Source organism: Nonomuraea sp. B208 (assembly GCF_057536035.1).
On record NZ_BAAJOU010000027.1, the window covers coordinates 342,719 to 564,338 of the forward strand.

Here is a 221,620-nt window from a genome sequence, read left to right on the forward strand (position 1 = left end):
CGTCGCCAGCCGGTGCAGGTCATCGCCAGAGAAACGGCGGCCCGCGGTGACGGCGGCGCGCAGGCTCGGGCCCGCGACGTACTCACTGACGACGTACGGCCTGGCCCCCTCCAGCCGGGCCTCGATGACCCGCGCCGTGCAGAACGACGCCACCCGCTGGGCCGCCGCGGCCTCCTTGGCCAGCTGGCCGGCGGCCTGGTCGCTGTGCAGCACCTTGATCGCGACGCGGGCGCCGTCCTCCGCGTACCCCTCGTAGACCACCCCCTGGCCGCCCGCGCCGAGCCGCCCGGCCAGCCAGTACGTTCCCAGGTACTGAGGGTCCCCGTCGATCAATGGCTCCACGGAGCGTTGGATGTGCGGTCAGCCGGGAAAGTTTGCGTCTTCCGCGTTGCGCGCGAGGGTCTGTCCCGCGCCGCCAGGACAGGAAGCCGCCGTCGAGAGGGCGGGCGTCGCAGCCGTGCTCGTGCAGCAGGCGCACCGCCTCGGGGGAGGCGAACGCAAGGCGGAACAACAGCGGGAGGCCGAGGCGAGACGGCAGCTTTCGGCGGCTCTTGAAGAGGACCGACGTCCCGGGAATCCGCGGGTGGGCGTCCTGGCTGACGAGCGGGAAGAGTACCGGCGATGGCGGGGGAGCATTGCCGTCGGCCTTGCTCATCGTCAACCTCGGGGCGCCGATCCGCAGCCGCGCCGGCACCGACATCGAGACGGCCGGGTACGCCGACGGCCGCGTGGTCACGGTGATCCAGACGATCCTCGATACCTTTTCGTCGTTCCTGTACCGCCCGATGCCAGGCTTGCCTGTCTCTAGCCTTCGAGCAGCCTGAGACCGACCACGCCGATGAGGATGAGGAGGAGACAGGCCAGGCGTGCCACGGATGTGCTCTCGCCCAAGACGAAGATTCCGGCGAGCGCGACGCCGAGTGCGCCGAGCCCGACCCAGACCGCGTACGCGGTGCCGACCGGAAGCGTGCGAAGAGCGAAGGCGAGCAGGACGAAGCTGAGCACGGCGGCGATCACGCCGACCGCCGTGGGGCCGAACCTGGTGAATCCGTCGGACCGTTCGAGTGCGACGGCCCACACGATCTCCAGCAGGGCGGCGGCGACCAGAAGCGACCAGGCCATCGCGGTCAGGCCGTGGTCCCGGCGTCCACGGCGATGGACGCCCCGGTGATGTTGCGCGCCCCCGGTCCGGCCAGGTGCGCCACGGTCGCGGCGATGTCGTCGGGGTCGCAGTAGCGATCCAGCGCGGTGTAGGAGCGTTCGGCAGGCGCGTCCGGCCCGTCTGCCGGGTTCATCTCGGTGTCGGTCGAACCGGGGTGGACGAGGTTGGCGGTGATGCCCCGAGGGCCGAGATCGCGGGCCAGCCCTTTGGTGAGCCCGATGAGCGCGGACTTGCTCATCGAATACAGGGTCCAGCCCGGCGATGTCACCCGCTCGACCAGGGCGCTGCCGATGCTGATGATCCGCCCGCCATCTCCCATGTGCCGCGCGGCGGCCTGGGCGAGCACGAACGATGCCCGCGCGTGGATGGCCAGAGTCCGGTCCACGTCCGCCAGCGTGACGTCCTCAAGCGGGCCGTATGGGGCGATGCCGGCATTGTTGATCAGGATGTCGAGTCCTCCCAGCGTGGTGACCGTGCGCTCGACCGCCTCGACCAATGCCGCCGCGTCCGTCGCCTCTGCCGGCAGGGCGAGTCCGCGGACGCCCATCGCTTCGATCTCCGTCACCACGGCAGTCGCCCGCTCGGCGGCGTGTGCGTACGTGATGGCGACGTCCGCGCCCTCGCCGGCCAGCCGGCGGGCGATTGCCGCGCCGATGCCGCGGCTGCCTCCGGTGACGAGCGCCACCCGTCCATTGAGCAAGGTGTTCACCTTCCCCGCTGAATCGGAACTCATTCCGGATAGAGTTAACCGGAATCGATTCCGGATCGCAACCCGGTAGGCTTACGCCGTGACGCAGAGCCGGCCATCCTCGATGCGGGACGACGCGGGCGACGGGTCCAGTGATCAGCGCAGCGACGAGCGCGCGGACGCGGCGCGCAACCGCGCGAAGATCCTCGCCGCCGCGGAGGAGATCATGGCTGCCCGCGGCGTGGAAGCGCTGTCCATGGCAGATGTTGCTGCCGCGGCGGGTGTGGGCGTCGGCACGCTTTATCGCCGGTTCGGCGACAGGGCCGGCCTCGCCCACGCGCTCATCGACCGGCGCGAGCGGGAGTTCCAGGCGGCATACCTGGGCGGGCCACCGCCGCTCGGTCCCGGCGCGCCCGCGGCCGAGCGGATCCGCGCGTTCTTGCACGCGCTGGCCACTCGTACCGTCAACCAACTCGACCTCCTGCTCGTAGCGGAGACCGCAGCGCCGTTCGCCCGCTTCGGCGGGGCCTATCACGCCTACCACCGCCACCTGGCGATCCTGATCGCTGAAGCCAGGCCGGGCCGCGACGCGTCCTACCTCGCCGACGCCTTACTCGCCCCGCTGGCCGCGAACCTGCTGGCCTACCGGATGGGCGGAGAGCAGGGGCTCACCTGCAAGGCCATCCGGGCAGGGCTCGACGATCTCCTGGCCGGCGTGACAGGTCTGGACGGCGAAGCCGCCGAAGGCCGGCGGTGACGCAGATGGCCGCGCCGGGGCGGGCTGTGCTGCCCCGCTGAGCGGCGATCCCCCCGGACGGAGTGCGGGTGGTCGCCCGACCACCCTCGAAGGTGCCTCCTCAGAGTGCGGGACGTAGGACGCGCCTGATGCGGTGCGGTGCTCGGGTCCGTGCGATGAGTCCCGAAGTAGACCGTTGCCGCAGGCCACAGCGGGCCAGCTTTCATGTCGAGCCGCCCGGCTCCGCCCCACCATCGACGACCTCGACGCCGTCGGCCGGCTGGAGCTGACCGGACGGCGATGGAGCAAGCAGGGCCCGGATCACTCGCCGACCGGCGGATCGTCGCGGACCGGTCGCAGGGCGCCGGCGCGCGCGGCGGCGAGCGTGACGCGGACCGTCTGGTCGGCGGTTGCCTCGTCGACCGGTTCGGCGGTGATGAGCAGACGCAGGTAGATCGGTGCGGCGAGGGTCTTCAGCAACTCGGCGGGATCGGTTCCTTCGGGCAGCTGGCCCCGCTCGACGGCGCGCGTCACCACCGGCTGGGCTCTGGCGAGCCGGTCGTCGAACACGTGCCGCCGGGCCGCGGCGATCTCCGGGAGGTGAGCTGCCCCGGTGAACATGGCGGCGAGGATGGCCTGCCCGGCCGGGCTGTTGAACGCCTGGACGATCGAGCGGGCCAGAGCCCGCAGGTCGGTCTCGAGCGCTCCGGTGTCGGGCACGGGGATGTCCGTCGCCATGTGCTCGGCCAGGGCGTCGGTGAGCAGGCTCTCGCGATCTTTCCATCGCCGGTACACCGTCGTCTTGTGGACTCCGGCGCGCTGGGCGATGTTCTCGACGGTCAAGGCGGCGTAGCCCTTGTCCACGAGCTCGGCGAGGGTGGCGGCGTGGACGGCGGCGCGTACCTTGGCGCCGCGGCCGACGGGGCGGCCGGTGGAGGAATCGGACGGCATTGCAACTCCGAGTTGCGATATTCCGGGGCGAGCTGACAGGATCACCATATCGCAACTCGAAGTTGCGATAAATCGATCTCCATCCCCTCAAGGCGGCACATCATGCACCACACTCCCGCTTGGAGCCTGCGTTCCATCCCGGACCAGACCGGCCGTGTCGCGGTGGTGACCGGCGCCAACAGCGGCATCGGCTACGTCACCGCCCGCGAGCTGGCGCGCCGCGGCGCGCACGTCGTCCTGGCCTGCCGCGACCCGGAACGAGGGCGGTTCGCGCTGGCCCGCATGCAGGCCGAGGTGCCCGGCGCGCGACTGGACCTGCGCCGGGTCGACCTGGGCAGCCTGGCCTCCATCCAGGACTTCGCCGCCGGCTGGGACCGTGGCAGGCTCGACCTGCTGGTGAACAACGCCGGTGTGGCGATGGTGCCCTACGCCCGGACCGTGGACGGGTTCGAGTCGCAGTTCGGCATCAACCACCTGGGCACCTTCGCCCTGACCGGCCGGCTGCTGCCGCACCTGCTCGCCGCGCCCGATCCACGGGTGGTCATCGTCAGCAGCGAGGGCCAGCGCTTCGCCCGCTTCGACCTGAACAACCTCAACGCCGAGCGCGGGTACCGCACGGCGTTCGCCTACGTGCAGTCCAAGCGGGCCAACCTCTACTTCGCCGCGGAACTCCAGCGCCGGGCCGAGGCCGCCGGAGTGGCGCTGCGCAGCATGGCCGTCGCCCCCGGGCTCACCCGTACCAACGTGCTCACCGGCGGAGCCAACAGCAGCAGAGGAGCACTGTACGCGGCCCTCACGCGCCTGCTGGTGCGCGCGGCCTTCCGGCCGACGCCGGAAGGGGCGAAGACCTCGCTGTACGCGGCGACCGTGCCGGACCTGCCCGGCGGCAGCTACATCGTGCCCGACGGACCGCTGCAACTGCGCGGCGAGCCCGTACGCCGCACCCGCGAACGCGCCCTCCACGACACCGGCACGGCCGCCCGGCTGTGGCAACTGTCCGAACGCCTGACGGGCGTCACCTACCTGTGATGCTCGCCAGGGACGGTCTCCTCCCGAGGCTGGAGCGTTCTGGTGGACGGCCTGCCGCTGCGGCGTCGATGGCCGAGAGACCACGCTGCGCAACTACGTGACAGCCTCGACATCCGAGACGACGTCGTGGGGCGAGGTGAGAGACGCCGGGAGTGGGTCGGAAACGGTCGTCGGGGACGAGTTCCGACTCGGCGGCGGCCGACTGCACTTCCCCTCGTAGCGTGGAGACCGAGCCGGGAGAGGTCTGGTCGTGGCAGCAGTCACGTGCTCAAGCGTGCCGTGGTCTGGTCGATCGGCTCGGGAACGTCGATGGGTCGACCTGACCATGGAGATCGACCGCCTCTTCGAGGCGTGGGGTGGAACCACGGCTCGCCTCGGATCACGCCGGCGACAGCGCAAGCCGCGCTCGCCTCGTCATCATTGATGAGTCCGAACGGCTCACCACCCGCGCCATCGAGCAGGTCCGCGACTTCTATGACCGCAGCAACCTCGGGCTGATCCTCATCGGCATGCCCGGCATCGACAGCGCCTGGCCCCCTATCCGCAGCTCTACAGCCATATCGGCTTCGTCCACCCCTACTGCACCCTGGCCGCCGGCGAGCTCGCCATCGTCCTGACCACAGCCTTCGCCCACCTGGGCCCGGACATCCCGGACACCACCACCACTGAGGCCATCGCCCTGCTGTTTGTGACCTACGAGGCCAAGTAATGTTGCAGATTCCCGGCCAAAGTACGTTGCAGGTCACAGGTCCACTCTCCCGGCTCGCGCGCGTACGCACGCGTGGGCCTGTCGGGAAAGTCCGAGAACCCCAGTCCTGGCCGGGGGAACTGCGCACGGAGAGAGCCCCGGGCCCCCTCGTAGTTCATGGGGGGCGCGGGGGCCTCTCGGTTCAGCATGTCAGGGCCATACAAGAGGACAGCGCTGAACAAGCGCTCAGCTCGGACAGGGCGGCGTTGCGCAGCGTGAACACCACCAGCACCCGCCACTGCTGATTGTCCCCGCTGTTCCTCCTCCCGGATCGACGTCGCCCGCAGTGGCGCTACTTCAGCATGACGGCGCCGAAGCGGGCATCCGCGGCGCTCACCCCGGTGGGAATCGCGTGCACGGACTGCGCAGCGGACGGGACCCCGGTGGCGGTGCCGGGAAGCACCGCGAGCATGCCCCTGCCGCCGTTCTTGCCGGGAACGCCGACGATCAGCTCGCCCTTGCCGTCGGCGGTGACGTCGATGATCGAGACGGCTTCGCCCATGCGGTCGTCCGTCACGGACTCCTCGGCGATCGGATCGGCCGAAGGCGCCGTGCCGGGTGGGGCGATGCCGTCCTGGGTGAGGATCTGGGCAGCGGAGACGTCCGGGCCCGAGGTGGTCCCGGGGATCAGTGCCACGGCTCCCGCGGCCGCCTTGCCCGCGATGGTCGCATTGGGCAGGCCGACGGCGATCTCGCCGCGGCCGTCGCCGTTGACGTCGCCGACGGTGACGGTGATGTCGGTGGACCCGAGCGTGGTCAGCCAGGACAGGTTGCGGGCCGTGAAGCCGGGCTGGTACATGCCGGCGCCGTAGTAGGAGCCGTACCAGACGTGCACCGTGCCGGTGCTGGGCGTCACCATGACGACGTCGCGGTAGCCGTCGCCGTTCACGTCGCCGAGGCCGAGCTGCGAATCGTTCTTGGTGCAGACGGGCTTGGTCGCGTCGGGGGTCTCGCAGGCCGCCGTGCTGCCCATGAGCATGGGGGTGTGCGTCGGGTCGCGCGGACTGTCGATATACCAGAGCGCACCGTTGGAGTGACCGACGGACGGGACGACCAGCACGATCGCCTCCATGATGTCGTCGCCGTTCACAGTGCCGAGCAGAGTCGACTGCAGCATGGGGCCGCTGGGGGGCGTGGAGGTGCCGAACGCGGTCTTCTCGAATGCGCCACCGTTGTACCAGCCGCCGAAGACGGAGTAGTAACCCGGGGCGAACAGCCCCACGACGTCGGTCCGCGGGTCACTGTCGGCGTTGCCGACGGTCAGCCCCTGGTAGTACGACGAGCTGGAGCCGCCCTGCCGGGTGACGCCCGCCGAGGTCCAGGAGAACGTGTGCCGCTCACGGTAGCCCGCGGTGACCAGGTCGGTCCTGCCGTCGCCGTCGACGTCGCCCGCGGCCAGCCCCTTCCCCCAGCCGCGGCACACGCCGGCCGACTCACCCGAGCAGCCGGGCGTGGGCCGGATGAGCTGTTTGGCGCCGCTGAGCCCGTTCGGGCCGCCGTACAGGATGGCGATCATGCCGGTGTTGTCGGTGCCGGCATAGCCCGGATAGAGGGGCATGCCGACGGCGACGTCGTTGTAACCGTCCCCGTTGAAGTCGCTCTTGACGGTGCTGGCAGGCGCCGCCGCGGCGGGTGCGGCGAGTGTGGTGAGCCCGACGGCCACCGCGAGCGCCGCGGCCGACCAGGCGATCTTGTTCACGCGCATGGGCCGAGGGTTCCGCTTGCGCCTTGTGGCCGGGTTGAGGCTGACTGGCGATGACCGCCAAAGGGGCAGACGTGCCGAACTGGTCAGGCCTGGGCGCCCGCAGGCACGCGGGCCCGTACAACGGGAGGACAGCCCTCTTCCCGCCCCGGGCATGGCGGGTAGACCACGGCGGCCGCCGTGCGAGACGGTCGGCGCCTGTGGTCCTTCCAAGCCACGGAGGCGGACACGAACGTCATCGACGACCTGGTCGACACCACGGGCGCCAGATCACGCAGCGAGCTCATCAGCTGCGCCCTGAAGGCTCACCTGATGCCTCGCCGCCGCCGGTAGACGCCCCAGGGCCTGCCAGGCCATGGCTTGCGTCACGGCGTCCGCCGGTCGCCGGCGAGCGCGTCGTGGCGCTGTCCGGCCCAGGAGGCCGTCGACGACCGGGAGCAGCGCGCCGATCTGAATCCAGCTCACTGCCTGGCCGATCGTGTCGTGCTGATGGGTCGTGGGCGCGATCGTCACTGCGGCCGCCTTCTTCCTCTGGTACGACGCGCTACGCCGCCTCGGCGCCGACAGCGGGCCTGTTTGCAGGCCTCGTACCGGTCGGCGCACTGGGACGCCGCCGCCCGCGGGGCGGGCGGCGGCGTCTGAAGGGCGGAACGTCGGCGGAGGCGTCAGCGCCAGTAGACGACCGTGAGGGTCGGCGGCTTCACACCCGCGTCCGGGTTCTCCGAGGCGGCGAACGCGCGCCAGTTGGTCTTCTCGGTCTCGTCCGCGCCGCGCAGCTGGATGCCGTAGTTGGGGGCGCCGCCGGCCCATGCCTTGGCGATGTCGGTCACCGGCCACGCGAGGTAGCCGGCGCCCGCGGCGCAGGGCTCGGTCCAGGTCCGGCCGCGGCCCACGCGGGTGGTGCTGGCGCCCTGGCGCGTGGTGGTGGGCTTGTTGTCCCAGTTCAGGTCGGTCTCGTCCCAGGAGCTGGTGACGCGCTCGGCGGTGAGGCCGGAGCCGACCGCGATCCCGCAGGCGTTGGTCTCCAGATTCCACATGCCGAGGCCGGCCAGGATGACGCGCTTGCCGGTGATCTTCCGGGTGTCGAACTTGACCAGGCTGCGCATGATGTCGCCGCCCTCGCCGTTCTCCCACGGCATGGTGCCGGCGATGATCATGGGGTCGCCCGGGTGGGAGGCCCAGGAGGTGGCCACGTCGGTGTCGGTGACGACGCCGGGCAAGGTGATCGCCGGAGAGATGATCACAGGGTAGGCGCGGGCGGGGTCGGCGAGGTACGAGGCGTCCGGCTTCAGGACCAGGACCTTTACCCCGTTCTGCGTCTCGACCGTGCCGGCGACCTTGGAGACCGCGCCGCCGCGCGGTTTGCCGCGCCCGGTGGCGTCGTACATGAGCGGCTGCGCCGCGGCGGCGGCCACCTTGCCGTCGGCGCTCCTCAGCTCCAGGCCCCCGTCGGCGTCGGCCCGGAGGTCCACTCCCTGGGTGTCCACGGGAATGCGCAGCTCCAGCGGCCCCGCGGGCTTCTCGCGCAGCACGACGTCGTACCGGAATCCGGTCGGCAGCACGGTCACCACGAGGTCGGCCCCCTGACCGGCCGCGTTGGTGAAGGTGGCGACGTTGCCCTTCACCGACGGCTTGGGCAGGGGCGTGGGCCACCGGGGTGCGAACACGCGGCCCTCGGCATCGACGAGCTTGGCCAGCGGACCGTCGCCGCCGGCCGAGACCTCGACCTTGACCTCGGACACGCGCGGCTTGAGCACCGAGCCCTGGGCCTCCAGCGTGGGGTCGGCGGCCTTCCAGGTACCGTCCGCCATCCGGACGTTGGACGGGCCGGAGGTGATGGTGGCGGTGAAGCTGCCGTCGGGGTTGGCGACGGTGGTGCTGGTCTCGTCGGTCAGGCTCGGCACGGCCACGGCCTCGCCGGTCTTCGCGGCCTGAGCGGACGCGGCCGCCTCCGGGCTCGGCTCCACGGCAGCCACGGCCTCGAAGCTGGTGGCCGCGGTGAGCGCGGCGACAGTGGTCAGCCCGAGCGCCAGCCGCCCGACGGATGCGGAGAATCGCATGCAACTCCCATTCGTAATGGTATGGAAAGGGATGAGGGCGCGACCGATCCGCGAGTGGGCACTCGCTCGTTCCCCCGTTTCCCTGAGCCCGGATCCTGTTTGTTGCCCCGTACAGGAATCGGGCTTGATCACAGAAATATCACTGCCAGTGGGCGAATACCGTGAATTATCGGTGATGTGGCATAGGTCACCATTGGCGGTGGATGAGCTTATTGGCCCGGGGCGCCGGGCTCGAGTTGGGGCGCTGGCCGGTGTTGAGTTCGGAGATGTACTTGTACGCGGGCGCGGGCGACGGCCAGGCCTTCGTAGGGGGTGATATCCATGCCGTGACGCTGCACGAGGGCATCGTGATGCTGCACTACAACGGGTGCCACGCTCTCGCCGACGCCCAGCCGTCGCCGGCACAGGGCCGAGCTCTGAGTGCCGCCTTCCAGGCCGTCACCGCCGCATCCTCCGGCTGAGGGCGCGGTAACGCCGCGTCCGTCATCACGGGGCGTGTGAACAGCGCCGACACGAGGAGTTGAACAGGACTTGAATCGGCTGCTCCGGCGACCACCCCCGGTTGGTGTGTCAACCGATCTAAGTTCTTCACCTCAGGAAAATGCCGCTAGTTCCGGAATACGCCAGAACCGGGCTGTGGGCTGCTGTAGTCGCAGCTCAGCAGATTGGGCGACGTCGGCGGGGGTCTGCTTCAGCAGCGATGCGCGCACAGGTCTCCTCGCCCGAGCGCACGGCCCCAGCAACACTCTCCGGCAGGTGCCGACCGGCCTCGACGGTGCCGAATGTCGGCGACACACCCGCGACGGTGGCCGACCGTTCAAGGGCGGGGAGCGTGAGCTTCGAGTTCCGGGGACGTGATCGCGCCGAGGTGGCGCGCGGCGCGGACGAGGTCCTGGATCAGATCGGACTGCGCGGCCGTGCGCCAGATCAGCGCCCACTGAGCGGGCGGTGCGTCGCGGATCGGTACATAGGCGATGTCAGGACGGGGGAAGTAGCGGGCGGCGTGGGCGTGAGCGGGAGAGACGGCCTCGCCGTTGGAGAGCAGGGGCAGCATCTCGGCCGAGTTGTTGGCGACAGGACCGATGGGGATCGGCCTTCCCGTCGGCGTATGCCGGGGGACGAGCGCCTCACGCCAGTAGTCGGGCCGCGCGCCCCCCATGACCACCTCATCGGCCAGATCCTCGTACGAGACCGATGCCCGCGCGGCCAGCCGGTGACCGACACCGACGGCCAGGACCACCGGCTCGATGTAGACGACCGGGCCCACGGTGAGATCGGCCTCCCGGACGGGCAGCCAGGCGACCTGCACATCGACGGCCCCGGTCCGTACCGGCCCGAAGGGATCGTTGAAACCGACGTAGCGGATGTTGAGGTCGCAGGTGGGGCGGCGGGCCTCGAAGGCGTCCAGCAGCGGACGCAGGTCCTCGTGGTTGGCGTTGATCATGCCGATGCGCAGGACTTGCGTCTTGCCGCGAGCGGCGCGGGTGGCACGGTCGATGCCCTCGCGCATGCCGAGGTACATGGGCTGGAGGTCCTCGAAGAGCCGACGACCGATCGGGGTCAGCTCCACGTGCCGGCTGCTGCGATCGAACAACGCGGCAACGATCCGCCGCTCCTGCTTCTTGATCGCCTGGCTCACCCGCGACGGCGTCACGTGCAGGCGTTCGGCGGTACGGCCGAAGTGCAGTTCTTCGGCCAGCGCCAGAAAAATCTCGATGTCGCGCAGTTCCATCCCGCCTCCCGATCGTGAATCTATCGCTCAACGAACCGTGGCCGGAATCGTCGTTGTTCACCGCGAGGGCAGGCGCGAACCTGGTACCGCATTGCCGGCACGCTCGCACGGTCCGTACCAGTGACCGTGATGCACCACGTCGCTACAGGAGATTTGATGTCCACCACCCTCATCGTCGTCACCGTTCTGACCGCCGCCTGGGTCGGCTTCTCAGGCTTCTCGCTGCTGCGTCAAGCGGACTTCGTCGCCAAGCCCCTGGTCGAGTACGGCGTGCCCAAGTCGTGGTGGCCGTGGCTGGGAGCGGCCAAGGCTGCGGGCGCGGTCGGTTTGCTCGTCGGCCTGGCGGTGCCCGCGATCGGGGTCGCTGCCGGGATAGGTCTGGTGGTGTACTTCCTCGGCGCCGTCCTCACGGTGCTGAGGGCCCGTTCGCACAAAACGGTTGTCTTCCCGGTGTTGTACCTCGCCCCGGTCGTGGCCACCCTGCTCCTGGGGCTGAGCTGACCTCCCGCCGGCATGGGGCCGTGCGTGCACCACGGCCACGCCTCCAGATGAAAGCCCTGCGACACTCACGGACTCCCACAGGATTGCCCAAAGGGCTGTCACCGTTTCTCGCACGGCGTTTCCGGTACGTTCCTGGCGGAACGGGAAGCGGGTGGACACCGCCATGCCGCTGAGCCGTTTCCAGAGCGCCGCCACCGTGGCGAAGGTGCGTGAGCAGCTCGCCCGGGTGCACGAGCTCGTCCAGCGCAGGGCCGTACTCGACACCGCGGTCGCCAACCTGGCGATGACCCTGGACATCCGCCCGAGCGAGGCGGCCGAGCGGCTCAAGCAGATGGCGAAGAACAGCGGGGTGCAACTGCTCGAAGCTGCTCGGATGGTGCAGCCCCCGCCGCCGGACGACAGTCCGCTGCCCGAGGTCGCCGATTGGGTCCATCCCCTGCTCGAAACCTTCCACGACTCCGCCGCCTGGCTCTGTCCGGTCAGGGACTCCGTCGGGCGGGTGGTCGGCTTCCGCGTCCTGGCCGCCAACAGCCACTGCACGACGCCGGCCGGCCAGCGGTGCGACATGATCGGCAGACGGCTGATGTCCATCAGCCCGGGCATCGGCACTTCCGGGCTGCTGGAGGACTACATCAGGGCGTACGAGAGCGGTGAGCCCTACTTCCGCCGCGCGATCGAGCATCTGGAGATCTCGGGCGAGCGGTTCTGGCCGGTCACGATGACCGTGCGCGCCGCCCGGGTGATCGACGGCATGCTGCTGAGCTGGTGCGTGCTCGACGAGAAGGACATGCTGATCTCCGGCTGGTCCCGCGCCCAGCGGCTGGCGGAGCTCGGCTGGGGCGAGTGGGACCTTGCCACGTGGCAGGTGATCTGGACGCCCCAGATGTACGACATGCTGGGCCTCGACCCCGGCGAAAAGCCGATCGCCCTGGAGGATTTGCCCAAGCTGGCGGTGCCGGAGGACCTGGCCGCTGTCGAGGATCTGATCGACACGCTGCTGGAGTGCCGGGAGTCGGCCGAGACGGAGTTCAGAGTCAGGCACCGGCACGGCACGCGACACCTGTGCGTCGTGGCCGAACCGCTGCTGGACTCCGAGGGCCTGCCGGTCAAGCTGCGTTTCCTCGTCCAGGACGTGACGCGTAACCGGCGTAGGGAGCGGTCGATGGCCAGGATTCAGGCCCAGGCGGTGCGGCAGGAGGAACGCGCGCTGGAGCAGCAGCGGGTCTCCGAACATCTCCAGGCCGTGATCCTGCCGAACCGTCAGCGCTTCATGCACCTGCCGGGCCTGGCCGTCGGCGTGCGCTACCTGCCGGCCGAGGAGCTCGCCCGGCTGGGCGGCGATTTCTTCAAGGCGCGGCGCCTCGGTGAGGACAAGGTGCTGCTGGCGGTCGGGGACGCCATGGGCCATGGCCTGGCCGCTGCCGGCCTCATGCTTCAGCTGCGCGCGGGGCTGGCCGGGCTGGCCTACACCGGCGAACCGGCGAACCGGCTCGTGACCTTCCTGAACAGCGTGATCATGGATTTCGCCCAGAGCGTCAACCCCGTCACGGGCACCATGGTCGTCGGCCACTTCGACGCCACAAAGCGCACCTTCGTCTGGGCGAATGCCGGGCATCTCGCCCCCATGCTGGTACGGGGCGGCTGCGCCAGGTTGCTGGACGGCGCGTCGGGGCCGCTGCTCGGCGCCTTCGAAGCCGACTACGAGCTGAACACCACCGAGCTGGAGGCCGGCGACCTGCTCCTGCTCTACACCGACGGGATCATCGAGAAGCGCGGACGGGACCTCGACGTGGGCATCCAGGTGCTGCTCTCGACCGCGCAGGACTGCTACCAGGAGGATCCCGAGGCGGTGATCGACTGCATCTTGGAGCGCCTCGACGGCGGTCACGTGGAAGACGACGTCTGCATCCTGGCCGCACGGGTGCTCTGAAGGGGCACGGGTTGCGCGTCCCTGGCTCAGCTAGAGAGAGGGCCGGACCTCGTGACGAGCCGGTCCCTACCGCCGCCGTCGGCTCGGCCTCGCCCCGCCCCCTCCCGGCCCCCGCTGGAGAGGGCGCGGGCACCCTGGAGTTCCGCGCCCGGCAGGTCCGGCTCTGGATACCGGGACCGTGAAAGGCGTTCACCAGCAGCGGAGGTCCGCGGTGCCGGAGTAGGTCGTGTCGAAGGCGACCCATACGCGGTCGGCGGACTCCTGCGAGGCGAAGACACTCAGCTCGGAGAAGTGCGCGCTGGACCGCGTGAAGGGGGCCGCCTCGTAGTACCGCTTGATCTCCTCGGGCGGGCGATCGGTACGGAGGCTGAAGGCGAAGCCGGCCCAGCAGTCGCCGGAGTCTCCGGTCACGAGGCCCTGGGGTTCGAACCCGGCGAACGTCGTGCCCGGTGGCAGCGGATCGTCGAGGGCTCGATCCTCCAGGCCCGCCAGGCGGTGATCGGTGATCCGCTGGGGGGCCGTCACGGCGGCGTACAACAGGAGGAAAGGCGTGGCGGCGATGGCCGCCACGAGTGACACCCGCCTCAGACCAGATGGCCGGGAAGTCTTACCCACAGGTCGCACTCGCCGATGATCGCACGAGCGTCGGGCAGCCGCAGGCCCGCGCCGGCGCAGCAGTAGGCGATGGCCTGGCCCTGGTACAGGTACGTCGCCAGGATCTCCGCGGCGGGCTGGTCGGGCGAGACGCTGCCGCCGCCCGGATGGGTGTCCCACTCCACAATGACGCCGTCGCGGGCGACGCTGCCCTGGTTGCCGCTCTTGGGGTTGGCGAACAGCCCGTAGCAGACGGTGCCGGCCGAGAGGCGTTCGCTGACCCGGGGGCTCGACGGGCCGAAGCTCCAGGGCTGTGTGATCACGCAGCCGCCGGGCACGTCCGTGACGCCGACCAGGTCGAGGTTGTCCTCCCAGAGCTCGGCCGGATCCTCCAGGACCTCCTCCACCTCGTCCTGCGCGACCGGCTCGGCCTCCAGCCTGCGGACCGCCTCGGCGGCGGTGACGCCGGCCACGCACGCCAGGCCCAGGCCGTCGTCCTCGAAGTCGCCGAGCGCCGTGATCAGCCGTCGGGCCTCCGCCACGGCGGCGGACTCGGCGGGGGACAGGCCCGGCTCGCCCGGCGGCAGGGGGAACAGGTCCGGGGTCGGCGTGGCCAGGCTGAGCCGTCCTGGGGACCAGCCGGACATCATCGGCCGCCACGGGTCCGCTCCGGCGTCGGCCAGGACGCGGGCGTTGCCGGGGCGGTCGGCGAAGACGGCCTCCCAGAGCGCGGTGCGGCCCTCGTACTCGGCGTCGACGTCGTCGACCCGCCGGGCCAGCTCGGCGACCACCTCGGGCGAGCCGTACGCGGCGGCGGCGCGTAACGGCCGGCCGTAGTAGTACACGTTCCCGTGGGGGTCGGCGCCGGCGTCGAGGCGGGCGCGGATGAGAGCGAGGTCGCTCCAGTCGTTCCAGCCGATCCCGGACCAGTCGCCGGACGGGGGCGTGGTGGGCATGTTGCTCCTTCAGCCTGTGACGGGTGATGCGGTAGATCATGGAGGAGCAGACTGACAAAACGGAGAACGACCGGTGGCGGGTCATTCCTGGGAGGCTGCCCATGGGTTACCAGCTCGCATGCTGGGGTCGATAGGACTCCACCGAGGCGGTGAGGGTGCCTGTGGAAAGGATCAGGACCAGCGCCTGGGCTCAGCGATGACGCCGCCCGTCGCCGAGCCCGCATCCGGGCCATCACAAACCCGTCGGTGGCAGGCCCCACACTGAGATCACGACCAGGCATGCGATCCCCGTGCCCGATAGGCAGTTGCTCGGCGGGCTGATGACCGTCACGGGCACCTTGTAGCGCCGCCTTCGGCCTCGGCCCAGTGTCCAGACATGACGATGCTGAATCAGCCGAAGAAGATGGTCACGACGGCGGCCGGGAAAGGACGGACGTTGGTGGGAGGTCGACTGACATCAGGTCAGCGAATCTTGGTGGTCACGGTGGAGGGCGCCGGCGCTTTGATCGACACCTTGCTGCCCCACCCGGTATAGCGGGTGTCCACGGTAGTGGTGTAGATGGTGCCGTCCTCTGTCAACGCGTAGGTGGATGTCACCCGGTTGACCAGGCCCGCCGAGGACAGGGTGAGCGTGTAGGAGATCTTCACGCTGTCGTGCTCGTTGCCGATCCTGGCGGCGGACACCCAGGTCGAGACCGCCTTGAGCTCCTTGATGGTGATCGAGCCGGAGACGGTGTCGCCTTTGGTCGTGCCGTTCTTGAGCAGCCGGGCCAGGGTCTTCGTCTCTGCCGGGTTGATGAACTGCGACCACGAGTCGGGCATGCCGCGGTTCTTTTCCTTGTACCAAATCTTGCCCTCGGGCAGCAGGCCGCCGATCATGCCGCCGGAATAGTAGCCAGTCTTGCCGATGCCGATGACGCGTTGCTCTTCGTCGCCGTCCTTCCTGGTGATGTCGAAGGCGGCGACGCCCTTCTTGCCGAACTGGAAGGCGCCCTTGAGGTCGCGGGCGCCCCGCTCGTCGGTGCCGTCCTTCCACGTGACGCTGCCGGTGTACCGCACGCCGTGCCCGGGCACGATCGTGGCTTTCAGGGCTTTGACCGGGTCCTTGGGTGCCGCGTGTGCGGGCAGCGCGGGCACGGTCAGCGCGGAGAGGGCCGCGATGGTGAGGAGTGCTTGTTTCATGGCAGGTGATCATGCCCGACAGCGGCGACAATCTTGAGCCCTGAATCATCCGCGACCGCGCATCGTTATCCCGATGATGCAGGGGTGTGCGAGGACCTGCTGCCTGGCGAGCGGGCGCATCTGCACGGCGACCGCCCTCGCCGCGCTCTTCCCGTGTGGGCGGTGCCGGGATGCGCCACGGCGCATGCTCTACGGGTAGGGCACCTCGTCTCGCCACCTGGTGCGCCACCGCCCCGCTCACCGTCGGAGGAAGCAGCGGCGTGCGTCGCGGATCAATGGCTCCAGCCCCAGGCCGGTATCGATATGGCGCTCCAACCCCGCAAGCCCTATTCTCACCCGTCGTGAAGCCCCTCAAGATCGCGGCACTCGCCTGCGCCCTCCTCACCCCCTTGACCGCCACGGCGGCCGCGCACGCCTCGGCGTATCCCGTGAAGAACCCCGTGCTCGTCAAGAACGCGTTGTACCAGGCCGGGCCGCTGCCCACCACGACCTGTGACGACCTGCCGGACGAGCCCGTGAGGCCCGCCGAGGCCCGTACGTACATCAACGAGGCCCTGCGCTGCCTGGAGAACACGTGGGGACAGCACCTGAAGGAGGCCGGCCTGCCCTATGAGCCGGTCAAGGTGCGATTCGTGACCCGCCTGCCCAAGAACTACTGCGCGTCCGAGGACGGCGAGACGATCCAGCCGTCCACGGTGTGGTACTGCGACTGGGACCGCACGCTGTCCTTCAAGATCGGCGAGTACTGGCTTCTCGGACCCGTCACCGGCCTCGACCTCTTCCACACGATCGCCGCCACCTACGGTTACCACGTGCAGAAGCTGGCCGGTCTCTACGACGCCGGCGAGGACCTCAGAGCCGGCAGCAAGGCCGAGTACCTCGAACAGAGGCGGCGCCTGTACCTGCAGGCAGCATGCCTGGGCGCGGCCTTCGTCAAGAGCGTCTGGCCGCTGCCGGGCAAGACCGCGAGGGACTGGGAGAGGGTCACGGCGTCCTACTACCAAGACTCCGCCGAGTACGGCAAGGCCGCCAACCGCAAGCGATGGGTCAAGGCCGGTTTCCGCACCGCCGACCCGGCCTCCTGCAACACCTGGGCGGCAGCCTCGTCCAAGGTCTCCTGACGCGATCGACCCCGGCCTGGCAGGCCAGAACGTCCTGGTCGCCGCAGGGGTGGGCGGCATCGGCACGGCGATCAGCCGGGTGCTCGCCACCCATGGCGCCCGCGTGGCGATCCGTTACCTCAAGCGGGAAGCCACACGGCCGTCGGACACCGGTTATGCCCACGCCCCCGCAGGCGGAGCCTTCGTTATCTGGGGTTGTCAAGCGAACTAGCTGGTCAGCCGCTTGAAGGTCGTTAAGGCACGTAAGGCAAGTAGGTTGGCCGCAGCTGATTCGTCTGTCTGGCGCTGGGCGGCGCCAGCACCAGATGACCGCGCCAGATGATCGTGCGGGCCGGCGAAGAAGGGGGTCCGGCTGGCAGGTGGTTGAGCGGGCGTGCCCTTACCGGCCAGGGCGGCGGCTGGTTCGATTTCGAGCTCGTGGGCTGCGGCCAGGACGGCGTCGGCCGCGTTGCGTGCTGGGGGGGCATACCCGGGCGGAGAACGTCGCGTACTCCTCGGGGTTGTCTTCCATCAGCTGGCTTCCGGCTAAGAGCGCCACGATCATGGACCGGTAGGAGAGCCCGAATGTTGGGGCGGGGCCGGCACTCCGCTGAAGCAGTGGGAGTGCAACGGCGCCGGGAGAAGTGATCGTGGCGCACTCCTCGGACGCGTCCGGCGTAGAACTCGTACGCGTCCGGGGTAGGAGGAGTGCGGCCGCTCAGCCTGCGCTCCATCACGGGCCCGGCTCGGTCGTCAACCGAGGTCACTGTGATGGGGCGTCGGCGCTGTCGCCGGGTGAGAGCCGGCACGACACCGGAGGCCCAGGACCACGGCCAGCCCGAAGGCCACGAGGAGGGCCGCGACGGCGAAGGTCCAGCGCGTTCCGCGAGCCACCTCCGCCGACGTGGCGGTGCTGACGTCGCTCGCGCCTGCGGCGAAGGCGAAGACGGCTCCCATGACCGACGCGCCGGTCATGAGCCCGAGGTTGCGGGAGAGGTTCAGCGTGCCCGACAGCAGGCCACGCCGGTGCGGGGAGACGTCCTTCATCACCGCGGTGTTGTTGGCCGCCTGGAACAGGGCGTAGCCGGCGGTGACGACGACCAGGGGCAGGACGTACCCTATGACCCCGGCAGCCGTGGGCATCAAGGAGAGCGCCACGGCGCCGCTGATGATGCCGGCGAGCCCGACCACCACCATGGTCCCGGCTCCGAAACGATCGGTGGCGCGGCCCGCCGGGACGCCGGTGAGGGCGGATACGGCGGGGCCTGCCGACATCACCAGGCCGACGAAGGCCGGGTCGAGGCCGAGCGCCCAGGCCAGATGGAAGGGCCCTACGACGAGAGTGGTCATCATGACGGTCGAGACCAGGGCGCTCGTCGTCAGCCCGGCGGCGAGACCGGGGTCACGGAACATCGACAGGGTGAGCAGTGGGGATGAGACCCGGCGCTCGGTGACGACGAACAGGGCGAGGCCCGCCCCCGAGGCGACGAGCAACCCGATGGTGAGCGAGCCGAAGGAGTTCCCCTCGACCGTCATGGCCAGCGCGTAGGCCCCCAGCGTGACCGCCAGCAACGCGGTGCCCACGCTGTCGAACCGCCCGCGTACGGAGATCACTGCCGGCGCGGAGCCGGGCAGCATCCTGAAGGTGAGCGTGAGCGCGAGGAGGCCGAGTGGCACGACGGCGAGGAAGATGGCACGCCAGCCGAAGACCGTGATCAGGACGCCACCGAGGCCGGGCCCCAGCGCCGTGCCGACTGCCGACATCGTTCCGAGCAGCCCCATGACCCTGCCGGTGCGGTCCCTGGGCACCGTCGTGCCGACGAGGGCCATGGTCAGCGCCATCATGCACGCAGCACCGGCTCCTTGAAGCGCCCGGGCGACGACCAGGATCGGAAGGTTCGGGGCGAGACCGCTCAGCAGTGTCGCGAGCGTGAACACGGCGATGCCACCCAGCAGAACGCGGCGCCGGCCGACGAGGTCGCCGAGTCGGCCGGCGCCGACGATCAGGGTCGTGACGGCCAGGAGATAGGCGATCACGACCCACTGGACGTCGTTGAAGGCGGCGTCGAAGGCCATAGCGATGGTTGGTAGGGCGACGTTGGCGATGCTGGTGCCGAGCGAGGGCAGAAGCATGGACAGCGACAGCGCGGCGAGCGCCCAGGCCAGGGGCGGACGGCGCGCAGGCGGTGCCTGCTCGGGCTCGGCTGCTGCTCTCACGATGACGGCCTCTTCCTGGAGTCGACGGGGCGATGGGGTCGCAACGAACCTAGATCGCGCTTTGACCTGGCGGAAGACGCAAAAATGGAAAGCCATTTGTGCATGAAACGCCATGCCCCAGCTGATCCGTGAGATCCTTCGCACATGGTCCGTCCCGATCTGAACCTGCTGGTCACCCTCAACGTCCTGCTCGAGGAAGGCAGCGTGACGCGCGCGGGTGAACGGCTTGCGCTCAGCCCGTCCGCGATGAGTCGCGCGCTCGCGCGGCTGCGGCGGGCCACGGGCGACCCGCTGCTGGTGCGAGCCGGTCGAGGGCTGGTGCCCACGCCCCGCGCTGTGGAACTGCGCGACCGTGTGCACGCCCTGGTCCAGGAGGCCGAAGCCGTCCTCCGGCCGGCCGAGAGGCTCGACCTGGCGACGCTGGAGCGGACTTTCGCCCTGCGCAGCAGCGATGGGTTCGTGGAGAGATTCGGACCCGCCCTGGTGGCGGAGGTCGGCCGCGTTGCGCCTGGCGTGCGGCTGCGGTTCCTGCAGAAAACCACGAAGGACACCGCTCCCCTGCGCGAGGGCATGGTCGACCTCGAGACGGGCGTCATCGAGCACGCTCTGCCTCCCGACGTGCTGAGCGAGCCCCTGTTCACCGACCACTTCATCGGGGTGGTGCGAAGCGAGCACCCACTGAGCACCGGAAAAGTGACGGCGGCCCGGTATGCCTCCTCGCGGCACGTGCACGTCTCACGGCGTGGCCTGACGGAGGGGCTGGTGGATGAGGCCCTTCGCGCGACAGGCCACGAGCGGGAGGTCGTCACGGTCGTAGACGGCTTCAGCGCCGCGCTGGCGCTGGCGAAGGCCTCGGACCTGGTCGCCACTGTTCCAGAGCGTCACACCGCTAACCTGCGGCGAGGGATGTGCTCCTTCGAGTTGCCCTTCCACGCTCCCAAGGTGACGGTGTCGTTGATGTGGCACGTCCGGCTCGACACGGACCCTGCTCACCGATGGTTGCGCGACCGCGTGATCGATGTGTCGTCGTCATAGTCGCCCTCGATCGCCCGGATCACCCTGCAGGAGACCACGACGTGAGCCCCGCCCTCGACGAACGCGAGCGCATCCGCGCCGCCATGGACCGCATCCTGGCCGGCACCCCGCAGAGCTCCACCGGCGCCCTCACCATCGTCGCTCTCGCCCAGGAAGCCGACGTTCCCAGAAACTCGCTGACCCAGCGGCATCCCGACCTGCGGATTTTGCCTCTGCCGGTGACCGGGGCAAGCGCGGCGCGGCCAGCGTCGGTGATCAGGTACCGCATGGCGGCGCACTGGAAGCGGATCACGCAGGCCTTCCCGCCGGCCCTGACGTTGGCCGGTTCCTCGCAGAGGCCGAACGGCACTGCCACCGACCGCGCCTCGTAGGTGACGCCGGAGCAGGCCGGCCGGGATTGGCCGGTGCGGTCGAAGGCGTGCCGGGAGACCGTCTTGATCGCCTCCCGCTTCCGCTTGAGGGAGACGGTGTAGTAGCCGGCCGTGGTGTTGGCCGACCGGTGGTCCATCAATTCGCGCAGCACGTCGATCGACACCCCCGCATCGGCGTGCCGCTGGCAGTAGGAGTGCCGGAACGCGTAGGGGAAGATCAGCGAACGGTCGAACGGCAGGTGCCGCCCATCGGGGCCGAACTCCTCGGCCAGCAGCTGCGGGACGGCATCGGCGAAGGCCCGGATGATCGGCGAGATCTGCTCCGATTCCAGGTGCCGGACCTGCCCGAACTCACCCGCGGGCGGGAACAGGAATTCTTCCGACCCGCTCGGCAGCTCGATCACCTGCCGGACGGCCAGCCAGGTGTGGATGGTGGCGACCGTCTCGGCCATGATGGGCAGCCGGCGCCCGTTGCGAAAGCCCTTGCCGTTGTCCCAGCGCAGCTGCCAATCGTCGCCGTCCTTTCCAGGCAGTCCACCGACAGTTGCGCGATCTCATAGGGGCGGCGGCCGGTGTCGCGCAGCAGCTCATAGATCGCCACCGCCATCGCGTGGACCTGCTCGGCGCTCAGCCGCCCGTGGCGGATGCCCCGCCCGAGCAGCGCGGTGTGGTCGTTCAACTGGGCGATCACCGACTCCGGGATGGCCTTGCCGATCTCGTCCTCGTTCGGCTCGGGCTGCTTGATGACGTGGCTGGGATGCCGCGCGAAGGAGGCCGGCATGCCCTCCAGGCGTTCGGTGAGCCGCCCCCAGTCCAGCACCTTGAACCGCATCGACAGCAGGTTGGACTTGTGCTTGAAGCCCATGTCGTCTCCGTCGGCCTTGACCAGGTGCTCAAAGCCCGCGACGACCGCGTTCATGTCGGCGAAGCCCAGCGCCGTGATGTCCAGCCCGCCGCCGGGCCGGGCGTCCAGCGCCCGGGCCGCGGTCTGGGCCGCCTTGTGCGCCCGGCGAACCTCGCCGGTCTTCGGCTTGCTCTCCGAGATCCAGGCCACCAGGATCTCCCGCAGCCAGCTCTGCCGGATCGTCGAGATGTCCAGGCCGCCGGGCCTGGCGGTGGGCTTGCCGCTCTTGCCCCGGACGCCGAGATCGGCCAGGTCCAGCGTCGGCCGGTTCGCCGGATCCACGCCGCAGAACCGGTCGAACGCCGCCCCCACCACCCGGAACATCTCGCGCAGCAGCGCATCGACTCCTGCCGCGGCCCGCTGCGGAAGCGCACCCAGGCTGAAGGCGGCGATCGAGGCGACCCGATGCCTGGCCAGCACCGCGACCGACTGGCGGACCGCGGTCGGATCCAGCCGCTGCCCGCGCGTCCCGCGTGGCCAGCACGAACAGCACCTCGGCGCGCGCCAGGGGTTCCAGCGGCGCCAGCGAGAACTGGTTGACGATCAGGAACGGGGCCTGGCGGTCCAGCCAGGCCGCCCCCACCTCCTCCAGGCCGTCGGCATTCAGCCGCCGGGTGTGCAGGTCGCAGATCCCCGAGCCCGGCCGCCCGTCGCGCGGGCAGCCGCCGACCAGACAGGCCGGCAGCGGCTCGTAGGGGGTCGCGGCGGCCACCCACCCCACGAGATCATCAGCGCCCGGGCGCCGACGCAGCATGTCTTTGTGCCGCAGCGAAGCATGCGCGGCGCACAAACCCCACAACGCCCCGTCCCGAAGACAAGCCACCACGACACAAGGGACGGCCACCCCATCGATCACCGGGTTGCGGTCAGGGACGAAGCCGGCCCGGAACTCCTCGATCGCCAGCTCCGACTTGGCGAACGCCTTCTCACACAGATCACAAGAACCTGAGTGCGCGAGATCCGGCCGCAGGCCGCGACCGTGCAGCGGTAGGCGACCGTGGAGCGGTTGTCGACGTCACCGGTGAACAGCCGCGCCGCCGCGTCCCACTCGCCGGGCCGCCAGGCAGACGGCGTGTTGGCCGTCAGCCACTCCGTCCAGGCCGCGGCCTGGACCGGCGTCAGCGCCGGGACCGCCCCGCCCTCGTCGGCCGGGCCGTGCAGAGCGATCACGTTGACGACGGCGCCGCCGGACACGCCACCGATCAGGCCGTCCGATTCATTCACGAGCGCGCCTGCCTTCGCGCGGCGGCCACCATCTCCACGGCCTGGCGCTTGTCGGAGTCGGTGACGTGGGAATACACGTCCTGCGACGCGGCCGAGACGTGACCGGCGATCTCCTGGACCACCCGCCGGTCGACCCCGGCCCGCCGCATCTTCGTGATCGCACTGTGCCGGAACATGTGCGGCCGGGCCCGGAACCCGGCCCGGGCGGCCAGACGGCAGAACAGTCCGTAGGTGTTGGCGTACTTCATCGGCTCGCCCAGTGGGGGATGGAACAGATTGACGAACACCAGGTCCGACCCCATGTCGGCCCCGGTGACCTCGCCGACCTCGTCCCGCTCGTACTGGTGGCGCGAATACGCCTCGATCGTCTCGCGCTCCACCGGGATCGCCCGCGGCTGCCGCGCCTTGGCGAACGCGCCGTTGGCGTTCAGCCGCCGATGGACGTGGACGTGCGGCCCTTCGTGCCGGCAGCCCAGCACCCGCGAGTCCGGCAGCAGGTGCATGTCCTTGCGACGTAAACCGAGGGCTTCACCGATTCTCATACCCGTTTCTGCCAGGAGCTGGAGCAGGAAGACGTCGCGGGCGTGCCGGGCCAGGCCGAGCAGCACGCCGATCTCCTCATCTGAGAGCCACTCATAACCCGGGACCGCGACCCGGAACTTGATCGTGCGGGCCATCACCGTCCGGTTCTGGCCGTCCTCGCCCGCATCGAAGCCCGCGGGCAGAAAGCGCAGATACTTCGGCTGAGTCAGCGCGTTAACCAGCGTCGGTGGCACCCATCCCTGTAGGCAGCACCACGACAGGAACTCGCCCACCGTCCCATGATCGCGTTCGCGGTGCCCTCGCTGCGATACCGCGCCGTCGCTCCTGGCCTGCGTGAGCGCGGCCGCATCGGCTCGTCCACCAGCCACCGCATCATCGCCATCAGCTGCGCCAAGCTCGGGCTCGACCAGTCCACGCCGTGCCCGGTGCAGTACGACAAGTACAAGGCGATCCGGCCCGCGTACGTCTTCTCGGTGTTGAACGCGCGGCCCGCCCCGCGCACCCCCGCCAGGTACGCGCACGCCTCGGCATGCAACCGGAAATCCTCATCGACCACCACCCACCACACCGACTCATCGGCGCCCACCGCACGCTCAGGGCGGTAGAACCGAGGCAACGCACCTGACATGCCTGACATGCCTGAGAACCCCTGGATATCTGTGAGGCAAGGATGCGCCAACCTTGCTTGACGAACATGTCTGACTACCAAGAGTCACGCAAGATAACCGATGCCGCGCCGCTCTCATAGCGCTGGTCGACTATTGACCTGGGGCAACCCAGCGGCAGAAGGTGAGCCGCACGGGCGTGTGCGGGCATGGGACCTGGCCACCGATTGACCGGCACCTGACCGGCGCCCCCGCGGACGAACGCAGCAATGCCCGCAGCGCCATCAGCGCCAAAGCGGATGAAACCTCGGCAGTTGGAGAACCAGGTCACTTCCGGTTCCGGTGGACGATCTCCTTGTCGCCCTTGCCGGGATACGCCATGATCAGCAGCCGCTGCCCGCTCTGCGCCTCGCCCTTCCAGGGGAACCAGGCGTAGTGCACGCGGATGCGGTAATGCCCCTTCCGCCCGTTGAGGGCGAGGTTGGGCAGCTCGGTGCCGCTGAGGTTGTCGTAGAGCACGATCTCGCCGCCCGGGCTGTAGTAGCCGACCTCGACCACCTTGTCCCAGCCCTTGGTCTCGACGGGCGGCCGGCGGGTGTAGGTCTCCAGGGTGACGCAGAGGTCGAAGTCGGAGTGCGTCATGACAGCCAGGACACCGGGCGCGGAGGAGACCAGTCCGTTGCCGGGGTCCAGGTCCGGCTCGGTCTCCTCCTCTCCATCCCCTTCGTACGTCTGCAGCACCCCGTAGTCGGTCCACTGCGGCTCCTTCATCCGGATCGCCCGCGCCGGCCTGATGCGCGGACGGTGACGCGGCGTGGCGTCGCACATGGCTTGGGCATCGGCCTGCATCGCGGCGATCTCCTGGTCCTGCTTGGTCTTCGCGGCCTGGACGATGGTGGCGGCGCTGGGGCAGATGCCGGCCAGAGGATAGGTGAGGGACGCGCGGTCGATCTTCAGCCGGGCCAGCTCCCGTGGGTCGTTGCGGGTGTGGACGCCGCACAGGCGGCGCCCGTAGGCGAGCACGACCTGGTCGGGCGTGGTGCCGGGGAACACGTGCAGGCCCCGTGCGCCGTACTCGCCGCGCAGGGAGCACACGAACTTCTGCTCGGCCGTCAGCTCGCGCGGCTCCGCCTCGCCCGTGTCGATCTCCCACGGCTCGGGCAAGGCGCAGTCCGTGACGGGGCCGCGGGCCGTGTCCGCTGCGGGCAGCAGGCACAGGATCACGACCGAGGCGAGCCCTGCCAGCAGGACGTGGCCGCGGACGCGGTGGGCGGGCGGGGCGGCGTACAGGAGGAGCAGGATGAGGCCGGAGGCGGTGAGCGCGAGGGCGTACCAGAGCGGGGAGATGCCGGGGGACAGGAGCTGGGCGCCCTCGTAGGGGACGGTGGCGCCCGGCTCGACGTAGAGGCTTTCCGGGTAGAGCCACAGCTCCCCGAAGAAGGTGGAGTGCTCAGAGGTGAACGCGCTCACGGCGCCGGCCCCGCCCAGCAGGAACAGGCTCAGCGTCGTGGCGCGCAGCAACGTGCGCGTCCGCCGCCGCACGGCGACCAGGATCAGCACCGCCGGCGCGCCGACGCCGACGAGGAGGTCGAGCGCGAACCAGTACGCGGCGGCCTCCGCCCCGGTGTACTCGCGTACGACGTCGCCCAGCACGTTCTTCGGTCCGAGCCAGAACGGCACTCCCTGCGCGAGGTTGACGGCCGCGGGGACCAGCGGGAGCACGATCGCCACGGCCGGCAGCGGCCACCACCTGGCCCGCGCCCGCACGGGCTCCGTCCGGGGGACGGGAGGCTGGAGCGTGCCTAGGTCATGCGCGGACCGCGCCCACCAGACCAGCGAGAAGACCGAGACCGCGCCCATCAGCGAGGGAATCAGCAGCTTCCACGGCACCTCGTCCGGGCTGCCGAACGTGATGATCGACATCGAGCCGGACGAAAGGAGCGAGAAGAGGACGGCGATCACGCCGGCCCGTACCGTCGCGCCGCTCCAACGCGGATCCCGTGCCTGCGCCACCAACAGCGACACCAGCCACAGCGACCACAGGATGTCCAGCGCCCAGGTCCAGTTCTGCCCGGAGAAGAGGTAGTTGCCCGTCTCGTACCCGATGGTGGTGACGACGTCGTGCACCACGCTGAGCGTGCCGGTCACGAGCATGAGCACCCGCGGCCATCGGCGGATGGTCCCCGACAGCACGCGGAAGAACAGCCATATCACCGCGAGCTCGATCACATCGGCGACCAGCGACATCCACCACAGGTAGGGGATCGGCAGTTCCCAGGCCAGGAGGTACGCGACCGTGGCGTAGAGACCGGCCCGCAGCAGTCGCACCTCCCGGCCGTTCCGCGCCGGTTCCCCGCGCAGCCGCCCGCGCAACACCTCCCGGTACGCCCACGCCTGCACCGCCGCGATCGGCACCAGCAGGGCGGCCAGCCACGGCCACGCCCGGATCTGGTCCGCCGTGTAGCCGTTCGGTTCCGCGACGACTCGCCACAGCGGGACGAGGTCGCCGGTGACCAGTCCGACGACGGCAAGGACGATCACGGCGGCCAGGTAGAGAGCCGCGAAACCGGCGGCGAGCCGGCCGAAACGATGGCGGCGCATGAGGCACTCCGGGAGGGGGGTGAGGAGGAAAGCGCCCAACCCTACTGATCCCCGGCCAAGTTGATCAAGCGCCAACTCGCGCAGTCCGCCGCCGACCGCGCCTCAGGGCGCCACGTCCACCGGGGCGCGTTCGTCCAGCAGGCCCTCGTCGCGCAGATCGGACCACAACCCTGCCGGGACGTGGGCCGAGAACGCGGCGGTGTTGAGCCGCACCTCCTGCGCCGAGCGCATCCCGACCACGATGCCCGCGACCGCGGGGTGGCGCAGCGGGAAGGCCATGGCGGCCTGGGGGACGGTCACCCCGTGCGCCTCGCAGACATCCGCGATGCGGTTGACCCGTTCCACCAGCTGCGGGTCGGCGGGCGCGTAGTCGAAGCGGGCCCCCTCGGCAGGCCGGTCGGTCGCCAGCAGACCGGAGTTGAAGACGGAGGCGGCCAGGACCGACACGCAGCGTTCGACGCAGGCGGGCAGCAGCTCGTCCAGGGCGGTGTGGTCCAGCAGCGTGTAGCGGCCCGACAGCATGATCACGTCCGCGTCGGTCTCCCGCACCAGGCGGGTCAGCTTGCCGGGGTGGTACATGCCCGCGCCGACGGCGCCGACCACGCCCTGGGCGCGCAACTCGGCCAGCGCCGGATACCCGTCGCGCAGGGCGGCCTCGAAGTGCTCCTCGGCATCGTGCAGATACAGCACGTCGATCCGGTCGACGCCCATGCGGGCCAGCGAGTCCTCGACGCTGCGCAGGATGCCGTCACGTGAGAAGTCCCAGACCCGGCGGTGGGTGGCCGGCACGGCGAAGCCCTCGTCCATCCGGCCCATCGGATCCTGCGGGACCAGCAGCCGCCCGACCTTCGTCGACAACGTGAACTCCGCCCGCGGCTTGCCGCGCAGCAGCTCACCGACGCGGCGCTCGGAGTGCCCGATGCCGTAGTGCGGCGAGGTGTCGAAGTAGCGGATCCCCGCGTCCCAGGCGGCCGTCAGCGCCTGCGCCGCGGTGTCGTCATCCAGCGGTTCGAACAGGCCGCCCAGCGGCCCGCCCCCGAAGCCCAGTTCGGTGACCTCTGTCGTGGTGTGCCCGAGCCGATGAGTGCGCATGCGGTATTTCTCCCTTGTGTACGGTTCCAGCTTCCAGTGTGAGGCGATCAGCAGGCGAGGAAGACCCGGCCTGAGGGGTGAAACCGGCCGCCAGGGACGACAGGGTGGTACGGGCCGGGCGCGGGTAACTTTCACGGACGAGGCGCGCGGAACGACCGTTCGCAGAGCGCCGACGACCGTTCGCCGCACTTCTGCCCCTCTGCGCCCGTGAGTGCGGCCCGGCACCTTAACGTCCCCATCGCCGCGATCCGGTGAGAACCGGGCGGGGCGGCAGACGTTCCCCTTCGTTCGTGTCGGTCGGCCAAAGGAGTGGACAGTGCACGTCTTACGGTGGTGGAGACTGCGGAGCGCGGCCTTCGTGGCGGCGGCTCTCGTGGCTGCTCTCGTCGCGGCGGCCCTGGTCGCGCCGCGGGCGTGGGCTTCGGCGGGCACCGGCGCCCCCGGCCGCGCCTGCTCCGGCTACGTGGGGCTGACCTTCGACGACGGGCCCACCCCCGGCAACACCCCCGCCCTGCTGGCCGCCCTCAGAACCGCCGGGCTGCGCGCCACCATGTTCAACGTCGGCCAGAACGTGGAGGCGTACCCGGACCTGACGAGGCAGCAGGTCAGGGCCGGCATGTGGATCGGCGACCACAGCTGGGACCACCCCCACATGACGCAGCTCACCGCCGAGCAGCAGGACGCGCAGATCTCCCGGACCCAGGACGTCATCACGCGGGTCACCGGCGCGACGCCCCGCCTGTTCCGCCCGCCCTACCTGGAGACCGACGAGGGGCTGCGCGCGGTGGAGCTCCGGCACGGCCTCACCGAGATCAACGCCGACGTGGACTCCCAGGACTGGAACAACGCCACCGCCGACCAGATCGCGGCGAAGGCCAGGGAGCTGCGGTCCGGCGACGTGATCCTCATGCACGACTGGCCCGCGAACACCGTCCGGGCCATCCCGCGGATCGCCGCCGACCTGCGCGAACGCGGCCTGTGCGCCGGAAGGATCTCGCCGGTCACCGGCCGGGCGGTCGCCCCCGGCCACACCCCGGCCGGTGCCCGTACCGCCGGCCGGGTCGAGGACCTGGGCGACAGCGTGCGCTACACCTGGCCGGGCGTCACCTTCGAGGGCCGCTTCCAGGGCAGCGGGGTCGGGATCGAGCTGAACGACGCCGCCAACGACTACGACGTCCAGATCGACGGCGGCGCACCGGTCACGCTGCGGACGCCCGGCAGGACCACGCACTGGGTGACCGGCCTCGGCGGCGGCGTGCACACCGTACGCCTCGCCAAGCGGACCGAGAGCCCGTGGACGCCCGGCGAGTTCGGTGGGTTCGTCGCCGCGCCAGGGGGCCGCGTCCTCGCCCCGCCCGCCGCCCGCGCCCGGCAGATCGAGTTCATCGGCGACTCCTGGACCGCCGGCTACGGCAACATGTCGACCAGCCGCGACTGCTCGGCGAGCGGCGGGATCAACCCCAACTCCAACGCCGACCAGACCTTCGGCGCCCTCACCGCCCGCGCGCTGAACGCCGACCACCAGCTCACGGCCTGGTCCGGGATGGGCATGGTACGCAACTACAACGGCAGCAGCCCCGGCACCGACTTCCGCACGTACTACGACCGCACCCTCCAGGCGGCCGGCACCGCGGCCTGGCAGCCGCCCAGGACCTGGAGGCCGCAGGTCGTCGTGGTCGGCCTCGGCATCAACGACTTCTCCACCCCGCTCAACCCCGGCGAGCCGTGGGCCGACACCGCCGCGCTCGCCGCCGACTTCCGGGCCGCCTACCTGGGCTTCCTGGCCAAGCTCCGCCTCCGGTACGGCCCCGGCACGTCCATCGTGCTGACCTACCCGACGATGTCCGGCACCCCGCTGGCGGACTCCGTCCAGCAGGTCGTCCGGGAGCGCAACAGCCAGGGCGACACCCGGGTGTCGGCGCTCCACTACGACAACGACGCCCTCGGGCTCGACCTGCTCGGCTGCGACTGGCACCCGTCGCTGCACGACCACCGACTCCTGGCGGGCGCACTCGGCCGCTTCATCGGGACGCTGCCCGTACGGTGGTGACGGGCCGGCGCGCCCTCAAGAACCTTGCCGGCTCATGCGCTGTTGCGGGGGCGTCTGCCACGGCAGGCGGTTCTCAAGCTCTATCTCCAAGGAGAAGCTGAGAAAGGTCCGGACTATCACGATGAGCGCGAGGACGCCGACACTGGCAAAGGTGGGGGCCACGGCCACCGTCCGGATGATGTCACCGGCCACGAGGAACTCCAATCCGAGCAGGATGGCTCGGCCCAAACCCTGCCGATATCCCCGGTAGGCGTCGTGGAAGGGCCCTTGCCGGCTGATGGCACTGAGAGCGAAGCGTACGGTGGCCATCAAGGCGCCCAGCACGATGAGGGCGACACCGGCCACGTCAACCGCCTGGCCGACCCGTTCCACGAGATTCGCGAAACTCGTGTCCATGCCATGCCTCCCGGCCAGGGCTCATAAAACTGGCTTTCGTGAAATTCCCCGCCACAGGCACGACAACAGGGCGACAGACGTCAGAACGTACGCTTTCGACCAGTGATGACCAAGCCTTTCACTCGTCTTGTCGAGCGTGCCGGCGGCGTCTCAGTTCCTGGTGAGCAGCGCGCGGGCCGCGCGTACCTGCCTCGGCATGTTCCAGCCGAGGACGCCCGGGAGGTGCGTCGGCGATACTGGGGGCGTGAAGTACGTGTCCAGAGCGCCGCGGCCGCCGCTGGACGCGTTCATCGACGACCTCTACTACCTGGAGGGCGCGCCGCCGTACGCGCGGCTGACGCTGCCGCCGATGCCGGCGGCGTTGCTCATCGTCAACCTCGGGGCGCCGTTCCGCATCCGGGCCGGCGCCGACATCGAGACGGCCGAGTACGCCGACGGCTGCGTGGTCACCACGCCCACCCGCGCCTTCGAGTTCGGCTATCCGCCGGGGACCCGGTCCGTCGGCGCGCACGTCAAGCCGTGGGGGCTGGCGCCGTTCCTGCCGATGCCCGCGGCCGAGCTGTGTGACCGGCCGGTGACGGTGGAGCAGGTCTGGGGCCGGGCCGCCATCGCTGAGCTGCGCGAGCGGCTGGCCGCGGCGGACGGACCGTACGAGATGCTGACGCTGCTCGAGCAGGAGCTGATGCGACGGCTGCGCGAGACGGCCGGCCTGGAGCTGGTCCGCCGCACGAGCGGCGTCATCGCGGCGGCCGGCGGGGCGGTGGCGATCGGCGACCTGAGCGTGGCGGCCGGTGTCAGCAGCACCCATCTGGCACGGCGGTTCAAGGAACTCGTCGGCGTCACGCCGAAGCGGCTGGCCCGCACCCACCGCTTCGCCGCCACCGTGTTCGCGATCGACCCCGCCGGGCCGATCGACTGGGGCGAGCTCGCCGGTGGCGCGGGCTACTTCGACCAGGCCCACTTCGGCCACGAGTTCCGGGCGTTCACCGGGCTCACGCCGACCCGGTACGTCGAGGTCCGGCGGCGGTTCCTGCGTGAACATCCCGGCCACGTGATGGACGGCTGGCCGCTGCCGGCCGATTGATTTCTTACAAGAGCGACAGCTCACGACACGCCAACTTGGGGCCACCCCGAAGCAGAGGAGAGGTCCGTGGGCAAGGTCGTCATGTACAGCTCGGTGTCGTTGGACGGCTTCGTCGCGGACGAGAACGACCAGCCCGGGCCGCTGTTCGACTGGTTGTCCAGCGGTGACGTCCCGCTGGACGAGAGCGGCCAGCTGAAGGTGTCGCGGACCTCCTACGACTACACCCGCGCGTACTGGGACCAGATCGGCGTCACGATCGTCGGCCGCCACGTCTTCGACCTGACGGACGGCTGGGGCGGCAAGCCGCCGAGCGGCATCGAACACGTGGTCGTCGTGACGCACCGGCCGCAGCCCCAGGGCTGGGACGCCGAGGCGCCGTTTCACTTCGTCGGCGGCGTCGAGGCGGCCGTGGCCAAGGCGCGGGAGCTCGCGGGCGACCGCTTGATCGAGGTCGCCGCCGGCGACGTCGGCGGCCAGGTGCTGGCCGCGGGCCTGGTCGACGAGGTGCGCATGGACGTCGTACCCGTCGTGTTCGGGTCCGGCAAGCGCTACTTCGGGTCGGTCCACGCCCAGCACCTGTTGGAGGACCCTGACGTGGTGATCCAGGGCAACCGGGTGCTTCACCTGCGCTATCGGGTGCGCCGTTGACCCGTCTTGCAGTGCCGGGCTTCGATGCGGGTCTGAGAGGCTTTCGGGGTGCGAATTGTGCTGCTTGGCGCGGTGGAGGTATGTGCCGCCGGCGGGAGACCGATCGACATCGGCGGCTTGCGGCTGCGAACGCTGCTGGCCAGGCTCGCGCTGGCGGCCGGTCGCCCGGTGAGCGCGGACGCGCTGATCGCCGACTTGTGGGACGACGAGCCGCCGGCGGGCGCCACCAGCGCGCTGCAGGGGCTGGTGTCCCGGTTGCGCAGGGCATTGGGCAACGCGGGGACGGTGGAGCTGGTGGCCGGCGGTTACCGGCTGCCGGTGGCTGCTCAGGACGTGGACGCGTACCGGTTCGAGGATCTGGCCGCGCAGGGCCGGCGCGAGCTGGCCGCGAACCGGCCCGAGGAGGCCGCCGCCGCGTTGCGCGCCGCCCTCGGCCTGTGGCGGGGGAGGGCGCTGGAGAACGTCCAGGAGGCCGCGTTCGCCCGTAACAGCGCCACCCGGCTGCACCATCTGCTCGCCGGGGCGGCCGAGGACCGTTTCGACGCCGAGCTGCGGCTCGGCCGGCACGCGGAGGTGCTGGCGGACCTCGGCGCGGCGGCTTCCGAGCATCCGCTGAGTGAACGGCTGGCCGAGCTGAGGATGCGGGCCCTGTCGGCGGCCGGACGCCAGTCGGACGCGCTCGCGGTCTACGAGGAGATCCGGGCCAGGCTGGGCGACGAGCTGGGTGTGGACCCCTCACGGGCGCTGGCGGAGGTTCATCTCGCCCTGCTGCGCGGGGAGCTGGACCGGCCGGTGGCGCGGGTGGAGGCCGAGCCGAGCCGCCTGCCCGCCCGGCTGACCAGGTTCTTCGGCCGGGAAGCCGAGCTGCGGCAGGTGGCGGAGCTGCTGGAAGAGGGGCGGCTGGTCACCGTCGTCGGCCCTGGCGGCGCCGGCAAGACGAGGTTGTCGCTGGAGGCCGCGTCGGAGCTGCGCGAGCGCGTGTGGTTCGTGCCGCTGGCCGGCGTGAGCGAGCCGGGCCGCCTGGCCGACGCCGTCCTCGGCGTGCTCAGCTCCTCCGACAGCCGCCTCTACGACAACGGGCGGCTCCAGCAGGCCACCCCGCTCGACCGCGTCGCGAACCTGCTCGACACCGGCGGGGGCGTGCTTCTCCTCGACAACTGCGAGCACCTGGTCGAGGCCGCCGCCGACCTGGCCGAACAACTGCTCGTACGGCTCCCGAACCTGAAGATCCTGGCCACCAGCAGGGAAGCCCTCGCGATCAACGGGGAGACGCTGTGCCACCTCGGGCCGCTCGACCTGCCCGCGGCCGACACCGACCCGGCCGAGGCCGGGCAGGCGGCGTCGGTACGGCTCTTCGCCGACCGCGCGAGTGGCGTCCGGCCCGGCTTCGCCCTCGACGAGACCACGGTGGACGACGTGGTGGAGATCTGCCGCAGGCTCGACGGCATGCCGCTGGCGCTCGAACTGGCGGCCGCGAAACTGCGCGTGATGAGCGTCAAGGACATCGTGCGGCGGCTCGACGACCGGTTCAGGCTGCTGACCTCGGGCAGCAGGACCGCGCTTCCGCGCCAGCGCACGCTGCTCGCCATGGTCGAGTGGAGCTGGGACCTGCTGGACGACGCGGAGCGGACGCTGGCCCGGCGGCTGTCGGCGTTCCCCGGCGGGGCGGACCTGCCGGCGCTGGAGGCGATCTGCGCCGACGATTCGCTTCCCGCCGTCGAGGTGCTGCAGGTGATCGGCTCGCTGGTGGAGAAGTCCATCGTTCAGGAGGTTTCCGGACGTTACCGCATGCTGGAGACCGTACGTGCCTACATGGCGGACCGGCTGGCCGAGTCGGGAGACGACGTCGCCCGGCGGCTGTCCGAATATTTCCTGACCTTCGCCGAGGAGCACGAGCCGCTGCTGCGCACCGGCGAGCAGCTCCGCGCGATCAGCGCGTTCGACGCGGAACACGACAACCTGATCCACGCGCTGCGTTGGGCGCTCGCCGCCCGCGACGCGGTCACGACGTCGAGATTCGTGCGTGCGCTGTTCTGGTACTGGGGCATCAGGGGCATGAGCCGCCAGTTCGAGACGTACGTCACCGAAGTGCTGGCGTTCGGCGACGAGCTGCCGGCGGACGTGCGGGCGGCCTTCCAGGTGGTCCAGGGGGTGGGGATCGACGGGCGAGCGGATCGGCAGCCGCCCAGCCTGGACCGGCGGGCGCTGAGCTTCCATCCGGCGGTGCCGCTGTTCCGGCTGTCCCGGCTCGCCTCTGCCGACCAGGGCCAGGCCGAGCTGGAGCACGCGCTGAACTCGCCCGACCCGTGGGTACGGGCCAGCGCGTTGTGGGCGCAGGACTTCGTCCGTACCCAGCAGGGGGACATGACCACCGGCGCGCAGGAGCGGCGGGAGGCGTTACGGGCCTTCGAGCAGGTCGGCGATCGCTGGGGGATGGTGATGGCCCTGCTGGCCATCAGCATGGACGAGGACGTCCGCGGCAACTACGAGCAGGCGATCGGGGCCGCCGAGCGGGCCGTGGTCATCAGCTCCGAGCTCGGCACGGAGGAGCACCTGGCCTGGTCCAAGGGACGGCTGGCGGCGGCCCGGGCCCGCAGCGGCGACCTGGACGGCGCCCTGCGGGACATCGAGGCCGGTCTGCGCCAGGCCGGAGAGCGCGGCCTGCGGCGCCTGGAGACCACGCTCATGAACCATCAGGCGGCGGTGTTCCGCCGGTCGGGCGAGTACCGGCGGGCCCACCAGGTGCTGGACCGGCTGGAGACCCTCGCCCATCGCACGCCGCTGCCCGAGGACATCGTCCGGGGGCTGATCGCAGGTGAACGGGTGTCGCTCCTGCTGGCCGAGGGCGCGGCGGCGCGGGCGCGCGTGCTGCTCCCGCAGGCCGTGCGGGGCTCCTTCGCCTACGGGAACCCCGGCCAGCTCGCCACCGCGTGCGAGTGGCTGGGCAGGCTGCTCGCCCTGGAGGGCGACGCGAAGGGCGCGGCGGGCGCGCTGGGCATGAGCGAGAGGATCAAGGGAGTGCTCGATCACGGCGATCCCGAGATCCGCGCCCTGATCGGCGAGCTGGTCGGGCGACTGGGCGAGGACGGCTACCGCGCGGCCTATCGCGAGGGCGCCGACCTGCCGCGGCAGCAGGCGATCGACCGGCTGGCCGAGGTCCAGGGACAGGACCCGGGACCCCGGTGACCCGGCCGCTACCCGACCGCGGCCGCTGCCAGGGCCAGGGTGGAGCCTGCGAACACCACGACGTTCCGGACGTTCTGCAGGACCCACACCCAGGCGGGGAAGCCCTTCTCCGCCGCGTTGAGCAGCGCCCGGACGTCGATGCGCTGCAGCACGGGGTCGCCCTTGCGCCTGAAGGCGGCCTGGACGGACTTGGCCGCGGTCAGGTTGCTGTACACGATGAGGACGTTGCCGGCGAGCACGATCGACTGGAAGACCCAGGTCAGCGTCTCTCCCCAGGGGTTCGCCAGCAGATTGAGCGTGGCCACGACCAGCATGACGCCGGCGACGGTGAGGGGGACCGCCGTCTCGTGGCCGCTGGCGTCGAAGCTGAGCTTGTTCTCGGCCAGGACGGTGACGGGAACGCCCTGGCGACGCAGCTCCGCCTCGGCGTTCGCCTTCGCGCTGCCGCCGAAGCGGTGACGGACCAGCGGGATGCTCACGAAGGCCAGGGCGACGAGCAGTTGCAGGATCGCGGCGAAGGTCATCATGTCGGGTTCTCCTCAGCTACGGGGTCGGGTGATCGGTACTGAGGACGATGATGGTCAGCGGCGCTGACAGCGCGCAGATGCGCCGCTGACAGGGGTGCGCAGCCGGTCGTCAGCGGGATCGCGGGTCAGCCGGGCTGCCAGCGGGCGATCTTCTTGCTGGTGAGGGTGGCGCCGATGCGCTGGTAGAAGCGGTGTGCGGCCGTGTTGGCCTCGGCGACCTCCCAGCGGATCACCTTGCCGCCGGCGGCTTCGGCTGCGGCCTGCATGAGCTGCTCGCCCACGCCGTGGCCCCGCTCGGCGGCGGTCACGTACAGGTCGTCCAGGTGGAGGTAGTCCTGCCCGGACCAGAAGCTGACGCGTTCCAGCCAGGAGACGTAGCCGACGGCCCGGCCGTCCCGCTCGGCGATCAGGTACGTGATCTCCGGACGGGCCAGCATCCGCTTCAGGTCGTCGACGCGCACCGTGACGCCCCAGGACTGGTCCTGGTGCTCGGCGAGGCCGTGGATGAGGTCGTACACGGTGGGGGCGTCGTCAGGGGTGGCGCGGCGGATGGTGAGCACAGTGGTCCTTTCGGATGGGGGACGAGGGGCCGTCCGGTCAGGCGTCCGGATCCCGTGGTCCGTGGAGGGCCTTGCGGAGCAGAGCGGCCAGCTGGTCCTGCTCGCGGGCGGTCAGATTGGCGGCGGCGGACCGGGCGAACTCGAAGGACTTCTCGAAGGCGGCGTAGAGGAGGGCGCCCTCCGGGGTCCGGACGATCTGCCGGGAGCGGCGGTCGTCGGGGTGAGGCTGACGGCGGACGAGGCCGCGAGTCTCCAGCCTGCGGATGATCTGGGTGACGTTGGACGCGTCGCAGCCGAGCTCGTCGGCCAGCTCCCGCATCCCGACCTGCCGGGCGAGCCGCCCGAGCACGCAGGCTTGGGCCACGCTCAGCCCGTGCTCCAGGGCGGCGTTCTCGTAGGCGCGATCGTAGGCGTCAACGAAGTCGAACATCGCCCGTTCGGCGTCCGTTGACGCGGTGACGGGGCCCGTCGGTATGGCCATGGCGCCATCCTAGCAAGAACTTGATGCACTCAAGTATCTGTGCCAAGCTACGTGCTTGATTGAATCAAGCTTCTGGCGAAGGAGTGTTCCGACGATGGTCACCAGCAAGGGACGAGCACGAGAGTGGCACCTGACCCGACGGCCGCAGGCGCAGGCGTCAGCCGACGACTTCGCGCTGGTCGAAGCCCCGATCCCCGAGTTGCGGCCCGGCCAGGTCCTGATCCACAACACACACCTGTCGGTGGACCCGTACATGCGTGGCCGGATGGACGACCGTCCGTCCTACATCCCGCCGTTCCCGCTGAACGCGCCGCTGGAGGGCGCAGCGGTCGGCGTGGTCGCCGAGTCCCGCGCCGACGGCGTCAAGCCGGGTCAGGTGGTCGAGCACTTCCTGGGCCTGCGCGAGGCCACCGTGACCGACGCGGCCGGGATCGTCCCGCTCGACACCGGCGAGCTGCCCGCCGAGGTCTTCCTCGGGGTGCTCGGTGTGACGGGCCTGACGGCGTGGCTGGGCATCACCCAGGTGGCGTCGGTACGACCCGGCGACACGGTGTTCGTCACGGGAGCGGCCGGAGCGGTCGGGAGCATCGCCGGTCAGCTCGCCAGGCTGCGCGGGGCCAAGCGGGTGATCGGCAGCGCGGGATCAGCCGCCAAGGTACGCCACCTGGTGGACGACCTCGGTTTCGACACCGCCTTCGACTACCACGACGGGCCGGCCGGTGAGCACCTCGCCCAGGCCGCGCCGGACGGCATCGACGTGGTGTTCGACAACGTCGGCGGCGCCCAGCTGGAGGCCGCGATCGGCCACCTCGGGGTCGGCGCCCGGCTGGCCCTGTGCGGGATGGCCAGCCAGTACGACGGCCGGGAGCCGTACGGCGTGCGGAACCTGTACGAGCTGGTCACCAAGCGGGCGACCGCGCGCGGTTTCCTCGTCACCGACCACCAGGACCAGATGCCCGCCTTCCGCGCCGAGGTGGGCGCCTGGGTGCGCTCGGGCGAGATCGTCCACCGGCAGACGGTGCTGGACGGCATCGAGCGGGTGCCCGAAGCCCTGCTGGGCCTGCTGCACAGCGGGGCGGCCACGGTCGGCAAGGCCGTCGTCCGGCTCGAGGAGCAGGCATGACCCGCACGGTGCTGGTGACCGGGGCCCGGGGCAAGACAGGACGCGAGGTGGCCGCCCGGCTGCGCCGCTCCGGGACCCTCGTCCGCGCCGGGTCGTCGCAGCCCGTCGGGGCGCCGGCGACCGGGACCGATGGGGTCCGGTTCGACTGGCACGACCGGGCGACCTGGCGTGAGGCGGCCGCCGGCGCGGACGCGATCTACCTGATGCGCCCCGACCTTCCCGCCGCTCCCGAACTCGTCGCCGGCCTGGTCGAGGTGAATCCGGCCGCGCATGTCGTGCTGCTGTCGGAGCAGGGGGCCGAAGCCCTCTCGCCGGACCATTGGACGCGCCGGGTCGAGGACGCGGTCGTCTCTCGGGCCGCTTCCTGGACACTGCTCCGTCCGTCCTGGTTCCACCAGGTCCTGACCGATCCGCGGTTCTATCGCGACGCCATACGGGACGACCACGTCCTGAGCCTGCCCTCGGGTGGTGCTCCGATCGCGTGGGTGGACGTACGCGACATCGCCGACGTCGCCGTGGCCGCACTCGGCGCGCCGGAGGATCACCACGGCCGGGCGTACACGATCACCGGCCCGGAGGCGGTTCCGGTCGCGTCCGTCGCGCGGGAGCTCTCCGTGTGCCTGGGCCACCGGATCCGCGCCGAGGACCCGCCCCCGCGGGAGACCCTCCACGGCCTCGACCCCTGGACGGCGGACATTCTCGACGACCTCTACCACCGGGTCCGACACGGCGGCTTCGGCGAACTCTCGGCGGTCGTGAGGCAGATCACCGGACGCGAGCCCACGCCGATACGCGAGTTCATCGAAGCCCACCTCGACCAGTGGAGGACGAGCCCGACGCCGGCCCCGTAGCCGATGTCAGCGGCTGCCGGGGCAGGCGGGACCAGGAGATGGGCGGTTCCGCTGTCCCCGGCACACCCACTCGGTGGCGGCGTCGGGCGAGTCCTATGAGGCGTTCCCGGCAGGGGCGTCCGCGTCGCCGCACAGCGCTTGCCGCTTCAGGGCCGACAGCGCGTCGTCGATGGGGTGGCGCTGCGGCGTGCCCGAAGAATCCATCTTGTTCCACCGTACGAGGTTCATCGCGACGGAGATCCCACGCCTGCCGTCGGCGCGGATCCAGGTCTCCGTCTGGGCGCCCCAGACCGTCCCGTCGTTGCCCCAGAAGGTGCCGCAACCCGGAATCTCGAGAACGTGCAGGCCGAGACCGTAGGAGATCTTCTGCCCGGACTGGCTGATGACCGGGCCCGTACGCTGCATCTGGGCCAGCGACGACGGCTTGACGATCCTGCCGGCGAGCAGCTGGCCGAAGAACCGGTTGAGGTCCTCCACGGTCGACACCAGCGACGCCCCCACCCCCGTCCAGGACATGTCGTAGACGCTGTAGTCGCGCGGCGGGTCGATCAGGCCGAAGAACGCCTCGTACATCCGTGAATACGGTCCCTTGATCCGCGGCCCGGTCGGGAACATGGTGTGCCGCAGGCCGGCGCGTTCGATGACGTTGCGGGTGATGTAGTTCTCGGCGGTGGTGCCGGTCACCTTCTCCAGGAGTTCGCCGAGGATCAGGTAGTTGGTGTTGGCGTACACCCCTGGCGCGGCTCCGGGCGTGCCGACGGCGGGGGCTTTGAGTCCCATCTCGATCAGCTCGCGCGGGGTGAACCGCCTGAACCGGTTGTCGTCCAGACTCTTGGGCGACATGTCCGGCAGAGAGGGAAACTTCTGGAGGGACGGAAACGCGACGCCGAGGTACTCGGATATGCCGCTGGTGTGGTTGAGCAGCATCCGCACCGTGATCTTCTTGCCGCGTTCGCCAGGAACCAGGCGCGGCAGATAGCGGCCGATGGGCGCGTCGAGCTCGACCCGCCCCTTCTCGACCTGCTGCAGGACCGCGGCGGCGACGAACGTCTTGGCGAGGCTGCCGACGCGATGCAGCATGCCGGGCGCGACGGGACGGCCGGTCTTCAGATCGGCGACCCCGGAGGCGCCGCGCCACACCTGCCCGTTGGCGCGCACCTCGGCGAACAGACCGGGCATGCCCGCGCGGTGGACGTCGTCCAGGGCGGACTTCAGCCGCGCGGGCGCGACGCCGGCCGTCGAGCTCGTGGCGCCGGCCGGCACGACTGCCGTCTGGCCGGAGGCGGGCACCGCGGTCACCGTGCCCGCGCCGACTCCCAGCACGGCCGCACCGGCCCATGCCATCAGTTGCATCTTCACGCCGTTCGTCCTTTCGTCGTCGTCCATGAAAGCGAGCGTGCTTTCCGCACCCCGGCCCCACTCGGCCGCCCGTGACGGTGGGAGGACCGTCCCCGGCCGGGCCGGCGCGCTGATCTCCTGTGGAGTCGGATCGCGTACATGCCGGACATCGTGGCCCGCGACCAGGTCAGAGGTCGTCCTGCCTCGGAAGACACCTCTGCCTGGCACCGGGGGAGCAGGACTCCGCCGCGACTACATCGTGAGAAGTAGTGGCCCCTTACGCCGGTTCCTCGACCCGCCGGACGCCACACCTGCTTCTCGCTCTGGGAAGCCGGGCACCGCCACCGCTACCTTCGGTTGCACGATGATCGCGATCCGGGCCGCGCTCGCCGTGACGATGCCCACGTGCGGCAGTCGGGGACGCCGACGAACTATAAGAGTGCGTTGTGATCTTCTCTGGGAATCGAGCGTTTCTGAGAAACGCGGCTCTGCCGGACCCGACATGGCCATACGAGTGTGAACGCGCGCAAACCGCTTTGATCTTCGCGGGTTCCGGCCACACAGGGTCCGGGCGTACTGGGCGGGGAAGTGCCGGTGACGGCTTCATCGTCAGCGGCCAGTCGCTGTGGATCCGTCCGTTTCGTAGACGTCCGGGATGCCGTCGTGGTCGCGGTCGATGGTCTCGAGCTGGTGAATGCGCCGGTAGGTGTGGTTGCGCAGGCGCAGGATCACCGTCGCCAGCAGCGCCGCGGCCAGAGAGCCGGCCAGCACCGCCACCTTGACGTGCGCGTCCTGCCCGGGGCCGAAGGCCAGTTCGCCGATCAGCAGGGAGACGGTGAACCCGATGCCCGCCAGGATGGACAGTCCGAGCATGTCGATCCAGGTCAGGCCCTCGTCGAGGTCGGCGCGGGTGAAGCGGGACATCAGCCAGGTCGCGACCATGATCCCAAGCGGTTTGCCCGCCACCAGGCCCACGGCGACGCCCAGCACGACGGGGTCACCGAACGCGCCGGCCAGGCCGTCCAGACCGCCCACCGCCACTCCTGCCGACAGGAACGCGAACACCGGGACGGCCACGCCGGCCGACAGCGGGCGGAAGCGGTGCTCGAAGTGCTCGGCCAGGCCGGGGCCGGCTTCGGGGCCGCCGGCTTTGTCGCTGCGCAGCACCGGGACGGCGAAGGCGAGCAGGACGCCGGCGACGGTGGCGTGCACCCCGGAGGCGTGCACCAGCGCCCAGGTGACCGCGGCCAGGGGCAGCAGCAGCCACCAGGACCGTACCCGGCGCTGCACCAGCACGGTGAACAGCGCGAGCGGCACCAGGGCCGCGACCAGGGGCAGGGGTGCCAGGTGCTCGGTGTAGAACAGCGCGATGATGACGATGGCGACCAGATCGTCGACCACGGCCAGGGTGAGCAGGAAGGTGCGCAGGGCGGCTGGCAGGAACCGGCCGATGACGGCCAGCACCGCCAGGGCGAAGGCGATGTCGGTGGCGGTGGGGATCGCCCAGCCGCGAGCCGCGCCCTCGACCCCGGAGGTGATGAGCAGGTACAGCAGGGCAGGGACGGCCACTCCGCCGAGCGCTGCCGCGATCGGGATCGCGGCCCGCCGTGCGTCGCGCAGGTCGCCGGCGACAAACTCGCGCTTGAGCTCCAGCCCGGCCACGAAGAAGAAGATCGCCAGCAGCCCGTCGCCGGCCCAGGTGGCCAGGGACAGATTCAGATGCAGCGCCTCGGGCCCGAACCGCAGGTCGCGCGCCATCTCGTACACGTCCGCCCACGGGGAGTTCGCCCAGATCATCGCCAGAACGGCGCCGATCAGCAGCAGCGCCCCGCCGACGGTCTCCTTGCGCAGGATGTCGGCGATGCGGCGGGTTTCGCCCCAGGAGCCGCGTGCGAGGAGGGCAGGCTTTCGCGGCGGGATACGGGCGCTCATGATGTGCTCCAAGTTTCGGGGTCAGGTGGGCCATCGCCGACCAGACTTCCCGGCACTCCACGTTCACCTTATCCGTCGCGGGGGGACGACCACCCGCGGGGTTAACGCGCGGCGCACTGTTCGGATATATCCGAACAGTGCGATATAGCCAGCCGGCGTGAGTGTCGAGACCTTTGTTGAAGACGCCGGGCTGTTTTACGAGCGGCTCGGGTTGAGTCGTACGGCCGGGCGCGTGATGGGCTGGCTGCTGGCCGCCGAGACTGGCGACGCCGACGCGCCGGAGCTGGCCGAGGCGCTGGCCGTGGCCAAGAGCAGCATGAGCGTCGCGCTCGCCCTGGCGTGCGGGCTGCGATCAGTGGGGCACCGCCCGCTGCCGGCGGCTCCCCGCCGGTTCGAGCCCATGACCGTCGCGCGCGGCGTGGAGTTCGCACCGCTCAACGACGAGATGCTCGCCCTTCAGGACACTGCCAGGGGGCAGGGCCCCCGCTCGGGTCCGTGCCACCAGCCGCAAAGCAACGCTGTGCAACTACGGCCTTCGAGGAGGCTGAGTGCAGAAATCAGCGGTAGCGACCTGGGGCTTCTTCCCCTGTTAGTGATCCTGATGCCCCCGAAACTCCTACAGCCCCGGCCGGCCGCCGGTCATGATCAGTGGGTGCGGCGGCAGCTCCTCACGGTTCAGTTTCGGCTTCGGTGAGGGATAGATCACCACAACGCTAGTTAACTTATAGTAGTCAAATGACTACTGTTCGTATTGACCATGGTGATCCAGATCGCTCATACAGCGGTCCCCAAGCCCCCTTCCCGGGGGCGTGACGGCGAAAGGAACCACTCTGCCATGACCACACGACTCTCCCTGCGCCGCCGGCTACTGGGCCGCACCGCCGCCGCGGCCTGCCTGATCCTGCTCGTCCTGCCGCTGCCCGCCAACGCCGCAGCCGACCCGATCACCCCCGGCGACTCCTACTACCTGCACGCCCACACCAGCTACGGAACGCGAGGCACCACCTACGAGAGCTGGCTGGGCTCCGACTATGTCCTGCTCACAAACAACACCGGCGATAACGGAGCAGCCTGGGTGTTCGACAAGGACGGCGAGAACTACCGCATCAGGCAATCGCCTGGGTACGGCGCCTGGTGCACCCGCGGCAACGACATCAAGCTCACCGATTGGCGAACCTGCTCCACACGCTGGACGCTCATCCCCGCCCCAGACGGAACCTGGTACATCAGGAAGGCCGACACCCCCTTCTACGTCACCAACGCAATCGCTAATAGCGGTTCGTGGCTGAAGATCTACACGGGCCAGGACGGCTTCCGCGAGTTCACCCGCTTCACCTTCACCCGCGCCATCTGACCGCCCAGCCCGCACAGCGGCACCCCTGGCCCCTCCTCTTCCCTCTCCTTCCTGGAGGCCGGGTGCTCGGGTCCGTGTCACCAGGGGCAGAGCAGGGCGTTGCCGCAGGCCACAGCGGGTGACGGCTGCGGCTCCCGACCCGGGTTTCGGTCCGGGCATCCGGGGATGAGTCCGGCGCTCGCTGCCCTGATAACGACGGCGGGCGCGTTTCCGCAGGTCGCGTTGCGCGCTAACGGGTCTTATGTGAACCCGCTCGGGAGCTCCCGGTCACTCACAGCTACTTCGCGTCTGGTGACACGGACCCGAGCGCCGGGCCGGGCAGGGGGTACGCGCCGCCGTCACCGCCGCTCGCTCGGTCACGCCGATGCTGCGCCGCCTGCTGGACGACCAGGCATCGCTCGCCGTCTCCGGCGGGTTCGACGTGGTCGTCCACCATCCCAAGTCCCTCGGCGGGCCGCACGTCGCCGAGAAGCTCGGCGTTCCCGCCCTCGCCGGGCTGCTGCTGCCGCTCCATCTGCCGACCTCCGCCTTCTGCTCGCCGATCCTTCCGGTACGGGTTCCGCCCGTGCTGAACCGCGTGAGCTGGCGTGTCAGTTCGTCCGTCGAGGCCGCCTACCGGAGCACGGTACGGGCCTGGCGGCGCGAGAGGCTCGGTTTGCGGGGCGCCTTCCGGCCGATGGCCGGCCACATCGGCAAGGGCGCGGTGCTGCATGCGTGGAGCGCCGAACTGCTGCCCGCACCCGGCGACTGGCCGGACGAGGCCCGCCCGACGGGCTTTTGACGCTGCCCCCCGATGAGGCGTGGACGCCGCCGGAGCGGCTGGCCCGGTTCCTGGCGGACGGGGACCCGCCGGTCTACGTCGGCTTCGGCAGTTCGGCCGGCGGCGACGCCGAGGCGCTGTCGGCCACGGTGGGCGCTCAGCCACGTGGTGTTCGCGGTGGCCGTGCCCGTCGCCGTGCTGGTGATCGCCGGCCTCGCGCTGGGCCTCGGCAACGGGGACTTCGCGGGCGGCCTGGCCCTCACCACGGTCATCCTGCCGGGCATCTGGGTGATGGCCGGGCTCGCCGTCGCGGCATTCGGGCTGCTGCGGCGGGCCGGAGTGAACGTGGGGTGGACCGCCCTGGGGCTGGCCATCGCCTGGGAGATCGGGCGGGAAGTGGGCTTGGTGAGCGACTCACTCTTCATGATCTCCCCGTTCGCGCACGTCCACTACTCCACGCTGGCCGATCCGGGACCGGGCACGCTGCTCGGGCTCACCCGGGTGGCGGCCGGCCTGGTGACGGCGGGCCTGTACACGCTGCGCCGGCGCGACCTGGCCTTGTGATGTCGGTCGCGCCGCCTCTTGGCGCGGCCTCAGCCCTGCCCGTCCAGCCGGTCGGTGAGGAATGCGCCGATCCTCGCGGAGGTCCTCGGGTAGTCCGCGTCGAACCAGATCAGGTGGCTGTCGGCGTGGCTTTCCTCAAGCTGGGCATGGGGTAGCGCGGTGGCCAGCGATTGGGCGTGGGTGAAGGGAACCGAGCGATCCCGGCGGCTGGCGATGATCAAAACGGGCTGGGTGACGGCGGCGGCGCAGTCGGGCACGGGGTCCATGTCGGCGATGAATCCACGGCCCGAGCGCATCGCGCGGAACAGCTCCGTCAACCCGGCGCGAGCCTCCGGGGACAAGCCTCCCACTACCTGCCGGGCAGGAACGACCGACAGTTCGCGCATCAGCAGCCGTAACCCCGCTCCTGGAGCCAGGCGCAGGAGCGTCCGCAGCGCCGCCCAGGTGGCAGCCTCGACGCCCGCGCTGAAGATGATCCGCCCGCCCAGCCGCGTCCACTGGCCCGGCCAAGGATCGAAGCCGACCGCGCTCTGCAGGATCACCCGCTCCACCAGGTCCGGGTGGCGGGCCGCCATGGTCAGGGCGGTACGTCCGCCGGCGGAGACGCCGACCACCGCGGCGACCTTGTCCACGCCCTGGAGCCGGCACAGGTGCGCGATGGTGTCGGTGAACTGCGCCACCGAGGTGGCCGGGGTCAACGGCGTGCGTCCGTAGCCGGGGCGGGAGGGCGTGAGCACCGTGAAGCCGGCGGAGGTGAAGACCTCTTCGCCCAGGGCCAGTCCGGCCCGCATGTGGCCGCCGTGGAACACCACGATCGTTCGGTGGTCCTGTCGTTGCAGCCGGTATTCCACCATGTCGCCCGCTACGGAGGTGACGATGGGGAGGCCGGCTGGGCCGTCGCCCGTCAGCGGGCTGACCGGTCCGCGGTCGTGGCGGCCGGCGAGACGGTGCCACGAAGGTCGTCGGGCCATCGGTGCGCTCCCCGGGTCGGGTGGTCATCGCGTTCATCTGCCGACCAGACTTCCCGGCGCGCCTGCGGAGAACGTATCAGAGGTGCCTGCGACCGCCCAGCGCACCCCGCCTGGCCGAAGGGCCACGGCTGTCTGCCCGCCAGTGGACCAGCGTGCGAGCAGGATCCGGCCGGCCGCTGCGCCACCGCGGCGCCGAAGCGCCCCAGGCCGATCACCACGATGGAAGCGGATCTCGGCTCACCCGATGATCACCCTCTCCTCCGGCAGTTCGTAGCGGCGGCCGCGCTCTTTCAGGGCGAGCGCGGAGCCCAGCGTGAGCGGGCCGATGCGCCCGATGAACATCAGCAGGCTCAGCAGCACGTGCCCGGCCAGCGGGGTGTCGGCGGTGATGCCGGTGGACAGACCGTTGGTGGCGAACGCGGAGATCACCTCGAACAGCACCCGGTCCAGGGAATGCGGGCTGATCACCAGCAGGAGCCAGGTGGAGAACGCGACCAGCAGGACACCGAGCAGGCTGATCGACAGCGCCTGGCGCTGGGTGGCCGACGGCAGCCGCCGGTGACCGATGTTGACCTGGTGCTCGCCCCTCAGCTCCGACCACATGATGAACAGCAGGAAGCCGAACGTGGTGACCTTGATGCCGCCCGCGGTCCCGGCGCTGCCCCCGCCGATGAACATCAGCACGTCGGTCACCAGCCACGACGAGGGGTACATCTGCCCGATGTCGAGCGTGTTGAAGCCGCCGGAGCGCGGCATCACCGCGGCGAAGAAGGCGGCCAGCAGCTTGCCGGAATCGTCCAGCGGCCCCATCGTGGCCGGGTTGCGCCACTCGGTCGCCAGGAACGCGAGCATGCCGCCGGCCAGGAGCAGCACGCTCAGGCAGACGGTGATGCGAGTCAGCACCGACCAGCGTCGCGGGTGCCGCCACGTGCGCAGCAGCTCGAACACCACCGGATAACCGAGACCCCCGACAAGGACCGCCAGCGCGATGGACAGGCAGATCCACGGATCGGTGACGAAGCGCATCAAGCTGTCCGGCCACAGTGCGAAGCCGGCATTGTTGAACGCCGACACCGCATGAAAGATCCCCAGGTAGACGGACCGGCCCAGCGGCTCGCCGTACCCGGTGACGAACCGGACGGCCAGCACCACGGCGACGACCGCCTCACAGACGAGGCTGAAGACCACCACCTTGCGCAGCACTTGACGCAGATCGGCGGCGACCACGGATTTGGTCTCCAGTTGGGCCGACAATCTGGCCCGCAGGCCGATCCGGCCGGAGACGATCACCATGACGAGCGTGGCCAGCGTCATGATGCCCAGCCCGCCCACCTGGATGAGCACGACGATCACCACCTCGCCGAACGTCGACCAGTGCGTCCCGGTGTCGACCACCACCAGGCCGGTCACGCACACGGCGGAGGTGGCGGTGAACAGCGCGGTCAGCCAATGGGTGCTGTCACCGGCGGTGGTGGCCAGCGGAGTTCCCAGCAGCAGCGTCCCGGCCAGCACCGCCACACCGAACCCGGCCGCGATGACCACGGCCGGATGCCGGCCCCGGCCCCGCACCACCGGATAGCGCCGCCTCATGAAGCCGCCCTGCCGGGCAGGTCACGATCAGGCCAGTCGAAAACGTCGCGCACGGGAGGGGCCTCCGTCGGGGTGGCACGGCTGAAGACGTCGCCGACCAGACTTCCCGGCACTCCGAGCCCCACCGTAGCGCGGCGCAGCACGGCGCGAGCACAACAAGCCGGCCTGGACCGTGCCGAACCCGGCCCGGACCATGCCGCCTGCATCGTGCGCCCACTCACCTGGGTGTGGACAGGCCGGGGGCCACGGGCGCACTATAAGTTTACGGTACCGTCTCGTAAATGAATGGAGTGAGGACCGGGATGGACACGGATGTTCTGGTGGTGGGGGCGGGACCGGTCGGTCTGGCACTGGCCTGCGCGCTGGTGCAACACGGGGTGAGCGTCCGCGTGATCGACAAGGCCGCCGGTCCGGCGAGCACGTCGCGGGCGAACTTCGTGCACGCCCGCGGCTCAGAGGTGCTCGACCGCCTGGGCGCTCTCGGCGACCTGCCGCAGGAGTCGGTGCGGGCGATGACGATCACCACCTACGCCGGAGACCGCCCGATGATGCGCATCCGGTTCGGCGACCCCGGGCTCGGCACCGCCGCCCCGCCCATGGTGATCTCCCAGGCACGGGTGGAGGAAGGGCTGCGCGAGCGGCTGGCGGCCCTCGGCGTCCGCCCGGAGTGGGGCAACGGGCTGGTCGAAGCCCGCCAGGACGCGGCCGGTGTCACCGCGGTGCTCGCCGACGGCGCCACTGTCCGGGCCGGCTGGATGGTCGGTTGCGACGGCTCCGGCAGCACGGTCCGCAAACTGACCGGCATCGGCTTTCCCGGCGTCAAGGTCAGCGAGCGGTTCCTGCTCGTCGACGGCCACCTGGAAGGCGGTCCGCCGCTGGAGCGGTCGGGCACCAGCGGCTGGGCGCACCGCGATGGCGTGCTGGGCGCCATGCCGATGCCGGACGATCAGTGGCGGCTGCTCGCTTACGACGCCGCCTTCACCGAGGACAAACCCAGCCAAGAGCGGATCGCCGAGCGCATGCGGGTCATCCTGCCCGAACGCACCGGACGGAGCGGGCTGCGCCTGGGCGAGGTCACCTGGGCGTCGCTGTTCCGGGTGCACCGCCGGCTGGCCGAGACTTACCGCGCCGGGCGCGTCCTGCTGGCCGGTGACGCCGCCCACGTGCACGCCCCGTTCGGCGGCCAGGGCATGCTGACCGGGCTCGGCGACGCCGAGAATCTCGCCTGGAAGCTCGCCCTTATCGTGCAGGGGGTCGCGCGCGGCCCGGCCGCGGAGCGTCTGCTGGAGTCCTACCAGGCCGAACGCCGTCCGCTGGCCACCGCGGTGCTGCGTGGCAGCACGGCCGCCACCAAGGTCAACATCGCGGGCGGCCCGCTCGGCCGCTTCCTGCGCGACCAGGTGCTGATGCGCGTCTTCAGCCAGGCGTGGATCCAGCGGTGGACCACCTACACCACCTCGCAGCTGTGGGTGAGCTACCGGCGCGGCCCGCTCGGCCGGCGACTCGCCGGATCGCGCGCCGGCAGCAGCGGCAGGCCGCGCCCTGGCGACCGCGTCGGGGACCTGGCCTGCCTGCGCGCCGATGGCAGCCGCACCCGGCTGCACGCCGAGCTGCGCGGGAAGTGGGCGGTGCTCAACGATGGTCCCGAGACCGGCCCCGGCTCTGACACCGGCGCCGAAGGGGCGTTCGCGGCGGCCCGGCGGCGGCTCGGCGACCGGGTGATTCGGCTCAGTGTCGCCGGCGCGGCGAGCGGATCGGCGTTGCTGGTGCGCCCGGACGGCCACCTGGCCTGCACAGGCGGTCCTGCCGAGGTCACCCGCTGGCTGGACGGAGCCCTCGGATGAGCGCGGCTCCTGACTCCAGGGGGCGGGGACGCCCGCGTGACCCCGGCACCGACGCGGCGATCCTGTCCGCCGCGCTGGAGCTGTTCGTCGAACGCGGCGTCGAGGGCACCAGCATGGAGCAGGTGGCCAAGCGCGCAGGGGTGGGCAAGCTGACCGTCTACCGCCGCTGGAGCAGCAAGGAGGACCTGCTGGCTCAAGCCGTCGAGCAGTGGGTCCGCGCCGAGGTGACACCCTCGGCCGCCGACGTATACGCCCTGCGGCCGCAGGACATCGTCGAGCGCGTGCTGCCCGCAGCGGCCGAGATGGCCGCCAGCCCCCGCTTTCGCGCGCTGGTCGCGCGCATCATGGGCTCGGCCGTCAGCCACCCGCAGCTGATGGCCGTGTACTGGACGCACTACATCCTGCCGCGCCGCGAGCTGGCCGCGGCGATGCTGCGGCGCGCCCAGGCCGACGGCACGGTGGCCGCCGACGCCGACCTGGACGTGCTGATCGACATGATGGCCGGCGCGGTCACCTACCGGGTGCTGCAGCCGGACCCGCCGGACGCCGCCGAGATGCTGCGCTACCTCGCCGCCGTCTACCGCCAGGCCGGCCTGTATCCGCCCGCTACGGACGCTTGAGCGCTCATCGGAGTCGGCCGCGCGGTGCCTGCCGGCGGCCCGTTCGCATCACGCGGGCCGCGATCAGGGCTGACAGCGGGTTCCGCCCCGGCCGGCCCGCAGGCTGATGCTCTCGGTCATGGACGCCACCGGCGCGATCCGGCCCGCCTCGGGGAGCGGCCGGGTCAGCCCTTGATGAAGCGGCGGGTCATGTATCGGCGCACGGGCGGCAGGGCGGCCAGGCGCAGCGGCAGCTGGGTCAGCCACAGCAGCAGGGGGCTGGCGGGGGCGTAGACGCCTTTGACGCGGCGGCCGAGCTTCTGCTTGCGCTCGGCCTCGGGGCGGATGGCAGCCTCCCACGCGGCCAGTGCGGCGGGGATGTCGCCGGGGTGGGCGGCCAGCTCCGTTCCGAGCCGGTCGGCGCCGCCGACGGCCAGTGAGGAGCCGTACCCGGCGAACAAGGTGACGCACCAGGCGGCGTCGCCGAGCAGCACCACCCGACCGTTGCTCCACTGTGGTGCGACGACCTGGCTGATGGTGTCGAAGTAGACCGAGTCGGCCCGCTTCAGGCCGGCGAGGGCTTCGGGGATGACCCAGCCGAGGTCGCCGTAGACGCGCTTCAGTTCGGTGCCCACGTCCTCGCCGGGGCGGGCGTGGTCGGTGCGGTAGCCGAAGAAGGCGACGTTGCGGCCGTCGCCGACGCTGATGACCGCCGCGGTACGGCCGTTGGAGGACAGGGTGCCGGTCGCGCCGGGTGCGATGCTAGCGGGCCGTTGGTCGAGCATAAAGACGGCGACCTTGTGCTCCAGGTCGAGCAGGAAGTTCTCCTCCGGGCCGAAGAGCAGGGCGCGGGTGGCCGAGTGCAGGCCGTCGGCGCCGATCAGCAGGTCGCCCTCCACGAGGGTGCCGTCGCTCAGGGTGACGCGGACGGCGCGCTCGTCCTGGTCGACGGCGGTGAGGGTGGCGCCGAAGCGGATCTCGGTGTGGCCGTGGACCTTGTCGTACAGGACGGTTTCGAGGTCGCCGCGCAGAATGGTGATCGAGCGGGGTCCAGTGGTGGCGGCGATGGTGGCGCGGTCGAGGGCGAAGCGGCGTTCGCCGTTCGGCTTGTGGTAGACGAGCTCGGTGGTGTCGAACGATTTGGCGCGCAGGTCGGCCAGGATGCCGAGGCGTTCGGCAGCGTCGTAGCCGATGCCGCCGAAGGTGACCGCGTAGCCGCCGCCGCGGCGAGCGGGGGCGCGTTCGACGATGAGGGTGTCCCAGCCGATCTGGTGCAGGCGCAGGGCGGTGGCCAGGCCGGCGATGCCGGCTCCGATGATGATGGCGCGCATGAAAGTGTTCGCGTTTCTCTTAGTGGGAGAGCTGGTCGAGCAGCCGCTGTTCGGCGGCGGCATCCAGCCAGGTGTCGGGGGAAGGCGCGTCCGGGCGGGGTGCCGGGTCGCCTTCGGCCTGCAGCCAGGCCCAGGTGTCGGCGAGGGTCTCGCGCAGCGGGCGTGTGGTGAGGCCTTCGGCCAAGGCGGCGCTGACGTCGGCGTCGTGCATGCCGCTCGGCGCGCTGCCGTCGGGCATGCGCAGGCCGAACTCCATGCCGAGCGGCAGGCCGTGGCGCATGAGCAGGTCCGGCTCGGCCCACACCAGTTCGGTGTCGAAGCCGGTGACCTCCAACGCTGTGGTGAGCAGCTCGCCGAGGGTGATCGCGCCGGGTGGGCCGGTCACGGTGAAGGCGCCGCCCAGGCCGCGTTCGACGGACTGGAGCATCCAGGTGGCCAGGTCCCGGACGTCGAGGTACTGCAAGGGCGTGTCGGCGGGGGCGGGCGCCAGGACCCGGCCGCCCTTCTCCAGGCGGCGCAGCCACCACGGGATGCGGCCGACGTCCTCATACGGGCCGAGGATCATCCCGGCCCTGGCCAGCAGCGCCCGCTCGCCGAAGGATTCGAGGACGGCGAGTTCGCCACCGCGCTTGGCGGCGGCGTAGTCGGCGTTGTCCGTGCCGGCGGGGTCGCCGTCGACCAGGGGTGCCTGCTCGTCGGCGCCGGGCGGCCATGGCCAGCGGTGCACGCCGCGGCTGGAGACGTATCCGTAGTGCCCGGCGCGGTCGGCCAGCAGGCCGGCGGCCTCGCGCACCACCCGCGGTGCCCAGGCCCAGGTGTCGATGACCGCGTCCCACTCCCCATCGCCGAGCGCCCGCCGTACGGACTCGGGGTCGGTGCGGTCGGCCATCAGCGCACGGACGCCGGGCGCCGGCGCGCGGCTGAGGCCACGGTTGAGCGTGCTCACCTGGTCACCGCGCTCCAGCGCGGCCTCGACGATGGCGCGGCCCACGTGGTGGGTGCCGCCGAGAACGAGTAGCTTCACGATGCTCCTGAAGTGAGGGGCAGCCAGAGGGCTGACGGGTTGTTGTGGTCGTGGAAGATCTCATGCTCCGAGGAGCGCAGGTTCGTCCCGGTCGCGAGCGGCTCACCGGTGCCGGGGTGCGGCCGAAGCGCGGGTGAGCGCCGCTGGAGACCTGCACCCGGACGCGGTGGCCGCGCAGGAAGCGGTGGGCCATCGGCCACAAGGCATGCGGGTTGTCCGAGCGCGCGTGCAACATCACGCGAACCGGGCCGACCGCCTCGACGTCCTCGGCCAGCGGCGCGGTGGTGAAGGTCAGCACGTCGGCTCTGGCCTCGATGGCGCGGTTGTCCTTGGCCCCGGCTGACAGGCCCATCTGCGTGCCCGCGACCGTAGGGGGCGGGTCCGCGGGATCGTAGCGGTAGCGGCTGGGGGCGCTCGGGCCCTCATGCGGGGTGGGCCGAGCCCGCCGCCGGGGCGCAGGAACCAGGGGACCGGCTCGTGCGCGGGCGGCCAGGCGGACACGTCGTTCCAGCGGCCCGCGCCGGTCACGAACAGCCGCACGCCCGAGGGCGCCTGCCGGTCGAGCAGCGCGGCGTCCAGCATGGCCAGCACGTCGGCCAGCATGCCCGGCAGGTGCACCACCGGCGGCATCCGCGCGACGTTGACGCGGTGGTCGGTGTTCGCCCAGTACGGCTCGCCGGGGCCGTGCCGGGTCCAGTCCCGGAACCGTGGCACGGGGTACCCGGTCAGTGCCCGGTCGGCCTCCTCGAACGGGAGGGTGAGCGTGGCACGCGACAGCCGCCGCGCGGCGCCGACCATGCCGGCCATTTGACGGGCGACGCCATAGCCACCGAGCAACATCCGCTCCACCAACTGCACCCGACCCAGCGCGTTCCCCGTCGCGAACGCTCCGCCCGGGTACATGAAGCCCTCGTCGAACGCTGACGGCGCGTCCTGGATCAGCGCGACCTTCCATCCCGGGATGTCCCGGGCGGCCAGCTCCCACTGCACGAAGCCGAGATAGCCGGCGCCCCACGTGGCCAGCTCGCCGCCGAACCACGGCCGGGCGCGCAGCCAGCTCAGCGTGTCGTTGGCGTCGGCCGGATCGATGACGAAGCCGTCGAAGCGGCCACCGGACCCGGCCGTGCCGCGAAGGCTCTGGTACAGGACTTGGTAGCCGCGCTCGGCCAGCAGCTTCGGCAGCTGGTCCACGGCGTTCGCGCGGCCGTACGGGCTGCGCAGCAACACCAGCGGAGGCCGTCGCCGACCGGCCGGGTCATAGGGCGTGGCCAGCAGCCGCACACCGTCTGCGGCCGGGATCTCCACGTTCCGCCGCACTTGCACCCGGTCACGTAGCGCGGGACGCACGCCGTACAAACGGCTGAGCAGGGTCATGGCCGGGATCTACTTCCTGTCGAGGCTGATGAGAGATCACATCGCCGACCAGGCTTCCCGGCACACCATCGAACCTCTCTCGCCAAGAGGCCGACACGAGGACTATACCGAACTTTCAGAAATTACTGAAGGGTAGAGATGTTGGATATCCTGCTTCCCGCAAGGAGGCACACGTGAACGATCGGTATGAGCAGTGGCAGGCCGCCGAACGGCTGGCCCTGACCCTGATCGAGGGCGGCATGCAGCGCATGACCGCCCGCACCCTGGCGGTCTTCCTGTTCACCGACCAGGAAAGCGTCACCGCCGGCGAGATCGCCGCCCGGCTGGAGGCCAGCGCGGGCTCGGTCTCCGCCGCGATCAAATCCCTGCTGACGGTCGGGCTCATCGAACGCCTGCCCGCCCCCGGCAGCCGCCGCGAGCACTACCGGCTCCGCGACGACGCCTGGGCCATCCTGTTCACCAGCCAGAACACCGTCATCCAGGCCATGCTCCAGGCCGCGGCCACCGGGATCGCCGCCACCGACGAGAGCGACCCCGCCCATCAGCGCCTGGCGCAGATGCACGCCTTCTACGAATTCCTGCTCAGCGAGTTGCCCGCTCTGCTGCACCGCTGGAATCAGCAGACCGGTTGAGCACGGTCCGGCCGGCCCGTGCTGCCGGCCCGTGCTGCTGGCCCCGCATCGGGAGCGCCAACCCTATGCCGGCGGGGACGGAAGTCGCGATTCATACGTTTTCTTGACGCCTCGCCCTCCTGCGCTGCCCCTTGTGGCCTGGGTAAGGTGCGAGGTGTCTTGACGGGGTTTGCTGAAAGGGTGCCCTGTATGGTGCTGGCGCAGCGGGCGGTGGTCGGCCGCGCCGCTCACGGTCGGCGTGGCTACGGCCAGGGCCGCGCTCGGGTTCGGTCCCCGATCTGCACGGTCGCGTCTTGGCCGGCCCGGATGGCACGCACGCTCTGGGTGGTCAGCCCTGATGCGGGGGGTGTCGCGGACCGGCTCGGTGCGCGTGCGGGTATGGCATGAGACGGTGGCCACGGATCCTTGGCTGGTTCCAGCACCCGGCGCAGATGATCGTCACCGGGTTCGGGTTGGCGGTCGTGATCGGCACGGCCGTGCTCGCCCTGCCGATCGCCACCGAGTCAGGGGAACCGGCCGGGCTGCCGGCCGCGCTGTTCACCGCCACCTCGGCGGTGTGTGTCACTGGGCTGGTGGTCGTGGACACCCCGACGCACTGGTCGACGTTCGGGGAGAGCGTGATCGCGGGGCTCATCCAGGTCGGCGGGCTGGGCATCATGACCCTGGCGACTCTGTTCACCCTCCTGGTGGCCGGGCGTCTCGGGTTGCGCGCCAGGATCTTCGCCCAGGCCGAGACCAAGACGCTGAGCATGGCTGACGTGCGGCACGTGGTCCGGCGCGTGGTCGTCTTCAGCCTGCTGTGCGAGGCCGTCACGGCGGTGATCCTCACTGGCCGGTTCCTGCTCGGCTACGGCGAGCCGTGGGGCCGAGCCGTCTACCTGGGGATCTTCCACGCGATCTCGGCCTTCAACAACGCCGGCTTCGCTTTATGGCCGGACAGTGTGATGCGCTTCGTCGCCGACCCGTGGATCTGCCTGACCATCGCGGGCGCGGTGATCGTGGGCGGGCTCGGCTTCCCGGTGGTGTTCGAGCTGCTGCGCGGTTGGCGCAGGCCCCGCCGCTGGTCGGTGCTGACCAGGATCACCGTCGGCGTCACCGCGGCCCTGCTGGTCGCAGGGACGCTGGTCTTCCTGGCCGCCGAGTGGCACAACCCCAAGACGCTGGGCACACTCCAGGACTCCGGCAAGCTCCTGGCCGCCTTCTTCGCCGCCGCCATGACGCGTACCGCGGGCTTCAACAGCCTCGACATCGCCGCCATGGATCCCACCAGCTGGCTGGCCACCGACCTGCTGATGTTCATCGGCGGCGGCAGCGCCGGCACCGCTGGCGGCATCAAGGTCACCACGTTCGGCCTGCTCGCGTTCGTCATCTGGGCCGAGATGCGCGGCGAGCGCGAGGTCAACGTCGGTCATCGCCGCCTGCCGGAACCGGCGCAGCGGCAGGCCCTGGCGATCAGCCTCATCAGCGTGGCGCTGGTCGCGCTGTCGACGTACCTGCTCCTCGCACTGACCCCGCACAATCTCGACCGCGTGCTGTTCGAGGTCGTCTCGGCCTTCGCCACGGTCGGCCTGTCCACCGGGATCACCGCCGACCTCCCACCGGCCGGACACCTGCTTCTGGTGATGCTCATGTTCATCGGCAGAATCGGCCCGCTCACCCTGGGCACAGCCCTGGCTCTGAAAGACCGGGCCCGCCGCTATCAGCTGCCCGAGGAGCGCTTCATCGTCGGCTGAGGCGAGCAGACGGCGATCCGATCGTGGTGGATCGCTCACATCCGGATAAGGCGCTCACCCGCCAGCAGGGATGCTTGCAGATGCCATGCGGCCGAACGAGAGGTCCCTGCCGCAGATACGCCGCGTGCCGCGGCTAGGACGGCCCGCGAGATGTGGCTTGGCCGGCATCTGGTGGAGACGGGGCGGCGCTGTCACTGTCCTCGGTGGAGCGCCGGGAAGTCTGGTCGGCAACGTCATATCGGACCGGCTTCGTGGAGGCGCCCCATGGCGAGCAGTCCCGCCATCCTCATCAGCGGCTTGCCCGCTGGGCTGGGCCCAGCGGGTGCGGGCCTTCGCCGGCGAGCGCTGGTGGGTGCTCGCGCTGCTCGCCGTCACCGGCCTGGCGCTGGTCGCGATGTCGGTGATGCTGGCCAGGCGGCGCGACCTCGGCGCCGGACTCGTGCCGGCACGCCCGGGCCGGCCGGACGCCGGGCCTTCTCTCGCCGGTCCTACGGCGTTGGCCTGGCGGCTGCAGCGCGGCGGCCTGCTCGGCTGGGCGATCGCTTTCACGGTGGCAGGCGTGCTGTTCGGCACGCTGACCCACAGCCTGGGCGACATCGTCGGCGACAACCCGCAACTGACCGCCCTCCTGGCCCAGATCGGCGGCGGCACGGACGAACTGACCGACGCGTTCCTGACCGCCGAGCTGAGCCTGCTCGGCCTGCTCGCCGGCTGAAACGCGTGCCAGGCGACGCTACGGCTGCGCGGCGAGGAGACGGAACTATGCGCCGGACCGGTCCTGGCCACCGCCGTGGGCCGCCGCCGCTGGAGCGTCAGCCACCTGGGCATCGCCCAGGCGGTAGCGTCGTGATCCTCTCCGCGGGCGGGCTGGCGGCCGGGGTCGCGCACGGCCTGCGGATCGGCGAGCCGGCCGGTCAGGCCGCGCGCATGCTGGGCGCGGCGCTGGCTCAAGCCCCCGCCACCTGGACGCTGGCCGGGATCGCGATGCTGCTGTTCGGGCTGCTGCCCCGGCTGACCGCGCTGGCCTGGGCGGTCCTGCTGGCCTTCGCCCTGCTCGCCCAGCTCGGCGAGCTGCTCCAACTCGACGAGCGGATCACGAGCCTGTCCCCCCTTCGCGCACGTCCCGCAGGGGCTGACCCAGCCCGTCGACGCCGGCCCGCTGCTGGGGCTCATCGCAGTCACCGCCGCGTTCCTGCTGGCCGGGCTCGCCGCATTCCAGCGGCGTGACCTGCAGGAGAGCTGAGGGTTCCCTTCACCCCTTGGGGCATCACCTGCCCCGCGCCACCGGCAGGTGCGGAGGCTGCCAGCGCCAGGTGGCGTTACCGTCGGCGGTGATGCCTTGACGCCACAACGCCGCAGGCATCAGCCGGATCATCGTGGTCAGGACCCGGTGCGCGGCCGGCGAGGTGGTGCGGCGCCCATCGGCGCGGGCGCCCCGCGCGGTGGCCTGGGTGCGCGGGCGGCGCTCGGTGTCATAACGGCGCAGCGCGCCCTCGATCGCACCCCCGGCCGCGGCCCCGGTCGCGGCCTCGCCGGAAAGGGCGGCGGCGAGGACGACGGCGTCCTCGATGGATTGCCCGGCCCCCTGACCGCGATCCGGGCTCATCGCGTGCGCGGCGTCGCCGAGCAGCGCCACCCGGCCGCGCACATAGGAAGGCAGCGGGTCCAGGTCGCAGATGTCGATGTGGATCACCGCCTCGTCCGGGGTGGCGGCGATCAGCTCCGGGATCGGCTCGTGCCAGGCGGCCAGCCGGCGGGCCGCTTCGGCCTTTTCCTTCTCATAGCGCACCTCCGGCCGGTCGGCGGTGGTGACGTAGGCCCAGTAGGCGCGGCCCCGGCTGATCGGGTGGATCAGGAAGTAGCCACCGGAGCCCATGGTGATGCTGCCCGGCAGGCCGCCGGTGGGCGCGATGCCCAGCCAGGCGGTGCGGCCCAGGAAACGCGGGGGCGGCGTGCCCGGCCATAGCAGCCGGCGCACGGTGCTGCGGATGCCGTCCGCGCCGATCACCAGGTCTGCCCTCGCCTCGCCGCCGTCCCAGACGACCGTCACCCCGCGCTCGTCCTGCCGCAGGCCGGTGACCTCCGTGCCGGTGCGCAGCCAGCCGTCGGGCACCCCCTCCAGCAGCAGCTTGTGCAGGTCCGCACGGTGGAAGGCGAGCAGCGGCGTCGGATCACCAGGGCGGGCGCGCTGCAGGTAGCGGCCATCAGGCAGACGCAGGTTACCCGCCGAAAAGGTGGGCACCCCAGCCGCGCGTGCCTGCCCGCCCACGCCGAGCTCCTCCAGCGCGCGCAGGGCGTTCGGCGCCTGGGACATGCCCGCGCCGATCTCGCGCAGTTCGCCCGCCCGTTCCAGCACCGTGGCCCGCCAGCCGATCCGGCGCAGCGCGACAGCGGCGGCCAGCCCGCCGATGCCGCCGCCGACCACGATCGCATGCCCGCTCACGCGGGCTCCCCGGGCTGTGGCGCGTTCTTGAACATGTCTGCCATCCATTCGAAGGTGGTGTGCGCCTGGCGGATGCGGTCGGCGCGCTCGTCGTCCGGGCCGACCAGGTCCAGGCCGTCACGGGTGATGTCAAGGAAGGAGGAGAGGCCGGCGATCTGCTTGCGCACCACCACCGCCCAGGCGTCGGTGGCCATCCGGTAGTAGACGGTCCGCTCGCCCGGCCGGGTGCGCCAGGTGAGGAACCCCATGCCCGTCAGCAGCCGCAGGTTCGAGGTCAGCGATGCGCGGCTGGCGCCGATGGCCTGGCTGATCTGCCCGGCCGACTGCTCCGGCGGATCGCACACCATCAGCCAGCCCAGCACCCGGCCGGCGATCGGCGGCACCCCGTCGCGCGCCAGGTACATGGCCACGCGCTCGACCCACTCCAGCAACGCTTCCTGTTCGGTCACGCCCGGCCCATCTCCTTACAGTTATTTCAGTATGAGCTGAAACCACTGTAAGGAACGGATGTATGCCGTGTCTACGGTTCGTTTTCCACGGGGAGAGCCGAGACGTCTCTTCGGCACGTCGCGGTCACCGCCACACAGCAGGAAGTGTCGGTGACCTCTCGTTCGCGTTCGGTGCTGCTCGCCGCCGGTGTCGGGCGCCGGTGTCCTGGTTGCGGCGCCGCGGTCAGGGTCGGCGAGCTGTTCCGCTCCTTCGTCGGCGGCGGCACCCCGACCCCCATCGGCCGCGCCCTGACGGAGCTGGGCAAGCTCGACCGCTCCACTTACCTGGCCAGCTACTACGACGACGAGCTGCTTGGACATGACCAGGCCCGATACCCGCCCTTCTCGCGCAGGTGCCAGCGCAGCAGGTCATGGATCGTCTTATCGGTGCCGTCGTCGCGCCATTTGGCGAAGGCCCGATCCCGGAACCTGGCTTCTGGACCGCCTCGATACCCGTGAACAGGCCCCGGAGTAGTACGTCGCACCCTTGGGCGGCAGATCGTGCGGGAGACAGTCCCATTGGACGCCGGTTCGTCCCTGGTAGCGGATCGCGTTGACGATCTCCCGCAGCGCATAGTTGCCTTCGTGGCCGCTGACCGAGGGGTGCGGGGCCTTCCTGCCGTGAGGACCGGTTCGATCAACGCCCAGTGAGCGTCGGCTGAGTCGCTCGGGCACGGCTTGTGCTCAGTCGCCGCGCCATCCCGGCACAACTGGACCCGCAGACTGGCGGTAACACTACAAATCCACACGATCACATAACGACATCACGGATGGAGGCTCACGTAGGCACTCTCAGGGCCTCGAGGGCGGCCAGGACGAGGTCGAGGCCGAAGGTGAACTCCTCCGCAGGGTCGTAGCCGGCAGCGGCGAGCACCGCGGCGGACTCGTTGAGGTAGGGGAACTCGTCAGGAGGAAGCTGGGGCAGGAAGACGTCCTCGGTCATGTCCGCGAGCTCATCGGCGGTGCCGAACGGCAGGCTGGCTTCCTGCAAGGCGAAACCGTAGACATAGCTGTCGAGCAACCAGTTGGCGTGCGTCGCCATCAAGACCGGGAAGCCGGCCCTCCGCAGGCAGGCGGTGACCGCTTCGCGGTGGCGGAGGTTCGCGGGCCCCGGCGATGTCCGCGACTCCATCAGGCCGATCGCCCACGGGTGGCGCGCGAGAACCTGTCGGGCGGATATCGCCCGACGTCGCATCGCTGACTGCCAGTCGGTCTCCTCAGGCGGGAGCTCGATCTCCTCGAACACGACGTCGATCATGGCGTCCAGCAACTCCTCCTTACTCGCAACGTAGTAGTAAAGCGACATCGCGCCCGCGCCGAGCGAGCCAGCCAGCCGGCGCATGCTCAGCTCGCCGACCCCCTCGCGGTCGGCGAGCCGGACCGCCTCGGCCACCACCCGCTTCTTGCTCAGCCCCGCATCTGACGCGACCTGGCGTCGTTCCCTTGCAGACAACGGGTTTCCTCGCTCTCTCAAACGGCTTGACAAGCGTTCAACGTACGGTCATCGTACATCGTACGAGCGTAGTACGGCGTACGACGTACGGTGTACGAAAAGAGTCGTGGCTCGGACGTGAGGAGGCTTCTGTGGGAATCGAACAGCGATCGAATGCCGGAGCACGCCTGGTGCCGGGGGCGAGTCCGGCCGGGGCAACGACGATGCGGGCCGCCTCCGGGTGGGCGCTCCCTGGCAGGGACCTCGCCGGCATGGCGGCAGCGGTCGGGAAGGATGTCACCGCTCTCCGCCCCGGCGACGAGGTGTTCGGCCAGAGCACCGCTGGAACGCTCGCGGAGTCCGCCTGCGTCCCGGCGGACAACCTCTTGTCCGTGCCCGCCAACCTGTCGGTCGTGGACGCGCCAGTGGTGCCCACCTCGGCCATGGCGGCGTTGCAGGCATTGCGGAAGATCGCGAACGTTCGACCGGGCCAGACGGTGCTGGTCACGAGCACGTCGGGTGCGTATGTACGCCCCAACCTGCCGCCACTCCGGCGGACGGACCGCTCCTCTCGAAAGAAGAACCGATGACCATCCGGACGAAAACCCCGAACCTGCTCGACAACCCGCCGGTCCCCGTGCAGGTCAAGCTCGCCGCCGCATGGACCAGCTTCATGTTCCTCTACATCTACGTCGATTACTTCCACCTCTACAAGCCCGGCACCGTCGGCAACATCCTGGCTGGCGTCGTCTTTGAGTTCGACATCAGCGCGACCTGGCTGACCGGCATGCTCGCGTCCGTGGCGATCCCGGCCCTGATGGTGATGCTCTCCATGACGCTGCCCGCCCGGGTGAACCGCGCCACGAACCTCGTCGTCGCATCGCTCTACATCCCCTACTCGGCGTTCAACGCGGTGGGGGATTCCTGGGACTGGGCCCCCTTCTACGGCCTCTCCATCGGAATCGAGGTGCTGCTCCTGGCCTTCATCCTGCGCTCCTCCTGGACATGGCCTCGAACCCCCGCCGCCCCAGCCGGCCCCGCGACGACCGACCTTCGACAGTAGGTATCCGTGTAAGGGCCTACGGCATGAAGCCCGCCGCCGCGGACACCGGGCCGACCGTGACCAGCTCAGTCGCGGACGGATGTGATCTTGTCACGCTCTATCGGGCCCAGCGCCGGACCGCCGACGTGGAAGGTGACCAGACGGCAGCACGATGGAACAGGATCCGGGTTATTCGCGTGCCATTTCTTTTTCCGGACCATAAACCGCTGTCTTGCGGTCGGCCCGTAAAATAGCCCGCTCAAAAACGCGGGTCATTCCCTATGGATATCCAGGAAAGCTGTGGTTACGATCAAGCCGGAAGATCGACATCGAAGGAGGTAGCTGATGGGCCGCATCAAGAAGTTCGCCGTTTCGGCGGCCGCGGCGGCGGGGATCGCCGCCGCGACGACTTTCCTGTCACCGGCTGCGCCCGCTCAGGCGGCGACCTGCAGCACCGACGCCCAGATCGGCACTCCCGGCGGCACCGGCTGGGCCCTGTGCAGCGGCACCGGGGTGACTCAGACGCGGGTCGTGCTCTTCTGCCAGGCCAGTAGTGGCGCCTACACCACGGTGTACGGCCCGTGGGTTGCCAATTCCGTTAAATCAAATGCTAAATGCAGTGGCACCTCGTGGCCGATCTCGGTCGGATATCAGAATCTCTGAGCCGCTGCAAGCTCATTCGGTCGCGGTGTAATTCCGGGTCGATCGCCGGTCGGGCCGGCGGCATTCCTTCTCAGCGCGCTCGTGGTCAGTGCAGCCGGCCCAGTGGAACCGCGGGATCGGCCAGTGCGCTCCGGTCCACCGGGGAGCCGGCCAGGACGAGGGCCTTGAGCTGGTCGCCCTGGTCCCAGATGTTGACGTTCATCGCCGCGAGCACCGTGTCGTCGTCGCGCAGCCAGAAGGCGAGGAACTCCCGCGTGGCCACATCGCCACGGATGACGACATCGTGGGGAACGCCGGGCGGGACGTGGCCGAGGTACTCCATGCCCAGGTCGTACTGGTCGGTGTAGAAGTAGGGCGGCTCGTCGTAGGCGGCCTCGCGGCCGAGCATGGCGCGGGCGGCGACGGCGGGCTGGTTGAGTGCGTTGGCCCAGTGCTCGACGCGGACGTGCCGGCCCAGGCGGGGATGGTAGGCGTTGGCGACGTCACCGGCGGCGAAGATGTCAGGGTCGCTGGTGCGCAGGTCGGCGGTGGTCTTGATGCCGTTGTCGATCGCCAGGCCCGCGGCGGCGGCCAGTTCGGTGTCGGGGACGGCGCCGATGCCGGCCACCACGGCGTCCACGTCGAGGTGGGTGCCGTCGGCCAGGCGTACGCCGGTCTCGGTGATCTCGGCGAGGCGGACGCCGAGCCGCAGGTCGACCCCGTGCTCGCGGTGCAGGGCGGCGAAGACGGCGCCGATCTCGGGGCCGAGGGCGCCGAGCAGCGGCTGCCGCTCCTGCTCGATCACGGTGACCTCGACGCCGGCGGCGCGGGCCGCGGCGGCGGTCTCCAGGCCGATCCAGCCCGCGCCGACGACGGCGATGCGCCCGGCGGCGGAGAGCGTGGCGCGCAGCCGGTCGCAGTCGTCCACGGTACGTAGGTACAGCACGTTCCCGCGGTCGTGGCCGGACACGGTGAGGCGGCGTGGGGTGGCACCGGTGGCCAGCAGGAGCTTGTCGTAGCGGAGGCGTTCGCCGTCGGAGAGCGTCACCTGATGGGCGGCCGGGTCGATGCCCGTGACCGACACTCCGGTGCGCAGGTCCACGGCGTGGTCGCGGTACCAGTCCGCGTCGTGCACGAAGATCTTCTGGCGTTCGTCGCCGCCCTGCAGGTAGCCCTTCGACAGCGGGGGCCGCTCGTAGGGCAGGTGCGGCTCGCGTCCGACGAGGACGATCGCGCCGTCGAAGCCCTCCGCGCGCAGGGCCTCGGCGGCCTTGGCCGCGGCGAGTCCGCCTCCGGCGATCACAAAAGTGGCCGGCATCGTCGATCTCCTGTCTGTTCGTTCGGCAACGCGTGGGTGTGGGGGAGGCCCGGCTCAGTGGACCCCGGACAGCGCGAAGAACTCCTGCCGGGAGCGCGCGTCCTCGCGCAGCAGCCCCTGCAGGGCGGAGGTCACCGTACGTGACCCGCGCACGCGTACGCCGCGCATCGACATGCACAGGTGCTCGGCCTCGATCACCACGCCGACCCCCTTGGGCTCCAGGTGCTGCTGCAGCCAGTCGGCCACCTGCTTGGTCAGCCGCTCCTGCACCTGCAGGTCGCGGGCGAACAGCTCGACGACGCGGGCCAGCTTCGACAGTCCCAGGATGCGGTCGCCGGGCAGGTAGCCCACGTGCGCCACGCCCTGGAACGGCAGCAGATGGTGCTCGCACAACGACTGCACCGGGATGTCGCGGGCCAGCACGAGCTCGTCGTACCCCTCCTCGTTGGGGAAGGTCGTCAGGTTGAACTCGCGCGGCGCCAGCAGCTCGGCGTACGCGTACGCGACCCGCCTGGGCGTGTCGGCCAGGTGCTCGGACTCGGCGTCCCGGCCCAGCGCGGTCAGCAGGTCGGCCACTGCCCGCTGCGCGGCCTCGACGTCCACGCCGGCGCCGCCGCGGACCACCCGCAGGCGCCGCTGCTGCTGGTCGGGCCGGCCGGGCTGGTCGGGAGCGGCGTCCGGAGCCGCGAGGGTCTCGCTCATGCCGCCCGCCCGTCGTACGCGTCCCGCATCACGCCATCCCCTTCTTCTATCGACTACTTTCGTTAACATTAGAAGAGGACCGGCGATTTAGTCAACAGAAATGGGTTTTAGAGATGGGCGAGATCAACGGCGCATGGCAGGCACGCATCTCCGCCATCGCGGCGCTGGACGAGCCGACCCGGCGCCGCCTGTACGAGTTCGTGGTGCGGCAGCCCGCTCCGGTGAGCCGCGACCAGGCCGCCGACGCCGTGCAGACGCCGCGCAACACCGTCTCCTTCCACCTCGACAAACTGGTGGCCGAGGGGCTGCTCGAAGCCGTCTACCAGCGCCGCACCGGCCGCACCGGACCCGGCGCCGGCCGTCCCTCGAAGCTCTACCGCCGCGCGCCCGGGCAGATCGCCGTCTCCCTGCCGGACCGGCACTACGAGCTGGCCGCCCGCCTGCTCGCCGACGCCCTCCAGGAGGCCCAGACCTCGGGGGAGCCGCCGCGCGACGTGCTCGACCGCCGCGCCCGCGAGCTGGGCCACGACCTCGGCCGCGACGCTCCGGCGCGCGGCACCCGTACCGGTCTCGTGCAGGCCCTGGAGGCCCTCGGCTACGAGCCGCGCGCGACCGGCGACACCATCGCGCTGGTCAACTGCCCCTTCCACAGCCTGGCCCGGCAGCACACCGCGATGGTCTGCGGCATGAACCTGTGCCTGCTGACCGGCCTGCTCGAAGGGCTGGACACGACCGACGTCACCGCCCGCCTGGAGCCCGCACCCGAGCACTGCTGCGTCCGCCTCCACCCGACCGGCTGAACCCGCTCACACGGGTCAGTTGGCGTCCGCGGCGAACGCGGCGCGGTCGGAGGCCGGCAGCCATTGGCGGGCCGGGTCGAACGGCCGGAAGCTGCTCTCGATGAAGCGGGTGAGCAGGGCCAGCACCGGGTGGTGGTTCTGCCGGTGACACAGCAGCGAGCACGGGTAGACGGGCGTGGGGTCAACGAGCGGGATCTGCACGGTGCGGGGATGCCACGGCAACCGCAGTCCTTCGCCGCCGAAACCGATGTGCTCACCGGAGGCGATCCGCTCCATGAAGTACTCCCAGCCGAAGTCGGGCCCCGACGTGTTGATCCGGATGTCGAACGCGGCACCGAGGAAGTCGTAGAAGTCGGCCCACTCACTGCCGAGGGCGTTGCCAGGCATCCACACGGTCGACCCGGACAGGCGTTCCATCTCGACGTGCTGCCGATCGGCGAGGGGGTGGTCGCGGCTGACGAGCAGATGCACCGGTTCCAGGTACGCGGGGACGTGCCGGAGCTCCTCGTCCAACGTCCCCCGTACGCGGCAGAAGAACGCGTCGACGGATCCGCGGGTGAGGGCGCCGTGCGCCGATCTGAGCCCGTTCGAGGTGAGGATCTCGATGTCCACGTCCTCGACGGTCCGGTGGAACGCCTGGAGCAGATCGACGGTCCGTAGCCTGGTGTCCAGGACGTCGACCCGGAGTGCGCGGCGCCGGGAGCGCAACAGGTCGACCGCCTGGTCGGCGAGGCTCACAAGGGCGCGCGCGTGATGGAGGAACGCCCTGCCGTCCTCGGTGAGCTCGGCCCCGGCACGGGTGCGGAAGAACAGCCGGACGCCGAGGTCGGACTCCAGCTTCGCGACGCGCTTGGAGATGGCCTGCTGGCTGATCGCCAGCCGGGTCGCGGCCTCGCTGAAGTACCGGTCCTCGGTGACGGCCACGAAGGCCCGAACCGCGCCGAGATCCAGATCCAGCGGAGCCTGCCATACAACTGTTGGTTGTGGAGTCTCGGTGTGTTGATTGTTGGACAACCACGCCTGCTCTCGGGTCGAATGCTCGGGTTCGCGGCCGAGCCTACAACCAAAGGGCGTGGTTTCCGGTGGGATCCTTCGTGCACCTTCACGTGCATACCGAGTACAGCATGCTCGACGGCGCCGCCAAGGTCGGCCCGTTGATGGAGGAAGTGGCACGACTCGGCATGCCGGCCGTGGCGATGAGCGACCACGGCAATGTGCACGGGGCGTACGAGTTCTACCGGACGGCGCGCAAGGCGGGGATCAAGCCGATCATCGGCATCGAGGCGTACGTCGCCCCCGCCTCAAGACACCACCGCAAGCCCGTGTACTACAGCGACGACCTCTCGTTGCGCCGTTCCAGCGACGACACCGGGGAGGGCGGGGACGTCTCCGGGCGCGGCCTCTACACGCACATGACGATGTGGGCGGCCGACGACCAGGGCCTGCGTAATCTCTTCCGGCTGCAGTCCCGGGCCTGGCTCGAAGGGCACGTCCAGAAATATCCGCGCATGGACGATGAGTTGCTCGCCGAACACGGCCAGGGCATCGTCGCCACGACCGGCTGCCCGTCCGGAGAGGTGCAGACTCGGCTCCGGCTCGGCCAGTACGACCGGGCCGTCGAGGCCGCCGCCCGCTACCGCGACATCTTCGGCCCGGACAACTACTTCCTGGAGCTGATGGACCACGGCCTCGCCATCGAGCGCCGGGTCCGCGACGACCTGCTCAGACTCGGCAAGGAGCTCGACCTGCCGCCGCTGGCCACCAACGACTCCCACTACGTCAGGGAGAGCCAGGCCCAGGCCCACGACGCGTTGCTGTGCGTCGGCACCGGCAAGCGGCTGGCCGACGCCGACCGCTTCCGGTTCGGCGGCAGCGGCTACTACGTCAAGTCCGGCGCGGAGATGCGCGCGTTGTGGGACGCCGAGGTGCCGGGCGCCTGCGACAACACGCTGCTGGTCGCCGAGAGGGTCGGCGACTACGGGGAGGTGTTCGCGCATCGGGACCTGACGCCGCGGTTCCCCGTACCTGAAGGGGAGAGCGAGTCGAGCTGGTTGCGCAAGGAGACCCTGGAGGGGGCACGCCGCCGCTACGACGGCCGGCCGTCGCGGGAGGTGCTGGACCGCATCGACTACGAGCTGTCGGTCATCGACATGATGGGCTTTCCCGGCTACTTCCTGGTGGTCGCCGACATCTGCCGACACGCCCGCGAGCAGGGCATCGGCCTCGGCCCCGGCCGCGGCTCCGCCACCGGGTCGATGGTCGCCTACTGCACGGGCATCACCCAGCTGGACCCCATCGAACACCAACTGATCTTCGAACGCTTCCTCAACCCCGAACGCATCTCCATGCCGGACGTCGACCTCGACTTCGACGACCGCCGACGGGACGAGATGATCGACTACGTCACCCGCAAATACGGCGACGACCGGGTCTGCCAGATCGTCACGTTCGGCACCATCAAGGCCAAGGCCGCCATCAAGGACTCCTGCCGGGTGCTGGGTCTGCCGTACGCCCTGGGCGACCGCGTCACCAAGGCCTTCCCCGCGGCGGACGGAGGCAAGGAGATCCCGCTGGCCGCCATCCACGACACCGGCCATCCCCGCCACGGTGAGGCCGCTGAGCTGCGCCAGATGTACGAACAGGACCCCGACGTCAAAAAGGTGATCGACACCGCCACCGGCATCGAGGGCCTCACCCGTGGAACCGGCATCCACGCCGCCGGCGTGATCCTCTCCAGCGAGCCGCTCATCGACGTGATCCCCCTGGTCAAGCCCAAGGCGGACGGACCTGTCATCACCGGCTTCCCCTTCACCCAGGCCGAGGACATGGGCCTGCTGAAGATGGACTTCCTCGGTCTGCGCAACCTCACCGTCATCGGCGACGCCATCGCGAACGTCCGCGCCAACAAGGGCATCGACATCGACGTCCTGGAGATCCCGCTCGACGACGCCGCGACGTACGAGCTGCTGGCACGCGGCGACACGCTCGGTGTCTTCCAACTGGACAGCGGCGGCATGCGCGTGCTGCTGAAGCTGATGCGGCCGACCACGTTCACCGACATCGCCGCGGTGAACGCGCTGTACCGGCCCGGCCCGATGGAGATGAACGCCCACACCAACTACGCCCTGCGCAAGACCGGCAGGCAACCGGTCGAGCCGATCCACCCCGAGCTGGAGGAGGCGCTGGAACCCATCCTCGGCGACACCTACCACCTGGTGGTCTTCCAGGAGCAGGTGATGGCCATCGCCCAGCAGCTCGCCGGCTACTCCCTCGGCGCCGCCGACATGCTGCGCCGGGCCATGGGCAAGAAGAAGAAGGAAGTCCTGGACGCCGAATGGGACCGCTTCTCGGCGGGCATGCGCGGGCGCGGCTTCTCCGCGGCGGCCGTCAAGGCGGTGTGGGACGTCCTGGTCCCCTTCAGCGGTTACGGCTTCAACAAGTCGCACACCGCCGGCTACGGCCTGGTCTCCTACTGGACGGCCTACCTCAAGGCCAACCACCCCTGTGAGTACCTGGCCGCGCTGCTCACCTCCGTCGGCGACGACAAGGACAAGATGGCCGTCTACCTGTCGGACTGCCGGCGCCTGGGCATCAAGGTGCTGCCTCCCGACGTCAACGCCAGCCGGCTGGACTTCACCGCCGTCGGATCCGAGATCCGCTTCGGCCTGGGCGCGGTACGGAACATAGGAGCCGGCGTCGTCGAGGCGATCGTCGCCGCCCGCGAGGCCCGCGGCGCGTACACCGACTTCAACGACTTCCTCGCCAAGGTCCCGGCGATCGTCTGCAACAAGCGCATCGTCGAGTCACTGGCCAAGGCCGGCGCCTTCGACAGCCTGGGCCACCACAGAAAAGCCCTGGTCACAGTGCACGAAACCGCGGTGGACGCGGTCGTTGACATCAAGCGGAACGAGGCGCACGGCCAGGACTCGTTGTTCGGCGAGCCCGGCCAGAGCAGCGCCTTCTCGGTCGCGATCCCCGAAGGCGAGTGGGACAAGCCCACCCTGCTCGCCTTCGAACGCGAGATGCTGGGCCTCTACGTCTCCAGCCACCCGCTCGACGGCGCGGAAGGCGTCCTGTCCGCCAACCGTGACACCACCATCGCCGACCTGCTCGCCTCGGGACGTCAGGACGGCGTGACCCGGATCAGCGGCATCGTCTCCGGCCTGCAACGCAAGGTCACCAGACAGGGCAGCCCATGGGCGATCGTCACCCTCGAAGACCACGACGCCTCCGTGGAGTGCCTCATCTTCCCCAAGACCTACACCCTGTACGGCGAGACGCTGGCCGAGGACCGCGTCATCTCCGTCCGCGGCCGGATCAACGTCCGCGACGAGACGATGAGCGTCTACGGCGAGGAGATCACGATCCTGGACGTCTCCCAGGCGGACACCCATCCACCCGTGGTGATCTCGGTCCACGAGGCACAGCTGAACCTGCGTGTCGTGCGGGAGCTGAAGCAGATCCTGATCACCTATCCCGGCCGGGCGCCCGTCCACGTGTGCCTGCACCGCCGGGGCGCCAGGAGCGTGCTGCTGAACCTCGTGCCCTTCCAGGTCACTCCAGGGCCCGCGTTCTACGGCGACCTCAAAGCGCTGCTCGGCGCCGGCGTGATCGGCGGCGCATGACCGGCGCGCATTCCAGTTCCGCACCGCGGTGATGCCTGCGGACGCCCGGGCGGCGCCCCCAGCGGTCAGGCCGGCTGCCGTACCCGCAGGGGCAGGTGCCGGGGGCCGCGCAGCATCGCGTTGCGCCGGTAGGGTGGCGGGTCCTCCACCAGGGTGACGGCCCCGAGATGGGGGATCAGCGCGCTCAGCGCGGCCTGGGCCTCGATCCGGGCCAGCGGCGCGCCGTAACAGAGATGGACGCCGCCGCCGAAGCCGAGATGCTGGTTGTCCTCCCTGGCGGGGTCGAACCGGTCCGGGTCGCGGAACCGCCTGGGGTCGCGGTTCCCCGACGCGATCACGAGGATCAGCGGCTCGCCTCTGGGCACGACGGAGCCGGCGATGTCGAGGTCGACGAGGGGGACGCGCCGGCGCAGGTGGACCGGAGGCTCGTAGCGCAGCAGCTCCTCCACCGCGCCGGGCAGCAGACCCGGGTCCCTGCGCAGCCGGTCGAGCTGGTCGGGATGGCGCAGCAGCGTCAGAACCCCGTTGGTGATCAGGTTGACCGTGGTCTCGTGACCGGCGATGAGCAGCAGGACGGCGGTCTCCGCCAGCTCCTCCCGGGTCAGCCGCAGGGCCGGGTCCGGCTCGTTGACGAAGGCGGACAGCAGGTCGTCACCGGAGCCACCGCGCCACTGCTCGGCGAGATCCACCAGGTACCGGCCCATCTCCATCCGCGCCTGCCGGCCCGTACGGGCCCGCTCCGCGGCCTCCTCGCCCGGCTGGACGTCGGCCGAGGCGACGATGAGGTCGGACCAGCGCCGGAACAGCGGCTCGTCCTCGCGCGGGACGCCGAGCAGCCGGCAGATGACCGTGACCGGCAGAGGGTAGGCGAAGTCGTCGACGAGGTCGATCTCCGCCCGGTCGCGGAGCCCGTCGACCAGCTCCCCGGTGAGCTCGGCGATCTGACCGCGCATGGCGTCGACCCGGCCGGGGCTGTGCGGCGGTCCGAACGGCCGCATGGCGAGCGTACGCAGCCGATGGTGCGCGGGGTCGTCGAGGACGAGAAAGGGGAGCTGCTCCCGCTCCGGCAGATCCGGGTCATGGCCCAGGCCCTTACGGGGATCGACGCTCACCCGCGGATCGTGGAGCAGGGCGTTGACCTCGTGGTAGGTGCCGACCAGATGGCTGCCGTCCGCCTGCCGCACCACGGGACCGGCCTCGCGCAGCTCGGCGTACAGAGGGTAAGGGTCGGGGCGGCTGGCGTAGTCCGTGATCCGTTCCAGCAGGGTGTCGGCGGTCATGGTGTCTCGGCTCCTCGTGGACGAACGGAACGATCAGGCATGCCGCACCAAGGTCAGCCGCCGGTCCGGCAGATGACCGGTGAGCGCGACCGTCGGGCCGTGCGACAGCCTCTTCGGGTCCGGCACGTCGGAGGGGAGCGTCAGCTCCGCGGCGAGCGGCCGGTCCGCCGCGCCAGGCCCCGGCGGGAACGGAGCGGCCGTCTCGATCAGGTGCTGGTAGTACTCGAGGGACTTGGCCATGTTGACGGTGACCGCGGCGGTCACCCGGCCCCGGTAGCCGTACACCACGGCCAGGCGGCGCTCGTCCAGAGACCCCTGCGCGAGCACGATCTGGTCGGAGAACGTGGGCACGCCCACCGACTTGATGTTGAGCCCGAACTGGCTCGACCAGAACGCCGGCAGCGAAAGATGGGGACGCCGCAGCGGCCCCGGGCTGATCATGTTGTGGGCCGCCACCTCGGCCTGCGCCACCGCGTTGCCCCAGTGCTCCAGCGAGAGCAACTGGTACTCGAACAGCGGATGCGGAAAACGGGAGACGTCACCGGCGACGAAGACGTCATCGGTGACGATCCCGTACATGTCGAAAGCCCGGCACCCGGCGTCGCAGGCCACCCCGCGCGGACCCGCTGCCAGCCCGGCGTCCGCCAGCCACTCGACGTTGCGGACCGCCCCCAGCGCCACGACGCACACGTCCGCGTCGACCCGGCCCCCGTCGGACAGCTCCGCCCCGACGAACCGGCCCTTCCCGTCCCCGCGCAGGGCGGTCACCGTGACCCCGCAGCGCAGGTCCACGCCGTAGGCACGCTGCACCCCGGCGGCGAGCTTCGACAGCGTGCCGCCGAGCGCCCCCACCAGGGGCGCCGGGCCGCGTTCGGTGACCGTCACCTCCAGTCCCCGTTCCCGGCAGGCCGAGGCGATCTCCGAACCGGTGAAGCCGCCGCCGATCACCAGCACCCGCCGCGGCCCGTCCGCCAGCCGCTCGGCCAGCCGCCCCGCGTCGTCGCAGGTGCGCAAGGTGAACACCCCGTCCAGGGCCGCTTCGTCCGGGTTGGGCCAGGGCCGCGCCCGGGTCCCGGTCGCGATCAGCAACCGGTCGTAGGCGAGCCGTTCGCCGTCGGCCAGCAGCACCCGCTTCCGGAGCGGATCCAGGCCGGTGGCCGGCACCCCGAGCAGCCATTCGGCGTCCGGGTTGCGCCGCATCGGCAGGCCCGTCGTGTCCGCCGCCGCCTGACCGAGCAGCACCTGTTTCGACAGCGGCGGCCGGTCGTAGGGCGGATGCGGCTCGTCCCCCACCACGGTCAGCGAGCCGGTGAAGCCCTGTTCGCGCAGCGTCTCCGCGGCTCGCAGCCCCGCCAGCGACGCGCCGACCACGACGATGCGGCCCTCGCGCGGATCACCGGCCACCGGAGCCCACCTCCTCGCCGAGGAGGATGGCCTGGACCGGGCACGCCGCCGCGGCCTCGCGCACCCGCGCGACCTGGCCCTCGCGGACGGCCGGGTCGTACAGCAGCGCCTCTTCCCCGTGCAGGTGGAACACCTCTGGTGCGAGGAACACGCACTGCGCGTAGCCCTGGCAGCGGGTGAGGTCCACGACGATCTGCATCCCACCGCTCCCTCCGTCGCCTCCCCTCGTTCCTGCCCGGGGCGACGGCAAAGAGAAATCGGCGGTGCGGTGAGGAATCGGCAATGCCCGACGGCCGGCAGGGCGGACCGATCGGCGAGCTCAGTCGTCGGTGAAGACGGGGAGCACGGGCGGGGCGAAGCGGGCGCCGGCCTCCGGGTCGCCGGTCGACTGGGTCAGCAGCAGCCGCGTCGTCTCAGGAAGGTGACGACCACGCGAGCCTGCGGGCGTGGCGTCAGTCGCTCGTCACCGGGCCGTGGCAAGGACGGCGACTCCGGGTCCGGCAAGCTCGTCCAGCGCCACCCGTCGCCCGGAGAGGGCCAGAAGCAGCGACAGCACGCTTCCGCTCACTTCGGGACCGTCTCCGATGGCCAGGTCGACGTCCGACGCCGTCAGCCTGACCCGGGCCGTGAGCTCCTTGGCCCCGCCGAAGGACGCCGGGGTGCGAGCCTGGAGGCGGAGCGACCTGACGACGGCCTGCTCCGGATAGGAACGGGCGAGCCCCAATGGACGGCGGATGTCCTCGCCATGCACGAGCTCCTCGACCAGCCGGCTCTCCAGGGGCGCCGGCGGGGTCGTCCTCCTCAAGGCGACCTGACGAAGCCGCTCCAACGTCTCCCGCGGCGAGGCGCCGCGCTCGCGCTCCACACCCCGCGCGTTCTGACGATGGAAGTCGAACCGCGCCCGGACAAGACCGACCACGAACCCGAGGCGCGTCGTCCGAGCCGTGTCCACCAGATGGGCGGCCACGTCATGGACGGTCCACCCTTCACAAAGTGACGCCTTCCCCCACCGCTCGTCATCGAGGTGCCTGAGGTCATCGATCAACGCCACGCGCTCCGCGTGCACCATCGACCAGACATCGTCGTCCTTCACGGCTGCTCCATCGCTCGACCTGGTGTTGCGTCGAGTGAGACTCGCGGCGCGGCGAGAACTCATCGGCAGTGACGTAAAGGGCACGGACCCTGCCGAGGGAGAGCCACCGCGTCCACCAGGCTGCGGGGCCGGCTGAGCCGGCGGGGCTTCTGCTAGTCAGGAGACCTTGAGCACGAGCTTGCCCGTGGTCGTGCCGGACTCGATGCGCCGGTGCGCCTCGGCGGCCTGGTCCAGCGGGAGTTCCTCGACGCGCAGCCGCAGGTCGCCTGCCGCCACGGCGGCGACGGCACGGCGCAGTGCACGTCCCGCCTCTGCGGGGAAGGCGGCGGAGAAGGCGGCCAGGTTGAATCCCGACACGGTCTTGTTGGTGAACCACAGCTCGTTGGCCGGGATGCCGACGTCGTCGGCGCCGCTGGCGTTGCCCATGACGATCAGGCGGCCCATCGGGTTGAGGGCGTCGATCCCCGTACGGCGCGTCGCGCCGCCCACCATGTCGATCACGATGTCGAACCCGGAGGGGTGTTCCTCGCGGAGCACCACTTCCTGGTAGCCGAAGCCCTTGGCGGTCTCGATCTTGGCGTGGCTGCCGACCGTGCCGACCACGCGGCCCGCGCCGAGCAGCCTGGCTGCCTGACCGAGCTGGCTGCCCACCCCGCCGGCCGCCGCGTGCACCAGGACGCTTTCGCCGGGCGCGATGCGGGCCACCTTGTCGAGCACGAGGAACGCGGTGGTGCTGTTGGAGGGGATTGCCGCGGCGACGTCCAGGCCGAGGTCGAGGCCGTCGAGTGGGGCGACCAGGTCAGCGGAGGTGGTGACCACCTCGGCGTAGCCGCCGCTGTCGACGATGGTCAGTGCCGCCACGGGCTGGCCGACGCGCAGGCCGGTCACACCGGGGCCGAGGGCGCGGACGTGGCCGGAGACCTCGATGCCGGGCACGAAGGGCAGCGGCACCGGGGCAACACCCTGCCGGTAGAGGATCTCGGCGAAGTTGGCGCCCGCGTAGGCGACGTCGATGGCGACCTGGCCCGGACCGGGCTCGGGGGTCTTCACCTCGGCCGCCCGCAGGACGTCCGCACCGCCGAACTCAGGGATCGTGATAGCTCTCATGCCCACGATCGTGCCGCTTGCCAGGGACGATACCCAGACTCCAGTTATCGTGGGTGTGCCACCACCAGCTTGTCGAGTCTGGCCTCGGTCTCGGTGCCAGGCCGGGGGTTGTGCAGCACGAGATGCAGGCCGGGGTGGTCGTTCAACGGCATCTTCAGGGCTTCGAAGTGGAGGTCGCCGACGTCCGGGTGACGGATCGACTTCACGGCCGAGTTGCTGTTGGTGACGTCATGCCGGGCCCAGATCTCGGCGAACTCGGGGCTGGCCCCGACGAGTTCGCCGGCGATGCGCTCGAACTCCGGGTCGTCGGGGTACTGCGCGGCGTCCGCGCGGAACCTGCCCACCACCTCGGCGGCGTGCTTGGCCCAGTCCAGGCTCATGGCTCGGAAGCGCTCGTTGGTGAAGTAGGCGACCAGGCAGTTCTGGTCGGTGTGGCCGTACCCGAAGACCGCACGGGCGGCGTCGTTTACGGCCACGAAGTTCCAGTGCCTGTTCATGATGTAGGCCGGCCGGGGCATCCAGGCCTCCATGACGCGGCGCAGCTCCGCTGTGACCGAGCCGGCCACCGTCGCGGCGGGTGGCGGTGGGGTCAGGCCGGCCAGCAGGAACAGGTGCCGCCGTTCGGCGTCATCGAGCCGCAGCGCCCTGCTGATCGCGTTGAGCACCTCGCCGGAGACGGTGATGTCGCGGCCCTGTTCGAGCCAGGTGTACCAGGACACCCCGACTCCTGCCAGCACGGCGACCTCCTCGCGCCGCAGGCCGGGGGTGCGCCGCCGGCCTGCCTCCGGCAGCCCTACGTCGGCGGGGGTGAGCCGGCCGCGCCGCGATCGCAGGAAGTCACGCAGTTCCGCATGACGGTAGTCATTTGCCACGACTGCCAGGATATGGGCCGAGGGAATCGATCGTGTTCGGCAGGCTCCAGTGCTGGTGGCCATGGAGCCGCTGCTGGAGTCCGGCACCCACACCCGCGGTATGGAGCAGCTCAACACCGATCAGAACGACCAAGCAGATTTCCGCATCGCCGTGACGCTTCCCGGAGGCTCATCAAGGGAGGTGGGTTTCCAGCTTGCCGGAGCAGCTGGAGCGGTGGTGCGCCGGTCGGAAGCATTTTCGGCCGCGTGTGGCGTCGCGTCAGGTGGAAGCGTCGTCGGACGGGTCCTCCTGGTCCAGCAGGGCATTGATCATCTCCTGAAGCCGGTCGCGTCCTACGCAGCCGAGTGCGCCGGTCAGTGCCTGGGCGAGCTTGTCGAACGGGTCGTCCGTCGGCAGCTCCTTCACCTTCTCGGTCAGTTCCTCCGTGCTCCACAGCCCGTCCTTGTGAATCTGGCCGCCGAGGGACCAGCCGTGGTTGACCGCGACCGTTCCGCCCCGTACCGACAGCACCTGGCCGGTGAGCGGGCAGGCCGCACCAGCCAGGTAGGCGGCAACAGGGGCGCAGGCGGCCGGGTGCAGTGGGTCGAACCGGCCCGCTGGTGGCTCCTCCCTCATGCCGGGAACGGCGAGAGTGAGGCGGGTACGGGCCATGGAGGGCGAGATGCAGTTGACCCGCACGCCGTACCGGCCTAGTTCGAGAGCGGCCACGATGGTCAACGCCGCGACCCCGGCGTTGCCTGCCGCATAAGAGACCTGCGCGGGCAGCGGGTTGACCAGCCCGGAGCCAGAGGAGGTGTTGACCACGGCGCGGTCGGTGTGGACCCCTGCCTCATACCGGTCGCGCCAGTGGCGGGCCGCCCAGTGCGTCACCGCGAAGGTGCCCTTCAGCTTGACTGCCACGACGTCGTCGAAGTCCTCCTCCGACAGGTCGGTCAGGCCCCTGTTGCGTTCGATGGTCGCGTTGTTGACCACCACGTGCAGGTCGCCGAAGGACTCCAGGGCCATCTCCACCATGCGGCGGGCGCCGTCCCAGTCGGCGACGCTGTCGGTGTGGGCCACAGCCTGTCCGCCGCGGGCGATGATCTCCTCGACGACCTTCGCGGCTACGCCGGCGTCACCGCCCGTGCCGTCGATGGCGACGCCAGGGTCGTTGACCACCACCTTGGCGCCTTCGGCGGCGAAGAACAACGCCTCTTCCCTCCCGATGCCGCGTCCTGCTCCCGTGATGAGGACGACCCGTCCGTCCAGACCTCCCATGAATGATCTCCTCTCAATGAGTGCAGTCTATGCACTAATTCATAGCATGCATCGATGCGGAAGATGCACTAAGCTGCCCTGTGTGGTGGAGAAGCACGGACTGCGCGAGCGCAAGAAGCAGCGGACCCGGCAGGCGCTGGTCGAGGCGGCGGTGCGCCTGTTCGAGGAGAAGGGCTACGACCACGTGACCGTGGCCGAGATCGCCGACGCCGCGGAGGTGTCCCCCCGCACCTTCTTCCTCCACTTCCAGGCCAAGGAGGATGTGCTTCTGGCCAACGCCGAAGTGCGCGTCGACCTGGCCTTGCAGGCGATCGTCGAGCGCCGCGCCGAGGAACGGCTGCCCGAAGTACTGGTACGAGCGACGGACCAGATGATCGCCGACACCTGGGACAGCGACCTTCCCAGCGGGCTCGCGACGCTTCGGGCACGACTGACGGCCTCGGTGCCGGCGCTGCAGGCCCGGCTGCTGCAGCGATACCTCACCGCGCAGGCCGAACTGGCCCAGGCTCTGCAGCGGGCATTCCCCGACAGACTCGACCCGATCACCGCCTCCGCCCTGGTCGGCGCGATGGTGGGCGCGGTCAGCGCATCCGCGCTGACCGCGCTGCACCGCGGCGACGGACCCGACGAGGTACGCGACGCCATGCGGCAGGCGATGGCCTTGGTAGCCCGATCCGTCACCTGACTCCGTCCACCCCTGAGTCGGCGATAGCGACAAAGGCCGCATAACGGTCGGCCCGGCGTTCGTACCGGCGGTGGCTACAGGTGGCGCGGCTGTGTCGCGGCGGCTGGTCCGGGTTCTGTGGGTGCGCCGGCAGTACCGGTTCGTGCCTCGTGCGGCGGCAGGCCGGGTGCCGCGGGGACCGTGATGAGAGCGGGCACGCGGCGGGAGTGGATGGTTCTGGCAGTGAACCCGACGGCCGCGATGGCGGCGGGCACGGCCAGGTAGCCGCCGCTGAGCACGAGCGTCAGCGCGGTCAGAGCGGTGGCGGCGACGGCGGTCGCGCGCATGCGGCCGGCGGGCAGCAGCCGGGTCGCCGCCAGGGCGCCGATGAACATGACCGCCGCGAGACAGGCGGAGGTCGCCCGCAGCAGCGGGTCCAGACCGATCGGGCGTACGAGTGCGACCGCGCCGACGACCGCGATGGCCGCTGCGAGCACGGTGAGGCTGCGGTGCGGGGACGATGCGATCCGGCGGGGCAGCAGTCGCTGCTGCGCGAGGGCGACGCCGAGGCGAGACGCTCCGGCGATGTAGGTGTTGATCGCGCCGAAGGTGAGCACGAGGGCCGCGATCCCGGTGACGGGTTCGGCGGCCGCGCCGAGGCTCGTCCGCATCATCGCGGTCAGCGGCACCGGTGAGGACGCCGCACCGGAACCGACGACCGTCACCGCCACGCTCAGGTAGATGACCGTGATCGCCGCCAGCGTGAGAGCGGTCGCGGTGAGCAGGCGCCGGCCCGCGAAGTCGGCGGACAGGTGGCTGGCGGCCTCCCAGCCGACGAAGGCGAAGATCAGCACACCGACCGCGCTGCCGACACCGCCGAAGCCGTACGGCAGGAACGGCTCGAATCGCTCGGCGCTGACCGCGGGCAGGCTCGCCACGATCGCGGTGGTGAGGACCGCGAGCAGCAGGCCGACCATGACGACCTGCATGCGGCCGCTGGTGCGCAGCCCGGCCGCGTTGGCGACGAACGCGACCGCCAGCAGCGCGAAGGCGATCACCGTGGCGGTCCGGCTGTCCCAGCCGAACGCGTCCGCCGTGTAGATGCCGCCCGCGAGCGCCCCGGCGAGGGTGCCGATCGGCACGGCGGCGATGAACCACCATCCGACCACCGCGTACGCCCAGCGCCCGATGGCGGTCCCGGCGAAGTGGGCGACGCCGCCGCCGTCGGGGTGGCGCAGGCCGAGCAGCGCGAAGGTGAAGGCGATGGGGACGCTGACGATGATCAGCGCCGCCCAGGCGAGCACCGATCCGGGTCCGGCCGCCTCCGCGGCCAGGTGCGGGAGCACGAGCATGCCCGGTCCCAGTACGCCGCCGAGCACGGTCGCGGTTCCTTGCCAGACTCCCAGCCGGTGTTCTGTCATGGCTGCACGGTAGGCAAACGTTCGGCGGTGTGGTCGGTCAGCCGAACGGATGGTCGAAATCCGATGTCATGATGGGTGCGTGGACGAACTTGATGCGGGGATCATCCGCCTTTTGCAGTCAGATGCCCGGCTCTCCAACCGGGAGCTCGCCCGGCAGCTCGGCATCGCCCCGTCGACCTGCCTGGAACGGGTACGGTCACTCGCCCGCCGCGGCGTGATCAAGGGCTACCACGCCGAGATCGACCCCGCCGCCCTGAACCGCGGTGTGCAGGCGATGGTCGCCGTGCAGGTCCGGCCGTTGAGCCGGGCCGTCATCGACACGTTCAAGGCGTCGGCGGCGAAGATGCCCGAGGTGCTCAGCGTCTTCGTGCTGTCCGGCGGCGACGATTTCCTGCTGCATGTGGGCGTGCCCGACCTCGACGCCCTGCACGCGTTCCTCCTCGACCGGCTGAGCAAACGCCGCGAGGTCACCGGCTTCCGGTCATCGGTGATCTTTCAGCAGGTCAGCAACCCGGCGCCGAGTCGCCTGGCTCAGTCCTCCTAGCCCCGGCACCGGGGATCGGCACGCCGGCGAACAGGTCGTCCTCGGGAAGGTCGGCCGCGCTGCGCAGGGAGTTCCTGGCCGCTGCCGTGCGGCACGATGCGGTGATCGGCTTCTCCGGCCCCGGCTTCGCCCGGATGATCGCCGACAGCCCCACCCTCACCGCCCGCCAGGTCTTCGGCCTGCTGGAACCGGCGTTGACCGACTACGCGGTGAGGCCGGTGCAGTGGCACGACCCGGTCAGTTCGTCAGGGTGAGCGGATTGACCAGATCGGCGTAGACCAGCAGACCCGCCATGATCATCATCGCCAGTGCCGCCACATACGTCAGCGGCAACACCTTGGCGACATCGACGTGCTTCGGCTTCGGCCGCCGCATGACCGTGGCGAAGCCCCGCTTGAGGCCCTCCCAGAGCCCGCCCGCGATGTGCCCGCCGTCCAGCGGCAGCAGCGGGATCAGGTTGAACAGGCCGATCGCCAGGTTGAAGCCGGCCAGCAGGTTGACGAAGGTGGCGATCTTCTCCTTGGCGGACAGGTCGGAGGCCAGGATCTCGCCACCCAAACGGCCCGCGCCGACCATCCCCACCGGGCCGTCGGGGTCGCGTACCTCGCCGGAGAAGGCCGCGTGCCAGACGCCGACCATCTTCTCCGGCAGGTTGACGATCGAGCCCGCCACCTTCGCCGTCAGCCCGCCCATGTAGCCGATCACCTGGCCGACGCTCTGCTGCTCCATCACCTCGGTGGGCCGTACGCCGAGGAAGCCGACGTTCCTGTCGGGCTTGTCGGGGTCTTCGAGGTTGGGCCGGTCCTGGGCGATGAGGGTGACGTCGATCGTCATCGGCTCGCCGTCACGTACGATGCCGAGCTTGACCGGGCCGGCGCCGTGGGAGCGGATCAGGCGCTTGGCGTCCTCCCAGGAGCCGATCGTGGCGCCGTCGAAGGAGACCAGATGGTCGCCCGGCCTGAGGCCCGCCTGCGCGGCCGGGGTGGGCTGGTCGCCGGGCCTGCAGGCGGCGCGCTGCTCGGAGGCGGGGATCACGCACGTTTGTGTGGCGGGCGAGACGATCGGAGCCTCGGCGGGCAGGCCGATGCCGACCAGCAGGACGGTGAAGAAGACGAACGCCAGCACGAAGTTCATCAACGGCCCGCCGGACATGATGATGACCTTCTGCCACCATTTCTTGCGGTAGAAGACCCGGTCCTCGTCGCCCGGCCGCACCTCTTCCTGGGCGGCGTCGCGCGCCGACTCGATCAGGCCCTGCCACGGGCCGGTCGCCGTGCTCCTGAGCTTGCCGGGCTCGTCACCGGGGCGCGGCGGCAGCATGCCGATCATGCGGATGTAGCCGCCGAACGGGATCCACTTGACGCCGTACTCGGTCTCGCCTCTGCGCCGGGACCAGGCCGTGGGGCCGAAGCCCACCATGTACTGGGTCACCTTGACGCCGAAGAGCTTGGCCGGGACCAGGTGGCCGACCTCGTGCAGCGCGATGGAGATCATCAACCCGAGCAGGAAGAGGACGATCCCCGCGACGTAGAGCCAGTTCATCTGGGGGCGCTCCTCGGCAGACGACAAGGACAGGACGAAAGGTGCGAAGATCCAAGTTAGTCGAACCGGGCCGCTCCTGTCGGCTGCGGAAGGCCGGCTCGGCGGGATCTGGTGAGTGACCACAGGGATGCCGCCATGAGCAGAGCGGTCAGCCCGCCGCAGATCATGACGGTGGAGACCGAGAAGGCGTCGACGACGCGTCCGCCGAGGAAAGCGCCGAGGGCGAAGGTCGCCTGGAAGGAGGAGGTGAAGACGACCGTGGCGGCTTCGGGCGCGTGAGGAGCGGCGGTGAGGAACGAGGCCTGCGAGCAGACGGGCACGCCTCCGTAGGCCAGGCCCCAGATCACGAGCAGCACCACGGCTCCGATGGCGGTGCCGCCTGCCGAGGGCAGCAGCAGGGTGGTGGCCGCGATCAGGCAGCCGCAGGTCACGAAAGCGGCGCGCAGGCGGGTGCCGGTGGCCTTGCCCGCCAGGAAGTTGCCGGCGATTCCGGCGATGCCGTACGCAAGCAGGACGGCGCTGACGGCCGCGGGAGGCAGGCCGGTGACGTCCTGGAGGAAGGGCGTGACATAGGTGTAGGTGCCGAAGTGGGCCAGGACGATGAGGAAGGTGGCCGACAGGGCGATGCCGGCACCCCGGGTGCGTAGCAGGTCGAGCAGGACGCGAGGGGTGGTGGCCTGGTGGGCGGGCAGCGGCGGCAGCAGCATGAGCAGGGCGGCCAGGACGAGGACGGCCAGCGCGGCCAGGACCAGGAAGGCGGTCCGCCAGCCGGCGAGGTCGCCGATGAGGGTGCCGGCCGGTACGCCGAGCACGGAGCCCAGCGGCACGGCGGAGAAGATCACGGCGGTGGCGGTGCCGACGGCGTGCGGCGGCATCAGGCGGCCGGCCAGCCCGGCCCCGATCGACCAGAAGCCGCCGATGGTGAGGCCGACGAGCACCCTAGAGATCAGCATGACCCCGTAGGAGGTCGCCACCGCCGCCAGCACGTCGGCCACGGCGAGCACCGCCATGAGGGCGCAGAGCATCACGCGACGGTCCAGGCGCGCGGTGGTCAGTGTGACGGTGGGCGCGGCGACCGCGGCGACGATGCCGGGCAGGGCCATGGTCAGCCCTGTGGTGCCGTCGGAGATGCCGAAGTCGGCGCCGATGGCGGTCAGCAGGCCGATGGGCAGGATCTCGCTGGTGACGATGGCGAAGATGCCCAGCATGAGCGCGGTGACGGCGAGCCAGTTGATGAGGGGCGGGCGGGGTCGTACGAGCGTGGTGGTGGACATGGTTCCCGTTCAGGCAGGTGCGGGTGGCGGACAGGGACCACAGCCAAGCAGTGCAGAAGCAGGAGGTGCTGGCACGTTTCGGACGTAACCGTCGCCATGACTCGCGCACCGTCAGCGCCCGTGCGGTCGTCGGGGCTGCAAGGGCCGTGAGCACCCGAGTACAGCTTCGAGCCCGCCGCCCCGGCGCAGGCGCGGCCGGTCCTGTGACGGACGCGGCCGCGGCTCAGCGCAGGCCTACGGGATCGCGGCCAGGTCCAAGACGTACATCTCGTCCTTGATCGGGTAGGTCATCAGCCGGTCGAGGCCGCCGTCGGGGATCGCCATGCGTCCTTGCGCGTCCGGCCGTACGCCGAGGTCGGCGGACCTACCGGTGTCGGCGTCGTAGAGCGTCAAGATGCCCTGATGCCCCGGCCCCCGCAACGTGACCTTGAAGAAGCGCTCCAGGCCGGCGTCGTCGCCTTCCTGGAAGGTCATCGGCAGGTCGCGCTCATGGGAGCCGTCACGGTCGCGGACGAACCATCGCAGGGTGGTCCGGTTCCGTACGGTGTCCGGGCAGCGGCGGGTGCCGCACTTGATCTCCTTGCCGGAGCGGTCGCGGGGACGCTCGACCTTGACGGTCTTGTAGCGCACGGCCACGCCCGCGCACCGTTCGAGGCCGCACCTGACCTCCTCATCGGCCTTGATCACGGCGTCGCGCCGCTCACCGGTCTCGACGTTGAGCAGCTCGCGGAAGGTCGACTTCCCGTGGTGAACGCCCACCCACGGCCACTGCAGGATGTGGTGCCGCTCGGCGCCCTTCACCGGCTGCGGCGAGCCGCCGCTCAGCGGCACCCGGTAGACCCCTCCCTTCTCGTAGGCGAAGACCACGTCCGAACCCGTCACGGCCAGCCCGTTGATGTGCCCCTGCTTCATGACGTTCCCGAGGGGGACGTCGGTCACCGGCCGGGGCCGGCCGCCGGCGGCCGGTACCGTCCAGATCCGGGCGACGCGCGGGCTGCCCGCCTCCTTGTAGGACGCCCACCAGACGATGTTGCCGCCACCGGCGGCGACGCCGTCGGCGAAGATCGCCGATCCCTTCGTCGGGGGGATCTCGGCGATCTTCCTGGGCCGGCCGGTGCCCAGGTCGTAGCTCCACAGGAACTGACGCTTTCCGTCGTTCACGCCCGTCATGACCAGGAGCGTGCGATCGTCGAGGAGCAGCTGCGGGTAGTACGTGCGGCCGTCGGGCAGCCTGGCCGGGATCTTGTGTACGGCCTGCGGCCAGACCTTCTCGACGCGTGGCGGAATCTTGTCCGCCGGCGGCTCGGCCTCGCCGGTCGCGCTGACCGCCGGCTGCGGCTCGGCCGACGCGCCCAAGCCGCTCACCGCCGTGCCCACTCCACCTGCCACCAGGACCACGGCCGTGGCCGCGTACACGGCGGCGGTCCGGGCCCGCCGCCGGCGGTGGCGCGTCTTGACGGTCGCGAGCAGCCCGGCCGGCGCCTGCGGCGCGCGCTGCGCAGCACCGGCAAAGACGTGGCTCAGCTTGTCTTCAAGCTCGGTCATCGCATGCTCCTGTCGATCGCCGGTGCGGAGGAGAGGGAGGAACGCAGCTTGTCCAGGCCCCGGAAGGCCTGGCTGCGCACGGTTCCTGAGGAGATGCCGAGCACCTTGGCGATCTCGGCGTCGCTGAGCTGTTCGTAGTAGCGCAGCACCAGCACGGCACGCTGTCGGCGGGGCAGCGCGGCGAGCTCTTCCCAGAGACCCTGGTCCTCCTCGGGCGGGAAGACCTCGTGGTGAATGCGGTCCGGCGGCTCTCCGGCGAGGTGTTCACGCCTGCGCCGCCGCCAGACGCTGATGTGCAGGCGCGCCATCGTGGTACGGACGTAGCTGTGCGGGCTGTCCTTGCGTCTCACTCTCGACCAGGCGCCGCACAGCCGTACCAGAGCCTCCTGGACCAGGTCGGCGGCGTCATGGGGGTTTCCCGTCAGGACGTATCCGTAGCGGAGCAGCGCGTCCGTCTGCTCGGCCACGAAGTCGTCGAAGCCGGCTTCGTCATCCACTTGTCGTAGTCCCTTCGGCAGTCACGTCCCAGACGGCCGAAGGGACGAAGATGTTGCATCGCTCGGTCTATGCCTTTTCGGGCACCTGACGAAAGTAGGGGCGCGGGCCGGTCTTTCGGGCATGTCAGGCAGGGTGCCGTCATTCCTACAGTGCTGCACATGATCAGAACTCGACGCACCCCCGCAGCCCTCCTCCTCGCTCTGGCGCTGGCCCTGCCGGCGTCGCCCGCCGTCGCCTCCACCGCGACCTCCACCACGGCAACCTCCGCCACGGCCCCCTCCGACGTGCGCTTCGCGATCCCGCACCCCACAGGCCGGTACGCGGTCGGGCGCGACACCCTGCACCTCGTCGACGCCGGCCGCCGCGACCCCTGGGTGCCCACGGCCGCGCGCGAGCTGATGGTGTCGATGTACTATCCGGCTCGCGCCGGCGGGAGCGCCGCCCCGTACATGACCGTCGACGAAGCTCGCGCCCTCCTCCAAGGACAGAGACTCGACACCGTCTTCAAGGCCGAACAGCTCGCCGGCACCGTCACGAACGCCCGCCTCGGCGCCCGCCCCGCCGGCGGCAGGCACCCCCTGGTGGTGCTCTCCCCGGGATTCACCCTGAACCGCGCCACCCTGACCACGCTCGCCGAAGAACTCGCCTCCAAGGGGTACGTCGTCGCCCTCGTGGACCACGCCTACGAGTCGTTCGCGACCACGTTCCCCGGCGGCCGGACCCTGACGTGCGTCGCCTGCGAGGCGGTGGAGAGCGCCCCTTCCGACGAGGCGGAGAAGGAGCTGATGGCCAAGGCGGCGCTGAACCGGGCCGCTGATCTGTCCTTCGTCATCGACCGGCTGACGCGCTCCGCGCGGTCCGCACCCGTCTGGAAGCACTGGCAGACGATCGACCCGCGCCGCGTCGGCGCCGCCGGCCACTCGCTCGGCGGCAACGCCGCGGCGAGCGTCATGGCCACCGACCGGCGGGTCCGCGCCGGGGTGAACCTGGACGGCTCGTTCTTCGCCCCGGTCCCGGCCGCCGGCCTCGGCGGGAGGCCGTTCCTCATGCTCGGCACCGAGGCCCAGCACGCGCCCGGCGCCGCCGACGCCACCTGGTCGCGGGACTGGTCACACCTGGACGGCTGGAAGCGCTGGCTGACCGTGGCCGGCTCCGGCCACTTCACCTTCATCGACCTGCCCATCCTGGGCGGGCAGGCCGGGATCACCGACCCTGCCGCGCCGCTGTCGGGCAAGCGGTCGGGTGAGATCACCACGGGGTACGTGGGCGCCTTCTTCGACCAGCACCTCAACGGCGAGCAGCAGCCCCTCCTGGACGGCCCGTCCGCCGCCGACCCGGAAGTGTCCTTCCAGAACCCGTGAGGCCCAGCGCGTCCGGGGGCTGTACGCGGCCCCTCAGGCCAGCAGCGACGCGCCCGCCGCCCCCGTGAGGACGGCGAGGATCAGGAACCAGCCGCTGCGCCTCCCACAGCACCCACTCCTCATCCTCCGATCCGGCCTCGTGACCCAGGTGCGCGAGCAGGTCGCCGCGGTAGACGTCGAAGGTGACCTTGACCTGCTCGCCGTACAGGCGGGCCGGGCCGAGCGCGCACGCGTAGCTGAGCAGCGCGACGGCCGCGCCTCCGGTGTGGCACAGCAGGAACAGCCCGGCCGGCGCGCCAGTGGCGAGCAGGAACAGGCCCGAGGCCGTGGAGAAGAAGCCGGCCAGGAAGGAGATCGTGAGGAAGAACTCCAGGTCGGCGCGTACGGCGGCGAGCGTGGCCCGGTGGTCGGCGGGTCCAGTCGCCCTCGTACCAGCGCAGCAGCAGCGTGCTCATGCCGGACAGCCAGGTCGCGACCAGCACCACGGCCGCCAGGAAGGCGATCGAGTACAAGGCCGTGAGCCGCGCGTCCTGCCGGCTCCACGCGGCGAGCCCCGCCTGCGGCCCGGCCGTCGAGCCGACCACGACCGCGCCGCACAGCCCGACGAGTACGAGCGCCGGCAGCAGGGCGTTGAGCAGGAAGCGGCGTTCGAACAGTCCCGTCGTCTCCTTGAGCGCGGCGCCGAGCACCTCAGACCCCGATCCGCAGCGTGTGCACGCTCACGTCGCGATTGACGCACTCGGGCGGCCGCCGCCGGTTGAACGAGGGCAGCTCGTTGACCCGCCCGCAACCGGGGTGCGCGCACACCACGTGAGCGAGGCCCGTCCTCGGCCGCCCCAGCCCGCTGTCGGCGCCGCCGTCGTGCGGAGTCATGACGCTGGACGGCGGCGTGTACGACTCCGACGCGAAGTACGCCCCGACCACCTCGACCGGCAGCACCGCGGCCACCTCCTCGCGGTCGAGCAGCACCAGGGCGCGCCCCCACGTCGAGCAGCGTCACCGCCGGGGACGCCCCGTACTCGGCGAACGTCGCCTCGGCGTCGGCCACGATCGCCGGCGGCAGCGACGCCACGGGCGGCGCCGAGCCGCGTGTCGTCGTCGAGTCCCGCGAGGTCGGCCTCGGTGACCGTCGACGTCACCTGCCCGGAGGCGTCCCTGACGACCCCGATCAGCCCGCCGGTCAGCGCGGCCCGCGCCTCGGCCGCCATTCCCGAAAGGGCAACTGACACTTATGCGCAGATAATCCTTTTGGCCCAGAAATAACAACCGGCGCCAGCGTGCCCGCGTCATGCTCCCGATGCGTTGCTACCAAACCGGGGGCACCGGCATCGGAGGGCTACAGTGCGATGGCCGCCGCTATTCCTTCGGCGTGCCATCGCTGTTGGAGTGAACACAGAGCCTTCCCTTCGGTCCAGCCGTACCAGCGTCTCGATGTGACAAGACGTTGCGGTCGGTGTGAAAGGTCAGCCCCGACGTCCACCCCGGGGGTAGGTCGCTGTGTTCAGCGGTGCTCGGGCTCCACCGGAAGCCACAGTTCGGCGTCGGCCTCGGTCTTCTCCGGCGACAGCTGGACACGGAGGATCTCGGGGCCGGAGCGGGTGCGGTACGGGTTCGACGGGAACCACTCGGTGAACACGTCCCGCCACAGCTCCTGGATGGCCCGTGGCGCGGGCCCGGAGGTGGTGAAGACCGCCCAGGCGCCGGCCGGGACGGCCAGCGTGGTCGTGCCTTCCGGAGCGGCGGCGGAGGTGATCACGCCGTGATGGTAGTCGAGCTCGTTACCCTCGGCGCGGCTGGGTTCCAAGTCGTCGCATACCGCGACGATGCCGTACGGTTCCTGATCCGACAGCTTTTCCAGGCGTTCCAGAGCCTGTGGATCGATTCCACGGACAAAGTCGATGATCGCCTGGTTCGGGCCCGCGTGCACCAGCGGTACCCGGGCCTTGAACCCGACGACGGTGAAGTCCGCCCTGTCCACGACGCGGTACCGCATGCTGCTGCTCCCTTCGATGGTGAGGCGGAAGGCCATTCGGGACTGGGAGGTGAGCGCGGCGCCGGTACGCCGGGCCTCGCCTGGTCCGATGCCGTGCATGGCACGAAACGCCCGCGCAAACGCCTCACCGGAGCCGTAGCCGTAGCGCACCGCGATATCCAGCAGCGTTTCACGCCCCGCGAGTACTTCGGCGCCCGCCAGCGTGAGCCGGCGGCGCCGGACGTACTCCGCGAGCGGCATGCCCGCCAGCGCGGAGAACATCCGGCGCAGGTGCTGCTCCGAGGTGGCCGCGATGCGTGCCAACTCCGCCACGTCGACGGCCTGGTCGAGATGGCCCTCGATGTGCTCCATGGCCTGGTTCAGCCGCTCCAGCATGCGTGCCCTCCGTCCGCAGCCTCTTCAAGGCCGCCTTGCCGACGATAGTCGGCAAGCACCTCTATCCAGCGCCGCCCCCGTCCCATCCCAGCCCCTGGCGGATCGCAATCTCCACCGGTGAGTACGCGCCGTCGGCCCGATCCAGTTCGTACGGCGCGGCCGGCAGGAGCGGCGGCTGGGCCATGAAGCGCGGCCGTACCCCATGGTGCGACTGCGCAGCGTGCACCAGGAACGGATGGCACAGGAAAACGTCGCCCGGGGACCCGGTGGCGAGGGCGAGCGGCCGGTGGTCGGACGCCGCCACCAGATCGGGTGCGAGGGTCAGCCCGCTCGCCCCGTCCTCCCCGTACTTCTCCAGCACCTTCGGCACATCGAGGTGTGAGCCGACCCGGATCCGGGTCGGGGCGTCCGCCTCACCGACTTCGCTGAACAGGAACAGCATCAACAGCGCCCGCCCCTGGGAGCGCAAATTCGTGAAGTACCAGCTCTCGCCCTCCGGCAGATAGCTCCCTTCGATGTGCCAGCCCGCGTCGTTCGGCTCCTCCTCGTGGGGGAAGCGCAGTGGGAACGTGCCCAGTGAGTAGCGCGGCTCCCAGCGTCCCGCGCCGACGAGCAGGTCGTACGCATGATGCAGAGCCGGGGAATTGGGTGCGGCCGCGAACGGTCCCTGCGCCATACCGGCCACCCAGTGCACGGGCTGCGTCCACGTCGACGGGTCGTCCGGGTCGCAGCCCGTCTCCCGCCACAGCAGCCGCGCACAGTCGGCGGCCACGCGCGGCGCGACGGCACCCTCCAATTTCACGAAGCCGTCGCGGAGGAAATGGGAGATCAAGGTCGTGTCATCCATGCCCCCATCGTGCGACGACACCGGCCCGGATCGCCCGACATTCTCGCTACCGCTTTTGTCGGGTATGCGGATGGGCGTACGGTCTCCGGTCGCCGCTCCCGCACCATCGCGGCCGGCGAACCCCTTTTCCGCGCCGCGCAAAGCAGCGGAGAAGTACGCGACGACGTCTCTCGGACAGATCCTCGACGGTCTGCGTACGCATCCGCACACCACGGGCGGATCGCCGACCGCCGGTCCCGTCTCCCCGTAAGACCCCGCGCCTACCTGAGCCACCGCAGGATCCGCTGCACCATTCCCGACAAGGCCGACCAAACGCTGCCGTCGGAAGCGGGACACGATCTTGAGGGTCAGGCCGAGGCGGTCGCGCGCCCAGTCCGCCAGCGGGCCCCCGTGGGCGCCGCCGATCGGCCGGGCAACCATCAAGGCCGGCAGCGAGCCGCCGTCGATCCTGAGGAGCCACGCCGGATTCCGGACGGGTGCGGCTCCTTCTAAGATGATGCGCACGATGACCAAGCCGAACCCCGACAGGGAAACGCTGAGGGTACCCAGCCGGCACGGCCCCGCGTTGCCCGGCATCGCCGTCTGATCGACCAGCTCATCGCCGCGGGCCGTGTCCGGTGGACGGCCGATCCCGGTGATCGCAGCCGGATTCCCATCGAACTCACTTAAGACGGCTCGGCCGAGTCACCGGCGCCTACGCGGCGTTGATCGCAATGCATGACGCGAAGCACACCATCGAAAGGACGATCGCAGTTGGGCGCGGAAGAGGATTTCAAGCAGGTCGGCGCCGAGCTGGCCGACCTGGGTGTGCAGCCGTCCAGAATGATGGGGCGTCCCGCGCTCAAAGACCAGGCGGGGAAGGTGTTCGCGAGTTTGCAGCGCGACGGCGCGATGGTGTTCAGGCTGGTCAGGGACACGCTCGAACACGTGGCCGCGCTCCAGTTGCCCGGGGCGTCCCTGTTCGACCCCACGGGGAAGGGCCGGGAGGTGAAGGACTGGGTGGTCGTGCCGCACTCCTCGGTCGATGCATGGACGGACCTGGCCGAGGTGGCACTCAGCCGCCCACGCTGACCATCTGGCCACACAGGCGGGCACAATTTGCTTTGATCATTTCCCGGCCGCCGCTATCGGATCTTGACCTCAGCGTGAGAAGCTCACGACTATGGCCGGACAGGACAACCCCCAGCAGGCGCCCCCCGAGGACTCGGAGGAGGCGGCAGCACTGCGCTACACGGTGGCCGCGCTACGCCTGCTGGGATCGTTGGGCATCGGTGGAGGTTTTGCCGGAGCAGTGATCGAGCTGCTCTGGCATCCGGACTTCCCTTCGCTTCCCTGGCTCGCCGTCTTCCTGGTCGCTGTCTTGGCCGGTGTCGGCCTGCGGATCGAGGCAGCTGTGCAGGACCGTTCATCGCGCTGAGCGCGGTCCGATCTTTCGATGGGTCGCATCTGTTCCGTGTTTCGGGCGTGATCCGATCGCGACAGCATCAAGCCCATGAGAAAGATGCTCGCAACTTTGATGGCCTGTGCCGCTCTGCTTGCTGGCGCCGCTCCCGCGCAAGCAGTAGTCACCAAGGATCCCGTCCAGGCGCTGAAAGCCATCCTGGTGCCCGGCCACGGTATGCACTTCACCGAGACGACCACCCTCTTAGAGGGCACTGACGAACGGTCAGAACGCCGGCGCAAGGGAATCTTCGAGTTCGACGCCAAGGGTGGTGTCAAGTCCTTGGACGTCACCACCACGGGGGGTGAGTACGGTCGCGAACGTGTCATCGGTTTCAACCACGACATCGGCGGCACCGGCTACCAGTCCGGCGGTCTTGTAGGGAAGTGGCTGAAGAAGGGCAAGACCTGGTGGAAGGACTCCCACCAGTTGTACCTCCGGCACACCGAGTTGCTCGACTACGACGAGCAACTCGTCAATCCGGCAGAGCCCGCGACCCTGGCCGCCCTGTTGAGGAACGGGCAGCGGAGCGGGGACACCGTCACCGGCGCGATCACCTTCAAGGAGCTCGAGCGGGCCTCCCGCTGGGCGGAGCACTCGACCCATGCCGGCTGGGATCCGGACACGAGGCTCACCTACACCGTCACGCTGACCTCCTCGGGTTTGGTCAGCAGGGTGCAGAGCATGTTCACGTTCTCCGACGGCCTCGACGAACTGGTGGGCAAGACCGTGCACGTCGACACCCGCTACAGCCGGTGGGGTGGCAAAGTATCGATCAAGGCGCCAGACCCTCGCAAGACGACCACCGAGCTGTGCATCGAAGGTTTCTGCAATTGGCGCCTTCCGGGCTGACACCGACCGTCGCCTCGAACCCGTCGCACTGGGGACGAGTGGGTGACGATGGGTCGGGTCGCCGTCACCCGGGCGTCGGGATGCTACGCGGGCGGCTGATGGACGGTGACCACGTGGGTGGTCCTCGTCGGCTCGACGGCCGAGCCGCCGACCAACGTGACGTTGTACGTGTGTTCGCCGGCCGTGGTGGGCGTGTCGGAGAAGCTGAACGACCCGTCGGCGGCGGGCGACAACTTCATCAGGCCCTTCATGGTGACGGTGCCGTCCGGGCTGACGACCTTGCGCGTGACGGTGATGACCGTCGGCGGGAAGGTGATGCCGTCGGCGCCGAAGGTGCCGCTGAATTCGAGCCGTTCGCCGACGTCGCCCGTCGCCGGTCCGGTCACGGTGAGCGTGGGTTAGTACCGGGCCACCGTGACGGTCACAGCTCCAGTGAGGTGAGGAGGCGGCATGTTCAGGATCCTGAGGCGGCGCTGGCCGAGCTGAAGGAGCTCGGCCAGGCGCCGCTCACGCCACCCACGCTGAGCTGCTGCGGGACCTGGGTCGCCGTGAGGAAGCGCGGCGGGCCGATGAGCGGGCGCTAGCCAGCCCTGACCGCCAACCCGGCCCGGCAGGCCCCATTGGCCGAACGGCTGGAATGGACCTGGCCCATGGCTTACTCCTCGATGCTCTGGGCCCGCGCCCTTGGCGCGCAATCACCATCCCGGAGGCGATTGCCCGCTTCAGGCCCGCTGTTCGGTGAGCAGCTCGACCACCCGCTCGGCCAGGGGGGCGGCGCTGGCCGGGTTCTGGCCGGTGGCGAGGCGGCCGTCCACCACGACCTGCGCCTGCCAGTTCTCGCCGGGCTCGTGCCGCGCACCGCGCGTAGTCAGCGCGTCGGCCAGCAGGAACGGCACGACGCCCGCCACGCCGCGCAACTCCTCCTCGGCGTTGGTGAAGGCCGCCACCCGCTTGCCCGCCACCAGGTACGACCCGTCGGACAGCGTCAGGTTCACCAGCGCCGAGGGGCCGTGGCAGACGGCCGCCACGACGCCGCCCCGCTCGTACACCTCGCGCCCGATCCGCCGCACGTCGGGGTCATCGGGGAAGTCCCACATGGTGCCGTGGCCGCCGGCGTACAGGACGGCGTCGTAGCGGGAGGCGTCCACGTCGGCCAGGCGGGCAGTGTCGCGCTGCTCGGGCGAGGCGACGAACGCGGCCTGGGCGGGGTCGCCGGGGTCGTAGCCGTCCTGGGGCGGCTCGCCGCCCTTGACGCTGGCCACGTCCACGTCGAAGCCGGCCTTGCGGAAGATCTCCCACGGGTGGGCGGCCTCGGGCACGTAGTAACCGGTCTTCTCCACGCCGCCGAGGTCGTCATTGCTGGTCAGGGCGATGAGTACACGCTTCGTCATGCGTTCAGGATGCCTCCGCCGAGCCATCAGCAACAAATAACGATCGCGGCCCCAAGCCATCAGAATAGTGATATGTCGCCACTATCGCTCGACCTGCTGCGCACCTTCCTCGCCGTCTACAGGACCGGCTCCATAACCGCCGCCGCCCAGACGCTCGGCTTGTCGCAGCCGGCGGTGACCGCGCAGGTCAAGACGCTGGAGGCGACGCTGGACCGGCCGCTGTTCGACCGGCTGGCGCGCGGGGTCGCACCCACGCCCGCCGCAGACGAGCTGGCCCGCCGGGTCGCGCCGGGCCTCGACGCGCTGGACGAGGTGGTGGCCTCGGAGCTGCCCTCGGACGAGGCCGTGCACCTGGGCGGGCCCGCCGAATTCCTGAGCGAGGTGGTCATGCCGATGCTGGCCCCGCTCGTCCGGGACGGGCTGCGGCTGCGCGTCACCCTGGGCCTGTCGGACGACCTGCTGGCCGGATTGGCGGCCGGGCGGCTGGACCTCGTGTTGTCCACGATCAGGCCCCGGCTGCGCGGCGTGCAGTCCGACCCGGTGTACGACGAGGAGTTCCTGCTGGTCGCCGCGCCCGGCGCCGGGCCGGCGGAGCCGCTGGTCGCCTACGCCGAGGACCTGCCCATCGTGCGCCGCTACTGGCGCAGCGTCTTCGGCCGCCGCCCGTCGATGGCGGCGCAGGTCGTCATGCCCGACCTGCGGGGCGTGCTGAGCGCGGTACGGGCGGGGATGGGCGTGTCGGTGCTGCCTGCGTACCTGTGCCGGCGGGACCTGGAGGCGGGCACGCTCGTGACGCTCGCTGAGCCGGAGGAGCCGCCGATCAACACCGGCTACCTCGCGGTCCGCTCCGGCGCGCGCACCCGGCCGGCCGTGGGCCGCGTGCGCGACCACCTGGTACGGGAGCTGCGCGCCGTGCGATCGTTCTGAAGCGGTTGACATAAGCGGGTCACCGGAAGCCCGACCGGCGGAAACACACACGATCGCGTAATCGCGCTGGATTCATTCCGCTCTGTTCACTGCGGAACCGCGACGTTTTGGCGCTCGTGTGTGCGGATGTTCACTGCCTGGTAGAAGACGCATGCACAAGAAGATCTTGGATGGTAGCTTCGCGTGATGCGTGCGCCGTTAGCCATGTTGAGCAGTGAAGTGCCCTCCTCGTCCCGGATCATGGACTTCACGTTGGTCGAGACCGCGGCTGGGCCGCTCGTGGTCTGCGCCGACTCGAGGTATGGAGGAGTGTGGACGTGGGATCCCCTCCGAGACGTGTGGCAGGAGCGGCCGCTGGCCTTCGCCTGCGCGGGGGACCCGCTGACCGCCCAGTATCCCCATGCTGACAACGACATCCATGCGGTAGCCGCGGTCATGTCCGGAGGCAGGGTGGTCCTGGCGGCGGGAGGCGATGAACAGGGGTTTGCCTTCTGGGATTTGGACAGCGGCGAACTGATCCGGGGCGCACGTTTCGACGATCCCTACCTTGCGGCCATCACCGAGGTGCGGGGTGAGGGGCCGCCGTTGTTCGTGACCGCGACGCAGTACGCGGAGGAGATCTTGGTGTGGGGGCCGTCCGCGGAGGCGCCGCTGGAACTGGTCAACGAGGTTGGCCGCATCGCCTGCCTCACGGCCTCACACAGCCTTGGCTCCTCGCTGGCGGCGGCGGGCGGGATGGACGAAGGAGTGGCTGTGTGGGATCTGACAGCGGGCGAGGAAGTGAGGATGTTCGACACCGACGAGAAACGTGTACTGGCCGTCTCATTGACGAGGCTGACGGGTGACCCCATCCTGGTGGCGGGTGTTGAGGACGAGATCCAGGTGTGGGGCCTGACCGACGAGCACGGGGATGACCCCATCCGCGATCCGCTGACTGGCCACGAGGACGCCGTCGAAGCCATGGATACGGCGGTGGTCGGTGAGCGTGCCCTGGCGGTGAGCGGGGGCGCCGACGCGACGGTGCGCCTCTGGGACCTGACGACCGGCACGCAGCTCGGCGATCCGCTGATCGGCCACAAGGGGAGAGTCGACACGGTTCGGACCGCCATCCTCAAAGGGCGCCACGTCGCCCTGAGCGCGGGCCGGGACGGCAGAATCAACATCTGGGACCTGGAAGCCTTGGCGCAGTAGAGGAACTCCAGGCGGCCCGGGGAGCGGATGCTGGCCGTCGAGTCCAGGCCGGTGGCCAGATCGTCGAGGGCGACATCCCGTAATGCCCGCCCAGCTTCCAGCTGCGCCAGTGGCTGGCCGTCGTGCTTGGCGAGCCAGAGCCCCCGGGCGTGCCGGCCAGCGCCTTGAGGCGGCTACTGCGGCCACTCACGGTGGCGTTGGAGGGCGGAGGCGAGTATTCCCGAGGCGGGGGAAGTGCCCCTCATCGTGAAGTGAAAGCGGAGGTTGGCTTCATTCAACGATCGTTATCTGAAGAGCACGCCTTGCTAGCCGCTCAGCGGTGTCTCGCTTGACCTTGACACTGTGACAAGGTCTTCACTGGCCTCAAGGAGGTGGTCCCGATGGCCATGGCGAAACAGGACACAGATGCGTTCCCGGCGTTGCAGGGGCTGGAGGCCGGCGACTCGTCAGTACGGCTGCGGGCGGCGCTGGCCCTCGGCACGAGCCCTGACCCGCGTTTCATCGACAAGCTCATCGAACGCTGCGCGGTCGAGCCCGCGTTCCCGGTGCGTGACATGCTGACGTGGGCGCTCACACGCCACCCGGCGTCGATGACGGTCCCGGCGCTGGTCGAGGAGGTCCGCTCGGAGCACGCGCAGGCACGAAGCCAGGCGTTGCACACGCTGTCCAAGATCGGGGATCGGCGCGCGTGGCCGGCGATCACGCGGGCGCTGCTGTGCGACGCCGACGACGAGGTGGCGCGGAGCGCTTGGCGGACGGCGGTCGTGCTCGTGCCCGACGATGAAGTGCCCGAGCTGGTCGCGGTGCTGGCGACGCAGCTCGGGCGGGGCGGGCGTGAGATGTGGCTGAGCCTCAGCAGGGCGCTGGTCGCGCTCGGTGAGGTGATCGAGCCGACGCTGCGCGCCGCGATGACGGACCCCGACCCACGGGTACGCGCACACGCGATCGCCACGGAGAAGCTGTTGCGCGACCCGGACGCCGGGATGGCGTACGCGATCGAGGAGGCCAAGCGTGTGGTGGCACTCGGAGGCACCGGCGAGGGGGAATGACGGGCCGTGTTGATCGGTGAGGTGGCGCGCCGGTCGGGGGTCAGCGCCCGCATGCTCCGGCACTACGACTCGCTCGGCCTGGTACGGCCGACGGGTCGCAGTGACGGCGGCTATCGCGAGTACTCCAGCGAGGACATCGAGCGGATCTTCCACATCGAGAGCCTGCGCTCGCTGGGGCTGTCGCTGCGTGAAGTCGGGCGCGCGCTCGATGATCCTGACTTCAGGCCCGCGGAACTCGTCGGCGACCTCATCCGCCAGACGCGGGAACGCATCGCCGCCGAGACGCGGCTGCTCACGCGGCTGCGCCGGATCGGCGCTGCCGAACCTACGGACTGGCAGGACGTGCTCCAGACCGTCGCGCTCCTGCAAGCGCTGGGCTCGAAGAGCGCCGGCAGGCGCCAGCGCGCGGCCCTGTCCTCCGTCGAGGAGGGCCCGGCGCCGGTGGAAGCGCTGGTCGAGGCGGTGCTGAACGAGACGGACCCGAACGTCGCCGGCGCCCTCCGATGGGCGCTGGCGCAAGCGGGCGACGACGGGTTGGCGCTGCTCGCGGAGGGTCTCGGCTCGCCGGTGGCCGAGGTGCGCAAGCGGGCCGTCCAGTCCATCGCCGAGATCCCGGACGGTACGGCGACCGCGCTGCTGCGCGAAGCCCTCACGAGCCCCGACGTCGTGGTCCGCGGGTACGCGGCTCTGGCGCTGGGGGCCCGTGGCGTGGCCGAAGCCGTACCGACGCTCGTCGACATGATCGTCGAGGGGACGAACGACGTCGATGCGGCCGATGCCCTGAGCGCGCTGGCGAGTCGTTCCGCGTCGGCGGATCAGATCGCTGCCATGCTCGTCGATCGCCTCGCCCGTGACACCGTCGCATCGCCGGCCCGCCTACGGCTGACACAGGCGCTCGCGGACATCCCAGGAACGACGGCGTCACGGGCCCTCGCGGATCTGTCGCAGGACGAGGACCGTGCCGTCGCGCTCACCGCGGCGTACATCCTCGGGATGCGACCCGGCGGCTGACACGTGAACGAAGTGACGCGTATCACAGCGCGTCATGTCACGTCCCAGCGATCCGCGGTGTCCTGAGGGCATGACCGAACACCACACGCCCCACAAGGTCGTCGTCATCGGCGGCGGTTACGCCGGGACACTCGCGGCCAATCATCTGCGGATGCGCGCCGACGTGGACATCACCCTGGTCAACCCCCGCCCGGAGTTCGTCGAACGCGTACGGCTGCACCAGTACGTGGCCGGCACCGGCGAGGCCACGGTGGACTACGGCACCCTGCTCGGCGAGGGCATCCAACTGGTCGTCGACAGCGCGACGCGCATCGACACCGCCGCCCGCGCCGTGCGGCTGGCGTCGGGCCGGGCGCTGGACTACGACCACGTCCTCTACGCGATCGGCAGCACCGGAGCGATACCGTCGTCGGTGCCCGGCGCGGCCGACTTCGCGTTCGACATCGCCGAGTTCGAGGCCGCGCAGCGGCTGCGCGCCAGGCTGGACGAGCTGGCTCCCGATGCGCCGGTCACCGTGGTCGGCGGCGGGTTGACCGGCATCGAGACGGCCGCCGAGCTGGCCGAGCAAGGACGCGCGGTCACGCTGGTGTGCGGCCGGAGCCTGGCGCCGTCGTTCAGCCCGTCGGGCCGCCGGGCCGTCGCCAGGTGGCTGTCCCGTCACGGTGCCGCGGTGCTGGAGGACGCCATGGTCAGCGAGGTCCGGCCGGACGCGGTCGTCTTCGCCGACGGCGCGGTGCGTGCGAGCGCGCTGACCATCTGGGCGGGCGGTTTCGGGGTGCCGCAGCTGGCGGCGGCGAGCGGGCTGCGTACCGACGCGCTGGGCCGGCTGCTCACCGACGAGACGCTGACCAGCGTCGACGACGAGCGCATCGTCGCGGCCGGGGACGCCGCCGCACCATCGGGCCGGCCGCTGCGGATGAGCTGCTACGCCGCCGGGCCGCTCGGGGCGCAGGCGGCCAACACCGTGCTGAGCCGCATCGCGGGAACCGAACCGGCCGTGATCGACCTGGCCTTCTCGGGGGCGTGTGTCAGCCTGGGCCGGCGGAGCGCCGTACGGCAGGTCGCCGGCAAGGACGACACCGCCATGAACGTCCACGTCGGCGGTCGCATGGGCGCGGTGATCAAGGAGTTGACCTGCAGGTTCGCAGTGTCGAGGATCCGCCGTGAGGCCCGCAGGCCGGGTTCGGCCGCCTGGTTCAAGGGCGGCCCGCGTCCCGAGCAGCCGGCCTCCGCTGCGCGGGCGGTCACCTCGCCGTGAACACCGACGAGCATGCCGAGCGGTTCACCCTGCTGCGGCCGCTGCTGTTCACGATCGTCTACGAGATCCTCGGCTCGGTGACGGAGTCCGACGACGTGCTGCAGAACAGCTATCTGCGGTGGGCCGAGGTGGACCTCGCGACGGTGCGGGACACCAAGTCGTACCTGGCGCGGCTGGTGACCCGGCAGGCGCTCAACGCCCTGCGGGCGAGCGCGCGCCGTCGCGAGGAGTACGTCGGCTCGTGGCTGCCCGAGCCGCTGCTGCTGGAGGAGAACGACGCCTCGGCCGACGTGCTGCTCGCCGAGTCGGTGTCGATGGCGATGCTCGTGCTGCTCGAAACGCTCACCCCCGACGAGCGTGCGGTGTTCGTGCTGCGCGAGGTGTTCGGCTTCGAGTACCACGACATCGCGGCGGCGGTGGGCAAGTCAGTGGCGACGGTTCGCCAGGTGGCGCACCGCGCCCGCGAGCACGTACGGGCGCGACGCAGACGCTTCGAGCCCGTGGACGCCGCCACGACCGCGCGGATCATCGAGCAGTTCATGACGGCGGCGGCCACCGGCGACCTGGCAGGGCTGCTCGCGCTGCTCGCGCCGGACGTCGCGTGGACCGCCGACAGCGGCGGCAAGACCACCGCGGCGCGCCGGCCGGTGGTGGGCGCGGAGAAGGTGGCCGCGGTTCTCGTGAACCTGTTCCGCCTGGGCCGGCCGGGGGACCTGCGGATCGAGCGGGTCAACTGCAACAACACCCCCGCCATGGTCCTCAGGGGCGAGCGCCTGGAAGGCGTCTTCCTGATCGAGATCGCCGGCGGGAGGATCACCAACTTCTACGCCATCCGCAACCCGGACAAACTTCTCGCGGTGGCGGCCCCGCGTCAGATCAGCCGGTAGGAGCAGGCGTCGCATCGGCACTAATCGGCCCAGGCGCGCTCCAGCAGGGCGCCGAAGGTGGCGGGCTCCCGTCCGATCAGCCCGGCGAGTGTCGGGTCGACGGCGGTGAACTCGCCGTTCCGTGCCGCCGCGAAGATGCTCAGCATCAGGTCGGCGATCGGGGCCGGGGCGCCGTGCGCCAGGAACTGCTCGTGGAAGGCGTCGTCGGAGACGACGGTACGGGTGAAGGGCCGTCCGGTGGCCTGGGAGGCGAGCTCGGCGACGGCGCCGAAGTCGAGCGCCGCCGGGCCGGTGAGCGGCGGGGTGGGCCCCTCGAAGCGGCCCTCCTCGGCGAGGATCACGGCGGTGGCTTCGGCGAGGTCGTCGTGGCCGGTCCAGGCGACGGGGCCGTCGGCGGGGAGGGCGATGTCGCCGGTGTGGCGGGCGGGCTCCAGGAAGTGCAGGGCGCTGGCCGCGTAGAAGCCGTTGCGCAGCGCGGTCCAGGGCAGGCCGGTGGCGTGCAGCAGGTCCTCGGTGCGGGCGTGGTCGCGGCACGCCTGGAAGCGGGAGTCGTGGGCGGCGCCCATCTGGCTGGTGTAGAGGATGCGGCCGACGCCGGCCTTGACGGCGGCGTCGATGGCGTTGCGGTGGCCGGTGACGCACTCCTCGCCGACGCGATCGAGGGAGACGAGGAGCACCTGCTCGGCCCCCTCGAAGGCGTGCACGAGCGAGGCGGGGTCGTCGAAGCTGCCCTGCCGGACGCGGACGCCGCGGTCGGCGAGGTCCCGGGCCTTGCGGGGATCGCGAACGCTGACGCCGACGCGGTCGGCGGGCACGCGCTCCAGGAGGCGTTCGACAGTGCGGCGGCCGAGCTTTCCGGTGGCTCCGGTCACGATGATCACAGGGTTCTCCCCACGCTGTTTCCAGTGGAATCACTTTCACGTTAACACTGAAATATCAGTGGAACCAAATCCCCGGTATCGTTGGTTCATGGCTACCCGCGACACCACCGACACCACCGACAGCCCCCGCCGCCGCATCGTCGAGGCGGCCGTCGAACTGCTGGAGAGCGGCGGTCCCGACGCGGTGAGCACCCGCGCGGTCGCCGCCGCGGCCGGCATGCAGCCGCCGGCGATCTACCGGCTCTTCGGCGACAAGGAAGGGCTTCTGGAGGCCGTCGCCGAGCACGGCTACGCCCAGTTCCTGGAGAGCAAGCGCGCGCTGCTCGACCCCGAACCGCAGGACGCGGTGGAGGACCTGCGCCGCGGCTGGGACACGGTGGTGGAGTTCGGGATCTCCCGCCCCGAGCTGTTCGCGGTGATGAACAGGGCCACCGGCCGGGGAGCGGACCTGGCACACCGCGCGGGCCTGGAGATCCTCCACGGCCGGGTGCGCCGGCTGGCGGCCGGGGGATGGCTGCGGGTCGGCGAGGAGCTGGCCGCCCAGATCATCCAGGCCACCGGCCGAGGCGCGGTCATCACCTGGCACTCCACCCCGCCGGAGCGCCGCGATCCGGCGCTGCTGACCGTTCTGCGCGAGGCCATGGTCGCCGCCATCACCCGCGCCGAACCGATGGTCCCCGCCGAGGAGACCGGCCCCGCCGCGGCGGCCCGCGCGCTGCGCGCCGCTCTGCCCGACGAGGCCGACGAGGCCGGCGTCCTGAGCGAGGCCGAGCTGCACTTGCTGCGCGAGTGGCTCACCCGCCTGGCGGCGGACGGTGGCGCGCCGCGCGATCAGGCGTACCGCCGAGAAGATCACGGCGCTTGACCATGACGTAGCGTCAACGTTTCTAATGACCGCATGAGGATCAGCGAGCTCGCGGCGATGGTCGGGGTGTCCACCCGGACCGTACGCCACTACCACCACCTGGGGCTCCTCCCCGAGCCCGAACGGCTGGCCAACGGCTACCGCGAGTACCGGCTGCGCGACGCGGTGGCGCTCGCCCGCGTACGGCGGCTGGCCGAACTCGGCCTTTCTCTCGACGAGGTCCGCGACGTCCTGGCCGACGACCAGGGCCGGGAGCTGCGGGAGGTGCTTCTGGAGCTGGACGCCGACCTGGCCAGGCAGCAAGCGGCCATCGCCGCCAGAAGGGCCCGGCTGGCGGCGCTGCTGGCGGAGGCGGACCTGCACCCCGACTCGACGGTGTCGCCCGACATGGCCGAGGTGCTGCGCGGCCTTCCCACCGGAGGCTCGGCGTTCGCCGAGTTCGACCGCGAGCTGCTGACCCTGGTCGCCACCGTGGGCGACCCGGCGGACCGGGCCGAGTTCGCCGATCTGTTGCGTCCCCTCACCGAGCCCGAGGCGTACGCGCGGGGAAATGCCCTCATCGCCCGGCTGGACGAGCTCGCCGGCGCCGACCCCGGTGATCCGCGCATCGCCGTGGTCGCGCGTGACCTCGCCGACCACCTTCCCGACGAGATGGTCTCGGTGATGCTCGCGAGCCTCGACGACGCCGGCAACGGCCACTGGCTGGAGGAGCTGCTGCGGGAAGTGCCCGCCGCCCAGGGCGAGGTCTTCCGGCTGCTCGTGACACAGCTGAAGGAGCGCGGGTGATGGTGAAGGTCGCGCGTGCCGCGTTGTACGCCGTGGTTCCCGCGGAGCTGGTGCTCGCGGTCCTGCTCGTGTCCGGCGTGTCGCTCCCGCTGCCCGTGGTCGCGGTGGCCGAGGTGGTCGTCGCCGCGATGCTCGTGCTGGAGGCGGTGACCGCGTACCGGCTGTACGCCGCGGCGCGCCGGGGCGGCGCGGACCGCTGGAGGGCATGCCGTGCCGCCTACGAGCAGCTGGTTCCCGAGCAGGTGCGGCGGATCATGGGGTTCGACCTGAAGGGCATGATCAGCCTCGCCCTGTGGATCGCCCGACGGCGCCACGGCGTGCCCGACGGCGCCACCGCCGTTTCCTACTCCCGCGCGCAGACCCTCACGATGATGATCTTCCTGGGCGCGATGGTCGTGGAGCTGGTCGTCGCGGAAGTCCTGCTGCGGGCGTTCGGCGCGCCCGCCGGCCTGCGCGCCGTGGTCCTGGTCGCCGACGCGTACGCGGTCCTGATCGTGCTCGCGGTCATCGCGGCGTGCGTCACCCGCCCGCACGTCGTCTCGGAGGACGAGGTGCGCATCCGCTACGGGGCCTTCTTCGACCTGCGGGTCCCGCGGGAGCGGATCGCGCAAGTGCGGCAGGTCCGCAACCTCAACGAGAACGGCACGGTCAAGGTGGACGGCGATCGGCTGGCCGTGGCGGTGGCGTCCCAGACCAACCTGGTGCTGGAGCTGACCGAGCCGGTCACGGCCGTCCGGCCGCTCGGCAGGCGCGCGGAGGTCCGTACGATCCGCCTGTTCGCCGACGACCCCGCAGCCGCCCTCGCCGTCCTGCGCTCCCGCCGCCTGCGATGCTAGGGTCCGGCCATGACGCACCAGCGATCAACGGGACCGAGCGGCTTCCAGTAGCGCGCCAGGAAATACCTGGCGGTGCTACATGAGGACCTCGAAGTCCATCCCGCGCGGCACCGCCGCAACGCGATCTGGTTGTACTGATCACGGCGTCGGCAGGGGAGAGGCGATCCGGCCGGCGGAGGGACGGGTGATCCCATGTCCGATGAGCCACTGGATCTTCAACATATGATCATGCGCATATGAGCGACATCACCGAACCCCCGATCGCCCGGGTGGACGTCGCCCGCGAGACCCTCCACGGCATCACGCTCGAGGACCCCTACCGGTGGATGGAAACCGAAGGCGAGGAGTTCCACCACTGGCTGGACGGCCAGGCCAGGCACGCCCGCGAGCACCTGGACGCCCTGCCGCACCGCGCCGCCCTGCTGACCCGGATCCGCGAGCTGGGCAGCGCGCTCACGCGGTACTTCGGCCTCGCGCTGGCAGCCGACAAGGTCTTCGCCCTGGTACGCGAGCCGGACGCCCCCGTGCCGGTGCTGACGGTCACCGAGGCCGGCGGAGCGAGCAGACTCCTGTTCGACCCCGGCACGGTGCCCGGCGACGGGCACCACGCCATCGACTGGTACGTGCCTTCCCCCGACGGCCGTCACGTCGCCTGCGCCGTCTCCGCCTCCGGGTCGGAGGACAGCGCCATCCACGTGATCGACGCCGACTCCGGAGCCCTGCGGGAGACGATCCCGCCCACGACGCGTTTCGCCTTCCTGAGCTGGCTGGAGAACAGCCGGTCGTTCGTCTATCACCGCTACGCCGAGCAGCACCGCCTGGACAGCCGCTCCTTCCTGCATCACCTGGGCGCCGACCCGGCGCAGGACACGGTGGTGCTGGCCCGCGGCCTCAACCCCCACGTCGAGCTGACCCCGCGGGACCGGCCTTTCCTGGTGGTGCCGCCGCACGGCGAGTGGATGCTCGCGATCGTCTCCCACGGCGCGCTCAGTCCCTGGCCCTGGACCCGCGAGCAGCTGAGCGACTGCACGATATACGTGGCGCCACGCACCGGACTGGCCGATCCTGCCACCTGCCCGTGGCGGCTGGTCGCGGGCGCAGCGGACGGCGTGACCGCCTTCGCCACCAGCCACGACACCCTCTACCTGGTCTCCCACCGGGACGCGCCGCGCTCCCGCGTGCTGGCCGTTCCGCTTGCCGCACCAGATCTGTCCCGAGCCCGAGTGGTCGTGCCCGCCAGTGAGCGGGTGGTGGAGACGGTGCGGGTGGTGGGCGACCGGCTGCTGGTGCGCGATCTCGACGGTGGCGTCAGCCGGGTACGGCACGCGCCCCTGTCCGGTGGCGAACTCACGGACCTCCCGATGCCGATGGACGGCGCCATCCTGGAGTGGACCACCCACCCCGAGCGGCCCGAAGCCCTGCTGCTGATGGCCGGCTGGACCGACGCGCCACGGCTCTACCGCTACGACGGCCAGTCCCTCCAGGACACCGGGCTGGCGCCCCGCTCACCGGTGGACTTCGGCGACGTGCACGCCCGCACCCTGCACGTGCCCGCGAGGGACGGGACGCCGATCCCGCTCACGGTCATCCACCACAAGGACCTGGAGCTGGACGGCGACAACCCCACCGTGCTCACCGGCTACGGCTCCGACGGGATGATCGACCTGCCGGAGTTCCATCCCGAGATGCTCGCCTGGTACGAGCTCGGCGGCGTCTACGCGGTCGCACACCTGCGCGGCGGCGGCGCCTACGGCCGCGAATGGCACGAGGCCGGGCGCGGCGAGCGCAAGGAGGCCACCATCACGGACCTCATCGACTGCGCCGAACACCTCATCGCCCTCGGCTACACCCGCCCGGCGCGGCTGGCCGCCAAGGGCGTCAGCGCCGGCGGCATCCCCACCGGCGGCGCGCTGGTGCGCCGCCCCGATCTGTGGGCGGCCATGGCGCTCCAGGCGCCGACGGTGAACGCCACACGCAACGAGTTCGGCGAGAGCGGGCCGGTCAACGTGCCCGAGTTCGGCAGCGTCACCACCGAGGAGGGCCTGCGCGCCCTGCTGATCATCGACGCCTACCTGCGGGTCCGGGACGGCGTGCCGTACCCGGCGGTGCTGCTGACCGCCGGCCTGCGCGACTCGCGGGTGCCACCGTGGCAGCCGGCGAAGCTGGCCGCCCGCCTGCAGGCGAGCACGGCCTCCGGCAGGCCGGTGCTGCTGCGCATCGAGGAGCACGGCGGCCACGGCGCCGGCTCGACCAGAGACCAGGAGCAGGCACTGCTCGCCGACGTGCTGGCCTTCGTCCTGCACGCCTCCGACGGGTCATGATGACGACAGACATGTCGATCCCGGCGGAGACGGGGGTGTCGGTACGACCGGCAGCGCCGCCGTAAGCCGCCTGTCGACGATCTTCAGGCCTCCAGGTAGTGCAACCCGGCGGTGGTCGTTGTCGGAAGGGGGCAGGGCCGAGCCTCGGTGAAGATCTGCGTCACGTGCTTCTCCACCGAGCCGTACGACAGGAACAGCGCGGCGGCGATCGCCCAGCCCGAGATTTCGGCGTCCGGGCGCAAGGTCTTCGGCCTCGCCATCGCGGGCGTCCGTCTCGCTTGACCTCTTGCGCGTCAGTCCTGCAGCCAGTGCAGCTCGTGCGCCAGGGTTTTGGCGACGGCGCGGATGCGGCGGTGAAGCGGCGACTGCTCGCGTGGGAGGACCAGGTGGATCGTCAGGCTGGGCGCGCCCCGCAGCGGTCGCCAGGTGAGACCGGCCGGTGATGCCGTGACCGCGGCTTCTCCGGCCGGGGCGAGGGTGACCCCGTCGCGCAGGTCGCGCTGAGACATGTCGAAAGAGACTGCGGGCGTGTGGAATCGGGGGTGTGGTCGGATGTCCCGGAACAGTGCGGACAGCTCATCGTGGATCACGGGGTTGGCCGCGCGGTCCGGGAGTCGCAGCGGATACGCGGCCGCGTCGGCGATCTCGATCTCCGAGCGTTCGGCCAGTGGATGGTGCTGCGCCAGCTGGACCCCGATGCGCTGACGCCGCAGCAGGTACCGGCGCACGCCACGGCCCGGCTGTTCGCCGCGGGTGATCCCGGCATCGATGCGGCCGTCGGCGACCGCGGGGGAGATCTCCGGTGTCGCCATCGGGACCGCGCCGACCTCGAGTCCGCTGTTGTCGCGAATCAGCCTGTCCACCAGGGCCGGTGCCGTCTCGGCCCCGGCGCTGAGGCTGTATCCGATGCGCAGCGTGCCCAGTTCACCGGCCGCCGCGCTCCGGGCGGTGTCCCATGCCCGGTCCAGCGCCGCCAGCGCGGGCGGCGCGGACTCCGCCAGAGCCGCACCGGCCGGGGTCAAGACGACGCTACGCGTGTTGCGGACCAGCAGGGCCGTACCGAGTTCCGCCTCCAATCGGCGCATCCTGGCGCTGAGTGCGGGCTGTGCGATACCGATCCGTGCGGCCGCGCGGGTGAAGTTCAACTCCTGCGCCAGCACCAGGAAGTACCGCAGGCTCACCGTGTCCGGCGCCACGTGCTCTCCCTGCCGATTGATAATGATCCGTTCTGAGTCTATCCCGTACCGGTCTTTCCCTCGGCCGCACAGCAAGCCCTAACCTGCACATATGACGATTCAACTGAGTCGGACGTGTCCGGCCGAACACAGGAGATTTCCATGGCTAAGGGCTACTGGGTCAGTGTCTACCCCGCCATTTCCGACCCTGAGAGGCTGACTGCCTACGACAAGCTGGCCGGTCAGGCTGTCCAGGCTGGGGGCGGGCGCGTCCTTTCCCGGATCCCGTCCCGTGGCGGTCGACTCGTCGCCCACGAGGCCGGAATCACGCAACGCGTCGTTCTGATCGAGTTCGACAGCTTTGAACAGGCCGTCGCGGCGTACGAGAGCGAGGCATACCAGAAGGCGCTGGTGGCCCTCCCCGACGGCTTCGAGCGCGACTTCCGCATCATCGAAGGCATCGACTGACCGGCGGGCGGTGGAGCCACCACGTTGACGCTCCACGCGGCCCTGACGCGCCAGGAGACCCTGCTCGTCACTGTCGAGGACGACGGACATGGCGACGCCTCACCGGGAAACGGAACCGGACTCACAGCCGAGGCGCCGCCGCCTTAGCCGAACACATCAACCGCATCTTCGCCACGCTCGCCCCGGGTGCCGACGACTCCGTTCGCAAACGCGTCCAAGCCGTCCTCACCTGTCTGCGGCGCTGATGCGAGCCCTGCGTCACGCCGGGCGGGTCGCCAGTTCCGCGGGCGCTTCCATCGCCGCGGACCGTTCGATGGCGGCGAGGAGCCGGTGGTGGCGCAGGCCGGTCTCGAAGCTGGGGTGTGGCTGCCGGCCTTCGGCGATGGCCCGGGCGACCTCCTGGTAGAGGGCCGCGATGTTGGCCGGCGGGCCGGACCGGACGCCGGCGGGGACGGTGCGGTAGGCGTCGGGCACGGCCAGGATGTCGTCTCCGATCCTGATGTCCCAGTCGCCCCAGTGGATGAACGTCCCCCGCTGGGCCGGGACGGCGGTCAGGGTTCCGTCGCTGCCGACGAGCTTGAGCAGGAACCCGTCGCGGGCGGGTCCGTTGCCGCCGTGCACGGCGACGGAGGCGGTGGCGCCGCTCGCGAGCAGCCCGTGCAGCAGCACGTGGCTGGGGGTGGCGTTGGGCACGGTCCGCTCCGTCCCGGCGACCAGCACGCGGTCGTGCGTGCGGGGGAGTCGTGCAGAGACCTCGGTCAGCGGGCCCGTGACCCGTTCGAGTGCGGCCAGGAAGTGGCCGGCCATGATGGTCAGGATGTCGGTCGCCTCCGCGGGGTCGAGGCCGAACACCAGGTCCGGCGGGATCCGGCTGCCGCCCAGGGGCGCGCCCTCCGCCACCAGCGTGACCGATTCGAGCGTGCCGATCCGGCCTTCGGCCAGGAGGTCGGCGGCGAAGCGGGCGCTCGGCGAGTGGTGCCCCTGGAGGACGACCGCGTGGACGACGCCCGCGGCGGTCGCCGCCTCGGTCAGCTCGCTCGCCTCGTCGGCGTCGACGCCCAGCGGCCACTCGGATAGTGCTGGAGCGCTTCACCCGCCGGGCGAGGACCATCTGGAGCGTGAGCGCCTGCGCGGTCCTGCTGATCTCCTTCGTGCCGATCGCCGGTGTCGAGGCCACCCTGGGCACGAAGATCATCCTGTCGCTGATGCATCTCGCCGCCGCCGTACTGATCCCGATGCTGCGGGCGCCGAGGAACCGAGCGTGAAAGATATGCAGAAAGAGGGACGCCCGGGCGACCGGGCCGCCGCCATCCTTCCAGAGTGAACATCGCTGCCTCGCTCATCCTCGGCGCCGCTCTCGCCGTCGCACCGGTCACGCCGCCGTCGTGGCAGGACTGCGGCGACGGCCTGCAGTGCGCGCAGCTCCAGGTTCCGGCCGACTGGGCACGCCGATCGGGACCTGAGGTCGCGATCGGCCTCGCCAAGCTGCCCGCCAGGGACCAGGCCCGTAAGAAGGGCGTGCTGCTGGTCAACACCGGTGGGCCCGGCGAGCAGATCGCGCTGCTCCGGCAGGCCAAGCAGGCGTTCGCCGAGCTGACCGAGTGGTTCGACGTCGTGATCTTCGACCCGCGGGGGTTCGGCGGCTCGACGAAGATCAACTGCCCGATCCCCGCGCCTTTCGCCACGGAGTGGGTGTTCCCCACCAAGGCGGCCTACGACGCGTACGCCGTGAAGAACCACACCTTCGGCCAGGCCTGCGCCGAGGAGGCCGGCGTCCTGTCGGGCACCCTCAACTCCTGGCAGATCGCGCACGACATGGAGGCGATCAGGAAGGCGCTCGGCCAGGCCCGGCTCACCTACTTCGGCAACTCGCACGGCACCGTGCTCGGGCAGGCCTACGCCGAGCTGTTCCCCCGCAGAGTGGGCCGCATGTACCTCGACAGCGTCCTCGACCACACCACCCCCGACCTGCGTGCCTGGCTCCGGCCGCGCGCCAAGGCCCTGGAGGGCAACTTCGCCCGGTTCGCCGCCTGGTGCCGGAGCACCGTGACCTGCGCCCTGCGCGGCAAGGACCCGGTGGCGGTCTGGGACGAGGTGATGGCGAGGGCCCGCCGCGAGCCCATCCCCGCCCCCGAGGCCGGTCCCGGGGAGCGAATCAGCGACACCCAGATCGCCTCCCGCGCCACCTTCTCCTTCGCCGACACCTGGGAGCGCCTGGCCGCCGGGCTGGCCCGCGCGCAGACCGGTGACGCCTCGTACTTCGCCAAGGTGGAGGGGGCTCCGGACCCCGACCTGTCCCGCGTCGTCCTCTGCGCGGACCTGCCCTACCCCGGCTACGACCAGGTCAAGAAGCTGGAGAGCGCCCTGCGCCGGGACACGCCGCACATCGGCTGGCGCGCGGTGTGGCCGATGGCCAACCACTGCGCGGGCCTGCCGGCGACCCGGACCTACCCGCCCCACCCTGTCGCGGCGCCGGGCCTGCCTCCCGTGCTCATCGCGGGCGGCGAGCACGACGACACCACCCCGCCCGCCGACGGCCGCCGGCTGGCCGGCCGGCTGCCCGGCGCCCGCTACCTGAAGGCCGCCGGAGGTCATGCCCTTTACCTGTCCGGCGACCCGTGCGTACGGGAGCACGTACACCGCTATCTGGTCGGCGGCCGGCTGCCCCCTGCCGGGACGACGTGTGAGTGATCAGGGGAAGCTTGGACTGACCGGAACGGGAGGAAAAATGGCGGCATGGGCGCGGCGCAGGAAAGGGAGGCTCCTGCTGGGCGGATTGGCCGCGCTGGTCGTGGCGGCGGTGGCCGGGGTGGTGTTGGCCTATCCCTCCGTGGCGGCCACCACCTGCCCCGGCTGTTACGGCCTGGAGGAGCTCCAGCCCGGCGTGTACGCCGAACCGGACCTGTCGGAGGCGCAGCGCCGGCACGTGACCGGCGTCGTCGAGCAGGCGCGGCAGCGCGTCGGAGCCTTCTACGGCGGCCGCGAGAGCTCGCCGAGCGTCCTGGTGTGCCTGACGGACGCCTGCTACCGGCGGATCGGCGGCGGCGGCGAGCGGGGGATCGCGGTGCTGAACCGGGCGGTGATGCTGTCGCCGCGCGGCGCGGACCCGGTGATCGCCTCGCACGAGCTTTCCCATGTGGAGCTGCACGTCCGGCTCAGGGGCAAGGAGGAAGAGGTGCCGCAGTGGTTCGACGAAGGCCTGGCGGTGCTCGTCTCCGGCGACCCTCGCTATCTCGCGCCGGAGACGGCCGGGAACCGGTGCCTGGTCGACACCGGCGGCGCGCTTCCCGAGTCACTGAAGGACTGGTTCGGCATGGCCGGAAGGGACCCTCAGGCGTACGCGAAGGCCGCCTGCCAGGTGAGCCGCTGGGTCCAGGCGAACGGCGGACGTGACGCGGTGCTGAAACTGATCGACCGGCTCGCGGCCGGGGACGACTTCGCGCAGCTCGTGACGGTGGCATCCTCGGGAGGCGACGCTGCGGACGTTTCGTGAGCGGCTGGTCGGCAGGCTGCCGAAGGGAACCCGGCTGGACGTCCTGGTGGTCGTCATCGCCTCCATCGTCCTCATCGCGGTCACCCTGCTGGAGAAGCGGTTTCCGGCTCCGGAGCTGCCGGTGGTGGCCGGGTTGAGCCTGGCCGGCTGCCTGCCGGTGCTGATCTGGCGCAGGCTGCCCCTCACCGCCGCCGTCCTGTCGGCCGGGGTGGCGCTGGTCGGCATGGCCGTGCCGGGGTGGCCGGGGCGGCTGGTCGCCACCTGCCTGTTCTGCGCGGCCGCCGCCCATCGGACCCGGCGGCCGTGGCTGGTCCTGGCCGCCTCCGTCGTCTGGGTGGTCATCTACGGGACGCTGCTGCCCCAGTCGATCGGGGCCGCCACGCTGACCGACCTGATCGTCCTGGGCGTCGCCCCCGTGGCGGTCGGCCGCATGCTGAGGCTGCACGCCGAGCGGGCCGCGCAGGCGGCGCGGCTCGACCACGCCGAGGCCAGACGCGCGCTCGCCGAGGAACGCGCCGGGCTCGCCCGGGACGTGCACGACAGTGTCGGCCACCACCTCACCGCGATCCGCATCCAGGCCACGGCCACCCGCCGGGCCCTGCGCGGCCGGACGCCCGCCGCCGACAAGGCGCTCGGCACCATCGCCGACCTGTCGTCCTCCGCGCTGGAAGAGGTACGCGCCCTCCTCGACACCCTCCGCGAGACCTCCGTGGAACCCGACCAGGAAGACCTCGGAGAGCTGGCGCACCGGCTCTCCACTCCGCACCTGCGGATCTCGGTCCACCGGACGGGCCACGGCCCCCCGCTGCCGCCCGGCGTGAGCCGTACGGTCTACCGCATCGTGCAGGAGGCGCTCACCAACGCCGCCCGCCACTCGGGAGCCACCGAGGTGGAGGTCCGGGTCCGGCGCGGCCGGGCCGCGGTGGCGGTCTCGATCTCCGACAACGGCCACGCCCGCGCCGGCGCGGAGGGGCGCGGCATCAGAGGCATGCGCGAACGTGCGCAGCGCCACGGCGGCACCCTCACGGCGGGCCCCGGCCCGCGCCACGGCTGGCTGGTCGAGGCCACCGTCCCGATCGACGCACCACCGGAGCTCTGAAGGAGGAAGTGGCGTGACCATCCGGGTGTTGATCGCCGACGACCAGCAGGCCGTACGCGAAGCCTTGATCTTGACGCTGGACGGCGAGCCCGACATCGAGGTCGTCGGCGAGGCGGCCGACGGGGCCGAGGCCGTGCACCTGGCGCTGTGGCGGCGGCCCGACGTGGTCGTGATGGACCTGCGCATGCCCTACGTCGACGGGATCGCCGCGATCCGGCAGCTCGCCGAGGTGGAGACGCCGCCGAGGGTGCTGGCGCTGACGACGTTCGACACCGACGAGTACCTGTTCGGGGCGCTCCAGTCGGGGGCCTCGGGGTTCCTGCTGAAGGACAGCGACCCCGAGCTGCTGCTGGAGGCCGTACGGGCGCTGCACGGCGGGCACGGACTGGTGGACCCGAAGGTCACCACCCGACTGATCCACCGCTTCGCACGGCTGTCGCCCGCGTCGGCCGCCGACGCGCGGCAGCGGCTGACCACCCGTGAGCTGGAGGTGCTCCGCCAACTGGCCCGGGGGCTCAGCAACGCGGAGATCGCCCGTGCCCTCACCATCGAGGAGGGCACGGTCAAGACCCACGTCGCCAGCATCCTGCGCAAACTCGGGCTGCCCTCGCGGGTGCGCGCCGTCATCTACGCCTACGAGCACGGCCTGGCCCCGCGCGACTAGACGCAGCCTTCCCGCTTCACGGACGTGGACCAGGCCGGGAGCACGTCGGTGAGCTGCGGGCGGGTGAGGGACCAGACCTCACGTCCGTGCCCCGGCACGAGCTCCTGGCCGCCCAGGAGGACGTAGGAGCTCTTGTCGAAGATGAGGGACTCGCGGGAGACGGCGCCTCCGGGGCCTCGGTCGTCCACCCGGGTCACGGCGATGCCCGATCGGCCGGTGGCGTCCTCGAGCTCCTCCGTCTCGATGCCCGGCAGGGTCGCGGCGATCCTGAAGATGGCCGCCTGCTGCTCGGGCGGGACCGGGCTGCCGAGGAGGTTGATGACGGCGTTCCAGGTCCGGGCCGCGGCGTCCTTGCCGGCGGTCATCGGGTATCCGGCCAGCTTGCGCCGGAGCTGCTCCTGGTCGGTCGGCCACTTCCGGAGGTCGGCGTAGGCGGGGCGGCCGGCGCCGCGTTCGGGGCAGCGGGTCAGGAGTTCCTTGTACTCGGGGCTCTGCGGCCTGGACTTGGGCGGCTTGTGCCAGAGGAGTCCGGGGCGGGAGCCGTCGACGGACTCCCAGACCTCGCCCGTGACGTGGCGCGGGCCGACATTGGGAACCCCGTTCTCGCTGCGGGTCTCCGCGATCCGCTCGTAGTGGAGGTACTGGTCGTCGCGGGGCTCCGGCCAGGGGGCGGCGGTGGCGGCCTCGGCCGCCAGCCGCAGGACCTCGGCGGCGCTCGCGGGCGCGCCGGAGCCGAACGTCTGCACGGCGATCACTCCCGCGGCCATCGCCGCGACCAGCCCGCCCGCCAGCGACACGCGCCGCGGCCCGACCGGCCGCCGCTTCGTACGGGCTTCGGCCAGCAGGGCGGTACGGGCGGGGGCCAGGCGCTCCGCCGTGGGGTGCGGCTGGTCGGCGAACAGATCGCGCAGTTCGGCCAGGTCGGTCCGGTCGTTCATGAGGTCTGCTCCGTCGTGGGGTCGGTGCTGCCGAGGACGTCGCGGACGATGGCCCGCGCGCGGTTGAGGCGGGAACGCACGGTCCCGATCGGGATGGACAGGGCGTCGGCGACCTCCTCGTAGGTGAGGTCGGCCCAGGCCACGAGTAAGAGGACGTCGCGGTCGCGGCTCTTGAGCGAGGCGAGCGCCTGGGCGAGCGGCCGGCGTACGGCGTGCGCGCTCGCCCGCTCAAGGGCTTGTTCGGCGGCGTCGCCGGCGTCGGGGAGCGCGCCCACTTTCGCGTACGCCTTGTAGCGGTGGATCTCGGCCCGCCGGTGGCGGCGGATGAAGTTGGTCGCGAAGCCGTACAGCCAGGGAAGGGCCTCCGGCCGGGCGGTGTCGTAGTCGCGGCGCTGCCGGAACGCGGCGAGGAACGTCTCGGAGACGACGTCGTCGGCCACGTCGTCGCCGAGCCGGCGGGCCACATATCGGTGGATCTGTCCGGCGTGCCGGTCGAACAGCAGGGCGAAATCCTCGGGATCTCGCCATGACCGTTCGATCAGCTCGGCGTCGGACAGGGTCGTGCTGAGCGGCATGTGGTTGGGCCTTTTCAAGGAAGTAGTGTCGCCCGTCTTTCACCTGAGCCGGGAATCGAGTTCACGGCGTGCTCTCCTGCCGTGCGCGGCGATCGCGGCCGCGAGCGCGAAGGCGGCATATCCGCACGTCACCGCCAAACCCGCCCACGGCGAAAGCGGGTAGTAGCCCCCGAGCAGTGACGGACCGACGTCCACGTGCGCGAACGTCGGGACGCTCTGCGTGATCGCGAACCCGGCGGCGGGAGTGACCATCAGCAGCCACGGCGCCAGGCCCGCGGTCGCCAGCCCGTACGGCACGACGACCAGCGCGACGGACAGCCCGGCGGCGACGACACCCCGCCTGACCAGCGCGGCCAGGCCCAGGGCCAGCACGGCGGCGGCCGCGGTCAGCGCCGCGTGGCCGACGACCACCCGGAGCCCGGTGCCCAGGGTGATCGGCTGGATCGGGTTCCGATGGGCGCGCAACAGCGCCAGACCGGCGGGGACCACCACCCCCGAGGTCACCAGCCCCGCCACGAACGCGACCCCGCCGAGCACCACGGCCCGGGCCACCAGCCGCCGCGCCCGGCGCTCCGCCGCGCAGAACGTCACCGCCGCCACGAGCACCGGGATCAGCCCCACGGCCCCGCCGATCAGCATGAGGTCGGCGCGGATGCCGCCCTCCACCGTGGCGGGCCCGATGTCGCCGCCGCCGGTCACGACGAGCTTGCCGCCGGACTCGACGACCCCGCCCGGGTGGTGCGGGGTCCTGCCGTCGGACTCCAGGCCGACGCCGACGTCGTCGTGCCGCCACGAGCCGTCCGCGCCCTGCAGCGTGATCCGGTCGAAGGTGGCGGTGGCCTGGGCGAAGGCTTTCGCCATGTCCCACAGGACGCCCGGCGAGGTGGCGAACAGCCCGATCTCGACCGTCTCCGGCAGCCCGGCCAGCCGGACCGTGCCGATCCGGGTCCACGTCCTGCCGTCGTCCGACTCGTAGCCGCTGATCGTGTCGCCCGACCTGGTCAATCTCAGCCACTGCGAGCCGTTGTGAGGACCGCCGGGAATGTCGTGGACGTAGTTGTGCTGCATCCGCACGCCGTGAGCTCCGGTGAGCATGACGGCCGCGTACGGTGTGCCCTGCTTGAGGCTCTGCCTGACGAGGAGGCCGGCCTTGGCCCAGGGCACCACTCCTTCCGCGACGTTGCGCACGCCGGGCACGACGTCCGGCAGCCGCAGCTGCCCGGTCAGGTCCGAGACGCGGGCGGTGATGCCGCCGTTCCCCTTGAGCGGCTGGTGCACGAAGTAGTACTTGTCCTTGACCGCCGTGCCGTCGGGTCCCAGCAGCGGCGCGGGGCAGGGGCCCTCGCCCTTGCCGGTCACGCAGGTGGTGCGGACGCCCCCGGCGATCAGCAGCCCGAGCGACACGGTGACCAGCACGGAGGCCGCCATGGCGAGCAGCAGGCCGCGCGAGGAGCGGAGCCTGGCCCACTCCGCGCGCAGCGCCTGGGAGAAGCCGTCCTGTCCGGCCGTGGATGATCTCATGGCGACGGTTGTACGCGGCGTCCGGTTCCGGCCGGGTCGCACCGGCTGCGACCCGGCTGGAACCCGGCGTCTGGCATCGTGGGCGCATGGCTCCTCCACCCACCGGACGGCCCGCCCGCACGAGGATCGGCGGCGGGCGGTGAGGGTCCTCGTCGTGGAGGACTTCGAGGTCCTCGCCCGCTCGATCGGCACCGGGCTGCGCCGCGAGGGCATGGCCGTGGACGTCGTCCTGGACGGCGGCGCCGCCCTCGACCGGCTGGCCGTCACCCGCTACGACGTGGTGATCCTCGACCGCGACCTGCCCAGCGTCCACGGGGACGAGATCTGCCGGCGGCTCGCCCACGGCCGTTGCGAGAGCCGCGTGCTGATGCTCACCGCCTCCGGCACGGTCGAGGACCGCGTCGCCGGGCTCGGCCTCGGCGCCGACGACTACCTGCCCAAGCCGTTCGCGTTCGCCGAGCTGGTCGCCCGTGTCCGCGCGCTGGCCCGCCGCGCCACCCCGCCGCTCCCGCCCACCCTGGCGTACGGGGACCTCACCCTCGATCCGGCCCGCCGCACCGCGTTCCGGGGCGGCCGGCGTCTTGAGCTGAGTCCTCGCGAGTTCGCCCTGCTCGAATGCCTGCTGGCGGTGCCCGGCCTGGTCATCTCGGCCGAGGAGCTGCTGGAGCGCGTCTGGGACGAGGCCGCCGACCCCTTCAGCAGCGCCGTCAAGCACACCGTGCACCGGCTGCGGGCCAAGCTCGGCGACCCGCCGGTGATCGAGACCGTCCGCGAGGGCGGCTACCGCATCGGGCCGTCATGACCCGGCTCGCCAGAAGGTCCCTGCGGAAGCGGCTCGCCCTCGCCTACGCGGCGGGCGTCTACGCCGCCGGAGTCCTCGTGCTCGTCGTCGTCGACCTCCCGCTCGCCACCGTCCAGGCGACCAGACCCGCGGGCCACTCCTCAGCGAGCGCGGCCGCCGCAGCCGGGCCGGGGATCAGCCTGCCCCAGCTCCTCGTGGGGTCCGCCGTCGCCCTGGTCCTGCTGATCCCGGTCGCGCTGGCCCTCGGCTGGTACGTCGCCGGCCGGTTCCTGCAGCCGCTGCGCGCCATCACCGCCACCGCCGAAGTCATCTCGGCGGGCAATCTGCACCGGCGTCTGGACCTCGGCGAGCCCGTGGACGAGCTGACCGCGCTCGGCCACACTCTCGACGACCTGTTCGCCCGCCTGGAGGCGTCCTTCGACGCCCAGCGTCACTTCGTGGCCAACGCCTCCCACGAGCTGCGCACGCCGCTCGCCGGTCTGCGTACCCTCCTCGAAGTCGCCCTCGCCGACCCCGACGCCGACGCGGACGCCCTGCGCGCGGCCTGCGAGGAGGCCCTGGCCCTCGGCGGGCACCAGGAGCGGCTGGTCGAAGCGCTGCTCGCCCTGGCCACGAGCGAGCGCGGCGTCACCCGCCGGGACACCGTCGACCTCGCCCACGTCGTGGAAGAAGTACTCGCCACCCGCCGCGACCAGGCGACGGAGAACGGCATCGACCTCGCCGCGCACCTGACGCCCGCCGTGACGGCGGGAGACCCGGGACTGATCGAAAGCCTCGTCACCAACCTCCTCGACAACGCCGTCCGTCACAACCACCCGGGCGGGCACGTGAAGGTCACCACGCGGACCGTCGGCACGCAGGTGGCCCTGACGGTCGCCAACAGCGGGCCGGTCATCCCCGAGGACCAGGTCCAGCGCCTCTTCCAGCCCTTCCAGCGGCTGGCGCCCGACCGGCACGGCCCCCGCGACGGCTACGGCCTCGGCCTCGCCATCGTCGACGCCGTCACGCGGGCTCACCGCGCCACCCTCGTCACCGAGGCACGCCCCGAGGGCGGTCTGTCCATCACCGTACGATTCGTCCGCGCCGCCTCCTGAAAGAGTGAGCCTTGACCCTCACACCGTGTCAGGCGGTCAACTCGGAGACATCATGTTCACCATCGGAGACTTCGCCCGGCACGGCCGCGTCTCGGTCCGGATGCTGCGTCATTACGACGCGACCGGCCTGCTGCGCCCGGCCCACGTCGACCCGGCCACCGGCTACCGCTACTACACGGCCGCACAGCTGGCCCGGCTCAACCGCGTCATCGCGCTCAAGGACCTCGGCTTCACCCTCCGGCAGGTTCAGCTGATCCTGGACGAGAAGGTGACCACCGAGGAGCTGCGCGCCATGCTCCGGCTGCGGCGTGCCGAGCTGGAGGCGGCGATGACGGCCGCGGCGGCCCGGCTGGCCCAGGTCGAGGCGAGGCTCCGCTCGATCGAGAGCGAGGGGCAGATGGCCAGCAGCGATGTCGTACTGAAGAGCCTGCCGAGCGTGCGGGTGGCCGAGCTGACCGGGGTGGCGCCGGACTTCGACGCCATCGGCCCGGTCGTGCAGCCGCTCTACGACGAGTTGTTCCGGCGCCTGGAGGCGGCGGGCATCGCCCCCTCCGGGCCCGGGGTCACCTGCTACGAGGACGCGCCGGACGGCGGGATCCTCATCCACGCGGGCGTCGAGGTCTCCGCGCCCCTCGGCGAGGACGACGGGCTGCGGATCGTGGACCTGCCGCCCGTCGAGCAGGCGGCGACGGTCATGCACCGCGGCTCGATGGACGCCGTCCTGCCCACCGTCCAGACCCTGGGCCGCTGGATCGACGCCAACGGTTACCGCTCGATCGGCTATCCCCGCGAGATCAACCTGGAATGCCCTGACGACCACGACGAGTGGGTCACCGAGCTCCAGGAACCGGTCACCGTCAGAGGTTGACCGCGACCTCGTGGTGCGTGACGCGTTCGTCCCATCGGGTCAGGGCGCGGCGGGCCGCGTCTTCGACGACGGCCTGCTCCGGGTCCTCCCCGGCGAACGCGCGCACGTCCTCCATGCTGGCGAAGAAGGTGATGGAGGTGAACATCACTTCTTGGTCGTCGTGGTGGCGCAGCAGCCGGGCGCCGCGGAAGCCGGTGACCTGCTGGAGGTGCTCGGCCACCTCGGACTCGTAGTGGCGCTGATAGTCGTCGGCCGTCGCTGTCGGGGCCCATCCTCGCCATGTTCGCGCGATCATGCGGTGCACCTGGCCTTCCTTGTTCTCGCCCGCGTCTCAGGGTCGGGGGCTCATGCCGGCGAAGACTGCTTGGAGCACCCGATCGTAGTACGCGGGCGTCAGCGGCTCGTGGGAGATCACACACCGACGCCGGCGTGACGAGCGTCGCCCGGCTCATGCATCCCGCCAGACCCGTCCTGCTCGACCTCGCCGGCCGCGCCGACCTGCGCGAGGCCGCCCACGACTGGAAGGACCGCATCGACATCCACACCGCCAGGACCGACGACCGCCCGGCCGACGCCCTGCTGATCCGCCCGGACGCCCACGTCGCCTGGGCCGCACCGCTCGACGAACCCGCCGCAGCAGCCACGCCCGCGCTGCGAGAAGCGCTCTCCAGCTGGTTCGGCTCACCCAACTAGTAGTATTTATTCGCAGAGTCATAGTACTGTGCGGCTGTGCGACGACTCGACATCCCGCGACAGATCCCCCCGCCCGCGGAAGGCCACCTGCGGCTGGGCGATCTCCCCGGCCAGCCCGACGCGATCACCGTGAACTCCCGGCACCTGAGCCGGAGAGGCAGACCGTGGTTCCCGATCATGGGAGAGTTCCACTACGGCCGCTACCCGGCGGCCGAATGGCGGGAAGAGCTGCTGAAGGTGCGGGCGGGCGGAGTGACGGTCGTCGCCACGTACGTCTTCTGGATCCTGCACGAGGAGCGGCGCGGCGTCTTCGACTGGAGCGGCGACCGCGACCTGCGCCGATTCGTGACCACCTGCGCCGAGCTGGGGCTCGACGTGGTGGCGCGGATCGGGCCGTGGGGGCACGGGGAGTCGCGCAACGGCGGCTTCCCCGACTGGGTGCTGGAGGCCGACTGCGTGCCACGCACCGACGACCCCCGCTACCTCGAACTGGTCCGGCCGCTGTACGAGCAGATCGGCGCCCAGCTCGCCGGCCTGACCCGCGAGCACGGCGGTCCCGTGGTCGCGGTGCAGGTGGAGAACGAGCTGTACGACCAGCCGGACCATCTCCTCACGCTCAAGCGCATGGCGAAGGCGGCCGGCATCGACGCGCCGCTGTGGACGGCGACCGGCTGGGGGCACGCGCAGTTGCCGCCGGACGAACTGATCCCGCTGTTCGGCGGGTACTCCGAGGCCGCGTGGGACACCGCCCATGACGGCTGGCCGCAGCAGAGCCGGGCCCACTACTTCTTCGGGCCCGGCCGGGACGACGACTCCATCGGCGCGGACCTGCGCACCACCGAGGTGACCGGCTCGGACGAGAGCCATCTGGCGCGCTACCCGTTCGCCACCTGCGAGCTTGGCGGCGGGATGTACACCTCCTACCACCGCCGGCCGATCGTGAAGGCGCCCGACATCGCCGCGCTGGGGCTGGTGAAGCTGGGCAGTGGTTCGGTGTGGCAGGGCTACTACATGTACCACGGGGCGTCCCAGAAGATCGGCGCGCTGTCCACGCTGCAGGAGTCGCACGCCACCGGCTACCCCAACGACTGCCCGGTGATCAGCTACGACTTCCAGGCGCCGCTCGGCGAGTACGGCCAGTTCCGCGACTCCTTCCACCACCTGCGGCTGCAGCATCTGTGGCTGGCCGCCGACGGCCCGGACCTGGCCACCACGACGCTGGTGATGCCGCCGGACGCCCCCGACGACACCGCCGACCGGGAGACGCTGCGCTGGTGCGTACGCTCCGACGGCCGCTCGGGTTTCCTGTTCGTCAACAATCACCAGCCGGTCGAGACCCTGCCCGCCCACGAGGACGTGCGGTTCACGGTCGAGCTGGACGGCCGCGAGCTCGTCGTGCCGCGTGAGCCGGTGACGGTGCCGTCCGGGGCGTACTTCGTCTGGCCGCTCGCGCGTCCGGTCGGCGGCAGCCTGCTGCTGACCGCCACCGCGCAGCCCATGGGGGTGCTCGACGCCGACGAGCCGGTCCACGTCTTCTGCCAGACCGCCGGCATCCCGGTGGAGCTCGTCTTCGACGCCGCCACCGTCGCCGAGGCCGAGGGCCCCGCGACCGTGGAGCACGACGGCGACCGCCTCGTGATCACCGGCCTCGTCCCGGGCCCCGGCTGCCTGGTGCGGGTGCGCGACGCGTCCGGCGCCCGCGCGGCCGTCCTGGTCCTGGACGCCGCCACGGCCCTGACCGCGGCCCGGGGAAGGCTCTGGGGGGCTGACCGGCTGGTGTTGAGCGAGCGGCCGGTGGTGATCGAGGAGGACCGCCTGGTGGTGTACGGCCAGGGCTCCTCCGACGTGCGGATCCACCCCGCTCCGGACTCCGCGACGCGGACCGACGGCGTGTTCGGCCTGCTGCCGGTGCCCACCTCCGGCCAGGTGCCCGAGGCGAAGGTGGAGGAGGTCCAGCAGGCGGGCACGGCCCGGCGACCGGTGATCGACGCCGCCTCCGGCCGGGCCTCCGCCCCCACCGACGCGGACTTCGAGCAGGCCGCGGTGTACCGCATCACCGTCCCCGCGGAGGCTTTCGCGGGCGAGGGGGAGGTGCTGCTGCGCCTGGACTGGGCCGGCGACGTCGGCCGCGCCTACGTCGGCGGCCGGCTGGTGGCCGACCAGTTCTGGTACGGCCCCGCCTGGGAGATCGGCCTGCGCCGCTTCCGCGAGGAGATCCTGGAGCACGGCGTCGAGGTGCGGCTGCTGCCGCTGAGCCAGGACGCCCCCGTGTTCGTCTCGCCCGAGGCGCGCCCCGCCGCCTACCCCGGCGGCTCCGTCCTGGAACTGCGCTCGGTCACCCTCGTCCCGGTTCCCCGCACCGTGATCACCGAGGACGGCCGATGACGACACTGGACGACGCGCTGGCCGCCCTGCCCGTCATCGCCATCATCAGGGCCGCCGCCTCCCGCCACCTCAACGCCGTGCTGGAGACCCTCGCCGGCGCCGGCGTCCGCGCGATGGAGGTCACCATGACGACTCCCGGCGCGGCCGAGGCCATCCGGTGGGCGGCCGGGGGCGGGCTTCCCGGAGTGGCGATCGGGGCGGGCACGGTGCTCGACGCGGACGCGGCCCGCCAGGCCGTGGACGCCGGCGCCGGTTACCTGATCACGCCGGCCGTGCTGCCCGAGGTGATCGGCGAAGGCCGGCGGCTCGGCGTCCCCGTCCTGCCGGGGGCGTTCACGCCGACGGAGATCCTGCAGGCGTGGTCGCAAGGGGCCGCCATGGTCAAGGTCTTCCCGGCGGGCGCGGCGGGCGGCCCCGGCTACATCAAGGACGTACGTGCCCCGCTGCCGCAGATCCCGCTGGTGCCGACGGGCGGCATCGGCATCGGGGACGTGCCGGGCTACCTGCGGGCCGGGGCGCGGGCCGTGGGGATGGGCTCGCCGCTGCTGGGCGACGCGTGCGCGGACGGCGACACGGCGGCGCTGGCCGCCCGCGCCGAACGGCTGGTCGAGACCGTCAGGGGCTCGGATGGGTGAGCTGGTCACCCTGGGCGAGGCGATGGCGGTGACGCGGGTGTCCGGCATCGGCCCGCCGGCCCCCGGCGCCGCGGCCACGCTGTCGTACGCGGGCGCGGAGGCGACCGTCGCCATCGGGGTGGCCAGGCTGGGACACCGCGCCACCTGGCTGGGACGGCTCGGCCGGGACGCGGCGGCCGACATGATCCTGACCTCGCTGCGGGGCGAGGGCGTGGACGTCTCCCGTACCGTCCGCGACGACGACCGGCCCACCGGGCAGATGACGCGTCACCGGCGGACCGCCGACCGGGTGGTGGTCGCCTACCACCGCATGGACGGGGCCGGGGTGCGGCTGTCGCCCGGCGACGTCGCCGCCGAGGCGATCAGTTCGGCGGACGTGCTGCACCTGACGGGGATCACGCCCGCGCTCGGCCCCGGACCCGCGGCCGCCGTGGAGCGGGCCCTGGCGGTCGCCGAGCAAGCGAACGTGCCGGTCAGCTTCGACGTCAACTACCGGTCCCTGCTGTGGCCGCCGGAACAGGCCGGCGAGGTGCTGCGGCGGCTCGCCGGCCGGGCGGAGGTGGTGTTCGCCGGCCTGGAGGAGGCGCGGCTCGTCGTGAACGGGCCACCGGCGGGGGACGACCCGGCCGTGCTGGCCCGGCTGCTGCTGGAGCTGGGGCCGCGCGAGGTCGTCATCAAGCTGGGGCGCGAGGGCGCGTACGTCACCGACGGGAACGAGGCGCTGCGGGTGCCCGCCCGCCAGGTCACCGAGGTGGACCCGGTCGGGGCGGGTGACGCCTTCGTCGCGGGCTACCTGGCCGGGCGGCTGGACGGGCTCGGCCTGGCCGGCCGGGCGGAGCTCGGCGTGACGTGCGGCGCGTTCGCCGTGGCGACGTGGGGCGACTGGGAGGGGCTGCCGCGGCGGCGCGAGCTGGACCTGCTGGCGGCGGGTGACGGTGTGGCCCGCTGACGCTCGAAGAACAGGCAGGACGATCAGGGTCCGGCCTGTTCTCCGTGCACCTTCTTGGCCAGCTCGACGTCCGCGATGGAGCGCTCGATGAGCGCCCGCATCGCGGACTCGGCCGCCCTGGGACGCTGCTTGCGTACGGCGAGCAGCACCTCGGCGTGCTTGTCGGCGGACTCGCTGGTGAGCGTCGCGTGCACGAACTGGTCGCGCAGCCGCAGCCCCGCCTCGATGGCGGTGGCCATCTGCGCCATCAGCTCGTTGTGCGCGGCGCGCAGCAGGGCGTGGTGGAAGCCCAGGTCGGCCTCCACGTGATCGACGGCCGGCCTGCCCGCCGCGATCCGCATGGCGGCCAGCGCGTCCTCCAGATCGGCCAGGTCACGGTCGGTGCGGCGCTGCGCCGCCATGCGCGCCACGGCCGGCTCGACGGTCAGCCGCACCTCGCCCAGCTCGTCCAGGAACGTCTCGTCCACCCGGTCGGCGAAGCGCCAGCGCAGCACGTCGGCGTCGAGCAGCGCCCAGTGCTCACGCGCCGCCACGAAGGTGCCCCGCCTGGGCCGGGCTCCGACCAGCCCCTTGGCGGCCAGCACGCGCAGCGCCTCGCGCACGGCCGTCCTGCTCACGGAGAAACGCTCCTGCAGCGCCGCCATGTCGAGGTCGTCGTCAGGGGAGATGTCGCCGTTGACGATGGCCGCGCCCAGGCTGTTGACCACCCGGTCGTGCGCGCCGGCTCTCCCGATCTCCGTCATGCCGGAATCATGCCACGCCCGCACTCCGCGCCGCCGTCCTCATAGATCGCTGACGTCTCCGCTGATCATACTAGTCTAAAAAGTAATCGTATTTATTGTTGACTTTGACGAGGTGGGGCGGCATTCTGCTCGTCAAGTCCCGTATCCGGGCATCTCACACCCCCAACGAAGGAGTCGACGATGAGCGACGTGACGCGCCGGGCCTTCCTGCGTCGGACCGGTCTGATCGGAGGTGGTCTGCTCGCCGCACCGGTGCTCGGCGCCTGCGGCGGCGGGACCGGCGGTGGCCAGGCGGTCACGTCGGGCGCGGTGACGATCGGCTTCTGGACGCACGACCCGGGCTACGTGAAGACCTTCACGGCGTCGGCCAAGCGGCTCACCGACGCGCCCGGCGGCGCGTTCGACTACACGCTGAAGACCACCCAGGCCGACAGCGAGGCCCTGGTCACCAAGATGGTCTCGCAGGGCGCGGCCGGCACCGGGACCCCCGACCTGATCGGCATCGTGATCAGCGTCTTCCCGCGGGTCATGACCGGCGGCATCGGCAAGCAGCTCCTGCTCGGCCTGGACGGCCTCGTCGCCCCCGTGAAGGACGACCTGCTGCGCACCGCCCCGTACAGCATCGACGGCAAGCTGTACGCGCTGGAGTCCGACACCTGCCTCAGCGTCATGTACTACCGCGAGGACGAGTTCAAGAAGAACGACATCCCGGAGGACGTCGGCACCTGGGAGGAGCTGGCGCAGATCGGCGCCCGGGTCCACGAGAAGACCGGTCAGTCGCTGGGCACGGTCTCGACGGGCGACAGCACCTCCATCACGAACGCGTTCCTGCAGTTGCTGCTGCAGCGCGGCGGCGGCTACTTCGACGAGGGCGGCAACCTCGTCCTGGACTCCCCGGAGGCCGTCGAGGTGCTCGACTTCATGGCCAAGGGCGTGGCGAGCGGCTTCCTGCTGGCCCTGCCCGACCCGTACGGCGCCCCGAACACCGCCGCGCTCAAGAACGGCAAGCTCATCGCCACCGTGATGCCGAACTGGTACAACGTCTACGGCCTGCAGACCAACGTGCCCGAGCAGAAGGGCAAGTGGCGCATCCGCAACCTGCCCAAGTTCGCGGGCGGCGGCCACATCTCCTCCGCGCTCGGCGGCACCGGCTTCGCCGTCCTCAAGGACAAGCCCAACACCGCGGCCGCCACCGAGCTGCTCAAGCAGACCTACCTGACCAGGGAAGGGCAGCTGCTGCGCTTCCAGCAGGGCGGCTTCCTGCCCACGCTCAAGCCGCTGTACCAGGACAAGGACTTCCTCGACTTCGAGGACGAGTACCTGGGCGGGCAGCGCCTGTTCGACGTCTACACCCCCGCCTCCCAGGACAGCCCGGTCTTCTACCAGAACGCCCAGCTGAACGTGCTCATCGAGGCGCTCGGCGGCCCCGTGCTGGAGACGCTGCAGGGCAAGAAGAAGCCCGCCGAGGCGATCAAGGAGGCGACGGCCGCCTACACCAGCAAGAAGGGCAACTGAGGTGCCGTCCGCCGCGACGCGGCGGGCGCTCGCGCCCTACGCCTTCATCTCCCCGTTCTACCTGCTGTACGCGCTGTTCCTGGTCGTCCCGATCGGCATCGGCGGCTACCTGAGCCTGACCGAGTGGGCCGGGCTCGGCACTCCGCTGTGGGTGGGGCTGGACAACTACATCCGGCTGTTCGGCGACGCGAGCTTCGTGACCGCCGTCGTCAACACCGTGCTGTACGTGCTGTTCTCGGTGTGCGTCGTGGTGCCGGCCGCGCTGCTGATCGCCCAGGCGCTCAACGCGCGCGGCCTGCGCGGCCGCGACTTCTTCCGGCTGACGTTCTTCGTCCCCGTCGTGCTGTCGCCGATCATCATCGCGCTGGTCTTCACTCTGTTCTACGACCGCGAGTACGGCCTGTTCAACGCCGCGCTCCGGGGATTCTTCGGCTGGGGCGGCATCGACTGGCTGGGCGAGCCCTCATGGGCGAAGGCCAGCGTGATGCTGCTGGTGCTGTGGCGCTGGACCGGCTACCTGACGATCTTCTTCCTGGCCGGACTGAAGAACATCCCGCGCGAGCTGTACGAGGCCGCCGACATCGACGGCGCCGGCCGGGTGCACAGCTTCTTCAACGTCACCCTTCCCATGCTCAAGCCCGTCACCGCGTTCGTCGCCGTCACCGTCATGGTCGGCACCGCGCAGATCCTGGAGGAGCCGATGCTGCTGACCAAGGGCGGCCCGGGCGAGGCGACGCTGTCGGTGGCGATGTTCATCTACCGGGAGGCGTTCACCCGCCAGCAGCTCGGCTACGCGGCCGCGGCCGGCGTCGTGATGTTCGTCATCGTCTTCCTCGTCGGGCGCGCCGCCAACGCGGTGTTCGGGGTGGGGAGGGACAAATGAGCCGCGGTTCGGCGACCCGCCGGCCCCGGCTGGTCTACGTCCTGCTGATCGCCCTCGTGGTGATGTTCGTGGTGCCGCTGCTGTGGGCGCTCAGCTCGTCGTTCAAGCACCGCGGCGACATCTTCACCTACCCGCCGCAGCCGCTGCCGTCGCCGTTCACGCTGGAGAACTACACGCGCCTGCTGGAGACGCAGCCGTTCTGGGGCTGGTTCGCGACCAGCACCATCGTGGCCGTGGTGTCCACCGCGGTGTCGGTGTTCGTGTGCGCGCTGGCCGGGTTCGCCTTCGCCAAATACCGCTTCCGCGGCAAGCGGCTGCTGTTCGACGTGATGTTCAGCTCCATGGCCGTGCCGTTCGCGGTGATCGTCGTGCCGCTGTTCGTCATGCTCGTCAAGGCCGGCGTCACCAACGTCTACTTCAGCCTGATCGTGCCGTGGGTGGCCCCCGCGTTCGGGATCTTCATGATGCGCCAGTACGCCGAGCAGGCCGTGCCCGACTCGGTGCTGGAGGCGGCCCGCATCGACGGCGCCTCGGAGTTCGGGCTGTTCACCCGCGTGGTGCTGCCGCTGCTGCGTCCCGCGCTGGGCGCGCTGGCGGTGTGGGGCTTCCTCAACAGCTACAACAGCTTCCTCTGGCCGCTCATCGTGGTCTCCGACCCGGCCCAGTACACGCTGCCGCTGGGCATCCAGTCGCTGTACGCCGCCGAGGCCCGCCAGGTCGACCTGGTGCTGGCCGGCAGCGTGCTCGCCGCCGTCCCCAGCCTGATCATGTTCATCCTGTTGCGCAAGCAGCTGCTCGACGGCCTGACCGCGGGCGCCGTCAAATCCTGAAGGAGCCGATCTCTTGTTCACGTTGACCATCACGCTCTGGGACTTCACCTGGTACACCAGGACCGGCCCCGGAGAGCCGTTCGAGGACCTGGACCGTGCCTTCACCGAGGCGGTGGCGCGCGGGTACAACACGGTGCGCGTCTGCGCCATGCCGTACCTGCTGTTCGGGTCCGGGCTGGACACCTCCGCGCTGACCTTCGGCCCCTTCGGCCGCGGCTACGGACTCCGCACCCGCTGGTACGACGTCCGCGAGACCACCACGCTGGACGGCCGCGCGCACCTGCTGGCGCTGTTCCAGGCCGCCCGGCGGCACGGCTGCCAGGTGATCGTCTCCTCCTGGGAGTACCAGCAGAGCTCCAGCTTCCTGACCGACCCCGCCTGGTACGAGGCGTTGCGCGCGGTGCCGGCCGAGCGGCGCGCGAACGCGCTGGCCGAGGCCCTCGCCGACCTGGTGGACTTCGTGGCCGGGCACGGCCTGGCCGAGCAGATCGCGTTCGTCGAGCTGCACAACGAGATCCAGGCCACCTGGCTCACCGAGGCGCTCGCGCCCGGCGAGTCCCCGGTGCTAGGCCTGCGGCCGTACCTGGAGCAGGCCGTCGACACGTTCAAGACCCGGCACCCGGACACTCCCGTGACGGTGAACTACGCCCGGGTGCCGCACGGCGAGATGCGCGGCATCCCCGCCAACATCGACGTCGCCGTCTTCCACCCTTACGTCTACGGCGTCCTGGACGAGCTCATCGACACCTTCGCGCTGCGCGACACCTCCGTGCCGTTCCCGCAGGAGCGCGCCCGGCGGGAGCTGCTCCGCCCGGACGCCCCCGACCTCGCGGACTGGCATCCGGAGCAGCGGTGGCGCGGCGCGGCCACGGTGGTGCCGCCCCGCGAGGTCTACCTCCACGACTGGTGCGATCCCGCCCGGTTCGACCGCTGGCTGTACGACCGGCACGCGGGGTACCGATACGGCATGGCCGAGAGGCTGCGCATCTGGATCGAGGTGGCCGCCGACTGGGCCGCCGCCCGAGACCTGCCCCTGGTGTTCGGCGAGGGCTGGGTCGGCTACACCCCGCTGCACGGCACCTTCGAGGAGGGGCCGGTAGGAGCGGGGATCTGCCTGGACGCCGTCCGGCACGCCCGGCGCGTCGGCGCGTGGGGCACCGTGGTCTGCTCGAACGCGGCCCCGCACCACCCGATGTGGGCCGACGTGGACCTGCAGGTCACCGCCAACGCCCTGTTCACGGGGCAGCGGTGAACGGCCGCTTCGAGGCCAGGACGGCCCTCGTCACCGGCGCCGCGTCGGGCATCGGCGCGGCCACCGCCCGCCGCCTGGCCGCCGAGGGGGCGCGGGTGCTGCTGGCCGACATCGCCGACGAGCGGGGCCGCGAGGTCGCCGCCGCGATCGGCGAGCGGGCGGCGTTCGCGCACCTGGACGTGTCCTCCGCGCGCGACTGGGCCGCCTGTCTCGACGAGGTGCGTGACCGGTTCGGCCGTCTGGACGTGCTGCACGCCAACGGCCCCGGCCGGGTCGTGCCCGCCCGCCCCGCGCACGAGCTGCCGGAGGCGGACTGGGACCTGCAGATCGACGTCACGCTCAAGGCCGCCTACCTGGCGGCGCGTACGTTCTGCCCGCTGCTGGCCGAGACCTTCGGCGCCCTGGTCGTCACCTCCTCGGTGCACGCCCAGACCGGCATCCCGGGCTGCGCGCCGTACGCCGCCGCCAAGGGCGGCCTGCAGTCGCTGACCCGGCAGCTCGCCGTCGAGTACGCCCCCCGGGTGCGCGTCAACGCCGTCGTCCCCGGCCCGATCATGAGCCCCGCCTGGGACGGCATCGACGAGCAGGCCCGCGCTGCCACCGTCGCGGAAACCCCGGCAGGCCGCTTCGGCACCCCCGACGAGGTGGCGGCGGCCGTCGCCTTCCTCGCCGCGCCGGAGGCCTCCTTCATCACCGGCGCCTGCCTCAACGTCGACGGCGGCTGGAGCATCTCCACCACCTCCTCCTAGAACGGACCCCCCATGAAAATCGTCTCGATGGACACCTTCCTCGTCCCGCCGCGCTGGCTGTTCCTGCGCGTCCGCACCGACGAGGGCGTCACCGGCTGGGGCGAGCCGGTCGTCGAGGGCCGGGCCGAGACCGTCCGGGCCGCCGTCGCCGAGCTGGCCGACCACCTGATCGGCGAGGACCCGCTCCGGATCGAGGACCACTGGCAGGTCCTGACCAAGGGCGGCTTCTACCGGGGCGGGCCGGTGCTGTCCAGCGCGGTCGCCGGCATCGACCAGGCGCTGTGGGACATCGCCGGCAAAGCCGCCGGGCTGCCCGTGCACCAGCTGCTCGGCGGCCCGGTGCGGGAGAAGGTCCGCATGTACGCCTGGATCGGCGGCGACCGCCCCGCCGAGGTGGCCGAGCTCGCCGCGACCCAGATCGAGGCCGGGTTCACCGCCGTCAAGATGAACGGCTCCGCCGAGCTGACCGCCATCGACACCCCGGCCCGCACCATGGAGGTCGTCCAGCGCGTCGCCGCCGTCCGCGAGGCCATCGGCGACCGCCACGACCTGGTGGTGGACCTGCACGGCCGGGCCTCCACCGCCATGGCCCGGCGGCTGCTGCCGCTGCTGGAGCCGTACCTGCCGCTGTTCGTGGAGGAGGCGGTGCTGCCCGAGCACTCACGCAACCTGGCCGCGCTCGCCGCGAGCACCTCGATCCCGCTCGCGACCGGCGAGCGGTTGTACTCGCGGTGGGACTTCCGCGAGGTCATCGGGAACGGCATCGCCGTCGCCCAACCGGACGTCAGCCACGCCGGCGGAATTTCGGAGGTCCGCCGGATCGCCTCGATGGCCGAGACCTATGACGTGACCATGGCCCCGCACTGCCCGCTCGGCCCCGTCTCGCTGGCCGCCAGCCTGCAACTGGCCTTCGCCATCCCCAACTTCCTCATCCAGGAGCAGAGCGTCGGCATCCACTACAACGAGGGCAACGACGTCCTGGACTACCTCGTCGACCCCGCCCCGCTGACGTTCCCCGGCGGGTACGCCACCCGCACCACCCTCCCCGGCCTCGGCATCGAGATCGACGAGGCCGAGGTGGAGCGGATGGCACGGCAGGGCCACCGCTGGCGCAGCCCGCTGTGGCGGCACGCCGACGGCTCCTTCGCCGAGTGGTGACGATCAGGCCCGCCTCACTTCCCCGCCCTATCACTCTCCGTTACCATTTGATTACTGTCCATGGGAAACGAAGCGAGGTGGCGGGTGCATCTGACTCCGCATGAACGGGAACGCCTGATGATCCACGTGGCTGCGGACGTAGCCCGCAGGCGCAAGGAACGGAAGATCCCCCTCAACTACCCGGAAACGGTCGCGCTCATCACGGCGCACGTGCTGGAGGCGGCCCGGGAAGGCAAGTCCGTCCACGAGATCATGTCCACCGGCGACACGATCCTCTCCCGGGACGACCTCATGCCGGGCGTCGCGGAGATGATCTCCGACCTCCAGATCGAGGCCACGTTCCCCGACGGCACCAAGCTGGTCACCATCCGCGACCCCTTCGCGGATGGTGAGCAGGCGCGGTCGCCGCTCCATCCGGGGAAGATCGACCACCCGGCGGGCGCCGTGCCGGTGCCCTTCAACGAAGGCCGCGAGATCACGACGGTGACCGTCACCAACACCGACGACCGCCCCATCCAGGTGGGCTCGCACTACCACTTCTACGAGGCCAACCCCCTCCTCGACTTCGAACGCCCCGCCGCCTACGGCAAGCGCCTGCACATCCCCGCCGGCAGCTCGGTCCGGTTCGAACCCCGGTGCACCCGTACGGTGAAGCTCGTCCCCATCGAGGGCAAGCGCGTCGTCGCCGGCCTGCGCGGCCAGGTCGGAGGGCCGCTCGATGGATGAAGCCCCGGACGCAGCCGACGCCACCGCGGACGCGCTCGCCGATCCGGTGGCGGACACCCTGCCGCGCGAGCCCGCGCCCGGCGGGGAGACCCCGCCGATCGGCCTGCCGCTGACCCGTGTCCAGTACGCCGACCGCTACGGCCCGACGGTCGGCGACCGCGTCCGGCTGGCCGACACCAACCTGCGCATCGAGATCACCGAGGACTGGGCCGGCGGCCCGGGACGCAGCGGCAACGAGGTCATCTTCGGCGGCGGCAAGGTGATCCGCGAGTCGATGGGCCAGTCGAGCGCGCCACGTGACCCGGCGCGTCCCGGCGCGCCGCAGCCGCCCGACACGGTCATCACCGGCGCGCTGATCCTCGACCACTGGGGCGTGGTCAAGGCGGACGTCGGCATCCGCGACGGCCGGATCGTCGCGCTCGGCAAGGCCTACAACGACGACACCATGGACCGGCTGCACGACGGGCACGAGCACGCCACCGACTTCCTCATCGGCCCGGAGACCGAGATCATCGCGGGCAACGGCAAGATCCTCACCGCCGGCGGCATCGACACCCACGTGCACTTCATCTGCCCCGAGCAGGTGCACGAGGCGCTCGCCTCCGGGGTCACCACCCTGATCGGCGGCGGCACCGGCCCCGCCGAGGGCAGCACCGCCACCACCGTCACCCCCGGCTCCTGGCACCTCGCCCGGATGTTCGAGGCGCTGGACGCCTTCCCGGTCAACATCGGGCTGCTCGGCAAGGGCAGCACCATGTCCACCGAGTCCCTCTACAACCAGGTGGAGGCCGGCGTCCTCGGGTTCAAGATCCACGAGGACTGGGGGGCCACCCCGGCGGTGCTGCGCCGCTGCCTGGAGGTGTGCCGGGCCACCGGCGTCCAGCTGGCCCTGCACGCCGACTCGCTCAACGAGGCCGGCGCGGTCGCCGACACCATCGAGGCCATCGGCGACCATCCGATCCACGTCTTCCATGTCGAGGGCGCCGGCGGCGGCCACGCCCCCGACATGCTCACCATGGCGGGGCTGCCGAACGTGCTGCCCGCCTCCACCAACCCCACCCGCCCCCTGACCGTCAACACGGTCAAGGAGCACATCGACATGGTGATGGTCTGCCATCACCTCAATCCGCTGGTGCCGGAGGACCTGGCCTTCGCCGAGTCGCGGATCCGGCCCTCCACCATGGCCGCCGAGGACGTGCTGCACGACCTCGGCGCCATCTCGATCATGTCGTCCGACGCCCAGGCGATGGGCCGCATCGGCGAGATGATCATCCGTACGTGGCAGACCGCGCACGTGAACAAGGCCAGGCGCGGCCCCCTGGACGGCGACCAGGGCGAGGCCGACAACCACCGCGCCCGCCGCTACGTTGCCAAATACACCATCAACCCGGCCATCGCGCACGGCATCGACCACGAGGTCGGCTCCGTCGAGGTGGGCAAGCTCGCCGACCTGGTGCTGTGGGAGCCGAAGTTCTTCGGCGTCAAGCCGCACCGGGTGATCAAGGGCGGTCAGATCGCCTACGCGCAGGTGGGCGACGCCAACGCCTCCATCACCACCCCGCAGCCGATCCTGCCCCGGCCGATGTGGGGGGCGACGGGCCGGGCGCCGGCCGCCAACGCGGTCAACTTCGTCACCGAGCACGCCATCCGGGCCGGCCTGTCCGAACGGATCGGCGTGGGCAAGCCGTTCAAGGCCATCCGCGACACCCGTGGGGTGTTCAAGGCCGACATGCGGGAGAACAACGCCTGCCCCGACATCGACATCGACCCCGACACCTTCGAGGTGGTGATCGGCGGAGCGGAGACCAAGGACGTCAGGACGGAGATCGACGATCAGCCCGTCGACGGCACCCAGTTCGCCGACACGCTGCCCATGGCTCAGCGCTACTTCCTGTTCTGAGCGCTCCCCGATGACGACGGAAGGTGAGCCGCCCACGATGAACCGTGCCGCACTGCTCGTCCTGGCCGACGGCCGGTTCCCCGCGGGCGGGCACGCCCACTCCGGCGGCGCCGAGGAGGCCGTCGCGGCCGGACGGGTGCGCGACGTGGCGACCCTGAGGGAGTTCTGCCGCGGCCGGCTGCACACGGCCGGCCTGGTCGCGGCCGGGCTCGCGGCCGCGGCCGCCGCCGGGTACCACCCGCTGTTGCTGGAGGAGGCGGCCGACGCCCGCACCGCCGCCCCCGCCCAGCGGCACACCTCGCGCCGGCTCGGCCGCCAACTGCTGCGCGCCGCCCGGGCCGCCTGGCCGTGCGCCGAGCTCGACGCCCTGGCCGCCGCCTGCCCGCGCGGTGCCCACCAGAGCGTGGTGCTCGGCCTGACCGCCCGGTGCGCGGGGCTGACGCCGCTGGACGCCGGCTACGCCGCGGCGTACGAGAGCATCGGCGGGCCGGTCACCGCGACCGTCCGTCTGCTCCGGCTGGACCCCTTCGACGCCACCGCCGTCCTGGCCCGCCTGGCCGCCGACCTCGACCGCGTGGCCGCGCAGGCGGCCGAGGCCGCGCGGCGGGTCCACACCGACGGAGCCGCCGCGCTGCCGGCCGCCTCGGCGCCGCTGCTCGACATCGCCGCCGAACGGCACGCCACCCGTCCGGCCCGTCTGTTCGCCTCCTGACCACTCCTTCTGCCTGGAGCAGCCATGCACCTCCACCACGACGACACCTTCCCCGATGGTTCCCCGCACGGCCCCGGCGGCTCCACGCGCGGGCGTCCCGGCGGCGGTCATCGCGCCTTGCGCGTCGGGCTGGGCGGGCCGGTCGGCTCCGGCAAGACCGCCACCGTCGCCGCCCTGTGCCGCACGCTGCGCGAACAGCTGTCCCTGGCGGTCGTGACCAACGACATCTACACCCGCGAGGACGCCGAGTTCCTGCTGCGCGAGGCCGTCCTGCCCGCCGAGCGCATCACCGCCGTGCAGACCGGCGCCTGCCCGCACACCGCCATCCGCGACGACATCTCCGCCAACCTCGAAGCCGTCGAGGACCTGGAGGACCGTCTCGGCCCGCTCGACGTGATCCTCATCGAGTCCGGCGGCGACAACCTCACCGCCACCTTCTCCAAAGGGCTCGTCGATGCCCAGATCTTCGTCATCGACGTCGCCGGCGGCGACGACATCCCGCGCAAGGGCGGCCCCGGCGTCACCACCTCCGACCTGCTCGTCATCAACAAGACCGACCTCGCCGTCCACGTCGGCGCCGACCTGGAGGCCATGGCCCGCGACGCCGAGGCCCAGCGCGGCGACCTGCCCACCGTCCTGACCGCGGTCAAGTCCACGGGAGGCATCGCGCCCGTGGCCGGCTGGATCCGCGAGCGCCTGGCCGCCTGGACGGCGGGCGCCGCATGAGCCGTACGGCCCTGCCCCCCGTCCCCGCTCCGACGCGGGGCGTGCACGCCACCGCCCGCATCGAGGCAGCCCGCAGAGGCGGCGGCACGGGTCTGCCCGTGCTCGCGGGCGACGGCCCCTTCGACCTGCGCCGTGCCCGCCCGCACGGCGACCAGGCGCGGGTGTGCATTCTCGGCGTCATGAGCGCCCCCCTCGGCGGCGACCGGCTGCGCATCGAGGCCACCGCCGGCCGCGACGCCCACCTGCACATCACCACCGCCGCCGCCACCATCGCCCTGCGCGGCCCCACCGCCGCCCACGCCACCTTCGACGTGCGCCTGAACGTCGCCGAGCACGCCAGCCTGCACTGGGCGCCCCAGCCCCTGATCTCGGCGGCACGCAGCAACCTGCGTCAGAGCTGCACCGTCGACCTGGCCCCGACCGCCCAGCTTTTGCTGCGCGAGGAGATCGTGCTAGGCCGCTCCGGCGAAGGGCCGGGCCGCCTGTCCACCCGCCTCACGGTCCGCCGCGACGGACGCTCCCTGCTGGAGCAGCAGACCGCGTACGGCCCCGGAGCGCCCGGCTGGGACGGCCCCGCCATCGTGTCCTGCCACCGCGCCGTCGGCCAGATCCTCATCGTCGACCCCGCCCTGGACCGGCGACCGCCCGAGGCCCGCCTGCTCGGGGACGACCCGGCAACCGGTCAGGCCGTGCTGACCCCGCTGGCCGGCCCCGCCGTCCTGATCACCGCGCTGGCCCCGGACACCCTGCACCTGCGCCGCCTGCTGGACGCGGCACACCCTGTCGCGCTCACCAGGTGACCGGGAGCTCGTGCAGGCCGTAGATGACGGCGTCGGTCTTGTACGGCAGGTCCTCGGCCGGTGCGGCCAGCCGCAGGGTGGGGACGCGGCGGAACAGCGTGTCGAAGACGATCTGCAGCTCCATCCTGGCCAGGTTCTGGCCGAGGCACTGGTGCGGGCCGAAGCCGAAGGCGACGTGGTGGCGGGCCCCGCGCCCGACGTCCAGCTCGCCGGGGTCCTGGAACGCCGCCGGGTCCCAGTTGGCCGACAGCATCGAGACGATGACGCCCTCGCCGGCCCGGATCCTCACCCCTCCGATCTCCACGTCCTCGGTGGCCAGCCGGGAGGTGACTCCGTCGGCGATGGTGAAGTAGCGCAGCAGTTCTTCCACGGCCATGGGCGTCCTGCTCGGGTCGGCCCTGATCGCGGCCAGCTGCTCCGGGTGGGTGAGCAGCCCGGCCACGCCGAGCGAGATCATGTTCGCCGTCGTCTCGTGTCCGGCGGTCAGCAGCAGGAAGGCCAGGCTCACCAGGCCCGCGTGGTCGGGGGCGCCCTCCTGGCGTTGCCGGGCGATCTGCCGGCTCAACAGGTCGTCGCCGGGTTCGGACTCCTTACGGGTGACCAGGTCGTCGAGGTAGGCGCGCAGTTCGGCGAAGGCTTGCCGGCGGCCTTCCGCCGAGGTGCGGCTCACCATCATGGTGGTACGGCTCTGGAAGAAGTCGTGGTCGGCGTACGGGACGCCGAGCAGTTCGCAGATCACCAGGGACGGCACCGGCAGGGACAGCGCCTGCACCAGGTCGGCCGGGCGCCGGTCGGCGGCGAGCAGGTCGTCGATGAAGTGGTCGACGATGTCCTGAATGCGTGGGCGCAGCGCGGCCAGCCGCTTCACGGTGAACTCGCCGATCACCCGGCGGCGGGCGGCCGAGTGTTCGGCGCCGTCCATGCCGAGCATCAGCGGCGGCTGGCTGCGCAGCTGCCGCAGGGTGGCCGCGTCGAGGGTGTAGAGCGGGAAGCCGTCCTTGCGCTTGTCGGAGGAGAAGCGGCCGTCGGCGAGGACGGCCCGGGCCTCCTCGTACCCGGAGACCCACCACGCCTCGCCGCCGCCGGCCAGGCGGACCTTGTTGATCGGAGCCTGCTCGCGCAGTCGCTCGTAGTCAGCGGGCGGAGCGAACGGGCAGCTCCGCCCGACCGGCACTTCCAGCTCGGCGACGTGGCCTGTCATGAACGACCTCCTGGTATGAGATTCGGCGTGATCTGTTCGGGCTCCGGCGGCCGGGGCGATGGCGGTCTGGCCATGGCTACCTCAGGGTGAGGGGGGTCTCGGAGGCGATGCGGGTCAGTTTGCGTGGGTTGCGTACGTAGTAGAGGCCGGTGATGCGGGCGTCCTCGACCCGGGCCGCTATGACGCCGTCGATCTCGCCGTCCACGCGGAGGAGGAGCGCCGGGTTGCCGTTGACCACGGTGGGCTCGCTGGTGAGCGCGATCTGGGTCTTGCCGAGGCCGCCGATGATCATGCGGGCCACCTTGTCGGCGCCGATGACCGGCCGGGGCACGGCCTGCTTGACGCCGCCGCCGTCGCTCACCAGGACGACCTCGGGGGCGAGCACGTCGAGCAGGCCCTGCAGGTCCCTGGTGTCGAGCGCGCGCTGGAACGACGCCACCGCCGCCCGGGCCTGGCTCGGCGAGACCGTCTCGCGGGGCCGCCGGGCGTCGACGTGCCGGCGGGCCCGGTGCGCGATCTGGCGTACGGTCGCCGGGGTCTTGCCGACGGCGGCCGCGATCTCGTCGTAGCCGACGTCGAAGACCTCGCGCAGCACGAACACGGCGCGCTCGGTCGGCGACAGCGTCTCCAGGACGAGCATCAGCGCCATCGACACGCTCTCGGCGAGCTCGACGTCCTCGGCCACGTCCGGCGTGGTGAGCAGCGGCTCGGGCAGCCACTGGCCGACGTACTCCTCCTTGCGGCGCTTCATCGTGCGCAGCCGGTCCAGCGCGCGCCGGGTGACGATCCGCACCAGGTAGGCGCGCTGGTCGGACACCTGCTCAAGGTCGACCTTGACCCACCGCAGCCACGTCTCCTGCAGGGCGTCCTCGGCGTCGGCGGCCGAGCCGAGCATCTCGTACGCGACGGTGAACAGCAGGTTGCGGTGGGCGAGGAAGCCCTCGGTCGCCGGGTCCGTCCGGCCACCGTCGGCGATCGGCTCGGTCGTTCCGCTGGGCTCGTTCATGGTTCGCTCCTGCCTGTTCACCCGCAAATCCTGCTCCATCCACAAGGCGTCGGCACGCGCCGCCCTGTGACACCCGTGCGCGGTGACACACGTCACATGGCCGGTGCTGTCACAAAATCCGGGGCGCCGACGCCGCATGGTCGACCGCTACCGCAGAGAGAACGGAGCACCATGATGAGCAAGGTCTGGTTCGTCACCGGTTCGTCGCGCGGCCTGGGCCGCGCCTTCGTCGAGGCCGCCCTGTCGCGTGGCGACAAGGTGGCCGCGACCGCGCGGACCGCCGCGAGCCTCGACGACCTGGTCGCCGCCCACGGCGAGGCGGTGCTGGCGCTGGAGATGGACGTGACCGACGAGGCCGCCGTCCGCGAGAGCGTGAAGCGGGCCAGGGAGCACTTCGGCCGTCTCGACGTCATCGTGAACAACGCCGGCTACGCCCAGGTCGGCGCGGTCGAGGAGTTGACCGGGCAGCAGTTGCGCGACCAGCTGGAGACCAACCTGTTCGGCGCGCTGTGGGTGATCCAGGCCGCGCTGCCCTACCTGCGTGAGCAGGGCTCGGGGCACATCATCCAGCTGTCCTCGGCGGCCGGGCTCATAGCGATGCCGCTCAGCGGCGCCTACAGCGCGTCCAGGTGGGCCATCGAAGCCCTGAACGAATCCCTCGCCCAGGAGGTGGCCGACTTCGGGATCAAGGTGACCTTGGTCGAGCCCGGCGGCTACGCCACCCGCTCCGGCAAGAACCCCGACCCGCTGAACAACGGCCACATGGCCGAGCCCAACCCGATCTACGACGGCCTTCGCCGGCGCATCGCCGCCTTCGCGGGGAAGCAGCCCGCGGGCGACCCGGCCGCCGCGGCGCAGGCGCTGCTCAAGCTCGTCGACTCCGACAACCCGCCCCTGCGGGTGCTCTTCGGGCAGGGCTTCTATCCCATGCTCCAGCAGGTCTACGCCGACCGGCTCAAGACCTGGGCCGACTGGCAGGACCTCTCGGCGGAGGCTCAGGGCCCTCTCGCTCAGGAAGACGCGTGAAGCACCGCATCGTGGTCCTCGGCGCCGGCTACGCCGGGGCGTACGTGGCCGGGAACCTGGCCCGCCGGCTGTCACCGAAGGACACCGTGATCACCGTGGTCAACGCCGTGCCGGACTTCGTCCAGCGCATGCGGCTGCACCAGCTCGCGGCCGGCCGGGACATCGAGGCTCCGCCGCTGGCCGACGTCTTCGCGGGCACGGGGATACGGCTGCGCCTGGCCCGGGTCACCGCCGTCGACCCCGAGCGGCAGGTCGTCACCGTCAGCGGCGGTGACGAACTCGGCCACGACACGCTCGGCTACGACACGCTCGTCTACGCGCTCGGCAGCCACGGCGCCGGCCACGTGGTCCCCGGCGCGGCCGAGCACGCCTTCGACGTCTCCGCCAGGCCCTCGGCGCTGCGCCTGCGGGAGCGCCTGGACGGCCTGGGCCAGGGCGCGAGGGTGCTGGTCGTCGGCGACGGGTTGACCGGCATCGAGGCCGCCACGGAGATCGCCGAGTCCCGGCCCGGCCTGTCGGTGGCGCTCATCGCGCGCGGCGAGCTGGGCGCCCGGCTCGCCGCCGGAGCCCGCGGTCACCTGCGCCGGGCCTGCGACCGGCTGGGGATCACCGTCCTGGAGCACACCAGCGTGGACGCCGTCGAGGCGACGCGGGTGCTGTGCGCCGACGGGACCGCCCTCGCGTCCGACGCGACCGTGTGGACGGCCGGGTTCGCGGTCAGCCCCATCGCCGCCGCCGGCGGGCTGGAGGTGACCGAGAACGGCCAGATCATCGTCGACCGGACCATGCGGTCGGTCTCCCACCCGAACGTCTACGCCGTCGGTGACAGCGCCCACGCCACGGGCGACAACGGCCGGCCGCTGCCGATGTCCTGCGCGTCGGCCGGCTACACCGGTCGGCAGGCCATCGAGGCGATCGTGGGACGCCTGACCGGGCGCATGGTCGCGACCACCAAGCTGGTCTACGCCTACAACCACATCAGCCTCGGGCGGCGGGACGCGATCCTGCAGCTGGTCGACGACGAAGGGCGGGCGAAACCGACGTACCTGGGCGGCCGGCAGCCCGCACGGATCAAGGCGGGCATTCTCGGGATGGCGCTGTGGGCCACGTCGCACCCGACGTACGGCATGCCCAAGCGCAAGCACCGCCTGGCTCCCACGCCGGACACGACCGCCGAGAGGATGATCGCCTAGCCGCCTCGTAGGCAGTGGCCCGCGCCGCAACGGGCCTGACCCGTCAACTCTGGACGGTCGTACCGCTCGGGTCGCCGCGGTGCACGAGCGGATGCCCCTGGACGTGAGTCCAGGCCGTCGACTCGGTGGGACGGCCGGGCCCTCAGAGGGTCAGGCCGGCCCGCCGAGCGCCAGTTCGACGGCCGTCTCCACGTGGATGCGGGTGGAGTCGAACACCGGGACCGGGCTGTCGGCCGGACCGACCAGCAGGGTGATCTCGGTGCAGCCGAGGATCACCCCCCGCGCGCCGCGCCGGGCGAGGCCGGCGATGATGCGCCGGTACTCCTCACGGGAGGAGTCCTCGACGCGGCCCTGGGTCAGCTCCTGGTAGATGACGTCGTGGACGACCGCGCGATCGGGCTCGTCCGGCACCATGACCTCCACGCCGTGGTGGCGCATGCGGTCGCGGTAGAAGTCCATCTCCATGGTGAAACGGGTGGCCAGCAGGCCCACCGTGGTGATCCCAGCCGCGGCGACGCGGCGCGCGGTGGCGTCGACGAGGTGCACGAACGGCACGTCGACGGCCGCTTCGATCGCGTCGGCCACCCGGTGCATGGTGTTCGTGCACAGCAGCACCATGTCGGCGCCCGCCCGCTCCAAGCCGGTGGCCGCCTCGGCGAGGGCGTGCGCGGCGTCGTCCCATCGGCCTTCGCGCTGCATCGCCTCGATGTCCGCGAAGTCGACGGTCAGCAGGATGCTCTTGGCGCAGTGGTGCCCGCCCAGGCGTTCGCGGGTCTCCTCGTTGAGGAGCCGGTAGTACTCGGCGGAGGATTCCCAGCTCATCCCGCCCAGCAGGCCGATCGTTCGCATCATGGGTCCGATCGTGCCGGACGGGGCTGCTCGTAGGTAGCCCTGTACTTGTTGGCTGACACCCAAGCCATACTTATGGCATGGACGTGCAGCGGATGCTGATCTTCAGGGAGATCGCCCGTGCCGGGTCGATCGCGGGCGCCGCCCGCGTCCTCGGCTGGACGCAGCCGGCCGTCAGCCAGCACCTGCGCCACCTGGAACGTCAGGCGGGCGCGCCCCTGGTGCTGCGGCGGCCGCGCGGCGTCCAGCTCACCGAGGCGGGGCGGGCCCTGCTGCGGCACGCCGATGCCATCGCCACCCGCATCCAGGCCGCGACCGCCGACCTGGAGGCGATGGTCCAGCTCCGCGCCGGGACCGTACGGCTGGCCGCCTTCCCCTCCGCGGGCGCCACCATCATCCCCGCCGCGATGAGCCTGCTCGCCGAACGCCACCCCGGCCTCGACGTACGCCTGCGCGCGGCCGAGCCCCCGCAGGCCATCGCCCAGCTCGACGCCGGCGAGGTGGACCTGGCCGTCACCTTCACCCACGCCGGCCAGACACCGCCCGGAAGCGGCGAGCTGACCCGGATCCCGGCCGGGCAGGACCCGCTCCGGCTGGTCCTGCCCCTCACCCACCCCAGCGCCGGCCCGGAGGACACGCCGCTGGACCTGCGCGAGCTCGCGGACGACACCTGGATCGGCGGCTGCGAACGCTGCACGGCCCACCTGCTCCAGACCTGCGAGCTGGCCGGCTTCACCCCCGACATCCGCCACGGCACCGACGACTACGTCCTGACCCAGGCGCTCATCGCCCGCGGCCTGGCCGTCGGGCTGCTGCCCCAGCTGGCCCTGGACGCCGCCCGCGACCCGCGCGTCGCCGTGCGGCCCGTACTGGACGTACGGCCCAGAGCCCTGTACGTCCTGCACCACCGCGAGGCCGAGCAGATCCCCGCCGTCCGCAGCGCCCTGCGCGCGATCCTCGACATCGTCGCCGTCAAGGGACGGGTCTGACGCGTGAGTGCGGCGCGAGGAACCAGTCGGCGGCGATCCCGGTCCCCGTGATGCGTCCGACCAGCGCCAGGGCCGAGCTGATGCTCTCCATCTCCTCCACGCGGTCGTCGAGGACGCCGTCGTCGGAGATCTGGAAGCGCAGCCCGTCCATCAGATGGTCGAGCGCGTGCGGGTCGCTGCCGGACCGCCGTTCCGGCCGGGTGGGGTCGAAGGAGACGACCATGCGCCCGTCGCGGGCGTAGTCGAAGGAGGCGTGGCTGCCGTACATGAGGAGGCCGATGGCCTCGCCGCCGCCTTCGGTGACGGCGCGTACGCGCTCGCTGTCGGCGTGCGCCGGCACGACGCCGATCCAGCCGCCGACCTCGGCCACCCAGGTGGACCCGTCGTCGATGTTGCGGTCGAGGATCTCGCTCAGGTGGCACGGTGCCCGGGTGGCGAGGTCCAGGTCGAAGGCCGCGGCGAGGGCGTCGAGGCCCGCGCCCTTGATCCACATGGCGCTGAAGCCCAGCGCCCACAGGTCCATGTCGGCATCCAGCCCCTCGGTGAAGAGGGTCGAGACCAGCAGGTCGTGCAGGTAGGTCCGTGACTCCATAAGCCTGGCCCTTCTCTCAGCGGTTCTGGACGAGGTTCGCCTCGTAGGCGGCGATGACCAGGTGGACCCTGGTGCGGGCGTCGAGTTTCAGCAGCAGGCTGCTGACGTGCGTCTTGACCGTGCTCAGCGTGACGTACAGGGTCTGCGCGATCTCCGCGTTGGACAGGCCGCGCGCCACCAGGACCAGCACCTCTCGCTCGCGTTCCGTGATGTCCAGGCGGCGGGCCGGCGGGCGCACGTGACGCTCGATCAGCCGCCGCGTGGCGCTGGGCCCGAGCAGCGAGTCGCCGGACGCGACGGCCTGCACCCCCCTGATCAGCTCGGCCGGCGGGATGTCCTTGAGCAGGAAGCCCGCGGCGCCGGCGCGGAGCGCTCCGTAGACGTACTCATCCAGGTCGAAGGTGGTCACGACGAGCACGCGGGCCCGCGGATCGGCGGCGCAGATGCGGCGGGTGGCCTCGATGCCGTCCATCTCGGGCATCCGTACGTCCATCAGCACCAGGCCGGGCGGATCGCTCGCGGCGAGGGCCACCGCCTCCGCGCCCGTCGCCGCCTCGGCGCACACCTGGAATCCCGGCACACAGTCGATCAGCCGGCGGAAGCTCGCCCTGATGAGCGGCTGGTCGTCGGCCACCAGCACCTTGATCACAGCGGCAACCTCGCCCTCACCCGGAATCCCCTGACAGTGCGGACGCCTGCCTCGAACTCGCCGCCGAACATGCGTACGCGCTCGCGCAGCCCCGTCAGCCCGTGGCCGTGGGGACGCTCCCGCGCGTTCCCGCCGTCGTCGGTGATCTCCACGACAAGCTCCTCCTGCCGCCGTTCGATGAGCACGGTCGCCTTCCTGGCCCCGGCGTGCTTGAGCACGTTGGTCAGCGATTCCTGCACGATCCGGTAGACCGTGAGCTCCATCTCGCCCCGGACCTCGCCGTCGAGGCGTAACTCCACCTCCAGGCCGGCGGCCCTGGTCCTGGCCAGGAGATCGTCGAGGTCGCCGAGCCCAGGAGCGGGGGCCAGGTCGGCGGGGCCGTCCTCTCGCAGCACGCCGAGCAGGCGCCTGGTCTCGCGCAGCGCCGACCTGCTGGTCCGCTCGATCGAGGCCAGCGCCCGGCTCATCTCCCCGGCGTCGCCGACGTGCCGCTCGACGCCGGCCTGGACGGCGATCGTGCTGAGGCTGTGGCCGATGACGTCGTGCAGCTCGCGGGCGATGCGCAGACGCTCCCTGGCCGCCTCGGCGCGGGCCCGCTCCTCGGCCTTGGCGGCCAGTTGCTCGGTGTAGAGCCTGCGCTGCCGTACGGCGGTACCGGTGGTCCAGGCCGCCACCACGATCGCCAGCACCAGCCCGAGCTGGTCGAGGACCTGGCCACGCAGCGGGAACTCGACCACCCCCTGCGCCGTGACCGCCACCGCCACGAGCAGCGGGGGCACCGCCCTGCTCCGGGTGGCCAGCGTGTAGAGCACGAGCGGCAGGCCGAACGGGTCCGCCTGCGGGATGAGGAACTCCCGCATCCCCAGCCCACCGGCCAGCACGATCACGAACACCGGCCGCGGCCACAGGCGCCTGACCGCGACGGGCAGGCTGGTGGCCAGCGCCACCGTGAAGTCGAGCGCGTCGGGCGGCGCGGAATTACGCGTATGGACGAGCCCGAGGAAGCCGGCTGCCAGCAGCAGGGCCACCACGGTGTCGAGGGACACCCAGGCCCAGTCCGGGATCCGGCTCAACAGGGGGAGCCGCGGCTGATCACGCACGTCCTCGACCTTAGCCAGCGGGTACGACGGCGCGTATCGGTCCCAGGACCGATGCGCGGGCCGGCCGCCAGGGCGGATCGTGACGGACATGATCGATGTCATCGGGTTGACCAGACGTTTCGGGCAGAGCGTCGCCGTCGACGACCTGTCCTTCACCGTCACCTCCGGAAAGATCACCGGGTTCCTCGGACCGAACGGCGCGGGCAAGACCACCACTTTGCGGATCATCCTCGGACTCGACCGGCCGACCTCCGGACGGGCGACCGTGAACGGTGTGCCGTACCGGACGTTGAACCGGCCCCTCACCCACGTCGGCGCGTTGCTCGACGCGACCGCCGTGCAGGGCGGACGGCGTGCCGAGCAGCACCTGAGGTGGCTGGCCAGGACCAACGGGATCTCCCGTACGCGCATCGCCGGGCTGCTGGAGCTGGTCGGGCTGGGCGACGCTGGGCGCAAGCGGGTGGGCGGCTTCTCGCTCGGCATGAAGCAGCGGCTGGGCCTGGCCGCCGCCCTGCTCGGCGATCCCGAGGTGCTGCTGCTCGACGAGCCGCTGAACGGGCTCGATCCCGAAGGCATCCGGTGGCTACGAGGGCTGCTGAAGTCGCTGGCCGCCGAGGGGCGGACCGTGCTGGTCTCCAGCCACCTCATGCACGAGATGGCGGTCACCGCCGACCACCTGATCATCATCGGGCGGGGCCGGTTGCTGGCCGACACGGAGATCACACGGTTCGTACGGCCAGGGAGGTCGCTGGAGGACACGTTCATGGAGGTCATCGAGGGGAGCGCGCCGTGAATGCCGTCGCCGCCGAGTGGATCAAGTTGCGTACGCTGCGTTCGACCTGGTGGGCGCTGGGTGTGGGGGTGCTCACGGCGCTCGCGCTCACCGCGCTCGGCGCGTCCACCGTGATCTCGCGCTGGGACCCCGGCCAGACGGGGGAGCGGGCCGCGATGGGGATCGTGGTGGCCGTGTACGTGGGAGTCGTGCTGGCGCAGCTGCCGCTCGGCATGCTCGGCACGATGTCGATCAGCGGCGAGTACACCTCCGTCATGATCCACACGACCTTCGTGGCGGTGCCGTCCCGCTCACGGGTGCTGCTCGCCAAGGCGTGCGTGCTGGGCGGGGTCGCGGTCGCCGCCTCGCTGCTCATCGCGATCCCCGGCTACCTGTACGGACACGCGGTGGCCGCCGGGTTCCACCCCACGCTGCCACCCCCGGCGGCGTGGGTGGTGATCGGTGGCGGCACCCTCATGATCGTGACGACCACGATGCTCGGGCTGGCCCTCGGCGCGATCTTCCGCAACGGCGTCGTGGCCATCTCGGCGCTCGTGGTGCTGATGGTGCTGGTTCCCTTCGCCGGGCGGATGCTGCCGGGTGGCGAGGTGGTCAACCGCGTCCTGCCGGGTTATCCGGCGCTCCAGCTCATCGAGCAGCTGCCGGACATCATGCCGGACGCGGCCGCCTTCGCCGTCCTCGGCGCCTGGGCCGTCGTGCCGCTGCTGATCGCGGCCCTCGCCAACCGGCGGGTGCCCTGGTAGCGAACCGGTTCCGTCACCGGAAGAGGTGGATGTTCTCGTGGACCCAGTCGTGGAGGGTCAGCGGCGGCGTGCCGGTGAGCCTTTCGACGGTGTCGAAGGTCTTCGAGTCCCAGGCGGCCGACTGGCGCTTGAGCTCCAGCAGCGCCTCCAGGCGGGGCCCGGACCAGCCGAGCCAGTCGAATTCCGCCTGGGTCTCGGCTTGGCTGCGTTCGACGAGCTTGATCGGCCGGCCGAGGATCCGGCCGACGACGTCGGCCTGGTCCCGGGGCGAGAGGGCCTGGCCGTCGTGGCCGGAGATGGTGGCGGCGACGGCGGCGATGTCGCGGGGGCGCCGAGGGGCAGGTTGACCAGGAAGATCGACCGCCAGCCTGCCAGGTCGGTGAGCAGGCCGCCGATGGTCGGGCCGGTCAGGGACGCCGCGCCGAAGGTCAGCGAGGACCAGCGATCAGCTGCGTCATGGTCTGGGGCAGGCCGCAGTCGGCCGAGCCGGCCAGGAAGACCAGGATCGAGACGAGGAAGACGCGCTTGCGGCCGTACAGGTCGCCGAGCTTGCCGTAGACATGGAGATGGGGTTGGTCAGGTGTGAACCTGACGCGAACCGGACTGGTCGGCCCTCTCAACCCTGATCCACCCCGGTGGCGGGGTCATCGATCAAGGTTCTCCGTGGTGTTGGTCTGTTCTCGAGGCTCCCGATGGATCGCCAGAGTGCGGACGGTCCGGGAGGCGATCAACCGGACGCCGGTGACGCTGACACCCGATGCCGGGGCGGCGCAACCCCGGGACGCCCTACCCGGACGGCAGGGGGTCCTGGCCGAGGAAGCGGGCGCCGTTGGCGGCGGAGACGCGGACCGCGGCGAACCCGGCGTCGATCATCTCCTGCTCGTACGAGCCCAGCGCCGGGATGAGCGGCCCGCCGCGGGCGAGTGCCGCGCTGAGCGCCGACGCGTCGCGCAGGGCGAGGTTGGCCCCGGCCCCGGCCGCCGGGCTCATGGCGTGGGCGGCGTCGCCGAGCAGGGTGACGCGGGTGGTCCGCCAGGGCGGGACCGGGACGCTGGTGCGCAGCTCCAGCGGGAAGACCTCGTGCCACTCGGCGATCATCCGCCGGACGAGGGGGTGCCAGCCGTCCGTCATGTCCATGACGAGGGACCTGAGCTGATCCTGCGTCATCACGTCCAGGCCGGATGGGAGGTCTTCGACGCGGGCGCCGAAGGAGCAGGTGGCGTAGTCGCGGGTGCGCCCGACGCCCACCGTGCGGTGGCCCGGACCGGTGATCGCGGTGAACACGTTGTCCATGCCCTCGGCCAGCCCGGCCGGGATCTTGCCGTAGAGCTGGACGAGGCCGGTGCCGGCGATGCGGGCGTGCGGCAGGTACTGGCGGCGGACCGCCGAGTTGATGCCGTCGGCGCCGACCAGGACGTCACCGGCGACCGTGGTGCCGTCGTCGAAGCGCGCCGTCACGTGGTCGGCCGCGAGCTGGAAGCCGGTCAGCCGGCTGCCGTACGTGATCGTCTCCGCCACGTCGGCCAGCAGGGCGTCGCGGAGCGTGCGCCGGTCGACCGACAGGTGGCGTCCGCCGTGTTCGACGACGTCGGACTCCTTGAGCGTGGGATCGAAGCGGACGAAGCGGGGCGCGGGCGTGTGGGCGGTGGAGAGGAGGGCCGCGCGCCGTTCCGGTGTCAGCACGCTGGTCAGGGCGTCGATGCCGACGTCGCTGAGGTGCAGGCGGTAGCCCTGGCGGCGGACGAGCGGCGACCGGTCGCGCTCGTGGACGGACACGTCGATGCCGGCCCCGCGCAGTCCGTTGGCGAGGGCCAGCCCGCCGAGGCCGGCGCCGGCCACGATCACCTTCATCGCGGGTCTCCGCCGAAGTCGGCGGCGTGCTCGGCGGCCCACGCCGACAGCGTCGCGGCGGGTGCTCCTGTGATGTCGGGCACCGTGGAGGTGACCTCCGGAGGCGGGGCGGCGGCCATCTTTGCGTAGCCGTCGAGCAGCTCGTCGACGAAGTCGTCGGGGAAGCCGGGATCGGCCGACAGCCGGGCGCGCTCCTGCTCCGGCGTGAGCTCCTGCCAGCGCAGCGGGCGGCCGATGGCCTCGCCGATCAGCCGTACCTGCTCGGCCTGGGTCAGCGCCTCGGGGCCGGTGAGGGTGTGGCGGTGTCCTTCGTGCCCGGGTTCGGTCAGCGCGTGTACGGCCACCGCCGCGATGTCGTCCTCGTGGATCGGCGTCGTCGCCAGCGAGCCGAAGGCCCCGCAGACGCGGTCGCCCGCCCTGATCTGCGCGCTCCACCACAGGGCGTTGGCCATGAAGGTGCTCGGGCTCAGCACCGTCCACTCCATGCCGGACCGCTCGATCAGCTGCTCCACGGTGGCGTGCCAGCGGGCGACCGGGCTGGGCTGCTTCTCTGGTGGAACTCCGGGCAGTACGCCGCCGCCGGTCATGAAGACGACGCGGCGGACGCGGCGCTGGAGCGCCTCGACGATGGGGCGGGCGGGCTCGGCCGAGTGGAAGGGCCACATGAGGAACGCGGCGTCGACGCCGTCGAGAGCGCCGGGCGCGTCCAGGGCGGGAGTGATCACCTCGACGCCCTGGGGCAGCTTCGCGGCCTCTGGGGTGCGGCTCGTGGCCCGTACGGCGGCGCCGCTCCAGGCCAGCCGCTCGGCCACCCTTCTGCCGACGTTGCCGGTCGCGCCGAAGACCAGGTAAGTGCTCATGCGGCAAAGAATCCCTTCGCCGCGGCGGTCACGCACTTCACGCCCCACCTTGTGGCGATAAATCGCGTTTACTGGTGAAACATGGCGATAACTAGCGCTCTGGACGCACTGGACCACGCTCTCGTGCACGCGCTCCAGATCGACGGCCGCGCCTCCTTCCGTACGATCGCCGACGCGCTCGACGTCTCCGAGCACACCGTCGCCCGCCGCTACCGGAGGCTGCGCGCGCACGGCGTCCTGCGCGTGGCAGGCTGGCTCAACGGCGGGCGCCTCGGACGTACCTCCTGGTCGGTGCGCCTGGTGTGCACGCCCGACGCGGCGGGCCGGGTGGCCGAGGCCATCGCCCGGCGGGACGACACCGCCTGGGTCCGCCTGCTGTCCGGCGGCACCGAGATCGCCTGCGGCGTCCAGGCGGGCGACGACCAGGACGGGGACGCCCTGCTGCTGAAGAAGCTGCCGCGGACCCCGCGCATCGTGGCCATGTCCGCGCACGCGACCCTGCACCTGTTCGCCGGGTGGCGGAGCCGGGTCGCGGTGCTCACGGACGAGCAGGCCGAGCGGATCCGGCCCGCGCTGCCGTACGAGAAGGAGGTGGCGCTGAGCGCCCAGGACCACGCCCTGGTGCGCGTGCTGGCCCAGGACGGGCGGGCCGGGATCGGCGAACTGGCGGCGGCCAGCGGGTGGTCGCCCACGACCGTACGGCGTCGCCTCGGCGAACTGCGATCCAGTGACATGCTCAGGTTCGACGTCGAAATCTCCCCGCGGGCCCTGGGCTACCACGCCGAGGCCTGGTTGTGGATGAAGGTCGAGCCGTCGGCCCTGGTCGCGGTCGGCGAAGCCATGGCCGCCCACCCCGAGGCCGACGTGGTGGCGGCCACCACCGGCCCCACCAACCTCATGGCCGGGGTGACCTGCCGTGACACGGCCGACCTCTACCGCTACCTCACCGAACGGGTGGCGCCGCTGCACGGCGTGCGTGAGCTGGAGACCGCGCCGGTGATCCGTACGGTCAAGCGCGTGGGCGCCTTGCCGCGCTGAGTTCCGCTGATCGTGCGTCACTGCCGTCCGGTTGGTGGGAACCGGGTCATACCGTAACGTCACCGGCGGAACAGACCGGCGGCAAGACAAGATGATCATCAGGGGCGCATGACGATGAGCGACGAACTACCCGAACTGACCGTTACCGACGCCCGAGCCTGGCGGGAGTGGCTCAGCACGCACCACGACAGCTCGGCAGGGGTGTGGCTGGTCCTGGCCAAGCAGAACACGACCCGGCCCACCAGCCTGACCTATGACCAGGCGCTCGACGAGGCCCTGTGCCACGGCTGGATCGACGGTCAGCTACGACGGCGGGACGAGCTCACCTTCTTCCGGCGCTTCACCCCTCGCGGAAGGCAGAGCGCCTGGTCGGCGCGGAACGTCTCCCTCGTCACCCGGCTGATCAGCGAGGGCCGGATGCATCCGGCCGGAACGGCCGAGGTCGAACGCGCCAAGGCCGACGGCCGCTGGGACGCGGCCTACGCGGGACAGGCCGGCATCGAGGTGCCGGCCGACCTGGCCGCCGCGTTGGCCGCGAACCCCCAGGCGCAGGCGATGTTCGACATCCTCACCTCCCAGAACCGCTACGCGATTCTCTACCGGATCACGAACGCCAAACGCGCCGAGACCCGGGCCCGCCGTATCGCCCAGTTCGTCGACATGCTCGCCCGCGGCGAGACGCTCCACCCGCAGAAGCGCACCCTCGGCGGCACGGCTCAGAATCGGTAGCGGAGGATTCGGGCCCCTTGCCGGGACAAGGCCGTGCTGCGGGCGGTGAGACGGGTCAGCGCGCGCAGGGGCTGCGGGAACCGGGCCACCTCCGGTGCGCGGGTGAGGATCTGCTCCTCGACCAGCTTGAGGCCGGCGTCCCAGGACTCCGGTTCGTGCGGGTCGTCGAACCCCTGGGCGGCTTTGATGCCGAGTGCCTTGATGGTCGGGTGGTACTTCATGGCCCAGGCCGCGAAGCGGGTGTAGCCGTTGAGCGCGAGCTCGCCCGAAGGGAAATGGGCGGTCAGCGCGCGGGTCATCGCCTGGAAGGAGTCGCCGGGCATGAAGGGCAGCAGCCCCTCGGCGACGATCATCGCCGGCCGGTCACCGGGGATGGCGGTGAGCCAGTCGGAGCTGGTGAGGTCGGCTCCGACCAGGTGGGAACGGCCGGGCAGACATGCGGCCCGCAGGTGCACCACTTCGGGGAAGTCGATGTCGTACCAGTCGACGCCGGGCGGGGGAGCACAGCGGAACATCCTGGTGTCCAGGCCGCAGCCCAGGTCGAGCACCACGCATCCGGGGTGAGCGGCGGTGTAGGCGCGTACGACCTCGTCGAGCTTCTTGGCGCGCAGCGCCGTGGTGAGGACGAGGTTGGGCTTGACCTTCAGCTTGCCGAAGTCGTAGTCGATGGTGCCGGCCAGGTCGGCGGAGAGCGTGTCGCCGAGGATCGGGCTGGGCTGCCCGGCGTCCAGGGCTCGGGCGTGAAGGGTGAGCAGCAGTGTTTCCTGGATCAGCCCGAGCTTGGGTTGCCAGCGTTGCATGGGGATTCCTTAACGGCGTAGCGGATGACGGGCCGCGAGGTTCTGCAGCCACGTCAGGGAGTCGTGGGCGGCCTTGATGCGCTCGGTGCGGTGCCCGTCGCCGCCCACGATGTCGAGCCCTTCGTCGGCGATCTCGCCGAACGCGCTCAGGCTGTCGAGCTTGCGCTGGATGACCTTCTGCCAGGCGTCGTCCTCGATGCGGTAGTAGGAGACGCGATCGCCGGGCCTTCTCACCTTCTTGACCAGGCCGATGGCGGTGAGGAAGCGCATGTTCGAGGTGAGCGAGGCCCGGCTGGCCTGGATGACGTCCGCGATCTGGCCGGCGGACTGCTCGGCCGGGTCGCAGATCATGAGCCAGCCGAGGATGCGTCCGGTGATGGGCGGCAGCCCCCACTCCTCGACGCAGAAGGCGGCCACCCGCTCCACCCAGCGGAGCTGCCGGTCCTGCGTTTCCTCAGTGCTCATCGTCGCGTCCTCCGTTGTTGATCGTGTGCCGGTTCACTGTGTCATGGCGGCCACCGACTCGTACGTGGGTGTCGGGGTGATGTCCGCGAGCCGGGTCCTGCGCAGGTAGAGGTCGAACCAGTCGATCGCGAGCGCCATCGCCTCCTCCAGGCCGGGGCCGGTGTAGAGGCCGAGCACGTCGTACGGCAGCACCGCGAGCCGCTTGGGCTCGCCCGCCCTGGCGAAGGCGCTCTGCGCCTCCTCCAGCATGTGGTACGGGTCCCAGCCGCCGTTCGCGATCATCAGCAGCGGCGTCGGCGCGAGCCGGTGGATGAGGTTCTCCGGCGCGAAGGTGAGCAGGTGCTCGGCCGAGTCGAGAGCCTTCTCGTTGCGGTAGGTGGGGAACAGGCGCGTGGACATGTCCGGGGTGTCCTTCACGCTGTCGCCCTCCAGCGTCAGGTGCGGCACGCGCGCGCTCTGCCCGCCTTCGTAGCGCCGCTGCCAGTCCTGCTGCAGCTGGTCGCGCAGCGCCTGGACGCCGGCACGGCCGAGGAGGCGTTCCATGTACCGCCATCCGTTCCACACGCTGGGGCTCTGCACGACGACGCACTTGATGCGCCGATCGAGCACGGCGGCCTGGGTGGCGACCGAGCCGCCGATGCTCACCCCCCACACCCCGATCCGCTCCGGCTGCACTTCGGGACGGGTTTGCAGGTAGGACACGGCACTGCGGAAGTCCTCGACCTGCCGCTCCGGGTAGTCCAGGCCCCGCGGCTCGCCCTCGCTGGAGCCGACCGTGCGGTAGTCGATGGCCAGCACGGCGAAGCCGGCCTTCACGAAGTACGGCGCGAAGAACGCCAGCGCCTCCTTGACCATCACCCCGCTGTGCCCGAGCACGAGCCCGGGGACGGGGTCGCTCGTCTCGGGCAGGTAGAGGTCGCCCGCGCAGCGGGTGCCGAGGCTGTTGAAGGTCACGTGTTCCATGGGTTGCTCCACGCTTGGTTGCTAGTTATTTCAAACATGACTGAAATAGCTAGCAATGTCAATCCAGGAAGGAGAGCGACCCAACCATCTGCCGATCACGGGCGTCGGTACGGGCGAGAGGAGTCATCTTGGACCCCAATGACAGCTTCCGCGAGTTCATGGCCGCCCATCAGCAGTCGCTGATGCGGACGGCCTACCTGCTCACGGGGGACGCCCACCTGGCCGAAGACCTGCTGCAGAGTGTGCTGCTGAAGGTGCTGCGCCGCTGGCCCAAGCTGGCGGACGTCGCCAATCCGCAGGCGTACGCCCGCAGGGCCCTGGTCAACCAGTACATCTCCTGGCGCCGGCGTCTGGCCAGGGTGACCGAGCTGCCGAGAGCCGAGCCGCCGGATCAGCCGTATTCCACCGAGGATTCCACGGTTGTCCGGATCGTCATGCTGCGAGCGCTCGCGCAACTACCGCCCAGGCAGCGGGCGGTGATCGTGCTGCGCTACTACGAGGACCTCACCGAACACGAGACCGCCAAGCTGCTGAGCTGCTCGATCGGCACGGTCAAGAACCAGGCCCATCATGCGCTCGCCCGATTACGAGTGCTCGCGCCGGAGCTGGCGCCGAAGTTCGCCGAAATGGAAGACCTGAAGGGAGCACACCGATGACCTGGCTGCGAGACGCGCTGGACGACGTGGCCGGCAACGCGCCCCAGGTAGACCTGACCGAGCGGACGATCGAGATCCGCAAGCGGCGGCGGCGCAGGACGACCTCGCTCGTCGCGGCCGCTGCGGTCGTCGCCACCGCGCTCGGCGTGACGTCCGCTGTACGGCTGCAGCCCGCACGGCCGGACCCCGCCGTCGCGCCCGGGACAGTGACCGACCTGCCGGCGCGAGGGGTGGGGCCGCTGAGCCACGCCTTCATGACGTTCTGCCGGCCGGAGAGGGGCAAGGCACCGGCGGGATGTGTGGACGGCGGCTGGCGGGTTGTCACCCGTGGCGGCACGACGTACCGGGTGGCGCAGGCCCGACCCGGTTCCACGTCGGGGCTCCGGGAGAGCCCGCTGGCGATCAGCCGGGACGGCCGTAAGATCGCGTACTACGACACCGAGGCCGGCACCTTCGCGGTGCGTGACCTCGCCTCCGGAACGGTGATCACGGCGCCGACGAAGGTGCCCACAGCCTGGCTCGGCAGCATCGCGCACCTCCTGCTGTCGGATGACGGCCGCTTCCTCGCCTTCACCAAGCGGCCGCCGCTCAAGGACCCGGCCATGCTGTTCGACCTGCGCGAGCGCATGGCCCGGCCGCTGCCGAACGGCTGGAACCCCATCGGCCTGTCCCCGGACGGTGACACGATCACCTTGGCGGAGTACGCGCCCCGAACCCGGCTGCAGACCATCACCCGGCTCTGGCAGACGTCCACTTCGGGCAACACGGCAACCGTCGACGTCGCCGGGCGCTACCTGGTCGGCGCGCTCGGGCCCGACGGGAACAGCGTCGTCGCGGTGGAGAGTGTGCAGGCGGGCATCGCCGGATGCCTGAGAAGCGGCGCCGACCTCGTGCATCTGGACCGGAAAACCGGCAAGGTGCTCCGGAAGGTCCCCGTGCGGGGCCTGTCCATGACAGCCAACCAGGTCCACCTGCGCGGCTGGACCGGCCCGCACGAGATCACGGCCCTGGCCAAGCCCCTGGTCTGCCACGAGCGCGACGATGACGCGCCCGCGCCGAGCCTCGACCCGCCGTACGTTCCCTTCACGGCCTACGCGGTGAACGTCGAGACCGGCCAGGCCAGAAAACTCGCCACCTACACCGCCCAAGGCTTCTTCCACCTCGTGCTCCCGGGCTTCCCCGGCACCCTGTGACGGATCACCTACGGGGCAGGGAAGCATCAGCTGGGGAGGGGCTGTTCGTCACCGAGGTGAGTGGCCGAGACAGCGGCGCAGGGCTTCTCGCCCGCCTGGGACGAAGGGCCCTCGCTCGACCACCTCCCGCAGGTCGAGCTCGGTGAGCCAGGCATGCCAGGCGATCTCGGACGGGTCCGGGGTCAACGGCTCGGTGATCAAAGCTTCGTGCACCCCGAACCAGACAGGGCCGATCCCGTCCCGGCACAGGAACTTGAACAGGAAGCGGACCGGGACGCCGGTGCCCAGTTCCTCGACCAGTTCGCGGGCCGCCGCGTCCTCATAGGATTCGCCTAACCCCACGGCACCGCCGACCATCACGTCATAGTGGCCGGGGAAGCGGACATGCCCCTCGGCTCGGCGCAGCACGAGGATCCGCCCCGTCGGATCGCGGCAGATCGTCGTCGCGATCCGATGCATCCACCGCCGGCGCACCGCCTCCGCGCGCTCCACGACTTCCAGCACGCGGTCCTGTTCATCCACCCGCTCGACCAGCTCGCCCATGCGGCACACGGTCGCACAGGCCACTGACAACTTGGCCGGGCGGCTGCGATGCTCACAACGGCGTGGCGGTGGGTCTTGCGACGCCCCCCTGACGCTCACCGTGGAGCTACCCGCGAGCTGACTTCTCCTCAGGGCATTGCCGTGACCATGATCACACCACCATGATCGTGTGCGACCGACATCCCCCATGGAGGAACGACCATGCTGACTGTGATCGGCGCGGGCTTCCCGCGCACCGGCACGAGCTCGATGAAGGCGGCGCTGGAGAGGCTGGGGTTCGGGCCCTGCCATCACATGTTCGACGTGGGGTCCGACCCCGACCGCGCCCGGCGCTGGGCGCCCCTGGCAGACCCGGCCGTGGTGCCCGACTGGGAACACGTCTTAGAGGGCTTCCGCTCCTCGGTCGACTGGCCGGCCGCGTTCTTCTGGCGCGAGCTGGCGCAGGCATACCCGCAGGCCAAGGTGGTCCTCACCGTACGCGACCCGCACACCTGGATCGCGAGCATGCAGACGCTCATCGCCAACGGCCCGGCCCGCCTGCAGAGCGAGAACCTGGCGCCCGAGATGACCGGGCTGGTGGAGAACATGAACACCACCCGTCCGCTGCTCGAACGCATGATCAGGGAAGGGCTCGGCAGCGACAAGCCCTTCGGCGTGCCGCTCGACGAGAAGGACAGCCTGCTGGCGTTCGAGCGGCACGTCGCCACGGTGAAGGCGAGCGTGCCGCCCGAGCGGCTGCTGGTGTTCGACGTGCGCGAGGGCTGGGAGCCGCTGTGCGCGTTCCTGGGCGTGGATGTCCCGGAGGGTGAGCCGTTCCCGCACCTCAACGACAGCAAGGTGATGCAGGAGTCGATCGACCGGCTCATGCAGGGCGAGAACATCGGCCTGCCCTTCCACCCCGCCACCTGACTCACGACGGGCGCGGCGGCTCGATCGTGACGATCCGGGTGGGCACGCCGGTGCGTGACACCCGGCCGTCCGGGGTGACGTGGCCGGCGTCACCACCGGATCCCTGCCGAGGTGCCCGGCCCGGCGGCCGGGCACCGGTCATCGGGTCACTGGACGATGATCTGATGGGTGGCCTGGGCCGGTCCGGTCCCGCCGTCCCCCGCATAGCTCGCGAGGTAGCTGTACCTGCCGGCGTTGACGGGCGTGTCGGTGAACGTGTATGTGCCGTCGGCGTTCACCCTCACCGGCGGGAGCTTCACTGTCCTACCGCTGGTGCCCTTGATGTACAGGGTGCGCTGCACGGTGAGCGTGGACCCCGGAGAGGGCGGCCTGCCGCCCGAGGTCAGGACGCCGCTCAGCTCCACGGCCGTGCCGGCGACGCCGGACTGCGGCCCTGTCAGGGTGAGCGCGGCTTCGCGCTTGACCGTCACGGTGACGGAGGCGCTGCTGCGGCGGTGGCTGTCGTCGCCGTCCCAGAACACCCAGTAGATCACCTCGCCGATGTACGGCGGCAGTTCGAAGACGGGCGTGTCCTGGAAGGTGAACGTGCCGTCCTGCCGCGTCGTCACGCCAGCGATCGGCAGTTTCGTCCAGCCAGGCAGGTACTGGATCACCGTGAGTGGCTTGAGCCCGAGCGCCTCGCCGTCGGCGCGGGTGAGCCGCCCCTCGACGGTGATCGGCGAGCCTGCGTACGCGTCCGCGGGGGCCGTCATCGTGAGCTTGGTGGCCGGTAGCGCGACGCCCGTCACCCGCCACAGCAGCAGCCGGTCCGTTGAACTGCGCAGCAGCGCGAAGACGTCCGTGCCGGAGAACGCGACGCCGTCCGGGAGCAGTTCGGCGTCCGGCTGGTCGGCCGCGAAAAGCTCCGCGCCCGTCGCGGCGTCGTAGAGGGTGAGGTCGGTGCTGCCCCACTGGCGTCCGGCCGCGACGTACGCGCCGTCCGAGCCGAGCGCCACGGCGGACGGGTACCCGTCCCAGCCGTCGCCGTAGGTGCCGGTCGCCGCCAGGGTCCTGGTGTCGTACCTGGTGAAGTGACCGGGAGTGTCGGCCGCGCTGAACAGGGTGCCGCCGTCGGAGCTCAGGGTGAGGTCGCGCAGGGAGTCGATGCGCCACTTCGCGCCATCGATCGTGCCGCGCAGCGTGGGGGCGCCGTCGCCGAGGTCGTAGACCAGCATGTCGGCGTGGTGCAGGGCGGTCTGGCCGACCACGAGCGTGTCGCCGGCGGCCGCGAGCACGGGAGGCCGCAGGTGCTCGCCCCCAACCGCCACGGGCGCCGGGGCGCTCGCGCTGAGATCCAGGCCGACGACGCCGCCGGGGCCGTTGTCGCATCCGTGCCCCACCCACAACCGCTCGCCCAGCAACGCCAGGGTGGACGGGCACGGGTGGGCCGACAGGTCGATCCGGCGGGTGACGGCGAGGCTCGCGGTGTCGATCTCGGCGACCTCGTTCGAGCCGGTGAGAGCCGCGTACAGACGGGTGCCGTCCGCGTTCACGGCCAGCTCCTGGACGCCGGGCAGGCCGGTGACGACGCCGCCGGTGAGGTTTCCGTCAGTGCCGGCCACGATGATGCGGTCGCCGACGGGGACGAACACCCGGCCGCCGCCGACGGCCAGGTCGGCGGTGTAGGAGTCGGTGACCCCGAGGTCGGTGGTGGTGCCGGCCGCCGAGGCGGCGGGGGTCGTGACGGTGAGCAGGCCGGCGATCAGGCCGGCGGCGCCGCAGTAAGCGGCTAATCGGCGAACCAGGGTTGGGGACACGAGAGCCTCCTGCCGGGATGGGAACATGTGTTCTAATGACGTCTCACGGGTGCTCCCACGTCAAGATCATTCGGTCGCGCGACACCAAACCGTGATCAAGCATCCTCCAGCGTTCGAGGCCGGGACGATTGTCGGTGTCCGCCGACATAGTCGTCGCCATGACGATCCCCATCACGTGGGTCCGCGCCGTGTGCTCCGCCGGCTCCCGTCCCGCGTTGAAGGGCGAGGCGGACAGGGGGACGGCGCGGTTCAGGTGACGGAGGCTGCGGTTCCGGCGGGGAAGGCGATGGTCGACAGCAGGGCCAGGGCGGGCTGGCGGGAGTCGAGGCGGGTGTGCTGCACCACGATGGGCACGTCGCTCACGATCACGCTGGCGTAGTCGCTGCCCACCGGGACGGGCTCGGGCTCCCGCAGGTCGTTGAAGCGCTGGTGCAGCGTCCGCCGGGGCGGCACGACCACGCGGTAGGGGCCCACGGGGTCCCGGTCGGGGAAGAACAGGGTGATCTCGACGTTGGCCGGCGCCGGCCCGGTGTTGAGCAGGCAGGCGGTCTCGTGGCTGGTGAAGGCCCTGCCCTCGCCGGTGCTCTCCGGCGGGATGTAGCCCTCGGCGATGATCCAGGTCGTCCGGCCCAGGTGGTCCACGGCTCGTGCCCCTTCGTCGGTGCGGCGAAGAGCACGATGTCCCTCGCGACGGCGTCACCGTGTCCTTGCCCCGCTGAGCAGGGACGGAATCCCGTCATCCGCCGCACGGTCACGGCTGCGGCGCCCTCGGTCACCAGGACGACTTGCGCGGTGGCCGCGATCCGGGTTGGGGGTCCTCACGGTGTACGCCGTGAACCATGAGGGTTCACGGCGTACACCTTCGATCAGGCCGGGCGTGCCCGGCGCAGGAGGCGGGCCCCGGCGAGCGAGGCTCCGGCCAGCGCCACGGCCACGGCCGCCATCCCCATCGGGGCGAGGCCGTGCGGGCGCTCGGGCCCGTACCCGCCGGCCAGGCCCTGCCGGTCGTAGTCGGAGCCGGCCTGCTTGTCGGCGTACCGGCTGACGAGCAGGGCCTGGTAGTCGGCCAGGCTGTAGACCCTGGGCGCGGTCTCGGCGGCGGCCGAGGCGTCGAGCAGCCGGACCTGGTCGCCGCGGAGCTCGTACCAGCCGTCGATCTGCGGCTCGTAGAGCAGTGAGGCGTCGGCGCCCAGCTGGGCCGCGACCTGCTCCTCCGGCGTGCCGGAGGCGATCTCCGACAGCCGCCAGCCGCCGTCGTTCGTCATGGCGACGGTCGCCGGGGTGCCGTCTCCGGCCCGGGCGGGGATCGCCACGTAGGAGAGCCGGCCGACCGGGGCGCCCGCCTCGCCGCGGGCGAACTCGGGGGTGATCGCGTAGACCGGGATGGCCTTCTCCCCGATGGACGCCTGGCCCTGGGTCTCCGACCGGCTGTCCGGGAACTTCAGGACGGCCAGGCGGGCGAGGAGTTCCGGCGTGGCCGCGGCCGTGTGCGCGTGCTGCAGGTCGGCGGCCGAGGGAGTGCCGGTCAGGTGACCGGAATCGGCCGCCGCGGTCCCGCCGGTCAGAAAGACCAGGCCGGCGACGGCGGTGACCGCCGCCGCAATCGCTTTCTTCATCACGGCTGTTTCGTCCTCACGATGTTGTCGAGCGTTCTGGTCCAGGTGTAGGTGTCGTTACTGACGAAATAGCTGTACGGCTTTATGCGGTAACGCGGCGGATTCTGCCCCGGATTGCCGAACATGATCTGGCCGCCGTCCGCGTCGTCATATCCGTAGACCACCAGGGCGTGCCCGCCGCCGGCGGCCCAGCGAATTCCGGCGTAGAACGGGCGTTCCACGTCGATCTGCGTCTTCACCGCGGCGTAGCTGATCGGGTTGTGCAGATCGTCACCTGACCGGTAGAAGCCGAGCCGGTCCAGGGCGTGCTTGACCAGGGCGGCGCTGCCGGCGGCGTTGGGGCAGACATCGTTGACGGGGTAGTCGTTCGCCAGGTTGCAGAACTGGTTCTGGGACAGCCAGGCGCCGTGATAACCGGCGATGGTGACGCCCGTCGCGGCCCAGCACCATTTGCTGTTCTCCTGGTGCTGCATGTGATGTAGAGAACGCGGCTCGTGGACGTGCTTCTCGTGCTCGCCGAAGCCGGGGCGGTGAGGCCGGTCAGAAATGCTCCGGCCGCGATGAGTGCGGCTAAGGCGCGCAACGCGTTTCTTGGCATGCTTCCTCCTTTCGGTTGTCGTTGTCCGGACCCTGGACAATGTACGAAGCCGCGCAGCGTCGTTCCGCGTACTAATCACCCTCGCAGTGCGTATAAATACGGAGGGCCGATCGCAGGAGCCGGTCGGCGTGCTCGGCGATGAGGTCGCGCAGCGCGTCCGGCCGCTCGACGGCGAACGGCAGGTCCAGCGACGCGAGGACGCCGGGCAGCCAGTCGAGCCGTTCCGCCCGCAGCTCGACGCGGGACCAACCGCCGGCGTCCGGCTCTCCCACGATCGCGATGCCGGGCGGCAGCCAGGTGTGGATCTGCTCGGCCGTCCCCTGGACCAGCAGGGTCACCTCGTACCGGTAGGGGGCGGTGGCGAGTCCGGTGAGCACGCGTCGCGCCGGGTCGAGCCCGGCGGGTGGCTCGAACACGCCCGGCAGGGTCTTCGCGCCGGTGATGCGATCCAGCCTGAACGTCCGGTCCTCACCGATAGCCGGATCCGCGCCCGTCACGTACCACCTGCCCGCATGGGTCACGAGCCCGTACGGGTGCAGCGTGCGTTCGCTGCGCCTGCCGTCGGCCGCGACGTACCTGATCGAGATCGGCCGGTGATGGCTGATCGCGTCGGCGATCGCGAGCAGGACCCCGCTCTCAGGGGCGGCCGGCTGCTCGCCGGGCGGAGTCGTGAAGGCGAGGGAGCCGAGCACGGCGTCGAGTCTGCGGGCCAGCGGCGCCGGCAGCACCCGCCGTATCTTCGCCGCGGCCGTCTCGCCCGCCGCGCCCATGGCCGTCATCAGGCCGGCCCGCCGGCCCGCGACCAGCCCGAGCAGCACGGCCAGCGCTTCGTCGTCGGTCAGCATGAGCGGCGGCATGCGGTAGCCGGGGGCCAGCCGGTAGCCGCCGTAGCGGCCGCGTACGGACTCGACGGGCACGTCGAGGTCGACGAGGTGGGCGGCGTAGCGCCGCACGGTGCGCTCGTCGACCCCGAGCCGGTCGGCGAGCTCCGCGACGGTCCGTACGCCTCCCGCCTGCAGAAGCTCCAGCAGGGCGAGCACACGGGCAGTGGGTCGGGACATGTTCCTCGATGTCATACGAATACCGGGCGGTTTCTGTCCAGTATTGCCCGTAGCGTCGGCTCAGCAGCATCGACCCACCCTGAGAGGACCTCATGAACTTCGTCTCGATCCGCATCATCACCGGCGACGTGGCCCGGCTCGTCGGCTTCTACGAGCGCGCCACCGGGGTGCGGGCGAGCTGGGCCACCGAGGACTTCGCCGAGCTCACGACCGCCTCGGCCACCCTCGCGATCGCCGGCACGCGTACGGTTCCGCTGTTCGCGCCCGGCTCCGCCCGCCCGGCCGACAATCACAGCGTGATCATCGAGTTCCTGGTCGACGACGTGGACAGCGTCCACCGGAACCTGACCGGCTTCGTGGCGGAATTCGTCAACGAGCCCACGACGATGCCGTGGGGCAACCGGTCGTTGCTGTTCCGCGACCCCGACGGGAACCTCGTCAACTTCTTCACCCCCGTCGCGGGCAGAGGCTAGACGGTCGTCCGCGAGCGGGCCTCGGCGGCCCAGTGGGGGGCGTTCCACCGGTCGGCGATCGCGGCGGCCTCGACGAAGTGGGCCGTGGCCTCGGCGCGGCCCAGGAGGAGGGCCAGCTCGCCCAGGGTGTGGGCGACCGGGCGCAGCGCCACCGCCAGGTTCGCGGCGCCCGCCGGGGGGCCGTCGCGGTGCGGGAGCAGCGCCGCGTAGACCTCCTCGGCGGCGTCGCGGTCGTCCAGGGCGACGACGGCCATCGCGCGCACCGTCGTGAGGAAGGTGAAGAAGAAGTCGGGCCGGATCGGGCCGGCTGAGGCGCGGACCTCGCGGGCTTCGGCCTCCATGCCGCCCGCGTGGAGGGCGAGTGCGAGCAGGTCGGAGGTCATGGCGTCGCCGAGCGTGGCGTGCAGGGCGCGTACGTCGTCCAGGTGCGCGCCGAGCGTGCCGTCGTTCAGCCAGATCGTGGCCAGGGCGAGGGGGAGGAAGCCCGTGGCGTGCACCGAGCCGGCGCGCCGCATGCCCTCGTCGGCCTGGGCGTAGAGGCGCTCGGCGTCAGCGAAGCGGCCTTCGACGAGCGCCAGGGTCGCCAGCGTGATCTCGGCGACGGGGATCGCCCCCGGCATCCGGTAGGCGCGCGCGAGCTCCAGGGCCTCGGTGGCCGCCTGGCGCATGGTCACCGGGTCGTTGGCCGCGGCGGCGACGGCGGCGAGGTTGATCAGCCCGGTGACGCGGTAGACGGGCAGGTCGTGCTCGGCGCCGATGGCCACGAGCTCGCGGCAGAGCTCGGCGTCGCCGTGGACCCGGGCCAGGCTCTGGAGCGCCGCGGCCCGCAGCCGGGGTCCGGTGGCGAGGTCGAGCGCCTCCCGCGCCGCGTCCAGAACGGCCGGGTCGTCCTCGCCGGCCAGTTCGTCCACGCACGCGATCAGGAGCCGGCACCGCACCGCAGGGGTCAGGTCGCGCTTCAGCAGGCGGCTCAGGCGGTCGACGACGGGCCGGTCCACCGTGCCGTACATGCGGGCCTGCCAGGGGGTCGGCTCCGTCCACGCGGTGAACGCGGCGATCATCAGGTCGTCGCGGCCCAGGGACTCGGCGTACTCCACCGCCTCACGGCGGGTCTCGCGGGCGGCCGCGACGGCTCCCGCCCGGATCTGCGCGCGCAGCAGCCTGCCGAGCAGCTCGACGCGTTCGTCCGGTCCTGTCGCGTTGGCGACGGCGTCGGTGAGGAGGGCGGCCGCCACGTCGTGGGCGTAGCGGGCCTCGGCGAGCTCGGCGGCCTGGACGCAGTAGCCGACGGCCTTCGGCGAGCCGGCGCGCGCGTAGTGGTGGGCCAGCGCCGCGACGTCGTCGCCGCCTTCGAGTGCGGCGGCAATCCTGGCGTGCATGCGGGCGGCGCGCAGGCGGCTGAGGTCGGCGATGAGCGTGTCCCTGACGAGGGCGTGGACGAAGCGGACGCGTCCGGGGGCGGGCTCGTTCAGCAGCCCGGCGATGACGCCCGCGTCGAGCGCGTCCATCACGCCGTCCTCGTCGGTGCCGGCGGCTTTCACGAGGACGTCCACCGAGCTCTCCCGGCCGGCGACCGCGGCCAGCCGGAGGATGGACACGCCTCCTTCGGGCAGGCGCGCGAGCCGGCGGCGCAGGACGTCACGTACGCCTTCCGGGACCTCGGAGAGCGCGACCAGCGCGCCTTCGCCGTTCAGCAGCCGGGCGCTCTCGCGCACGTAGAACGGGTTGCCGCCGGTGCGCTCGGCGATCCCCGCGACGGTCTCCTCGTCGGCCTCGCACTCGGCCCGTACGAGCTGCGCCACGGCCGCGTCGTCCAGCCCCGTCAGGGCCAGGCGCAGCGGCGTGGCGCGGGCGAGGGAGGCCAGCGTCTCGGTGAGGTGCCCGCTCTCGTCCGCCCGGTACGCGGCGACGACCAGGATCGGGGCCCGCAGGCCGAGGCCGCCGCCGAGCAGCTCCAGCGTGGCGGCGTCGGCCCAGTGCAGGTCGTCCAGCACGACGGCGACCGGGCGCCGCGCGGCGACCGCCGCGAGCCATCTCCACACGGCCTGGCGCAGGCGGAAGCGTCCCGCGGCGGCGTCGGCGTGCACCGGCTCGGTGTCGGTGAGCAGCGGCGCGAGGTCGCCGGCGAACGCACCCGGTGGCGAGGCGGCGGCGACGGCGCTCAGCGCCTCGGTCCACGCCCACGCGGGCGGCGCGCCGTCGACCTCGGGGCAGTGGCCGACGGCGACCAGCCAGCCGTCACGTTCGAGCCGCCTGCCCAGGTGTTCCAGCAGCGTCGACTTGCCGAGCCCGGCCTCGCCGGTGACCAGGGCGATGCGGGCGCCGTCGGCGGCGGCCTCGGTGGCGGCCGTGACCAGCGCGGACAGCTCCGCCTCGCGTCCGACGAACGGCTCCTCACGTCCGACGAACGGCGCCTCGGCGATCCGGGCCGGCGGTGGCGGGAGCGGCGGGGGCGGGGGCGGGGGCGGGGGCGAGGGCACGGTCGCGCGCAGGACGTCCATGCGCTGGGTGAGGATCGCCTCCTCCAGCGCCGCCAGCTCCGGGCCGGGGTCGAGCCCGAGCTCCTCGGCGAAGACGGCGCGGGCGCGGCGGAGTGTCGCCAGCGCGTCCGCCTGGCGTCCGCTGCTCCACAGGGCCAGGGCGTGCAGCCGCCAGCCCTCCTCGCGCAGCGGCCCGTCGCGGGTGAGCCGCTCGGCCTCAGGGACCACCGCGGCGGCGTCGCCGATCCGCAGACCCGCCGCGACGTGCAGCTCGGTGGCGACCAGGCGCAGCTCGTTCAGCCGGGCCGTCTCGGCGGCGGCCCACGGCTCGTCGGCGACCTCGGCGAACGCCGGCCCCTGCCACAGCCCCAACGCCTCGGCGAGCAGGGACCGGGCGGCACGCGGGTCGGTGACCGCCCGGGCCTCGTCGAGCAGGTGCTCGAACCGCCACGCGTCCACCGCCTCGGGCGGCAGCCGCAGCGCGTAGCCGGGCGACGCGCTCACCAGCAGCCGGGCCGACGTGCGCGGCGGGCGTCCGGGCTCCAGCAGCCGGCGCAGGTTGGACACGTACGCCTGCAGGGACATCAGCGCCCGCCCGGGCGGCTCGCCGCGCCACAGGTCCTCGATCATCCGGTCGACCGGCACGACCTGCCCGCGCGCCGCCACCAGCATCGCCAGCACGGCCCGCTGCCGCGGCCCGCCGAGGTGAACGGTCGCGCCGTCCACCTCGGCCGCGAACGAGCCCAGCACCCGGATGAAAACCATGATCCGCACATCGTACGGGGACAGCTCCAAACCGGCTCCAAGTCCCCTCCAAACACCCGGGAGCAGCCTGAACACCACACCGCCTGATCCGACCTCACAGGAGAAGAACGATGTCACTGAAGAAGATCAACACCGTCCTGACCGCCGCCTTCATCCTCTTCATCCTCTGGTTCGGGACGGAGTACATCCTGAGCCCGGAGACGGTGGCGCCGGGGTTCGGCCTGCCGAGCTGGCCGTCCGGCGACGGCGGCGGCTTCCTGGTCGTCAAGGGGGTCCGGGACGTCGTCCTGGCCCTGGTCCTGGGCGTCCTGCTGGTGACGGGCCACCGCCGGGCGCTGGGTTGGGTGCTGCTGGTGGAGTCCTTCGCCGCGTACGGCGACATGACCACCGTGCTGGCCCACCACGGCTCCGTGGCCACCGCGCTCGGCGTCCACGCCCTGACCGCGACGCTGATGGCGGTCAACGGCCTGCTGGTGCTGCGCGAGACCCGCACGGCCGCTCCCGCCCTGCGGTCCGCCTGAACTCGGAAGGAAGGCGACCATGACGATCAACGATGTACGCGCTGTACTCAAGGGGCGCGTGCTCCTGCGTGGCGACGACGGCTTCGAGCAGGCGGCCCGCGACCCGCACCACGTGTTCCGCGCGAACTACCCGGTGCTCGGGTGAACCGGTGGCGGGGCCGCGCCACGCTCCCGGCCGTGGCGGCGGATGAGCTCCTCCAGTGCGGTGAGTTCGGCCGACAGCGCGGCCCTGCCTTCGCCGGTGATGACGACCCAGGTCTTGGGGCGCCGCCCGTCGTACCCCTTCTCCAGCACTATCAGGCCGGCCTCCTCCAGGACGGCGAGGTGCCGGTTGAGGTTTCCCCTGGTCAGTTCGAGCACGTCATGGAGGTAGGTGAACTCCACCCTGGCCGCCTCGTCGGCGATGGCGAGGATGCCGAGCCGGTGACGCTGGTGGACGACGTCGCTCAGGCGTCCGGTGGGGTGGGTCACGGACGGGCCTTCCGCAGGGCGCGCAGGCCGGCCACGAGGAGCACGGCGGCCGGGAGCAGCAGAGCGATCTCGCGCGCGCCGAGGAGGCCGTCCAGTCCGGACCGTTCGAGCAGCCGCTCGTACAGGTGGACGCCGCCGCTCGCCACGACCGGGACGACCGCCGCCGCGTAGAGCCCGACGACGACCCACAGGTGACCGCTGTGCTCTATGCAGGCCAGGGCGATCAGGCCGAGGCCGATGACCAGCAGGTAGAAGGGGGCGCCGTCGAAGGGAAGCAGGAGCGACAGCAGGGGGACGGCCGCGGCGAGGCCGCCCAGCACGCCCGGCCGGCGTACCGCCGTCTGGATGCCCGTCCGGTAGCCGTGGCGGTGGTAGTGCCACACGGTCAGCCCTGTCCCGGCGATCAGCCCGGACACCCACACCATGTCCACGAACTCCCTCGGGAGGAGGTGGGAGAGGTCTCCTCCCGGCGGGAAACGGAGCGCGCCGTCGATCGTCTGGAGAACCGCCAGGAACATGGTGAGGCCGCCGAAGAGCACCAGGGGGTAGCCGAAGGCGTGCCGGTCGGCGCGAGCGCGGCCCCGCAGGACTCTGACCTCGCCGAGCAGGCGGTCGGCCGCGTCGTACGAGTGCTCCATCGTGAGACCCCCATGTTGTCGGCATCACAGACCTGTCTGCATCGCAGACATTAGCCCGCCGGCGGCGAACTCCGCAACGGCGGAAGGGTCACCGCTGGCCGGGGCCGTCCACCACCTTGGCGTCCAGCCGGGCCGTCAGCGTGAGGGGCGTGCCCGCCTCGATGACGGACGACGAGGGGTGGTCGTACTTCGTGGTCTGGACGCCGTACGTGCCGAGGAAGCGGAAGTCGACGGGGTCGAGGATCAGGTCGTAGCGGGCCCGCGCGCCGGTGTGGCTGAACGCGACCCCCCGTCTGCCGTCGGCGTCCACGACGTTCTCGGTGAAGCTCACGCCGGGGATCGTGGCCAGGCCGCGGAACAGCGCCGCCCGCACCTCCGGCGGCAGCGCCTGGGTTCCCATGAGCTGGTACACGGCCTGGAAGAGCTGCTCGTCCATGCTGGGCGGCGGCTCCGAACCCCCCCAGACCATGTGCATGTCCTCCAGGCGCTGGCGGATCTTGGCGAGCACGCCCTCCGGGGTGACCGGCTGCCGGGCCAGATCGGCGGCGCCGAGCCCCGGATGGTTGCCCTGCACGAGCAGCTTCCCGTCGACCATGGCGGCCACCTGCTTGCCGTCCACGCTGGTCCACTGCTCCCAGACGACGCGGCGGGAGACGTCCACGCCGTAGCCGCCGTCCTCGGACTGCGGCGCCTGGCGCTCCCTGATGTACAGCCACTGGCCGGGGCCCGGCACCTGCCCGCGGTCGTCGTAGGCGGCCTGCGCGGCCCGTTCGCCCAGCTCCCGCACGTTCGCCACCGGGACCACGCGCGGCTGGTCGCGTGCCACCACCACACCGGTGCCGATCGCCACGGCCAGCGCGCCCGCGACCGCGGCCTGCCAGCCGAGCCGCCTGACCGGCCGCGGCTCGCGGCGGGGCTCGGGACCGCGAGCCGCCGCCAGCAGCCGCGCCCGGGCGGCGTTCTCCGCCTGCGCGGTCATCGGCGGGGTGTCGCGCCTGAAGTCCTTGATCGTGCTCATCACAGCTCCTCGTCTCCCAGCGCGGCACGCGCCTTCTTCTTGGCCCGGTGGAGCCTCGACCGCACGGTCCCCGACGGAATGCCCAGCGCCTGGGCGACCTCCTCGTAGCTGAGGCCCTCCCACGCCACCAGCAGCAACACGTCGCGGTCACCGCGCGACAGCGACGCCAGCGCCCCCGCCAGCTCGCGTTCCTTGTCCCGCGCGGCGACCCTGCTGAGCACGACGTCGGCCATCGGCTCCGGCAGCGGGTCCACGCCGGTACGGCTCAGCGCCCGCAGCATCCGCTCCTCCTGGCGCCGGTGCCGGGCGATGAGGGTGGTGGCGATGCCGTACAGCCAGGGACGCGCCAGCGGGAACGACAGGTCGTACGATCCACGCCGCCGGAACGCGGCCAGGAACGTCTCGGCCACGATGTCGTCGGCGGCCTGCGTGCCGATCCGCCGCGCGGCGTAGAGGTGGATCTGCCGCGCGTACCGGTCGAACAGCGCGGCGAACTGCTCCGGATCGCTCGCGGAGCGCCTGATCAGCTCGGCGTCGTCGATCTCGGCCGTCTCAACGGTCAACGGCCCTCCTTAAGGTCGGTCGGTCACCCTGCTGTCTCCCGCACCTCCCCACAGGGTTCTCGATCCCGACGGAAAGTGGCCTACGTCACAGGCTCACCGCGTACGCCGTCGTGATCACGGCGGCCGCGAGGATGAGCGAGTGCAGGATCATGTGTTCGAGGTTGGGCCGGGGCCGATCGCCGATCCGGGGCAGCACGATGATCGTCTTGGCGTACGTGCGGGCGTGCAGCTGGGCCCAGGTCTCGCCGGTGCCGGCGGTCGCCCACGGGACGGTGACGCCGGCCAGGTAGGGCAGCCACCACAGGGCCAGTCCGCCGAGCAGGATGAGCGTTTCGAGGCCGGCGGCGGCGTACGCGGGGACGGAGGTGTGCGACGCGGCCGCGACCAGCACGAGGACGGCCGGCAGCGTCATGACGGGCGCGTTGACCGAGACCTCGACGGTCTTCTCGCGGCGGGTGGCCGCGGTGACGTTGTTGAGCGGGGCGAGGTCGACCAGCGTCGTCAGCACGAAGTAGCCGACGGCCAGCAGCAGAAGCGTGAGTGCGGCAGCGAACATCGCGGTCTCCTAGGCAGCGTCGATGCCGTCGAGGAAGGTGCCGACGGCGAGGTCGAACCACGCGTCGTAGAACGCGCGGGGGGCGGCGGGCTCGTTGGGCACGTCGCCGAACTCGGCCAGTGCCAGCCCGGCGACGAGGACGAAGAGGGACTGGGCCAGCAGCAGCGCCCGGTCCGTCGTGGTGTTGAGGCTGGCGGCCAGGGGCGGCCCGAGGCGGTCGGCGATCTGCTGTGCGACCTCCGGCGAGACGTTCTTCGTGGCGACCACGGCGGCGGCGCCGGGATGCGCACGCAGGACGCCGCGCAGGCGCACGGCCATCGCGGTGAGCAACTCCCGCCAGGGGGCGGTCAGGTCGGCGCCGGAAAGCAGCTCGCCGGCGATTTGGTCGACGAGGGCCTGGAGCAGGGCGTCCTTGTTGCGTACGTGGTAGTAGAGCGAAGCCGCCTTGACGTCGAGGCGGGCCGCGATGGCGCGCATCGACAGCCCGGCACCGCCTTCCTGGTCGAGGATGTCCAGCGCCGTCTCAAGGATCAGCGTCGGGGGTCAGGGGTCGCGGGGCCACGCAAGCGGAGAACGTGCAACAACATGCACACATGTGTGCATGTTTCACCTTGTTCATTCCGACTCGTTCGTACTATAGTCCCGAACCGTGATGATTCTGATTGCCGGCCCCTACCGTTCAGGTACGGGCGACGACCCCGAACTGATGGCCCGCAACCTGGCCCGGCTGGAGGAGGCGGCGTGGCCCGTCTTCCGCAGCGGGCACGTCCCGATGATCGGGGAGTGGGTGGCCCTGCCCGTGCTGCGCGGCGCGGGCGGCACCGGCCCCGCCGACCCCGTGGCCGAGCAGATCATGTACCCCACGGCGGAGCGGCTGCTGCGGCACTGCGACGCGGTCCTGCGGCTGCCCGGCGAGTCCACCGGCGCCGACCAGGACGTCCGCATCGCCACCGAGCGCGGCCTGCCCGTCTACCACCGGGTCGAGGACATCCCCGGCTACCGGGAAGAGCTCACCCGCCGCTGATCTCGGCCCGGAGAGTTTCGCCGTCAGGCAGCTGTACGATGTCCCGGCCGGTGGCCCTCGCCGTCCCGCGTCCTCCAGGAAAGCCGCTTCGTGACCGACATCGTCCCCCTGCGCAAGAACGCGCGTTTTCAACTGCTGTGGGTCGGCAGCGCGGTCTCCGAGCTGGGGTCGGAGCTCACCAGGCTCGCCATGCCGCTGTTGGTGCTGGCGCTCACCGGCTCGCCCGGCCTGGCGGGCGTCGTCGCCGGGGCCCGCACCGTCGCCTCCCTCGCGGTCCAGATCCCGGCCGGCGTCTGGGTGGACCGGTGGGACCGCCGCCGCACGCTTATCACGGCGCAGGGTCTCCAGGCGGTCGTCTCCGCGCTGCTGACGGCGCTCGTCATCACCGGTCACGTACAGGTCTGGCAGTTCGTCACGCTGGCGGTGCTGGACGGGCTGTGCGCCGCGTTCGTCGGTCCCCTCCAGGACACGGCGATCCGCGGCATCGTCCCCCCGGGCCAGCTGCACACCGCGTACGCGCAGGAGGAGGCCCGCACCCACGCGGCCGGGCTGATCGGCCCGCCGCTCGGCGGATTGTTGTACGGCCTGGGACGGGCGGTGCCCTTCCTCGTCGACACCGTCACCTTCCTCGCCGCCACGCTCTTCTACGCCCTGGCGAAGGTGCCGCGCCGCCCGGCGGACGAGCCGCGAACCTCGGAGCGGGACGACGGCGAGGAGCGGCGGGGCATGGGCAGGGAGGCGGCCGAGGCCGTCGCGTGGCTGTGGCGCCGGCACGGCCTGCGGGAGGCCGCCGCGGCGGTGATGGTACTCAACCTGCTGGGCGGCGCGTTCCTCATCCCGCTGATCGTGCTCGTCGGCGAACGCGGCGGCGACGCGCGCGTCACCGGCACGGTCCTGGCCGGTCTCGGCATCGGCGGACTGGCAGGTGCGCTGCTGTCGGGCCGCATCAGCAGGCTCCTGCCGCCCGGCAGGCTGGTGTCGGCCGTCGTGGCGGTCTTCGGCGCGGCGGTGGCGGCCACGGCGCTGCCGTGGGGGAAGTGGTGGCCGATGGTCCCGCTGGTGTTCATCACCTTGTCGACGCCCTCGCTGAACGTGGTGCTGAACGTGGTGATCGCCCGCATGGTGCCGGAGGCGATGCTCGGCCGGATGGGCGCGGTCCTGAGCATGAGCGGGATGGCGCTCAAGCCCCTCGGGCCGGTCCTCGGCGGGACGCTGGCCGCGGCACTGGGCGGCGCGGCGTCGCTCGTCGTCCTGGGCGGGCTGCTCGGCCTGGCCGCCGCCGTGGCGGCGCTCAGCCCGCAGCTGCGTCACTTCACCGGCGAGATCCCCACGGCCGAAGCCGACGGCATGGCGCCGCGCGCCGGCTGACGGGCCGGGCCGGGTACGCGGCCCGGCCCGTCAGGCGAGGTGCCGTCAGCGTGCGGCGGTCTCCGGGACCCGTGCCGGCGGGGCCTGGTGGTGGCGTTCCAGCTTGGCGCCCTCGACGTCCACGTCGGGCAGGATCCGGTCGAGCCAGCGCGGCAGCCACCACGCCTTGTCGCCCGCCAGATGCATGACCGCCGGAATGATCAGCATGCGCACCACGAACGCGTCGACGAGCACGCCGAAGGCCAGCGCGAAGCCGACCGGCCGGATCATCGTCATGTGGGAGAACATGAATCCGCCGAAGACCGAGATCATGATGATCGCGGCGGCGGTGACGACGGCCCTGCCCGCCCGTACGCCCTCGGTGACCGCCTGCCGGGCGGGAGCGCCGTGCGCGTACGCCTCGCGCATCCCCGAGGTGAGGAAGAGCTGGTAGTCCATGGCGAGCCCGAACAGGATGCCCACCAGCAGGGTCGGCAGGAAGTTGAGGATCGGCGCGGGGTCGGTGACGCCGAAGAGGCCGCCGAGCCAGCCCCACTGGTAGACGGCCGTGACGCCGCCGAGCGCCGCGAACAGCGACAGCACGAAGCCGCCGGTGGCGATGAGGGGCACGAGGATCGAGCGGAACACGACGATCAGGATCAGCAGCGACAGGCCGACGACGAGGGCGAGGTAGGTCGGCAGGGCGTCGGCGAGCTTCTCGGAGATGTCGAGGTTGGCGCTGGCGCTGCCCGCGACGGACAGGGACACCTTGTCGGAGCCGAGCTCAAGGGTACGGCCGCGCAGGTCGTGGACGAGGTCCTCGGTGGACTCCGACGTGGGCCCGCCCGTCGGCACGACCTGGAAGACCAGGACGGTGCCCTTGTCGTTCGCGCCGACGGGGGCGACCGCGGTCACCCCGTCGACGTCCATGAGCTGCTTGCCGAGGCCGGCCTGGGCCGCCGTGAGGTCGTCCCCGGTCACGCCGTCGCCGAGGTCGGCGACGACGACCAGCGGTCCGTTCGCGCCGGCGCCGAACTTCTCGGTGATGGCCGTGTAGGCGCGGTACTGCGTGGAGTCGGCGGCCTCGGAGGCGCCCGTGGGCAGGCCGAGACGCATCGAGGCGGCGGGCACCGCGATGAGGGCCAGCGCGCCGACGCCGATCACGATCCGCAGGACGGCGCTGCCGATGGTCATCGGCCGCACGGGCGCGGACGCCGGCACGGGCGCGGCCTGCGCGGCGGCCTTCCTGTCGCGCCGGGGGAGGAGCCGGTGCCCGAGCAGGCCGAGCAGCGCCGGGGTCATGGTCACGGTGAGCAGCACCGCGACGGCGATGGCGACCGCGCCGACGGTTCCCATCAGCGCGAGGAACGGGATGCCCGTGACGTTGAGCGCCAGCAGCGCGATGAGCACGGTGCTGCCCGCGAAGACCACGGCGTTGCCGCTGGTGCCGTTGGCCAGCCCGATGGACTCCTCCACGGTCATGCCCGCCTTCAGCTGGCGGCGGTGCCGGTGGAGGATGAACAGCGCGTAGTCGATGCCGACGGCCAGGCCGAGCATGGCGCCCAGGATGGGCGTCACCGACGTCATCTCGATGCTGCCCGACAGGGCCATGGCGCCCGCGACGGCCACTCCCACGCCGAAGAGCGCGTTGAGGATCGGCAGCCCGGCGGCCACGAGGGTGCCCGTCATGATGATGAGCACGACGGCCGCGACGACGAGGCCGACCGCCTCACCGACGCCGCCCAGCTGGATCTCGCCCTGCGCGATCTCGGCGGAGTAGTCGGCGGTGACGCCGTCGGGGAGCGCGGCGTCGAGGGTCTCGGTGACGGCTTCCTTGGTCTCCGGGGTGATCTCCTGCTGCGGCAGGTCGAAGACGACGGTCGCGGTCGCGGTGGAGCCGTCGGAGGAGACCATGCGGATGTCCTGCGCGATGGTCAGCAGGTCGCGTCCGGTGAGCAGCTGCCGCTCGGACTTCTCCAGAATCGCGCGCTGCTTGTCGAGCTCGGCCTGCTGCTTGCCGAGCTGGGCGAGGGTCGCCTTGAGCCGGGTGAGCGTCGCTTTGAGCTGCGGGTTCGTGCCGGCCTGCCGGAGGGCGGTCTCGGTCTGCTCGATGCCCGCCTCGGTCTGTGAGCGGGCCTGGTCGAGCTGCTTCCGGCCCTGGTCGAGCCGGTCGCGGCCGTCCTCGACCTGCGCGAGACCGTCCGTGATCTTCTTCGCCTGCTGGGCGCGCGTGTCGGTGGAGATGAACGGGTCGGCCACCTGGTCCACGCCGTCGAGGCCGGCGACCTTGCGCAGCGCGGCGCTGACGCCCTCACGCTGGGCGGCCGTGAGCTCCTCACCGTTGCCGGAGTGGATGACGACCTGCCCGGTGCCGCCGCTGGCCACCGGCAGCTCGGTCTTGAGCCGGTCGGTCACCTGCGCCGTGGGCGTGCCGGGGATGGTCATCGTCGAGCTCATCGTCCCGCCGAAGGCCAGGAAGGCTCCGACGGCCAGGGCGAGCACGACGACCCAGGCGGAGATCACCCACCAGGCCCGCCGGGCGGTGAACCGGCCCAGCCGGTAGAGCAGTTCGGCCATCGAGCACTCACTTTCCGCTTCTCACGTGGGGTCCGAAACCGGATAAGACCTATCCGATTCGGCAAGTCTAGTGAGAAGTGGATATCTCTCATCCGTTTCATCGGAGGTGCGGGCTGTGACGTTGATCCCATCGATCCGCCCAGGGGTACGCTTCGACACGTGAAACCGCGACCCGCCGCCGCCGACGAGCCCATGCGGCGTGGCAGCCTGCGCCGGGACGCGGAGCGCAACCGGGACCGCATCGTGCGCGCCGCTCGCGAGCTGTTCGCCGAGCGCGGCCTCGCCGTCGGCTTCAACGAGGTCGCCCACCACGCCGGCGTCGGCGTCGGCACCGTGTACCGGCGCTTCGCCGACAAGGAAGAGCTCATCCGCGCGGCGCTGGAGGAGCCGCTGGGCGAGCTGGCGGAGGTCGCGCAGCGCGCGGGCGAGGCCGAGCGGGCCTGGGACGGACTCGAGCTCCTCCTGGGCAGCATCACCGAGCTCCTGGTGGACAACCTCGGACTGCGGGACGTCGCGCTCGGCGGCGGCGGATGGCGGCTCGGCCGGTCAACCGTCGAAGGCGTCGCGGAGGTGATGCGGCATCTGCTCGACCGGACGCGGGCCGAGGGCGACCTGCGTGACGGCGTCGCCGGCGACGACGTGGTGATGATCCTGTGGCTGGTGACCGACCTGGCGCAGCACTCCGTCCAGGTCCGTCCGGGGCTCTATCGCCGCTATCTGCAGGTCATGCTCGACGGGCTGCGCGCCGCCCCGGACAGCAGGCCGCTGGTGGAGAAGCCCACCGAGCAGCAGATGCTGACGATCTGCCGGCGCTGGGCGGGCGCGCCCCTCTGAAGCCCACCCCTCAGGGCGGTCCGAGCACGTCCGGGGTGATCAGGGCGCGGGCGGTGGCCGCGAAATAGTTTTCGGAGGCGGCGTCGGCGAGGCCGAGAGTGACACCCTGGCTGAGGCCGACCATGAGCGCGCGCAGCGCCGTGGCCAGGCGGCGCGCCTGCCGCGACGTGACGGCGCTGCCGTCGTGGACCCTGCCGGACAGCAGCGCGGTCAGGCGTTCCTCGTGCTCCCGGACGGAGGCGGCGAGCCTGGGCGCCAGCTCGGGGTCGCGCAGGGCCAGGTCCTGCAGGCTGATCTCGAACGACAGGTGGCGCAGCGCGTCGGGGTCGTCGCACAGGCGGCGGTAGTGACGGGCGAAGACCTCCACCGCCTCGACGAGGTCCAGGCCGTCGGGGACGGTCTGCTCGATGCCGTCGTAGTGCGGGGTGAGGTAGTCGGTGACCAGGGCGATCAGCAGCCCGTTCTTGCTGCCGAACAGCGAGTAGACGGCGCCCGTGGTCAGCCCGGCCTGCTCGGCGATCTCCTCCAGCTTGGCCCGGTGGCCGTCGCGGGCGACGATCAGGCGCGCGGCGGCCAGCAGGGCCCGCCGGTTGTGCTCCTTGGCCTCGGCCCTTGTCATTCGCATAATTCTATTATTACCGTAATCTCGTTATTGATGTTGCCGAGGACAGGAGCCGCACCCATGGACACAGCCACCGCGATCGCGAGCGAACGCCGGGAACTGGCGGCGATGCTGGAGAGCCTGACACCCGCCCAGTGGGACGCACCGACCTTGTGCGCCGGCTGGCGCGTACGCGAGGTCGCGGCCCACATGTCGATGGGATTCCGCGTTTCGCTGCCCCGGCAGGTGCTCGAACTCGTCAAGGCTCGAGGCGACATCAACCGGATGGCGGATCGGCGGGCCCGCCAGGACGCCGCCGCCCTGTCCACGGCCGAGCTGGTCAGCGCCATCCGCGACAACGCGCACCATCCGTGGAAGCCTCCGGTGGGTGGCATCGCGGCCGCCCTGGGGCACGACGTGGTCCACGGCCTGGACATCAGCGTCGCCCTCGGCCTCGGCCGCCGCGTACCGGAAGACCGCGTGCGCCTCCTCCTGGAGCAGGTCACTCCCCGTACCCTCAAGTTCTTCGGAGCCGATCTCGACGGCGTCGAACTGCGCGCCGACGACCTCGACTGGTCCTTCGGCGCCGGCGCGCTCCTGACCGGCGCCGCCCAGGACCTCCTCCTGGTCGCCTACGGCCGCAAGCTCCCGCCGGGACACCTCGGCGGCGCGGCACGAGACGCTCATGTCTCACGGTCGTGATCGAGGGCCCATGCCGGCGTTCGAGTGTCAGAGCCGCCTCAGGCGGGCTGGCCGACCGGCCGGATGGTCAGGGTGTTGAGGTCGACGCCGGCCGGTTGGCCGAGGGCGAAGCAGATGGCCTCGGCGACGGGCTCGGGGGACAGGGCGAAGGGCGGGACGCCGCCCTGCCAGAAGGCGGTGTCGGTCATGCCGGGGTTGACGAGGGTGACGCCGACGCCGCGGCTGGTGGCGTACATCCGCAGGTTCTCGGCCATGCCGGTGACGGCCCACTTGGTGGCGGAGTAGAGGTTGGCGGGGCTGTTCTTCAGGCCGGCGACGCTGCCGACGAGCACCAGCCGCCCGCCCGTGGTCTCCAGGTGGGGGAGGGCGGCGTTGGCCAGCAGGGCGGGGCCGAGGACGTTGGTGAGGACCATGGGCGCCCACAGCTCCGGGTCGCCGTCGGCGATGGTGCGCGGGTGGTCGGCGGGCATGAAGCCGGCGTTGGCCACCGCGGCGTGCAGGGCGCCGAAGTGCGCCACGGTGCGGGTCACGGCGGCCTGGGTGGCCGGCCAGTCGGCGGCGTCGGCGACGATGCCGAGCAGCCGGTCGGGGTGGCCGGTCTCGTCGAGGAAGGACTTCAGTCTGTTCTCGTCGCGGCCGGTGACGGCCACGCGGTGGCCGCGGTCGAGGAGCAGTCGTGCGGTGTGGGCGCCGATGCCGCTGGTCGCGCCGGTGATCAGTACGGTCGTGCCGGTCATGGTCATGCTCCCGGGTGTCGGAGGTCCTGCTGACGCATCACAGGAAACCCGCCTGGCCGCGTACGAGGCAGAGCGCGTTCATCGGGGGTACAAGCTCAACCCCTCTACCACCGCCACGCGCGCGAACCCTGCGGCTACCGTGAAAGGCATGGACGACCGGCCCGACAACCGCGCCCAGATCCGGGACTTCCTCGCCACCCGGCGCGCGAAGCTGACCCCGGAGCAGGTCGGGCTGCCCGCCGGCGGCCGGCGCCGGGTCCCCGGGCTGCGCCGTGAGGAGGTCGCGGTGCTGGCCGGGGTGAGCACCGAGTGGTACACGCGGCTGGAGAAGGGCCACATCGGCGGCGTGTCGGAAGAGGTGCTCGGCGCGGTGGCCCGGGCCCTGCGTCTGGACCAGGACGAACGCACCTATCTGTTCGACCTGGCCCACGCCGCCCGCCGCGCGCCTGCGCGCCGCAGGGACGTCCAGGTCCCGCCGCCGGTCCAGTGGCTGCTGGACTCCATGACGATGTCGGCGGCGTTCGTACGGAACGGCCGCCAGGACATCGTCACCTGCAACGCGCTGGCCCGGGCCCTGCTCGCGCCGGTCTTCGACAGCCCCGCCACGACGCGGCACGGCCGCGCCAACATCGCCCGCTACGTCTTCCTCGACCCGGGCTCGCGGCAGTTCTTCGCCGACTGGGACGAGGCCGCCGTCGTCAGCGCGGCGCTGCTGCGCGCCGAGGCCGGACGCGACCCGCACGACCGGGCCCTGCGCGACGTCGTCGGTGAGCTGTCCACGCTCAGCACCGAGTTCCGCGGCCAGTGGGCCGTCCACGACGTGCGCATCCGCCATGACGGCAGCAAGCGGCTGTGGCATCCGCAGGTCGGCGACCTGGAGCTGACCTACCGGTCTCTCGACCTGCCCGTGTCCGGCCGGACGGCGTACGGCCTCACCGTCTACACCGCCGAGCCGGGCAGCACCTCAGAAGAACGGCTCAAGCTCCTGGCCAGCCTGGCGGCCACCCAGCCGGCACACCCCACCAGCCGGGCCTGACCCCGCCGCCCCCCGCGCCGGGGGGGTGCCGCGCTGCACGACGCGTCCCCGGTCGAGGACCATGAGAGCGGTGTCCCGTCCCGGCCGGGTCACCTGTCCCGCCGGGCCGATGCCACGATGCGGTCGAGTGTCGTGCGCCCCATCGCGCTCATCGGCGGATTGCTCTCGGCGTAGTACCAGACCAGCCCCATGGCCTGGACGAAGGCCCAGGCCATGCCGCGTTCCCACTCCAGGTCGTCGCAGCCCAGGGTCCGCCGCAGCACCTCGCGCGGACGTGCTTGCAGCAGGTGCCAGGCGGCGACCAGGTCCAGCGCGGGATCGGCCGGGCCGAAGCCGCCGCCGTCGAGGACGCCGCTGAGGCGGCCGGCCGCGACCAGCACGTTCCCGGAGATCAGGTCGCCGTGGCTCATCACGTCGTCGCCGTCGCGCGGCAGCTCCCGCAGCCGGCTCCAGAGGCGGCGCAGCCGCGGCACGTCCAGCAGCCCCTCGCTCTCCCTGAAGCACTCCTCCATCCAGGGGTCGTGGCGGGTGAGCTCGCCGCCGCGCCCCGAGCCGTTGAAGCGCCGGCCTCCGGTCTCGGCTTCGCGCAGGGCGGCGATGAAGGCCGCGAGGTCCTCGGCGAACTCCTCCGACCCGCTCGGGTCGGTGTCCGTGGCGGGCGTTCCCCGTACCCATGTCTGGACCGACCACGGCATGGGGTAGCCGTCGCCGGGCTCGCCCAACGCCACCGGTTCCGGAGTGGGGAACGGCGAGACCCGCGCCAGCTCCGCGCTCGCGCGGGCTTCCCGCTCCAGAGCCGACCGGACGGCGGCGGCGTCGGCCAGGCGTAAGGGGAAGCGCGCCGCGAGGTCGTCCCCGATCCGGAAGATCGTGTTGACCGTGCCCGTCGATCGCACCCGGCGGATCTCCATGCCCGTCCACTGCGGGAACTGCTCGGCGACCAGGGCGGCGACCACCTCGGCCGGCACGTCCACCTGATCGTCATGCATGATCACGTCGTACTCCCTTCCGGCAGTGCCGCCTCGATCTGGCGGGCGGTGTTCACGAAGGAGCGGATGAGGTCGGTTTCCGCGGCGGTGCGCCACAGCAGCGCCCATCGCGCCGGAGGCGCGTCGTGGACGGGCACGTAGGCGATGTCGGGCCGGGAGTGGTAGCGGATGGCGTGGGAGTGCACGAGCGCGACGGCTTCGCCGTTGGACAGGATGGGCAGCATCTCGCTCTCGGCGGTGACGGCCGGCCCCATGCGGATCGGCCGCCCGCCGGGGGTGTGGCTGGGGACGAGGGCCTCGCGCCAGTAGTCGGGTCTGGCCCCGACGATGACGGCTTCGTCGGCCAGGTCCTCGTACGACACCGTCTCCCGCTGGGCCAGCCGGTGCCCGGCTCCGACGGCGAGGACGACGGGCTCGACCCGGACGACCGGCCCCACGGTGAGGTCGGCCTCCCTGACCGGCAGCCAGGCGATCTGGACGTCCACCTCCCCGTCGCGCAGCGGCCCGAACGGGTCACCGAATCCGACGTAGCGGATCTGTGCCTCGCACGCCGGGTGCCGGGCGTGGAACGCGTCGAGCAGGGGCCGGAAATCCTGGACGTTGCTGGAGAGCATGCCCAGGCGCAGCACCTCGGTCTTCCCGCCGGCGGCGCGGGCGGCCCGCGCCATGCCTTCGTGCAGGCCGCGGTACATCGGCGCGAGGTCCTCGAACAGCTGCTTGCCGATCGGTGTCAGCGTCACGGCCCGGTTGTTGCGATCGAACAGGGCGGCGCCGATGCGGCGCTCCTGCTTCTTGATCGCCTGGCTGACGCGGGCGGGCGTCACGTGCAACCGTTCGGCGGTCCGGCCGAAGTGCAGCTCCTCGGCCAGGGTCAGGAAGATCTCGATGTCCCGCAGCTCCACAGGCGCGCTTCCGTCGTTAAGTGAGAGGTTAAGGCACCTTATCGAACCTGGCGTTGTCGCCGGTGCCGGCCTGCGGCCAGGCTGGAGGGCGTACGGAAAGATCATCGTCGCCCGAAGGTAGCGAGAATATGAACCTGCACGTCAGTAACAGCGCACTCGACGTCAAGGACGTCGAGCAGCAGCCCAGGAGGCGCCCGACGAGGTTCACGCTCAACGGCGTGCTCTGGGCGCTGCAAGCGGTCTTCGGCTTCTTCTTCGCCGGCAGCGGTTTCGGCAAGGTGCTGCTGTACGACGCGGCCCTGTACGCGGACGCGCCCCGGGCCGTCGCCTGGTACGCCGCGGTGCCGCAGTCCCTGATCGTCTTCATCGGGATCTGTGAGGTGCTGGGCGGCGTCGGCCTGATCCTGCCGGCGATGGCGAAGGTCAAGCCGGCGCTGACGCCGCTCGCCGGCGCCGGCCTGACCCTGACGATGATCCTCGCGGCCGGTTTCCACATCGTGCGCGGCGAGTACGCGTTGGTCCCCGCGAACCTCCTGCTGGGAGGCGCCTCGGCGTTCATCACGGCCGGACGGTGGAAGCTGAGGCCCGTCGCACCCGCGCCCCTCACCACCGCGCGCGTGCTGTGGCCGTTCGCGGTCCTCGTCGCCGTGGTCCTGCTGACCTTCGTCCCGACGTGGTACACGATGACCAACGTGCAGTTCTGACCCGGGTCACGATCCGCCGGTCTCCGGCGGCACGGCCGGCGCGGGCGGGCAGCAGGCGTCGCCGCGCCAGGCTTCGCGGCCTTCCTTGACCGCGACGGCGGCGATGACCAGGGCGGCGATCGGGTCGGCCCAGGACCAGCCGAAGGCGCTGTTGAGCGCCAGCCCGGCCAGCAGCACGCCGGACAGGTAGGTGCACAGCAGGGTCTGCTTGGAGTCGGCGACCGCGCTGGCGGAGCCGAGCTCGCGGCCGGCGCGGCGTTGCGCCCGCGACAGGAACGGCATGATCATCAGGCTGAGGGTGGCGAGGATCAGGCCGGGGGTGGAGTGTTCGGCCTCGCCGGCGCCGAGCAGGGCGCGTGCGGCGTCGAAGGTGACGTAGGCGGCCAGCGCGAAGAACGAGAGCGCGATGACGCGCAGCGCGGCCTTCTCCCGGCGTTCGTGGTCGGCGGCCGAGAACTGCCAGGCCACCGCGGCGGCCGAGGCGACCTCGACGACGGAGTCGAGGCCGAACCCGATGAGGGCGGCCGAGGAGGCGACGGTGCCGGCGGTGATGGCGACGGCCGCTTCGATCACGTTGTAGGTGATGGTCGCCGCGACCAGCAGCCGGATACGGTGCCGCAACGTCGTGCGCCGGGCCGGGGAGGGGCCGAGGCCCGGCAGGTCGATCGCGCTCATGCCCCTGCGCCGCCCGTACGGACACCGCTGGGAGCGGGACGGAGCGTGACCGCGTGGCCGGTGGCGGCCAGCAGCTGCTCGGCGGAGGCGAGCAGGTCCATCAGCTCGGGCCGGGTCAGGGAGTAGAAGGACTGGCGGCCTTCGGCGCGGTAGTCGACGAGATCGCAGTCGCGCAGGCAGGCCAGGTGCTTGGAGACGGTGGACTGGGCCAGGCCGAGCTCGGCGACGAGGTCCACCACGCGGGCCTCGCCGCGGGCCAGGCGCTGCACGATGCGCAGCCGGTTCTCGTCGGCCAGGGAGTGGAACAGCGCGGCCGCCGGGGGGACGCCGGCGGCGACGTCGGCGCTGACACAGGAGCCGGCATCACTATCAATCGCCATGTGGCGATGATAGCCCGATTCGGGCATGATGCGGCAAGAGCAGGGGCTCCTATCGGCCGGTCGCCGACCCGGCGTCGGTGACCTGCCGGCCGGACAGCGAACCCAGCAGGACCGCGCCGACGTCGGTGAGCCGGTACATGACCAGCTTGCCCGCCCGCCGCGAGTCGGCCAGTCCGGCTCTGCGCAGGGCGCGCAGATGGTGCGAGACCTGCGGGGCTGATCACGACCGCCTTGGCGTGGGCGCTCCCTGGCCGCGCAGCAGGCGGTCCAGGCGGCTGACGGCCGCGGCGGAGGCGAGCCCGGCCGCGGTCAGCAGCAGCCACGGCAAGGCGGCCAGGCCGTCGGCGCGGCCGGCGTCCACCAGGGCGCCGGCCAGCAGGTTCCCGGCGAGGATGCCGGCGCCGCACGCCAGGTTGTACAGCCCGTAGTAGGTGCCGACCAGCCCCTGTCCGGCCATGTCGGCGATGGTGGCCATCTCGAACGGGAACGCCACCAGGCTGCCGAGGGTGAGCAGCAGCGCGCACACCACCACCGGTGCCGGCGCCCAGCCCGCCGGCAGCGGCAGGTACGCCGTGGCCGCGAGCGGCACGAAGGCCACGCCCATCAGGGCCAGGCCGCGGCTGATCGCCTGGCCGCGGCTCCACCGGGCCGTGCACCATGCGGTCAGCCGCACCTGGGCGGTGATGCCCAGCAGCGCCGACAGCGCGTACAGCGCCGCCACCGCCGTCGGGCCGCCGCCCTGGCGCTGCACCTGCAGCGGCAGCGCCAGATACATCTGGAACGACAGCGCGTAGGAGGCGATCATCGCCACCGAGAAGGCGACGAAGGCGCGGTCGGTGAACGCCTGGCGCCACTCGCTCAGCACCGGTGGCCGCGGTCCGGCCGTGACGCGCCGGGCCGGCAGGCACAGGCCCTGCAGCACGGTCAGCACCGCGAAGATGGCCGCGGCCGCCAGGCACACCACGGTGAAGCCGCCGCGCAGCAGCGCGAGCCCGGCGAGCGGGCCGGCCAGGATGCCGCCCTGGTAGAACACGTTGAACACGGCGAACGCCGCCGCCTTGCGCTCCCCGGCCTCGGCCGCCAGGCAGGCGCGGGCGGCCGGGTTGAACAGCGCCCCTGCCAGTCCGGTCACCACCGCCGCCGCGATGAGCAGCGGCACCGTGGTGGACAGGCCGAACAGGGCGAAGCCGACCGTCCGCAACGCGCACCCTGCCATGATCATCGGCTTGCAGCCGAGCCGGTCGGCCAGGCTGCCGCCGATCAGGAACATGCCCTGCTGACTGGCGTTGCGCAGGCCCAGGACGAGCCCGATCGTCCACGCGGCGAGCCCGGCGCCCGCCAGGTGCTGGGCCAGGTACGGCATCAGCATGTAGAAGCCGAGGTTGATGCCCGCCTGGTTGAGCTGCAGCAGCTGGACGGGCCGGTCGAAGGAGCGGAACTCGCGCAGCGTGGCCCTCATCGGGCCCCCGCCAGAGGATCGGTCACGGTGGCGCAGCGGGTCCAGCGGTGCACCTCCCGTTCGTGGGACGCCGCCAGCACGTCCGGCTCCTGCGCCGGTACGGTGCCGAGCAGGCCGTGGGCATGGCAGTAGTCGTCGTCGAAGATCGTGCTGTGGTACCGCCACGGCCCGTCGGGGAAGATCGCGACGGTGGTCCGGCCGGGAGCGGTGCGGGCCAGCCAGCCCGCCACCAGCGCGACCGCGCCGGTGCTCCAGCCGCCCGAGACGTAGTGCCGCTCGGCCAGCGTGCGGCAGGCCCAGACCGCCTCGGCGGGACTGACCCAGTGCACCTCGCTGAAGGCGTCGTAGGCGACGTTGCGCGGGTGGATGCTGGAGCCGAGCCCGCGCATCAGCCGGGCGCGGGCGGGCTGGCCGAAGATGGTCGAGCCCACCGTGTCGACGCCGACCAGCCGCAGGCCGGGGAAGTGCCGGCGCAGCACGGCGTGGATGCCGGCGCTGTGCCCGCCGGTGCCGACCGAGCACACCAGCGTGTCGATGTGGGGGAGCCGGCTCAGGAGTTCGTGCGCGAGCCCGGCGTAGGCCTCGACGTTGTCGGGGTTGTGGTACTGGTCGGGGCAGTAGGCGCCGGGGATGTCGGCCAGCAGGTGCTGGACGCGTTCCCGGCGGGCCTGCTGCCAGCCGCCGGCCGGATGCGGCTCGGTCACGGTCTCCACGTGGACGCCGTATCCGGCGAGAAGCCGGCACATCAGCGGCTCCATGCCGGGATCGCTCACCAGGACGACCGGGTGGCCGAAGACGATCCCGGCCAGGGCCAAGCCGAGCCCCAGGGTTCCGCTGGTGGACTCGACGATGGTGGCTCCGGGCCGCAGCTCGCCCCGGGCGCGGGCCTGGCGCACCATGTGCAGGGCGGGCCGGTCCTTGATGCCGCCGGGATTGAAGCCTTCGAGCTTCGCCCAGAAACCGCCGATCCCCGACACGGGAGACGCGGGCAGCTGGATCAGCGGCGTGTTGCCGACCGTCAGAGAGAGCGCCGGATATCCCGGCGAGGCCCCCTCATGCGGGCGCGCGAAAACTGCGTGCGATGACATGAAAGTGTTTCCCCTGGTGATGGCATTGGACGACGGATGACGGTCGTCGTCCTATACGCGCATCACACAGAGACTTTCCGGATGCTGTCCGGGCGAAAGGCGGCTGCCTGCCTTGACGGGCGACGGCCCGCCGCAGGTCCGGGCGGCGGGCAGGACGGCGCTCGCCTGCAGGGTCGAGGGAGCCGGCACGGCGGCCGGGCCGGTCGCCGAACAGTCCTGTTCGGTGCCGTGCTGGTGGCGCGGAGGCAGGCCCCGATGCAGGCAGACGGCGTTGTGCACGGCATGGCGCGCGGTATCCGGCGGCTCGGCCGCGCGCACACCGGCGCTGTGATCGGCCGATTCCGCGATCTCCAGGGCGGCGCAGGCGCCACCGTGCGCGAACACCGCGCCGATCATCATGGCGATGACGAACACCACGCGCGCCAGCAGCCCGCCGGTGCCGGAATCGGCGTGACGGCGGGAACGGGTCGTTCGGGTCGCGAGCATCACGGGTGATGATGCCCATCGGGCGACGGCGTGCGCCGGGTGCTGGCAAATGATCGAGTAAAGCTCGCCCCTGCCGTCGGCTGATCTGCATCTCCCCGCTTCAACTACTCGCGTTTGACTAGCCGAACCTACTCGTGTTTGAGTAGCCGGGTGAGTGACGTACGCATGTTCGTGCTCGGCGCCCTGCTGCGCGGCCCGATGCACGGCCATCAGATCCGGCGGCAGGCGCAACTGGACCGCACCGAGCTGTGGACCGACATCAAGGTGGGCTCCCTGTACGGCGCCCTGCACCGGCTGGTCGCCGAGGGCGCGATCGAGGTGGTCCGCACCGAGCAGGCGGGGGGCCCGGCGCGGACGGTGTACGCGCTCACCGCGGCCGGACGCGAGGAGTTCATCGCGCTGCGCGACCGGACGCTGCGCGAGGTCCGGCTGCGGCCCGACCCGGTGGACCTCGCGCTGCACTACGCCGACGACCTCGGCGAAGCGGACCTGAGGGCCCTGATCGGCGACCGGCGCGACGCGCTGATCGCCCGGCTGACGGCCTGGCGGCACCAGCGCGAGCAGGCCGAGCCGTACCTGCGCGGGCTGGAGCCGATGACCTTCGATCACACCACGGCACGCCTGCGGGCCGAGATCGCCTGGCACGAGAGCCTGCTGGAGCAGCTGCCGAAACTGCTCGCCGCGGGCGACCGCGGCCAGGCGCCGACAGCGGAAGGACGGCACGAATGATCCTGGTGACCGGAGCGACCGGCCTGGTGGGGCGGCACCTCATCACCACGCTGCGCGGGGACGGCGCCGAGGTGCGCGCCCTCAGCCGCCGTCCCGGGACCGCCGGCCTGCCGTACGGCGTGCGGGTGGTCGGCGGCGAGCTGGGCGACCCGGCGTCGCCGGCGCCGGCGTTGACCGGCGTGGAAGCGGTCTACCTGTTCTCCGCCGGCCGGACAGGCCGCGGGTTCGCGCTGCGGCACTGGGGCGACATGATCCGCCACCAGGGCGTGGTCCGTGCCCCGTACCCGGACGCCGCCGCCGAGCACGCCGGCGACTTCCGCTGAGCACCGCCATGCCGCGCAACCGCATCGTCGCCTGGCATCGGGAGCTGCAGGACGTCCACCACCGCCTGGAGAAGGCGCTGGAGGACGCCCGCAGGGCCATCCGCTCCGGCGAACGCGCCCAGAGCCTCAAGCCCGAGCTCCGCGACTTCTGCTACACCTTCTGCTCCGCCCTGGGCAGCCATCACCGCAGCGAGGACAGCGACTTCTTCCCGGCCTTGCTGCGGCAGCTGCCCGAGCTGGAGCCCACGATCGCCCGCCTGGGCCGTGAGCACGAAGTCCTGGCGCGCCTGCTCGCCGACTTCCAGCTGAGCCTCGACGACCCGCGGTCATCGCCGCAGCAGCTCTTCCGGCAGATCAACGACATCAAGGCCGCGATGAAGGCCCACTTCGGCTTCGAGGAAGGCTCACTGAACCAGGCACTCCATGCTCTTGATGCCCCGGAGAGCGCCAGGAGCCGGATGTTCGGTGACGTCTGACGGATCTCCCGCCCGGTCAGTCGAACCGCAGGACGAACCGCCCGCGAACACCGCGCCGTTCGAGCGAGCGGTGCGCGTCGGCGGCTCGAGCGGCGGGCAGCCGGCCGGCCACGCGGACGGTGAGCCGTCCGTCGCCGGCGAGTGCGGCGAGCCGGTCGAGCTCGGCCGCGGCCTCCACGTAGTCGCGGACGAAGATCGGGACGACGCGGACCCGGTCGGTCCCGTCGCCCTGATAGCCGCGTACGGTGACGACGGTGCCGCCGTCCTTGACGGCCGGGAGCGCGGCGGCCTCCAGCGCGGCGGCGTCGAGCAGCCCGTCCACGCCGCCGGGGTGGCGGCGCCGGACCTCCGCGGCGAAATCGTCTCCTCGCGGCACGATTTCGTCGGCCCCGCAGTCGCGTACGAAGGTCTCGTCCTGCCGGGCGGCGTCGGCGACGACGACCAGCCCGGCCAGCTTGGCGAGCTGGACGAAATACCCGCCGACACTGCCGGCGGCGCCGGTCACGGCGACTGTCGCGCCGGCCGGGAGCGCCAGCGTGTCGAGCGCGAGCTGCGCGGTGAGCCCGTTCATGGGGACGGTGGCGGCCTGGGCGTGCGAGAGCCCGGCCGGGATCCTCGCGACCGACCGGGCCGGCACGACCAGGTCCGCCCGGTAGCCGCCGTGCTCGCCCGAGGGCACCACGATGGCCATGACGGCGTCCCCGATCGTGAACGGGCGGTCTACGGCGGGGCCGATCTCGGTGATCACGCCGGCGACCTCCATGCCCGGCACCCGCACCGCGTCCGCCTCATCCGCCTCGTCCTGGCGCGGACGTGCACGGATCATCGCGTCGACCGGGTTCACCGTGGCGCTGGTGACCCGGATCCTCACCTGGCCGGGTCCGATGGGTTCGGCCGCGAGGTCGAGCTCGCGGAGAGCGTCCGGTCCGCCTGGTCGGGTCACTCCGATTGCTTGAACCACGGTCGTTCGTCACTCCTTGTTCGTCGCGGGCGCGGGGGACTGAAGTCCTTCGAGCAGCAAGCTGCACACCTCGTCGAGCTCGGCGCCGATGCCGGGGTTCTGCCATTCGGCGGCATGGGCGAGGTGGTTGAACTTGGCGGTGGCGTGGAAGACCACGCGGGCGGTGGCCGCCGCGTCGCCGGTGCGGAAGCTGCCGTCGGCGGCGCCGTCGGCGATGACGGCCGCCAGCTGGCCCAGCAGGTCGGCGACGTGGTCGGTGGCGACGGTGCTGTGCGCGGCCGCCAGGATTCCGTAGGCGGCGAACAGCTCCGGATCCTCACGGATCTTGGCCTGCTTCACGGCCAGGACGGCGTGCAGCCAGGCACGCAGTCGTCGCGCCGGCGGGACCGTACGGTCGGCCGCGAGGACGGCGAGGGTGTCCCGGTTGCGGTCGAGCCAGCGCCGGGTCACCGCCTCGCGCAGCGCCTGCTTGGAGGCGAAGTGCTTGTAGACGGCGGCATGGGTGACCCCGAGCGCCCGGGCGACGTCCACGACGGTCGCCTTGTCCGGTCCGTGGCGGCGCAGGATCTCCTCGGTGGCCGCCAGGATGGTGTCCGCGTCCAGCGGGCTTCGGGCAGGCATCAGCGGCACACCCCGTCGTCACCGAGTCTTCTCCGTTCCATACGACGAACGCTAAGCGGATCGGTGACAAATTTCAAATCTTGTAACCAGTAACCGGAAGGGGTGCGCGACCGGATCAAGGTTTCCTAGGATCGGGCCCATGACAACGAACCGGGTTCGGGGACGGGTGTTCGGCGAGATCGCCGACGAGTACGACAGGATCCGGCCGAGCTATCCGGCCCAGCTGGTCGCCGACGTCCTGGCCTACGCCGGGCCGTCGGCGCTGGAGGTGGGCGCGGGCACGGGGAAGGCGACGGAGCTGTTCGCGGCGCACGGCATCGACCTGGCGGCCACGGAGCCCGATCCGGCGATGGCGGCGCTGCTGGCCCGGCGCGTCGCGGACCGGCCGAACGTGACGGTCACCGTCTCCACGTTCGAGGAGTACGTGCCGGAGCGGCGCTTCGGGCTGCTGTTGTGCGCGCAGGCCTGGCACTGGGTCGACAAGGAGGTGCGCTGGCAGCGGGCCGCGGCGGCGCTGGCCCCAGGAGGAGGGATCGCCCTGTTCTGGAACGCCGACTGGCCCAGGGACGCCGAGGTGACGGCCGCGCTGCGGGCCGCGCACCAGGAGTTCGCACCGCATCTCACCCTGAACACCGGCCCGATCAGCGACCCGGCCGGCGAGGAGGCGTGGGCGGCGGACATGGGGATGCCGCCCGAGTTCGGAGACCTCGGCACCCGGAGCTATCGGTGGGAGCGCACGCTGTCGGCGGCCGACTACATCGCCTACCTGTCCACCCAGTCGGCCTACCGGCTCCTGGACGAGGACGTGCGCGAGAGGCTGTTCGGCGCGCTCAGGGACGGACTCGGCGCGCAGGTGATACTGAACGTGGAGACCAAGCTGTACCTGGCTCGCCACCTGCCCTGAACGAGCGGGGCCGTCACCTCGCCTGCCCGCCGGGCCGCGCACGCGCGCGGCCGAGATCCGGCTGGACCTCGGTCAGTCGATGACTTCGCGCTCGACGGCGTCGGAGAAGGCGGCCAACGCCTCCTGGTAGGCCGCGCTCTCGTACGTAGCGACGGCATCTGACTCAAGAGTCGGTCTCGGACGAGCGCCGGCGGGCGAGAGCGAGGCTGGTCAGCGTCGTGATCGCCATGGCGCCGATGCCGATCAGCGCCGCGGTCGTGTAGGCGCTGTCGTCGGGGAAGAGGTGGCCGGGGCCGGTGCCCGCGGCGAGGATCAGGCCGCCGACGGCGCTGCCCAGCGAGTATCCGACGCTGCGGACGACGTAGTTGAAGCTCATGGCGCTCGACGTCTCGCTCTTGGGGGTGACGGCCAGGATGACGCCGGGCATCGCGGCCGAGAAGCCGCCGACGCCGAAGCCGAGCACGCCCATCGCCACGAACAGTTCGGCCAGGTCCGACCGGGCCGCCGCGAACAGGGCGAACCCGCCGCCGACCACGACGGCGCTGCCGGCCAGGAGCAGGGGGTCGGCGATCCGCGTCCGGACCCGCGGCGTGAGCTTGCCGGCGACGAACCCCAGCACCGAGAACGGGATGAGGACCAGCCCGGCGACGAAGGTCGTCAGCCCGAAGCCGTAGCCGGCGCCGTGCGGCGTCTGCGCGTACCGGGTGATGAGCGTGAGCAGGAGGTACATGCCGATCCCGCCGACGAACATGGCGAGGTTCGCCCCGGCGACCGCCGGGTGCCGCACCGCCCGCACATCGACCAGAGGCGTCGTGCTGCGCAGCTCGATGACGGCCCAGACGCGGAGCAGCACCACCGCGACCACGGCGAGGCCCGCCGCCACGGCGAGGTGCCGGCTCCACAGATCCCGTTCGCCGGCGAGGAACAGCACCAGCAGCAGCGCGGCGGCCAGGACGACCGCGCCCGCCACGTCCACGCGGGCGGAGCGGCCTTCGGGGGCTTCGGGCATGGAGCGCCACGCGGTCAGGAGGGCGGCGGCGGTGACGACCAGGCCGAAGCCGTAGGCGGCCCGCACTCCGCCGAGCTCGGCGAGCAGTGCGGCCAGCGGGTAGCCGACGCCGGCCCCGATGATCGAGACCACCGAGATCAGGGCGATCACGGACGCGCTGCGCTCCTCGGGGAGGTGGTCCCGGGCCACGCCCATCATCAGCGCCGTCAGCCCGAGCCCGACGCCCTGGGCCGCCCGGCCGGCCAGCAGCCACGCGAACGGCAGCGGCAGCACGGTGAGCGCGCTGCCGGCGACGACGACCGCCAGCGTGACGAGGATCGCGGCCCGCCGGTGCGGGCCGGCTCCGAGCCGGCCCAGGACCGGCGTGGCGACGGCGCCGCTGAGCAGCGCGACGGTCAGCGTCCACTGCGCGCTGCCGAGCGAGACGTGGAACGAGGTCGCCACGCTGGTGATGAGCGGCGTCCCGAGGCTGGCGACCGCCGCCACGACCAGAGCGATGAACATCAGGGCGGGGACCAGCAGCCGCCCCTCGGTACGCGACCCCGCGGCCGGCTGCCCGTTCACCGCTTCGGCCCTTCGCGGTCCTGGCTTTCGAGCTCTGCCAGATGCTTCAGCGCCGGAAGGGCCGCCACCAGCGCCTCGACCTCGTCGCCGGTGAGCTCGCCGATCAACCGCTCGAACGCGTGGACGCCCGCCTGGCGCCGCTTCCGGACATAGGAGGCGCCGGCCTCGGTCAGGCACACCAGCGTGACCCGCTTGTCGGACGCGTCGCCGCGCCGCTCGACCAGGCCGGACTCCTCCATCACCCGGACCAGGGCGGTCATCGCGGGCTGGGTGACGCCCTCGACCGCGGCCAGATCGGTGATGCGCCGCGGGCCGGTCCGGTCCAGGGTGGCCAGGGTGGCGGCGGACGTCAGGCTCATGTCACGGGGCAGGCGTCTCACGGCTCTGGTGGCCAGGCCGTAGAGGGCTGCCCCGATGGCGGCGGCCGCTCCGGGAGCGGGGTCCTGATGACTCACACCAGAAGCATAGCATTTTTATATTCATAGTTTATGGAAATTCGGCACGGCCGCCGTCGCCGGCGTGATGGCACGGTTCGCGACCGCGGTCAGATGACGCGGACCCGTCTGACCACGGGTTACTCCCTTCGTAAAAAGAGACGTCAGGCGAAGAGAGCCCCGGCCTCTGGACAGCCTCTGGATGTTTGCTGAACACTGTGGCGGTGCTGGTCGTCCAAGTGCTCGGCCGCCTCCGGGTGTGGCACGATGATCGCGAGGTCGACGCCGGGCCGCCCGCCCGCCGCCTGATGCTGGGGGTCCTGGCGCTCAACGCCGGACGGCTCACCACCCGCCGGGAGCTGATCGAGTCGCTGTGGGGCGAACGGCCGCCCTCAAGCGCGGTCAACGTGCTGCACACCCACACCAAGCACCTGCGCCGCCTGCTCGACCCCCGCCACAGCCCACGCGGCCAGGACGGCGTGCTCTCCACCGTCGGCGACGGATACCTGCTGCGCCTGCCGGACGACGCCCTCGACCTGCTGCGCTTCCGGCGTACGGTGGCAGCCGCCCAACAGGCCGCGAACCGCGGCGACCCGGCCCGAGCCGCCACGCTCTACCGCGAAGCCCTGCGGCTGTGGGAGGACGACGACCCCCTCTGCGACCTGCCCGCCCTCGAAGACCACCCCAAGGTGTGGGGCCTCAAGACCGAACGCCGCCGCGCCCAGCTGTCCTACTGGGACCTGATGCTGCGCGCGGGCAACGCCGCCGAGATCATCGCCGCGCTGGCCGTGCAGGGCGCCGCGAACCCACTCGACGAAGCCGTACAGGCCACACTGATCCGCGCCTACCAGGCGACAGGCCAGCGGGCCATCGCCTTCGAACGCTACGAGGCCACCCGCCGCGCCCTCGCCGACGAACTCGGCGTCGAACCGAGCGGCGAACTCCGGCAGGCACACCGGCAACTGCTGGAGGAACACGAGAACCGCGACCCGCCGACCATCCCGCGCCAACTCCCGGCACCGGTGCCGGACTTCACCGGACGCGCCGACGAGCTCGCCCTGCTCGACGCCGCCCACGCCCACCGCCCACCGGGCATCGCCATCCTCTGCGGCACCGCGGGCGTCGGCAAGACCGCGCTCGCCGTCCACTGGGCCCACCACAACCGCGAACGGTTCCCCGACGGACGCATCCACCTCGACCTGCGCGGCGACGACGCCCAGCACGCACTGTCCCCGTACGAGGCACTCGGCCGCCTGCTCACCGCCGTCGGCGTGCCCGACCACGACATCCCGGCCGACACCCAGTCGCGGACCGCCCGCTGGCGCACCGAGACCGACGGCCGCAAACTGCTCGTCCTGCTGGACAACGCGGCCACAGCCGACCAGGTACGGCCGCTGCTGCCCGGCACGCACGACACCCTCATCCTCATCACCAGCCGCGACAGACTCGCCACCCTGGCCGCCCTGCACGGCGCACACCGCATCGAACTGGACCTGCTGCCCCACCCCGACGCCGCCCACCTGCTGCGCCGGCTGCTCGGCGAACGGGCGGGCACCGATCCCGGCAGCGTCGACACGCTCGCCGCAATCTGCGCCCGCCTGCCGCTCGCGCTGCGCCTGGCCGCCGAGTACGCCGCAGCACAGGCCCACCTGCCGCTCGCCGGCGTGGTCACCCGCCTCCATCGCGCCGGACCCCTGGACCTGCTCGACTGGGGCGGCGCAGCGGCCATCCGGCACGTCTTCGGCTGCTCCTACCGCCTCCTCGACCCCGAGGCGCAGCGCCTGTTCCGGCTGCTGAGCCTGAACCCGGCGCCCCACTCCACCCCGGCCTGCGTCGCGGCGCTGGCCGACCTCGACGAGATCGGCGCGGCCCGTCTCCTGCACCGCCTCGCCTCGGCGCACCTGCTGCGCTGCGACGCCCTGGGACGCTACGGCTTCCACGACCTGCTGCGCGCGTACGCCACCGAGATGAGCCTCGCCACCGACGGCGACGCCGAACGGCAGGCCGCCACCGACAGGCTGCTCGACCACTACTGCGAGACCGCCGTCGAAGCCGGCGACACCCTCTACCCCGGCTGGAGCGGAAGCAGACGGCACGCCGGACTCGCACTCGAACCCGGCGGCGTCACCCTCTCACCGGACGCCGCACTGTCCTGGCTGGACAGCGAACTGGCGTCGTTCGGCACGATCTGCCAGTTCGCGGTCCGACAGGGACGCCCGGAACGGGCCGTCACCCTCGCCGCCGCCCTGCACCGCTACCTGGAAGCGGGTCACGGCACCGAAGCCCTGTCCATCTACGCATGCGCCATCGACGCCGCCCGGCAGCTGGCAGATCCGCAGGGCGAGGCGCACCTACGCACCAACACCGGAGTCATCCTTCGCCTCCTCGGCCGGTACGCCCCCGCCGTCGAAGAGCTGAGCCAAGCCCTGGAGCTGTGCCGGCGCACCGGCAACCGCCACGGCCAGGCCCGCGCGCTGTCCAACCTCGGCATCATCGAAGAACGCCTCGGCGATTTCACCTCATCGGCCGCCCGGCACAGCGAGGCCATCGCCCTCTACCGCGACCTCGACGACCCCTTCGGCCAGGCCGCGGCGCTCACCAACCTCGGCAACCTCGAGGAGTCGATCGGCGAACACGCCGAGGCGGCGCAGCACCTCCTGGCCGCGCACGACATCTTCGCCACGCTCGGCGAACGTTCCGGCCAGGCCATCGCCCTGTGCAACCTCGGCCAGATCTACACCGCGCTCGGCGACGACACGCTCGCCGTCGCGAAACTGCGCGAGGCGCTGGACCTGTTCCGCGAGATCGAGCACCGCGACGGTGAGGCGACCGCGCTGAGCAACCTCGGCACCGCCCTGTGCCGCCAGGCGAAGTTCGACGAGTCCCTGTGCCACCTGGAGCAGGCACTGGACATCTTCCGCTCGACCAGGCACCGGTACGGCGAGGCCAGCGTCCTCAACGCCATCGGCGAGACGCTGCACGCCCTGGGCCGTGACGGCGAGGCGGCGCAGCGGCACCGGCTGGCGCTGGAGATCGCCGCCGAGACGGGCGACGAGGACGAACGCGGCCGCGCGACCGCCGCACTCGAAAGCCTCGCTGAGGCGCGGGAGGCGCGGCCTGACGAATGACTCGCCGCCTGCCTCTAGCGGCGGCGTTCGTGAGCGATGCGGTCGGAGGGCATGCCGGGGCCGATCGTGGCCCGGATCTCGGCCGGATCGTCCACCCGGCCGCAGTGGGCGCACACCGTCTGCTGGGTGATTCCGGCGCCGCATTCCGCGTGGGTGTAGAGGATCGGCGGCTCACCCTCGGTGGACCAGCGGTCGCCCCATTCGGTGAGCGCGACCAGCGCGGGCGCGAGGGCGCGCCCTTTCTCCGTCAGCAGGTACTCGTACAGTTCGGGCTGGTCGGAATATCTGTGGCGCCGCATGATCCCTGTCTCGACGAAGCCGTCGAGCCGCGTCTTGAGGACGTTGGTCGCGATGCCCAGGCGGCGGTTGAAGTCGCTGTAGCGGGTCGCCCCCGCGAACAGGGCGTCACGAATGATCAGCAGGCTCCAGCGTTCACCGACCAGCTCCAGCGCGCGTGCGATCGAACACACCTCTGAGTCGTACGTCCTCCCCAGCATGCGGCCAGTCTACCGACGTGCTTGCTTCATGAAAGTGGCACGATTACGGTTACTTGCATGACGCAAGTCACCAGGAAGCAGAGCCTGAGCTCGTCCGGAGCGGGCGGAAGCCCACTTTTCCTGGGTTCCTTGGACGAGGTGCACGTCGACGTGGCGCGCTCGCCCGGCGCGACGCTTTTCTCCGTCGTGCGGGACGTGCTCGGCGACGCCGGCGGCGGCGTACCCCAGCCTTGGCGCAACGCCGTACGCGCCGCGCTGCCCGCCGACGCGGCGGCGCTCGTCAGCCCCTTGCTCAACACGGGGAAACGCTGGATCCCCGACTCGCTCGCGCTGACCGACCACCTCCGCACCACCAGCATGCGCGCCATCCTCGACGAAGTGGACGCTCTCGACCCGCGGGCGCTCGCCGACGAGGTGTCCGACCTCTACCGCACGTCCATGCCCCAGGCCTGGCAGCGCTTCGTCGAAGCCCCCGGAGCCTTCCTCGCCGCCTACGGACAGGTGTTGCGCGCCGCCTGGACCGTCATGGAGCCGCTGTGGGCCCGGGCCGACGGCCTCATCGCCCGAGAGACCGAGCGCATCGGCGCCGCCGTGGTCAGCCGCGGCCTCGACGCCGTGCTGAACGCTCTGAGCGCCTCTCTCCGCTACGCCGACGGCACGCTCTGCCTGCCCCATTCGCCCTGCCCCCGCCACCGGTCCGACCTGGACGGACGCCGCCTGACGCTGGTGCCGCTCGCCTCGGGGTTCACCGCCGGCATGTACAACGCCCAACGCGACGACTACGTCTGGATCGGCTACCCGCTGCCCGGCCTGGGCCGCATCGCCACCCGCACCCATCCGGCGCCACCTCCCGCCCCCGACAGCGCGCTGACCCAGGTCCTGGGACCCATCAGGGCCGCGATCCTGCGCCAGTCGTCCTCGCTGCCGTCCGTCAGCGAACTCGCCCGCCACCTCCACCTGGGCGTCAGCACCATCACCTACCACTGCCGGCAGCTCGCCGCCGCGGGGCTGCTGCACCGGGAACGCCACGGCCGCGAGGTCCGCCTCCGCCTGACCCCCCGTGGCACGGAACTCCTCGACCTGCTCACCGGACCGCCGGAGGGGGTTCGAGCCCGCGGGTCCCGCTGACGGCCGCCCCCGTGCCACGGCCGAGGCCAGGAGGCGCGTACGCACCCCCTGGCCTCAGGCGTCGTCCGGACGGAGCGGGTCAGGCGTAAGCGCTGATCACCAGGTTCGCTCCCGCCGATCCACCGCAGTACCCGGTGAAGGTGGCGAGGTATTCGAATACCGTCACCCGCACGATGGGGCTGGGCGTGATGAAGTCGACGTACAGTATCGAATAATTGTGCGGGGCGGCCGGCTCGGGATAGACGATCTGACGATTTCCGTTGTTGTCGATCAGGAAGACCCGCTGGATGTTCGCGATGTGGTTGGTGCCGTTCCAGAAGGCCAGGCGTGTCACCCTGAACCCATTTCCGTAATAGTGCCAGTTGACCTCGGTCGAGATGCTGCCGTTGGCCTGGACGGGGTTGCATTCGGCGCCGTAGTAGATGGCGTTGTAGCCGTTGCCGGGCCGCTGCTGCTCACTGGCGGAGGCCGACGCCGAGGTCGTCTGCGCCAGAAGTGCGGTGAGGGTGATGGCCACGATCAACCATGGCCGTAATGTGCGTCGGATGAACGCTCGCATGCTGTCCCACCATTCCGGTTTGAAGGTGTACGGCGGTGCCGTGTTCCGCAATTGATGGTGACGTGTGCACGACCGGAGGAACAAAGCTTTCGAATTCTTTGAAAAGGCCGCCCCACCCCCGGGTGGAACGTTCGATCCTGGACCGAGCCGCCCGCACGGACGCCGCCCCGCCCGTCCGGCAGTTCTCCTACGTGGACTGGACCCGCAAGCCTCCGGCGAGCAGGCCGGGCCGGACTGCTCAGGCGACGACGGGTTCGCCGCTCAGCGCGACACCAGCCCCGCGCAACTCTTCCAACGCGGTGCGCGTGGTGTCGGCAGCGACGCCGGCGGTGTAGTCGAGAAGGACCCGTACCGTGAAGCCGGCGCGCGCTCCGTCCAGAGCGGTGGCCTTCACGCAGTGGTCGGTGGCGATGCCCACCACATCGAGGTCGGTGACGTCGCGGGCCATAAGCCAGGCGGACAGCGTCTCGCCCTCCTGAGTCGAGCCCTCGAAACCGCTCTTGGAGGCGGAGTGGGCACCCTTGAAGAAGACCTCGTCGACGTGCCCGGAGGCAACGGCGGGCGCGAAATCCGGATGGAACTCGCCTCCCTCGCTACCGACGACGCAATGCACGGGGAACGAGTCCCGGAAATCGGGGTTGTCGGAGAAGTGAGCACCCGGATCGATGTGGTGGTCACGGGTGGCGACGACGAAGGCGTACTGCCCATCGGCGCGCCGGACCAGCTCGGCGATGGCGGCGGCCCGATCCGCGCCCCCCTTCACCGGAACGCTGCCGCCCTCGCAGAAGTCCTTCTGCACATCAACGATGATCAGTGCACGGCTCACGGACAATCCCCTTTCTCAGGTGTAGCTGTCCTGCGGACACCCTTCAGGTGGGCAGGCACACCTCTCGCCGGATGCCGGCCGACCGGCGGCATCGAGGCCACACCCACCTCACAGTGACGTTCAGAACATGAATCATCACTCTACGTACTCTCCTTGGAGGGGCAGGTGAACTCCACTGTGCTGCGTGGTGAGCATGATCAGTGGCGACCTCATCACCCCGGTCGGCGGGGCCGTGAACCTGGTTCAGGCGTGGGAAGCTTCCGGCTTGTCCAGCCGCAGATCCGGCTTCACGTTCATCATCACGTGAGAGCTGGAATGGGTGCATGGGCGTTACGATGACCAGCCGTTGATCACTTTGGAGGTGCACGTGGATTTTCGGGTGCTGTGCATGCATGCGCATCCGGACGACGAGGCGATCTGGACCGGTGGAACGCTGGCCAAGTACGCCGACGAGGGCGCCAGGACCGCCGTCGTCACGTGCACGTGGGCCCAGGGCACCCAGCGGGTCGCGGAGCTGGAGCGTTCGCTGGACATCCTCGGCGCCGGCAGACCGAGGTTGCTCGGCTACGCCGACGCCCGCAACCCCGCGTCCGCGTCCGGCAGCCCACGTTTCCTCGACGTGCCACTCGACGAGGCGGTGGGACGGGTCGTCGCGCACATCAGGGAGTTCAGGCCTGATGTCGTGCTCACCTATGACGGCTACGGCGCGTACGGACATCCGGATCACGTGCAGGTGCACCGGGTGACCATGGCCGCGGTCGAAGCGGCCGGGTACGACCAGCTCTACCGAGACCTGGGCGATCCGTGGAGGCCGCGCGCACTCTATCTGGCGACCATCCCGCGGTCCGTCGTGGTGTCGCAGTGGCAAGCGGTGTTCGGCACGCTTCCTGAGCCGGGCCAGAAGCTGCCGGGCGTCCCCGACGAGCAGGTCACCACCCACCTCGATGTCGGCCGGTGGGCCGAACGCAAGTGGGCGGCCATGCACGCGCACGAGTCCGAGGTCGGGCGTGGCGCGTCGATGACCTTGCTCACGTCACTGCCGGAGCAGGCCCGCGCTCAGATGCTGGCGAACGAGTGGTATCGGCGCGTCTCCTATGCCGGCGTCCCGGAGACCACCCTTTCAGGACCTTGATCCCGACCGGCCGTGCCCGGTGGCCCGCCGTTCCCTGCTCAAGGAGGCGATGGCGGGATTCGCCGACGCCGGGCGGCGGCCGTGGCTGACGGCGCTCCTGCTGTTCTCCCCGGTCAGCCTCATGTTCGTGATCGCGCCCAGCCGCGTGCTCCTGCCCGTGCTGAGCCGGGACACGTTCGGCTCCTACACGGCGTACGGCACGGCCCTGGCGTGCTACGGCGTCGGCGGGCTGATCAGCAGCGTCACGATGATGGCCTGGCGGCCACGGCGACCGGGAGTCGTGGCCATGTGCGCGATGGCGCTGTATGCCCTCGTCCCGCTCGGCCTGGACCTGGCCGGCAACGGGGCCGTCCTCCTGGCTGCGGCGGGGCTCGTGCTGGTGATCCCGCCGGGTCTGCTCCTCGTCGCCGGCATGCCTCACCTGCGTGGCACCCGTACGCCGAGGACGACGTCAGGACCCTCCGCGCCGGTCTGATCGCCGCCGGCCCACGGACCGGGTCACAGCGCGGAGGGTCTCCTCGAGACGCCGCGCCTCGTTCCGGTCCACGGTGAGATCGATCGGCTTGCCCTTCTTCCAGGTCGTGAGCGGCTTGGCCGGCGGATGGTCGATGAGCGCGGTCAGCGGCGGCACGGCCTTGGCCACCGGTTGGGCGAACATCGCCGACGCCGCCCGTACGAGGCCGCGCAGCGGCTGCTTGAAGGGCTCGTGCAGGCCGGTCGCCACGAACACCGGGTTGTACAGCACGTACTTCGTCCGCTCCGAGAAGTAGGCCGTGCCCAGCAGTTCGCTGGCTGCGGCTCCCTGCATGGTCGCGGTCAGCCCCCGGTAGTCGTCCTTCAGCTGGAGGTCGTCCCAGTGGATCCGGCCGCCTCGACCGGCGCCGCACAGGTTGACGATCACCGGTGCCGGTGCGTTCTCCAACGGGGCACGCAGTCCTTCGGCCATGAGCCAGCGGTTGACCACGTAGAGGGCGAAGGTGTGCTCGAAACCCTCGTCGGTCTCCACGCGTACCGGGTTGAACCGGAACGCGGCGAGCACCAGCGCGTCGATCACGGGGTGCTCGGTGCCGAGTCGTTCGATCAGCTCGCGGGTCCGGCGCACGGAGCTGAGGTCGGCTCTGACGAATCGGGCCTTCGGCGCCGCCTCGCGCAGGCGCCGCCCGCCCTCCTCGCTGCTGCCCACGGCCACGACGTGGTCGCCGAGCTCGGTGTGGTGGCGGGCGAGGGCCTTGCCGATGCCGTGCGTGCCGCCAGTGATCACGATCGTCCGCGCCATAACTTGAGGCCCTCCTCAACTTGAGATGCGCCTCAACTTAGCTAGGATTCCGGGCATGCGCAAGGACGCCGTGCACAACCGCGAGCGCCTCCTGCGAGCGGCCCGGGAGCTGTTCGCGGACCGGGGGCTCGACGTGCCGCTCGAGGAGATCGCACGCTCGGCCGGCGTCAGCATCGGGACGCTCTACAACCGCTTCCCCACACGCGACGCCCTGGTGGAGACGGTGTTCGCGGATCGTGCGGCGACCGTGGCCGAGTTGGCCGAGCAGGCGCTGGCGATGGACGACGCCTGGGAGGGGTTCGTCGCGTTTCTGACCGGCGTGTGCGAACTGCAGGCGGCTGACCTCGGCTACAACGACATCGCCGCGCGGACGGTGGCGGTGGACGGGGATCGCGGATTCGGCCTGATGGGAGAGATCCTCGAACGCGCCCAGCGGTCCGGGGGCCTGCGGGACGACGTCACACTCGCCGACATGGCGTTCGTGGTCTGGGGTGTGGCGGCGACCGTCAGGGCCACGTCCAAGGTGGCGCCGGGAGCCTGGCGGCGGCACCTCGCCCTCGCCCTGGACGGCCTGCGCGTGGCCGCCGCCCGGCCCCTGCCGGCGCCGCCCATGTCCATCGCGCAGACCCGCGCCGCGATGCGGGAGTGCTGACCAAGGGCTTGCGCCGAGCGCTCGGCGGATCAGCTCTCCGCGCGGCAGACGGTGTTCGCGGGCGGGACGCGGAGGTCGATGAAGTACCGGTTGGCGTGCGCGATCGTGCACGCGTCGCCCGTGTGGTACAGCCCGTGCCCGTGCCCCTCGAAGCGGATCGTGCCCGATCCCGGCACCCGGAGGGCGAGGTCGGCGGTGTCGGCGTAGTCGGTCCACGTTCCCGCGCCGACGAACGGCGGCAGCTGGTTCACGGGAAGAGGTGCGGCGGGGTTGCGTACCGGTTCCGGCCAGCCCACGCAGCCCAGCGGGTGCCACAGCTCGTTGCCTGACAGGTGCGGCGCGACCCGGTCGCCCAGGGCGCGCAGCCGGCGGTACTCCGCGTAGTCGCGATAGCCGATCCCGTCGAGGCAGTGGGTCATGTTCATCCCGACGTACGAGGGCGGTTTCAGGCTGCCCAGCGTCCCCGCCTTGACGTAGTCGGAGAATCCGGTGGCGTCCCCCTTCTCCGCCCGCCTGATCGCCTGGGCCAGCTCCTTCCACCGGGCGTTGTCCGCGCCGGGCGTGACGAGGTGGGGCATGGCGGCCACGGCGAGGTCGAAGCCGCTGTAGGCGACTCCCTTCTCGGCCGGTACGGGGGAGCGGTCGGCAGCGGCGCGCAGGTCGTTCCACACGGCGCCGACGTCACGTCCGTGGAGGGCGCAGCCGGGGTCTTGCGCGCACCACTGGCTGAAGCGGGTGAACTGCGCCTCCATGAGGGCGTACCGCGCCCGGTCCTCCTCGCTCTTGTCCCGGAGCGTGTTGACGGTCCCGTCCAGGTACATCGCCCGTACCCGGCCGGGGAAGAGCCTGGCGTACGCGAGCCCGGGGACGCCGCCGTAGGAGGTCGCCAGGAAGGTGAACCGCCGCTCGCCCATCGCCGCACGGATCGCCTCGATGTCGCGCGCGAAGGAGGCGGAGTCGAGGTGGCCGAACAGCTCGGGGTCGGCGGCGCGGCAGCGCTCGGCGGCGGCCCGGTTCGAGCGGGCCAGCGCGGCCCACTCGCGCTCGTCGTCCGGCGGGGTGATCCACGGGCCGGTGGTGAGGCAGTCCTGGTCGAGGACGCCCAGCTCGATGCCGTTGCGCGGCAGGAGGCTGACGACGTCGAAGCGGTCCCGGATCTGGGCGAAGCTGCCCGCGTGCCGCTCCAGGTCCTCCACTCCGGAGCCGCCGGGCCCGCCGGGGATGGAGAACAGTACGCCGATGCGGTGGCGCCGGCCGGTGTGGGGGAGCATCGCGAGGGGGAGCGTGATCGTACGGCCCCGGGGTTCGGACCAGTCGACGGGGACGCGGATCTCGCCGCAGAGCAGCTTGCCGCAGGGCTTCCAGGTCAAGGTGGACGCGGGAGCGGCGCCGGCGGACAGGGGCGCGGCGCCTGCCAGGAGGACGGTGACGGCCGAACCGGCGAGCAGCGGCCGGAGCCGGCGCCCGCGCAGCGCGATGGCGACCGCCGCGGCGGCCAAGGCGGCCACGGTGTACGCGGCCAGCAACGCGCCCGCGGCGAGCGGGGTGAGCAGGCCGTCGGCCGCGATCTGGCCGGGCAGCGCCCCGATGAGGTGCGCCCCGATCCGGTCGCCGAGCGGACGCGGCAGGGTCTGCGCGGCGACGGGCAGGATCAGCAGCAGGACCATCAGCGTGACCAGCGTGCCCGCCGTGGAACGGATCGCCGTGCCGAGTCCCAGCCCCATGAGCGCGACCAGCGGCATCGAGGCGCCGGTGATCAGCAGCCCGGCCAGGACGCCCGGCTCGGACAGGGAGGCGCCGAGCGTCTCCCCGTCGAGCAGCACGGTGTCCGCCCTGGCGCCGAGGACCGCCATGGTGGCGGCGTACATGCCGAAGACCAGCACCTGCCCCGCGGCCAGGCTCACGGCCACCAGGACCGCGATCTTCGCGAGGAGGAAGGTGCGGCGGGCCGGTACGGCGGTCAGGCTCGTGCTGATGTGGCCCGTGCCGTACTCGGTGGTGATGGAGAGCGCGCCGAGCGCGCCCATCACGAGGTGGGCGAAGGGCAGGCCGGTGCCGAGCCCGTCGCCCAGGCTGCCGAAGCGGCGCTGCTCCGCGCCCTGCTGGGCGTCGAAACCGCGCGTGACCAGGAAGGCCACGCCGGCGCTGAGGCCCACCGCGATCAGCGCGGACAGCAGCAGGCAGAGGTTGGAGCGGAGGGTTCTGAACTTCAGCCACTCCGCCGCGATCGCGTCCTTCATCGCGCCACGTACTCCCTGCTGTCGCCGGTCAGCTCCATGAACGCCTCCTCAAGGGACGCCTCGCGCGGCGTGAGCTCGTACAGCGCGATGCCGTGGGCGAAGGCCAGCTCGCCGATGCGCCTGGCGTCGAGCCCGGTCACCGCCAGCCCGTCCTCCGCCCGGACGACGCCCCCGTTCGCCCGCAGCACCGTCGCCAGCGCCGCCGGGTCGGCGGCGCGGACGAGCACGTCGCGCCGGTGCCGCTCGGCGAGGGCCGCCATGTCCGTGTCGGCGATCAGGCGGCCGCGCCCCACCACCACGACGTGGTCGGCGGTCACGGCCATCTCGGCCATCAGGTGGCTGGAGACGAGCACCGCCCGGCCCTCCGCGGCCAGCGCGCGCATCAGCTCGCGGATCCACCGCACGCCCTCCGGGTCCAGCCCGTTGACCGGCTCGTCGAACATCAGCGCCTCCGGGTCGCCCAGCAGCGCCACCGCGATCCCGAGCCGCTGCTTCATGCCCAGGGAGAACCGCGCGATCCGCCTGCCCGCCGCGGCCGTCAGCCCCACCCGGTCGATCACCTCGTCCACCCGGGCCGGGCCGATGCCGTTGCTGCGCGCCACGCACGCCACGTGCGCCCGCGCGGTGCGGCCGCCGTGGACGGCTCCGGCGTCCAGCAGCGCCCCGAGCGTCAGCAGCGGGCGGGCGAGCGAGGCGTAGGGCCGCCCGGCGACCAGGGCGCTGCCGGACTGCGGGGCTTCCAGTCCGAGGACGGCCCGCATGGTGGTGGACTTCCCGGCGCCGTTGGGTCCGAGGAAACCGGTCACCCGGCCCGGTCTGGCGGCGAAGGTGAGCGCGTCCACCGCGGTGGCGTCGCCGTACTTGACGGTGAGGTCGTTGACTTCGATCACGGGCTTCAGCCTCGCCGCGTGAGCACGCGTCCTCCATCCGCCTGCGCCCAGCACGGGAGGTGGGATTTCCCGCCCTCGAAGGTAGGGCTGGACCTACCGTGGGACCGGTGATCGGCGGGCAGACTGGCGGGGTGAGCAGAGTCAGGAGGGGGTTGATCGCGGCGGCCGGGGTGCCGCTGAACGCGATCACGGGTATGGCGGTGGTCCTCGCCTGGGTGCCGGCCGTCCGCGCGGCTCTCGTCTCGCTGGAGCGGGCGTGGGCGGGAGCGGCGCTGGGCCGGGCCATTCCGGCGCGTGAGCCCGGCGGCCTGCGCGTACTGGCCTGGCTGGCGATCAACGCCGTCGTCGGACCGGCGCTCCTGACGGCGGTGGCCGCCGTGCTGAACACCGTGGGCGTCATCTCCTCCCTGAACCCGGCCGTCAACGGCCCGAGCGTGACCTTCACGCTCAGCCTGGCGCTGCTCACCCTCCCGGCGCTCGCGGTGGTCGTCGCCGCGCTCCTGGGACTGGCCGAGGCCCGGCTCGCCGAGCTGCTCCTCGGCGGTGGCGGCTCGCTGGCCCAGCGGGTACGCGCGCTGACCGTCTCCAGGGCCGCCGCCGTGGACGCGCGGGCGGCAGAACTGCGCCGCATCGAGCGCGACCTGCACGACGGCGCCCAGGCCAGGCTCATCGCCGTACGGATGAGCCTCGGCCTGGCCAGGAGCGCCGGCGACCCGGCGCAGGCCCGCGAGCTGATCGAGGAGGCGTGGGAGTCGGCCGGACAGGCCCTCACCGACCTGCGCGACCTGGTGCGCGGCATCCACCCGCCCGTGCTCGCCGACCGCGGCCTGGCGGGCGCGATCGAGGCGGCCGCCCTCCTCTGTCCCGTCCCGGTGGCCACGGACCTCGTCCTGACCGGCCGCCCCGAGCCGCCGGTCGAGTCCGCGCTCTACTTCGCCGCGGCCGAGGCCATGTCCAACGTCACCAAGCACAGCCAGGCCACCCGCGCATGGGTACGCCTGCGCCGCACCCGCGCCGGCCTCCGCCTGGTCGTCGGCGACGACGGGCACGGCGGCGCGGATCCGGCGGCGGGCACCGGCCTGCGCGGGATCGCGGAGCGCCTGTCCGCGTTCGACGGGACGCTGACCGTGCAGAGCCCGCCGGGCGGGCCGACCGTCCTCACGATGGAGCTGCCGTGCGCGTGGTGATCGCCGAGGATCTCGCCCTGCTTCGCGACGGCCTGATCCGGCTGCTGTCGGCGCACGGCTTCGAGGTCGTCGAGGCGGTGGACAACGGTCCGATGCTCCTGACGGCTCTTCTGGAGCGGACCCCCGACGTGGCCGTCATCGACGTACGGCTCCCGCCCACCTTCACCGACGAGGGCCTGCGCACCGCCCTGGAGGCCCGCCGCCGCCGGCCGGGGCTTCCGGTGCTGATCCTGTCGCAGTACGTCGAGCAGCTCTACGCCCGCGAGCTCCTCTCGGACCGCTCGGGCGGCGTCGGATACCTCCTGAAGGACCGCATCGGCGACGTGGCGGAGTTCGTCGAGTCGGTACGCAGGGTCGCCGGCGGCGGCACCGCCATGGACGCGGAGGTGATCTCCCAGCTCCTGACCCGCCGGTCGAGGGACGAGCCCCTGGCCGGGCTGACCGTCAGGGAGCGCGAGGTCCTCGCCCTGATGGCGGAGGGCCTGTCCAACCTGGCGATAGCGGCCCGCTTCGGGGTCACGGACAAGGCCATCGGCAAGCACACCAACAACATCTTCGCCAAGCTCGGCCTCCCGCCCTCCGACGACCACAACCGCCGCGTCATGGCCGTCCTCGCCTACCTCCAGGCGGGCCCCGTCTCGGGGCTTGATCAGCGGGCGACGTAGCCGCCGTCCACGGGCAGGGCGACGCCGATCACGAAGCCGGCTCCCGGGCTGCACAGCCACAGGACGGCCTGGGCGACCTCCTCGGCGGTGCCGAGCCGGTTGACGGGCTGGTTCGCCTCGGCCTCGGCGAGGTCGAGCTCACCCTTGGCGATCATGTCGCTGACCATGGGGGTGTCGACGGTGCCGGGACAGACGGCGTTGATGCGGATGCCGCGCGGCGCGTATTCAAGGGCGGCGCTCGTGGTGAGGCCGATGACGCCGTGCTTGCTCGCGTGGTACGAGGCCCGTCCGGGAAGGCCGACGAGCCCGCCGAGGGAGGAGCAGTTGACGATGGCGCCGCTGCCCTGGGCGCGCATGTGCCGCAGCTCGTGCTTCATGCTCGCCCAGACGCCGCGCAGGTTGACGGCGTTGACCCGGTCGAAGGCGTCGACGGGCTCGTCGGCGGCGTCACAGGGCGGGATCTGGATGCCGGCGTTGTTGTAGGCCATGTCGAGACGGCCGAAGGTCTCGACTGTCCGGTCGACGGCGGCGGCGACCTGGTCCTCGTCGGCGACGTCGCAGGTGAGGGCCAGGACCCGGTGGCCGGCGTCGGTGAGGTCCTTCGCCGCGGCGTCGAGGGCCCGCGTGTCGACGTCGGTGAGGGCGACGGCGGCCCCGGACTCGGCGAAGGCGCGGGCGGTGGCCAGCCCCATCCCGGAGCCTGCTCCGGTGACGAGGGCGACCTGCCCGGTGAAGTCGTAGACGGGATTCATGCGGTGGTTTCTCCTCGGCGGGCGGTTCAGGGGCGGAGCAGGGTCTTGACGGCGCGGCGCTCGTCCATCGCCCGGTAGCCCTCGGCCGCCTGCTCCAGCGGCAGGGTCAGGTCGAAGACCTTGCCCGGGTCGATGGTGCCGTCGCAGATCAGCTCGATCAGGTGGGGCAGGTACTCGCGTACCGGGGCGGGGCCGCCGTGCAGGTGCACCAGGGACATGAACAGCTCGTCGCCCGGCAGCGCGACGTCGTGGGAGACGCCGACGAAGCCGACGTGGCCGCCGGGGCGGGTGGAGCGGATGGCCTGCAGCATCGACTCCTGGGTGCCGACCGCCTCGATGACGCTGTGCGCGCCGAGCCCGTTCGTCAGCTCCTTGATCTTCTCCACGCCCGCGTCGCCGCGTTCGGTGACGATGTCGGTGGCGCCGAAGGAGCGGGCCAGCTCCTGCCGCGCGGCGTGGCGGCTCATCGCGATGACGCGTTCGGCGCCGAGTTGCCTGGCCGCCAGCACGCCGCACAGGCCGACGGCGCCGTCACCGACGACGGCGACGGTCCTGCCGGGCCCGGCCTCGGCGGCGACGGCCGCGAACCAGCCGGTGCCGAGCACGTCGGAGGCGGCCAGCAGGCTGGGCACCAGGCCGGCGTCCGGCATGCCGGGCGTCGCGACCAGGGTGCCGTCGGCCAGCGGGATCCGGGCCAGCTCCGACTGGGTGCCGATGGTGCCCATCAGGACCCGCTGCACGCACGCGCACTGGTAGCCGGATCGGCAGATCTCGCACGTGTTGTCGGAGGCCCAGAACGAGCCGACCACGAACTGGCCGGGCTTCAGCGTCCGGACCTCGCTGCCGACCTCCTCCACGACGCCGACGTACTCGTGGCCCATCGGCGTCGGCCCGTCGATCTTCTCCACGCCGCGGTAGGGCCACAGGTCCGAGCCGCAGACGCAGGTCGCGCTCAGGCGGATGATCGCGTCGGTCGGTTCGATGATCCGCGGGTCCGGGCGGTCCTCGACGCGGACGTCGCCCGGTGCGTACAGAACTGCTCCACGCATGGTGGACTCTCCTTCGGATGTACGTGTTCAGCGGCCCGTGCCGGTGCGGGCGGCCCCGTGCTCGGCGTCGCCGACGTGTTCGAGCCAGGTGGGCTCCTCGCCCTCCCACAGCGCCAGATGCGTCATGAACTGGCCGGGGCGACGCCGCGACAGCCCCTCGTCCGGCCACACCTGCCCGAACAGCACGTCGTCGGTCAGGTGCACCAGCTGCGGCGCGAAGTCGCCGAACATGGCCTGGGCTCCGGTCGGTCCGTCGGTCGGCATCCGTGTCTCCCTCCTCGAATCACCCTCGGCTTCCCGGGAACGGCCCGGCCGGTCCCCGCGTCAGCGGAGAATGGCCGCCGCCCGGGCATTGCTTTGCCCGCGATGGCGCGGTCCGGCACGCCGTAGGACAACGCCCAGGAAACCGGCTCCATCTCGCGCCCGGGAGGTCGGGTTTATCGGGGGGACAAGCTCAACCCCTTTCCGCCTCCGCAGTCACGACGGCTCCTCGGTTGACGTCCCAGCGGGGCCTTCGTCGGGGCCGGAGGCGTGGCGGGTGAGGCGGACCATCGCCCGGTACAGGGCGGTGGGTGCGGGGGCCTGGTCCAGCGGCGGCAGGTCGGCGCCGGGGGCGGCCCAGGCGCGCAGCATGTGGCCGACCAGGCGGCGCCAGGTGTCAGGGGCGGCGTCGGCGGTGGCGGCGATGACGCCCGCGTTGGCCATCAGCAGGATGATCAGGTCCTGGTCGGCGAAGTCGTCACGCAGGCGGCCGGTGGCCTTGGCCCGCGCGATGAGCTCGAGGAAGCTGTCGTAGGTCTCGTCGCGGCGCTTCTCCAGCGCCTTGGCGGCGGGAAAGGTCATGGCCAGCACCTCGGCGAAGCCGCGGTCGGCGGCCTGCATGGCGCACAGGGCCTGGACATAGCCGACGAAGCCGTGCCAGGGGTCGGGGTCGGCCAGCGCCTCGGTGACGGCGGCGGCGTAGGCGTCGAGGCGGTCGGCGAACACGGCGTTGACGAGCTCCGCACGGCCGGCGAAGCGGCGCGACAGGGTCGCCTTGCCGACGCCCGCCTCCCGGGCGATGCAGGCCATGGAGACGCCGAGGCCGTGGCTGGCGTACAGGCGGCGGGCGGCGTCCAGGATGCGTTCGCGGTTGCGCTCGGCGTCGGCGCGCAGTCCCGGTCCTGGCTGCCGGTCGGCGGGCGGGCCGGGCTCGTCGGCGGAGGTCATGAAGCCCATCCTATCCAAGTGGAACGACCTACCCACTTTCGCTGTTAGGCTTCGACACGGAAACGGGTAGGCCGTTCCACTTATTGAGAGGTGCCGTTCATGCGTGCCGTGACACTGGACTCCGTCCCGCAGATCCCCGCCCTGGCCGACGTCCCCACCCCGCAGCCGGAGGCAGGGGAGGTGCTGGTCAGGGTCGCCGCCTCGTCGATCAACGGCTTCGACGCCGCCACCGCGGCCGGCTACCTGCAAGGGGCGATGGAACACCGCTTCCCGCTGGTGGTGGGCAAGGACTTCGCCGGGACCGTCGAGGCGCTCGGCGAGGGCGTCGAGGGCTTCACGATCGGGCAGGCGGTCTTCGGTGTGGTGATGAAGCCGTTCCTGGGCACCGGCTCGCTGGCCCAGTACGTCACCGTGCCCGCCGGCTACGGCATCGCCCCGATTCCCGACGGCCTGAGCGTTCAGGAGGCGGGCGCGCTGGGCCTGGCCGGCACCGCGGCGCTGGACAGCGTCACCGCCGTCGCCCCGGCCGAGGGCGAGAGCGTGCTGATCTCCGGCGCCACCGGCGGGGTCGGTGCGCTGGCCGTGCAGCTGGCCGCCGCCCGCGGCGCCCGCGTCATCGCCACCGCCCGGCCCGGCGCTGAAGCCGACTTCGTCACCGGCCTGTCCGACGCCACCGTTCATCTCGTGGACTTCACCGGTGATCTCCCGGCCCAGGTACGCGCGCTCGCCCCGCAAGGGGTGGACGCCGTGCTGCACCTGGCGGGCGACGGCGTTCAGCTCGCGGGCCTGCTGCGTCCTGGCGGCCGCCTGGCCTCCACCCTCGGGCTGAGCGCCGACGCGGTGGATGGCGTCACCATTCACGCGATCATGGCCGACACCAACGCGCGGACCCTGGCCTCGCTGGCCGCCCAGGCCGCCTCGGGCGCGTTGCGTGTCCCGGTCACCGCCACCTACCCGCTGGAGCAGGCTCCGAAGGCTTTCGCCGACTTCGGCGCCGGCGCGCTCGGCAAGCTCGCCGTCACCTGCTCCTGATCGCCGCCACCCACGCTCACAGGACGGTCAGGCGGCCGTACTGGGACAGGGCGGCGGCCAGGTCGCCGGGTTCGCCGCGGAGTGCGGCGTCGAGGAAGGCGACGGTGGCCGCCGCGGTGATGCGTGGCCCGGCGGTCCGGCCGAGGGAGCCGACGAGCGTGGGCAGCGACGGCAGGAAGAGCGGAGCGTCGGTGAAGGTGAGGTGTGCCGAACCGGGGACGGTGAGCCGGTAGCTCGTCGCCGTGCTGAGCTGGAGCACCCGCGTGAGGCGCGAAAGGTAGTCCGGCTCCTCGCCCGGCTTCACGTCGTGGGTGAGCGCGAGCACGGGCTGGTCGAACGGTCGCGGCGCGGGGTCTCGCGGGAAGCCGTCGATGTCGATGACGGCCGCGAACCGGGGGTCCTGGCGGGCGGCCTGCAGGGCGGCGGCGCCCCCGAGGGAGTGGCCGGTCGCCGCGGCCCGGCGGATGTCGAGCCGCCCGGTCAGCAGGCCCGGGATCTCGCCGCGGTCCAGGCGGACGAGCTGGGTGAGGACGAAGCTGAGGTCGGCGGCCCTGACCGCGGTCCACCCGGCCGCGCGCCTGTCGTCCTCCGCCTGGTCGCCGGTGGAGGCGACCCGGGTGCGGATCGTCCGGCCGTCGGTGAGGGTGACGACGGCCGAGTCGTACGGGTGGTCGAGGGCCGCCACGACGTAGCCGCGACCGGCCAGTTCCTGCGCCCAGGCGGTGCTCTGGGTGCGCACGCCGCCGAGCCCGGGCGAGAACAGCACCACGGGGAACCGGCCGCCTCCGGCGGCCACGGGGGCATCGGGCACGGAGCGCGTGTGGGCGCGTGCCGCCTCGTCGAGAACGAAACGCGGCAGGCCGAGGTAGTCGGCCTCGCCGTGGGCGACGAGCCGCGCCTCCTCCGCCGTACGGCCCAGGTACCACGCAGGCCGGGCGGCAGGATCGCGCCGCGCGGGATACCAGAGCTGGACGACGACCGTCCGCCTGTCATCGGTCCGCGACGTGGCGGTCTCCGCTCGATCGGGGTCGGTCCACTGCACGACGGTGGTGCCGACGGCGTAGGCGCCCGACGGCTCGGGGAACACGGGCCGGGGCAGCGCCCACGCCGCCGCCGCGCCCGCCAGAACCAGCGCCAGGCATGCCGCCGACCCCGGCAGGGCAATCCACCACCGGGTTCGCCGCCTCCGCAGGGAGAGGGCGGCGAACGTCAGCGCGATGGCCCCGCCCGCGAGGACGGGTATGAGCTGCCAGCGGATCCCGAGCACGGCCAGCACGATCGCCGACACCGCGAAGGCCGCCGCGCCGGCCCACGTCGAGGGCCGGCGCGCGCCGGGCGGCAGCCAGCGGGCCAGCACCAGCACGACGGCGGCCGCCAAGGCCACGAGCTCTACCAGGGACAGGCCGAACAACACGGTCACAGTCATGGTGATCACGGTGGCGGAGTGATCGCAGCCGGACATCGGCCCCGATGGGGAAAGTCGTGCGCGACCTCGGTATGACCCCGCACGACCGGTCTGCGACCGGGGTCGCAGGGCCCGCCGATCAGCGCGGCTCCCACCATGTCAGGTTGGCTTCCGCCTGGGACGCCGGCTCGATGATCTCCCATGCCTCGGCGATCAGGCCGTCGTCGAGCCGCCAGACGTCGACGACCGTGATCTCCGGCCCGGCATCGGGCAGCCGGCGCCGCGAGTGCATCACGACGTGATCGCCGTCGGCCAGCACGTGCTCGATCTCGACCTGCATGCCGGCCAGCGGGACGAGCGCGGCGCGCACGGCGGCCAGCCATTCCGGCTTCGTCCTGGCGGTCGCGTCCGGACGGTGGTGCAGGAAGTCGTCGCTCAGCAGGGGCGCGAGCGCGCCGACGTCGCCGGTCGCGACCAGCGCGGTCAGCGCCTGCTGGACGATGCTCTTGTTGTCGTGGGTCATGTTCTGTGTGGTCACGGGCGGCAATGTTTCCGGCGTCCGTGATGTTTGTCGATGAAATCGCATGTCATGGCGTTCTGTACGTAGGTGAGTAGCATCGGGGCCCATGCAGACGGTGGGGGAGTTGCTGCGGGAGTGGCGGCATCGACGGCGGCTCAGCCAGCTGGATCTCGCGATCGCCGCCGACGTGTCGGCCCGTCACGTCAGCCTGGTGGAGACCGGCAAGTCCCGCCCGAGCGCCGAGATGATCGTGCGGTTGGCCGAGCAGCTCGACGTGCCGTTGCGGGAGCGCAACCGGCTGCTGCTGGCCGCCGGGTTCGCGCCCCGCTACGCCGAGCGGCCTCTCGACCGTGAGGCGCTGGCGGCGGCCTGGGACGCGATCGAACGGGTGCTGCGCGCGCACGAGCCGTACCCGGCGCTGGCCATCGATCGCCGGTGGAACATCGTGATGAGCAATCGCGCCCTCGACCCGTTCCTCGCCGGCGTCGCCCCCGACCTGCTGGTCCCGCCGGTCAACATGGTGCGGATCGGGCTGGACCCGCGCGGGCTCGCCCCGCACATCGTCAACCTGGCTCAGGTGCGCGCGCTGCTGCGTACCCGGATCGCGCGGCAGCTCGCCACGGCTCCCGACCCCGAGCTCACCGCGCTCTACGAGGAACTTCTGGCCCCTCATGCGGGGGACGCGGGTCAACCGGCCGGCTCCGAGATCGCCATCCCGATGATCTTCCGCTTCGGCGGCCGGGAGCTGCGGCTGTTCTCGACGACGACCACGTTCGGCACGCCGATGGACATCACCCTGGACGAGGTCTCGATCGAGTCGTACTACCCGACGGACGCCGACAGCGCCGCCTACTTCACCGCCGAATCCGCCTAGCGGCGGCCTCTGCGCCGCCCTACTATGCAACTGAACAGTTGGCTATGCACGTGGATAGGAGCGCGGGGCAGTGACGACATCAGGACCCGACACCGAGGACCTGACCGCTCGCGCGCGGATCAGAGACGCGGCCCTGCGGCATTTCGGCGAGCACGGCTTCGACAGGGCGACGACCCGGGCGATCGCCGAGACCGCCGGCGTCTCCCCGGGGCTGCTGCGCCATCACTTCGGCTCCAAGCAGGCGCTGCGCGAGGCGTGCGACGCCCACCTGGTCAAGCTGATCAGCAGGATCAACGAGCAGGCGGCCGCCGACATGGCCGCCGGCGGCGTGAACGGCGTGAACCACGTCGCGGCCTCCCTGGCGGCCCTCGGGCCCTACCAGCGCTACCTGGCGCGCGCCCTGACCGAGGGGCGGGCCGAGCCGGTGTTCGACGCGATGGTCCGGATGAGCGAGCAGTGGCTCGCGGGGCTCGACGAGCGCCGCTCCGACGTCCCCTTCGCCGGCCGCAAGGCCAGGGCGACGGTGGGCACGGCGATGGCCCTGGCCGTCGGGATCCTCCACGAGCACGTGTCCCGAGGGCTGGGCGCCGACGTGTCCGGCGAGGAGGGCGCCCACCTGCTCGCCCTGACCCTGCTCGACCTCTACTCCCACCCCTGGCTCAGCCCGGACGAGGCCGCCGCCTACCGCGACGCCCTGGACAGGACCCGGACGGACGCCGGAACCGCACTCCCGACCGAGGAGGGCCCTCGATGAGTGACGCGTTGTCCATCACAGGCTTGGTCAAGACGTTCGGCTCCACCCGCGCGCTGGACGGCCTCGATCTCGTCGTGGGCGCCGGCGAGGTGCACGGCTTCCTGGGGCCGAACGGCGCGGGCAAGAGCACCACGATCCGGATCCTGCTCGGCCTGCTGCGCGCCGACGCGGGCACCGCCCGGCTGCTCGGCGGCGATCCGTGGGCCGCAGCGACGGAGCTGCACCGCAGGCTGGCGTACGTACCCGGGGATGTCGTGCTGTGGCCGCAGTTGTCCGGCGGCGAGGTGATCGATCTGCTCGGGCGGCTGCGCGGCGGGCTCGACGAGCGGCGCCGCGCCGCGCTGCTGGAGCGCTTCGACCTGGACCCCCGCAAGAAGTGCCGCGCCTACTCCAAGGGAAACCGGCAGAAGGTCGCCCTGATCGCCGCGCTGGCCTCCGACGCCGAGCTGCTCGTCCTCGACGAGCCCACCTCGGGCCTGGACCCCCTGATGGAGGAGGTCTTCCGCGAGACCATCCGGGAGGAGCGGCGCCGCGGTGACCGTACCGTGCTGCTGTCCAGCCACATCCTGGCCGAGGTCGAAGCGCTGTGCGACCGGGTGACCATCGTCAAGGACGGCCGCACGGTCGAAAGCGGGTCCCTGGACGGTCTGCGCCATCTCACCCGCACCTCCATCCAGGCCGACCTGGCGGCGTCGGCGGGGGAGCTGGCCGGCCTGCCCGGGGTGCACGGCCTGCGCACCGAGGGCAGCCGGGTGTGGTTCGACGTGGACACGGCCGGCCTGGACGTCGTGCTGCGGCGCCTCACCGACCTCGGCGTACGCGCCCTCGTCAGCCGGCCTCCCACCCTGGAGGAGCTGTTCCTCCGGCACTACGACCGCACCGGCAGGAGCGCATGAGTCCTTTCGCCGGCACCGGCCACCTGGTCCGCCTGGCGCTGCGCCGCGAACGGGCCGTCGCCCCCTGGTGGATCCTGCTGATCGTGAGCATGAGCCTGGTGATGGTGGCCTACGTCAACCGCTACATGGCCACCCAGGAGCTGAAGCTCACCTACCTCGGCATCATCACCAGGACGCCCTTCCTCCACGCGATCGGCGGCGGCCGGGTGGAGCCCCGGCTGGAGGTGCTGGCCACCTGGCGCAGCGGCGGCTTCCTGTACGTGGCCGGCGCGTTCGCCGCCGTGATGTCGGTCGTCCGGCACACCCGCGGGGAAGAGGACGCGGGCAGGACCGAGCTGGTCCGCGCCGCCGTCGTGAGCCGTCGTGCCCCGCTGGCCGCCACCGTGCTGGTGGCGGCGGGCATCAGCCTGGTCGCCGGGGCGCTGACCGTGGCCGCGCTGATCACGGTCGGGCTCCCGCCGATCGGATCGATCGCGTACGGAGCCGCCGTCGCGCTCGCGGGCTGGCTGTTCGGCGGCATCGCCGCGGTCGCCGCCCAGCTCGCCGCCGGCGCCCGCTCGGCCACCACGATCGCCCTGTCCGTGCTCGGCCTCGCCTACGTGATGCGCTTCTCCGGGGACGCCATGGGACAACCCTGGCTGAAGTACCTGTCGCCCATCGGCTGGAGTCACCTGGTGCAGCCGTACCAGGGCGAGCGGTGGTGGCTGGCCGGTGTCATGTTCGTGGTCGGCACGGCGCTGCACGCGCTCGCGTTCGGGCTGCTCGACCGCCGCGACCTCGGGGCCGGCGTGCTGGCCGAGCGGCCGGGCCCGGCCACGGCCCCGGAGCTGCGCGGCCCGGTCAGCCTGGCCTGGCGGCTGCACCGCGGCCTGCTCATGAAGTGGGCGGTGGGGGTCGGGGTCTTCGCGGGGGCGGCGGGCGCGCTGTCCCCGTTGACGAACGATCTGCTCACGCGGCCGAGCGTCATGCTGGACACCATCACCGCCATGACCGGCATGCGCTCGCCGTCGCTCGCCGCGTACGTCTGGTACCTGATCATGATCATCGCGTACGCCGTCGCGCTCTACCCGGTGCTCATGGTCATCAGGCTCCGCGCGGAGGAGGTCTCGGGCCGCGGCGAGGCGGTGCTGGCCACCCCGCTGACCCGGCTGCGCTGGGCGGCCGGGCACCTGCTCGTGACCGGGCTCGGCACGGCCGCGCTGATGGCCGTCGCCGGTCTGGTCTTCGGCACGGTGTTCTCGCTGCTCGTCGGCGACCTCGCCACCGACCTGCCCCGCTTCGTCGCGGGGGCGCTGACCACCGTGCCCGCGGCGTGGTGCGTGGGGGCGGTGTGCCTGCTCGCGTACGGGCTCACGCCGCGGGCCGGCGTGGCGGTCTCCTGGCTGGCCTGGGTCCTGACCTGCGCACTGGGACAGGTCATCTCCCCCTTCTACGGGTTCTTCGGCGGTCTCCCGGTGGAACCGTTCCACTACGTCGCGAACGCCATGACCGGGGCGCCGTACGACGCCCGCCCGGCCCTCGCGCTCACCGTGGTCACCGCCCTGCTCCTCGCCGGCGGCCTGCTGGCCCTGCGCCGCCGCGACTTCGGCTGAGCCCGGCGTCAGCGGTCGGGCAGGATGCGCATCGTGCGCAGCGGCGAGGCGAGCGCGATGCCGGTGCCCGCCAGCATCAGGCAGGACGTGACGACCAGGGTCGCCCGCAGGCCGAGCGCCTCACCGGCCACGCCGCCGAGCACCGCGCCGAGCGACTGGCCTCCGTAGGCCAGGAACCGCCAGATGGCGTTGGCGCGGGAGAGCAGCTCCGGGGGGATCAGGGCCTGGCGGAAGGTCTGCTGGTTGACGCCGTACAGGGAGGGGCCGCTGCCCCGCAGGACCTGCGAGAGGACCAGGACCGTCAGCGTCACGGCGAAGGGCCCGGCCGCGGCGGCCAGCACCAGGCCGGCGACCGAGGCCAGGAGCATGCCCAGGATGAACGTCGGACCGGGGCCCATGCGGTGGGTGACGCGGGTCGCCACCAGGGCGCCCGCGACGCCGGCCGCGCCGGTGAGCGCGACGAGGACGCCGATCAGGCCGGCCGGCAGGCCGAGGTCGCGTACGAGGTAGAGCACGAGCACGACGGCCTGGGCCTGACCGGCGAACGCGCCGACGGTGGCGGCCAGGATGACCGTGCGCATGACGGGGTGGGCGAAGACCGCGCGCAGGCCCTCGGCCAGGTCGGCCCGCAGCCGCACGGGGCCGCGTCCGCCGCTGACGCGCGGCCGGCCGGCTGCCCGGATGCGGGTCTTGACCAGGGCGGAGATCAGGAACGAGGCCGCGTCGACGGCGATGGCGATCGGCGCGGTGAGCGCCGACACCAGCAGGCCGCCCACCGCCGAGCCGGTGGTGTTCACGGTGGCGTTGCTCAGCATGAGCGTGCTGTTGGCGGCGAGCAGCCGCTCGCGCGGGACGAGGTGCGGGGTGAACGACTGGGCCGCGACCGACTCGAAGAGCGCGGCGATCCCGGCCAGCGTCACCACCGCGTACAGGTGCCAGATCCGCAACTGCCCCAGGGCGGCCAGGACGGGCAGCGCGCCGAGCAGCAGCGCCCGGACCGCGTCGGCGACGACGATCGTGCGGCGGTAGGGGACGCGGTCCACCCACACGCCGGCCGGCAGGCCCAGCACCAGGTGCGGTAACAGGCCGAGCGCGCCGAGCAGCCCCATCTCGGTGGCCGAGGCGCCCAGGTGGAGCACCGCGGTCAGGGGCAGCGCCACGGTGGTGACGCTCGACCCGAGCAGCGAGACGGAGTTGCCGGTGAACAGCCTGCGGAAGTCAGGATGATGAGCCAGCACCGCCCAGAAGGGTTCCGGCGGCGGCTCGGCGGCGTCGCGTGCCTCGTCCTTGCCACGGATCACGGGGCACGCTAACCCGGACCGGCGACCCGGGCAAATCAGCGCGGCGACGCATGCCCCGGACGGCTTCGGGCTGAGGGCATACCGGTCGGAACTCTTCTCCTGGTACGTACCGGGCCCATTCCGTGGGTGTGAAGGATCGTCCCGCGAGGTCGCACAGGGCAGCGGCCAGGTTCGGGGGAACGGCTACGTTCCACAGGCGCACGGTGTGATCCAGGCCCGCGGTGGCCAGCCTGGTCCCGTCCGGGCTGAACGCCACGGCGGCCGTGACCTCTTGGTGGGCGGTGAGCGAGGCGCCGATGGGATGGCCGGTGGCGACGTCCCACAGGCGTACGGTGTGGTCCTCACCCGCGGTGACGAGCCTGGTGCCGTCCGGGCTGAACGCCACCGAATGGACCGAGCCCTCGTGGCCGGTGAGCGGGTCGCCGATCTGCCGGCGGCGGGCGACGTCCCACAGGCGCACCGTGTGGTCCTCACCTCCGGTGGCCAGCCTGGTGCCGTCCGGGCTGAACGCCACCGAATAGACGATCTGCTCGGGGCCGGTGAGCGGGTCGCCGACCTGCCGGCGACCGGCGACGTCCCACAGCCGCACTCTTCCGTCCTTGCAGCCCACGGCCAGGCTGCGCCCGTCCGGACTGAACGCCACCGAACAGACATCCTGACCGGTGAGCGGGTCGCCGATCTGCCGGCGGCCGGCGACGTCCCACAGCCGTACGGTGGTGTCGAACGAGCTTGTGGCCAGCATGGTCCCGTCCGGGCTCAGGGACATCGCCAGGATGGATTCGGCGTGGCCGTGGAGGGGCTTGCCGATGGGATGTCGGGTGGCCGCGTTCCACAGCCGTACGGTGTGGTCGTTGCCGGCACTGACGAGAGTCCGTCCGTCCGGGCTGAACGCCACCTCGACCACCTCGTCTTCGTGGCCGGTGAGCGGGTCTCCTAGCTGCCGGCGGCCGGCGACGTCCCACAGGCGCACCGTGTGGTCCTCACCTCCGGTGGCCAGCTTGGTCCCGTCGGGGCTGAAGGCCACCGAGCGCACAGATTTGTCGTAGCCGGTGAGGGGCTTGCCGACGGGATGCCGGGTGGTCACATCCCATACCCGTACCGTGTGGTCGCCGGTGCCGCTGCTCCACAGTGTCGTCCCGTCGGGAGAGAAGGCCATGGACAGCACGCTGCGCCCGATGAGGGGAGCGCCGATCTGGCGGTGGGTGGTCATGTCCCACAGCTTGATCTTCCCGGAGGAGGCGGTGGCGAGGACGCTTCCGTCCGCGGTGATCGCCGCGGCACCACCCCACACGTCGTCCGCCTCCAGGGGAGGGCCGATCTGACGGCCCGTCCTCACGTCCCATGCCCGCGCCGTCGTGCCCTCCGAGGTGATCAGAGTACGGCCGTCCGGGCTGAAGGCCAGTGCGGACAATCCCTGCGCCTCGGGCGTGTCCTCGACGGAGACGGGGTCGATCTCGCGCAGGGAGAGGGTGTCCCACAGGCGCACCGTCCTGTTGCCGTGATGGGTACGGGCCATGGTCCGCCCGTCAGGGCTGAAGATCGCCGAGATGGAGCCGGCGTAGTCGGGGGTGTGCTCGGCGGCGATCGGCGTACGACGGTTCAGGTCCCACACCCGCAGCGTCCCGCCGGTGTCCATGCTGGCCAGGGTGTGCCCGTCCGGGCGGAACGCCACCGCCAGAACGGGGTCGGCCACGGTGAGCGGGGCGCCCACCTGGCGGCGGGCGGCCACGTCCCACAGCCGGATGGTGCCGTCCGACGAGCCGGTGGCGAGCGTACGCCCGTCGCGGCTGAACGCCACCGACGACACCGGTTCCTCGTGGCCGGTGAGCGGGGCGCCCAGCGGGCGACGGGTGGCCGTGTCCCACAGCCGTACGGTGGCGTCGCTGTTGTGCGCGCCGGCCATGATCCGCCCGTCGGGGCCGGCCGCCAGCGCGTTCATGAGTCCGGGCAGAACGGCTCGTTCGGGCCGGCTGAGCACATTGACCATGGCGAGGCGCGCTTCGGGGGTCGGGGCGAGCGCCCAGGCGGTGGTGGCCAGCCGGGCGGCGGTGGCGGGGTCGCCGGTCAGCAGTTCGCTCTGCACGGCGAGTTGCCGGGAGAGGGCCTGGGCGCGCTGGTACAGAGCCAGATCGCGTTGGCGGACGGCATATCCTCCGGCTGCCACGACCACGATCAGCAGCGTGGTGAGCAGGGCGACGAGTTGACGCCTGCGGCGGATCCGGCGGGCGGCCAGGCGGTGCTCGGCGGCCTCGGCCGCCAGGCAGGCGTCCAGGAAGTCCCGTTCGAGGGTGGTCAGGGCGGCCGGCTGGGAGCCGGCCCATTCCCGGGCGGCGCTCAGCCGGGTGCCGCGATACAGCAGCGAGGTGTCGCGGTGCTCGCGTTCCCATGCCTCGGCGGCTTCGGCGAGGCGGCGGTGGGTGCGCAGCCCGGCGCGGTCGGCCACGATCCATTCGCGCAGCCGGGGCCAGGCCCGCAGCAGCGCCTCGTGGGCGAGCTGGGCGGCTCCGGCGTCCAGGGTGAGCAGGCGGGCGGTGGCGAAGGCGTCGATCACCTCCGAGGTGGGCTCCGGCGGGAAGTGCGCGGGTGGCAGCCGGCGGACGTCGACGGGACGGCGCGTCTCGGGGCCGGACTCCTCGACGCACACCATGTGCAGCAGCAGGCGGCGGGCGATGTCCTGGCCGGTGGGGTCGAGAGCGGTGTAGACGTTCTCGGCGGTGGCGGCGACCGCGCCCGCGATCCCGCCGGTCAGCCGGTAGCCCGCCACGGTCAGCGTGTCGCCCGCGCGGTGCTGCCAGGTCGCCAGCAGCGCGTGGGACAGCAGGGGCAGCGCGCCCGGCTCGTGCGCCGGCCCGCTTTCCCGCCCGTCCGCTCCCGGCGGCACGCCCAGGTCCCGCAGCAGCAGCTCCACCAGCGCCGGCTCCACGCCGAGGCCCGCCTCGCGGGCGGGGCCGGTGATGACCTCGCGCAGCTCGGCGACGCTCATCGGGCCGAGCGGCAGCTGCCCCTCGCGCAGGGTCTCCAGCAGGACGGGATGGTTGAGGCAGTGGCCGTAGAAGTCGGCGCGCACGCCGAGCACCACGGGTTGACCGGCGACGGCCAGCGCGTCCACGGCCGCGAGGAAGGTACGGCGTTCGGCGTCCTCGTCGCAGAGTGTGAAGATCTCCTCAAGCTGGTCGACCACCAGCACCAGCCGGCGCCGGGGACCGCCGTCGGGTGTCCCGGCGTTCACCGCCTGCGCGACCTGCCCGGCGAAGGCGGCGGGATCGTCCGCGAGGACGCCGGCCAGGTGGGCGGGGTCGAGCCCGGTGAGCGTGCTGATCCTGGCCGGCAGCTCGGCGACCGGATGCGCGCCGGGGGTGAACACGACGGCCGGCCACGAGCGGGATCCGGGCGCCGGCAGCACCCCTCGGCGCAGGGCGGGCAGCAGTCCCGCCCGCAGCAGGGACGTCTTGCCCGCCCCCGAGGGGGCCACCACGATCAGCGGCCCGCGCCCCGGCATGCGCTCGGCCAGCCGCCCCACCAGCACGCCCACCGTACGGTCCCGGCCGAAGAACCAGCGGGAATCCTCGGGCCCGTAGGGCTGAAGCCCCCGATAGGGGCAGCCTCCGCGCGCCTGTGTGATCGACTCGGCCAGCTCGGTCAGCTCGCCGCCGGTCTCCAGAACCGCGTCGCACCGGCGCGCCACCCCCACCGACAGCGCCTTCTCGCCGGTCTCGACCTTGCTCAGGTAGCCCTTGCTGTAGTGGGTCAGCCGGGACAGCTCCTTCAGCGACAGCCCGCGTGCCGTCCGCAGCCGCCGCAGCGCGGCGCCGGGGGTTGTCTCCGGACCGCCCTCGCCCTCGTGCACCTCCGAGACCTTACAAGGGGTGAGGGACCGGTCGCAGTACGTGGTGCGGGTTGTGGTGGTACCTCCGGGTTTCCCTGGCCACCAGGTCGGGAGGGCGACGGGAAACCCCTACTGCGCCTGCCACGGCCGGCAACACGATCGGTGCACCGGTTCATCCGGACCGGAAGCCATCCAGAGGAAGGAAGCAACATGCGTGCTCACATCCGTCTCACCCTCGGTCTCGCTCTCGGCCTCGCCGCCCTCGCCGCGCCGGCCACGCTGGCGGTCACGGCGTCGGCGACCCAGGCGGCGCAGGCCCAGTCCGCGAGGTCCGGCGTCGACTTCCGCGTGCCCGGGGTCCGGATCTTCTCCCGGCCGGACGGGGGAGCGACCCGGGTCGGCCTCGGCTATCCGGGCCAGGGCTGGGACATCCAGGGCACCGGGTACGGCACGGCGTACACCTGCGACAACGGCGTGACCACCACCAGCTGGGAGCACGGCCGCAACATCCGCACCGGCGTGGTCGGCTGGGTCCCGAGCTGCAACACGGTGATCGTCTAGCGTCCGCCCCTGGAGGCCCTCGGGGACGCGCCGCGGCGCGCTCCGGGGGCCTTCCCGGTTCCTGTGCCGGGCCTCCGCTGTCACCAGGGGAGGGGGCCTTCGGCGTCGAAGTAGCCGCCGGTGGGGCCGTCGGGGCCGACCTGGGCCATCCGGACGATGATCTCGGCGCCCTCCTCGACGGTCTGGGTGCCTGTGTGGCCGTTCAGGTCGGTGGCGGTGTAGCCGGGCTCGACCGCGTTGATCCGCATGTCCGGAAACGCCTTGGCGTACTGCACGGTGATCATGTTGACCGCGGCCTTGGACGCCGGGTAGGCGACGCCGGAGTAGGCGTGAGCGGGTGTGCCCGGGGCGGTCATGCGGGTCAGCGAGGCCAGCCCGCTGCTGACGTTGACCACGACCGGGGCCGCGGAGCGCTGGAGCAGCGGCAGGAACGCGTGGGTGACGCGCACCAGGCCGAAGACGTTGGTCTCGAACAGCTGCCGCATCAGGTCGGCGGTCGTCTCCGCGGCGCCCGCGACCAGGTTCCCTTCGCGGCGGCCTTCGATGCCGGCGTTGTTGACCAGCACGTCCAGGCCGCCGTCGGCCTCGATGGTCTTCGCCGCGGCCGCGACGGAGGCGTCATCGGTGACGTCGAGGAGGACCATCCGCGCGCCCAGCCTCGCGGCGGCCCGGCGCCCGCGCTCCGCGTCCCGGCTGCCGACGTAGACGGTGTGGCCTGCCGCGACGAGCCTGCGAGCGGTCTCGAAGCCCAGCCCTTTGTTCGCCCCGGTGATCAGTGTTGTCGTCATGTCCCCAGGGTCCGGCCGGGTGGGTCGGGCAGCCAGCCGTCTCGTCTTCCTGGGACTGGCGGTACCAGGAAGACCCGCCGGCCGGCGGTGCACAATGGTGGGCATGGCGGAGTTCGGGCGGGCGGTGCGGCGCTGGCGCGATCGCGTCTCGCCCGAGGTCGTCGGGCTGCCGGTCGGTGGGCACCGGCGCGCGGCCGGACTGCGCCGTGAGGAGCTGGCCCTGCTGGCCGGGATCTCCGTCGACTACCTCACGCGCCTGGAACAGGGCCGCGCCGCCAACCCGTCCGCGCAGGTCGTCGATGCCCTGGCCAGGGCGTTGCGGCTGTCGCCTGCCGAACGCGCCCACCTGTTCGGCCTGGCCGGGCTGGCGCCGCCTGGCCCGCGGGCGGTCCCGGCGTACATCACGCCGAGCGTTCAGCGGCTGCTGGACCGGATGAGCGGGACACCCGTCGCCGTCTACGACGCGTCCTGGACCTTGCTGATGGCCAACCCCCCGTACGCGGCGTTGATGGGCGATCCGTCCGGATGGCGCGGCGACCAGCGCAACGCCGTGTGGCGGCAGTTCCTCGGCCCGTCCACCCGGGTCCGGCACACGCCGGAGTCCCGGCGTGCCCTGGAGAGCGCCCTGGTCGCCGACCTGCGCGCGGCCGCCGCCCGCTACCCGGCCGACCAGCGGCTACGGCACCTGGTCGCGGAGCTGCGGGCAGGCAGCGACCGGTTCGCCGAACTGTGGGATTCCGGCGCCGTCGGCCACCACGAGGCCGCGCGCAAGACCATCGATCACCCGCACGCAGGAGCCCTGACGCTGGACTGCGACGTGCTCACCGTGTCCGGCAGCGACCTGCGCATCATGATCTACACGGCCGAGCCCGGCACCGTGGACGCCGAACGCCTCGCCCTGCTCACCGTGCTCGGCACCCAGACACTCGCCGGGTAGCCGGGCCGGCCGCCGCCGGCACGTCATCCCTCAGGCGCTCTCGGCGCGGAGGGCGTCGATCAGGGCGTCGACGGCGGCGAGTGCGGCAGAGGTGTCGAGCCCGGCGCGGGCGACCAGGGAAAGGCCCTGGACGGTGAACAGCAGGAGCTGCGCCTGGGCCTCGGGGGTGGCGGCCCGGGTGACCTCGCCGTCGGCCTGCGCGCGCCGCAGGGCGTCGGCGACGATCGTGGTGAAGCGGGCGTGCGAGCGGGCCACGATCTCGCGGGCCTCGGCATCGTGCGGGACCAGTTCGGCGGTGGTGTTGCCGATCATGCAGCCTTGCGGAACGCCGGCGTCGGAGGCGTACTCCCGCGCGCGGGCAGGGTTGGCGAGCACCTCGCGCAGCGCCGGCAGCACCGGCCCGTCCTCCAGCGCCGCGACCAACTGGCGCTCGTAGGTGTCCCAGTACAGCCGGACCGCCGCCAGGTAGAACTGCCGCTTGTCGCCGAAGGCTCCGTACAGGCTGCCCCGCTCCAGCTCCAGCGCGTCGACCAGGTCCTGGACGGAGGTCTCTCCGTAGCCCCGGGACCAGAACAGCAGGAGCGCGCGCTCCAGTGCCTGGTCCTTGTCGAACGCGCGGGGTCGTCCTGTCCGTGCCATGTCCCCAGGGTACGACTTTTTGACCGCTTGCACGAAATGCCCTACGGTGACGTCGAGCGACTTTTTGAACGCTTGCATGAAAGTCGCCGGACGAGAGGCAGGACCACATGGACTTCACCGGAAAGACGGCGCTGATCACCGGTTCGGGCGCCATCGGCGGGCTCGGGCACGCGACCGCGAGGATCCTCGCCGCCGCCGGAGCCGACGTGATCATCACCGGCACGGACCCGCAACGCGCAGCGCTGGTCGTGGACGACGTGCGGGGGAGCGCGGGCGGCTCCGTGCGCTTCGTTCCCGCCGACCTGGCCGACCCGCAGGCCGTGCGGAGACTGGCCGAGGACGCCGGGGCGGTGGACGTGCTCGTCAACAACGCGGGCGTCGTCCCGTTCGGCGCGACCCCCGAGCAGGACCTGGCCGCCTACGACGCCGCCTTCGCGGTCAACGTGCGCGCGCCGTTCATCCTGGTCGCCGAGATCGCACCGAAGATGGCCGCCGGCGGGGGCGGCAGCATCGTGAACGTCAGCTCCACGGCGGCCGGCCTGGGCATGCCGCTGATGGCGGTCTACGGCGCCACCAAGGCGGCGCTCGAGTCCCTGACCCGCACCTGGGCGGCCGAGTTCGCCGCCTCGAACGTGCGCGTCAACGCCGTGTCGCCCGGCCCGATGACCACCTCCAAGGTGGTGGCGGCCATGGGACCGGATCTCGGCGGCATGGGACTGACCACCGCGCTGAAGCGCACCGCCGACCCTGCCGAGGTCGCCCGCGTCATCGCCTTCATCGCCAGCGACCAGGCCAGCTACGTCACCGGCGCCGTCGTGGCCGCCGACGGCGGCCGTACCGCCATCTGAGCCCGGACGCGCCGGCCGCCGGCACGACGCCCTCGGCCGGAGCCTTCGTCCGTTGGAACCACGCGCCTCGGCGCGAGTGAGGAGAACAAGGCCAATGGGTCGTCTTGCGGGAAAGCACGCACTGATCACCGGCGGGACCAGCGGCATCGGCTTCGAGACCGCCCGCCAGTTCCTCGCCGAGGGAGCGGCCGTCGCGATCACCGGCCGCTCGCGGGAGCGGCTGGCTGAGGCCGCCCGGCAGTTGGGCGGCCCGCTGCTGCCCATCCTCAGCGACGCCGGCGACGTGCCCGGCCAGGCGGCGCTGGCGGCGCGGCTGCGGGAGGAGTGGCCGCAGGTCGACGTCGTGATGAGCAACGCCGCCGACGTCACCCATCTCCCGATCGAGGAATGGACCGAGGAGGCGTTCGACAGGCTCGTCGCCACCGACCTCAAGGGACCGTTCTTCCTGATCAAGGCGTTGCTGCCGCTCCTGTCACGGCGGGCCTCGGTCATTCTCGTCGGCTCGGTCTCGGCTTTCGTCGGGCACGAGAACGCGGCGGTCTACGGTGCCGCCAAGGCGGGCCTGCTGTCCTTGTCCCGCGGGCTGACCTATGAGCTGAAGGACCGGGGCATCCGGGTCAACGGGCTGAGCCCGGGGCCGACCGTCACGGACACCTTCAAGTCGCTCGGCCCCGAGCGGCAGGCCGCCGTCTACGACGAACTCCGGCGGACCGTGCCCCTCCATCGCCTGGGAACCGCCACCGAACTCGCGAAGGCGGCCGTCTACCTCGCCTCGGACGAGTCCGCCTACACCGCGGGGACCGTGCTGCGCGTCGATGGCGGGATCGGGGAGCTCGCGTACTGAACGCCCCGCGCTACTCCCCGGCAGGGAGGGCCGCCCGCGGTGCGACCAGCCGTCGCGGGCCAGGTCGTCCCGCAGCCCGGAACGTCATCCGCGGCGAACCCGACCCGCAGCTG

General features: G+C 71.6%; 229 protein-coding genes and 2 pseudogenes (1 of these 231 only partly in view). 113 read left to right on the plus strand and 118 right to left on the minus strand.

Annotated elements, in window-relative coordinates; translation table 11 throughout:
* Positions 1 to 342, minus strand: partial view of a protein kinase domain-containing protein gene (locus tag AC27IY_RS33140; RefSeq protein ID WP_487180338.1) — the 5' end (the start) only. It extends 3,195 nt beyond the left edge of the window; 342 of the gene's 3,537 nt are visible here — the first part of the coding sequence; it begins with the start codon at positions 340 to 342; its stop codon lies off the left edge, out of view.
* A gap of 305 nt (positions 343 to 647) precedes the next feature.
* Between AC27IY_RS33140 and AC27IY_RS33145 the strand changes: the two genes are divergently transcribed.
* Positions 648 to 824, plus strand: a complete 177-nt coding sequence (locus tag AC27IY_RS33145) for a hypothetical protein (RefSeq protein ID WP_423478415.1) — start codon at positions 648 to 650, stop codon at positions 822 to 824.
* Here AC27IY_RS33145 and AC27IY_RS33150 read toward each other — a convergent pair.
* Positions 805 to 1,122 (minus strand): DMT family transporter, encoded by a 318-nt coding sequence (locus AC27IY_RS33150; protein ID WP_423449058.1) that lies wholly within the window; start codon positions 1,120 to 1,122, stop codon positions 805 to 807. The two genes, AC27IY_RS33145 and AC27IY_RS33150, sit on opposite strands and share 20 nt — an antisense overlap.
* 5 nt (positions 1,123 to 1,127) lie before the next feature.
* On the minus strand, positions 1,128 to 1,871 hold the full coding sequence (locus AC27IY_RS33155) for an SDR family NAD(P)-dependent oxidoreductase (protein WP_487180339.1): 744 nt from the start codon (positions 1,869 to 1,871) through the stop codon (positions 1,128 to 1,130).
* 79 nt (positions 1,872 to 1,950) lie between these two features.
* On the opposite strand from AC27IY_RS33155, the gene AC27IY_RS33160 reads away from it, so the two are divergent.
* Complete coding sequence (locus tag AC27IY_RS33160; protein WP_423449059.1) at positions 1,951 to 2,607, plus strand: TetR/AcrR family transcriptional regulator; 657 nt, start codon at positions 1,951 to 1,953, stop codon at positions 2,605 to 2,607.
* 300 nt (positions 2,608 to 2,907) lie between these two features.
* Here the strand turns inward: AC27IY_RS33160 and AC27IY_RS33165 are convergent, their stop codons facing one another.
* Positions 2,908 to 3,537: a TetR/AcrR family transcriptional regulator gene (locus AC27IY_RS33165; RefSeq protein WP_423449060.1), complete on the minus strand. Its 630-nt coding sequence runs from the start codon at positions 3,535 to 3,537 to the stop codon at positions 2,908 to 2,910.
* Positions 3,538 to 3,639: 102 nt separating this feature from the next.
* On the opposite strand from AC27IY_RS33165, the gene AC27IY_RS33170 reads away from it, so the two are divergent.
* Together AC27IY_RS33170 and AC27IY_RS33175 are read left to right on the plus strand one after the other, a co-directional pair.
* Positions 3,640 to 4,566 (plus strand): oxidoreductase, encoded by a 927-nt coding sequence (locus tag AC27IY_RS33170; RefSeq protein WP_487180340.1) that lies wholly within the window; start codon positions 3,640 to 3,642, stop codon positions 4,564 to 4,566.
* Between the two features lie 356 nt (positions 4,567 to 4,922).
* A complete protein-coding gene (locus AC27IY_RS33175) occupies positions 4,923 to 5,183 on the plus strand; it encodes an AAA family ATPase (protein WP_487180341.1) in 261 nt (86 codons plus the stop codon).
* A gap of 423 nt (positions 5,184 to 5,606) precedes the next feature.
* On the opposite strand, the gene AC27IY_RS33180 is transcribed toward AC27IY_RS33175, so the two are convergent.
* Positions 5,607 to 7,019, minus strand: coding sequence for an FG-GAP repeat domain-containing protein (locus tag AC27IY_RS33180; RefSeq protein WP_487180342.1), 1,413 nt, complete (start codon positions 7,017 to 7,019; stop codon positions 5,607 to 5,609).
* A gap of 662 nt (positions 7,020 to 7,681) precedes the next feature.
* A complete protein-coding gene (locus AC27IY_RS33185; protein WP_423449068.1) occupies positions 7,682 to 9,076 on the minus strand; it encodes a DNRLRE domain-containing protein in 1,395 nt (464 codons plus the stop codon).
* Between the two features lie 203 nt (positions 9,077 to 9,279).
* On the opposite strand from AC27IY_RS33185, the gene AC27IY_RS33190 reads away from it, so the two are divergent.
* Positions 9,280 to 9,537 carry a hypothetical protein gene (locus AC27IY_RS33190; RefSeq protein WP_487180343.1) on the plus strand — a complete coding sequence of 86 codons (258 nt, stop codon included), beginning with the start codon at positions 9,280 to 9,282 and terminating at the stop codon, positions 9,535 to 9,537.
* Between the two features lie 356 nt (positions 9,538 to 9,893).
* On the opposite strand, the gene AC27IY_RS33195 is transcribed toward AC27IY_RS33190, so the two are convergent.
* On the minus strand, positions 9,894 to 10,808 hold the full coding sequence (locus tag AC27IY_RS33195; protein WP_487180344.1) for a LysR family transcriptional regulator: 915 nt from the start codon (positions 10,806 to 10,808) through the stop codon (positions 9,894 to 9,896).
* Between the two features lie 156 nt (positions 10,809 to 10,964).
* Here AC27IY_RS33195 and AC27IY_RS33200 point away from each other — a divergent pair, with 156 nt between their 5' ends.
* Positions 10,965 to 11,309 (plus strand): DoxX family protein, encoded by a 345-nt coding sequence (locus AC27IY_RS33200; RefSeq protein WP_487180345.1) that lies wholly within the window; start codon positions 10,965 to 10,967, stop codon positions 11,307 to 11,309.
* Between the two features lie 151 nt (positions 11,310 to 11,460).
* Positions 11,461 to 13,239, plus strand: a complete 1,779-nt coding sequence (locus AC27IY_RS33205) for a PP2C family protein-serine/threonine phosphatase (protein WP_487180346.1) — start codon at positions 11,461 to 11,463, stop codon at positions 13,237 to 13,239.
* Between the two features lie 189 nt (positions 13,240 to 13,428).
* Here the strand turns inward: AC27IY_RS33205 and AC27IY_RS33210 are convergent, their stop codons facing one another.
* The 3 genes from AC27IY_RS33210 to AC27IY_RS33220 form a co-directional block, all read right to left on the minus strand.
* Entirely contained in the window at positions 13,429 to 13,809 is a 381-nt protein-coding gene (locus tag AC27IY_RS33210) for a hypothetical protein (RefSeq protein ID WP_487180347.1), read from the minus strand.
* A gap of 14 nt (positions 13,810 to 13,823) precedes the next feature.
* Positions 13,824 to 14,789 carry an ankyrin repeat domain-containing protein gene (locus AC27IY_RS33215; protein ID WP_487180348.1) on the minus strand — a complete coding sequence of 322 codons (966 nt, stop codon included), beginning with the start codon at positions 14,787 to 14,789 and terminating at the stop codon, positions 13,824 to 13,826.
* 462 nt (positions 14,790 to 15,251) lie between these two features.
* The gene (locus tag AC27IY_RS33220; RefSeq protein ID WP_487180349.1) at positions 15,252 to 15,971 is read right to left on the minus strand and encodes a hypothetical protein; all 720 of its coding nucleotides are present in this window, start codon (positions 15,969 to 15,971) and stop codon (positions 15,252 to 15,254) included.
* A gap of 341 nt (positions 15,972 to 16,312) precedes the next feature.
* On the opposite strand from AC27IY_RS33220, the gene AC27IY_RS33225 reads away from it, so the two are divergent.
* On the plus strand, positions 16,313 to 17,092 hold the full coding sequence (locus tag AC27IY_RS33225; RefSeq protein WP_487180350.1) for a neutral zinc metallopeptidase: 780 nt from the start codon (positions 16,313 to 16,315) through the stop codon (positions 17,090 to 17,092).
* Between the two features lie 732 nt (positions 17,093 to 17,824).
* On the opposite strand, the gene AC27IY_RS33230 is transcribed toward AC27IY_RS33225, so the two are convergent.
* A complete protein-coding gene (locus AC27IY_RS33230; protein ID WP_487180351.1) occupies positions 17,825 to 19,288 on the minus strand; it encodes an MFS transporter in 1,464 nt (487 codons plus the stop codon).
* A gap of 144 nt (positions 19,289 to 19,432) precedes the next feature.
* Between AC27IY_RS33230 and AC27IY_RS33235 the strand changes: the two genes are divergently transcribed.
* Complete coding sequence (locus AC27IY_RS33235; protein WP_487180352.1) at positions 19,433 to 20,323, plus strand: LysR family transcriptional regulator; 891 nt, start codon at positions 19,433 to 19,435, stop codon at positions 20,321 to 20,323.
* 19 nt (positions 20,324 to 20,342) lie between these two features.
* Here AC27IY_RS33235 and AC27IY_RS33240 read toward each other — a convergent pair whose 3' ends face one another.
* The 4 genes from AC27IY_RS33240 to AC27IY_RS33255 form a co-directional block, all read right to left on the minus strand.
* The gene (locus AC27IY_RS33240) at positions 20,343 to 21,146 is read right to left on the minus strand and encodes a hypothetical protein (protein ID WP_487180353.1); all 804 of its coding nucleotides are present in this window, start codon (positions 21,144 to 21,146) and stop codon (positions 20,343 to 20,345) included.
* On the minus strand, positions 21,095 to 22,018 hold the full coding sequence (locus AC27IY_RS33245; protein WP_487180354.1) for a hypothetical protein: 924 nt from the start codon (positions 22,016 to 22,018) through the stop codon (positions 21,095 to 21,097). Before AC27IY_RS33245 ends, AC27IY_RS33240 begins: the two co-directional genes overlap by 52 nt.
* Positions 22,019 to 22,450: 432 nt before the next feature.
* Positions 22,451 to 22,822 (minus strand): hypothetical protein, encoded by a 372-nt coding sequence (locus tag AC27IY_RS33250; protein WP_487180355.1) that lies wholly within the window; start codon positions 22,820 to 22,822, stop codon positions 22,451 to 22,453.
* The gene (locus AC27IY_RS33255; protein WP_487180356.1) at positions 22,819 to 23,637 is read right to left on the minus strand and encodes a tyrosine-type recombinase/integrase; all 819 of its coding nucleotides are present in this window, start codon (positions 23,635 to 23,637) and stop codon (positions 22,819 to 22,821) included. Before AC27IY_RS33255 ends, AC27IY_RS33250 begins: the two co-directional genes overlap by 4 nt.
* A gap of 6 nt (positions 23,638 to 23,643) precedes the next feature.
* Between AC27IY_RS33255 and AC27IY_RS33260 the strand changes: the two genes are divergently transcribed.
* Positions 23,644 to 23,970 carry a hypothetical protein gene (locus AC27IY_RS33260; RefSeq protein ID WP_487180357.1) on the plus strand — a complete coding sequence of 109 codons (327 nt, stop codon included), beginning with the start codon at positions 23,644 to 23,646 and terminating at the stop codon, positions 23,968 to 23,970.
* A 327-nt stretch (positions 23,971 to 24,297) separates the two neighbouring features.
* Here the strand turns inward: AC27IY_RS33260 and AC27IY_RS33265 are convergent, their stop codons facing one another.
* Both AC27IY_RS33265 and AC27IY_RS33270 read right to left on the minus strand, forming a co-directional pair.
* A complete protein-coding gene (locus AC27IY_RS33265) occupies positions 24,298 to 26,571 on the minus strand; it encodes a hypothetical protein (protein ID WP_487180358.1) in 2,274 nt (757 codons plus the stop codon).
* A 102-nt stretch (positions 26,572 to 26,673) separates the two neighbouring features.
* A complete protein-coding gene (locus AC27IY_RS33270) occupies positions 26,674 to 27,663 on the minus strand; it encodes an aldo/keto reductase (protein WP_487180359.1) in 990 nt (329 codons plus the stop codon).
* Between the two features lie 316 nt (positions 27,664 to 27,979).
* On the opposite strand from AC27IY_RS33270, the gene AC27IY_RS33275 reads away from it, so the two are divergent.
* Complete coding sequence (locus AC27IY_RS33275; protein WP_487180360.1) at positions 27,980 to 29,713, plus strand: polysaccharide deacetylase family protein; 1,734 nt, start codon at positions 27,980 to 27,982, stop codon at positions 29,711 to 29,713.
* Between the two features lie 15 nt (positions 29,714 to 29,728).
* Here AC27IY_RS33275 and AC27IY_RS33280 read toward each other — a convergent pair whose 3' ends face one another.
* Positions 29,729 to 30,109 carry a DUF1622 domain-containing protein gene (locus tag AC27IY_RS33280; RefSeq protein ID WP_364446833.1) on the minus strand — a complete coding sequence of 127 codons (381 nt, stop codon included), beginning with the start codon at positions 30,107 to 30,109 and terminating at the stop codon, positions 29,729 to 29,731.
* A 244-nt stretch (positions 30,110 to 30,353) separates the two neighbouring features.
* Between AC27IY_RS33280 and AC27IY_RS33285 the strand changes: the two genes are divergently transcribed.
* From AC27IY_RS33285 to AC27IY_RS33295, 3 genes are all read left to right on the plus strand, one after another.
* On the plus strand, positions 30,354 to 31,193 hold the full coding sequence (locus tag AC27IY_RS33285) for an AraC family transcriptional regulator (RefSeq protein WP_487180361.1): 840 nt from the start codon (positions 30,354 to 30,356) through the stop codon (positions 31,191 to 31,193).
* Between the two features lie 66 nt (positions 31,194 to 31,259).
* Positions 31,260 to 31,841, plus strand: a complete 582-nt coding sequence (locus AC27IY_RS33290) for a dihydrofolate reductase family protein (protein ID WP_487180362.1) — start codon at positions 31,260 to 31,262, stop codon at positions 31,839 to 31,841.
* 117 nt (positions 31,842 to 31,958) lie between these two features.
* Complete coding sequence (locus tag AC27IY_RS33295) at positions 31,959 to 35,027, plus strand: ATP-binding protein (protein ID WP_487180363.1); 3,069 nt, start codon at positions 31,959 to 31,961, stop codon at positions 35,025 to 35,027.
* Between the two features lie 8 nt (positions 35,028 to 35,035).
* Here the strand turns inward: AC27IY_RS33295 and AC27IY_RS33300 are convergent, their stop codons facing one another.
* The 3 genes from AC27IY_RS33300 to AC27IY_RS33310 all read right to left on the minus strand — a co-directional run bounded on the left by AC27IY_RS33300 (position 35,036) and on the right by AC27IY_RS33310 (position 36,595).
* Positions 35,036 to 35,554 (minus strand): hypothetical protein, encoded by a 519-nt coding sequence (locus AC27IY_RS33300; protein WP_487180365.1) that lies wholly within the window; start codon positions 35,552 to 35,554, stop codon positions 35,036 to 35,038.
* A gap of 125 nt (positions 35,555 to 35,679) precedes the next feature.
* Positions 35,680 to 36,114 carry a GNAT family N-acetyltransferase gene (locus AC27IY_RS33305; protein ID WP_487180366.1) on the minus strand — a complete coding sequence of 145 codons (435 nt, stop codon included), beginning with the start codon at positions 36,112 to 36,114 and terminating at the stop codon, positions 35,680 to 35,682.
* Between the two features lie 37 nt (positions 36,115 to 36,151).
* A complete protein-coding gene (locus AC27IY_RS33310; RefSeq protein ID WP_487180367.1) occupies positions 36,152 to 36,595 on the minus strand; it encodes a MarR family winged helix-turn-helix transcriptional regulator in 444 nt (147 codons plus the stop codon).
* A gap of 94 nt (positions 36,596 to 36,689) precedes the next feature.
* Here AC27IY_RS33310 and AC27IY_RS33315 point away from each other — a divergent pair, with 94 nt between their 5' ends.
* Together AC27IY_RS33315 and AC27IY_RS33320 are read left to right on the plus strand one after the other, a co-directional pair.
* Complete coding sequence (locus AC27IY_RS33315) at positions 36,690 to 37,718, plus strand: NADP-dependent oxidoreductase (protein WP_487180368.1); 1,029 nt, start codon at positions 36,690 to 36,692, stop codon at positions 37,716 to 37,718.
* Positions 37,715 to 38,569: an NAD(P)H-binding protein gene (locus AC27IY_RS33320; RefSeq protein ID WP_487180369.1), complete on the plus strand. Its 855-nt coding sequence runs from the start codon at positions 37,715 to 37,717 to the stop codon at positions 38,567 to 38,569. Before AC27IY_RS33315 ends, AC27IY_RS33320 begins: the two co-directional genes overlap by 4 nt.
* Before the next feature lie 93 nt (positions 38,570 to 38,662).
* Here AC27IY_RS33320 and AC27IY_RS33325 read toward each other — a convergent pair whose 3' ends face one another.
* Both AC27IY_RS33325 and nhaA read right to left on the minus strand, forming a co-directional pair.
* Positions 38,663 to 39,955, minus strand: a complete 1,293-nt coding sequence (locus AC27IY_RS33325) for a serine hydrolase domain-containing protein (RefSeq protein ID WP_487180370.1) — start codon at positions 39,953 to 39,955, stop codon at positions 38,663 to 38,665.
* Between the two features lie 561 nt (positions 39,956 to 40,516).
* Entirely contained in the window at positions 40,517 to 41,839 is a 1,323-nt protein-coding gene (gene nhaA, locus AC27IY_RS33330; RefSeq protein ID WP_487180371.1) for a Na+/H+ antiporter NhaA, read from the minus strand.
* Between the two features lie 157 nt (positions 41,840 to 41,996).
* On the opposite strand from nhaA, the gene AC27IY_RS33335 reads away from it, so the two are divergent.
* From AC27IY_RS33335 to AC27IY_RS33350, 4 genes are all read left to right on the plus strand, one after another.
* Positions 41,997 to 42,533, plus strand: a complete 537-nt coding sequence (locus AC27IY_RS33335) for a hypothetical protein (protein ID WP_487180372.1) — start codon at positions 41,997 to 41,999, stop codon at positions 42,531 to 42,533.
* A gap of 141 nt (positions 42,534 to 42,674) precedes the next feature.
* A complete protein-coding gene (locus AC27IY_RS33340) occupies positions 42,675 to 43,193 on the plus strand; it encodes a hypothetical protein (RefSeq protein WP_449957907.1) in 519 nt (172 codons plus the stop codon).
* A 364-nt stretch (positions 43,194 to 43,557) separates the two neighbouring features.
* Positions 43,558 to 43,974 carry a hypothetical protein gene (locus AC27IY_RS33345; protein WP_487180373.1) on the plus strand — a complete coding sequence of 139 codons (417 nt, stop codon included), beginning with the start codon at positions 43,558 to 43,560 and terminating at the stop codon, positions 43,972 to 43,974.
* 144 nt (positions 43,975 to 44,118) lie between these two features.
* Positions 44,119 to 44,517 (plus strand): hypothetical protein, encoded by a 399-nt coding sequence (locus tag AC27IY_RS33350; protein ID WP_487180374.1) that lies wholly within the window; start codon positions 44,119 to 44,121, stop codon positions 44,515 to 44,517.
* A 29-nt stretch (positions 44,518 to 44,546) separates the two neighbouring features.
* On the opposite strand, the gene AC27IY_RS33355 is transcribed toward AC27IY_RS33350, so the two are convergent.
* Together AC27IY_RS33355 and AC27IY_RS33360 are read right to left on the minus strand one after the other, a co-directional pair.
* Positions 44,547 to 45,488, minus strand: coding sequence for an alpha/beta fold hydrolase (locus AC27IY_RS33355; RefSeq protein WP_487180375.1), 942 nt, complete (start codon positions 45,486 to 45,488; stop codon positions 44,547 to 44,549).
* A gap of 237 nt (positions 45,489 to 45,725) precedes the next feature.
* A complete protein-coding gene (locus tag AC27IY_RS33360) occupies positions 45,726 to 47,078 on the minus strand; it encodes a TrkH family potassium uptake protein (RefSeq protein WP_423449124.1) in 1,353 nt (450 codons plus the stop codon).
* A gap of 302 nt (positions 47,079 to 47,380) precedes the next feature.
* On the opposite strand from AC27IY_RS33360, the gene AC27IY_RS33365 reads away from it, so the two are divergent.
* Positions 47,381 to 48,922: an FAD-dependent oxidoreductase gene (locus tag AC27IY_RS33365; RefSeq protein WP_423478449.1), complete on the plus strand. Its 1,542-nt coding sequence runs from the start codon at positions 47,381 to 47,383 to the stop codon at positions 48,920 to 48,922.
* The gene (locus AC27IY_RS33370) at positions 48,919 to 49,542 is read left to right on the plus strand and encodes a TetR/AcrR family transcriptional regulator (RefSeq protein ID WP_423478450.1); all 624 of its coding nucleotides are present in this window, start codon (positions 48,919 to 48,921) and stop codon (positions 49,540 to 49,542) included. The genes AC27IY_RS33365 and AC27IY_RS33370 overlap by 4 nt, the downstream gene beginning before the upstream one ends.
* 164 nt (positions 49,543 to 49,706) lie before the next feature.
* On the opposite strand, the gene AC27IY_RS33375 is transcribed toward AC27IY_RS33370, so the two are convergent.
* The 4 genes and pseudogenes from AC27IY_RS33375 to AC27IY_RS33390 all read right to left on the minus strand — a co-directional run.
* The gene (locus tag AC27IY_RS33375) at positions 49,707 to 50,852 is read right to left on the minus strand and encodes an FAD-dependent oxidoreductase (RefSeq protein ID WP_423478451.1); all 1,146 of its coding nucleotides are present in this window, start codon (positions 50,850 to 50,852) and stop codon (positions 49,707 to 49,709) included.
* A gap of 19 nt (positions 50,853 to 50,871) precedes the next feature.
* On the minus strand, positions 50,872 to 51,876 hold the full coding sequence (locus AC27IY_RS33380) for a Rossmann-fold NAD(P)-binding domain-containing protein (protein ID WP_487180376.1): 1,005 nt from the start codon (positions 51,874 to 51,876) through the stop codon (positions 50,872 to 50,874).
* A complete protein-coding gene (locus AC27IY_RS33385; protein WP_487180784.1) occupies positions 51,803 to 52,573 on the minus strand; it encodes a CocE/NonD family hydrolase C-terminal non-catalytic domain-containing protein in 771 nt (256 codons plus the stop codon). Before AC27IY_RS33385 ends, AC27IY_RS33380 begins: the two co-directional genes overlap by 74 nt.
* Positions 52,516 to 53,250, minus strand: a pseudogene (locus AC27IY_RS33390) (CocE/NonD family hydrolase); the annotation flags it as partial. The gene AC27IY_RS33385 and the pseudogene AC27IY_RS33390, both read right to left, overlap by 58 nt.
* 173 nt (positions 53,251 to 53,423) lie before the next feature.
* Between AC27IY_RS33390 and AC27IY_RS33395 the strand changes: the two are divergent.
* From AC27IY_RS33395 to AC27IY_RS33410, 4 genes are all read left to right on the plus strand, one after another.
* A complete protein-coding gene (locus AC27IY_RS33395; protein ID WP_423478454.1) occupies positions 53,424 to 53,882 on the plus strand; it encodes a GbsR/MarR family transcriptional regulator in 459 nt (152 codons plus the stop codon).
* 383 nt (positions 53,883 to 54,265) lie between these two features.
* Positions 54,266 to 55,615 (plus strand): TrkH family potassium uptake protein, encoded by a 1,350-nt coding sequence (locus AC27IY_RS33400; RefSeq protein WP_487180377.1) that lies wholly within the window; start codon positions 54,266 to 54,268, stop codon positions 55,613 to 55,615.
* A gap of 322 nt (positions 55,616 to 55,937) precedes the next feature.
* On the plus strand, positions 55,938 to 56,330 hold the full coding sequence (locus AC27IY_RS33405; RefSeq protein WP_487180378.1) for a hypothetical protein: 393 nt from the start codon (positions 55,938 to 55,940) through the stop codon (positions 56,328 to 56,330).
* Between the two features lie 131 nt (positions 56,331 to 56,461).
* Entirely contained in the window at positions 56,462 to 56,842 is a 381-nt protein-coding gene (locus tag AC27IY_RS33410) for a hypothetical protein (RefSeq protein ID WP_487180379.1), read from the plus strand.
* 40 nt (positions 56,843 to 56,882) lie between these two features.
* Here the strand turns inward: AC27IY_RS33410 and AC27IY_RS33415 are convergent, their stop codons facing one another.
* Positions 56,883 to 58,058, minus strand: coding sequence for an FAD-dependent monooxygenase (locus AC27IY_RS33415; protein WP_487180380.1), 1,176 nt, complete (start codon positions 58,056 to 58,058; stop codon positions 56,883 to 56,885).
* On the minus strand, positions 58,055 to 58,507 hold the full coding sequence (locus AC27IY_RS33420; RefSeq protein WP_423449141.1) for a GbsR/MarR family transcriptional regulator: 453 nt from the start codon (positions 58,505 to 58,507) through the stop codon (positions 58,055 to 58,057). Before AC27IY_RS33420 ends, AC27IY_RS33415 begins: the two co-directional genes overlap by 4 nt.
* A 150-nt stretch (positions 58,508 to 58,657) precedes the next feature.
* On the opposite strand from AC27IY_RS33420, the gene AC27IY_RS33425 reads away from it, so the two are divergent.
* On the plus strand, positions 58,658 to 59,005 hold the full coding sequence (locus tag AC27IY_RS33425; protein WP_487180802.1) for a hypothetical protein: 348 nt from the start codon (positions 58,658 to 58,660) through the stop codon (positions 59,003 to 59,005).
* Here the strand turns inward: AC27IY_RS33425 and AC27IY_RS33430 are convergent.
* Together AC27IY_RS33430 and AC27IY_RS33435 are read right to left on the minus strand one after the other, a co-directional pair.
* Entirely contained in the window at positions 58,928 to 59,221 is a 294-nt protein-coding gene (locus AC27IY_RS33430) for a transposase (protein ID WP_487180381.1), read from the minus strand. The two genes, AC27IY_RS33425 and AC27IY_RS33430, sit on opposite strands and share 78 nt — an antisense overlap.
* A gap of 103 nt (positions 59,222 to 59,324) precedes the next feature.
* Positions 59,325 to 59,939, minus strand: coding sequence for a TetR/AcrR family transcriptional regulator C-terminal domain-containing protein (locus AC27IY_RS33435; protein ID WP_423449145.1), 615 nt, complete (start codon positions 59,937 to 59,939; stop codon positions 59,325 to 59,327).
* Between the two features lie 191 nt (positions 59,940 to 60,130).
* Between AC27IY_RS33435 and AC27IY_RS33440 the strand changes: the two genes are divergently transcribed.
* The 3 genes from AC27IY_RS33440 (at position 60,131) to AC27IY_RS33450 (ending at position 61,683) form a co-directional block, all read left to right on the plus strand.
* The gene (locus AC27IY_RS33440) at positions 60,131 to 60,568 is read left to right on the plus strand and encodes an alcohol dehydrogenase catalytic domain-containing protein (RefSeq protein ID WP_487180382.1); all 438 of its coding nucleotides are present in this window, start codon (positions 60,131 to 60,133) and stop codon (positions 60,566 to 60,568) included.
* Entirely contained in the window at positions 60,565 to 61,041 is a 477-nt protein-coding gene (locus AC27IY_RS33445; RefSeq protein ID WP_487180383.1) for a DUF6326 family protein, read from the plus strand. The genes AC27IY_RS33440 and AC27IY_RS33445 overlap by 4 nt, the downstream gene beginning before the upstream one ends.
* 324 nt (positions 61,042 to 61,365) lie before the next feature.
* Positions 61,366 to 61,683: a hypothetical protein gene (locus AC27IY_RS33450; protein WP_423449150.1), complete on the plus strand. Its 318-nt coding sequence runs from the start codon at positions 61,366 to 61,368 to the stop codon at positions 61,681 to 61,683.
* An 85-nt stretch (positions 61,684 to 61,768) separates the two neighbouring features.
* Here the strand turns inward: AC27IY_RS33450 and AC27IY_RS33455 are convergent, their stop codons facing one another.
* Positions 61,769 to 62,980 carry an NAD(P)/FAD-dependent oxidoreductase gene (locus AC27IY_RS33455; protein ID WP_487180384.1) on the minus strand — a complete coding sequence of 404 codons (1,212 nt, stop codon included), beginning with the start codon at positions 62,978 to 62,980 and terminating at the stop codon, positions 61,769 to 61,771.
* 54 nt (positions 62,981 to 63,034) lie between these two features.
* A complete protein-coding gene (folE, locus tag AC27IY_RS33460; RefSeq protein WP_487180385.1) occupies positions 63,035 to 63,682 on the minus strand; it encodes a GTP cyclohydrolase I FolE in 648 nt (215 codons plus the stop codon).
* Positions 63,683 to 63,795: 113 nt separating this feature from the next.
* Here folE and AC27IY_RS33465 point away from each other — a divergent pair, with 113 nt between their 5' ends.
* Positions 63,796 to 64,482 (plus strand): helix-turn-helix transcriptional regulator, encoded by a 687-nt coding sequence (locus AC27IY_RS33465; RefSeq protein ID WP_423449154.1) that lies wholly within the window; start codon positions 63,796 to 63,798, stop codon positions 64,480 to 64,482.
* 15 nt (positions 64,483 to 64,497) lie between these two features.
* Here AC27IY_RS33465 and AC27IY_RS33470 read toward each other — a convergent pair whose 3' ends face one another.
* The gene (locus tag AC27IY_RS33470) at positions 64,498 to 65,655 is read right to left on the minus strand and encodes a LysR family transcriptional regulator (RefSeq protein ID WP_487180386.1); all 1,158 of its coding nucleotides are present in this window, start codon (positions 65,653 to 65,655) and stop codon (positions 64,498 to 64,500) included.
* Between AC27IY_RS33470 and dnaE the strand changes: the two genes are divergently transcribed.
* Positions 65,577 to 69,107 carry a DNA polymerase III subunit alpha gene (gene dnaE / locus AC27IY_RS33475; protein WP_487180387.1) on the plus strand — a complete coding sequence of 1,177 codons (3,531 nt, stop codon included), beginning with the start codon at positions 65,577 to 65,579 and terminating at the stop codon, positions 69,105 to 69,107. The two genes, AC27IY_RS33470 and dnaE, sit on opposite strands and share 79 nt — an antisense overlap.
* 65 nt (positions 69,108 to 69,172) lie before the next feature.
* On the opposite strand, the gene AC27IY_RS33480 is transcribed toward dnaE, so the two are convergent.
* The 7 genes from AC27IY_RS33480 to AC27IY_RS33510 form a co-directional block, all read right to left on the minus strand.
* Complete coding sequence (locus AC27IY_RS33480; protein ID WP_487180389.1) at positions 69,173 to 70,387, minus strand: cytochrome P450; 1,215 nt, start codon at positions 70,385 to 70,387, stop codon at positions 69,173 to 69,175.
* Positions 70,388 to 70,420: 33 nt separating this feature from the next.
* Positions 70,421 to 71,791, minus strand: coding sequence for an NAD(P)/FAD-dependent oxidoreductase (locus AC27IY_RS33485; RefSeq protein WP_487180390.1), 1,371 nt, complete (start codon positions 71,789 to 71,791; stop codon positions 70,421 to 70,423).
* Positions 71,781 to 71,990, minus strand: a complete 210-nt coding sequence (locus AC27IY_RS33490) for a ferredoxin (protein WP_423449160.1) — start codon at positions 71,988 to 71,990, stop codon at positions 71,781 to 71,783. The genes AC27IY_RS33485 and AC27IY_RS33490 overlap by 11 nt, the downstream gene beginning before the upstream one ends.
* 264 nt (positions 71,991 to 72,254) lie before the next feature.
* Complete coding sequence (locus AC27IY_RS33495; RefSeq protein ID WP_487180391.1) at positions 72,255 to 72,884, minus strand: maleylpyruvate isomerase family mycothiol-dependent enzyme; 630 nt, start codon at positions 72,882 to 72,884, stop codon at positions 72,255 to 72,257.
* Between the two features lie 156 nt (positions 72,885 to 73,040).
* Entirely contained in the window at positions 73,041 to 73,991 is a 951-nt protein-coding gene (locus AC27IY_RS33500; protein WP_487180392.1) for a quinone oxidoreductase family protein, read from the minus strand.
* A gap of 44 nt (positions 73,992 to 74,035) precedes the next feature.
* Positions 74,036 to 74,863, minus strand: coding sequence for a helix-turn-helix transcriptional regulator (locus tag AC27IY_RS33505; RefSeq protein ID WP_487180393.1), 828 nt, complete (start codon positions 74,861 to 74,863; stop codon positions 74,036 to 74,038).
* Between the two features lie 259 nt (positions 74,864 to 75,122).
* Positions 75,123 to 76,121 carry an SDR family NAD(P)-dependent oxidoreductase gene (locus tag AC27IY_RS33510; protein ID WP_487180394.1) on the minus strand — a complete coding sequence of 333 codons (999 nt, stop codon included), beginning with the start codon at positions 76,119 to 76,121 and terminating at the stop codon, positions 75,123 to 75,125.
* Positions 76,122 to 76,203: 82 nt separating this feature from the next.
* Between AC27IY_RS33510 and AC27IY_RS33515 the strand changes: the two genes are divergently transcribed.
* Entirely contained in the window at positions 76,204 to 76,806 is a 603-nt protein-coding gene (locus AC27IY_RS33515) for a TetR/AcrR family transcriptional regulator (RefSeq protein WP_487180395.1), read from the plus strand.
* A 74-nt stretch (positions 76,807 to 76,880) separates the two neighbouring features.
* Here the strand turns inward: AC27IY_RS33515 and AC27IY_RS33520 are convergent, their stop codons facing one another.
* Positions 76,881 to 78,206 (minus strand): APC family permease, encoded by a 1,326-nt coding sequence (locus tag AC27IY_RS33520; RefSeq protein ID WP_487180396.1) that lies wholly within the window; start codon positions 78,204 to 78,206, stop codon positions 76,881 to 76,883.
* A 79-nt stretch (positions 78,207 to 78,285) separates the two neighbouring features.
* Here AC27IY_RS33520 and AC27IY_RS33525 point away from each other — a divergent pair, with 79 nt between their 5' ends.
* Complete coding sequence (locus AC27IY_RS33525; RefSeq protein WP_344207271.1) at positions 78,286 to 78,750, plus strand: Lrp/AsnC family transcriptional regulator; 465 nt, start codon at positions 78,286 to 78,288, stop codon at positions 78,748 to 78,750.
* A gap of 86 nt (positions 78,751 to 78,836) precedes the next feature.
* Positions 78,837 to 79,004, plus strand: coding sequence for a hypothetical protein (locus tag AC27IY_RS33530; RefSeq protein WP_487180397.1), 168 nt, complete (start codon positions 78,837 to 78,839; stop codon positions 79,002 to 79,004).
* On the opposite strand, the gene AC27IY_RS33535 is transcribed toward AC27IY_RS33530, so the two are convergent.
* From AC27IY_RS33535 to AC27IY_RS33550, 4 genes are all read right to left on the minus strand, one after another.
* Positions 78,988 to 80,292 (minus strand): M50 family metallopeptidase, encoded by a 1,305-nt coding sequence (locus AC27IY_RS33535; protein ID WP_423478474.1) that lies wholly within the window; start codon positions 80,290 to 80,292, stop codon positions 78,988 to 78,990. The two genes, AC27IY_RS33530 and AC27IY_RS33535, sit on opposite strands and share 17 nt — an antisense overlap.
* Before the next feature lie 56 nt (positions 80,293 to 80,348).
* Positions 80,349 to 81,566 (minus strand): MFS transporter, encoded by a 1,218-nt coding sequence (locus AC27IY_RS33540; protein ID WP_487180398.1) that lies wholly within the window; start codon positions 81,564 to 81,566, stop codon positions 80,349 to 80,351.
* 234 nt (positions 81,567 to 81,800) lie between these two features.
* A complete protein-coding gene (locus AC27IY_RS33545; RefSeq protein WP_487180399.1) occupies positions 81,801 to 83,111 on the minus strand; it encodes a TolB family protein in 1,311 nt (436 codons plus the stop codon).
* Positions 83,108 to 83,608 carry a SigE family RNA polymerase sigma factor gene (locus AC27IY_RS33550; protein WP_364446930.1) on the minus strand — a complete coding sequence of 167 codons (501 nt, stop codon included), beginning with the start codon at positions 83,606 to 83,608 and terminating at the stop codon, positions 83,108 to 83,110. The genes AC27IY_RS33545 and AC27IY_RS33550 overlap by 4 nt, the downstream gene beginning before the upstream one ends.
* Positions 83,609 to 83,767: 159 nt before the next feature.
* On the opposite strand from AC27IY_RS33550, the gene AC27IY_RS33555 reads away from it, so the two are divergent.
* Positions 83,768 to 84,970, plus strand: coding sequence for an alpha/beta hydrolase family protein (locus AC27IY_RS33555; RefSeq protein ID WP_487180400.1), 1,203 nt, complete (start codon positions 83,768 to 83,770; stop codon positions 84,968 to 84,970).
* A gap of 690 nt (positions 84,971 to 85,660) precedes the next feature.
* Here the strand turns inward: AC27IY_RS33555 and AC27IY_RS33560 are convergent.
* The 3 genes from AC27IY_RS33560 to AC27IY_RS33570 all read right to left on the minus strand — a co-directional run bounded on the left by AC27IY_RS33560 (position 85,661) and on the right by AC27IY_RS33570 (position 88,761).
* Entirely contained in the window at positions 85,661 to 85,939 is a 279-nt protein-coding gene (locus AC27IY_RS33560; protein WP_487180401.1) for a hypothetical protein, read from the minus strand.
* 532 nt (positions 85,940 to 86,471) lie between these two features.
* Positions 86,472 to 87,338 (minus strand): GyrI-like domain-containing protein, encoded by an 867-nt coding sequence (locus AC27IY_RS33565; protein ID WP_371248259.1) that lies wholly within the window; start codon positions 87,336 to 87,338, stop codon positions 86,472 to 86,474.
* 61 nt (positions 87,339 to 87,399) lie between these two features.
* On the minus strand, positions 87,400 to 88,761 hold the full coding sequence (locus AC27IY_RS33570; protein ID WP_487180402.1) for a phytanoyl-CoA dioxygenase family protein: 1,362 nt from the start codon (positions 88,759 to 88,761) through the stop codon (positions 87,400 to 87,402).
* Between the two features lie 177 nt (positions 88,762 to 88,938).
* On the opposite strand from AC27IY_RS33570, the gene AC27IY_RS33575 reads away from it, so the two are divergent.
* From AC27IY_RS33575 to AC27IY_RS33585, 3 genes are all read left to right on the plus strand, one after another.
* Positions 88,939 to 89,256: a hypothetical protein gene (locus tag AC27IY_RS33575; protein WP_487180403.1), complete on the plus strand. Its 318-nt coding sequence runs from the start codon at positions 88,939 to 88,941 to the stop codon at positions 89,254 to 89,256.
* A 91-nt stretch (positions 89,257 to 89,347) separates the two neighbouring features.
* Entirely contained in the window at positions 89,348 to 89,602 is a 255-nt protein-coding gene (locus AC27IY_RS33580; protein ID WP_371248256.1) for a hypothetical protein, read from the plus strand.
* A gap of 75 nt (positions 89,603 to 89,677) precedes the next feature.
* Positions 89,678 to 90,478, plus strand: coding sequence for a hypothetical protein (locus tag AC27IY_RS33585; protein WP_487180404.1), 801 nt, complete (start codon positions 89,678 to 89,680; stop codon positions 90,476 to 90,478).
* A gap of 83 nt (positions 90,479 to 90,561) precedes the next feature.
* On the opposite strand, the gene AC27IY_RS33590 is transcribed toward AC27IY_RS33585, so the two are convergent.
* Positions 90,562 to 90,864: a hypothetical protein gene (locus tag AC27IY_RS33590; protein ID WP_487180405.1), complete on the minus strand. Its 303-nt coding sequence runs from the start codon at positions 90,862 to 90,864 to the stop codon at positions 90,562 to 90,564.
* A 336-nt stretch (positions 90,865 to 91,200) separates the two neighbouring features.
* Positions 91,201 to 91,869, minus strand: a complete 669-nt coding sequence (locus tag AC27IY_RS33595) for a type 1 glutamine amidotransferase domain-containing protein (protein ID WP_344207292.1) — start codon at positions 91,867 to 91,869, stop codon at positions 91,201 to 91,203.
* A 72-nt stretch (positions 91,870 to 91,941) separates the two neighbouring features.
* Here AC27IY_RS33595 and AC27IY_RS33600 point away from each other — a divergent pair, with 72 nt between their 5' ends.
* The 6 genes from AC27IY_RS33600 (at position 91,942) to sigJ (ending at position 98,192) form a co-directional block, all read left to right on the plus strand.
* On the plus strand, positions 91,942 to 92,796 hold the full coding sequence (locus AC27IY_RS33600; protein WP_364447151.1) for a LysR family transcriptional regulator: 855 nt from the start codon (positions 91,942 to 91,944) through the stop codon (positions 92,794 to 92,796).
* 336 nt (positions 92,797 to 93,132) lie between these two features.
* Positions 93,133 to 93,987, plus strand: a complete 855-nt coding sequence (locus AC27IY_RS33605) for a WD40 repeat domain-containing protein (protein ID WP_487180406.1) — start codon at positions 93,133 to 93,135, stop codon at positions 93,985 to 93,987.
* A gap of 590 nt (positions 93,988 to 94,577) precedes the next feature.
* A complete protein-coding gene (locus tag AC27IY_RS33610; protein ID WP_487180407.1) occupies positions 94,578 to 95,036 on the plus strand; it encodes a HEAT repeat domain-containing protein in 459 nt (152 codons plus the stop codon).
* Between the two features lie 6 nt (positions 95,037 to 95,042).
* Positions 95,043 to 96,047: a HEAT repeat domain-containing protein gene (locus tag AC27IY_RS33615; protein WP_487180408.1), complete on the plus strand. Its 1,005-nt coding sequence runs from the start codon at positions 95,043 to 95,045 to the stop codon at positions 96,045 to 96,047.
* A gap of 70 nt (positions 96,048 to 96,117) precedes the next feature.
* The gene (locus AC27IY_RS33620) at positions 96,118 to 97,305 is read left to right on the plus strand and encodes an NAD(P)/FAD-dependent oxidoreductase (RefSeq protein WP_487180409.1); all 1,188 of its coding nucleotides are present in this window, start codon (positions 96,118 to 96,120) and stop codon (positions 97,303 to 97,305) included.
* Positions 97,302 to 98,192: an RNA polymerase sigma factor SigJ gene (gene sigJ, locus AC27IY_RS33625; protein ID WP_487180410.1), complete on the plus strand. Its 891-nt coding sequence runs from the start codon at positions 97,302 to 97,304 to the stop codon at positions 98,190 to 98,192. Before AC27IY_RS33620 ends, sigJ begins: the two co-directional genes overlap by 4 nt.
* A 20-nt stretch (positions 98,193 to 98,212) precedes the next feature.
* On the opposite strand, the gene AC27IY_RS33630 is transcribed toward sigJ, so the two are convergent.
* Positions 98,213 to 99,073 carry an SDR family oxidoreductase gene (locus AC27IY_RS33630; protein ID WP_487180411.1) on the minus strand — a complete coding sequence of 287 codons (861 nt, stop codon included), beginning with the start codon at positions 99,071 to 99,073 and terminating at the stop codon, positions 98,213 to 98,215.
* Between the two features lie 88 nt (positions 99,074 to 99,161).
* Between AC27IY_RS33630 and AC27IY_RS33635 the strand changes: the two genes are divergently transcribed.
* From AC27IY_RS33635 to AC27IY_RS33650, 4 genes are all read left to right on the plus strand, one after another.
* On the plus strand, positions 99,162 to 99,938 hold the full coding sequence (locus AC27IY_RS33635) for a TetR/AcrR family transcriptional regulator (protein ID WP_423449519.1): 777 nt from the start codon (positions 99,162 to 99,164) through the stop codon (positions 99,936 to 99,938).
* Positions 99,939 to 99,971: 33 nt separating this feature from the next.
* Positions 99,972 to 100,724: a MerR family transcriptional regulator gene (locus tag AC27IY_RS33640; RefSeq protein ID WP_487180412.1), complete on the plus strand. Its 753-nt coding sequence runs from the start codon at positions 99,972 to 99,974 to the stop codon at positions 100,722 to 100,724.
* Positions 100,724 to 101,560 (plus strand): hypothetical protein, encoded by an 837-nt coding sequence (locus AC27IY_RS33645; protein ID WP_487180413.1) that lies wholly within the window; start codon positions 100,724 to 100,726, stop codon positions 101,558 to 101,560. Before AC27IY_RS33640 ends, AC27IY_RS33645 begins: the two co-directional genes overlap by 1 nt.
* A 236-nt stretch (positions 101,561 to 101,796) precedes the next feature.
* Entirely contained in the window at positions 101,797 to 103,881 is a 2,085-nt protein-coding gene (locus tag AC27IY_RS33650; RefSeq protein ID WP_487180414.1) for a prolyl oligopeptidase family serine peptidase, read from the plus strand.
* Between the two features lie 83 nt (positions 103,882 to 103,964).
* Here the strand turns inward: AC27IY_RS33650 and AC27IY_RS33655 are convergent, their stop codons facing one another.
* Positions 103,965 to 104,141, minus strand: coding sequence for a hypothetical protein (locus AC27IY_RS33655; protein ID WP_487180415.1), 177 nt, complete (start codon positions 104,139 to 104,141; stop codon positions 103,965 to 103,967).
* Positions 104,142 to 104,174: 33 nt separating this feature from the next.
* Positions 104,175 to 105,077 carry a LysR family transcriptional regulator gene (locus AC27IY_RS33660; protein ID WP_487180416.1) on the minus strand — a complete coding sequence of 301 codons (903 nt, stop codon included), beginning with the start codon at positions 105,075 to 105,077 and terminating at the stop codon, positions 104,175 to 104,177.
* 141 nt (positions 105,078 to 105,218) lie between these two features.
* On the opposite strand from AC27IY_RS33660, the gene AC27IY_RS33665 reads away from it, so the two are divergent.
* Positions 105,219 to 105,524: a DUF1330 domain-containing protein gene (locus AC27IY_RS33665; protein WP_487180417.1), complete on the plus strand. Its 306-nt coding sequence runs from the start codon at positions 105,219 to 105,221 to the stop codon at positions 105,522 to 105,524.
* Positions 105,525 to 105,782: 258 nt separating this feature from the next.
* On the opposite strand, the gene AC27IY_RS33670 is transcribed toward AC27IY_RS33665, so the two are convergent.
* A complete protein-coding gene (locus tag AC27IY_RS33670) occupies positions 105,783 to 106,586 on the minus strand; it encodes a Gfo/Idh/MocA family oxidoreductase (protein WP_487180785.1) in 804 nt (267 codons plus the stop codon).
* A 14-nt stretch (positions 106,587 to 106,600) separates the two neighbouring features.
* Between AC27IY_RS33670 and AC27IY_RS33675 the strand changes: the two genes are divergently transcribed.
* From AC27IY_RS33675 to AC27IY_RS33695, 5 genes are read left to right on the plus strand one after another with little or no spacing between them, the layout of a single operon-like run.
* A complete protein-coding gene (locus AC27IY_RS33675) occupies positions 106,601 to 106,789 on the plus strand; it encodes a DUF6069 family protein (RefSeq protein WP_487180418.1) in 189 nt (62 codons plus the stop codon).
* A gap of 55 nt (positions 106,790 to 106,844) precedes the next feature.
* Positions 106,845 to 108,215 carry an alpha/beta hydrolase gene (locus AC27IY_RS33680; RefSeq protein WP_487180419.1) on the plus strand — a complete coding sequence of 457 codons (1,371 nt, stop codon included), beginning with the start codon at positions 106,845 to 106,847 and terminating at the stop codon, positions 108,213 to 108,215.
* 37 nt (positions 108,216 to 108,252) lie between these two features.
* Positions 108,253 to 109,017, plus strand: coding sequence for a hypothetical protein (locus AC27IY_RS33685; RefSeq protein WP_487180420.1), 765 nt, complete (start codon positions 108,253 to 108,255; stop codon positions 109,015 to 109,017).
* Positions 109,018 to 109,063: 46 nt separating this feature from the next.
* Positions 109,064 to 110,116 carry a sensor histidine kinase gene (locus AC27IY_RS33690; protein ID WP_449958020.1) on the plus strand — a complete coding sequence of 351 codons (1,053 nt, stop codon included), beginning with the start codon at positions 109,064 to 109,066 and terminating at the stop codon, positions 110,114 to 110,116.
* A gap of 13 nt (positions 110,117 to 110,129) precedes the next feature.
* Entirely contained in the window at positions 110,130 to 110,780 is a 651-nt protein-coding gene (locus tag AC27IY_RS33695; protein WP_364447208.1) for a response regulator, read from the plus strand.
* On the opposite strand, the gene AC27IY_RS33700 is transcribed toward AC27IY_RS33695, so the two are convergent.
* From AC27IY_RS33700 to AC27IY_RS33710, 3 genes are read right to left on the minus strand one after another with little or no spacing between them, the layout of a single operon-like run.
* Positions 110,777 to 111,718, minus strand: a complete 942-nt coding sequence (locus AC27IY_RS33700) for a CU044_5270 family protein (protein WP_487180421.1) — start codon at positions 111,716 to 111,718, stop codon at positions 110,777 to 110,779. The genes AC27IY_RS33695 and AC27IY_RS33700 overlap by 4 nt on opposite strands.
* Entirely contained in the window at positions 111,715 to 112,311 is a 597-nt protein-coding gene (locus AC27IY_RS33705) for an RNA polymerase sigma factor (RefSeq protein ID WP_423449499.1), read from the minus strand. Before AC27IY_RS33705 ends, AC27IY_RS33700 begins: the two co-directional genes overlap by 4 nt.
* Before the next feature lie 21 nt (positions 112,312 to 112,332).
* Positions 112,333 to 113,814: a DUF1349 domain-containing protein gene (locus AC27IY_RS33710; RefSeq protein ID WP_487180422.1), complete on the minus strand. Its 1,482-nt coding sequence runs from the start codon at positions 113,812 to 113,814 to the stop codon at positions 112,333 to 112,335.
* 139 nt (positions 113,815 to 113,953) lie between these two features.
* Here AC27IY_RS33710 and AC27IY_RS33715 point away from each other — a divergent pair, with 139 nt between their 5' ends.
* The 3 genes from AC27IY_RS33715 to AC27IY_RS33725 are packed head-to-tail and all read left to right on the plus strand — an operon-like array spanning position 113,954 to position 116,578.
* Positions 113,954 to 114,616: a response regulator transcription factor gene (locus tag AC27IY_RS33715; RefSeq protein WP_487180423.1), complete on the plus strand. Its 663-nt coding sequence runs from the start codon at positions 113,954 to 113,956 to the stop codon at positions 114,614 to 114,616.
* Positions 114,613 to 115,710, plus strand: a complete 1,098-nt coding sequence (locus AC27IY_RS33720; RefSeq protein WP_487180424.1) for a sensor histidine kinase — start codon at positions 114,613 to 114,615, stop codon at positions 115,708 to 115,710. The genes AC27IY_RS33715 and AC27IY_RS33720 overlap by 4 nt, the downstream gene beginning before the upstream one ends.
* 52 nt (positions 115,711 to 115,762) lie before the next feature.
* Positions 115,763 to 116,578 (plus strand): MerR family transcriptional regulator, encoded by an 816-nt coding sequence (locus AC27IY_RS33725; protein WP_487180425.1) that lies wholly within the window; start codon positions 115,763 to 115,765, stop codon positions 116,576 to 116,578.
* Here AC27IY_RS33725 and AC27IY_RS33730 read toward each other — a convergent pair.
* Positions 116,568 to 116,873, minus strand: a complete 306-nt coding sequence (locus tag AC27IY_RS33730) for an antibiotic biosynthesis monooxygenase family protein (protein WP_364447218.1) — start codon at positions 116,871 to 116,873, stop codon at positions 116,568 to 116,570. The two genes, AC27IY_RS33725 and AC27IY_RS33730, sit on opposite strands and share 11 nt — an antisense overlap.
* Between AC27IY_RS33730 and AC27IY_RS33735 the strand changes: the two genes are divergently transcribed.
* The 4 genes from AC27IY_RS33735 to AC27IY_RS33750 are packed head-to-tail and all read left to right on the plus strand — an operon-like array spanning position 116,858 to position 121,240.
* On the plus strand, positions 116,858 to 117,271 hold the full coding sequence (locus tag AC27IY_RS33735) for an aromatic-ring hydroxylase C-terminal domain-containing protein (protein WP_487180426.1): 414 nt from the start codon (positions 116,858 to 116,860) through the stop codon (positions 117,269 to 117,271). The two genes, AC27IY_RS33730 and AC27IY_RS33735, sit on opposite strands and share 16 nt — an antisense overlap.
* Before the next feature lie 36 nt (positions 117,272 to 117,307).
* Positions 117,308 to 119,656: a beta-galactosidase gene (locus AC27IY_RS33740; protein ID WP_487180427.1), complete on the plus strand. Its 2,349-nt coding sequence runs from the start codon at positions 117,308 to 117,310 to the stop codon at positions 119,654 to 119,656.
* Complete coding sequence (locus tag AC27IY_RS33745) at positions 119,653 to 120,291, plus strand: bifunctional 4-hydroxy-2-oxoglutarate aldolase/2-dehydro-3-deoxy-phosphogluconate aldolase (protein ID WP_487180428.1); 639 nt, start codon at positions 119,653 to 119,655, stop codon at positions 120,289 to 120,291. The genes AC27IY_RS33740 and AC27IY_RS33745 overlap by 4 nt, the downstream gene beginning before the upstream one ends.
* Positions 120,284 to 121,240: a sugar kinase gene (locus AC27IY_RS33750; RefSeq protein WP_487180429.1), complete on the plus strand. Its 957-nt coding sequence runs from the start codon at positions 120,284 to 120,286 to the stop codon at positions 121,238 to 121,240. Before AC27IY_RS33745 ends, AC27IY_RS33750 begins: the two co-directional genes overlap by 8 nt.
* Before the next feature lie 23 nt (positions 121,241 to 121,263).
* Here the strand turns inward: AC27IY_RS33750 and AC27IY_RS33755 are convergent, their stop codons facing one another.
* On the minus strand, positions 121,264 to 121,983 hold the full coding sequence (locus AC27IY_RS33755) for a FadR/GntR family transcriptional regulator (protein WP_364447235.1): 720 nt from the start codon (positions 121,981 to 121,983) through the stop codon (positions 121,264 to 121,266).
* Between the two features lie 180 nt (positions 121,984 to 122,163).
* Between AC27IY_RS33755 and AC27IY_RS33760 the strand changes: the two genes are divergently transcribed.
* Genes AC27IY_RS33760 through AC27IY_RS33810 form a run of 11 tightly spaced genes read left to right on the plus strand, consistent with a single transcriptional unit; the run spans position 122,164 to position 133,234 of the window.
* The gene (locus tag AC27IY_RS33760) at positions 122,164 to 123,498 is read left to right on the plus strand and encodes an ABC transporter substrate-binding protein (protein ID WP_423476300.1); all 1,335 of its coding nucleotides are present in this window, start codon (positions 122,164 to 122,166) and stop codon (positions 123,496 to 123,498) included.
* Between the two features lies 1 nt (position 123,499).
* Positions 123,500 to 124,381: a carbohydrate ABC transporter permease gene (locus AC27IY_RS33765; RefSeq protein WP_487180430.1), complete on the plus strand. Its 882-nt coding sequence runs from the start codon at positions 123,500 to 123,502 to the stop codon at positions 124,379 to 124,381.
* Complete coding sequence (locus AC27IY_RS33770) at positions 124,378 to 125,211, plus strand: carbohydrate ABC transporter permease (RefSeq protein WP_371248224.1); 834 nt, start codon at positions 124,378 to 124,380, stop codon at positions 125,209 to 125,211. Before AC27IY_RS33765 ends, AC27IY_RS33770 begins: the two co-directional genes overlap by 4 nt.
* 13 nt (positions 125,212 to 125,224) lie before the next feature.
* Complete coding sequence (locus tag AC27IY_RS33775; RefSeq protein ID WP_487180431.1) at positions 125,225 to 126,463, plus strand: cellulase-like family protein; 1,239 nt, start codon at positions 125,225 to 125,227, stop codon at positions 126,461 to 126,463.
* Positions 126,460 to 127,212: an SDR family NAD(P)-dependent oxidoreductase gene (locus AC27IY_RS33780; protein WP_487180432.1), complete on the plus strand. Its 753-nt coding sequence runs from the start codon at positions 126,460 to 126,462 to the stop codon at positions 127,210 to 127,212. The genes AC27IY_RS33775 and AC27IY_RS33780 overlap by 4 nt, the downstream gene beginning before the upstream one ends.
* Before the next feature lie 12 nt (positions 127,213 to 127,224).
* Positions 127,225 to 128,370: a galactonate dehydratase gene (gene dgoD, locus AC27IY_RS33785; RefSeq protein WP_487180433.1), complete on the plus strand. Its 1,146-nt coding sequence runs from the start codon at positions 127,225 to 127,227 to the stop codon at positions 128,368 to 128,370.
* Between the two features lie 60 nt (positions 128,371 to 128,430).
* On the plus strand, positions 128,431 to 129,096 hold the full coding sequence (locus AC27IY_RS33790) for an urease subunit gamma (protein WP_487180435.1): 666 nt from the start codon (positions 128,431 to 128,433) through the stop codon (positions 129,094 to 129,096).
* Entirely contained in the window at positions 129,089 to 130,996 is a 1,908-nt protein-coding gene (locus AC27IY_RS33795) for an urease subunit alpha (protein ID WP_487180436.1), read from the plus strand. The genes AC27IY_RS33790 and AC27IY_RS33795 overlap by 8 nt, the downstream gene beginning before the upstream one ends.
* 37 nt (positions 130,997 to 131,033) lie before the next feature.
* Entirely contained in the window at positions 131,034 to 131,708 is a 675-nt protein-coding gene (locus AC27IY_RS33800; protein ID WP_487180437.1) for an urease accessory protein UreF, read from the plus strand.
* Between the two features lie 24 nt (positions 131,709 to 131,732).
* Positions 131,733 to 132,434 carry an urease accessory protein UreG gene (gene ureG / locus AC27IY_RS33805; RefSeq protein WP_487180438.1) on the plus strand — a complete coding sequence of 234 codons (702 nt, stop codon included), beginning with the start codon at positions 131,733 to 131,735 and terminating at the stop codon, positions 132,432 to 132,434.
* Entirely contained in the window at positions 132,431 to 133,234 is an 804-nt protein-coding gene (locus tag AC27IY_RS33810; protein WP_487180439.1) for an urease accessory protein UreD, read from the plus strand. The genes ureG and AC27IY_RS33810 overlap by 4 nt, the downstream gene beginning before the upstream one ends.
* Here the strand turns inward: AC27IY_RS33810 and AC27IY_RS33815 are convergent.
* Entirely contained in the window at positions 133,224 to 134,435 is a 1,212-nt protein-coding gene (locus AC27IY_RS33815; protein ID WP_487180440.1) for a cytochrome P450, read from the minus strand. The two genes, AC27IY_RS33810 and AC27IY_RS33815, sit on opposite strands and share 11 nt — an antisense overlap.
* 76 nt (positions 134,436 to 134,511) lie before the next feature.
* On the minus strand, positions 134,512 to 135,441 hold the full coding sequence (locus tag AC27IY_RS33820; RefSeq protein WP_449958845.1) for an RNA polymerase sigma-70 factor: 930 nt from the start codon (positions 135,439 to 135,441) through the stop codon (positions 134,512 to 134,514).
* A gap of 171 nt (positions 135,442 to 135,612) precedes the next feature.
* Here AC27IY_RS33820 and AC27IY_RS33825 point away from each other — a divergent pair, with 171 nt between their 5' ends.
* Both AC27IY_RS33825 and AC27IY_RS33830 read left to right on the plus strand, forming a co-directional pair.
* The gene (locus tag AC27IY_RS33825) at positions 135,613 to 136,467 is read left to right on the plus strand and encodes an SDR family NAD(P)-dependent oxidoreductase (protein ID WP_449958842.1); all 855 of its coding nucleotides are present in this window, start codon (positions 135,613 to 135,615) and stop codon (positions 136,465 to 136,467) included.
* A complete protein-coding gene (locus AC27IY_RS33830; RefSeq protein WP_487180441.1) occupies positions 136,464 to 137,660 on the plus strand; it encodes an NAD(P)/FAD-dependent oxidoreductase in 1,197 nt (398 codons plus the stop codon). The genes AC27IY_RS33825 and AC27IY_RS33830 overlap by 4 nt, the downstream gene beginning before the upstream one ends.
* A gap of 150 nt (positions 137,661 to 137,810) precedes the next feature.
* Here AC27IY_RS33830 and AC27IY_RS33835 read toward each other — a convergent pair whose 3' ends face one another.
* Positions 137,811 to 138,512, minus strand: coding sequence for an aspartate/glutamate racemase family protein (locus tag AC27IY_RS33835; protein WP_487180442.1), 702 nt, complete (start codon positions 138,510 to 138,512; stop codon positions 137,811 to 137,813).
* A 77-nt stretch (positions 138,513 to 138,589) separates the two neighbouring features.
* Between AC27IY_RS33835 and AC27IY_RS33840 the strand changes: the two genes are divergently transcribed.
* Positions 138,590 to 139,498 carry a LysR family transcriptional regulator gene (locus AC27IY_RS33840; RefSeq protein ID WP_487180443.1) on the plus strand — a complete coding sequence of 303 codons (909 nt, stop codon included), beginning with the start codon at positions 138,590 to 138,592 and terminating at the stop codon, positions 139,496 to 139,498.
* On the opposite strand, the gene AC27IY_RS33845 is transcribed toward AC27IY_RS33840, so the two are convergent.
* From AC27IY_RS33845 to AC27IY_RS33855, 3 genes are read right to left on the minus strand one after another with little or no spacing between them, the layout of a single operon-like run.
* Complete coding sequence (locus AC27IY_RS33845) at positions 139,482 to 140,090, minus strand: DUF6461 domain-containing protein (protein WP_487180444.1); 609 nt, start codon at positions 140,088 to 140,090, stop codon at positions 139,482 to 139,484. The two genes, AC27IY_RS33840 and AC27IY_RS33845, sit on opposite strands and share 17 nt — an antisense overlap.
* Positions 140,091 to 140,106: 16 nt before the next feature.
* Positions 140,107 to 140,739, minus strand: a complete 633-nt coding sequence (locus AC27IY_RS33850; protein WP_487180445.1) for a response regulator — start codon at positions 140,737 to 140,739, stop codon at positions 140,107 to 140,109.
* A complete protein-coding gene (locus tag AC27IY_RS33855; protein WP_423476281.1) occupies positions 140,736 to 141,839 on the minus strand; it encodes a sensor histidine kinase in 1,104 nt (367 codons plus the stop codon). The genes AC27IY_RS33850 and AC27IY_RS33855 overlap by 4 nt, the downstream gene beginning before the upstream one ends.
* An 88-nt stretch (positions 141,840 to 141,927) precedes the next feature.
* On the opposite strand from AC27IY_RS33855, the pseudogene AC27IY_RS33860 reads away from it, so the two are divergent.
* A pseudogene (locus AC27IY_RS33860) lies at positions 141,928 to 142,560 on the plus strand (ABC transporter ATP-binding protein); the annotation flags it as partial.
* Between the two features lie 68 nt (positions 142,561 to 142,628).
* Positions 142,629 to 143,375: an ABC transporter permease gene (locus AC27IY_RS33865; protein ID WP_487180446.1), complete on the plus strand. Its 747-nt coding sequence runs from the start codon at positions 142,629 to 142,631 to the stop codon at positions 143,373 to 143,375.
* Between the two features lie 428 nt (positions 143,376 to 143,803).
* Here the strand turns inward: AC27IY_RS33865 and AC27IY_RS33870 are convergent, their stop codons facing one another.
* The 3 genes from AC27IY_RS33870 to AC27IY_RS33880 form a co-directional block, all read right to left on the minus strand.
* A complete protein-coding gene (locus AC27IY_RS33870) occupies positions 143,804 to 143,995 on the minus strand; it encodes a hypothetical protein (RefSeq protein ID WP_423476279.1) in 192 nt (63 codons plus the stop codon).
* A 166-nt stretch (positions 143,996 to 144,161) separates the two neighbouring features.
* On the minus strand, positions 144,162 to 145,226 hold the full coding sequence (locus AC27IY_RS33875; protein ID WP_487180447.1) for an FAD-dependent oxidoreductase: 1,065 nt from the start codon (positions 145,224 to 145,226) through the stop codon (positions 144,162 to 144,164).
* Positions 145,223 to 146,086, minus strand: coding sequence for an NAD(P)H-binding protein (locus tag AC27IY_RS33880; RefSeq protein ID WP_487180448.1), 864 nt, complete (start codon positions 146,084 to 146,086; stop codon positions 145,223 to 145,225). Before AC27IY_RS33880 ends, AC27IY_RS33875 begins: the two co-directional genes overlap by 4 nt.
* An 81-nt stretch (positions 146,087 to 146,167) precedes the next feature.
* Between AC27IY_RS33880 and AC27IY_RS33885 the strand changes: the two genes are divergently transcribed.
* Together AC27IY_RS33885 and AC27IY_RS33890 are read left to right on the plus strand one after the other, a co-directional pair.
* Entirely contained in the window at positions 146,168 to 147,124 is a 957-nt protein-coding gene (locus tag AC27IY_RS33885) for an Lrp/AsnC family transcriptional regulator (protein ID WP_487180449.1), read from the plus strand.
* A gap of 114 nt (positions 147,125 to 147,238) precedes the next feature.
* Positions 147,239 to 147,853: a YdeI/OmpD-associated family protein gene (locus AC27IY_RS33890; protein ID WP_487180450.1), complete on the plus strand. Its 615-nt coding sequence runs from the start codon at positions 147,239 to 147,241 to the stop codon at positions 147,851 to 147,853.
* Here the strand turns inward: AC27IY_RS33890 and AC27IY_RS33895 are convergent.
* The 3 genes from AC27IY_RS33895 to AC27IY_RS33905 are packed head-to-tail and all read right to left on the minus strand — an operon-like array spanning position 147,841 to position 150,081.
* Positions 147,841 to 148,653 (minus strand): class I SAM-dependent methyltransferase, encoded by an 813-nt coding sequence (locus AC27IY_RS33895; protein ID WP_344207353.1) that lies wholly within the window; start codon positions 148,651 to 148,653, stop codon positions 147,841 to 147,843. The genes AC27IY_RS33890 and AC27IY_RS33895 overlap by 13 nt on opposite strands.
* 9 nt (positions 148,654 to 148,662) lie before the next feature.
* Positions 148,663 to 149,118, minus strand: a complete 456-nt coding sequence (locus AC27IY_RS33900) for a GbsR/MarR family transcriptional regulator (RefSeq protein ID WP_344207355.1) — start codon at positions 149,116 to 149,118, stop codon at positions 148,663 to 148,665.
* Between the two features lie 33 nt (positions 149,119 to 149,151).
* Entirely contained in the window at positions 149,152 to 150,081 is a 930-nt protein-coding gene (locus AC27IY_RS33905) for an alpha/beta hydrolase (RefSeq protein WP_423449445.1), read from the minus strand.
* Between the two features lie 128 nt (positions 150,082 to 150,209).
* On the opposite strand from AC27IY_RS33905, the gene AC27IY_RS33910 reads away from it, so the two are divergent.
* On the plus strand, positions 150,210 to 150,737 hold the full coding sequence (locus AC27IY_RS33910; RefSeq protein ID WP_487180452.1) for a SigE family RNA polymerase sigma factor: 528 nt from the start codon (positions 150,210 to 150,212) through the stop codon (positions 150,735 to 150,737).
* Positions 150,734 to 151,930: a TolB-like translocation protein gene (locus AC27IY_RS33915; RefSeq protein ID WP_487180453.1), complete on the plus strand. Its 1,197-nt coding sequence runs from the start codon at positions 150,734 to 150,736 to the stop codon at positions 151,928 to 151,930. The genes AC27IY_RS33910 and AC27IY_RS33915 overlap by 4 nt, the downstream gene beginning before the upstream one ends.
* A gap of 48 nt (positions 151,931 to 151,978) precedes the next feature.
* Here AC27IY_RS33915 and AC27IY_RS33920 read toward each other — a convergent pair whose 3' ends face one another.
* Entirely contained in the window at positions 151,979 to 152,473 is a 495-nt protein-coding gene (locus AC27IY_RS33920; protein ID WP_487180454.1) for an NUDIX hydrolase, read from the minus strand.
* A gap of 201 nt (positions 152,474 to 152,674) precedes the next feature.
* Between AC27IY_RS33920 and AC27IY_RS33925 the strand changes: the two genes are divergently transcribed.
* A complete protein-coding gene (locus AC27IY_RS33925; RefSeq protein ID WP_371248202.1) occupies positions 152,675 to 153,382 on the plus strand; it encodes a sulfotransferase family protein in 708 nt (235 codons plus the stop codon).
* 1 nt (position 153,383) lies between these two features.
* On the opposite strand, the gene AC27IY_RS33930 is transcribed toward AC27IY_RS33925, so the two are convergent.
* The 6 genes from AC27IY_RS33930 to AC27IY_RS33955 form a co-directional block, all read right to left on the minus strand.
* Positions 153,384 to 153,524: a hypothetical protein gene (locus AC27IY_RS33930; protein ID WP_487180455.1), complete on the minus strand. Its 141-nt coding sequence runs from the start codon at positions 153,522 to 153,524 to the stop codon at positions 153,384 to 153,386.
* Between the two features lie 4 nt (positions 153,525 to 153,528).
* Positions 153,529 to 155,178, minus strand: coding sequence for a hypothetical protein (locus tag AC27IY_RS33935; protein ID WP_487180456.1), 1,650 nt, complete (start codon positions 155,176 to 155,178; stop codon positions 153,529 to 153,531).
* 249 nt (positions 155,179 to 155,427) lie between these two features.
* Positions 155,428 to 155,820, minus strand: coding sequence for a sensory rhodopsin transducer (locus tag AC27IY_RS33940; RefSeq protein ID WP_487180457.1), 393 nt, complete (start codon positions 155,818 to 155,820; stop codon positions 155,428 to 155,430).
* Positions 155,821 to 156,044: 224 nt separating this feature from the next.
* Positions 156,045 to 156,794: a hypothetical protein gene (locus AC27IY_RS33945; RefSeq protein ID WP_487180458.1), complete on the minus strand. Its 750-nt coding sequence runs from the start codon at positions 156,792 to 156,794 to the stop codon at positions 156,045 to 156,047.
* The gene (locus AC27IY_RS33950; protein ID WP_344207389.1) at positions 156,794 to 157,267 is read right to left on the minus strand and encodes a papain-like cysteine protease family protein; all 474 of its coding nucleotides are present in this window, start codon (positions 157,265 to 157,267) and stop codon (positions 156,794 to 156,796) included. Before AC27IY_RS33950 ends, AC27IY_RS33945 begins: the two co-directional genes overlap by 1 nt.
* 196 nt (positions 157,268 to 157,463) lie before the next feature.
* Positions 157,464 to 158,453: a helix-turn-helix transcriptional regulator gene (locus tag AC27IY_RS33955; protein ID WP_487180459.1), complete on the minus strand. Its 990-nt coding sequence runs from the start codon at positions 158,451 to 158,453 to the stop codon at positions 157,464 to 157,466.
* A 92-nt stretch (positions 158,454 to 158,545) separates the two neighbouring features.
* Here AC27IY_RS33955 and AC27IY_RS33960 point away from each other — a divergent pair, with 92 nt between their 5' ends.
* Positions 158,546 to 158,926 carry a VOC family protein gene (locus AC27IY_RS33960; RefSeq protein ID WP_487180460.1) on the plus strand — a complete coding sequence of 127 codons (381 nt, stop codon included), beginning with the start codon at positions 158,546 to 158,548 and terminating at the stop codon, positions 158,924 to 158,926.
* Here the strand turns inward: AC27IY_RS33960 and AC27IY_RS33965 are convergent.
* Positions 158,923 to 162,171: an ATP-binding protein gene (locus AC27IY_RS33965; RefSeq protein WP_487180461.1), complete on the minus strand. Its 3,249-nt coding sequence runs from the start codon at positions 162,169 to 162,171 to the stop codon at positions 158,923 to 158,925. The two genes, AC27IY_RS33960 and AC27IY_RS33965, sit on opposite strands and share 4 nt — an antisense overlap.
* A gap of 110 nt (positions 162,172 to 162,281) precedes the next feature.
* Here AC27IY_RS33965 and AC27IY_RS33970 point away from each other — a divergent pair, with 110 nt between their 5' ends.
* Both AC27IY_RS33970 and AC27IY_RS33975 read left to right on the plus strand, forming a co-directional pair.
* The gene (locus tag AC27IY_RS33970; protein WP_487180462.1) at positions 162,282 to 162,692 is read left to right on the plus strand and encodes a DUF4267 domain-containing protein; all 411 of its coding nucleotides are present in this window, start codon (positions 162,282 to 162,284) and stop codon (positions 162,690 to 162,692) included.
* A 19-nt stretch (positions 162,693 to 162,711) separates the two neighbouring features.
* The gene (locus AC27IY_RS33975) at positions 162,712 to 162,837 is read left to right on the plus strand and encodes a hypothetical protein (RefSeq protein ID WP_487180463.1); all 126 of its coding nucleotides are present in this window, start codon (positions 162,712 to 162,714) and stop codon (positions 162,835 to 162,837) included.
* Here the strand turns inward: AC27IY_RS33975 and AC27IY_RS33980 are convergent.
* The 6 genes from AC27IY_RS33980 to AC27IY_RS34005 form a co-directional block, all read right to left on the minus strand.
* Positions 162,819 to 163,163 (minus strand): transcriptional regulator, encoded by a 345-nt coding sequence (locus AC27IY_RS33980; protein WP_423449429.1) that lies wholly within the window; start codon positions 163,161 to 163,163, stop codon positions 162,819 to 162,821. The genes AC27IY_RS33975 and AC27IY_RS33980 overlap by 19 nt on opposite strands.
* Entirely contained in the window at positions 163,160 to 163,801 is a 642-nt protein-coding gene (locus tag AC27IY_RS33985; RefSeq protein ID WP_487180464.1) for a hypothetical protein, read from the minus strand. The genes AC27IY_RS33980 and AC27IY_RS33985 overlap by 4 nt, the downstream gene beginning before the upstream one ends.
* Before the next feature lie 88 nt (positions 163,802 to 163,889).
* Positions 163,890 to 164,819, minus strand: coding sequence for a CU044_5270 family protein (locus AC27IY_RS33990; protein WP_487180465.1), 930 nt, complete (start codon positions 164,817 to 164,819; stop codon positions 163,890 to 163,892).
* Positions 164,819 to 165,382, minus strand: coding sequence for an RNA polymerase sigma factor (locus AC27IY_RS33995; RefSeq protein WP_364447353.1), 564 nt, complete (start codon positions 165,380 to 165,382; stop codon positions 164,819 to 164,821). The genes AC27IY_RS33990 and AC27IY_RS33995 overlap by 1 nt, the downstream gene beginning before the upstream one ends.
* An 85-nt stretch (positions 165,383 to 165,467) precedes the next feature.
* Positions 165,468 to 165,938, minus strand: a complete 471-nt coding sequence (locus AC27IY_RS34000) for a hypothetical protein (protein ID WP_487180466.1) — start codon at positions 165,936 to 165,938, stop codon at positions 165,468 to 165,470.
* Between the two features lie 9 nt (positions 165,939 to 165,947).
* Positions 165,948 to 166,472, minus strand: a complete 525-nt coding sequence (locus AC27IY_RS34005; protein WP_487180786.1) for a TetR/AcrR family transcriptional regulator — start codon at positions 166,470 to 166,472, stop codon at positions 165,948 to 165,950.
* Between the two features lie 115 nt (positions 166,473 to 166,587).
* Between AC27IY_RS34005 and AC27IY_RS34010 the strand changes: the two genes are divergently transcribed.
* Both AC27IY_RS34010 and AC27IY_RS34015 read left to right on the plus strand, forming a co-directional pair.
* Positions 166,588 to 166,962: a hypothetical protein gene (locus AC27IY_RS34010; protein ID WP_364447383.1), complete on the plus strand. Its 375-nt coding sequence runs from the start codon at positions 166,588 to 166,590 to the stop codon at positions 166,960 to 166,962.
* A gap of 90 nt (positions 166,963 to 167,052) precedes the next feature.
* Entirely contained in the window at positions 167,053 to 168,330 is a 1,278-nt protein-coding gene (locus AC27IY_RS34015; protein WP_487180467.1) for an MFS transporter, read from the plus strand.
* A gap of 45 nt (positions 168,331 to 168,375) precedes the next feature.
* On the opposite strand, the gene AC27IY_RS34020 is transcribed toward AC27IY_RS34015, so the two are convergent.
* Positions 168,376 to 170,886 carry an MMPL family transporter gene (locus tag AC27IY_RS34020; protein WP_487180468.1) on the minus strand — a complete coding sequence of 837 codons (2,511 nt, stop codon included), beginning with the start codon at positions 170,884 to 170,886 and terminating at the stop codon, positions 168,376 to 168,378.
* 159 nt (positions 170,887 to 171,045) lie between these two features.
* Between AC27IY_RS34020 and AC27IY_RS34025 the strand changes: the two genes are divergently transcribed.
* On the plus strand, positions 171,046 to 171,720 hold the full coding sequence (locus AC27IY_RS34025; protein ID WP_487180469.1) for a TetR/AcrR family transcriptional regulator: 675 nt from the start codon (positions 171,046 to 171,048) through the stop codon (positions 171,718 to 171,720).
* Positions 171,721 to 171,730: 10 nt separating this feature from the next.
* Here the strand turns inward: AC27IY_RS34025 and AC27IY_RS34030 are convergent, their stop codons facing one another.
* Positions 171,731 to 172,339, minus strand: a complete 609-nt coding sequence (locus tag AC27IY_RS34030) for a TetR/AcrR family transcriptional regulator (protein WP_487180470.1) — start codon at positions 172,337 to 172,339, stop codon at positions 171,731 to 171,733.
* Positions 172,340 to 172,402: 63 nt separating this feature from the next.
* Between AC27IY_RS34030 and AC27IY_RS34035 the strand changes: the two genes are divergently transcribed.
* Positions 172,403 to 173,023: a maleylpyruvate isomerase family mycothiol-dependent enzyme gene (locus tag AC27IY_RS34035; protein ID WP_487180471.1), complete on the plus strand. Its 621-nt coding sequence runs from the start codon at positions 172,403 to 172,405 to the stop codon at positions 173,021 to 173,023.
* A gap of 38 nt (positions 173,024 to 173,061) precedes the next feature.
* Here the strand turns inward: AC27IY_RS34035 and AC27IY_RS34040 are convergent, their stop codons facing one another.
* A complete protein-coding gene (locus tag AC27IY_RS34040) occupies positions 173,062 to 173,760 on the minus strand; it encodes an SDR family oxidoreductase (RefSeq protein WP_423449410.1) in 699 nt (232 codons plus the stop codon).
* Positions 173,761 to 173,908: 148 nt separating this feature from the next.
* Here AC27IY_RS34040 and AC27IY_RS34045 point away from each other — a divergent pair, with 148 nt between their 5' ends.
* Entirely contained in the window at positions 173,909 to 174,796 is an 888-nt protein-coding gene (locus AC27IY_RS34045) for a helix-turn-helix transcriptional regulator (protein WP_487180472.1), read from the plus strand.
* An 89-nt stretch (positions 174,797 to 174,885) separates the two neighbouring features.
* Here the strand turns inward: AC27IY_RS34045 and AC27IY_RS34050 are convergent, their stop codons facing one another.
* Together AC27IY_RS34050 and AC27IY_RS34055 are read right to left on the minus strand one after the other, a co-directional pair.
* Positions 174,886 to 175,785: an aminoglycoside phosphotransferase family protein gene (locus AC27IY_RS34050; RefSeq protein WP_487180787.1), complete on the minus strand. Its 900-nt coding sequence runs from the start codon at positions 175,783 to 175,785 to the stop codon at positions 174,886 to 174,888.
* A gap of 2 nt (positions 175,786 to 175,787) precedes the next feature.
* On the minus strand, positions 175,788 to 176,687 hold the full coding sequence (locus AC27IY_RS34055; RefSeq protein WP_487180473.1) for a LysR family transcriptional regulator: 900 nt from the start codon (positions 176,685 to 176,687) through the stop codon (positions 175,788 to 175,790).
* Between the two features lie 128 nt (positions 176,688 to 176,815).
* Between AC27IY_RS34055 and AC27IY_RS34060 the strand changes: the two genes are divergently transcribed.
* Positions 176,816 to 177,391, plus strand: a complete 576-nt coding sequence (locus tag AC27IY_RS34060; protein WP_487180474.1) for a DoxX family protein — start codon at positions 176,816 to 176,818, stop codon at positions 177,389 to 177,391.
* 6 nt (positions 177,392 to 177,397) lie between these two features.
* Here the strand turns inward: AC27IY_RS34060 and AC27IY_RS34065 are convergent, their stop codons facing one another.
* The 5 genes from AC27IY_RS34065 to AC27IY_RS34085 all read right to left on the minus strand — a co-directional run bounded on the left by AC27IY_RS34065 (position 177,398) and on the right by AC27IY_RS34085 (position 181,479).
* A complete protein-coding gene (locus AC27IY_RS34065; RefSeq protein ID WP_487180475.1) occupies positions 177,398 to 178,066 on the minus strand; it encodes a cation efflux transmembrane domain-containing protein in 669 nt (222 codons plus the stop codon).
* The gene (locus AC27IY_RS34070) at positions 178,063 to 178,446 is read right to left on the minus strand and encodes an ArsR/SmtB family transcription factor (RefSeq protein WP_423476241.1); all 384 of its coding nucleotides are present in this window, start codon (positions 178,444 to 178,446) and stop codon (positions 178,063 to 178,065) included. Before AC27IY_RS34070 ends, AC27IY_RS34065 begins: the two co-directional genes overlap by 4 nt.
* A 220-nt stretch (positions 178,447 to 178,666) precedes the next feature.
* Positions 178,667 to 179,905: an MFS transporter gene (locus AC27IY_RS34075; RefSeq protein WP_487180476.1), complete on the minus strand. Its 1,239-nt coding sequence runs from the start codon at positions 179,903 to 179,905 to the stop codon at positions 178,667 to 178,669.
* On the minus strand, positions 179,902 to 180,993 hold the full coding sequence (locus tag AC27IY_RS34080) for a PLP-dependent cysteine synthase family protein (protein WP_487180477.1): 1,092 nt from the start codon (positions 180,991 to 180,993) through the stop codon (positions 179,902 to 179,904). Before AC27IY_RS34080 ends, AC27IY_RS34075 begins: the two co-directional genes overlap by 4 nt.
* Before the next feature lie 51 nt (positions 180,994 to 181,044).
* On the minus strand, positions 181,045 to 181,479 hold the full coding sequence (locus AC27IY_RS34085; protein WP_423449397.1) for a hypothetical protein: 435 nt from the start codon (positions 181,477 to 181,479) through the stop codon (positions 181,045 to 181,047).
* Positions 181,480 to 181,629: 150 nt separating this feature from the next.
* Between AC27IY_RS34085 and AC27IY_RS34090 the strand changes: the two genes are divergently transcribed.
* From AC27IY_RS34090 to AC27IY_RS34100, 3 genes are read left to right on the plus strand one after another with little or no spacing between them, the layout of a single operon-like run.
* The gene (locus AC27IY_RS34090; protein WP_423449395.1) at positions 181,630 to 182,208 is read left to right on the plus strand and encodes a PadR family transcriptional regulator; all 579 of its coding nucleotides are present in this window, start codon (positions 181,630 to 181,632) and stop codon (positions 182,206 to 182,208) included.
* Complete coding sequence (locus AC27IY_RS34095) at positions 182,205 to 182,531, plus strand: SDR family oxidoreductase (protein WP_487180479.1); 327 nt, start codon at positions 182,205 to 182,207, stop codon at positions 182,529 to 182,531. The genes AC27IY_RS34090 and AC27IY_RS34095 overlap by 4 nt, the downstream gene beginning before the upstream one ends.
* 8 nt (positions 182,532 to 182,539) lie before the next feature.
* Positions 182,540 to 183,007 carry a hemerythrin domain-containing protein gene (locus AC27IY_RS34100; protein WP_423476236.1) on the plus strand — a complete coding sequence of 156 codons (468 nt, stop codon included), beginning with the start codon at positions 182,540 to 182,542 and terminating at the stop codon, positions 183,005 to 183,007.
* Between the two features lie 16 nt (positions 183,008 to 183,023).
* On the opposite strand, the gene AC27IY_RS34105 is transcribed toward AC27IY_RS34100, so the two are convergent.
* Complete coding sequence (locus tag AC27IY_RS34105; protein ID WP_423476235.1) at positions 183,024 to 183,950, minus strand: NADP-dependent oxidoreductase; 927 nt, start codon at positions 183,948 to 183,950, stop codon at positions 183,024 to 183,026.
* A gap of 27 nt (positions 183,951 to 183,977) precedes the next feature.
* Positions 183,978 to 184,589, minus strand: coding sequence for a TetR/AcrR family transcriptional regulator (locus AC27IY_RS34110; protein ID WP_423476234.1), 612 nt, complete (start codon positions 184,587 to 184,589; stop codon positions 183,978 to 183,980).
* Between the two features lie 139 nt (positions 184,590 to 184,728).
* On the opposite strand from AC27IY_RS34110, the gene AC27IY_RS34115 reads away from it, so the two are divergent.
* Complete coding sequence (locus AC27IY_RS34115) at positions 184,729 to 185,493, plus strand: class I SAM-dependent methyltransferase (protein WP_423476233.1); 765 nt, start codon at positions 184,729 to 184,731, stop codon at positions 185,491 to 185,493.
* A 163-nt stretch (positions 185,494 to 185,656) separates the two neighbouring features.
* On the opposite strand, the gene AC27IY_RS34120 is transcribed toward AC27IY_RS34115, so the two are convergent.
* Together AC27IY_RS34120 and AC27IY_RS34125 are read right to left on the minus strand one after the other, a co-directional pair.
* Positions 185,657 to 187,066, minus strand: coding sequence for an MFS transporter (locus AC27IY_RS34120; RefSeq protein ID WP_423476232.1), 1,410 nt, complete (start codon positions 187,064 to 187,066; stop codon positions 185,657 to 185,659).
* Positions 187,063 to 187,521: a MarR family winged helix-turn-helix transcriptional regulator gene (locus tag AC27IY_RS34125; RefSeq protein ID WP_371248155.1), complete on the minus strand. Its 459-nt coding sequence runs from the start codon at positions 187,519 to 187,521 to the stop codon at positions 187,063 to 187,065. The genes AC27IY_RS34120 and AC27IY_RS34125 overlap by 4 nt, the downstream gene beginning before the upstream one ends.
* A 185-nt stretch (positions 187,522 to 187,706) precedes the next feature.
* On the opposite strand from AC27IY_RS34125, the gene AC27IY_RS34130 reads away from it, so the two are divergent.
* Positions 187,707 to 190,628, plus strand: coding sequence for an AfsR/SARP family transcriptional regulator (locus AC27IY_RS34130; protein ID WP_487180480.1), 2,922 nt, complete (start codon positions 187,707 to 187,709; stop codon positions 190,626 to 190,628).
* 14 nt (positions 190,629 to 190,642) lie between these two features.
* Here the strand turns inward: AC27IY_RS34130 and AC27IY_RS34135 are convergent, their stop codons facing one another.
* A complete protein-coding gene (locus tag AC27IY_RS34135; RefSeq protein ID WP_487180481.1) occupies positions 190,643 to 191,125 on the minus strand; it encodes a winged helix-turn-helix transcriptional regulator in 483 nt (160 codons plus the stop codon).
* Between the two features lie 129 nt (positions 191,126 to 191,254).
* Between AC27IY_RS34135 and AC27IY_RS34140 the strand changes: the two genes are divergently transcribed.
* Entirely contained in the window at positions 191,255 to 192,253 is a 999-nt protein-coding gene (locus AC27IY_RS34140) for a hypothetical protein (protein WP_487180482.1), read from the plus strand.
* Positions 192,254 to 192,332: 79 nt separating this feature from the next.
* Here the strand turns inward: AC27IY_RS34140 and AC27IY_RS34145 are convergent, their stop codons facing one another.
* Together AC27IY_RS34145 and AC27IY_RS34150 are read right to left on the minus strand one after the other, a co-directional pair.
* On the minus strand, positions 192,333 to 192,770 hold the full coding sequence (locus AC27IY_RS34145) for a hypothetical protein (RefSeq protein WP_344207427.1): 438 nt from the start codon (positions 192,768 to 192,770) through the stop codon (positions 192,333 to 192,335).
* A gap of 280 nt (positions 192,771 to 193,050) precedes the next feature.
* Positions 193,051 to 193,638, minus strand: coding sequence for an isochorismatase family protein (locus AC27IY_RS34150; RefSeq protein ID WP_449955675.1), 588 nt, complete (start codon positions 193,636 to 193,638; stop codon positions 193,051 to 193,053).
* Positions 193,639 to 193,822: 184 nt separating this feature from the next.
* Here AC27IY_RS34150 and AC27IY_RS34155 point away from each other — a divergent pair, with 184 nt between their 5' ends.
* The 3 genes from AC27IY_RS34155 (at position 193,823) to AC27IY_RS34165 (ending at position 195,245) form a co-directional block, all read left to right on the plus strand.
* On the plus strand, positions 193,823 to 193,945 hold the full coding sequence (locus AC27IY_RS34155) for a hypothetical protein (protein WP_487180483.1): 123 nt from the start codon (positions 193,823 to 193,825) through the stop codon (positions 193,943 to 193,945).
* A gap of 81 nt (positions 193,946 to 194,026) precedes the next feature.
* Complete coding sequence (locus tag AC27IY_RS34160) at positions 194,027 to 194,770, plus strand: PIG-L family deacetylase (protein ID WP_487180484.1); 744 nt, start codon at positions 194,027 to 194,029, stop codon at positions 194,768 to 194,770.
* Between the two features lie 49 nt (positions 194,771 to 194,819).
* A complete protein-coding gene (locus tag AC27IY_RS34165; RefSeq protein ID WP_487180485.1) occupies positions 194,820 to 195,245 on the plus strand; it encodes a hypothetical protein in 426 nt (141 codons plus the stop codon).
* Here AC27IY_RS34165 and AC27IY_RS34170 read toward each other — a convergent pair.
* Positions 195,222 to 196,046 (minus strand): SDR family NAD(P)-dependent oxidoreductase, encoded by an 825-nt coding sequence (locus AC27IY_RS34170; protein WP_487180486.1) that lies wholly within the window; start codon positions 196,044 to 196,046, stop codon positions 195,222 to 195,224. The genes AC27IY_RS34165 and AC27IY_RS34170 overlap by 24 nt on opposite strands.
* A 55-nt stretch (positions 196,047 to 196,101) precedes the next feature.
* Here AC27IY_RS34170 and AC27IY_RS34175 point away from each other — a divergent pair, with 55 nt between their 5' ends.
* Positions 196,102 to 196,698 (plus strand): TetR/AcrR family transcriptional regulator, encoded by a 597-nt coding sequence (locus AC27IY_RS34175; protein ID WP_487180487.1) that lies wholly within the window; start codon positions 196,102 to 196,104, stop codon positions 196,696 to 196,698.
* A 29-nt stretch (positions 196,699 to 196,727) separates the two neighbouring features.
* Here the strand turns inward: AC27IY_RS34175 and AC27IY_RS34180 are convergent, their stop codons facing one another.
* Positions 196,728 to 198,938 carry an alpha/beta fold hydrolase gene (locus AC27IY_RS34180; protein WP_487180488.1) on the minus strand — a complete coding sequence of 737 codons (2,211 nt, stop codon included), beginning with the start codon at positions 198,936 to 198,938 and terminating at the stop codon, positions 196,728 to 196,730.
* Positions 198,935 to 199,828 carry an ABC transporter ATP-binding protein gene (locus AC27IY_RS34185; RefSeq protein WP_487180489.1) on the minus strand — a complete coding sequence of 298 codons (894 nt, stop codon included), beginning with the start codon at positions 199,826 to 199,828 and terminating at the stop codon, positions 198,935 to 198,937. Before AC27IY_RS34185 ends, AC27IY_RS34180 begins: the two co-directional genes overlap by 4 nt.
* Positions 199,829 to 199,959: 131 nt before the next feature.
* Between AC27IY_RS34185 and AC27IY_RS34190 the strand changes: the two genes are divergently transcribed.
* Together AC27IY_RS34190 and AC27IY_RS34195 are read left to right on the plus strand one after the other, a co-directional pair.
* A complete protein-coding gene (locus AC27IY_RS34190) occupies positions 199,960 to 201,015 on the plus strand; it encodes a sensor histidine kinase (protein WP_487180490.1) in 1,056 nt (351 codons plus the stop codon).
* Positions 201,003 to 201,680 carry a response regulator transcription factor gene (locus AC27IY_RS34195; protein WP_423449364.1) on the plus strand — a complete coding sequence of 226 codons (678 nt, stop codon included), beginning with the start codon at positions 201,003 to 201,005 and terminating at the stop codon, positions 201,678 to 201,680. Before AC27IY_RS34190 ends, AC27IY_RS34195 begins: the two co-directional genes overlap by 13 nt.
* Here the strand turns inward: AC27IY_RS34195 and AC27IY_RS34200 are convergent.
* The 4 genes from AC27IY_RS34200 to AC27IY_RS34215 form a co-directional block, all read right to left on the minus strand.
* Positions 201,665 to 202,432, minus strand: a complete 768-nt coding sequence (locus AC27IY_RS34200) for an SDR family NAD(P)-dependent oxidoreductase (RefSeq protein ID WP_423449363.1) — start codon at positions 202,430 to 202,432, stop codon at positions 201,665 to 201,667. The genes AC27IY_RS34195 and AC27IY_RS34200 overlap by 16 nt on opposite strands.
* Positions 202,433 to 202,458: 26 nt before the next feature.
* A complete protein-coding gene (locus AC27IY_RS34205) occupies positions 202,459 to 203,481 on the minus strand; it encodes a zinc-dependent alcohol dehydrogenase family protein (RefSeq protein WP_487180491.1) in 1,023 nt (340 codons plus the stop codon).
* 27 nt (positions 203,482 to 203,508) lie between these two features.
* Positions 203,509 to 203,745 (minus strand): carboxymuconolactone decarboxylase family protein, encoded by a 237-nt coding sequence (locus tag AC27IY_RS34210; protein WP_449955650.1) that lies wholly within the window; start codon positions 203,743 to 203,745, stop codon positions 203,509 to 203,511.
* 213 nt (positions 203,746 to 203,958) lie between these two features.
* The gene (locus AC27IY_RS34215) at positions 203,959 to 204,690 is read right to left on the minus strand and encodes a TetR/AcrR family transcriptional regulator (protein WP_449955648.1); all 732 of its coding nucleotides are present in this window, start codon (positions 204,688 to 204,690) and stop codon (positions 203,959 to 203,961) included.
* A gap of 99 nt (positions 204,691 to 204,789) precedes the next feature.
* On the opposite strand from AC27IY_RS34215, the gene AC27IY_RS34220 reads away from it, so the two are divergent.
* Entirely contained in the window at positions 204,790 to 205,722 is a 933-nt protein-coding gene (locus tag AC27IY_RS34220) for an NADP-dependent oxidoreductase (protein ID WP_449955645.1), read from the plus strand.
* 16 nt (positions 205,723 to 205,738) lie between these two features.
* On the opposite strand, the gene AC27IY_RS34225 is transcribed toward AC27IY_RS34220, so the two are convergent.
* Both AC27IY_RS34225 and AC27IY_RS34230 read right to left on the minus strand, forming a co-directional pair.
* Positions 205,739 to 207,148, minus strand: a complete 1,410-nt coding sequence (locus tag AC27IY_RS34225) for an alpha/beta hydrolase family protein (RefSeq protein ID WP_487180492.1) — start codon at positions 207,146 to 207,148, stop codon at positions 205,739 to 205,741.
* 118 nt (positions 207,149 to 207,266) lie between these two features.
* Entirely contained in the window at positions 207,267 to 207,665 is a 399-nt protein-coding gene (locus AC27IY_RS34230; RefSeq protein ID WP_487180494.1) for a nuclear transport factor 2 family protein, read from the minus strand.
* Positions 207,666 to 207,753: 88 nt separating this feature from the next.
* On the opposite strand from AC27IY_RS34230, the gene AC27IY_RS34235 reads away from it, so the two are divergent.
* From AC27IY_RS34235 to AC27IY_RS34250, 4 genes are all read left to right on the plus strand, one after another.
* Positions 207,754 to 208,521, plus strand: coding sequence for a helix-turn-helix domain-containing protein (locus tag AC27IY_RS34235; RefSeq protein ID WP_487180495.1), 768 nt, complete (start codon positions 207,754 to 207,756; stop codon positions 208,519 to 208,521).
* A gap of 70 nt (positions 208,522 to 208,591) precedes the next feature.
* The gene (locus AC27IY_RS34240) at positions 208,592 to 209,275 is read left to right on the plus strand and encodes a TetR/AcrR family transcriptional regulator (RefSeq protein WP_423449349.1); all 684 of its coding nucleotides are present in this window, start codon (positions 208,592 to 208,594) and stop codon (positions 209,273 to 209,275) included.
* Positions 209,272 to 210,171: an ABC transporter ATP-binding protein gene (locus tag AC27IY_RS34245; protein WP_423476214.1), complete on the plus strand. Its 900-nt coding sequence runs from the start codon at positions 209,272 to 209,274 to the stop codon at positions 210,169 to 210,171. The genes AC27IY_RS34240 and AC27IY_RS34245 overlap by 4 nt, the downstream gene beginning before the upstream one ends.
* Positions 210,168 to 211,763 (plus strand): ABC transporter permease, encoded by a 1,596-nt coding sequence (locus AC27IY_RS34250; protein WP_487180497.1) that lies wholly within the window; start codon positions 210,168 to 210,170, stop codon positions 211,761 to 211,763. Before AC27IY_RS34245 ends, AC27IY_RS34250 begins: the two co-directional genes overlap by 4 nt.
* Positions 211,764 to 211,771: 8 nt before the next feature.
* Here AC27IY_RS34250 and AC27IY_RS34255 read toward each other — a convergent pair whose 3' ends face one another.
* A complete protein-coding gene (locus AC27IY_RS34255; RefSeq protein ID WP_487180498.1) occupies positions 211,772 to 213,064 on the minus strand; it encodes an MFS transporter in 1,293 nt (430 codons plus the stop codon).
* Positions 212,982 to 216,911, minus strand: coding sequence for an nSTAND1 domain-containing NTPase (locus AC27IY_RS34260; protein WP_487180499.1), 3,930 nt, complete (start codon positions 216,909 to 216,911; stop codon positions 212,982 to 212,984). The genes AC27IY_RS34255 and AC27IY_RS34260 overlap by 83 nt, the downstream gene beginning before the upstream one ends.
* Positions 216,912 to 217,100: 189 nt before the next feature.
* On the opposite strand from AC27IY_RS34260, the gene AC27IY_RS34265 reads away from it, so the two are divergent.
* Complete coding sequence (locus AC27IY_RS34265) at positions 217,101 to 217,451, plus strand: hypothetical protein (RefSeq protein ID WP_371248128.1); 351 nt, start codon at positions 217,101 to 217,103, stop codon at positions 217,449 to 217,451.
* An 80-nt stretch (positions 217,452 to 217,531) separates the two neighbouring features.
* On the opposite strand, the gene AC27IY_RS34270 is transcribed toward AC27IY_RS34265, so the two are convergent.
* Entirely contained in the window at positions 217,532 to 218,239 is a 708-nt protein-coding gene (locus AC27IY_RS34270) for an SDR family NAD(P)-dependent oxidoreductase (protein ID WP_487180500.1), read from the minus strand.
* A 103-nt stretch (positions 218,240 to 218,342) separates the two neighbouring features.
* On the opposite strand from AC27IY_RS34270, the gene AC27IY_RS34275 reads away from it, so the two are divergent.
* On the plus strand, positions 218,343 to 219,176 hold the full coding sequence (locus AC27IY_RS34275; protein WP_487180501.1) for a helix-turn-helix transcriptional regulator: 834 nt from the start codon (positions 218,343 to 218,345) through the stop codon (positions 219,174 to 219,176).
* Between the two features lie 30 nt (positions 219,177 to 219,206).
* Here AC27IY_RS34275 and AC27IY_RS34280 read toward each other — a convergent pair whose 3' ends face one another.
* Positions 219,207 to 219,815, minus strand: a complete 609-nt coding sequence (locus tag AC27IY_RS34280) for a TetR/AcrR family transcriptional regulator (RefSeq protein WP_423449338.1) — start codon at positions 219,813 to 219,815, stop codon at positions 219,207 to 219,209.
* Positions 219,816 to 219,922: 107 nt separating this feature from the next.
* Between AC27IY_RS34280 and AC27IY_RS34285 the strand changes: the two genes are divergently transcribed.
* Both AC27IY_RS34285 and AC27IY_RS34290 read left to right on the plus strand, forming a co-directional pair.
* On the plus strand, positions 219,923 to 220,663 hold the full coding sequence (locus AC27IY_RS34285; RefSeq protein WP_487180502.1) for an SDR family NAD(P)-dependent oxidoreductase: 741 nt from the start codon (positions 219,923 to 219,925) through the stop codon (positions 220,661 to 220,663).
* Positions 220,664 to 220,757: 94 nt separating this feature from the next.
* Entirely contained in the window at positions 220,758 to 221,507 is a 750-nt protein-coding gene (locus tag AC27IY_RS34290) for an SDR family oxidoreductase (RefSeq protein WP_423449335.1), read from the plus strand.
* The last annotated feature ends 113 nt before the right edge of the window (positions 221,508 to 221,620 follow it).

Bases quoted from the DNA above. Each gene is read 5' to 3' on its own strand.
- AC27IY_RS33150 (WP_423449058.1), bottom strand. From the start codon at position 1,122: ATGGCCTGGTCGCTTCTGGTCGCCGCCGCCCTGCTGGAGATCGTGTGG.
- AC27IY_RS33165 (WP_423449060.1), bottom strand. From the start codon at position 3,537: ATGCCGTCCGATTCCTCCACCGGCCGCCCCGTCGGCCGCGGCGCCAAG.
- AC27IY_RS33170 (WP_487180340.1), top strand. From the start codon at position 3,640: ATGCACCACACTCCCGCTTGGAGCCTGCGTTCCATCCCGGACCAGACC.
- AC27IY_RS33180 (WP_487180342.1), bottom strand. From the start codon at position 7,019: ATGCGCGTGAACAAGATCGCCTGGTCGGCCGCGGCGCTCGCGGTGGCC.
- AC27IY_RS33185 (WP_423449068.1), bottom strand. From the start codon at position 9,076: ATGCGATTCTCCGCATCCGTCGGGCGGCTGGCGCTCGGGCTGACCACT.
- AC27IY_RS33190 (WP_487180343.1), top strand. From the start codon at position 9,280: ATGAGCTTATTGGCCCGGGGCGCCGGGCTCGAGTTGGGGCGCTGGCCG.
- AC27IY_RS33195 (WP_487180344.1), bottom strand. From the start codon at position 10,808: ATGGAACTGCGCGACATCGAGATTTTTCTGGCGCTGGCCGAAGAACTG.
- AC27IY_RS33200 (WP_487180345.1), top strand. From the start codon at position 10,965: ATGTCCACCACCCTCATCGTCGTCACCGTTCTGACCGCCGCCTGGGTC.
- AC27IY_RS33215 (WP_487180348.1), bottom strand. From the start codon at position 14,789: ATGCCCACCACGCCCCCGTCCGGCGACTGGTCCGGGATCGGCTGGAAC.
- AC27IY_RS33220 (WP_487180349.1), bottom strand. From the start codon at position 15,971: ATGAAACAAGCACTCCTCACCATCGCGGCCCTCTCCGCGCTGACCGTG.
- AC27IY_RS33235 (WP_487180352.1), top strand. From the start codon at position 19,433: ATGGTCCGTCCCGATCTGAACCTGCTGGTCACCCTCAACGTCCTGCTC.
- AC27IY_RS33240 (WP_487180353.1), bottom strand. From the start codon at position 21,146: ATGGCCGAGACGGTCGCCACCATCCACACCTGGCTGGCCGTCCGGCAG.
- AC27IY_RS33260 (WP_487180357.1), top strand. From the start codon at position 23,644: ATGATCGCGTTCGCGGTGCCCTCGCTGCGATACCGCGCCGTCGCTCCT.
- AC27IY_RS33265 (WP_487180358.1), bottom strand. From the start codon at position 26,571: ATGCGCCGCCATCGTTTCGGCCGGCTCGCCGCCGGTTTCGCGGCTCTC.
- AC27IY_RS33270 (WP_487180359.1), bottom strand. From the start codon at position 27,663: ATGCGCACTCATCGGCTCGGGCACACCACGACAGAGGTCACCGAACTG.
- AC27IY_RS33280 (WP_364446833.1), bottom strand. From the start codon at position 30,109: ATGGACACGAGTTTCGCGAATCTCGTGGAACGGGTCGGCCAGGCGGTT.
- AC27IY_RS33300 (WP_487180365.1), bottom strand. From the start codon at position 35,554: ATGATGACCTTCGCCGCGATCCTGCAACTGCTCGTCGCCCTGGCCTTC.
- AC27IY_RS33310 (WP_487180367.1), bottom strand. From the start codon at position 36,595: ATGGCCATACCGACGGGCCCCGTCACCGCGTCAACGGACGCCGAACGG.
- AC27IY_RS33315 (WP_487180368.1), top strand. From the start codon at position 36,690: ATGGTCACCAGCAAGGGACGAGCACGAGAGTGGCACCTGACCCGACGG.
- AC27IY_RS33320 (WP_487180369.1), top strand. From the start codon at position 37,715: ATGACCCGCACGGTGCTGGTGACCGGGGCCCGGGGCAAGACAGGACGC.
- AC27IY_RS33325 (WP_487180370.1), bottom strand. From the start codon at position 39,955: ATGGACGACGACGAAAGGACGAACGGCGTGAAGATGCAACTGATGGCA.
- nhaA (WP_487180371.1), bottom strand. From the start codon at position 41,839: ATGAGCGCCCGTATCCCGCCGCGAAAGCCTGCCCTCCTCGCACGCGGC.
- AC27IY_RS33340 (WP_449957907.1), top strand. From the start codon at position 42,675: ATGACCACACGACTCTCCCTGCGCCGCCGGCTACTGGGCCGCACCGCC.
- AC27IY_RS33345 (WP_487180373.1), top strand. From the start codon at position 43,558: ATGCTGCGCCGCCTGCTGGACGACCAGGCATCGCTCGCCGTCTCCGGC.
- AC27IY_RS33355 (WP_487180375.1), bottom strand. From the start codon at position 45,488: ATGGCCCGACGACCTTCGTGGCACCGTCTCGCCGGCCGCCACGACCGC.
- AC27IY_RS33360 (WP_423449124.1), bottom strand. From the start codon at position 47,078: ATGAGGCGGCGCTATCCGGTGGTGCGGGGCCGGGGCCGGCATCCGGCC.
- AC27IY_RS33365 (WP_423478449.1), top strand. From the start codon at position 47,381: ATGGACACGGATGTTCTGGTGGTGGGGGCGGGACCGGTCGGTCTGGCA.
- AC27IY_RS33370 (WP_423478450.1), top strand. From the start codon at position 48,919: ATGAGCGCGGCTCCTGACTCCAGGGGGCGGGGACGCCCGCGTGACCCC.
- AC27IY_RS33375 (WP_423478451.1), bottom strand. From the start codon at position 50,852: ATGCGCGCCATCATCATCGGAGCCGGCATCGCCGGCCTGGCCACCGCC.
- AC27IY_RS33400 (WP_487180377.1), top strand. From the start codon at position 54,266: ATGAGACGGTGGCCACGGATCCTTGGCTGGTTCCAGCACCCGGCGCAG.
- AC27IY_RS33445 (WP_487180383.1), top strand. From the start codon at position 60,565: ATGACCATCCGGACGAAAACCCCGAACCTGCTCGACAACCCGCCGGTC.
- AC27IY_RS33450 (WP_423449150.1), top strand. From the start codon at position 61,366: ATGGGCCGCATCAAGAAGTTCGCCGTTTCGGCGGCCGCGGCGGCGGGG.
- AC27IY_RS33455 (WP_487180384.1), bottom strand. From the start codon at position 62,980: ATGCCGGCCACTTTTGTGATCGCCGGAGGCGGACTCGCCGCGGCCAAG.
- folE (WP_487180385.1), bottom strand. From the start codon at position 63,682: ATGAGCGAGACCCTCGCGGCTCCGGACGCCGCTCCCGACCAGCCCGGC.
- AC27IY_RS33465 (WP_423449154.1), top strand. From the start codon at position 63,796: ATGGGCGAGATCAACGGCGCATGGCAGGCACGCATCTCCGCCATCGCG.
- AC27IY_RS33480 (WP_487180389.1), bottom strand. From the start codon at position 70,387: ATGACCGCCGACACCCTGCTGGAACGGATCACGGACTACGCCAGCCGC.
- AC27IY_RS33490 (WP_423449160.1), bottom strand. From the start codon at position 71,990: ATGCAGATCGTCGTGGACCTCACCCGCTGCCAGGGCTACGCGCAGTGC.
- AC27IY_RS33500 (WP_487180392.1), bottom strand. From the start codon at position 73,991: ATGAGAGCTATCACGATCCCTGAGTTCGGCGGTGCGGACGTCCTGCGG.
- AC27IY_RS33510 (WP_487180394.1), bottom strand. From the start codon at position 76,121: ATGGGAGGTCTGGACGGACGGGTCGTCCTCATCACGGGAGCAGGACGC.
- AC27IY_RS33520 (WP_487180396.1), bottom strand. From the start codon at position 78,206: ATGACAGAACACCGGCTGGGAGTCTGGCAAGGAACCGCGACCGTGCTC.
- AC27IY_RS33535 (WP_423478474.1), bottom strand. From the start codon at position 80,292: ATGAACTGGCTCTACGTCGCGGGGATCGTCCTCTTCCTGCTCGGGTTG.
- AC27IY_RS33540 (WP_487180398.1), bottom strand. From the start codon at position 81,566: ATGTCCACCACCACGCTCGTACGACCCCGCCCGCCCCTCATCAACTGG.
- AC27IY_RS33545 (WP_487180399.1), bottom strand. From the start codon at position 83,111: ATGACCGAGCTTGAAGACAAGCTGAGCCACGTCTTTGCCGGTGCTGCG.
- AC27IY_RS33555 (WP_487180400.1), top strand. From the start codon at position 83,768: ATGATCAGAACTCGACGCACCCCCGCAGCCCTCCTCCTCGCTCTGGCG.
- AC27IY_RS33565 (WP_371248259.1), bottom strand. From the start codon at position 87,338: ATGCTGGAGCGGCTGAACCAGGCCATGGAGCACATCGAGGGCCATCTC.
- AC27IY_RS33570 (WP_487180402.1), bottom strand. From the start codon at position 88,761: ATGCCGGGCAACGCGGGGCCGTGCCGGCTGGGTACCCTCAGCGTTTCC.
- AC27IY_RS33580 (WP_371248256.1), top strand. From the start codon at position 89,348: ATGGCCGGACAGGACAACCCCCAGCAGGCGCCCCCCGAGGACTCGGAG.
- AC27IY_RS33585 (WP_487180404.1), top strand. From the start codon at position 89,678: ATGAGAAAGATGCTCGCAACTTTGATGGCCTGTGCCGCTCTGCTTGCT.
- AC27IY_RS33595 (WP_344207292.1), bottom strand. From the start codon at position 91,869: ATGACGAAGCGTGTACTCATCGCCCTGACCAGCAATGACGACCTCGGC.
- AC27IY_RS33600 (WP_364447151.1), top strand. From the start codon at position 91,942: ATGTCGCCACTATCGCTCGACCTGCTGCGCACCTTCCTCGCCGTCTAC.
- AC27IY_RS33610 (WP_487180407.1), top strand. From the start codon at position 94,578: ATGACGGTCCCGGCGCTGGTCGAGGAGGTCCGCTCGGAGCACGCGCAG.
- AC27IY_RS33620 (WP_487180409.1), top strand. From the start codon at position 96,118: ATGACCGAACACCACACGCCCCACAAGGTCGTCGTCATCGGCGGCGGT.
- AC27IY_RS33635 (WP_423449519.1), top strand. From the start codon at position 99,162: ATGGCTACCCGCGACACCACCGACACCACCGACAGCCCCCGCCGCCGC.
- AC27IY_RS33640 (WP_487180412.1), top strand. From the start codon at position 99,972: ATGAGGATCAGCGAGCTCGCGGCGATGGTCGGGGTGTCCACCCGGACC.
- AC27IY_RS33645 (WP_487180413.1), top strand. From the start codon at position 100,724: ATGGTGAAGGTCGCGCGTGCCGCGTTGTACGCCGTGGTTCCCGCGGAG.
- AC27IY_RS33650 (WP_487180414.1), top strand. From the start codon at position 101,797: ATGAGCGACATCACCGAACCCCCGATCGCCCGGGTGGACGTCGCCCGC.
- AC27IY_RS33655 (WP_487180415.1), bottom strand. From the start codon at position 104,141: ATGGCGAGGCCGAAGACCTTGCGCCCGGACGCCGAAATCTCGGGCTGG.
- AC27IY_RS33665 (WP_487180417.1), top strand. From the start codon at position 105,219: ATGGCTAAGGGCTACTGGGTCAGTGTCTACCCCGCCATTTCCGACCCT.
- AC27IY_RS33685 (WP_487180420.1), top strand. From the start codon at position 108,253: ATGGCGGCATGGGCGCGGCGCAGGAAAGGGAGGCTCCTGCTGGGCGGA.
- AC27IY_RS33700 (WP_487180421.1), bottom strand. From the start codon at position 111,718: ATGAACGACCGGACCGACCTGGCCGAACTGCGCGATCTGTTCGCCGAC.
- AC27IY_RS33710 (WP_487180422.1), bottom strand. From the start codon at position 113,814: ATGAGATCATCCACGGCCGGACAGGACGGCTTCTCCCAGGCGCTGCGC.
- AC27IY_RS33720 (WP_487180424.1), top strand. From the start codon at position 114,613: ATGACCCGGCTCGCCAGAAGGTCCCTGCGGAAGCGGCTCGCCCTCGCC.
- AC27IY_RS33725 (WP_487180425.1), top strand. From the start codon at position 115,763: ATGTTCACCATCGGAGACTTCGCCCGGCACGGCCGCGTCTCGGTCCGG.
- AC27IY_RS33735 (WP_487180426.1), top strand. From the start codon at position 116,858: ATGTTCGCGCGATCATGCGGTGCACCTGGCCTTCCTTGTTCTCGCCCG.
- AC27IY_RS33730 (WP_364447218.1), bottom strand. From the start codon at position 116,873: ATGATCGCGCGAACATGGCGAGGATGGGCCCCGACAGCGACGGCCGAC.
- AC27IY_RS33745 (WP_487180428.1), top strand. From the start codon at position 119,653: ATGACGACACTGGACGACGCGCTGGCCGCCCTGCCCGTCATCGCCATC.
- AC27IY_RS33750 (WP_487180429.1), top strand. From the start codon at position 120,284: ATGGGTGAGCTGGTCACCCTGGGCGAGGCGATGGCGGTGACGCGGGTG.
- AC27IY_RS33755 (WP_364447235.1), bottom strand. From the start codon at position 121,983: ATGACGGAGATCGGGAGAGCCGGCGCGCACGACCGGGTGGTCAACAGC.
- AC27IY_RS33760 (WP_423476300.1), top strand. From the start codon at position 122,164: ATGAGCGACGTGACGCGCCGGGCCTTCCTGCGTCGGACCGGTCTGATC.
- AC27IY_RS33770 (WP_371248224.1), top strand. From the start codon at position 124,378: ATGAGCCGCGGTTCGGCGACCCGCCGGCCCCGGCTGGTCTACGTCCTG.
- dgoD (WP_487180433.1), top strand. From the start codon at position 127,225: ATGAAAATCGTCTCGATGGACACCTTCCTCGTCCCGCCGCGCTGGCTG.
- AC27IY_RS33790 (WP_487180435.1), top strand. From the start codon at position 128,431: ATGGGAAACGAAGCGAGGTGGCGGGTGCATCTGACTCCGCATGAACGG.
- AC27IY_RS33795 (WP_487180436.1), top strand. From the start codon at position 129,089: ATGGATGAAGCCCCGGACGCAGCCGACGCCACCGCGGACGCGCTCGCC.
- AC27IY_RS33800 (WP_487180437.1), top strand. From the start codon at position 131,034: ATGAACCGTGCCGCACTGCTCGTCCTGGCCGACGGCCGGTTCCCCGCG.
- ureG (WP_487180438.1), top strand. From the start codon at position 131,733: ATGCACCTCCACCACGACGACACCTTCCCCGATGGTTCCCCGCACGGC.
- AC27IY_RS33810 (WP_487180439.1), top strand. From the start codon at position 132,431: ATGAGCCGTACGGCCCTGCCCCCCGTCCCCGCTCCGACGCGGGGCGTG.
- AC27IY_RS33815 (WP_487180440.1), bottom strand. From the start codon at position 134,435: ATGACAGGCCACGTCGCCGAGCTGGAAGTGCCGGTCGGGCGGAGCTGC.
- AC27IY_RS33820 (WP_449958845.1), bottom strand. From the start codon at position 135,441: ATGAACGAGCCCAGCGGAACGACCGAGCCGATCGCCGACGGTGGCCGG.
- AC27IY_RS33825 (WP_449958842.1), top strand. From the start codon at position 135,613: ATGATGAGCAAGGTCTGGTTCGTCACCGGTTCGTCGCGCGGCCTGGGC.
- AC27IY_RS33835 (WP_487180442.1), bottom strand. From the start codon at position 138,512: ATGATGCGAACGATCGGCCTGCTGGGCGGGATGAGCTGGGAATCCTCC.
- AC27IY_RS33840 (WP_487180443.1), top strand. From the start codon at position 138,590: ATGGACGTGCAGCGGATGCTGATCTTCAGGGAGATCGCCCGTGCCGGG.
- AC27IY_RS33845 (WP_487180444.1), bottom strand. From the start codon at position 140,090: ATGGAGTCACGGACCTACCTGCACGACCTGCTGGTCTCGACCCTCTTC.
- AC27IY_RS33875 (WP_487180447.1), bottom strand. From the start codon at position 145,226: ATGAAGGTGATCGTGGCCGGCGCCGGCCTCGGCGGGCTGGCCCTCGCC.
- AC27IY_RS33880 (WP_487180448.1), bottom strand. From the start codon at position 146,086: ATGAGCACTTACCTGGTCTTCGGCGCGACCGGCAACGTCGGCAGAAGG.
- AC27IY_RS33885 (WP_487180449.1), top strand. From the start codon at position 146,168: ATGGCGATAACTAGCGCTCTGGACGCACTGGACCACGCTCTCGTGCAC.
- AC27IY_RS33890 (WP_487180450.1), top strand. From the start codon at position 147,239: ATGAGCGACGAACTACCCGAACTGACCGTTACCGACGCCCGAGCCTGG.
- AC27IY_RS33895 (WP_344207353.1), bottom strand. From the start codon at position 148,653: ATGCAACGCTGGCAACCCAAGCTCGGGCTGATCCAGGAAACACTGCTG.
- AC27IY_RS33900 (WP_344207355.1), bottom strand. From the start codon at position 149,118: ATGAGCACTGAGGAAACGCAGGACCGGCAGCTCCGCTGGGTGGAGCGG.
- AC27IY_RS33905 (WP_423449445.1), bottom strand. From the start codon at position 150,081: ATGGAACACGTGACCTTCAACAGCCTCGGCACCCGCTGCGCGGGCGAC.
- AC27IY_RS33915 (WP_487180453.1), top strand. From the start codon at position 150,734: ATGACCTGGCTGCGAGACGCGCTGGACGACGTGGCCGGCAACGCGCCC.
- AC27IY_RS33920 (WP_487180454.1), bottom strand. From the start codon at position 152,473: ATGGGCGAGCTGGTCGAGCGGGTGGATGAACAGGACCGCGTGCTGGAA.
- AC27IY_RS33925 (WP_371248202.1), top strand. From the start codon at position 152,675: ATGCTGACTGTGATCGGCGCGGGCTTCCCGCGCACCGGCACGAGCTCG.
- AC27IY_RS33930 (WP_487180455.1), bottom strand. From the start codon at position 153,524: ATGACCGGTGCCCGGCCGCCGGGCCGGGCACCTCGGCAGGGATCCGGT.
- AC27IY_RS33945 (WP_487180458.1), bottom strand. From the start codon at position 156,794: ATGAAGAAAGCGATTGCGGCGGCGGTCACCGCCGTCGCCGGCCTGGTC.
- AC27IY_RS33950 (WP_344207389.1), bottom strand. From the start codon at position 157,267: ATGCAGCACCAGGAGAACAGCAAATGGTGCTGGGCCGCGACGGGCGTC.
- AC27IY_RS33955 (WP_487180459.1), bottom strand. From the start codon at position 158,453: ATGTCCCGACCCACTGCCCGTGTGCTCGCCCTGCTGGAGCTTCTGCAG.
- AC27IY_RS33960 (WP_487180460.1), top strand. From the start codon at position 158,546: ATGAACTTCGTCTCGATCCGCATCATCACCGGCGACGTGGCCCGGCTC.
- AC27IY_RS33965 (WP_487180461.1), bottom strand. From the start codon at position 162,171: ATGGTTTTCATCCGGGTGCTGGGCTCGTTCGCGGCCGAGGTGGACGGC.
- AC27IY_RS33970 (WP_487180462.1), top strand. From the start codon at position 162,282: ATGTCACTGAAGAAGATCAACACCGTCCTGACCGCCGCCTTCATCCTC.
- AC27IY_RS33975 (WP_487180463.1), top strand. From the start codon at position 162,712: ATGACGATCAACGATGTACGCGCTGTACTCAAGGGGCGCGTGCTCCTG.
- AC27IY_RS33985 (WP_487180464.1), bottom strand. From the start codon at position 163,801: ATGGAGCACTCGTACGACGCGGCCGACCGCCTGCTCGGCGAGGTCAGA.
- AC27IY_RS33990 (WP_487180465.1), bottom strand. From the start codon at position 164,819: ATGAGCACGATCAAGGACTTCAGGCGCGACACCCCGCCGATGACCGCG.
- AC27IY_RS34000 (WP_487180466.1), bottom strand. From the start codon at position 165,938: ATGTTCGCTGCCGCACTCACGCTTCTGCTGCTGGCCGTCGGCTACTTC.
- AC27IY_RS34020 (WP_487180468.1), bottom strand. From the start codon at position 170,886: ATGGCCGAACTGCTCTACCGGCTGGGCCGGTTCACCGCCCGGCGGGCC.
- AC27IY_RS34030 (WP_487180470.1), bottom strand. From the start codon at position 172,339: ATGACAAGGGCCGAGGCCAAGGAGCACAACCGGCGGGCCCTGCTGGCC.
- AC27IY_RS34035 (WP_487180471.1), top strand. From the start codon at position 172,403: ATGGACACAGCCACCGCGATCGCGAGCGAACGCCGGGAACTGGCGGCG.
- AC27IY_RS34040 (WP_423449410.1), bottom strand. From the start codon at position 173,760: ATGACCGGCACGACCGTACTGATCACCGGCGCGACCAGCGGCATCGGC.
- AC27IY_RS34045 (WP_487180472.1), top strand. From the start codon at position 173,909: ATGGACGACCGGCCCGACAACCGCGCCCAGATCCGGGACTTCCTCGCC.
- AC27IY_RS34050 (WP_487180787.1), bottom strand. From the start codon at position 175,785: ATGCATGACGATCAGGTGGACGTGCCGGCCGAGGTGGTCGCCGCCCTG.
- AC27IY_RS34060 (WP_487180474.1), top strand. From the start codon at position 176,816: ATGAACCTGCACGTCAGTAACAGCGCACTCGACGTCAAGGACGTCGAG.
- AC27IY_RS34065 (WP_487180475.1), bottom strand. From the start codon at position 178,066: ATGAGCGCGATCGACCTGCCGGGCCTCGGCCCCTCCCCGGCCCGGCGC.
- AC27IY_RS34070 (WP_423476241.1), bottom strand. From the start codon at position 178,446: ATGGCGATTGATAGTGATGCCGGCTCCTGTGTCAGCGCCGACGTCGCC.
- AC27IY_RS34075 (WP_487180476.1), bottom strand. From the start codon at position 179,905: ATGAGGGCCACGCTGCGCGAGTTCCGCTCCTTCGACCGGCCCGTCCAG.
- AC27IY_RS34080 (WP_487180477.1), bottom strand. From the start codon at position 180,993: ATGTCATCGCACGCAGTTTTCGCGCGCCCGCATGAGGGGGCCTCGCCG.
- AC27IY_RS34085 (WP_423449397.1), bottom strand. From the start codon at position 181,479: ATGCTCGCGACCCGAACGACCCGTTCCCGCCGTCACGCCGATTCCGGC.
- AC27IY_RS34095 (WP_487180479.1), top strand. From the start codon at position 182,205: ATGATCCTGGTGACCGGAGCGACCGGCCTGGTGGGGCGGCACCTCATC.
- AC27IY_RS34100 (WP_423476236.1), top strand. From the start codon at position 182,540: ATGCCGCGCAACCGCATCGTCGCCTGGCATCGGGAGCTGCAGGACGTC.
- AC27IY_RS34110 (WP_423476234.1), bottom strand. From the start codon at position 184,589: ATGCCTGCCCGAAGCCCGCTGGACGCGGACACCATCCTGGCGGCCACC.
- AC27IY_RS34115 (WP_423476233.1), top strand. From the start codon at position 184,729: ATGACAACGAACCGGGTTCGGGGACGGGTGTTCGGCGAGATCGCCGAC.
- AC27IY_RS34135 (WP_487180481.1), bottom strand. From the start codon at position 191,125: ATGCTGGGGAGGACGTACGACTCAGAGGTGTGTTCGATCGCACGCGCG.
- AC27IY_RS34160 (WP_487180484.1), top strand. From the start codon at position 194,027: ATGCATGCGCATCCGGACGACGAGGCGATCTGGACCGGTGGAACGCTG.
- AC27IY_RS34165 (WP_487180485.1), top strand. From the start codon at position 194,820: ATGGCGGGATTCGCCGACGCCGGGCGGCGGCCGTGGCTGACGGCGCTC.
- AC27IY_RS34170 (WP_487180486.1), bottom strand. From the start codon at position 196,046: ATGGCGCGGACGATCGTGATCACTGGCGGCACGCACGGCATCGGCAAG.
- AC27IY_RS34175 (WP_487180487.1), top strand. From the start codon at position 196,102: ATGCGCAAGGACGCCGTGCACAACCGCGAGCGCCTCCTGCGAGCGGCC.
- AC27IY_RS34180 (WP_487180488.1), bottom strand. From the start codon at position 198,938: ATGAAGGACGCGATCGCGGCGGAGTGGCTGAAGTTCAGAACCCTCCGC.
- AC27IY_RS34200 (WP_423449363.1), bottom strand. From the start codon at position 202,432: ATGAATCCCGTCTACGACTTCACCGGGCAGGTCGCCCTCGTCACCGGA.
- AC27IY_RS34205 (WP_487180491.1), bottom strand. From the start codon at position 203,481: ATGCGTGGAGCAGTTCTGTACGCACCGGGCGACGTCCGCGTCGAGGAC.
- AC27IY_RS34210 (WP_449955650.1), bottom strand. From the start codon at position 203,745: ATGCCGACCGACGGACCGACCGGAGCCCAGGCCATGTTCGGCGACTTC.
- AC27IY_RS34215 (WP_449955648.1), bottom strand. From the start codon at position 204,690: ATGACCTCCGCCGACGAGCCCGGCCCGCCCGCCGACCGGCAGCCAGGA.
- AC27IY_RS34220 (WP_449955645.1), top strand. From the start codon at position 204,790: ATGCGTGCCGTGACACTGGACTCCGTCCCGCAGATCCCCGCCCTGGCC.
- AC27IY_RS34225 (WP_487180492.1), bottom strand. From the start codon at position 207,148: ATGACTGTGACCGTGTTGTTCGGCCTGTCCCTGGTAGAGCTCGTGGCC.
- AC27IY_RS34235 (WP_487180495.1), top strand. From the start codon at position 207,754: ATGCAGACGGTGGGGGAGTTGCTGCGGGAGTGGCGGCATCGACGGCGG.
- AC27IY_RS34245 (WP_423476214.1), top strand. From the start codon at position 209,272: ATGAGTGACGCGTTGTCCATCACAGGCTTGGTCAAGACGTTCGGCTCC.
- AC27IY_RS34250 (WP_487180497.1), top strand. From the start codon at position 210,168: ATGAGTCCTTTCGCCGGCACCGGCCACCTGGTCCGCCTGGCGCTGCGC.
- AC27IY_RS34265 (WP_371248128.1), top strand. From the start codon at position 217,101: ATGCGTGCTCACATCCGTCTCACCCTCGGTCTCGCTCTCGGCCTCGCC.
- AC27IY_RS34270 (WP_487180500.1), bottom strand. From the start codon at position 218,239: ATGACGACAACACTGATCACCGGGGCGAACAAAGGGCTGGGCTTCGAG.
- AC27IY_RS34275 (WP_487180501.1), top strand. From the start codon at position 218,343: ATGGCGGAGTTCGGGCGGGCGGTGCGGCGCTGGCGCGATCGCGTCTCG.
- AC27IY_RS34280 (WP_423449338.1), bottom strand. From the start codon at position 219,815: ATGGCACGGACAGGACGACCCCGCGCGTTCGACAAGGACCAGGCACTG.
- AC27IY_RS34285 (WP_487180502.1), top strand. From the start codon at position 219,923: ATGGACTTCACCGGAAAGACGGCGCTGATCACCGGTTCGGGCGCCATC.
- AC27IY_RS34290 (WP_423449335.1), top strand. From the start codon at position 220,758: ATGGGTCGTCTTGCGGGAAAGCACGCACTGATCACCGGCGGGACCAGC.